General features: G+C 58.0%; 202 protein-coding genes, 8 tRNA genes, 2 pseudogenes and 1 riboswitch (2 of these 213 only partly in view). Of the genes and pseudogenes, 170 read left to right on the top strand and 42 right to left on the bottom strand.

The window, feature by feature from the left end; translation table 11 throughout:
* From IDL90_RS02580 to IDL90_RS02570, 3 genes are all read left to right on the top strand, one after another.
* A protein-coding gene (locus IDL90_RS02580) for a hypothetical protein (RefSeq protein WP_187994218.1) crosses the window boundary here: on the top strand, positions 1-713 show its 3' end. It extends 997 nt beyond the left edge of the window; only the last 713 of its 1,710 coding nucleotides appear in the window; its start codon lies off the left edge, out of view; it ends in the stop codon at positions 711-713.
* The gene (locus IDL90_RS02575) at positions 680-1,306 is read left to right on the top strand and encodes a thymidine kinase (RefSeq protein WP_182142491.1); all 627 of its coding nucleotides are present in this window, start codon (positions 680-682) and stop codon (positions 1,304-1,306) included. The genes IDL90_RS02580 and IDL90_RS02575 overlap by 34 nt, the downstream gene beginning before the upstream one ends.
* Before the next feature lie 79 nt (positions 1,307-1,385).
* Positions 1,386-4,577, top strand: a complete 3,192-nt coding sequence (locus IDL90_RS02570; RefSeq protein ID WP_187994217.1) for an error-prone DNA polymerase — start codon at positions 1,386-1,388, stop codon at positions 4,575-4,577.
* A 236-nt stretch (positions 4,578-4,813) separates the two neighbouring features.
* Here the strand turns inward: IDL90_RS02570 and IDL90_RS02565 are convergent, their stop codons facing one another.
* Positions 4,814-6,124: an AI-2E family transporter gene (locus IDL90_RS02565; RefSeq protein ID WP_187994216.1), complete on the bottom strand. Its 1,311-nt coding sequence runs from the start codon at positions 6,122-6,124 to the stop codon at positions 4,814-4,816.
* A gap of 160 nt (positions 6,125-6,284) precedes the next feature.
* Here IDL90_RS02565 and IDL90_RS02560 point away from each other — a divergent pair, with 160 nt between their 5' ends.
* On the top strand, positions 6,285-6,830 hold the full coding sequence (locus tag IDL90_RS02560; RefSeq protein ID WP_262508952.1) for a MarR family winged helix-turn-helix transcriptional regulator: 546 nt from the start codon (positions 6,285-6,287) through the stop codon (positions 6,828-6,830).
* On the opposite strand, the gene IDL90_RS02555 is transcribed toward IDL90_RS02560, so the two are convergent.
* From IDL90_RS02555 to argC, 7 genes are all read right to left on the bottom strand, one after another.
* Entirely contained in the window at positions 6,827-7,768 is a 942-nt protein-coding gene (locus tag IDL90_RS02555) for a DUF4349 domain-containing protein (protein ID WP_187994215.1), read from the bottom strand. The genes IDL90_RS02560 and IDL90_RS02555 overlap by 4 nt on opposite strands.
* A gap of 32 nt (positions 7,769-7,800) precedes the next feature.
* Complete coding sequence (locus IDL90_RS02550) at positions 7,801-9,036, bottom strand: DUF418 domain-containing protein (RefSeq protein WP_187994214.1); 1,236 nt, start codon at positions 9,034-9,036, stop codon at positions 7,801-7,803.
* Between the two features lie 97 nt (positions 9,037-9,133).
* On the bottom strand, positions 9,134-9,643 hold the full coding sequence (locus tag IDL90_RS02545) for a hypothetical protein (RefSeq protein WP_223175114.1): 510 nt from the start codon (positions 9,641-9,643) through the stop codon (positions 9,134-9,136).
* 303 nt (positions 9,644-9,946) lie between these two features.
* Positions 9,947-11,137: an acetylornithine transaminase gene (locus tag IDL90_RS02540; protein ID WP_187994213.1), complete on the bottom strand. Its 1,191-nt coding sequence runs from the start codon at positions 11,135-11,137 to the stop codon at positions 9,947-9,949.
* Positions 11,130-12,041, bottom strand: coding sequence for an acetylglutamate kinase (gene argB / locus IDL90_RS02535; RefSeq protein WP_187994212.1), 912 nt, complete (start codon positions 12,039-12,041; stop codon positions 11,130-11,132). The genes IDL90_RS02540 and argB overlap by 8 nt, the downstream gene beginning before the upstream one ends.
* Complete coding sequence (argJ, locus tag IDL90_RS02530; protein ID WP_187994211.1) at positions 12,038-13,204, bottom strand: bifunctional glutamate N-acetyltransferase/amino-acid acetyltransferase ArgJ; 1,167 nt, start codon at positions 13,202-13,204, stop codon at positions 12,038-12,040. Before argJ ends, argB begins: the two co-directional genes overlap by 4 nt.
* Complete coding sequence (argC, locus tag IDL90_RS02525; protein ID WP_187994210.1) at positions 13,201-14,259, bottom strand: N-acetyl-gamma-glutamyl-phosphate reductase; 1,059 nt, start codon at positions 14,257-14,259, stop codon at positions 13,201-13,203. Before argC ends, argJ begins: the two co-directional genes overlap by 4 nt.
* Positions 14,260-14,440: 181 nt before the next feature.
* Here argC and IDL90_RS02520 point away from each other — a divergent pair, with 181 nt between their 5' ends.
* The 6 genes from IDL90_RS02520 (at position 14,441) to IDL90_RS02495 (ending at position 20,256) form a co-directional block, all read left to right on the top strand.
* Positions 14,441-15,109: a GNAT family N-acetyltransferase gene (locus tag IDL90_RS02520; RefSeq protein WP_187994209.1), complete on the top strand. Its 669-nt coding sequence runs from the start codon at positions 14,441-14,443 to the stop codon at positions 15,107-15,109.
* Between the two features lie 105 nt (positions 15,110-15,214).
* A tRNA-Leu gene (locus IDL90_RS02515) sits at positions 15,215-15,300 on the top strand.
* Between the two features lie 351 nt (positions 15,301-15,651).
* Positions 15,652-16,716 carry a bifunctional GNAT family N-acetyltransferase/nucleoside triphosphate pyrophosphohydrolase family protein gene (locus IDL90_RS02510; RefSeq protein ID WP_187994208.1) on the top strand — a complete coding sequence of 355 codons (1,065 nt, stop codon included), beginning with the start codon at positions 15,652-15,654 and terminating at the stop codon, positions 16,714-16,716.
* Positions 16,717-16,718: 2 nt separating this feature from the next.
* Positions 16,719-18,773, top strand: a complete 2,055-nt coding sequence (locus tag IDL90_RS02505) for a M3 family metallopeptidase (RefSeq protein ID WP_187994207.1) — start codon at positions 16,719-16,721, stop codon at positions 18,771-18,773.
* Positions 18,774-18,832: 59 nt separating this feature from the next.
* Positions 18,833-19,930, top strand: coding sequence for an FAD-dependent oxidoreductase (locus IDL90_RS02500; protein ID WP_187994206.1), 1,098 nt, complete (start codon positions 18,833-18,835; stop codon positions 19,928-19,930).
* 41 nt (positions 19,931-19,971) lie between these two features.
* On the top strand, positions 19,972-20,256 hold the full coding sequence (locus IDL90_RS02495) for a DNA primase (RefSeq protein WP_182142514.1): 285 nt from the start codon (positions 19,972-19,974) through the stop codon (positions 20,254-20,256).
* A 119-nt stretch (positions 20,257-20,375) separates the two neighbouring features.
* Here IDL90_RS02495 and IDL90_RS02490 read toward each other — a convergent pair whose 3' ends face one another.
* The gene (locus tag IDL90_RS02490; RefSeq protein WP_187994205.1) at positions 20,376-21,359 is read right to left on the bottom strand and encodes an aldo/keto reductase; all 984 of its coding nucleotides are present in this window, start codon (positions 21,357-21,359) and stop codon (positions 20,376-20,378) included.
* A 60-nt stretch (positions 21,360-21,419) separates the two neighbouring features.
* Between IDL90_RS02490 and IDL90_RS02485 the strand changes: the two genes are divergently transcribed.
* Both IDL90_RS02485 and IDL90_RS02480 read left to right on the top strand, forming a co-directional pair.
* On the top strand, positions 21,420-22,274 hold the full coding sequence (locus IDL90_RS02485; RefSeq protein WP_187994204.1) for an undecaprenyl-diphosphate phosphatase: 855 nt from the start codon (positions 21,420-21,422) through the stop codon (positions 22,272-22,274).
* A gap of 8 nt (positions 22,275-22,282) precedes the next feature.
* On the top strand, positions 22,283-22,978 hold the full coding sequence (locus tag IDL90_RS02480; RefSeq protein WP_262508951.1) for an HAD family phosphatase: 696 nt from the start codon (positions 22,283-22,285) through the stop codon (positions 22,976-22,978).
* A 17-nt stretch (positions 22,979-22,995) separates the two neighbouring features.
* Here IDL90_RS02480 and IDL90_RS02475 read toward each other — a convergent pair whose 3' ends face one another.
* Entirely contained in the window at positions 22,996-23,832 is an 837-nt protein-coding gene (locus IDL90_RS02475) for a PD-(D/E)XK nuclease family protein (RefSeq protein WP_187994202.1), read from the bottom strand.
* A gap of 106 nt (positions 23,833-23,938) precedes the next feature.
* On the opposite strand from IDL90_RS02475, the gene IDL90_RS02470 reads away from it, so the two are divergent.
* The 16 genes from IDL90_RS02470 to IDL90_RS02395 all read left to right on the top strand — a co-directional run bounded on the left by IDL90_RS02470 (position 23,939) and on the right by IDL90_RS02395 (position 39,375).
* Complete coding sequence (locus IDL90_RS02470; protein WP_187994201.1) at positions 23,939-24,973, top strand: tRNA (adenine-N1)-methyltransferase; 1,035 nt, start codon at positions 23,939-23,941, stop codon at positions 24,971-24,973.
* Complete coding sequence (gene arc, locus IDL90_RS02465) at positions 24,966-26,507, top strand: proteasome ATPase (protein ID WP_262508950.1); 1,542 nt, start codon at positions 24,966-24,968, stop codon at positions 26,505-26,507. Before IDL90_RS02470 ends, arc begins: the two co-directional genes overlap by 8 nt.
* 43 nt (positions 26,508-26,550) lie before the next feature.
* Complete coding sequence (gene dop, locus IDL90_RS02460; protein WP_187994199.1) at positions 26,551-28,068, top strand: depupylase/deamidase Dop; 1,518 nt, start codon at positions 26,551-26,553, stop codon at positions 28,066-28,068.
* A gap of 44 nt (positions 28,069-28,112) precedes the next feature.
* A complete protein-coding gene (locus IDL90_RS02455; RefSeq protein WP_182142522.1) occupies positions 28,113-28,292 on the top strand; it encodes a ubiquitin-like protein Pup in 180 nt (59 codons plus the stop codon).
* Entirely contained in the window at positions 28,293-29,663 is a 1,371-nt protein-coding gene (gene pafA, locus IDL90_RS02450; RefSeq protein WP_187994198.1) for a Pup--protein ligase, read from the top strand. It abuts the gene before it with no gap.
* A gap of 9 nt (positions 29,664-29,672) precedes the next feature.
* A complete protein-coding gene (locus IDL90_RS02445; protein WP_187994197.1) occupies positions 29,673-30,761 on the top strand; it encodes an FKBP-type peptidyl-prolyl cis-trans isomerase in 1,089 nt (362 codons plus the stop codon).
* 18 nt (positions 30,762-30,779) lie between these two features.
* On the top strand, positions 30,780-31,559 hold the full coding sequence (gene hisF / locus IDL90_RS02440) for an imidazole glycerol phosphate synthase subunit HisF (RefSeq protein WP_187994196.1): 780 nt from the start codon (positions 30,780-30,782) through the stop codon (positions 31,557-31,559).
* On the top strand, positions 31,556-31,909 hold the full coding sequence (hisI, locus tag IDL90_RS02435) for a phosphoribosyl-AMP cyclohydrolase (RefSeq protein WP_187994195.1): 354 nt from the start codon (positions 31,556-31,558) through the stop codon (positions 31,907-31,909). Before hisF ends, hisI begins: the two co-directional genes overlap by 4 nt.
* A 48-nt stretch (positions 31,910-31,957) precedes the next feature.
* Positions 31,958-32,803, top strand: coding sequence for an indole-3-glycerol phosphate synthase TrpC (trpC, locus tag IDL90_RS02430; RefSeq protein WP_182142527.1), 846 nt, complete (start codon positions 31,958-31,960; stop codon positions 32,801-32,803).
* Positions 32,803-34,092 carry a tryptophan synthase subunit beta gene (gene trpB, locus IDL90_RS02425; RefSeq protein ID WP_398401336.1) on the top strand — a complete coding sequence of 430 codons (1,290 nt, stop codon included), beginning with the start codon at positions 32,803-32,805 and terminating at the stop codon, positions 34,090-34,092. The genes trpC and trpB overlap by 1 nt, the downstream gene beginning before the upstream one ends.
* Complete coding sequence (gene trpA / locus IDL90_RS02420; protein ID WP_187994194.1) at positions 34,089-34,886, top strand: tryptophan synthase subunit alpha; 798 nt, start codon at positions 34,089-34,091, stop codon at positions 34,884-34,886. Before trpB ends, trpA begins: the two co-directional genes overlap by 4 nt.
* Complete coding sequence (gene lgt / locus IDL90_RS02415; RefSeq protein WP_316930264.1) at positions 34,883-35,848, top strand: prolipoprotein diacylglyceryl transferase; 966 nt, start codon at positions 34,883-34,885, stop codon at positions 35,846-35,848. The genes trpA and lgt overlap by 4 nt, the downstream gene beginning before the upstream one ends.
* Positions 35,849-35,906: 58 nt before the next feature.
* Positions 35,907-37,370 (top strand): pyruvate kinase, encoded by a 1,464-nt coding sequence (gene pyk / locus IDL90_RS02410; RefSeq protein ID WP_187994193.1) that lies wholly within the window; start codon positions 35,907-35,909, stop codon positions 37,368-37,370.
* 114 nt (positions 37,371-37,484) lie between these two features.
* Complete coding sequence (gene ppk2, locus IDL90_RS02405; protein ID WP_182142530.1) at positions 37,485-38,318, top strand: polyphosphate kinase 2; 834 nt, start codon at positions 37,485-37,487, stop codon at positions 38,316-38,318.
* A gap of 103 nt (positions 38,319-38,421) precedes the next feature.
* Entirely contained in the window at positions 38,422-39,192 is a 771-nt protein-coding gene (locus IDL90_RS02400; RefSeq protein ID WP_187994192.1) for a G5 domain-containing protein, read from the top strand.
* Between the two features lie 109 nt (positions 39,193-39,301).
* Positions 39,302-39,375, top strand: a tRNA-Leu gene (locus tag IDL90_RS02395).
* Between the two features lie 347 nt (positions 39,376-39,722).
* Here the strand turns inward: IDL90_RS02395 and IDL90_RS02390 are convergent.
* Both IDL90_RS02390 and IDL90_RS02385 read right to left on the bottom strand, forming a co-directional pair.
* Positions 39,723-40,412 (bottom strand): response regulator transcription factor, encoded by a 690-nt coding sequence (locus IDL90_RS02390; protein WP_182142532.1) that lies wholly within the window; start codon positions 40,410-40,412, stop codon positions 39,723-39,725.
* Positions 40,409-41,551, bottom strand: a complete 1,143-nt coding sequence (locus IDL90_RS02385; protein ID WP_187994191.1) for a sensor histidine kinase — start codon at positions 41,549-41,551, stop codon at positions 40,409-40,411. The genes IDL90_RS02390 and IDL90_RS02385 overlap by 4 nt, the downstream gene beginning before the upstream one ends.
* Before the next feature lie 480 nt (positions 41,552-42,031).
* Between IDL90_RS02385 and IDL90_RS11790 the strand changes: the two genes are divergently transcribed.
* The 5 genes and pseudogenes from IDL90_RS11790 to IDL90_RS02360 all read left to right on the top strand — a co-directional run.
* A complete protein-coding gene (locus IDL90_RS11790) occupies positions 42,032-42,445 on the top strand; it encodes a peptidase inhibitor family I36 protein (RefSeq protein ID WP_398397256.1) in 414 nt (137 codons plus the stop codon).
* Between the two features lie 7 nt (positions 42,446-42,452).
* Positions 42,453-43,364, top strand: a complete 912-nt coding sequence (locus tag IDL90_RS02375) for a hypothetical protein (protein ID WP_182142535.1) — start codon at positions 42,453-42,455, stop codon at positions 43,362-43,364.
* 3 nt (positions 43,365-43,367) lie between these two features.
* The gene (locus tag IDL90_RS02370; RefSeq protein ID WP_187994190.1) at positions 43,368-44,576 is read left to right on the top strand and encodes a hypothetical protein; all 1,209 of its coding nucleotides are present in this window, start codon (positions 43,368-43,370) and stop codon (positions 44,574-44,576) included.
* Positions 44,577-44,599: 23 nt separating this feature from the next.
* Positions 44,600-46,534: an ATP-binding cassette domain-containing protein gene (locus tag IDL90_RS02365; protein WP_187994189.1), complete on the top strand. Its 1,935-nt coding sequence runs from the start codon at positions 44,600-44,602 to the stop codon at positions 46,532-46,534.
* A 370-nt stretch (positions 46,535-46,904) separates the two neighbouring features.
* A pseudogene (locus IDL90_RS02360) lies at positions 46,905-47,224 on the top strand (transposase); the annotation flags it as partial.
* Positions 47,225-47,402: 178 nt separating this feature from the next.
* On the opposite strand, the gene IDL90_RS02355 reads toward IDL90_RS02360, so the two are convergent.
* On the bottom strand, positions 47,403-47,792 hold the full coding sequence (locus tag IDL90_RS02355) for a DUF1801 domain-containing protein (protein WP_223175112.1): 390 nt from the start codon (positions 47,790-47,792) through the stop codon (positions 47,403-47,405).
* Between the two features lie 400 nt (positions 47,793-48,192).
* On the opposite strand from IDL90_RS02355, the gene IDL90_RS02350 reads away from it, so the two are divergent.
* Positions 48,193-48,786, top strand: a complete 594-nt coding sequence (locus IDL90_RS02350; protein WP_187994187.1) for an ANTAR domain-containing response regulator — start codon at positions 48,193-48,195, stop codon at positions 48,784-48,786.
* Between the two features lie 10 nt (positions 48,787-48,796).
* Here IDL90_RS02350 and IDL90_RS02345 read toward each other — a convergent pair whose 3' ends face one another.
* Positions 48,797-49,264 carry a PaaI family thioesterase gene (locus IDL90_RS02345; RefSeq protein WP_187994186.1) on the bottom strand — a complete coding sequence of 156 codons (468 nt, stop codon included), beginning with the start codon at positions 49,262-49,264 and terminating at the stop codon, positions 48,797-48,799.
* 34 nt (positions 49,265-49,298) lie between these two features.
* Here IDL90_RS02345 and polA point away from each other — a divergent pair, with 34 nt between their 5' ends.
* From polA to IDL90_RS02305, 8 genes are all read left to right on the top strand, one after another.
* Entirely contained in the window at positions 49,299-52,049 is a 2,751-nt protein-coding gene (polA, locus tag IDL90_RS02340; protein ID WP_187994185.1) for a DNA polymerase I, read from the top strand.
* Positions 52,050-52,308: 259 nt separating this feature from the next.
* Positions 52,309-53,766 carry a 30S ribosomal protein S1 gene (rpsA, locus tag IDL90_RS02335; RefSeq protein WP_187994184.1) on the top strand — a complete coding sequence of 486 codons (1,458 nt, stop codon included), beginning with the start codon at positions 52,309-52,311 and terminating at the stop codon, positions 53,764-53,766.
* A 693-nt stretch (positions 53,767-54,459) separates the two neighbouring features.
* Entirely contained in the window at positions 54,460-55,269 is an 810-nt protein-coding gene (gene coaE, locus IDL90_RS02330) for a dephospho-CoA kinase (protein ID WP_182142544.1), read from the top strand.
* Positions 55,270-55,302: 33 nt separating this feature from the next.
* Entirely contained in the window at positions 55,303-56,415 is a 1,113-nt protein-coding gene (locus IDL90_RS02325; protein ID WP_182142545.1) for a BMP family protein, read from the top strand.
* The gene (uvrB, locus tag IDL90_RS02320) at positions 56,402-58,489 is read left to right on the top strand and encodes an excinuclease ABC subunit UvrB (RefSeq protein WP_316930263.1); all 2,088 of its coding nucleotides are present in this window, start codon (positions 56,402-56,404) and stop codon (positions 58,487-58,489) included. Before IDL90_RS02325 ends, uvrB begins: the two co-directional genes overlap by 14 nt.
* Before the next feature lie 217 nt (positions 58,490-58,706).
* Positions 58,707-59,717 carry a TerC family protein gene (locus IDL90_RS02315; RefSeq protein WP_187994183.1) on the top strand — a complete coding sequence of 337 codons (1,011 nt, stop codon included), beginning with the start codon at positions 58,707-58,709 and terminating at the stop codon, positions 59,715-59,717.
* Positions 59,714-62,287 carry a cation-translocating P-type ATPase gene (locus IDL90_RS02310; protein ID WP_262508949.1) on the top strand — a complete coding sequence of 858 codons (2,574 nt, stop codon included), beginning with the start codon at positions 59,714-59,716 and terminating at the stop codon, positions 62,285-62,287. The genes IDL90_RS02315 and IDL90_RS02310 overlap by 4 nt, the downstream gene beginning before the upstream one ends.
* Complete coding sequence (locus IDL90_RS02305; protein ID WP_187994182.1) at positions 62,284-63,102, top strand: alpha/beta fold hydrolase; 819 nt, start codon at positions 62,284-62,286, stop codon at positions 63,100-63,102. The genes IDL90_RS02310 and IDL90_RS02305 overlap by 4 nt, the downstream gene beginning before the upstream one ends.
* 33 nt (positions 63,103-63,135) lie before the next feature.
* Here IDL90_RS02305 and IDL90_RS02300 read toward each other — a convergent pair whose 3' ends face one another.
* A complete protein-coding gene (locus tag IDL90_RS02300; RefSeq protein ID WP_187994181.1) occupies positions 63,136-63,453 on the bottom strand; it encodes a YciI family protein in 318 nt (105 codons plus the stop codon).
* A 125-nt stretch (positions 63,454-63,578) separates the two neighbouring features.
* Between IDL90_RS02300 and uvrA the strand changes: the two genes are divergently transcribed.
* On the top strand, positions 63,579-66,425 hold the full coding sequence (uvrA, locus tag IDL90_RS02295) for an excinuclease ABC subunit UvrA (protein WP_187994180.1): 2,847 nt from the start codon (positions 63,579-63,581) through the stop codon (positions 66,423-66,425).
* Between the two features lie 13 nt (positions 66,426-66,438).
* On the opposite strand, the gene IDL90_RS02290 is transcribed toward uvrA, so the two are convergent.
* Positions 66,439-68,382 (bottom strand): long-chain fatty acid--CoA ligase, encoded by a 1,944-nt coding sequence (locus IDL90_RS02290; RefSeq protein ID WP_223175152.1) that lies wholly within the window; start codon positions 68,380-68,382, stop codon positions 66,439-66,441.
* 197 nt (positions 68,383-68,579) lie between these two features.
* Here IDL90_RS02290 and uvrC point away from each other — a divergent pair, with 197 nt between their 5' ends.
* From uvrC to tpiA, 7 genes are all read left to right on the top strand, one after another.
* The gene (uvrC, locus tag IDL90_RS02285) at positions 68,580-70,667 is read left to right on the top strand and encodes an excinuclease ABC subunit UvrC (protein WP_187994178.1); all 2,088 of its coding nucleotides are present in this window, start codon (positions 68,580-68,582) and stop codon (positions 70,665-70,667) included.
* Positions 70,664-71,674, top strand: coding sequence for an RNase adapter RapZ (gene rapZ / locus IDL90_RS02280; protein ID WP_187994177.1), 1,011 nt, complete (start codon positions 70,664-70,666; stop codon positions 71,672-71,674). The genes uvrC and rapZ overlap by 4 nt, the downstream gene beginning before the upstream one ends.
* 51 nt (positions 71,675-71,725) lie before the next feature.
* Positions 71,726-72,718 (top strand): uridine diphosphate-N-acetylglucosamine-binding protein YvcK, encoded by a 993-nt coding sequence (yvcK, locus tag IDL90_RS02275; protein WP_187994307.1) that lies wholly within the window; start codon positions 71,726-71,728, stop codon positions 72,716-72,718.
* Between the two features lie 88 nt (positions 72,719-72,806).
* Positions 72,807-73,787, top strand: a complete 981-nt coding sequence (gene whiA, locus IDL90_RS02270) for a DNA-binding protein WhiA (protein WP_182142552.1) — start codon at positions 72,807-72,809, stop codon at positions 73,785-73,787.
* A gap of 139 nt (positions 73,788-73,926) precedes the next feature.
* Positions 73,927-74,934: a type I glyceraldehyde-3-phosphate dehydrogenase gene (gene gap / locus IDL90_RS02265; RefSeq protein WP_182142553.1), complete on the top strand. Its 1,008-nt coding sequence runs from the start codon at positions 73,927-73,929 to the stop codon at positions 74,932-74,934.
* 108 nt (positions 74,935-75,042) lie between these two features.
* Complete coding sequence (locus IDL90_RS02260; RefSeq protein ID WP_187994306.1) at positions 75,043-76,233, top strand: phosphoglycerate kinase; 1,191 nt, start codon at positions 75,043-75,045, stop codon at positions 76,231-76,233.
* A gap of 2 nt (positions 76,234-76,235) precedes the next feature.
* Positions 76,236-77,012 carry a triose-phosphate isomerase gene (gene tpiA / locus IDL90_RS02255; RefSeq protein ID WP_182142554.1) on the top strand — a complete coding sequence of 259 codons (777 nt, stop codon included), beginning with the start codon at positions 76,236-76,238 and terminating at the stop codon, positions 77,010-77,012.
* 163 nt (positions 77,013-77,175) lie between these two features.
* Here tpiA and IDL90_RS02250 read toward each other — a convergent pair whose 3' ends face one another.
* Positions 77,176-77,409: a hypothetical protein gene (locus IDL90_RS02250; RefSeq protein WP_187994176.1), complete on the bottom strand. Its 234-nt coding sequence runs from the start codon at positions 77,407-77,409 to the stop codon at positions 77,176-77,178.
* Between IDL90_RS02250 and secG the strand changes: the two genes are divergently transcribed.
* Complete coding sequence (gene secG / locus IDL90_RS02245; RefSeq protein ID WP_187994175.1) at positions 77,395-77,640, top strand: preprotein translocase subunit SecG; 246 nt, start codon at positions 77,395-77,397, stop codon at positions 77,638-77,640. The genes IDL90_RS02250 and secG overlap by 15 nt on opposite strands.
* Before the next feature lie 729 nt (positions 77,641-78,369).
* Here secG and tkt read toward each other — a convergent pair.
* A complete protein-coding gene (tkt, locus tag IDL90_RS02240; protein WP_182142556.1) occupies positions 78,370-80,451 on the bottom strand; it encodes a transketolase in 2,082 nt (693 codons plus the stop codon).
* A 108-nt stretch (positions 80,452-80,559) separates the two neighbouring features.
* Between tkt and IDL90_RS02235 the strand changes: the two genes are divergently transcribed.
* The 24 genes from IDL90_RS02235 (at position 80,560) to IDL90_RS02120 (ending at position 106,188) form a co-directional block, all read left to right on the top strand.
* Entirely contained in the window at positions 80,560-81,504 is a 945-nt protein-coding gene (locus tag IDL90_RS02235; protein WP_259349589.1) for a site-specific tyrosine recombinase XerD, read from the top strand.
* A gap of 37 nt (positions 81,505-81,541) precedes the next feature.
* Positions 81,542-82,399 (top strand): ParA family protein, encoded by an 858-nt coding sequence (locus tag IDL90_RS02230; RefSeq protein ID WP_259349590.1) that lies wholly within the window; start codon positions 81,542-81,544, stop codon positions 82,397-82,399.
* A 4-nt stretch (positions 82,400-82,403) separates the two neighbouring features.
* Entirely contained in the window at positions 82,404-83,282 is an 879-nt protein-coding gene (locus IDL90_RS02225; protein ID WP_187994174.1) for a ScpA family protein, read from the top strand.
* Positions 83,283-83,319: 37 nt separating this feature from the next.
* A complete protein-coding gene (scpB, locus tag IDL90_RS02220) occupies positions 83,320-83,922 on the top strand; it encodes an SMC-Scp complex subunit ScpB (RefSeq protein WP_398401432.1) in 603 nt (200 codons plus the stop codon).
* 43 nt (positions 83,923-83,965) lie between these two features.
* A complete protein-coding gene (locus IDL90_RS02215; RefSeq protein WP_187994173.1) occupies positions 83,966-84,715 on the top strand; it encodes a pseudouridine synthase in 750 nt (249 codons plus the stop codon).
* Positions 84,715-85,929 carry a prephenate dehydrogenase gene (locus IDL90_RS02210; RefSeq protein ID WP_187994172.1) on the top strand — a complete coding sequence of 405 codons (1,215 nt, stop codon included), beginning with the start codon at positions 84,715-84,717 and terminating at the stop codon, positions 85,927-85,929. Before IDL90_RS02215 ends, IDL90_RS02210 begins: the two co-directional genes overlap by 1 nt.
* A gap of 39 nt (positions 85,930-85,968) precedes the next feature.
* Positions 85,969-86,760, top strand: a complete 792-nt coding sequence (gene cmk / locus IDL90_RS02205; RefSeq protein ID WP_187994171.1) for a (d)CMP kinase — start codon at positions 85,969-85,971, stop codon at positions 86,758-86,760.
* Positions 86,753-88,399: a hypothetical protein gene (locus IDL90_RS02200; RefSeq protein WP_187994170.1), complete on the top strand. Its 1,647-nt coding sequence runs from the start codon at positions 86,753-86,755 to the stop codon at positions 88,397-88,399. The genes cmk and IDL90_RS02200 overlap by 8 nt, the downstream gene beginning before the upstream one ends.
* Positions 88,400-88,510: 111 nt before the next feature.
* Positions 88,511-88,587: transfer RNA gene (locus IDL90_RS02195), tRNA-Pro, on the top strand.
* 178 nt (positions 88,588-88,765) lie between these two features.
* Positions 88,766-89,020: a helix-turn-helix domain-containing protein gene (locus IDL90_RS02190; protein WP_187994169.1), complete on the top strand. Its 255-nt coding sequence runs from the start codon at positions 88,766-88,768 to the stop codon at positions 89,018-89,020.
* 4 nt (positions 89,021-89,024) lie between these two features.
* Positions 89,025-90,194 (top strand): tyrosine-type recombinase/integrase, encoded by a 1,170-nt coding sequence (locus tag IDL90_RS02185; RefSeq protein WP_187994168.1) that lies wholly within the window; start codon positions 89,025-89,027, stop codon positions 90,192-90,194.
* A gap of 89 nt (positions 90,195-90,283) precedes the next feature.
* The gene (locus tag IDL90_RS02180) at positions 90,284-90,832 is read left to right on the top strand and encodes a hypothetical protein (RefSeq protein ID WP_187994167.1); all 549 of its coding nucleotides are present in this window, start codon (positions 90,284-90,286) and stop codon (positions 90,830-90,832) included.
* A gap of 18 nt (positions 90,833-90,850) precedes the next feature.
* Positions 90,851-91,501 carry a hypothetical protein gene (locus IDL90_RS02175; RefSeq protein WP_187994166.1) on the top strand — a complete coding sequence of 217 codons (651 nt, stop codon included), beginning with the start codon at positions 90,851-90,853 and terminating at the stop codon, positions 91,499-91,501.
* A gap of 189 nt (positions 91,502-91,690) precedes the next feature.
* Complete coding sequence (locus IDL90_RS02170; RefSeq protein ID WP_223175110.1) at positions 91,691-92,776, top strand: hypothetical protein; 1,086 nt, start codon at positions 91,691-91,693, stop codon at positions 92,774-92,776.
* Positions 92,773-93,597 (top strand): GSU2403 family nucleotidyltransferase fold protein, encoded by an 825-nt coding sequence (locus IDL90_RS02165; RefSeq protein WP_187994165.1) that lies wholly within the window; start codon positions 92,773-92,775, stop codon positions 93,595-93,597. Before IDL90_RS02170 ends, IDL90_RS02165 begins: the two co-directional genes overlap by 4 nt.
* 122 nt (positions 93,598-93,719) lie before the next feature.
* Positions 93,720-94,301: a type IV toxin-antitoxin system AbiEi family antitoxin domain-containing protein gene (locus tag IDL90_RS02160; RefSeq protein ID WP_187994164.1), complete on the top strand. Its 582-nt coding sequence runs from the start codon at positions 93,720-93,722 to the stop codon at positions 94,299-94,301.
* Positions 94,302-95,306: 1,005 nt separating this feature from the next.
* On the top strand, positions 95,307-95,708 hold the full coding sequence (locus IDL90_RS02155) for an NYN domain-containing protein (RefSeq protein WP_187994163.1): 402 nt from the start codon (positions 95,307-95,309) through the stop codon (positions 95,706-95,708).
* Positions 95,705-97,666 (top strand): N-6 DNA methylase, encoded by a 1,962-nt coding sequence (locus IDL90_RS02150; protein ID WP_187994162.1) that lies wholly within the window; start codon positions 95,705-95,707, stop codon positions 97,664-97,666. The genes IDL90_RS02155 and IDL90_RS02150 overlap by 4 nt, the downstream gene beginning before the upstream one ends.
* On the top strand, positions 97,663-99,162 hold the full coding sequence (locus IDL90_RS02145) for a class I SAM-dependent DNA methyltransferase (RefSeq protein WP_187994161.1): 1,500 nt from the start codon (positions 97,663-97,665) through the stop codon (positions 99,160-99,162). Before IDL90_RS02150 ends, IDL90_RS02145 begins: the two co-directional genes overlap by 4 nt.
* A complete protein-coding gene (locus IDL90_RS02140; protein WP_187994160.1) occupies positions 99,159-100,652 on the top strand; it encodes a class I SAM-dependent DNA methyltransferase in 1,494 nt (497 codons plus the stop codon). Before IDL90_RS02145 ends, IDL90_RS02140 begins: the two co-directional genes overlap by 4 nt.
* Entirely contained in the window at positions 100,649-101,797 is a 1,149-nt protein-coding gene (locus IDL90_RS02135) for a restriction endonuclease subunit S (RefSeq protein WP_187994159.1), read from the top strand. The genes IDL90_RS02140 and IDL90_RS02135 overlap by 4 nt, the downstream gene beginning before the upstream one ends.
* Entirely contained in the window at positions 101,797-104,733 is a 2,937-nt protein-coding gene (locus IDL90_RS02130) for a type I restriction endonuclease subunit R (RefSeq protein WP_187994158.1), read from the top strand. Before IDL90_RS02135 ends, IDL90_RS02130 begins: the two co-directional genes overlap by 1 nt.
* Positions 104,720-104,899: a hypothetical protein gene (locus tag IDL90_RS02125; RefSeq protein ID WP_187994157.1), complete on the top strand. Its 180-nt coding sequence runs from the start codon at positions 104,720-104,722 to the stop codon at positions 104,897-104,899. The genes IDL90_RS02130 and IDL90_RS02125 overlap by 14 nt, the downstream gene beginning before the upstream one ends.
* Positions 104,900-104,901: 2 nt before the next feature.
* Positions 104,902-106,188 (top strand): hypothetical protein, encoded by a 1,287-nt coding sequence (locus tag IDL90_RS02120; protein ID WP_187994156.1) that lies wholly within the window; start codon positions 104,902-104,904, stop codon positions 106,186-106,188.
* A gap of 357 nt (positions 106,189-106,545) precedes the next feature.
* Here IDL90_RS02120 and IDL90_RS02115 read toward each other — a convergent pair whose 3' ends face one another.
* The 3 genes from IDL90_RS02115 to IDL90_RS02105 all read right to left on the bottom strand — a co-directional run bounded on the left by IDL90_RS02115 (position 106,546) and on the right by IDL90_RS02105 (position 107,807).
* The gene (locus tag IDL90_RS02115) at positions 106,546-106,689 is read right to left on the bottom strand and encodes a hypothetical protein (protein WP_187994155.1); all 144 of its coding nucleotides are present in this window, start codon (positions 106,687-106,689) and stop codon (positions 106,546-106,548) included.
* An 86-nt stretch (positions 106,690-106,775) separates the two neighbouring features.
* Positions 106,776-107,330 (bottom strand): hypothetical protein, encoded by a 555-nt coding sequence (locus IDL90_RS02110; RefSeq protein WP_187994154.1) that lies wholly within the window; start codon positions 107,328-107,330, stop codon positions 106,776-106,778.
* Between the two features lie 108 nt (positions 107,331-107,438).
* Positions 107,439-107,807, bottom strand: a complete 369-nt coding sequence (locus tag IDL90_RS02105) for a hypothetical protein (protein ID WP_187994153.1) — start codon at positions 107,805-107,807, stop codon at positions 107,439-107,441.
* 14 nt (positions 107,808-107,821) lie between these two features.
* Between IDL90_RS02105 and IDL90_RS02100 the strand changes: the two genes are divergently transcribed.
* The 4 genes from IDL90_RS02100 (at position 107,822) to IDL90_RS02085 (ending at position 110,861) form a co-directional block, all read left to right on the top strand.
* Entirely contained in the window at positions 107,822-108,106 is a 285-nt protein-coding gene (locus tag IDL90_RS02100) for a hypothetical protein (protein ID WP_182140709.1), read from the top strand.
* A 132-nt stretch (positions 108,107-108,238) separates the two neighbouring features.
* Positions 108,239-108,736 carry a hypothetical protein gene (locus tag IDL90_RS02095; RefSeq protein WP_182140710.1) on the top strand — a complete coding sequence of 166 codons (498 nt, stop codon included), beginning with the start codon at positions 108,239-108,241 and terminating at the stop codon, positions 108,734-108,736.
* Between the two features lie 21 nt (positions 108,737-108,757).
* The gene (locus tag IDL90_RS02090; protein WP_182140711.1) at positions 108,758-109,984 is read left to right on the top strand and encodes a glycoside hydrolase family 3 N-terminal domain-containing protein; all 1,227 of its coding nucleotides are present in this window, start codon (positions 108,758-108,760) and stop codon (positions 109,982-109,984) included.
* Between the two features lie 70 nt (positions 109,985-110,054).
* Positions 110,055-110,861, top strand: coding sequence for an HAD family hydrolase (locus IDL90_RS02085; RefSeq protein WP_182140712.1), 807 nt, complete (start codon positions 110,055-110,057; stop codon positions 110,859-110,861).
* Here IDL90_RS02085 and IDL90_RS02080 read toward each other — a convergent pair.
* From IDL90_RS02080 to IDL90_RS02065, 4 genes are all read right to left on the bottom strand, one after another.
* On the bottom strand, positions 110,858-112,174 hold the full coding sequence (locus IDL90_RS02080; RefSeq protein WP_182140713.1) for an anaerobic C4-dicarboxylate transporter: 1,317 nt from the start codon (positions 112,172-112,174) through the stop codon (positions 110,858-110,860). The two genes, IDL90_RS02085 and IDL90_RS02080, sit on opposite strands and share 4 nt — an antisense overlap.
* A 29-nt stretch (positions 112,175-112,203) precedes the next feature.
* Complete coding sequence (aspA, locus tag IDL90_RS02075) at positions 112,204-113,631, bottom strand: aspartate ammonia-lyase (RefSeq protein ID WP_187994152.1); 1,428 nt, start codon at positions 113,629-113,631, stop codon at positions 112,204-112,206.
* A gap of 80 nt (positions 113,632-113,711) precedes the next feature.
* Complete coding sequence (locus IDL90_RS02070) at positions 113,712-115,904, bottom strand: NTP transferase domain-containing protein (protein WP_187994151.1); 2,193 nt, start codon at positions 115,902-115,904, stop codon at positions 113,712-113,714.
* Positions 115,905-115,981: 77 nt separating this feature from the next.
* Complete coding sequence (locus tag IDL90_RS02065) at positions 115,982-117,334, bottom strand: UTP--glucose-1-phosphate uridylyltransferase (RefSeq protein WP_187994150.1); 1,353 nt, start codon at positions 117,332-117,334, stop codon at positions 115,982-115,984.
* Positions 117,335-117,487: 153 nt separating this feature from the next.
* Between IDL90_RS02065 and IDL90_RS02060 the strand changes: the two genes are divergently transcribed.
* The 7 genes from IDL90_RS02060 (at position 117,488) to IDL90_RS02030 (ending at position 124,718) form a co-directional block, all read left to right on the top strand.
* Entirely contained in the window at positions 117,488-118,507 is a 1,020-nt protein-coding gene (locus tag IDL90_RS02060; protein WP_223175109.1) for an ABC transporter substrate-binding protein, read from the top strand.
* Positions 118,508-118,550: 43 nt separating this feature from the next.
* Positions 118,551-119,495, top strand: coding sequence for an ABC transporter permease (locus IDL90_RS02055; protein WP_187994149.1), 945 nt, complete (start codon positions 118,551-118,553; stop codon positions 119,493-119,495).
* Between the two features lie 10 nt (positions 119,496-119,505).
* Positions 119,506-120,297, top strand: a complete 792-nt coding sequence (locus tag IDL90_RS02050; protein ID WP_187994302.1) for an ABC transporter ATP-binding protein — start codon at positions 119,506-119,508, stop codon at positions 120,295-120,297.
* A 22-nt stretch (positions 120,298-120,319) separates the two neighbouring features.
* Positions 120,320-120,736: a hypothetical protein gene (locus IDL90_RS02045; RefSeq protein ID WP_187994148.1), complete on the top strand. Its 417-nt coding sequence runs from the start codon at positions 120,320-120,322 to the stop codon at positions 120,734-120,736.
* Positions 120,708-122,351, top strand: a complete 1,644-nt coding sequence (locus IDL90_RS02040; RefSeq protein ID WP_187994147.1) for a CHAD domain-containing protein — start codon at positions 120,708-120,710, stop codon at positions 122,349-122,351. Before IDL90_RS02045 ends, IDL90_RS02040 begins: the two co-directional genes overlap by 29 nt.
* Positions 122,352-122,383: 32 nt before the next feature.
* The gene (locus IDL90_RS02035) at positions 122,384-123,409 is read left to right on the top strand and encodes a serine hydrolase (RefSeq protein WP_187994146.1); all 1,026 of its coding nucleotides are present in this window, start codon (positions 122,384-122,386) and stop codon (positions 123,407-123,409) included.
* A gap of 70 nt (positions 123,410-123,479) precedes the next feature.
* A complete protein-coding gene (locus IDL90_RS02030; protein WP_187994145.1) occupies positions 123,480-124,718 on the top strand; it encodes a multidrug effflux MFS transporter in 1,239 nt (412 codons plus the stop codon).
* Positions 124,719-124,739: 21 nt separating this feature from the next.
* On the opposite strand, the gene IDL90_RS02025 is transcribed toward IDL90_RS02030, so the two are convergent.
* Both IDL90_RS02025 and dapA read right to left on the bottom strand, forming a co-directional pair.
* Positions 124,740-126,107, bottom strand: coding sequence for a DUF2252 domain-containing protein (locus IDL90_RS02025; RefSeq protein WP_182140721.1), 1,368 nt, complete (start codon positions 126,105-126,107; stop codon positions 124,740-124,742).
* 77 nt (positions 126,108-126,184) lie between these two features.
* Complete coding sequence (gene dapA, locus IDL90_RS02020; RefSeq protein WP_182140722.1) at positions 126,185-127,054, bottom strand: 4-hydroxy-tetrahydrodipicolinate synthase; 870 nt, start codon at positions 127,052-127,054, stop codon at positions 126,185-126,187.
* Positions 127,055-127,267: 213 nt separating this feature from the next.
* On the opposite strand from dapA, the gene IDL90_RS02015 reads away from it, so the two are divergent.
* The 4 genes from IDL90_RS02015 (at position 127,268) to IDL90_RS02000 (ending at position 129,406) form a co-directional block, all read left to right on the top strand.
* The gene (locus tag IDL90_RS02015) at positions 127,268-127,807 is read left to right on the top strand and encodes an NADPH-dependent FMN reductase (RefSeq protein ID WP_187994144.1); all 540 of its coding nucleotides are present in this window, start codon (positions 127,268-127,270) and stop codon (positions 127,805-127,807) included.
* A gap of 103 nt (positions 127,808-127,910) precedes the next feature.
* Entirely contained in the window at positions 127,911-128,360 is a 450-nt protein-coding gene (locus tag IDL90_RS02010; protein WP_182140724.1) for a MarR family winged helix-turn-helix transcriptional regulator, read from the top strand.
* A gap of 54 nt (positions 128,361-128,414) precedes the next feature.
* Positions 128,415-128,618, top strand: coding sequence for a hypothetical protein (locus IDL90_RS02005; protein WP_182140725.1), 204 nt, complete (start codon positions 128,415-128,417; stop codon positions 128,616-128,618).
* Positions 128,619-128,665: 47 nt separating this feature from the next.
* Positions 128,666-129,406 carry a tyrosine-protein phosphatase gene (locus tag IDL90_RS02000; protein WP_187994143.1) on the top strand — a complete coding sequence of 247 codons (741 nt, stop codon included), beginning with the start codon at positions 128,666-128,668 and terminating at the stop codon, positions 129,404-129,406.
* Between the two features lie 51 nt (positions 129,407-129,457).
* Here the strand turns inward: IDL90_RS02000 and deoD are convergent, their stop codons facing one another.
* Positions 129,458-130,165 (bottom strand): purine-nucleoside phosphorylase, encoded by a 708-nt coding sequence (gene deoD, locus IDL90_RS01995; protein ID WP_187994142.1) that lies wholly within the window; start codon positions 130,163-130,165, stop codon positions 129,458-129,460.
* A gap of 121 nt (positions 130,166-130,286) precedes the next feature.
* Between deoD and IDL90_RS01990 the strand changes: the two genes are divergently transcribed.
* Positions 130,287-131,150, top strand: coding sequence for an HAD-IIB family hydrolase (locus IDL90_RS01990; RefSeq protein ID WP_187994141.1), 864 nt, complete (start codon positions 130,287-130,289; stop codon positions 131,148-131,150).
* On the opposite strand, the gene IDL90_RS01985 is transcribed toward IDL90_RS01990, so the two are convergent.
* Positions 131,089-131,670, bottom strand: a complete 582-nt coding sequence (locus IDL90_RS01985) for a DUF3043 domain-containing protein (protein ID WP_187994140.1) — start codon at positions 131,668-131,670, stop codon at positions 131,089-131,091. The genes IDL90_RS01990 and IDL90_RS01985 overlap by 62 nt on opposite strands.
* Positions 131,671-131,732: 62 nt before the next feature.
* On the opposite strand from IDL90_RS01985, the gene IDL90_RS01980 reads away from it, so the two are divergent.
* From IDL90_RS01980 to trpD, 5 genes are all read left to right on the top strand, one after another.
* Positions 131,733-133,094 (top strand): M20/M25/M40 family metallo-hydrolase, encoded by a 1,362-nt coding sequence (locus IDL90_RS01980; protein WP_187994139.1) that lies wholly within the window; start codon positions 131,733-131,735, stop codon positions 133,092-133,094.
* A gap of 113 nt (positions 133,095-133,207) precedes the next feature.
* Positions 133,208-133,561, top strand: a complete 354-nt coding sequence (gene erpA, locus IDL90_RS01975; protein ID WP_182140731.1) for an iron-sulfur cluster insertion protein ErpA — start codon at positions 133,208-133,210, stop codon at positions 133,559-133,561.
* A 75-nt stretch (positions 133,562-133,636) separates the two neighbouring features.
* On the top strand, positions 133,637-134,584 hold the full coding sequence (locus IDL90_RS01970; protein ID WP_187994138.1) for an FKBP-type peptidyl-prolyl cis-trans isomerase: 948 nt from the start codon (positions 133,637-133,639) through the stop codon (positions 134,582-134,584).
* Positions 134,585-134,703: 119 nt separating this feature from the next.
* The gene (locus IDL90_RS01965) at positions 134,704-135,102 is read left to right on the top strand and encodes a hypothetical protein (protein WP_182140733.1); all 399 of its coding nucleotides are present in this window, start codon (positions 134,704-134,706) and stop codon (positions 135,100-135,102) included.
* Positions 135,103-135,108: 6 nt separating this feature from the next.
* Positions 135,109-136,191 carry an anthranilate phosphoribosyltransferase gene (gene trpD, locus IDL90_RS01960; protein ID WP_316930261.1) on the top strand — a complete coding sequence of 361 codons (1,083 nt, stop codon included), beginning with the start codon at positions 135,109-135,111 and terminating at the stop codon, positions 136,189-136,191.
* A gap of 16 nt (positions 136,192-136,207) precedes the next feature.
* On the opposite strand, the gene IDL90_RS01955 is transcribed toward trpD, so the two are convergent.
* Positions 136,208-136,486 carry an Lrp/AsnC family transcriptional regulator gene (locus tag IDL90_RS01955; protein WP_182140734.1) on the bottom strand — a complete coding sequence of 93 codons (279 nt, stop codon included), beginning with the start codon at positions 136,484-136,486 and terminating at the stop codon, positions 136,208-136,210.
* A 122-nt stretch (positions 136,487-136,608) separates the two neighbouring features.
* Here IDL90_RS01955 and IDL90_RS01950 point away from each other — a divergent pair.
* From IDL90_RS01950 to IDL90_RS01940, 3 genes and pseudogenes are all read left to right on the top strand, one after another.
* Positions 136,609-137,352 (top strand): annotated as a pseudogene (locus tag IDL90_RS01950) (lysophospholipid acyltransferase family protein); the annotation flags it as partial.
* 71 nt (positions 137,353-137,423) lie between these two features.
* Positions 137,424-138,647, top strand: coding sequence for a pyrophosphate--fructose-6-phosphate 1-phosphotransferase (locus tag IDL90_RS01945; protein WP_182140736.1), 1,224 nt, complete (start codon positions 137,424-137,426; stop codon positions 138,645-138,647).
* A gap of 5 nt (positions 138,648-138,652) precedes the next feature.
* Positions 138,653-140,059 (top strand): class II 3-deoxy-7-phosphoheptulonate synthase, encoded by a 1,407-nt coding sequence (locus IDL90_RS01940; RefSeq protein ID WP_223175106.1) that lies wholly within the window; start codon positions 138,653-138,655, stop codon positions 140,057-140,059.
* Between the two features lie 58 nt (positions 140,060-140,117).
* On the opposite strand, the gene pknB is transcribed toward IDL90_RS01940, so the two are convergent.
* On the bottom strand, positions 140,118-142,055 hold the full coding sequence (gene pknB / locus IDL90_RS01935) for a Stk1 family PASTA domain-containing Ser/Thr kinase (protein WP_187994136.1): 1,938 nt from the start codon (positions 142,053-142,055) through the stop codon (positions 140,118-140,120).
* Between the two features lie 79 nt (positions 142,056-142,134).
* Here pknB and IDL90_RS01930 point away from each other — a divergent pair, with 79 nt between their 5' ends.
* Positions 142,135-142,566: an Rv2175c family DNA-binding protein gene (locus tag IDL90_RS01930; RefSeq protein WP_182140739.1), complete on the top strand. Its 432-nt coding sequence runs from the start codon at positions 142,135-142,137 to the stop codon at positions 142,564-142,566.
* Between the two features lie 17 nt (positions 142,567-142,583).
* On the opposite strand, the gene IDL90_RS01925 is transcribed toward IDL90_RS01930, so the two are convergent.
* Positions 142,584-143,738 (bottom strand): polyprenyl synthetase family protein, encoded by a 1,155-nt coding sequence (locus tag IDL90_RS01925; protein ID WP_187994135.1) that lies wholly within the window; start codon positions 143,736-143,738, stop codon positions 142,584-142,586.
* 152 nt (positions 143,739-143,890) lie between these two features.
* On the opposite strand from IDL90_RS01925, the gene IDL90_RS01920 reads away from it, so the two are divergent.
* Positions 143,891-145,261: an RNA polymerase sigma factor gene (locus IDL90_RS01920; protein WP_187994300.1), complete on the top strand. Its 1,371-nt coding sequence runs from the start codon at positions 143,891-143,893 to the stop codon at positions 145,259-145,261.
* Positions 145,262-145,352: 91 nt separating this feature from the next.
* On the opposite strand, the gene IDL90_RS01915 is transcribed toward IDL90_RS01920, so the two are convergent.
* Complete coding sequence (locus tag IDL90_RS01915; protein WP_187994134.1) at positions 145,353-145,568, bottom strand: hypothetical protein; 216 nt, start codon at positions 145,566-145,568, stop codon at positions 145,353-145,355.
* A gap of 143 nt (positions 145,569-145,711) precedes the next feature.
* On the opposite strand from IDL90_RS01915, the gene IDL90_RS01910 reads away from it, so the two are divergent.
* Positions 145,712-147,829 (top strand): type IIA DNA topoisomerase subunit B, encoded by a 2,118-nt coding sequence (locus IDL90_RS01910; RefSeq protein WP_187994133.1) that lies wholly within the window; start codon positions 145,712-145,714, stop codon positions 147,827-147,829.
* Positions 147,830-147,932: 103 nt separating this feature from the next.
* A complete protein-coding gene (locus IDL90_RS01905) occupies positions 147,933-148,946 on the top strand; it encodes a hypothetical protein (protein ID WP_187994132.1) in 1,014 nt (337 codons plus the stop codon).
* Positions 148,947-148,960: 14 nt separating this feature from the next.
* On the opposite strand, the gene IDL90_RS01900 is transcribed toward IDL90_RS01905, so the two are convergent.
* The gene (locus IDL90_RS01900) at positions 148,961-151,390 is read right to left on the bottom strand and encodes a DNA topoisomerase IV subunit A (protein ID WP_316930260.1); all 2,430 of its coding nucleotides are present in this window, start codon (positions 151,388-151,390) and stop codon (positions 148,961-148,963) included.
* Between the two features lie 66 nt (positions 151,391-151,456).
* Here IDL90_RS01900 and IDL90_RS01895 point away from each other — a divergent pair, with 66 nt between their 5' ends.
* Positions 151,457-152,023: a DUF5998 family protein gene (locus IDL90_RS01895; RefSeq protein ID WP_187994130.1), complete on the top strand. Its 567-nt coding sequence runs from the start codon at positions 151,457-151,459 to the stop codon at positions 152,021-152,023.
* Between the two features lie 101 nt (positions 152,024-152,124).
* Positions 152,125-153,195, top strand: a complete 1,071-nt coding sequence (locus tag IDL90_RS01890) for an alkaline phosphatase family protein (RefSeq protein ID WP_187994129.1) — start codon at positions 152,125-152,127, stop codon at positions 153,193-153,195.
* A 6-nt stretch (positions 153,196-153,201) separates the two neighbouring features.
* Here IDL90_RS01890 and sepH read toward each other — a convergent pair whose 3' ends face one another.
* Positions 153,202-154,224, bottom strand: coding sequence for a septation protein SepH (gene sepH, locus IDL90_RS01885; protein ID WP_187994128.1), 1,023 nt, complete (start codon positions 154,222-154,224; stop codon positions 153,202-153,204).
* Positions 154,225-154,389: 165 nt separating this feature from the next.
* Between sepH and IDL90_RS01880 the strand changes: the two genes are divergently transcribed.
* The 4 genes from IDL90_RS01880 (at position 154,390) to IDL90_RS01865 (ending at position 156,516) form a co-directional block, all read left to right on the top strand.
* Entirely contained in the window at positions 154,390-154,692 is a 303-nt protein-coding gene (locus tag IDL90_RS01880) for a DUF4193 domain-containing protein (protein WP_182140748.1), read from the top strand.
* An 11-nt stretch (positions 154,693-154,703) separates the two neighbouring features.
* Positions 154,704-155,357 (top strand): DUF3710 domain-containing protein, encoded by a 654-nt coding sequence (locus IDL90_RS01875; protein WP_187994127.1) that lies wholly within the window; start codon positions 154,704-154,706, stop codon positions 155,355-155,357.
* A 145-nt stretch (positions 155,358-155,502) separates the two neighbouring features.
* Positions 155,503-155,730 carry a hypothetical protein gene (locus IDL90_RS01870; protein ID WP_187994126.1) on the top strand — a complete coding sequence of 76 codons (228 nt, stop codon included), beginning with the start codon at positions 155,503-155,505 and terminating at the stop codon, positions 155,728-155,730.
* Positions 155,731-155,760: 30 nt separating this feature from the next.
* Positions 155,761-156,516, top strand: a complete 756-nt coding sequence (locus IDL90_RS01865) for a DUF3159 domain-containing protein (protein WP_187994125.1) — start codon at positions 155,761-155,763, stop codon at positions 156,514-156,516.
* Here IDL90_RS01865 and IDL90_RS01860 read toward each other — a convergent pair.
* Both IDL90_RS01860 and IDL90_RS11400 read right to left on the bottom strand, forming a co-directional pair.
* A complete protein-coding gene (locus tag IDL90_RS01860) occupies positions 156,513-157,175 on the bottom strand; it encodes a TrkA family potassium uptake protein (protein ID WP_187994124.1) in 663 nt (220 codons plus the stop codon). The genes IDL90_RS01865 and IDL90_RS01860 overlap by 4 nt on opposite strands.
* Complete coding sequence (locus tag IDL90_RS11400; protein ID WP_316930259.1) at positions 157,172-157,858, bottom strand: TrkA family potassium uptake protein; 687 nt, start codon at positions 157,856-157,858, stop codon at positions 157,172-157,174. The genes IDL90_RS01860 and IDL90_RS11400 overlap by 4 nt, the downstream gene beginning before the upstream one ends.
* Before the next feature lie 104 nt (positions 157,859-157,962).
* Between IDL90_RS11400 and IDL90_RS01850 the strand changes: the two genes are divergently transcribed.
* Together IDL90_RS01850 and IDL90_RS01845 are read left to right on the top strand one after the other, a co-directional pair.
* Entirely contained in the window at positions 157,963-159,282 is a 1,320-nt protein-coding gene (locus IDL90_RS01850) for a class I SAM-dependent RNA methyltransferase (RefSeq protein WP_187994123.1), read from the top strand.
* 51 nt (positions 159,283-159,333) lie between these two features.
* The gene (locus IDL90_RS01845) at positions 159,334-162,162 is read left to right on the top strand and encodes an aconitate hydratase (RefSeq protein ID WP_187994122.1); all 2,829 of its coding nucleotides are present in this window, start codon (positions 159,334-159,336) and stop codon (positions 162,160-162,162) included.
* 95 nt (positions 162,163-162,257) lie between these two features.
* Here IDL90_RS01845 and IDL90_RS01840 read toward each other — a convergent pair whose 3' ends face one another.
* Positions 162,258-164,264, bottom strand: coding sequence for a S9 family peptidase (locus IDL90_RS01840; RefSeq protein WP_182140755.1), 2,007 nt, complete (start codon positions 164,262-164,264; stop codon positions 162,258-162,260).
* Between the two features lie 106 nt (positions 164,265-164,370).
* Between IDL90_RS01840 and dxs the strand changes: the two genes are divergently transcribed.
* The 3 genes from dxs (at position 164,371) to pflA (ending at position 169,696) form a co-directional block, all read left to right on the top strand.
* Positions 164,371-166,356: a 1-deoxy-D-xylulose-5-phosphate synthase gene (gene dxs / locus IDL90_RS01835; RefSeq protein WP_187994299.1), complete on the top strand. Its 1,986-nt coding sequence runs from the start codon at positions 164,371-164,373 to the stop codon at positions 166,354-166,356.
* A gap of 125 nt (positions 166,357-166,481) precedes the next feature.
* Positions 166,482-168,743, top strand: a complete 2,262-nt coding sequence (gene pflB / locus IDL90_RS01830) for a formate C-acetyltransferase (RefSeq protein ID WP_187994121.1) — start codon at positions 166,482-166,484, stop codon at positions 168,741-168,743.
* Between the two features lie 68 nt (positions 168,744-168,811).
* Positions 168,812-169,696, top strand: coding sequence for a pyruvate formate-lyase-activating protein (pflA, locus tag IDL90_RS01825; RefSeq protein ID WP_187994120.1), 885 nt, complete (start codon positions 168,812-168,814; stop codon positions 169,694-169,696).
* A 9-nt stretch (positions 169,697-169,705) separates the two neighbouring features.
* Here the strand turns inward: pflA and IDL90_RS01820 are convergent, their stop codons facing one another.
* Together IDL90_RS01820 and IDL90_RS01815 are read right to left on the bottom strand one after the other, a co-directional pair.
* A complete protein-coding gene (locus tag IDL90_RS01820; RefSeq protein ID WP_262508946.1) occupies positions 169,706-171,019 on the bottom strand; it encodes an HRDC domain-containing protein in 1,314 nt (437 codons plus the stop codon).
* A complete protein-coding gene (locus IDL90_RS01815) occupies positions 171,012-171,575 on the bottom strand; it encodes a DUF3000 family protein (RefSeq protein ID WP_187994119.1) in 564 nt (187 codons plus the stop codon). Before IDL90_RS01815 ends, IDL90_RS01820 begins: the two co-directional genes overlap by 8 nt.
* A gap of 93 nt (positions 171,576-171,668) precedes the next feature.
* Between IDL90_RS01815 and IDL90_RS01810 the strand changes: the two genes are divergently transcribed.
* The 5 genes from IDL90_RS01810 to IDL90_RS01790 all read left to right on the top strand — a co-directional run bounded on the left by IDL90_RS01810 (position 171,669) and on the right by IDL90_RS01790 (position 176,256).
* Complete coding sequence (locus IDL90_RS01810; RefSeq protein ID WP_187994118.1) at positions 171,669-172,718, top strand: GNAT family N-acetyltransferase; 1,050 nt, start codon at positions 171,669-171,671, stop codon at positions 172,716-172,718.
* A gap of 74 nt (positions 172,719-172,792) precedes the next feature.
* Positions 172,793-172,865 (top strand) — tRNA-Gly (locus IDL90_RS01805).
* 1 nt (position 172,866) lies between these two features.
* Positions 172,867-172,938 (top strand) — tRNA-Val (locus tag IDL90_RS01800).
* A gap of 299 nt (positions 172,939-173,237) precedes the next feature.
* Positions 173,238-174,911, top strand: coding sequence for a cell wall-binding repeat-containing protein (locus IDL90_RS01795; RefSeq protein ID WP_187994117.1), 1,674 nt, complete (start codon positions 173,238-173,240; stop codon positions 174,909-174,911).
* Positions 174,895-176,256, top strand: coding sequence for a hypothetical protein (locus tag IDL90_RS01790; RefSeq protein ID WP_187994116.1), 1,362 nt, complete (start codon positions 174,895-174,897; stop codon positions 176,254-176,256). The genes IDL90_RS01795 and IDL90_RS01790 overlap by 17 nt, the downstream gene beginning before the upstream one ends.
* A 25-nt stretch (positions 176,257-176,281) precedes the next feature.
* Here the strand turns inward: IDL90_RS01790 and IDL90_RS01785 are convergent, their stop codons facing one another.
* A complete protein-coding gene (locus tag IDL90_RS01785) occupies positions 176,282-177,529 on the bottom strand; it encodes a carboxylate--amine ligase (RefSeq protein ID WP_187994115.1) in 1,248 nt (415 codons plus the stop codon).
* A 193-nt stretch (positions 177,530-177,722) separates the two neighbouring features.
* Here IDL90_RS01785 and IDL90_RS01780 point away from each other — a divergent pair.
* The 26 genes from IDL90_RS01780 (at position 177,723) to hisS (ending at position 202,368) form a co-directional block, all read left to right on the top strand.
* Positions 177,723-177,795: transfer RNA gene (locus IDL90_RS01780), tRNA-Gly, on the top strand.
* A 52-nt stretch (positions 177,796-177,847) separates the two neighbouring features.
* A tRNA-Cys gene (locus IDL90_RS01775) sits at positions 177,848-177,918 on the top strand.
* A gap of 1 nt (position 177,919) precedes the next feature.
* Positions 177,920-177,991 (top strand) — tRNA-Val (locus IDL90_RS01770).
* 125 nt (positions 177,992-178,116) lie between these two features.
* Positions 178,117-178,569, top strand: a complete 453-nt coding sequence (locus IDL90_RS01765; protein ID WP_187994114.1) for an AraC family transcriptional regulator — start codon at positions 178,117-178,119, stop codon at positions 178,567-178,569.
* Positions 178,570-178,761: 192 nt separating this feature from the next.
* Positions 178,762-180,231 carry an amidase gene (locus IDL90_RS01760; protein WP_187994113.1) on the top strand — a complete coding sequence of 490 codons (1,470 nt, stop codon included), beginning with the start codon at positions 178,762-178,764 and terminating at the stop codon, positions 180,229-180,231.
* Between the two features lie 79 nt (positions 180,232-180,310).
* The gene (locus tag IDL90_RS11655) at positions 180,311-181,399 is read left to right on the top strand and encodes a lipid II:glycine glycyltransferase FemX (RefSeq protein WP_182140765.1); all 1,089 of its coding nucleotides are present in this window, start codon (positions 180,311-180,313) and stop codon (positions 181,397-181,399) included.
* A complete protein-coding gene (thrS, locus tag IDL90_RS01750) occupies positions 181,396-183,420 on the top strand; it encodes a threonine--tRNA ligase (protein ID WP_182140766.1) in 2,025 nt (674 codons plus the stop codon). The genes IDL90_RS11655 and thrS overlap by 4 nt, the downstream gene beginning before the upstream one ends.
* Positions 183,421-183,999 carry an HIT domain-containing protein gene (locus IDL90_RS01745; RefSeq protein ID WP_182140767.1) on the top strand — a complete coding sequence of 193 codons (579 nt, stop codon included), beginning with the start codon at positions 183,421-183,423 and terminating at the stop codon, positions 183,997-183,999. It abuts the gene before it with no gap.
* Positions 183,999-184,634, top strand: coding sequence for a phosphatidylinositol phosphate synthase (gene pgsA, locus IDL90_RS01740; protein ID WP_182140768.1), 636 nt, complete (start codon positions 183,999-184,001; stop codon positions 184,632-184,634). The genes IDL90_RS01745 and pgsA overlap by 1 nt, the downstream gene beginning before the upstream one ends.
* Positions 184,631-185,578, top strand: coding sequence for a phosphatidylinositol mannoside acyltransferase (locus IDL90_RS01735; protein WP_182140769.1), 948 nt, complete (start codon positions 184,631-184,633; stop codon positions 185,576-185,578). Before pgsA ends, IDL90_RS01735 begins: the two co-directional genes overlap by 4 nt.
* Positions 185,575-186,747, top strand: coding sequence for a glycosyltransferase family 4 protein (locus IDL90_RS01730; protein WP_182140770.1), 1,173 nt, complete (start codon positions 185,575-185,577; stop codon positions 186,745-186,747). Before IDL90_RS01735 ends, IDL90_RS01730 begins: the two co-directional genes overlap by 4 nt.
* Positions 186,748-186,884: 137 nt before the next feature.
* The gene (locus IDL90_RS01725) at positions 186,885-187,328 is read left to right on the top strand and encodes a hypothetical protein (RefSeq protein WP_187994112.1); all 444 of its coding nucleotides are present in this window, start codon (positions 186,885-186,887) and stop codon (positions 187,326-187,328) included.
* Entirely contained in the window at positions 187,318-188,604 is a 1,287-nt protein-coding gene (locus IDL90_RS01720) for a PrsW family intramembrane metalloprotease (RefSeq protein ID WP_182140772.1), read from the top strand. The genes IDL90_RS01725 and IDL90_RS01720 overlap by 11 nt, the downstream gene beginning before the upstream one ends.
* Positions 188,597-189,172, top strand: coding sequence for an NUDIX hydrolase (locus tag IDL90_RS01715; protein ID WP_182140773.1), 576 nt, complete (start codon positions 188,597-188,599; stop codon positions 189,170-189,172). Before IDL90_RS01720 ends, IDL90_RS01715 begins: the two co-directional genes overlap by 8 nt.
* 83 nt (positions 189,173-189,255) lie before the next feature.
* The gene (locus IDL90_RS01710; protein ID WP_187994111.1) at positions 189,256-190,014 is read left to right on the top strand and encodes a YebC/PmpR family DNA-binding transcriptional regulator; all 759 of its coding nucleotides are present in this window, start codon (positions 189,256-189,258) and stop codon (positions 190,012-190,014) included.
* Positions 190,015-190,022: 8 nt separating this feature from the next.
* The gene (gene ruvC / locus IDL90_RS01705; RefSeq protein ID WP_187994110.1) at positions 190,023-190,667 is read left to right on the top strand and encodes a crossover junction endodeoxyribonuclease RuvC; all 645 of its coding nucleotides are present in this window, start codon (positions 190,023-190,025) and stop codon (positions 190,665-190,667) included.
* A 63-nt stretch (positions 190,668-190,730) separates the two neighbouring features.
* Entirely contained in the window at positions 190,731-191,324 is a 594-nt protein-coding gene (ruvA, locus tag IDL90_RS01700) for a Holliday junction branch migration protein RuvA (RefSeq protein WP_187994109.1), read from the top strand.
* A 19-nt stretch (positions 191,325-191,343) separates the two neighbouring features.
* Positions 191,344-192,387 carry a Holliday junction branch migration DNA helicase RuvB gene (gene ruvB, locus IDL90_RS01695; RefSeq protein ID WP_187994297.1) on the top strand — a complete coding sequence of 348 codons (1,044 nt, stop codon included), beginning with the start codon at positions 191,344-191,346 and terminating at the stop codon, positions 192,385-192,387.
* 118 nt (positions 192,388-192,505) lie between these two features.
* A complete protein-coding gene (gene yajC, locus IDL90_RS01690; RefSeq protein WP_187994108.1) occupies positions 192,506-192,925 on the top strand; it encodes a preprotein translocase subunit YajC in 420 nt (139 codons plus the stop codon).
* 38 nt (positions 192,926-192,963) lie between these two features.
* Positions 192,964-194,877: a protein translocase subunit SecD gene (gene secD / locus IDL90_RS01685; protein WP_182140778.1), complete on the top strand. Its 1,914-nt coding sequence runs from the start codon at positions 192,964-192,966 to the stop codon at positions 194,875-194,877.
* Positions 194,870-195,961 (top strand): protein translocase subunit SecF, encoded by a 1,092-nt coding sequence (gene secF / locus IDL90_RS01680; RefSeq protein WP_182140779.1) that lies wholly within the window; start codon positions 194,870-194,872, stop codon positions 195,959-195,961. The genes secD and secF overlap by 8 nt, the downstream gene beginning before the upstream one ends.
* Positions 195,958-196,521: an adenine phosphoribosyltransferase gene (locus IDL90_RS01675; RefSeq protein WP_182140780.1), complete on the top strand. Its 564-nt coding sequence runs from the start codon at positions 195,958-195,960 to the stop codon at positions 196,519-196,521. Before secF ends, IDL90_RS01675 begins: the two co-directional genes overlap by 4 nt.
* Before the next feature lie 15 nt (positions 196,522-196,536).
* Entirely contained in the window at positions 196,537-198,858 is a 2,322-nt protein-coding gene (locus IDL90_RS01670) for a bifunctional (p)ppGpp synthetase/guanosine-3',5'-bis(diphosphate) 3'-pyrophosphohydrolase (protein ID WP_182140781.1), read from the top strand.
* 188 nt (positions 198,859-199,046) lie between these two features.
* Positions 199,047-200,354: a DUF349 domain-containing protein gene (locus tag IDL90_RS01665; RefSeq protein ID WP_259349462.1), complete on the top strand. Its 1,308-nt coding sequence runs from the start codon at positions 199,047-199,049 to the stop codon at positions 200,352-200,354.
* A 16-nt stretch (positions 200,355-200,370) separates the two neighbouring features.
* On the top strand, positions 200,371-201,036 hold the full coding sequence (locus tag IDL90_RS01660) for an MBL fold metallo-hydrolase (protein ID WP_182140783.1): 666 nt from the start codon (positions 200,371-200,373) through the stop codon (positions 201,034-201,036).
* Positions 201,037-201,057: 21 nt separating this feature from the next.
* Positions 201,058-202,368, top strand: a complete 1,311-nt coding sequence (gene hisS, locus IDL90_RS01655; protein WP_182140784.1) for a histidine--tRNA ligase — start codon at positions 201,058-201,060, stop codon at positions 202,366-202,368.
* 59 nt (positions 202,369-202,427) lie between these two features.
* On the opposite strand, the gene IDL90_RS01650 is transcribed toward hisS, so the two are convergent.
* On the bottom strand, positions 202,428-204,212 hold the full coding sequence (locus IDL90_RS01650; RefSeq protein ID WP_182140785.1) for a DEAD/DEAH box helicase: 1,785 nt from the start codon (positions 204,210-204,212) through the stop codon (positions 202,428-202,430).
* Positions 204,213-204,448: 236 nt separating this feature from the next.
* Here IDL90_RS01650 and aspS point away from each other — a divergent pair, with 236 nt between their 5' ends.
* The 25 genes from aspS to IDL90_RS01525 form a co-directional block, all read left to right on the top strand.
* Positions 204,449-206,251: an aspartate--tRNA ligase gene (gene aspS, locus IDL90_RS01645; RefSeq protein ID WP_182140786.1), complete on the top strand. Its 1,803-nt coding sequence runs from the start codon at positions 204,449-204,451 to the stop codon at positions 206,249-206,251.
* 86 nt (positions 206,252-206,337) lie between these two features.
* On the top strand, positions 206,338-206,955 hold the full coding sequence (locus tag IDL90_RS01640) for an L-threonylcarbamoyladenylate synthase (protein ID WP_182140787.1): 618 nt from the start codon (positions 206,338-206,340) through the stop codon (positions 206,953-206,955).
* A 71-nt stretch (positions 206,956-207,026) separates the two neighbouring features.
* Positions 207,027-208,394 carry a replication-associated recombination protein A gene (locus IDL90_RS01635; protein ID WP_182140788.1) on the top strand — a complete coding sequence of 456 codons (1,368 nt, stop codon included), beginning with the start codon at positions 207,027-207,029 and terminating at the stop codon, positions 208,392-208,394.
* Between the two features lie 152 nt (positions 208,395-208,546).
* Complete coding sequence (rpsD, locus tag IDL90_RS01630) at positions 208,547-209,170, top strand: 30S ribosomal protein S4 (protein WP_182140789.1); 624 nt, start codon at positions 208,547-208,549, stop codon at positions 209,168-209,170.
* 142 nt (positions 209,171-209,312) lie between these two features.
* Positions 209,313-212,006: an alanine--tRNA ligase gene (gene alaS, locus IDL90_RS01625; RefSeq protein ID WP_182140790.1), complete on the top strand. Its 2,694-nt coding sequence runs from the start codon at positions 209,313-209,315 to the stop codon at positions 212,004-212,006.
* Entirely contained in the window at positions 211,964-212,497 is a 534-nt protein-coding gene (gene ruvX / locus IDL90_RS01620) for a Holliday junction resolvase RuvX (RefSeq protein WP_182142682.1), read from the top strand. The genes alaS and ruvX overlap by 43 nt, the downstream gene beginning before the upstream one ends.
* Positions 212,484-214,016 carry an endolytic transglycosylase MltG gene (mltG, locus tag IDL90_RS01615; protein ID WP_182140791.1) on the top strand — a complete coding sequence of 511 codons (1,533 nt, stop codon included), beginning with the start codon at positions 212,484-212,486 and terminating at the stop codon, positions 214,014-214,016. The genes ruvX and mltG overlap by 14 nt, the downstream gene beginning before the upstream one ends.
* Positions 214,017-214,022: 6 nt before the next feature.
* Complete coding sequence (locus IDL90_RS01610) at positions 214,023-214,907, top strand: shikimate dehydrogenase (protein ID WP_182140792.1); 885 nt, start codon at positions 214,023-214,025, stop codon at positions 214,905-214,907.
* Complete coding sequence (locus IDL90_RS01605; protein ID WP_187994107.1) at positions 214,904-215,635, top strand: prepilin peptidase; 732 nt, start codon at positions 214,904-214,906, stop codon at positions 215,633-215,635. The genes IDL90_RS01610 and IDL90_RS01605 overlap by 4 nt, the downstream gene beginning before the upstream one ends.
* Before the next feature lie 12 nt (positions 215,636-215,647).
* On the top strand, positions 215,648-216,883 hold the full coding sequence (gene aroC, locus IDL90_RS01600) for a chorismate synthase (RefSeq protein WP_187994106.1): 1,236 nt from the start codon (positions 215,648-215,650) through the stop codon (positions 216,881-216,883).
* Positions 216,880-218,484: a 3-dehydroquinate synthase gene (aroB, locus tag IDL90_RS01595; RefSeq protein WP_262508942.1), complete on the top strand. Its 1,605-nt coding sequence runs from the start codon at positions 216,880-216,882 to the stop codon at positions 218,482-218,484. The genes aroC and aroB overlap by 4 nt, the downstream gene beginning before the upstream one ends.
* Positions 218,481-219,038, top strand: a complete 558-nt coding sequence (locus IDL90_RS01590; protein WP_187994104.1) for a shikimate kinase — start codon at positions 218,481-218,483, stop codon at positions 219,036-219,038. Before aroB ends, IDL90_RS01590 begins: the two co-directional genes overlap by 4 nt.
* A gap of 16 nt (positions 219,039-219,054) precedes the next feature.
* The gene (efp, locus tag IDL90_RS01585; RefSeq protein ID WP_182140798.1) at positions 219,055-219,618 is read left to right on the top strand and encodes an elongation factor P; all 564 of its coding nucleotides are present in this window, start codon (positions 219,055-219,057) and stop codon (positions 219,616-219,618) included.
* A 16-nt stretch (positions 219,619-219,634) separates the two neighbouring features.
* Positions 219,635-220,186 carry a transcription antitermination factor NusB gene (gene nusB, locus IDL90_RS01580; protein ID WP_182140800.1) on the top strand — a complete coding sequence of 184 codons (552 nt, stop codon included), beginning with the start codon at positions 219,635-219,637 and terminating at the stop codon, positions 220,184-220,186.
* A 101-nt stretch (positions 220,187-220,287) separates the two neighbouring features.
* A complete protein-coding gene (mihF, locus tag IDL90_RS01575; RefSeq protein WP_182140802.1) occupies positions 220,288-220,602 on the top strand; it encodes an integration host factor, actinobacterial type in 315 nt (104 codons plus the stop codon).
* 85 nt (positions 220,603-220,687) lie between these two features.
* On the top strand, positions 220,688-221,245 hold the full coding sequence (gmk, locus tag IDL90_RS01570; protein ID WP_182140803.1) for a guanylate kinase: 558 nt from the start codon (positions 220,688-220,690) through the stop codon (positions 221,243-221,245).
* Between the two features lie 69 nt (positions 221,246-221,314).
* Positions 221,315-221,581, top strand: coding sequence for a DNA-directed RNA polymerase subunit omega (rpoZ, locus tag IDL90_RS01565; RefSeq protein WP_182140804.1), 267 nt, complete (start codon positions 221,315-221,317; stop codon positions 221,579-221,581).
* On the top strand, positions 221,559-222,827 hold the full coding sequence (gene coaBC, locus IDL90_RS01560) for a bifunctional phosphopantothenoylcysteine decarboxylase/phosphopantothenate--cysteine ligase CoaBC (protein WP_220458709.1): 1,269 nt from the start codon (positions 221,559-221,561) through the stop codon (positions 222,825-222,827). Before rpoZ ends, coaBC begins: the two co-directional genes overlap by 23 nt.
* Positions 222,828-222,835: 8 nt before the next feature.
* Entirely contained in the window at positions 222,836-224,044 is a 1,209-nt protein-coding gene (gene metK / locus IDL90_RS01555) for a methionine adenosyltransferase (protein ID WP_187994296.1), read from the top strand.
* Between the two features lie 26 nt (positions 224,045-224,070).
* Positions 224,071-225,933 carry a hypothetical protein gene (locus tag IDL90_RS01550; protein WP_187994103.1) on the top strand — a complete coding sequence of 621 codons (1,863 nt, stop codon included), beginning with the start codon at positions 224,071-224,073 and terminating at the stop codon, positions 225,931-225,933.
* 31 nt (positions 225,934-225,964) lie between these two features.
* Positions 225,965-226,957 carry a methionyl-tRNA formyltransferase gene (gene fmt / locus IDL90_RS01545; RefSeq protein ID WP_182140808.1) on the top strand — a complete coding sequence of 331 codons (993 nt, stop codon included), beginning with the start codon at positions 225,965-225,967 and terminating at the stop codon, positions 226,955-226,957.
* Positions 226,958-228,379, top strand: a complete 1,422-nt coding sequence (locus IDL90_RS01540; protein ID WP_182140809.1) for an RsmB/NOP family class I SAM-dependent RNA methyltransferase — start codon at positions 226,958-226,960, stop codon at positions 228,377-228,379. It begins immediately after the preceding gene.
* An 18-nt stretch (positions 228,380-228,397) separates the two neighbouring features.
* Positions 228,398-229,081, top strand: a complete 684-nt coding sequence (gene rpe / locus IDL90_RS01535) for a ribulose-phosphate 3-epimerase (RefSeq protein WP_182140811.1) — start codon at positions 228,398-228,400, stop codon at positions 229,079-229,081.
* A gap of 71 nt (positions 229,082-229,152) precedes the next feature.
* A riboswitch (FMN riboswitch) is annotated at positions 229,153-229,273 on the top strand.
* An 87-nt stretch (positions 229,274-229,360) separates the two neighbouring features.
* The gene (locus tag IDL90_RS01530; protein ID WP_182142685.1) at positions 229,361-230,137 is read left to right on the top strand and encodes an ABC transporter permease; all 777 of its coding nucleotides are present in this window, start codon (positions 229,361-229,363) and stop codon (positions 230,135-230,137) included.
* A protein-coding gene (locus IDL90_RS01525) for an ABC transporter substrate-binding protein (protein ID WP_182140812.1) crosses the window boundary here: on the top strand, positions 230,134-230,686 show its 5' portion. Its footprint extends 551 nt past the window's final position; 553 of the gene's 1,104 nt are visible here — the first part of the coding sequence; it begins with the start codon at positions 230,134-230,136; the stop codon falls past the right edge of the window. The genes IDL90_RS01530 and IDL90_RS01525 overlap by 4 nt, the downstream gene beginning before the upstream one ends.

Here is a 230,686-nt window from a genome sequence, read left to right as displayed (position 1 = left end):
CCTCCCCCGATAGTGGGGAAGAACAGGCAGTTCAGTGGATCCGGGTCGCTGCGCTCCACCCCGTCTCGGTTCCAGAATCAGACCCGCTGTGGGGTGGGGGGCAAACCCGTCGTAAAGCAACACGGGCCGTGGAAGAGGTGCAATCACTTCTGGGGGAAGACGCTGCGGTGACACCAACCATTCAGGGTGGTTTTGACCCTCGCTCCAGAACCTTCTTCACTTCTTGGGGTAGTGAGCAGAGTTCCGGTGATGACAATAAGGGGGTAGTGACTTCGCGAAAAGGTGATTGGGATGGGGCGGTTAGCGCGCTTCCAATCGTCTTGTTTGTAAAGCCACCCACGGCATTACTCATGGGGCAAAGAAGTGATGGCACGCTTGGACGAATCTGGGTTAATCGTCGGGGACTGCTAAATGGGAACCCCACAACTCTGATTGTTAGTTGTGACCATCCTGAACTTGAGGCAGGGGACTACCCTGTGAGCGCCGTGCGGGGATTGTGGATGGTGAGGGGAAGATGGTGGAAGCCGGAAAGTGAAGAACACTCACCTCGATGTTACCTGCGTGTTTCCCGTCGGGAGTGTCCAGATCTTCTATTAGTCCAAAGAGGTTCACAGTGGTGGGTAGAAGGTATTTACCCAATGAATGAGATTGCGCAGCTAAACTCGCCTACGGAGGAAAAATGGCAAAACTGTATTTTCGCTACGGGGCAATGAACTCGGGCAAATCCACAGCACTACTGCAGGTGGCGTACAACTATGAAGAACGGGGACAACGTGTTCTTCTGGCGAAGCCTGCCGTAGACACCAAGGGGGATTCCCAAGTCGTTTCCCGTCTTGGTGTAACCAGGGAGGTGGATTTCCTCATAACTCCCCGTGACAACGTGCGGGATCTGTTTGCAAGGCATGCGCGCGGTGAAGATCCAGATGCTCTAGTCTCAGTGCTCCCAGAGATCGCCCCGGTCGCGGCGCTGCTCGTAGATGAAGCCCAGTTCCTCACGGGGGACCAAGTTGAAGATCTTCTGCGGATAGCCACTATTGATGGCGTGCCAGTTCTGACTTATGGACTGCGGACAGACTTTCAAACGCAGATCTTCCCAGGTTCACAAAGGTTGTTGGCCATTGCGAACACTCTAGAAGAGCTGAAAACTATCTGCCGCTGTGGGAAGAAGGCCATTCTTAACGGACGTCAAGTGGGCGGCAAATTCATCTTCGATGGGGATCAGGTGTCCATCGATGGGGATGGCGTCACCTACGAATCACTCTGTGCCGGGTGCTACCTCGAAGAATCCGGTGGCGCCCTCGGCTGATTGGTCTTCGGGGTTCGCGGTGGCGCCCTCGGCCCGGGCCACACTTTAGGATCGAACACATGTTCGATAAGATGGGAGGATGCAAACTCCGGAGTACGCGGAACTCCACGCTCACAGCGCAAACACGTTCCTAGAAGGGACCGATACCCCCGCTGCGCTAGTGACCCAAGCCCAAAAATTGGGCCTGTCGGGACTCGCGGTCCTTGACGTGGATGGAATGTACTCCGCCGTACAAACAGCCCGCGCCGGAGAACAGGCAGGGCTCCCAATCATTTACGGCACAGAACTAACGTTGAACCATCGTGTGCTGTCTACAGATCAGCCTAAGCGGACTGTCGCGGACCGCAACGACCCCGGCGTGCGTCTTCCCGTTCTTGCGTCCTCGCAAACGGGCTACCACAACCTCTGCCAGATGCTTAGTACCCACTTCCTTGCTGAAGAAGGAAGACGTGAAGCCACGCTCACACTTGAGGAGATCCATACTTTCAATGACGATATCTTCATCTTGACGGGAACCGCTCATGGACCGCTACGACGCACACTAACAGCCGGTGGCATGTCAGCCGCAGCCAGGGTGCTAGACCAGCTAATTGACACGGTTGGCTCAGAACACATTGGGGTGGAGGCCAGCCTCCAACCCCACAATCCACCTTCACTAGCGGACGCATTGGCGACGCTTGCGGACTCACGTAACTTACCGCTAGTAGCGACGGGGGCAGTGCGATGTGCAACCCCAGAGCAGCAAAAGCTGGCGGATGTCTTCAGTGCGACACGCCTAAATCTGTCGTTGGATCAAGCAGAACCGTACCTTCCTGCTTGGCGGACTTTCCTACGTTCAAATGAGGAAATGCTCTACCTGCATCGGCGCCACCCCGAGGCGGTAAGAAATGCAGCGGAACTGGGGCGGCAGTTTACTTTTGACTTCCGCATCCTGGAACCCGGCCTGCCGCATTATCCCGTCCCCAATGGGCAGACAGAGGAAACCTGGCTACGTCATCTCACGTATCAGGGCGCAAGCGAGCGCTACGGGTCCAGAACTGAATTCCCCCGAGCTTGGGAGCAGATTGACCATGAACTGGAGATTATTGAGCAGTTAGAGTTTCCCGGCTACTTTCTGATTGTCAAAGACATTGTCGACTTTTGCTCCCGCAGTGGGATTCTTTGCCAGGGACGTGGTTCGGCGGCTAACTCTGCGGTTTGCTATGCGCTGTCGATTACCGCGGTTGATGCCGTAAAGCACCGGATGCTCTTCGAGAGATTTTTGTCCCCGCAACGCACGGGAGCCCCCGACATTGACTTAGATATTGAAGCGCGAGAGCGGGAGAGGGTAATCCAGCATGTCTATGAGCGGTACGGGCGTCACAATGCCGCGATGGTTGCCAACGTCATCACCTACCGCCCCAAATCGGCAATTCGAGATGCTGCGCGAGCTTTCGGATTTCCGGAAGGGCAGGTGAAGCTGTGGTCCAAGAGGGCTGGTAGTTCTGCACCTGATTCTGTTCTAGAGGTGGCGCAGACACTTCAGAAGATGCCGCGTCACATGGGGATTCATCCGGGCGGCATGGTCTTGACTCGCACACCCGTGTCACAGGTGTGTCCGGTGAGGTGGGGGGCAATGGAAGGACGCACCGTCCTGCAGTGGGATAAGGAAGACTGTGCGGACGCGGGGCTAGTCAAGTTTGATTTGCTAGGGCTGGGAATGTTGACAGCTTTGCGTCGATCGTTTGACTGGCTCAATACCTCGGGTGTGGAACATAACGGGCGCCCGCTGGACCTCTACAATCTTCCCGAGGACGATCCACGAGTCTATGACCTGCTGTGCAACGCGGACACTGTTGGAGTGTTCCAAGTGGAATCCCGAGCTCAGATGAACACGTTGCCGCGACTGAAGCCTCGCGAGTTTTACGACATAGTCATCGAGGTTGCTCTTATTCGCCCAGGTCCCATTCAAGGTAAGGCCGTAAATCCTTACTTGAACCGGAAGAACGGCAAAGAGAAGGTGACCTACCTGCATCCACTCATGGAGGATGCCCTCAAGAAGACCCTGGGAGTTCCACTCTTCCAAGAACAGTTGATGCAGATAGCTGTGGATGTGGCTGGTTTTACTCCGGGTCAGGCAGACGAGTTGAGGCGCGCCATTGGCGCTAAACGAAGTGCTGAACGAATGGCTGCGTTGAAACCAGCACTGTTTGAGGGAATGAGTGCCCGTGGCGTGTCACTTGAGGTGCAAGAACAGGTTTTTACCCAACTGCAAGGGTTTGCGGAGTTTGGCTTCCCCGAGTCGCACGCCTTTTCTTTTGCCTACCTTGTTTACGCTTCTGCCTGGTTGAAGGTTCATTATCCTGAGCACTTCTATGCGTCAATCTTGGCAAGCCAACCCATGGGTTTTTATTCTCCGTCTTCATTGGTCGAGGACGCTCGAAGGCACGGGGTTACGGTTACACCCCCTAGTGTGACCCACTCGAAGGTTGAAACTGCTCCGATGCCAAGTACGAAGGTTGAAACTGCTCCGATGCCAAGTACAAGAATGTCGAAGCAGAGCACAACACTGGTTGACCCCCACCCCGACCTGGAAGTTCGCTTGGGACTAGAGACAGTGAAGGGCCTTGGAAGTGGGGCTAAGCAGATTGTCGAGGCTAGAGAAAGCGGACCGTTTGCCAGCATCGCTGAGTTAGCCGCTCGTGCGAATCTCACGCGATCTCAAGTTGAGAAGCTCGCAAGTGCAGGGGCGCTGGCGGACCTTGGAATCAGTCGACGTGAGGGTTTGTGGGCTGCAGGTGCTGTAGTTGCAGATGACTGGCACCAACCATTCCTGCCTGGAACCGAGTTGGGGATGAAGGCCCCAAACCTCCCCGTGATGACTGCTCAAGAGGAGTTGGTTGCGGATTATGACGGTATGGGATTGTCGCCAGACCTGCACCCCATGAACTTTGCTCGCCAGTACTTGAATGAACGTGGGGTCATTCCGTTGGGAGCCCTGCCAGATGCCCCTTGTGATAGGCGTATCTCCGTGGCGGGTTTGATAACACATAGACAACGTCCGGGAACAGCTCGGGGGACAACTTTCTTGTCGTTGGAGGACGAAACAGGGTTGGGTAACGTTGTCTGTTCGCCAGGGCTGTGGCGGCGCTACCGTTCGGTTGCTCTTGAGGCAAACGCCATGGTGATCAGCGGACGTGTCGAGAAAGGTGATGGGGCGGTGGCGCTAGTTGCCGACCGTCTAGAGATGCTAGACGTTCCCCTCAGGACGAGGTCGAGGGACTTCCGGTAGAGCTCGCGGCGACGAATGGCCTGCTTCAGACCGGGCCTCACTCTGATAGAAACGGACGTGGGCAGTTGGCGCCGCCGATGCCCGTGAAATGTATACGTCGGGACGAAATATGCGTCCGGGGTGCGCACCCCAGACGGGCATTCCACCCCCACGTATACATTTCGCGTAACGGCCGGTGGAATGGGGGCAGGGGCACGGTTCGGCCGGAGGCAGGCCGGCCGGGGCGGGGGCCTGTTCTAACTTGCTTTAGCCCCGGCCTCATCTTCCTTGCCTGCACCGCCAATACTCAGCTTGTCGGTAAGGATCTTCTTAATGGCAGGCACGCCATCCTCATCCTCAGAGTCATGCGCGTGGGCGTCAGTCCCATTCCGGTTGGGTAAATCGGGAAGGGGCCCTTCTATCGGAGGGTCTCGGTGGTAGAGAGAGGAGAACACGGCCCAAATCACTGCGATGATCGGGATCGCGATGATGGCACCGAGAAGGCCGGCGACCAGTGTGCCCGCCATGACACCAATACCAACAACGACCGGACTGAGCGCCACCTGCTTACCCATGATGAACGGTTGCAGTATGTGGCCCTCGAACTGTCCGATCAAAGCAATACCAACACCGACGAGGACGGTCTTCATGACACCCTCTGTTGCTAGGGCCACGATCATGGCCACAACCATGGCCGCCGGGGCACCAACCATAGGGATCAACGCACCGATCATGACCAGCACAGCCAGGGCAGGCGCAAGGGGAATCCCCAGGATTTCCAGATAAATCCACGCAAGGATCCCATCAATAAAGGCAATGATGATCGTTCCGCGGCCGTATCCGGCGAAGGTGCGCCACCCTGCTTGAGCCCCATGATTCCATTTGGCCCGGGCATCTGTAGGAAGAAGATTGAGGAACCAGCGCCACATTTGTGCGCCGGAAAGAAGGAAGAAGACCGTCACAAAAATCGCCAGAGCAACCGATGTGATAGCGAGCGTTACAGCGCCAACATTGGACAGTGCCGTGGTGGCAATGTTCTGCCAGTTATCAAGCAGGTACTTTTCGCCGCGGTCAAACATGGTGCTCACCCAGGAATAGGCCTGGTCGCTGGTTAGGGACACGCCGAAGGGAGAGTTGTCGATGAAATCTACGATCATGTCGACGCCATGTGACAGCTGTTCAACCAGCTTCTGCCACTGTCCGGTTACAGATGTGACAACGAAGGTGAGCATGCCGCCAAAGATAAGGAACGTGCCCAGGAGGGCGATTGCCACGGCAAGTCCCCGAGGCATGTGTTTACTAAGGCGGTTCACCAACGGGTTGAGCAGACCGGTGAGGACCAATGCAACGAACACCGCGATGAACACGGCTGAGATTTTGGCAGTCATGAAGACGACACCGGCCACAACCAGCGTGATGCCGATTATCGCCCAGGATCCGACCCCTGCATTGCGGAGCCATGTGGGGATCTGTTTTCCAGCCGGTACCACCTGCACTGCGTCAGGTTCGGGACGTGTTCGCTTCGGGGAGTGATACACGGCCTTCCTCGGCTTCATGTTGTACCCCATGGGCCCCTCCATCACTGCTGACGTTGTGACCGCTGATCGATCACCTTCTACATTCTAGGTCCACCCCCCGACATCTGGCGGTGTGGAACTGCTTCGTCTTGGAACGTAGTGGCTACCACAGGGCCACGGCCTTGCCAGCGCGTAGAATGGCACCTAGTTCATGCCGTGGAAGCACGATGTGGTAGGGAAGATGAGAGGCCTTTTCGAAGCAGTGGCCATAGAACCGACTAACGGTATTGAGGATCGCGACAACAAGCGCTCCTTAGCTTGGCGTGTCTTTTTTGAGGCCAGCACTCGTCTGCAAGGACTTCTTGAGACCCAGTTGAAGGCTGGCGCAAACCTATCTCTGTCCGATTACAACATCCTCCTCATGCTCTACGAATCTCCCGAGCAGAAGATGCGGATGGGGGAGTTAGCGGAACGTCTTGGTTTCATCCCATCACGCCTGACATACCTTGTAAGCGGGCTGATCAAAGAGGGTTGGGTGGACAAGCGACCCAGTGGGACTGATCGCCGTGGGTACGAGGCCGTTCTCACACCTTCGGGAATTGAAGCCACAGAGTTGGCATCGCGAATCCACCAGGCCACCGTTCGAGAGCTGCTGCTCGACGAACTAACCGATGCCCACATCGACCAGATCGTGGAGGCTTTTGAGCACCTTGATCTGCGTACTCGCGACATCCAGGGCGGGACCTCCGGAGCCTAAGACGCGTCGTCGGCTTCCACAACTTCCACGTCGAGCGTCTCCGGATCATGATTGGAAGCATCGACCTCGTCCGAATTGGGAGTGCCCGCCGAGAGTCTTGCACGCCGTTTTGCGAGGCCCCAGCGCACCAATAGGAAGATGATCGCCGCGACCACCAGCCAGGGTAGTGCCACCAGGAGACCGTAGCCCACGACTTCGAGCGACTTCAGGAAGATCTGCCACGCCTTCCCAAGCGAGAATCCCGTTGAATCAACATCGGTGGAGAACGAAACGTTAAGGGTGGACATGGAAACTTGACTGTCGAGCCACTCAAGTTGTGCGGTGAGTGAGTCCAACTCCGCTTGGCGCTGCGTTAAACCATTCTCGGCTGCGATGAGCTCATCGACAGAAGTTGCCTGATCCATGAGGTTTTGAAGCCGGGTGATTGAGTCTTCAAGTACCTTGATTCTTGCGTCCAAGTCGGTCACCTGCTGGGTGACGTCCTCGTTGAAAGTAGTGCTGTTCTGCACGCTGCCGTACTGGTCCAAACCCGCCAAAACCTCATCAAACTTGTCGGCGGGGATACGCGCGGTGACCGAAGCATAGGGTTGCGAGTCGTATTCCGAGGTCGAGCTCCAGTCAATGCGCCCCCCGACCTCGAGAATCTGTTCCGTGAACTTCGCTGCCGCATCCCGAGGGTTGCCAGTGATGACGGTAGCGTCCCCACTGACGATGATTGAAGCGTTAACCGCTGGGGATCCGGCCTCCGCACTTAGTGCCTGTTCGGTTACGGCACCCATATCGGCCGCGGCCTGTTCCGATGGCATGGCAGCACCCATGTCAACGTTCCCATAACTTGCGGCGCCGTCTCCACCCGAGGACGACCCGCACCCGGCAAGGACCAGCGTGAGCGCTGCAATTACTGGCAGGGATACAGCCCGAAGAGATGTGCTTTTCATGGCCCTACATTAGGGCAATGACAGGCCAAAACCTATGTGTTACCACCGTTGGAATCGAACTGTAATGAATCGGTCCCGCCCGCGACTTGGGTTGCTTGCGCGGTCTTGGCGGGCACCATGGCGGCGATGCTCTTGGACGTCCATGACACCAGTGTTTCCAGGGGTCCGCGCCTATTGATGACCGTCAAAATGATGCCGAGGGCGAGGATCACCGCCAGTTGCCACCAGAACGCGATGCTAAGCATGCTGTAAATCCTCCCGTAGTCGCCACCGTACATCGGCTCGCCTAGAGCAGCGAGGGCGTACGCAGTCATGACGATGTGCAGGACATACGAGGTCAGGGGTGTCGCTCCAACCTTCGCGACGGGCTTGAGAAGTCCGGGAGTGTTGGTCATTCTCGAGCATGCAAGTATGAGGATGCAGATGACGACGATCGACGCTCCGCCTGTCCGCATGATGTCAGTTGTAGATCCTGAATGGGGGCTTGCGATCAGCAGGGCGTCCCAGCCCCCAAAATAGGGGGTTCCAAAGGAGCTCCCCTGCAGTGACTCAGTGATTTCCTCAATCCCGCCGTAACCCTGCGTAGCGAGGTCTTCGGCAACACGACTGATCTGCATCCGACTGACGACCTCGGCGACCACCCAAACACCAGCCGCTGCGCCGCCCCAGGTGAGCGCAGTCCGAGGGCGGTTGTCTGAGTTCAGGATGGCGCGTGCGAGGACGATCCCGAAGCCGAGGTAGATGCTCCATGTCAGAGCCGGATAGGTCCCGGTAAATAGCGTGGTGACAAGGAACTGTCCGGGCCCTGAATAGTCGAGCGTGCCCGCTGATGCAAACTCCTCTGTGGCCCCGGCGACCCAGAAGTTAAGCAGGGGGCTGATGACAGAAGCCACAATTAGCAGGGCAAAGAGTGGCAGCTGCGGTATGAGGACCAGGAATGACGCCACCATGATCGCTATCCCGTAGTACACCAGGATGACCGCGATGGGGTGCTCCGGAAGGAACTCCATTAATAGGCCGATGATAGCCACTATCGCACCGCGAGTTAGACCGCCGACAATGGCTCTCCCTATCAGCCCGTGTGAGAGGTAGCGGCGTGTCGAAAACACCACCCCAAACCCTCCGAGAACGGCAAAGAGCGTTGAGGGAAAACCTGCTGTTGCCAGTTCGAGCCAACCTCCCTCATTGAACCCAACAAGAAGGTGCGCTGCCATCATGCCAATGAGGGCAAGGAAACGGGCGAGGTCAATCGCGACAAGACGTGGCATGAGATTTTCTTTCTACAGCGAGCAGAAACCCGGCCGATAAAGATCGACCGGGCAAATGCTAACCCTTCAAACAGGGTTGGGGGTAACTGGCCAGAAACTAGGCCTCGAGGGCCTTGGCCTCATCCTCCTTGCGAGGAAGTAGCGCAGCGCCACCCAAGACGCCAATGACGCCTGTGCCAGCGGCCAGAGCAGAAACACCGAAGGCAAGGATTGAAGTGAAGAGTGAACCGCGCAGGAATGAAGCGTTCATTGCGGTGTTGCGAAGGCCCTGTGCTGCTGCGGCCTCGGGTGAATCATCACCGAACTCTTCCTTGGCAGCATTCACTGATTCACCAAGCTCCGCATAAGTCAGGCCATCGGTCGCGGCAAGGGCGTGCTTGTGGATGGTTGTCTGCATGGACCAGGCAGTCATCGGTCCCGCAACGGACTTGCCGGCGTTCGATGATGCGTCGCCGGGAACCGTCATGTTCTCAACGCGCAGGTTGGCGGAGACGGCGAACCATGCAACGACGCCACCGATAAGCATGAGGGCGCCAATGACGATCATGATCCAGGCTGAGATAGTGCGGTAAAGTCCGGGCTTCGTGGTGGTTGTCTGTTGCGACATGTGTGCATTCCTTTTGGCGTTGGGTTTTTCTCGAGTCCGCGGGGTCACGGAACAACGAGTTACGTTGCGTCCAACAAGGATAGAGAAAGAAACGCGCACGTAAGGGCCCTTTCGGGGGCGAAAGTCCCAACTGTCGCCGAGTTGCAATGCGCAGAAGGTGGTCGACGCGCGATTGAACGGCGTAATATCGCTAAACGAGTACCGGTAGGGGTATCTGTAACTCCGTTCCCAAAATTGCAGTCGTGTGACGAAAGTCCTCAATCTGGGGGCCTTAGTCCCGTGTGTTGCGGTGGTGAGAATCGCTCAGAGTATGTCCTTGGCACTCTTGTCTGTTGCAGCAAAGAAGAGTGCCAGGAACTCCTCGATCTCTTCGTCGCCGATGATCAGGGGAGGAGCGATGCGGACAACATCGGGTGCGGGACTGTTGACGATCAAGCCCAGCTCTCGAGCCGCAGCGACGAGTGCGGGCGCCACATCTTCAGTTAGTAGAACGCCAAGCAGTAGTCCCTTGCCCCGAACCCCTCGAATGAGCGGGTGGCTGCGCTCCAGGATGGCAGCCGTTAGTTGCTCTCCGCGCACCCGCGCATTCTCAACCAGGTCGCCTGAAGTAATGACGTCGAGGACGGTTTGCGCAACATGACAGGACAGGGGATTCCCTCCGAAGGTGGTCCCGTGTGACCCCGGGTAGAAAAGACTTGCTGCGGGCTCGTAGGCAATGCATGCACCAATCGGAATGCCGCCCCCGAGGCCCTTTGCCAGGGTGACAATATCTGGCATGATCCCGGCCGCCTGGAAACCAAACCATCCGCCCGTGCGCCCAATACCTGTCTGCACTTCATCAATCACTAGAAGCGCGCCCCGCTCCGCGGTGAGTTCGCGCGCTCGAACCAAAAAGTTCTCCGACAGTGGCTTCACACCGACCTCACCCTGAATCGGTTCGACAAAGAGCGCAGCAACGGTGTCGTCGAGGGCGGATTCCAAGGCTTCCACTGTCGGGTCAATATGCTCGATCCCGCCGGGCAGTGGCTCGAACGGCTCCCGGTACTTGGGGTTTGATGTCAGCGCCAATGCGCCCATTGTGCGCCCGTGGAAACCTCCGCCCAGCGCCAGGATGGTTGATTTGCCGTGGGCCTGCCCGTGCAAACGGGCCAGCTTGAGGGCGGCCTCATTCGCTTCAGCGCCCGAGTTTGCAAAGAAGACCCGTCCGTCCTCGCCCGCTCCTGACAGTCGCAGCAAGGTACTGGCTAGTTTGAGTTGCGGGGGAGTCACGAAGAAGTTTGAGACGTGGGCCAGGGTCGCAGCCTGCTCGCAGACGGCAGCGACGAATGCCGGGTGAGCGTGCCCCAGGGCATTGACGGCTATGCCAGAAAGGAAGTCCAGGTAGCGCTTCCCGTCGACGTCCCACACGTGGCAACCCTCGCCGCGCACCAACTGCGCAAATGACTCGCCGTAACTGTTCGTCAGTAGGTCCGCGCCAGCCAGAACATCACTCATCATCCGTCCTCACTTCCGTTCCGATACCCCGATCCGTGAAGAGTTCGACGAGGACGGAATGGGCGACGCGCCCATCGATCACCGTGGCGGTGGGGACCCCTCCGCGGACTGCTTCCAGACATGCCTGCATCTTGGGGATCATCCCCGACTCGAGCGACGCCAACATGGCGGACAGCTCGGAAGCCTGGATCGACGCAACTAATGAATCGCGATTTGGCCAGTCTGCGTACAGGCCCGCGACGTCGGTGAGAAGAACCAGCTTCTCTGCTCCCAGACCCACCGCGAGGGCAGCCGCCGCCAAGTCAGCGTTGACGTTAAGGGCACTGCCCGGTTGATCCTGGTCGGGAGCAATCGAAGAGATGACAGGAACACGCCCCGCCCGCAACTGGTCGAGGACGGGACCGGGGTCAACAGCGACAACCTCGCCAACCTGACCTAGGTCGACAACCTCGCCGTCAACTTGGGCAAACATCTTCTGAGCTGTGAAAATAGCTGCGTCTTCGCCGCTGAAACCCATAGCCATGGGGCCGTGGCTGTTTATCAGGGAAACCAACTCCGGATTGACCTGGCCCTGCAGAACCATCCGTACGACATTCATCGCTTCGAGACTGGTGACACGGTAGCCAGCGCGGAACTCAGACTCAATGCCCAAGCGATCCAGCATCTGCGAGATCTGCGGACCCCCACCATGCACCACGACGGGCTTGACCCCCACGTAACGCAAGAAGGCGATGTCTTCCGCGAACGCCTTCTGCAACTCCTCGCTGATCATCGCGTTGCCACCGAACTTGATGACAACAATCTTCCCGCTGTGCTCCTTCATCCACGGCAGAGCCTGCACCAGGGTGTTGGCGAACCTGCGGGCCTCCTCAGGCGCCTGAAAATGGTAGGTAACTGAGTTCATGAGGAGTACGCGCTGTTCTCGTGGACGTAGTCGTGGGTGAGGTCATTAGTCCAGATCGTCGCGGACTCCCCACCGGCGAACAGGTCGATATCGAGGCTCACTTCCCGTGGTGTCAGATCGACGAGGTCGCGCGGCCGGTCCGGTCCCCCCTTCGAGCACACCCGCACCCCATTGATGGTGACATCAATGTTGTCGGGGTCGAACGCTGCCCTGGTGGTGCCAATTGCGGCCAAGACGCGCCCCCAGTTGGGATCATTACCAAAGATGGCAGTCTTAAAGAGGTTGTTGCGAGCGATGCTGCGGCCGACCTCGACCGCATCCGCAACGCTGGCCGCCCCACTCACGGTGATGGCGATGTTGTGGGAGGCGCCCTCGGCATCCCCAAGCAGTTGAAGTGCGAGCTCGGAGCAGACGTCCGCAAGCGCGGCCTCGAAGTCGCCCTCTTTCGGTGTCACTCCGGAAGCCCCCGAGGCGAGCAGGGTGACCTGATCATTGGTGGACATCGCGCCGTCGGAGTCAAGGCGATCAAAGGTGACTGCCGTGGCGGCCCGCAGAGCGTGATCACATTCGCCAGCGGTGAGAACGGCGTCGGTGGTGAGGACAACCAGCATTGTGGCCAAACCCGGCGCAAGCATTCCAGCACCCTTAGCCATCCCTCCGATTGACCACCCCTGGGGGCTTGTGTACGAGGTCGTCTTGGCGTGCGTATCAGTCGTGAGGATTGCGTTCGCGGCAGCCAACCCGCCCTCTGGAGAAGCGGCCTCAACCAAGAGGGGGAGTGCCGTCAAGATAGCGGTGCGGAAAGCCTCCCCGCCCTCTCCGATCAAACCCGTGGAGCAAACTTGAATGGCCGCGGTTTCGGTTCCCAGCAACACTGCGGTTTCGCTTGCGGTCAGTGCCGATGTTTCGTATCCAAACTGACCCGTGAAGCAGTTGGCGCCACCGGAGTTCAGAACAATTGCCCTGACCTCTCCATCAGAGTCAGTCAGGGCCTTACGGGACCAGCGGATCGGGTTGGCCTGCGCCCGGTTTGAAGTGAACACGGCGGCGCCAGTTCGAGTGGGGCCGTCATTGATGACGATCGCCAGGTCGGGACCTCCCGAAGCCTTCAAGCCGGCGGCCATGCCTGCGGCGCGGAAACCGGCGGGTGTTGTTACACTCACGGCGCTACTCCATTCGTTGTGAGACCGGCGCCCTCGGGCAGGCCCAGGGCGATGTTTGTGGATTGGATCGCTGCGCCCGCAGTGCCCTTTGCCAGGTTGTCCAGCGCCGCAACGACGACTACGCGTCCCGCTCGTTTGTCGAGCGTCACGCTAAGCAACAGGGTGTTGGCGCCCACTGTGGAGCCGGTGGCTGGGAACTGTCCGGGCGGCAGGACTTGGACAAAATCCTCTTCTCCATAGGCCAGGTCCCAGGCTGCTCGCAGGTCGTCCTCGGACACTCCCTCGCGGACTGGCGCCGTGCAGGTTGCAAGGATGCCGCGGGACATGGGGACGAGGACGGGCGTGAACGACAGTCGAACACGGGGTGCGTGCTCGCTTGTCTCACTGAGTGCCTGCTCGATTTCGGGGATGTGGCGGTGGGTCCCGCCCACGGCGTAGGGACTGGCGGAGCCAAGGATCTCGGCAGCCAAGAGGTTGGTGCGCAGTGCCTTCCCCGCACCAGAGGGGCCGACGGCAAGCGTCGCCACAATGTCGCCGGGGTCGATGAGCCCGCTGGCAACTCCGGGGGCCAGTGCCAGGGACACGGTGGACGCATTGCAGCCGGGAGCCGCAATCCGCTTCGTGGAACGCAGGGCTTCCCTCTGCTTGGCGCCCCCCACAAGCAGTTCTGGGACCCCGTAGGTCCAGGGCTTGTTGAAGGGGCCGCCGTAGAAGTCCGCCCAGGCGTCCTCGGAATGCAGCCTGTGGTCGGCTCCGCAATCAACCAGGAGGGTGTTGGGGGAGAGAGCGGCGATTTCGTCAGCCAGTTCCCCCGATTTACCGTGGGGCAGGGCGAGGAAGACAACGTCGTGCCCGGCCAGGTTCTCTGCGGTGGTATCGACAAAGGTCTCGCCCGCGTATGACCTCAGGTGGGGTTGGATCGCGCCGACATTCTCACCGGCGTTGGAATGCGCGCTCAGGGTGGTGGCGTGGAGACCTGGATGGCCCGCGAGCAGGCGTAACACTTCACCCCCGGCGTATCCTGAAGCGCCGGCGACGGCTGCAGTGAGTTTCAAAGCGGCCCCTATCTTGATTGGCTGACTTTCCCGATCTTGGTGGCGAACTGAGTACAGAGGGCTCGACCGCTCCCAAGACCAAATGAATATTATGCGGCGCAGTGGATAGTCTTTCAATGCCGACCACCTGGTGATACGAGCCGGTGAGATGAGTCCACGATTGCCGCAGCAACTTGAGAAAATGTCTGCGATGAAACCTGAGAGTGAGCTGCGTGGAGAAGGTCTGCTCCTTCGCCCCCTGGGCGCCAAAGATCTGCCCCGCATTGTTGAGGCGTGTTCAGACCCACTGTTCGCACGGTGGTTGCCCTGGTTGCGTGGCGGATACACGCTTGAGCGTGCGGAAGAGTTCGTCACCGACTTTGCAAGCAGCAACTGGGAGTCCGGGCAGCCAATCTGGGCGCTCTGCTTTGAAGAGGACCCCGACTCTCTGATCGGTGTCTTGGACCTGCGTGACCGCGGCCAGGGCGAATGGGAGATCGGATACTGGATGAGGCCGGAGGTGCGCGGTCGCGGCCTGATGATCACCGCCAACCACCTAGCGCTAAATCATGTCTTTTCATCTCTTGGAGCTTTGCGTGTCATGCACTACGCCCGCGTTGGGAACACCCCGTCACGTAGCGTCGCGAGGCGTCTGGGGTTTGTTCCCGAGGGCGTCCGCCGCAAACCGGTGGTTAGGTCGGGGGAGGGTGCTACGGCCCCGTCGGGAAACGCATCGGCCCCGTCGGGAAACGCATCGGCCCAGTCGGGAAATCCATCGGCAACAGTGGGCGGAGCCAGCGCCGGGGTGGAGATCCAGTGGCAGCACTCCCTGCTGAAATCCGAGTGGTTGCGCCAATCTTGGGCGCGGTGATTCATACCACCTCCGAAATGGGGGGCTTTGGTTCGTCAATCGGGCTGGCGACGTGCTAGCTTAGAGGCGCTCCAAAAGAGCAAAGGTTGCTTCGGTAACCACACCGCGCGGGTGGCGGAATAGGTAGACGCGCTAGCTTGAGGTGCTAGTCCTCGTATTAGAGGGTGGGGGTTCAAGTCCCCCTCCGCGCACGGTGTGAAGTCCCGGGTCATCGTTTCGACGATGGCCTGGGATTTCTTGTTGTGTGGGGTCCTTCCGGCTCAAGGTCGCTGATGTCAGCGTAGGTCGCTGTTGTTTGGGAGAATTATCGGCGACCTTTGTCGACAATGGCGACATGTTCCGGGACATTGGCAACCTTGGGTGGGGTGGCCCGTGCGGGACGCCGCTCACCGCCCGGCAGGTCGGCGAGGTGGGAGATAGGGGCCGCATGGCTCAGATTTCGACCACAACAACTCAGTCAGCGGTGCGACCAAGGATCGGTACCCTATTAGACTCGGCCGGTAGAGACCCAGAGACGGCACACCGAAAGTAGTGGAATCTGAATGACCGAGAATCTTGCGGACGTCACGCAACTACGTTCCCAGCGGCTCATATTGGAACCTGTCCAGCCAGAAGACACAGAGCGTGTCTACGACGCGGCACAAGACAGCGAGTTCGCCAGGTGGCTCCCCTGGGCAGTCGGTGAGTACACGTGGGACAAAGCGGAAGACTTCACCGCCAACTTCGCTGCAAACTCCTGGGAGAGTGGACAACCCCTCTGGGGTATCTACCCGCTGGTGGCTGGCGGCGCCAAAGGTGCGCTTGCGGGTGTCATTGACCTGCGGATATCAGGGGAGGCGCGTGAGATCGGATTCTGGATGCACCGTGACTCCCAGGGCCGCGGATACACCACTGAAGCATGTCGCCTAGTTGTTCGTGCCGCGTTTGAGAACCTCGACGCGCAACGAATCATCCACCGCTGCGGCGTGGGTAACGATGCTTCGCGGAGAATTGCCCGCAATCTTGGCTTCGTTCCTGAAGGAACCCGGCGGGTTGAGCACGCAGATGGCACAATCGAACGGCAGTGGCAGTCCGCGCTGATCAAGGCTGATTGGAACCGACTAGTTGGAGATATTGACATGGCAAAGTTCCACCCGGTTCCCCCCGCCGAAGTACTTCCGGGAGACCGCCCTTCCGACCTCGTCTCTGAGTTCCACGCGGTCTACGGCATGCCGAATGTGGTGGCCGAGGGCGGAGCGCCCTCGCTCGACTTTGACCGACTGGGAATGCGCATGGCGTTGATCCAGGAAGAGGTGACCGAGTTGATCGAAGCCGTTTACGGCCCCCTTGCTGCCAGCCGCGTTGAGGAAGTGTTCGGTGATCTTCCTGACGAGGGCGTTCGGGACGTAGTGGGCGCAGCCGATGCGCTGGCGGACCTGACCTACGTCGTCTACGGCATGGCGCTCGAGGCCGGGATCGACCTCGATAATGTGCTTGCTGAAGTGCATTCATCCAATCTTTCCAAGCTGATGCCGGACGGGTCCGTGAAGCGCCGTGACGACGGCAAAATCCTCAAGGGGCCAAACTTCCGGGAACCCCAGATCGCCCAAATCCTCGGTAAGGAGTAGCCGTGACCAACCCCCTGTTCCACCCATCTGAACTGCCCTTTGGCGTCCCCGATTTTGCTGCGATAACGGTTGCCGACATTGCGGAAGCCCTGACTGAAGGAATGAGGCAGGAAAGCCAACAGTGGGAGACGATCGCCGCAGATCCTCAGGCTCCAAGTGTGATTAACACCGTCGTAGCGGTGGATGCGTCCGGCGCTGTGCTGGGGCGGGCAGAGTCGGTCTTTTACACGCTGCTCTCGTCCCTGGGTGGCACTGAGCTGAACGAACTCTATGAGCAACTCGCACCCAAGTTCTCTGCGCACAGCGACCAGTTCTGGATGAATCAGGCACTCTACCAGCGCTTCGCAGCGGTCGCGAAGCTGGAAGACCTTGACCCTGAAACCGCCTGGCATGTGGCCGGGATGGTTGCGGACTTTGAACGCAGTGGTGTCTCATTGGACGAAGGCGACAAAGAGACTCTCCGCGCCCTCAACGCCAAGATTGCCTCCCTGCAGGCGCAGATCGACACACGCATAACGAAGCAGCTTGACCAGACTTTCACGACCGGGACGGCCGTAGAGGAACTCGCCGGTCTTCCTGCCGAACGAGTGCAGGCTGCTGCCCTGGCAGCCGAAGGTTCTGAAGTGGCATGGAAGCTGCCGGTCATGAACTTCTCCCAGCCCCCTCTGATTGCAAGCCTCGCTGACCACGAAACCAGGGGAAGAGCCCTGGCGGACTCAATGCGGCGTGGCTTCGGTGGCGATCCTGACCTCGACACGCGCTCACTGATCGTGGAACTTGCTGCTGTACGGGCCCAAAGGGCGCAGCTTCTGGGTTTCCCAGACCATGCCGCGTTGGCCATGGATGACCAAACTGTTCCGGGTCCGAAGGAAGCCCTCAACCTCTTGGCCAGTGTGGGGCGATCCGCTGTTGCGCGAATGGATGAGGAAAAGGGGGAGTACGAAGCCCTAGCCCAAGAGTCCGGTTTCGACCTCGGCCCCGAGGACTGGCTCTACTTTGAGGACAAGAAGCGTGCGGGCGTCCTCGGTATCGATTCGGACGAGTTGTCCAAGTACTTCGTACTGGATTCTGTTGTCAATGACGGGCTGTTCTTTGCCGCCAACAGGCTCTATGGCCTGACCTTCCGACCTCGTGCGGATATTCACGGATGGTGTGAGGACGTCCGCACCTGGGAAGTTTTTGACGAGGACGAGCGCCCGCTGGGACTGTTCATGGCGGACTTCTACACGCGGCCTGGCAAGAATGGTGGCGCGTGGATGAGTGAGTTGCAGGCGGGTTCGGCGCGCACCGGTCTGCTGCCAATTGTCACCAATGACGCGAACTTTGATAAGCCTGAAGATGGCGGCCCAACGTTGCTGACCTGGGATGGGGTCGAAACCTGCTTCCACGAGTTCGGACACGCCCTACACGGGTTGCTCTCCAATACCTACTACGAAGCCACGGCCGGAACGGAGGTGCCGTCGGACTTCGTTGAACTACCCAGCCAGCTGAACGAAATGTGGGCCTACAATCCTGTGGTTCTGGGCAACTTTGCGAAGCACTACGAGACGGGGGAGTCGCTGCCTGCGGACATCGTTTCGAAGCTCAGCGCCTCCAAACACTTCGGGCAGGCTCACGCCACCGCAGAGTACGTGCAAGCAGCTTTGATCGACCAGTACTGGCACAGGTCGCCGGAACTGCTGCCGACCGACCCCGAAGCAGTCGAGGCATTCGAATCCGCATCTCTTGGGGATGCCGGTGTGAGCCACGACCTCGTCGTTCCCCGGTACAGGACCCCGTACTTTGCGCACACTTTCGCGGGTGGCTATGACGGTGCCTACTACTCGTATATGTGGGCAGAGGCGATGGTTGGCGAACTTGAAGAGTGGTTTGCTGAGCAGTCTCAGGTCGACGAGGACGGAAACCCTGACGGCGGACTCAATCGGCGTGCAGGGAAGAAGTTGCGCACGGAGCTACTGAGTCGCGGTGACTCCAGGGACCCACTGGAATCATTCGTGGCGGTCAGAGGCCACGTGCCTGACGGGGCGGCCGTGACACGTCGGCGCGGACTGGTGTGACCACGTAAGCTGGTGTGCAGAAAAGCTACCTAACTAGAGAACCTGCAGGGAGGGCCGACATGGCTCGTGTAATCGTGATTGGCGGCGGATACGGCGGTATCACCGTTGCCAAGGGCTTGGATCCCGTCGCGGATGTCATTCTTGTCGAACGCAATGATCGATTTGTCCACCATGCCGCAGCGTTGCGGGCCACAGTAGACGATGTGTGGGAGCAGGCGATCTTCATGCCTTACTCATACCTTCTTAACCGCGGCACCGTCGTGCAGGGCAACGTTTCGCGGGTTGATGGCAACACCGTTCACATTTATGGGCAGGAGCCGCTCACCGCGGACTATGTCGTTTTGGCTACGGGGTCAACATATCCTTTCCCCGCTAAGCACATCACTGCGCAGAGCGCCATTGCCAAGCACCGCCTGCGGGAACTGCGTGCGGGCTTGGGCAGTGCTGAGAAGGCAGTGCTGGTGGGCGGCGGAACCGTGGGTTTGGAGTTGGCGGGGGAGCTGCGTGAAGCCTTCCCGGACATGCAGATAGAGATCATTGAGGCCGCAGACGACATTCTCGCGTCCCCGGGTTACACGCCCGAGTTCCGCAAGACGATCAAAGACCAGGTTGAGCAGCTGGGGGTCAAGGTGACCACGGGTGCGAAGCTGGCCTTCCTACCTCCGACCCCTGCGGGGACTCTAGGCCGATTCGAGGTCGAAACCACTGGCGGCGAAGCCGTGACGGGCGACGTATGGTTCCAGTGCTATGGGGCCACCCCGGTCACGGGCTATCTGCGCGGCACAGATTATGAGGACGCACTGACTGAGGTTGGCACCGTGCGTGTCCTTCCTACCCTTCAGGTTGCGGGCCATGACCACACTTACGCGCTTGGCGACATCACGGACATTCTTGAATCAAAACGGGCCGATGCTGCACGTAGCCAGGCTCGCGTCGTGATCGCGAACATTGCCTCACAGATCGAGGGCGGAGATCCGGAGGCGACGTACCAGCCGAAACGCGACTGGGTGGTTCTTCCACTGGGTCCAACCCACGGTGCCTCTCAGCTTTTTGATGGCGAGGGCGCAACACGCATTGTTGGTGCCGAAGAGACCGCAGAGATCAAGGGTACTGACCTAATGATCTCTGTCATTCGCTCCCAGCTGGGACTTCCGTAAGGGGTGTTTACCCTGCCGGGATCTCGGCTAGGGTAAAGCGTATGGCTAATGAAGCAGGAACAGCACTCAGTCGTTTGGTAGCTGCGCTGGAACATCACTTTGAAATGGCGCGTAATGCCGACGTGGTTGCACCTGCGATCCTGGAGGATGCTGAGTTGCGTCTGCAGGATGCACTGTTTACCTATGATGACGCACTCTTCACTAGTTACGGCGTCGAACTACCAATTGAGCTGCTTGACGACCTTGACGATGGTGACGATGACGATGAGGAAGACGCCCTCGACGACCAGGAGGATTCTGTGGCAGACCTCTTGGACGAAGACTAACGACGACGTCCTCGACTTTGAGGTTAGGGACGTCCTCGACTCTGAAGATGATGCCCGAAAAGTCTTTCAGGTGCGCCAAGTCTGGTCGGTTGGGCCGGCGGTTCCTGAGTCCGGCCCTTCTACGCGATCGCCACTTCTGTGAGGACGTCGCGCAGCTCGCGTTGCAGCGTTAGAACAGGCTCATCCAAGATGGCATCGAGTTGTCTGGTGTTGCGGGGTCCGACAATTGCGGTGGAGACCTGGGGTTGAGCCAGAATCCATGCCAACGAAATCTGGGCGGGGGTTGTGTCAAGGCCACCTGCTGCGCGGGCGACCGCCTCCACGACGCGGGCATGACGCTGGGTAAGGTACGGCTCGACAAGTGAAGCAAGGTGGCTTGTGGCCGCCCTCGAGTCCGGTGGTGTGGAGTGTCGATACTTCCCGGTAAGAACGCCTTGGGCCAGGGGGTTGAGCGCAATGAACCCCAGACCGCTTTCACTGCCGCGGTGCATAGTTGTGGTCCGCGGTGACGAGTCCAACAGGGAGAATGGGGCCGCGAGGGCGGAGAAGGGTTCCTGCCCGGGGGCAACCGTTGTTAGTGCACCCAAATCCCATTGACCAAGGTCTGCTGCCCCAACGTAGAGAGCGCGTCCTGTGGCGAGGGCAAACTGGGCGGCCTCACGCATCTCATCGATCGGGATGCCCTGGCGTGGTCCGTGGAGGATCCAGAGATCAACATGATCGGTGCCGAGGTCGGTGAGTGCGGCGTCTAGTGAGGCTAGGAGATTCCGCTTGGATGCCTTGGGTCCGAGGCGACCGATGGATTGGCGTGGAGTTACGTTGAGGGAACCTCCGGTCGGTTCCGCGAGGTTGCCGGAGTGAAGGATCATGACAAGCTGATCGCGCAGGCCACCAGAGATTGCGGCACCCACTGCCCTTACCCGACCTTCGAAGGTGGGGCTGGCCCAGTCGGAAGGAACATCGAGTGTGGTGCCTCCCGATTCCAGATAAGAGGTGAGCATTCCAGCTGCTTCAAAATCATCGGTATCGCGACCCCAGGTGAGGGTCCCCAATCCCAGTGCGGACACGGCCAGTCCACGCTGGCCAAGACGACGGATTTCCATGTGCTCCATAGTACGTTGTGAGGGCGTAAAGGCAGTGCGGGTCCGGGATAGGCTGAGGCAATGGATTGGCTAGAAGCGCTCATAATGGGCCTGGTTCAGGGTCTGACGGAATTCCTTCCGATTTCATCTTCTGCGCACCTGCGGGTTGTCGGCGAGTTGATTGGTGCAGGTGACCCGGGTGCCGGATTCACTGCGATCACCCAGATTGGTACTGAGACTGCAGTATTGATCTACTTTTGGAAGGACATTGTCCGCATTATTTCTCGATGGTGGATGTCGTTGCCTTTCATCAGTAGAGAGAGTCGCGTCAAGTCCTCTGATCCGGATGTGCGGATGGGGTGGATGATCATCGTTGGGTCGCTGCCTATCGCCATCCTTGGCCTCCTTCTGGAGAGTTGGATTGACACCACTTTCCGTAACCTGTGGATCACCGTGTTCATGCTTGCCGCATTTGGCTTGCTCTTGGGGTGGGCTGACCGTGTGGGACGACGAGTCAACACTCTGGACAAGATGACGTGGGGTCAGGCAGTTGCCTTCGGTTTTGCTCAGGCATTAGCACTGATCCCGGGTGTCTCGCGTTCGGGCGGGACAATAACCGCGGGACGCCTCATGGGTTTCACACGTGAAGCGGCGGCCCGCTACTCGTTCCTCCTCGCATTGCCGGCGGTCTTCGCCTCCGGCTTCTACAAGGCATTCAAAGCCTTTGGTGATGAACAGGCCGTTGGCTGGGGCCCCACGATCCTCGCTACACTGGTCGCTTTTGTCGTTGGTTACTTGGTGATCGTCTGGTTCCTGAAGCTTGTGACCACCAAGTCGTTCCAACCATTCGTGATTTACCGCCTCTGCTTCGCCGCACTTGTTGCGATCCTGCTGATTGTTGGCGTCCTCCAGCCGTTGGCCGGGCTAGTCTCTTAGGTTTCCTCTTGCGCAAAGAACACACCTCGCCCCTTCAAGCCGTACTCTTCGACATGGACGGCACTGTAGCCGATACTGAACCACTATGGTTCGAGGCCGAGAGATCTTACGTGAGTCAGTTCAACAAGAGCTGGGTTGCAGAGGATTCCATGGACCTGGTGGGTGGTTCAGCTAAAACCACCACGTTGAAGCTATCCAAAGTGACAGGATCTGGAGAGTCCCATGATGAGATCTTCGGGTACCTAGTGCGGTACATGATCAACGCAATAGCCTCTGGGCAGGCCGAACTGCGGCCAGGTGTTTCTGAGCTATTTGCGGACTTGAAGGCCATGGGAGTTCCGGTGGCTTTGGTGACATCTTCGGTCCGACCAATGGTGGAAGCTTTCCTGAGCCGTCTCCCAGAGGGAACGTTCGACGCGGTGGTCACTGCCAATGACGTGGAGAATCACAAGCCAGATCCGGAGCCCTACTTGCGCGCGGCACAGCTGTTAGGCGTTGACCCCGCCGGGTGCGTGGTTCTGGAGGATTCGCCGTCGGGTATTGGATCTGGGCTCGCTGCAGGAGCGCGCGTCGTTGCGATACCCTGCATTGTTCCGCTACCCGCACAGGATGGTCTTTCAAGGATAGGTTCGGCAGCAGATCTGAACATTCCGCTCCTGGAAGAGATCGCTGCTGGAAGCGTTGTTGACTGGTTGGACGACTGAGGGACGGGTCCCTAAGGTTACCGTTGTGCCGGGTCAACCACCCGTACCGCAAGGAGGCGCTCGAGGCCGTCTGCGGGTGGCGGCGCAAGCACACCGCCGAACGCTGGGCACTGCTTCTGGAACGCGCACCAACCACACAGCTTCGAGGTGCGCGGTGCAAACTGTTCCCTGCGGGCATCGCCCTCGATGCGGTCCCAAAGCTGGTTCACGGACCCCTCAAACTCGTCGATGCTCCGAGGGTCCGGATCCAGAGTGAGAACATCCTCGCCGCGCAGGTACAGCAACTGGGTCCGTCGGGGAATTCGCCACGCCTGGCGCAGAAGCAGCGCATAGAAACGCATTTGGAAGAGGGCATCTTCCATGAACCTGGGGGATGGAGTGCGGCCAGTCTTGTAATCCACCACCCGCAGCGCACCATCGGGGGCCTCATCGATGCGGTCAATAATCCCTCTCAGAAGAACGCCGGATGACAGCCGTGCGTCCACGAACTGCTCGCGACCTTTGGGGGCGAGGTTCTCGGGGCGCTCCATCCGGAAGTAGTTGCCAAGAAGTGTTGCGGTGTCGTCCTGTCCCTGTGCCGCGGCCCGCGGGTCTTCAAACAGATCCCGGGCGGCCTCGTCCCTGTCCAGTACGTACTCCCATGTTGTGGGAAGCATCTCTTGAGCAGCGGCCGGGGTGCGCTCTGCGGCTGGCAAAGTGAAAAGGTCCTCCAAGACCTTGTGAACCACCGTGCCCTTGACCGTTGCTTCAGTCGGCGGCTGGCGCAGGCCGTCCACCACGGAGTAACGGAACTTTAGGGGGCACTGCTGGTATTCCTTGGCGCGCGACGCCGAGAGGGCGGGTGGACGTGACATATCGCAACTCTAACGCCTCGGGGCTACACCGTGAGCGGACGCATCTGGCCAACACAGATCCCCTGGGTAGAGTTGGTAACGAATACTAGTACTTGAATGGACGAAAATGACCACAGGCAGCAACCATCCGGACTCTTTAGGCCCAGCCCGGCGTCGCGGGCCACTGCGTCCCGGTGACAAGGTGCAGGTGACAGACCCCAAGGGTCGGTTGCACACCATTACCCTGGTGCCGGGCGGAAGATTCCAGACCAACCGTGGCACACTCGACCACGACCTGGTTTTGGGTAAGCCTGACGGTCAGGTTGTTGAGGTCGAGGACGGGAGAACATTCCAAGTCCTACGTCCTCTTCTCTCGGACTACACACTCTCCATGCCTCGGGGCGCAGCGATCATCTACCCCAAAGACGCTGCCCAAATAGTTGCGATGGCAGACATTTTTCCCGGAGCCAGAGTGCTGGAGTCAGGTGTCGGATCAGGGGCTCTCTCAGCATCCCTGTTGAGCGCTATCGGCCCCACTGGATACCTACACTCGGTTGAGGTACGTGAGGAGTTCGCGGCTATCGCAGCAGCCAACGTTGACCTTTGGTTCGGGGGTAGGCACCCCGCGTGGGAGATCGAAGTGGCCGACGTCGGAGACGCCCTCGGAGAAGCTGAGCCACACTTCTACGACCGTGTCCTCCTGGACCTGCTCAATCCATGGGATTTCGTCGATGGGGCAGCGCGCGTATTGGAACCCGGAGGAGTGTTCCTGTCCTATGTTGCCACCGTGCCGCAAATGTCGCGGGTTGTTGAAGCATTGCGTAAGAGCGGGGAATTTTCTGAGCCCCATTCCTGGGAGTCAATGGTGCGGTCGTGGCATGTCGAAGGGCTCTCTGTTCGCCCTGATCACAGGATGATTGGACACACCGGTTTCCTGGTTGTTGCCCGCCGCCTTGCACCTGCTGCGACCTCACATGTGCTCTCCTCGAGGCCGGCACCCGCAGCCGAGGGTAAGGGCGGGGAATGGGACGAAGTCACCCGGTGGGACGATGAGTCATTGGGACTGCGCACTCCCAACGCCAAGAAGCTGCGAAGACTCCGCCGTGACGTAGAGGCACGCGCGAACGTTTGGCTTGAAAATGAGGAGGCGGATAATGGCTGACCCAACCATTCCGGGCCTGAGGCTGCAGGTTGCGGGACTGGAAGAGAAGAATGCAAACCTCACCGACGCCCTCCTGCGGGCCCGCAAGCAGATCACAGACCTGCAGGGCCAGGTTGACCTGCTGAACCGTCCGCCCTCGACCATCGGCATCCTTGTGTCGACCCACCCCCTCACCCTTGAGGTTGAGGCGCTGATCGGGACCCGGCGTATGCGGCTTGCAACCGCGCCGGACATGGACTTCTCCACACTGAGTCCCGGCGTTATGCTGCGAATCGATGAGCGTATGACCGTGGCTGAGCCGCTTGGATTCCCCCGCGATGGCACACTCACGTCGGTCTTGGAGATCATCGGCACCGACCGCGCCCTCGTCACGTCAAATAACGGTGGTGACCACGTCGTTTACCTTGCGGGGCCACTTCGCCACGGTGCACTGAAAACCGGCGACAACGTCATGTGTGATCTGCGTTCCGGTTTCGCTTTTGAACGCGTGGTGCGCACGGACGTAGAAGATCTCCTGACCCCGGAGGTTCCGGACGTTTCTTACTCGGATATCGGGGGTCTTGACGAGCAGATCGCCCAGGTCCGTGACGCGATCGAACTGCCTTTCACCCATCCGGAACTGTATCGCCGCTACGATTTGCGACCTCCGCGGGGCATCCTGCTGTACGGCCCTCCCGGATCTGGCAAGACCCTCATCGCCAAGGCGGTGGCCACCTCACTGTCCGCCGAACATGAGCAAAAGACATACTTCATATCCATTAAGGGCCCAGAGCTGCTCAACAAGTTTGTTGGTGAGACAGAGAGGCACATTCGGGCAATTTTCACGAGGGCGCGTGCTCTGGCTTCCACAGATGTTCCCGTGGTGGTCTTCTTCGATGAGATGGAGGCGCTGTTCCGTACCCGTGGCAGTGGTATCTCCTCAGACGTGGAAACCATGATCGTTCCCCAGCTCCTAGCCGAAATGGATGGCCTTGAGGCAATGGAGAACGTGGTGGTGATCGGGGCGTCGAACCGGCCAGACATGATTGATCCAGCTGTTCTGCGACCCGGCAGGCTTGATGTTCGCATCCGCATTGACAGGCCCAACCGCCGTCAAGCACACGACATCTTCACCAAGTACCTCACGCCGTATCTCCCCATAGCGGGTGAAATGATCGCAAAGGAGGGTTCGGCGCAGGCCGCTGTCACAACCATGATCGAACGCGCCCTCGACCGGCTCTACTCCAAAGATCCGGCCGAAGCCCTCTTCGAAATCCGTCTAGCCGACGGCAAGACGGAGATCCTCTACCCCTGTGACCTCATCTCGGGAGCGATGATTGCAGGCACCGTGGAGAGAGCCAAGAAGATGGCGATCAAAGAGTCGCTTGAGAATGGTGAGGGAGGACTGTCTACCGCCCTCGTCCTCAAAGGCGTTGAAGAAGAGATGCGAGAATCGCTGGAACTGGCGTCAACTACCAGTCCGGATGAGTGGGCGCGTACCGTTGGACTTCGTGGTGGGGAAGTCTCCGCTGTTGTCCCGCTGGGCAACCACTAGGAACCCGCAGGTTGACTTTCCACCCCGGAGGTTTGGAGGACGAATGAGCAAGAGCAGCGCGCAGCCGCGCGTCATCGGTACGGAGACTGAGTACGGGGTGTACGAACCCGGTAATCCCCACGCGAACCCCATTGTCATGTCAACGGAGGCCGTAACAACTTACGCCAAGGCCTATCGCGCCCCCCTTCCCGCAGTTGGTTGGGATTATCGCGGCGAGGATCCCCTCAACGACATACGCGGAATGAGGTTGGACCGGGCAAATGCGGATCCTTCTCTTCTGACGGATGACCCCTACCATTTGGCTCCCTCGGGCGGGTCGGAAAGCCTGCCGATGCCAACCGAAGCGCAGCGGCGCCTGCTGGCTCCTTCCGCCATAGTCCTTCCTAACGGCGCGCGCTTCTACGTTGACCACGCACACCCCGAGTACTCATCACCGGAGACGCTGACGGCACTGGACGCCGTCCTCTGGGACAAGGCGGGGGATGAGATTGCCCGCCGCGTCATGCGCCTTAGGGACGAGGCCGGAGAGTCACCGCTGGTCTTCGTAAAGAACAACGTTGACGGCAAGGGAGCAACCTACGGGGCGCATGAGAACTACCAGGTTGAACGCGCAGCCGACCTAGACGACTTAATCCGCTTCTCAATCCCTTTCCTAGCCACCCGGCAAATCTTCTGCGGGAGCGGACGTGTGGGGATCGGCCAGCATTCTGAGCGTGCGGGATTCCAGATTTCCCAGCGTGCCGACTACGTCGAGAATGACATCGGGTTGGAAACCACCTTCAACCGTCCCATCTTTAACACTCGCGATGAACCCCACGCCAACCACCACTACTGGCGGCGAATCCACGTCATTGGGGGAGATGCGAACCTGTTTGATGTTTCCGCCCTCCTGCGGTTTGGAAGCACTTCGCTGGTTTTGCGAGCCATCGAGGTCGGCACGACCATGGAATGGGAGAACCTGGACCTAGATAATCCTGTGGAGGCGGTCCACGAGGTTTCCCAAGACCTAACTCTGCGCCGCCCCCTCAACCTGCGTTCAGGTGAGTCCATGACTGCGCTACAGGTGCAGCGACGCTACCTCGCCCTCGTGCAGACTGGGTTGGAGGGCAGACTGAGCGCGGTGGATCAACTGGTGATTGAGCGGTGGGGGAGGACGCTCGATACCTTGGAGCATGACTTCCTTGCGGCCGCCGCCGAGGTGGAGTGGGTTGGTAAGTACGCTCTGCTTGAGCGGCAGCGGAAGCGCCTTGGTGCGCAGTGGGATGATGCTCGCATTATCGCAATGGACCTGCAGTGGTCTGATCTACGTCCCCACAAGTCCCTAGTTGGCGCACTGCAGCGGGCCGGAATGGTGGAGAGCCTCTTCACTCAAGACCAGGTCGAGTGGGCTGCGGACAACCCTCCGTCTGGGACGAGGGCGGCCGCGCGCGGCGCTGCAGTCAGGGATGATGAGCGCCTGGTCCAAGCTTCTTGGACGTCGCTAGTTACCGAGGACGAGGACGGCGCGCGCTTAATCCGAACACCGCTGGTCGAACCGGTTGCCGACTCCCCGGTTGACTAGTTAAAACACAGCAAACGTAAGCTTGAGGGCGGAAGGGAACGAAGATGGCACAAACTAACGTGTATGGCGGTAGCGGCGATGATTTCGAAGATGACGAGGACGGGGGCCTCGGGGGCCAAGTCCAGGTCAACCCACTCGATTCCATCCTTGATGAGATTGATGTGGTCCTTGAGCAAAATGCCGAGTCATTCGTTCAAGGGTTTGTTCAAAAGGGTGGCCAGTAGGTGCAACGACGTATCTTCGGTATCGAGACCGAATATGGGCTGAACTGTGCTTCCACGGTCGGTGGGACACCTCCCCTGGGTCCCGAAGAGACGGCGCGCGTCCTTTTTGAGCCCCTCGTCAAAGCGGGACGATCAACCAATGTTTTCCTCACCAACGGGGGGCGTCTCTACCTAGATGTGGGCGCCCACCCCGAGTATGCGACAGCGGAATGCTCCGCCCTGTGGGATCTCTTGGCGCAGGTGCGCGCAGGTTCTACAATCCTTGCCGACATGGCAACACAAGCCAACAGCCAGTTGGCTGCGGGCGGTGTGGCGGGTGAAGTTCACCTTTTTGCAAACAACTTGGACTCGGCCGGAAACTCCTTCGGGTGCCACGAGAACTACCTCTTGCGACGAAGCCGGGACTTCCGTGAGATGGCCGACGCCCTCATCGCGTTCTTTGTCACACGACAGATAATTGCGGGGAGCGGCGCACTGGTCCACGACGAAGACGGCACAGTCCGCTACTCCCTGTCTGCACGCGCAGCGCAGATGCACGACGCACTTTCTGGGGCAACAACGAGGTCGCGGCCAATTATCAACACCCGCGACGAACCCCTGTCAGACTCGACCTCGTACCGGCGCCTCCACGTCATAGTCGGCGACACCAATATCGCTGAGCCCACCACTGCTCTCAAAGTTGCCAGCACGGACGTGGTGTTGCATGCGATGGAGATGGGAACAGACTTCTCTGACCTCGCACTTGCAGACCCAATGGAGGCGATTCGCCGAATCAGTCTTGATTTGGATGGGCGCCAGACCATTGAGCTCAGCGACGGCAGACGATTGTCAGCCGCGCAGATCCAGAGGGAGATCAGGCGGCGCGCGCTCAAGGCCCTGGAAAATGAGGAAGTGTCAGAGCTGTACTCGTACCTTCTCGACCTCTGGGAGCGGGCCCTGAATGCGATTGACTCGCGTGACTGGAGTGGCATTGACACGGAGATTGACTACGCAATCAAGAGGCGCCTGATCGATGCGTATATTGCGCGAACAGGCGCCGAGCTAGGCGATGCACGCATCGCAAGGCTGATGCTTGCATACCATGACATAACCGGTGGCGGTCTGGCTCCCAGACTAGAGGCAAGCGGCGCGATGGTGCGGTTGACGAGCAAGGAGCAGGTCAGCACAGCCGTTGATTCCCCGCCAGCCACGACCCGTGCAGTCTTACGAGCAGCTGCGATAGCCGCAGCTCAAGCCTCCAGGCGGGACCTGGGTGTGGACTGGGTGAATCTCCGCCTTGAAGGCACCGGCACGCTGGTAGCCTTACAGGATCCATTTGCCACGCAGGATGAAAGAGTTGATGAGCTTGTCGCAAGGATGAGCCGGGACTAAAACAGAGCTATGTCGAATCCATATCCTTCCCGCAGAGCCGTGCATCACGGCGGCGCGCTCGAATCTGCAAATGGGCGCGTTCCTGAAGAGGTGCCGAAGGTTGTGGACAAGCCCGAAGTGAAGAGTGCACCGATTCCTCAACGCCCCACACGGGCCAGCCGGCAGCGTCGTGGTCGCAGATCACGCTCATGGTGGGGGATCGGCATAGCAGTTGTCAGCGTAGTTGTGGCTGTTGCGTTGGTATCAGGCGGCCTCGTTCTATCGCGGCTGGCTCAGCCTGCGGTTCTCACAGTTGAGGGACCTTTGGACGCCATTGCTGTCTCTGGACGGCAAGGCTCGACCCCCGTTGTTACCACCTCGGGACCCGTGGATGTGGCGTCGGCAAAACTACGAGTAGAGTTCCGCGGCGCAGGTCGAGAGATCACAGAGGACAGTCCTGTCTTGGTTTCAGTTACTGCCTACGACGGTAAGACCGGAGAGAACATTAACCCTGGGGGCGCCCCCAACCTGATCCTGAGCGCCGCGAACGAGGACGACCTTGGTGCCCTGTTGAGTCGCGTGCTGATCGGGTCGACCGAAGGGTCTCGACTACTTCTTGCACGCCCGCTGGAGGGTGGGGACACGGAGATCGACGTTGTCGATGTCCTCTACACGATTGCCAGCGGACCTCAGGGCGCAGATGCGTCCGGTCCACTGTCAGTGAGTTTCACGGACATGGGACCCGTGGTTTCGCACGCTCCCGGCGACCCCCCGGATGGCCTGGTCGTTCAGGTTCTCAATGAAGGAACGGGCCCACAGGTGGAGAGCGGCGATGTTGTCGTGGCCCAATACCTTGCTGGGAACTGGAATGACGGCCAAACTGTTGCTTCCACGTGGGCGGCCGGTTCGCCCTCCATGGTTTCCCTCGAGGACGCCATGCCAGGAATCCGCGATGCGCTTGTAGACCAACGGGTGGGTAGCAGGCTTGCCGTGACCATTCCAGCCGAGATGGCAACAGGTGCGGATACGCTTTTCGTTGTTATCGATATCCTCGGTGCCATGCCGGCATCAGGAACCGAAGCTACCACTGACGACCTCGCTGGAAACGCGGGGCAATAGACCCCAAGGGGGACAACCATGGCCAAGAAGATTGAAGTAATTCCCTGCCTCGACATGTCTGAAGGACGCGTCGTCAAGGGCGTCAAGTTTGAGGAACTCCGGGATGCCGGGGACGCCGTGCATCTAGCGAAGGAATACTACCGCAGCGGAGCCGACGAGGTCGTCTTCTTGGACGTCTCCGCCTCTACGGTTGGCAAACGCACAATGGATCAAATTGTCTCCGAGGCTGCCGAGGGAGTGGGTGTTCCTATCGTGGTTGGTGGAGGTATTTCCTCAGTTGAGGACGCCAAGCGCGTCCTTGACCTGGGTGCGAGCCGAATCTCTGTGAACACCTCCGCCCTCGCCCGACCAGACCTGGTGAATGAACTGGTTGAAGAATTCGGATCAGAAGCCGTCGTCGTCTCCCTTGACGTGAAGACGAATGACGAGGGCGCTCAGGCCCCCCGATTTGAGGTGACAACCCACGGCGGTAAGCGTGGGACAGGGATTGATGCCGTCGACTGGGCGCGGAATGTTGAAGCACGCGGCGCCGGGATGATCATGCTCAACTCCATTGCCGAAGACGGGGTACAAAGCGGTTACGACCTGGATCTACTCCGAACGGTTCGAGCCGCAGTTGACAACGGGATCATCGCTTCTGGGGGGGCTGGGAAGATCGCCGACTTCGTGGCAGCAGCACAGGTCGGAGCAGACGCTGTACTCGCGGCCTCCGTCTTCCACTTCGGATCGGTGACCGTGAAGGAAGTTAAGACAGCTCTAGCCGAAGCCGGCTTCGACGTTTCCGGTGGTACCCGTTGAGCCTTGAACCTGCGCTTGGAGCGCGGCTGAAACGCGACTCTGACGGGCTGATTTGTGCGGTGATTCAAGACTCTTCGTCGGGGCGCGTGCTCATGGTTGGCTATATGGACGATGAGGCACTGTCGAGTACACTGGACAGCAAAGCGGTGACATTCTGGTCAAGATCACGGCGGGAATACTGGAAGAAGGGGGAAACCTCCGGCAACTTCCTACACCTCGTCAGCGCTGAAATCGACTGCGACGGCGACGCACTCCTGCTCCAGGTTCTACCCGATGGGCCAACATGCCATACCGGTACCACCTCATGTTTCGATGCGGGTGGAACGATTTCGGTGCCCGGACGAAAATAGGTAACATCCGAAGTTGCGCCTACCATCGAACAAAGAAGGAGGGCTGACATGACAATCCTTGAAGACATCATTGCCGGCGTTGTTTCGAAGGCGTCGGAAAGAGAGGCCAAGACGCCACTCGAAGAGATCAAACAGAAGGCAGCGTCAGCGCCCCAGGCGAAGGACGTTGTTTCTGCACTTCGGGACGGCCCGGGAGCAGTATCCATAATCGCTGAGATAAAGCGACGCTCACCGTCAAAGGGCGCGCTCGCAGACATTCCCGATCCCGCCGCCCTCGCACAGATCTACGAGGCCGGCGGAGCGTCCATGGTGTCGGTGCTGACTGAAGAGTTGCGTTTTGGCGGCTCGCTTGCGGACCTCGCGGCAGTGCGTCGCGCGGTGGATATCCCGGTGCTGCGCAAGGACTTCATTGTCACGCCCTACCAGGTGCATGAAGCACGTGCCTACGGAGCCGACGCGGTGCTCCTGATTGTTGCGGCACTCGAAATGCCTGCCCTGGTGTCACTGATAGAACGCACCAAGTCACTGGGGATGACGCCGCTGGTTGAGACTCACTCGCGACTGGAGGTGTTCCAAGCACTTGACGCGGGGGCTGAAGTGATTGGGGTGAATGCCCGCAACCTCAAGGATCTCAGCGTTGACCCTCGCACGGTCGAAGAGGTCATTGACGTGATTCCCGCCAGCGTGGTGGCGGTTGCCGAATCCGGGGTACGTTCCAGCAGAGACGTCCTCGACTACGCCCTCGCTGGCGCCGACTCTGTGCTGGTCGGAGAAGCCCTGGTGACCAGCCGCTCCCCATTGGAGCAGATCTCAGACATGGTCAGCGCGGGTTCGCATCCAGCCCTGCTGACAGATCGTAAGAAGCGGGTTTTAGGGGCAAGGGAAGAGGCATAGTGAGTTCTGACGACGAACGCTACTTTGGTGAGTTTGGTGGCCGATTTGTGGCAGAGCCTCTGCAAGGGGCTGTGGATGAGGTCGCGAAGGCTTGGCACTCGGCATGGAACGATCCCCAATTTCGAGGTGACTTCGAGAAACTTCTCAACGAGTACGCCAACCGGCCTTCCCTGCTGACGGAGGTCCCGTCGTTTGCCGAGGGAACCGGGGCGCGAATCTTCCTGAAGCGTGAAGATCTGAATCACACCGGATCACACAAGATCAACAACGTCCTCGGACAGGCACTCCTCACGAAGAGGCTCGGCAAGACGCGTGTCATTGCTGAGACGGGTGCGGGCCAGCACGGCGTTGCAACTGCCACCGCGGCAGCACTACTTGGTCTAGATTGCACCGTCTACATGGGGTACGAAGACACGAAACGCCAGGCACTCAACGTCGCCCGCATGCAGGTGCTGGGAGCGGAAGTTATTGCCGTAACGCAGGGGAGTCAGACCCTGAAGGATGCGGTCAATGAGGCGTTCCGCGACTGGGTCACCAATGTTGCAAACACCAACTACATCTTCGGCACGGCTTCCGGACCGGATCCATTCCCCAGGATGGTTCGCGACCTGCAGCGGGTTATCGGTGATGAGGCGCGCGGGCAGATACTTGAAGCAACGGGACACCTGCCGGACGCAGTGTTCGCTTGCGTGGGTGGCGGATCCAACGCCATCGGGATCTTCACCCCGTTTGTGGAGGACGAGGACGTAGTGCTGGTTGGGTGTGAGGCCGGGGGAGACGGCTTCGAAACAGGACGTCACGCCTCTTCGATAGCCGAGGGCGAAATTGGTATCCTTCACGGTGCCAGGACCTACGTGTTGCAAGAACGTGATGGGCAGACTAAGCCGTCACACTCGATCTCAGCCGGCTTGGATTATCCCGGAGTCGGTCCGGAACACGCGTTTCTGGCCCTCGATGGCAGGGCCGTGTACGTGCCAATCTCGGACGAAGAGGCGATGGCGGCGTTCCTTCGTCTGTCGCGAACCGAAGGGATCATTCCTGCCATTGAGTCGGCACACGCCCTCGCCGGAGCCCTGCAGTGGGCGGAAGAGAGCAAGCGGGTCGGTCGGGGACTCGACGAGGAAAGAATCATCCTGGTGAACCTGTCGGGTCGTGGCGACAAAGACATGGAGACGGCGGCGCAGTGGTTTGGTTTCGGTGAGCCGTCATTTGATAGGGTCGACCCTTCGGCCGAGGGCGGACGTTCGGTGGATCGTGGCGATGCCCCGGAACTGGGGGATGACAAGTGAAGCACAGTGCAGAGGCGATTCGCCGGGAACTGGATAATGGCAACGCGGCACTGATCGCGTATCTACCCCTGGGTTATCCCACCGTGGACAAGTCGATTGAGGCTGCCAAGGTACTGGTGGAAAATGGTGTCGATATTTTCGAGTTGGGTTTTCCTTACTCCGATCCGGGAATGGATGGTCCAGTCATTGAGCGGGCAGTGGTGCGCGCGCTGGAAAACGGCACGCACCTAGAGGACCTTTTCAGGGCGGTTGGGGAGATATATGGTGCCGGCGCCCCCGCATTGTCGATGACGTACTGGAACCCGGTGCACTGGTACGGTGTTGAGCGGTTCGCACAGGAGTTCTCTGCGTCAGGGGGCGCCGGGCTGATCACGCCTGACCTTCCCCCGGAAGAGGCGGGACCGTGGATGGCAGCTTCGGATGAGAATGATCTGGAGAGGGTCTTTCTTGCCGCTCCGTCCTCGTCGGATGAACGTTTGGCACTGATAAGCCAGGCAACAAACTCCTGGGTTTACGCAGCATCAACAATGGGCGTGACGGGGCAGCGTTCTGTAGTCGATTCCGCTGCACGCGACCTCGTAAGGCGTTGTCGGGAAGCCGGGGCGCCACTGGTTTGTGTCGGTCTCGGCGTCTCCACGGGCGAACAGGCTCGAGAAATCGCGGAGTATGCCGACGGGGTTATCGTCGGCTCCGCGTTCGTGAAACTACTTGGAAATGAAGACTGGGACAGGGCCCTCGCAGACGCGGGCGCCCTGGCACGTGAGTTAAAAGAGGGGACCCGGAACACTAAGTGATTGCATCAGCGCTGCACCAAGCAGCTGCCATACTGCCAACATCAATACCTTCACCTTCTGTGGGGGTGATCTGGCTTGGGCCCATCCCGCTGCGGGCGTACGGCATCTTCATGGTGTTAGCCATGATTCTTGCTACGTGGATCACGTGGAGTCGCTACCGTGCTAAGGGTGGCGAGGGCGAGGTCGTACTCGACACGGTCATGTGGGCGATTCCGTTCGGGATTGTCGGTGCCCGGCTGTACCACGTGGTGACAACTCCCACCGGGTTCTTTGGGCCTGGCGCCGACCCGTGGGCCATCCTGCGGATCTGGGAGGGTGGCCTGGCCATCTTTGGTGCCATTGGTTTCGGCACGATTGGCGCCATCATTGGGTTGCGCAGAGCAGGGCAGAGGATTGGCCCATTTGCTGACGCGGTAGCTCCGGCACTATTGGTGGCGCAGGCGTTGGGACGCCTTGGTAACTACTTCAACCAGGAGTTATTCGGTTCCCCAACCACACTCCCTTGGGGCCTGGAGATCGACGTCAATCACCTTCCCCCAGGTTATGCAGAGGGAACCCTTTTCCATCCCACGTTCCTCTACGAGGCATTGTGGAATCTTTCTATGGCCGCCCTCATCGTTTTTATCGGGCGTAAGTTTGCGCTCAAATCTGGGCAGGCAATGGCGATGTACCTGATTGCTTACCCTATCGGGCGAATCATTATGGAGACGATGCGGCTGGATGCAGCGCGAGAGATCCTCGGCCTCAGATTGAATACATGGACTTCAATCTTTGTCCTGATTGGGGGAATCGCCCTGTTCTTTATTGCAGCGAAGGTGGGCGCGCCCTCGGAAGTCTCGGCAGCGGAGCGAGAGGTCTACATTGAGAAGGTTGCGAAACGCAACCCCAAGCGAGCAGTGGAGCTGCAAGAGGCCAGCGATGTTACGACCGTGGAGGAAGACCTCGACACCGAAGCGGGGTAAGCTTTGCTTGAGAATAGGTTTTGATAGGTACATGAGTCCTAGAGGATGAGAATAATAGATGCGTAGAGCAAAGATCGTCTGCACCCTTGGCCCTGCAACAGAGTCGTCGTCGCAGATTCAAGCTCTGATTGATGCGGGCATGGATGTGGCGCGAATCAACCGCAGCCATGGAACCTCCGAAGAGCACGCGAAGGTGATCCGGCGGGTTCGTCGGGCCGCCGATAACTCGGGACGTGCCGTTGCAGTCCTGGTTGACCTACAGGGACCGAAAATTCGCCTAGAGACCTTTGCTGAAGGGCCGCAGATGCTCAGCGAGGGCGATACTTTCACGATCACGACCAGGGATGTTCCCGGCGATAAAGAGCTGGTAGGGACCACTTTCAAGGAGCTGCCAGGTGACTGTAGTCCCGGTGATCGTCTTTTGATCGACGACGGTAATGTCGGTCTGCGCGTGCTTGAAGTTACCGAAACCGACGTCGTGACGCGGGTTGAAGTCCCCGGAATGGTTTCTGACCACAAAGGACTGAACCTCCCCGGTGTGGCAGTCTCGGTGCCAGCTCTGTCGGAGAAGGACCGTGAGGATCTGCGTTGGGGCCTTCAGCAGGGGGCTGACTTCATTGCACTCTCATTCGTGCGGGATGCGTCAGATGCCAATGACGTCCGCGCGATTATGATCGAAGAGGGCGTGATCATCCCGGTTATCGCGAAGATTGAGAAGCCCCAGGCAGTTGAGAATCTGGAGCAGATTGTCGACGCTTTTGATGGAATCATGGTTGCCCGCGGTGACCTCGGCGTTGAAATGCCGCTTGAAGAGGTTCCGCTGGTCCAGAAGGAAGCGATTGAACTGGCGCGGCGCGCAGCCAAGCCGGTCATCGTGGCCACGCAGGTGATGGATTCTATGATCAAGAATCCTCGCCCCACCCGCGCTGAGGCCTCGGACTGTGCGAATGCCATTCTTGACGGTGCTGATGCGGTCATGCTGTCCGGAGAGACGTCTATTGGTGCCTTCCCGATTCAGGCAGTGCGCACAATGGCGCGGATTATTGAGAACACGGAAGAGAATGGCGGGGAGCGCATTGCGGCTCTCGGCGCATTCCATGCTGACCAGTCGGGTGTGATTTGCCAGGGTGCAGCAGCTTTGGCTGCCACCCTTCACGCACGCTACTTGGTGACGTTCACGACCTCGGGTCACACTGCGCGTCAGATGTCGCGCATGCGTAGCCCTATTCCCCAGCTGGCGTTCACCCCGCTGGAATCCACCCGCAGGCAACTGGCGCTCTCCTGGGGCGTGCAGACCTACAAGATGCCCACCGTTTATCACACGGACGAAATGGTCGACAAGGTCAGCCAGGTGGCTCGTGCAGCCAGGATTGTTGAGGGCGGGGAGAAGCTGGTGATCGTCGCTGGTATGCCGCCAGGTATTGAGAAGACCACCAACTCGATTCGTGTACACACGATCCCGGGGGACCGGTCAGAAATGATCTCTGCCTACAGTTCAAGTTCGGCAAGTTTGCCGTCCTAGACCGACAGATTGAGGCGATGCTCAGAGATGGGCATCGCCTTTTTTGTGCGTTGTCTGGGATCCGGGTGGTCGGATTCCTCACGCGTTGAGCCGAGGACGTGTAACCTACGTCTCATGGCAAAGAAGAAGAAGTCCGGCAAGCTGCCCAACGACGTGTATGAAGCGGAGCTTTTCAGCCTCCAGTCCGATCTTGTCAAGATGCAAGAGTGGGTGAAAGAGACTGGGCAGCGAGTAGTTGTAATCTTTGAGGGGCGTGATGCCGCAGGCAAGGGTGGCGCGATCAAGCGGATCACCGAGTATCTGTCTCCACGCATCGTCCGCGTCGCTGCACTCCCTGCTCCCAGCGATAGGGAGGCCACCGAATGGTACTTCCAGCGCTATGTCGCTCATCTCCCAGCTGCGGGTGAAGTCGTACTCTTCGACAGATCTTGGTACAACCGTGCCGGTGTTGAAAGGGTGATGGGATTCTGCACGCCAGCTCAGTACAACCTCTTTATGCGTCAGGTGCCAATTTTCGAAGACATGCTCATCAACGATGGGATCATGTTGCGCAAGTACTGGTTCTCAGTTTCTGAGAAGGAGCAGTTGAAGAGGTTCAAATCCCGTCTTCACGATCCTGTGCGCCGTTGGAAGCTGTCACCAATGGATCTGGAGTCAGTGAATCGCTGGGAGGACTACTCGCGTGCCAAGGACGACATGCTGATCCATACGGATACCTCAACCTCCCCCTGGTACATAGTTGAGTCGGACATCAAGAAGAACGCGCGAATCAACATGATTCACCACCTTCTCTCAACGATTCCCTATGAGGAAGTGCCACACGAAAAGGTCATTTTGCCGGAGGAACCGGGCAACTCGGATAACTACCGCCGCATCCCCAAGTCCTTGGAACACGAGGTGCCGAACTTCGCTGCAACGCTACTCGGTGACCCGGAGAGGGACCTATAGCGCAGTCCTGCTCATTAGTGAGGTTCGTGACCAATTCGTTACAAAGAGATGATGTGGCGAGCCCTTTTGCGTTAGTGTGCTACAGAACCGTTGAAAGGGTTGTATGTCTAGCAAATCCACGCATGCCGTGAAACGTCGCATGACCGCAGGTGCAGTCGCACTGTCGTTACTCGCAACGCCCTCGTTGGCACTGGTTGCAAACGCAGCAACGATCACCGATCAGGATCGTAGTCAGTCTTCGTCGTCGTACCCGAAACTTTCTCTAATCACGTCGGTCCCGTTCTCCACCGTGGTGGTAGATGATCCCGAACTTCCACTTGATGTCGAGGTCGTGACTGAAGAAGGAACGCTGGGCGTCAAACATGTTTACACCACCCCCGGATACTCGGAGACAGAGGTTGCGGTGCACCGCAGCATCGTCGTGCAGCAGCCCGTGGACCGGGTCATTCACCGCGGGACAGCGATTGAAGTTCCTGTAGCCACGGAGCCAGCGCCTGAGCCTGAACCCGAGCCCGTAGCAGAGACGGCGGATCGCTCGTCTGATCGGAGCAGCGACAGCAGCGGAGCCGCGGAAGTTGCGACGACACTATCAACTTCTGGCCAATACTCCTTGAGTGACCTCATGTTCCAAGGCGTTATCAACTGGGGCGGTTATAAGTTCACCTACTACAGCCAGAGCGTACTGCCTGGTGGTGGACTCAGCATTCCGGGTCGCCACGTCAACGCGGGCGGTTTTGTCTCCGATGGTGACGGCTACATCGTCCTCGCCGGTTCCGCTCCAATGGGTACGGTCTACTCCACCCCGTTCGGTTGGCCTGGCAAGATCTACGACCGCGGGACCGTGGGCAACCACCTGGACGTTTACACCCAGTAGTAGCAACTGCAGTAAATCTGCTGAGCGTTAGAAGCGAGTTATGCATCACGGCCTTTGGGTCGTGATGGTCCTCAGGGATGCGCTATCCTTGTAGTCGCGCTAACGCAACGCCCCGATAGCCCAACTGGCAGAGGCGGTCGGCTCAAACCCGGCTTGTTGTGGGTTCGAATCCCACTCGGGGTACTCCAAACACCCCCTGACCTGCGTATACAGGTCAGGGGGTTTCGCGCCTTTGGCACAGAGAGTCCAAGGAGGGTCTAAGGTGTGTTCTAAGGTTGAAGCCCCAATTCACGAAGGTGTGAAGGTTTGGCTGCTTGTTCCACAAGTAGAGCCTTGAGAAACACGCCCTGCGAAGCGGCCTCCCTTTGGTTCTACCAGGACGTGGTTCAGGTTTGGGCCCGGTGGGTTGGTTGATTTCCTAGGGCGCGATTTTGAGTGGTTGGTGGTGAGTATTTGAGATGTTTCGTGCTTGCCGAAGGGGAATCTGGTTAGAGCCAGGGCTCTTCTGTGGCGTTGACGCCGGTTAGGGGCTAGCGTCTGTACACCGCACGCGCAGCGCGGGAGGCCAGTTCCGCTCGGTTTTTGCATCCAGTGCGGCTCAAGAGATTGGAAACATAGCCTCTTACTGTGATGTCAGCAAGTCCAAGTCTGTCTGCGATGACCTTGTTGGGATGCCCCTTAATTAGCTCGTCGAGGACGTTCATCAGATGTTCTGGGAGTTGGTCAAGTCCTTGCCTGAAATCCAGCTCGGCTTTGCCTGGGTGATTACTGAAGAAGTCAACCAGGATCTCCATCGGGCGAGTGCCCATGACAAAGGTGCCTGCATGAATTTGCTTCAGACCATATGTCAAGGCGTCGAAAGGCATGTCTTTGGTGAGAAAACCTCTGGCACCAACAGATATTGCTCTATCGAGCGATCCTTCATGTTCGAAGTTCGTGTAAATAACGACTGTCACTTCTGGGAGGAGCTTCCTGATTCGCCTGGTTGTTTCGATGCCATCGAGCCCCGGCATGTCCACGTCTATTAGCGCCATGTCGACTTGTACGTCAGTGAGTGCCTGCAACGCACCGACTCCTGAGTCAACTGCTTTCACTAGAGAGAAATCAGGATGTCCCTCGAACAGTTCTGCAAGGGCTTCTAGTACGACCTCGTCATCATCGACCAGAATCAGCCGCAAACGCTCGGGAGCTGGCTTGGGTCCCTCGTTGGACGTGGTCATAAGATGTCCGCTCCGTCCGCAGCCAACGGAAGATAGAGTGTGAGAACCCAACGCTTTCCAGCAACCCAGTAGTACAGATCGCCACCCAATCTTGACAGTTCAGCAGAGAGGCTCGTCAAACCTAGACCTCCCGAAAGCGGGCCGGGGTTAACTGTGGAATCACCCAGGTCATTTGAGATGACAACTGATACCAAGCCGTCCTCCATACTCGACAAAATAGTTGCTGTAGTTCCTTGGGGAGCGAACTTGAGGATGTTCGTGGTTGCTTCTAGTAGTGCCACGTTTAGAGTTGACTGGGCGGCGTTGCTGAGTTTTGCACGCTTGAGAGCAGCTATGTCGACATGCAGCCTGATTCGTCTCGACGCGAGAAGTGCTTGGCACTCTTCAAGTACATGAGTGAGTGTCTTGCCATCACCAACTCTGCTAGTGGGGAATGAGTCACCAAGCTCACGAACCTTACTCATGGCGTCTAAGGAGAGATCCTGGATTCGCGAAAATCTCGGGTACTCATCGGAGCCTTCATTTGCCGCGCGGCTGAGAAGCGCAATTCCCACCAAGTCTCTCATCACGGAGTTGTGAAGGTAGACCGCAAGTTCCTTGGAAACGGTCTCGAGAGTAACTTCTGCTTGCGCACGATATCGTTCAGAACGCTGACGTTCGCGCATTATTCGTGTAGCTGAGTGCCGCAGTAAGAAACCCACCGGCACGGCGAATGCAGTACCCGTGGCGACGGCTACCGCTGATGCTGCTGGGGTGCCCGAAAAGATGATTTCGGTCGCGCCCGTTAGCACTAAGGCGACCACACTGGCCGCCAGCCAACCTTTGGATATCCAGAGTGCTACCACCGCATATAACCCAAGTGTTGGAAAGGCTACAGGAACCCCAACTAGATAAATGGCGGTGCTGATAGTGACAAAGAAAAGCCCCCCCGAAAAGGGGAACCAACCAGTTAATAACACGGCAGCACACATTGCAGCAGAGCATGCGAGAGTTGTTATAGAAGCACGCTCACCGGTTGCATTGCTCCAGGATGAGAACTCGCCTGCGAAGAGAACTAAGCCGATTGAAGCGTAAATGGCCGCTTGGGCAAGAGAGGTCCTGGGGCGTTGTGGTTCAACGGAACCAGCTGGATTTGCCATTGCAGGCGCCTTTCGGTGGTCTTCGTGCCTCAGATCCCGATCTCACAGTTGCCTCTACCTCTTGCACTCGCCCAAGTTGGGGAAGAGAACGCAGTGCCAAGGCCATGCAAGTGGCGCCATTGATTCAGATATGAGCGAATGGTTGGGTTGTGGGTCTGCTGGCTCAAAACTACTCTGGTTTGCCATCAGGAAGAGAGCTAATGCAACAAGACCCCTAATACTCTTGTTCACGATTCTCTTTGCTCCCTCACGGAGTATCCAACGCACACGCCTAAGTTGATCCCTCGGTCAAGCATAACATCGGCGATCAATATTACTCTATATTTCACGGCATGCGAATTTCCTGCAAATAGAGCGTCGGATACCAACAAATGTAGGTACACAAGACACTGGATACCGATATCCTCGAACCGATCGATGACTGTCATAACGTGATCACAAAGAATATGAAGGAGACTCAGCGTGAGAAAAAATAACAGGATGCTCGGAGTGTTGGCTACAGGTTTCCTACTGGCAGGGCTTGGATCGGTGACACAGGCCCCCGAGAGCCATGCAGCCTCCAGCCACTGCCCAACTGCTTATGCGTGCATTTGGAAAGACAAGGACTACTCTACTTCTGGTAGCGGAAACGGATGGGTTGCGTTTCAGTACAGCATCGTCAACTACAGCGGCTGGTACTACAATGGGTTCGCTCACACGGGCTCGTACTCAGCTGATAACTCGGCAACCTCTATTTTTAATCAAGGTGTTACAAGCACCGCGTGCTGGTACAAGCTAGCAAACTACAGTGGTTCGCAGACGTGCATGACCCGAGGCTCTGGTAGGAACAATCTCGCAACCTCTGTGAGCCCCATCGGGTTCAACGATGTTATTTCATCAGGACGATTTGTTTAGGAATACTGTGAACTTTTCCAAGTCTCGTGGCGGTCGTCGCTCGGTAGCGATTGTTATTTGCTTGGCGGCGGCCGCCGTAGCGGGCTGTTCCAATGGCGCTGCTGCGCCCGGTCAGGTCGATGTTTTGGTTGAGCAGGACATAGCGTCGTGGGCGTTGCCTTCTGATGCTTACGCGCCGCCGAATGTTCGCCTGGAATCGTATGCGGTTGATTTGAAAGCACGAGATTGTGTGGAGGAACTCGGTGTCACATACCGGGTTCCCCGGTTTGATCCAGCTGGCCCGCTTCCCGCAACTTCGAATGGTGCCTCGAGGAGGTTGTTCAACGAAGATATAGCGTCGAAGTTTGGCTATCGAGAGGACTTGGATCCCCGCGTGGATTGGGAGGGACGCAGGCTTGCTGATGAAGACCAGTCTCTGCTTGGAGACCACGCCGTGTATGAGCAGTGGATTGGCTGTCAAGATACGGCAATCACTGAGTTGGGTGGAGACCCTAAGTCGACACTAAGGCAGTACGGGTTTCCTGTGGATGCTGCTGATAGTGACCCTGCTGTAGTTGAGGCCGCTGGGCTGTGGCGCGAGTGCATGGCACCCCTGGGTATTGTGGATCTGCCTCCAGACGCGACACCTGAGATGGGTGTCGCGGTGACTCACCTGTTTGCAGACTGGGGGTTGAACGCGGACGTTCCGCCCTGGGAAATAGGGGACCCAAGCGCCGCTGAGATAGCGGTTGCGACCCACGACGCGCAGTGCCGCACGTCTTCGGGCTGGACCGAGGCGCGGTACCAGGCAGAATGGAATGCAGAGCTGGACTACCTGACCAAGAACTACCGGGACCTGGAGGCACAACGAACGCACAATCAGGCGCAGCAGGAGGTATTCTTGGCAACAATCCGCGGCGTTGCAAACGGGGAAGGTTAGTCTTTGACCAACATGACTGCTAAGTCGCAAAGTACGTCCCGAATCGTTATCGGACTGATCTGCGCTGTAGCTGCGATCGCCCTAGTCGCCGGCACTTGGTTTGTGGCGCAGTACTTCCAGTCACCCGCCCAGCGGGAGGCCTCTGCGGAACCGCCACCGCCGGGGCCAGTGGTGGTTGCTGTCAAACGTGGGGATTTGCTAGAGAACACAACGACAATGGCGCGGGCCGTGAAGGAAGAGGCCGCAGCTATCGCCATCCCCTTGGGGGCGGAAACGGAGATTGTGACCGGCCTAGGCACTAGGATTGGTGACTCTTTGGCCCCTGGGGCAGTGGTGACATGGGTCAACGGTAGGCCTATTTTCGCGATTGTTGGCGCTTTTCCTCTGTACCGCAACCTGGTGCTTGGGGACTCGGGCCCTGATATGGAGATGTTGCAGGAGGCGCTTAACGGGCTTGGGTGCGACATTGCAGTGGATGGCTCATTTGGTGGTGCAACGGCTGCGTGTGTGACCAGCCTCTATCGAAACGTTGCTTCCGAACCGTCGATGAGGACGGTGGAGACGGCCCCGGAGGCTTCGGCTAGCGTCGCGGGTGCTGCTGATCTGGTGCAGCCTATCCCGCCAAAGCAAGAGATTCAAATCCGAAGTGCGGACTTCCTGGTTTTTCCTTCTCTCCCGAAGCAGGTCGTTTCGGTGCCTCCGATTGGCACTAAGTTGTCACCTGAGAACGCGAAGGTTGATGTGGCCGGGTTAGGGATTTCCTTGGAGGCTGAGGTTCCCGGATCAGTCGCATCTGGTTTGTCCGTCGGAATGACGGCGGAGGCGACCGGTGAGGGCGAAGTCTTTCCCGTGAGAATCTTGGCGATCAACCCTGTAACTGGTGAGGATTCCTTAGACGCGGACTCGACCCAGGCAAGCCAAGCGCCAAGCGTTGTCGTTGTGTTTGAGCCGGTGGGTGGACAGCTGCCTGAAGCGTGGGCGGGGCAACAAGTTTTGGTGACACTCAACTTATCTGAGCCAATTACAGATACCTTGTTGGTTCCTCAACGAGCAGTCGCGGCTGGCTCTGATGGACGTACCTCTGTCTTGGTTCAAACAAGTGGTGGAGGGTTCGAGCAGGTTGCTGTTGAGGAACTGGGTTGCACTCAGGGAATGTGCGCGATTGAAGGGGCAGGATTGGAAGAGGGCTCTTTAGTCCGGGTTGATCGCTAATGGTTGCCTTGTCACTTCGGGGCGTGTCCAAATCCTATCCCGGAGACGTTCCTGTGCATGCCTTAAGGTCCGTTGACCTTGACATTAAGCAAGGTGACTACATTGCGATTGAAGGTCCGTCTGGGTCCGGTAAGTCAACTCTCTTAAATCAAATCACATTGCTTGATATTCCAACAACGGGTAGTTACCAGATTCGTGGGACTGACATGGCTGGCAGGAGTGATAACTTCCGGGCAGAAGTACGTTCGGCGCAGTTTGCCTTTATCTTCCAGTCATTCCACCTCCTAGCAGGCAGGACCGTTTTAGAAAACGTTGCGTTGGGAAGCCTCTATCGGGGCCTGCGGATGTCCCAGCGTGAAGATGCTGCGGTCGAGGCACTCCAGTTCGTGGGACTTGGTGAGAAGTTGGACAAGCGCACCGAAAATCTGTCGGGTGGGGAGCGGCAGAGGGTCGCAATTGCGAGGGCGATTGCCTCGGGGACCCCGGTGATAGTGGCCGATGAACCCACCGGGAACCTGGATACGGTCAGCGGTCGGCAGGTCATGGAAACCTTAGAGCGTCTCAACGAGGGCGGATCCACCCTGGTCGTCGTTACCCACGATAAGGAGGTTGCCGCCCGGGCCAAGCGGCGTTTGTGGGTTCAAGATGGCAAAGTAACCGAAGTCGACGTGGGTTCTGCGGCATCTCAGCTGCCACCGCAAAAGTTGCAAACATCCCCGATGACACGAGGGCGTGATTCGCGGATTCGCTTCATCGACGCGATCTTGGACGCCTGGAGAGGGATGTGGGCATTCCCGAGAAAGACCGTGGCACTAATCATGGCCGTCGCATTGGGTGTGGGATTAGGACTGACTACCCTGGGACTCTCACAAACAGCGCGTTTTCAAGTATCAGACCTTTTCGACGCACAACGGAACCAACGCGTGGCACTATCTTCCCCAGAACTAGAGCCAGGGACGTTTGTTGATGCGGAAGCCACGGCAGAGGTGTCCTTACAACGTCTGAGAGACCTGCGCGGAGTTGAATCCGCGCAGGTGTACGTCATGCACGATGAGAAGCCCGTGACGTCACGGCCAGGGGTATCTCTGGAGCTAGTGCGCGGCTCGCCCATAGTTGGTGTTGTCGGCGGTGAGCTCTTCGCCGCGGGAGTCGACACGGGATCCGGTGACGGGCAGAGTGAAGCCCAATCCACACAGATGGACTCAGAATTGTCTAGACTAGTTGCCGTAGGTTCGGGTGATGTCGTCCTCGGATCACAACTTGCATCTTCCTTGGAAATCGGCCCCCTGCTGGCGTCACCCACCGTTTGGGTCGACGGACACCCACGACGAGTGGTTGGCATTCTCACTGACTCTGGATTGCAGGTGGGTCTACTGGAAGCCTTAATCACAAGTGAAGAGGACGCCGCCCAAATCTCTCGTCCCAGCTACGCCAACGCAGAAGTGCGGGTTCTGCCAGGGGCAGCGAAGCAAGTCGCAGAACAAGGTCCGTTGGCATGGATACCATCTGCCCCAGAGTTGGTTACTGTTGATGCGCCGCCAGACCCAAGCACCATGCGTGAAGTAATCGAGACCAACATGGGGACCATGCTCGCCGTTCTCACCGGGGTGGCGCTTCTAGCCGCAGTTCTATCACTGACGAACGCGATGACGACTGCAGTGCTCCAGAGAACAGGTGAGTTCGGACTTCGTCGAGCCATTGGTGCCCGCCGCATACATATACGCAGCCTTGTTCTAACAGAAGCCTTGTTCATCGGGGCAGCAGGCGGGCTACTGGGTGCTTATCTCAGCCTTCTGGTGATACTGGCGGTGACGATTGTGCAGTCGTGGCAACCTGTAATCAGTCCGCTTGCAATCCCGACAGGGGTACTCGGCGGTATTTTGGTTGGACTATTGGGCGGGCTCATAGCCACTGGTCGTGCCGCCCGAATAGAACCACACGACGCACTTCGCGTCTAGCCACGACTCGGTTCAGGTTTGGGCCCGGTGGGCTGGAGGATCGACTCGGCCTGGGTGTTGTTCTGCTTGTTATGCGTGGGCTAATGCCCAGGCGGGACGGGCGTGGATTAGCCGAGCCTTGTAAAGGGGCTCTTCGCAATAGGGGCTCTAGATGGTGGTGACCCTCTGGCTGGCAGAATGTAGGTGTTCAAAATCTGCATCTGCTGCCCGGAGGGTCTGTGTATCAGTTTAGTGTGCCGTGTCTAGAGTCTGCATTCCGCCTTGATATTGACCAGGTAGTGATCACTGGTCAAGCAACGGTTGGGTCTGCTGCACGTTTGGGTGACATCTGATCTGGCTAGTTTCACTACTGGCCTGGAAGGATGTTGTTATGCCTACTGCGTATCCAAAAGAATTCCGTGATGATGTGCTGCGAGTGGTTGCGGCCCGAGAGCCCGGAGTGACGATCAAGATGATCGCGAAGGATTTCGGGATCCATGTGGGGACACTGGATAAGTGGTTGCGTGAGGAGAGAGTGGAGTCTGGGGAAAAACCGGGGGCTACTAAAGCCGAGGTAGCGGAGCTTCGGGAGCTTCGTAAGCGTAATCGCTTACTTGAGCAAGAAAATGAGGTCCTGCGCCGAGCAGCGGCCTATTTGTCCCAGGCGAATCTCCCGGGAAAAGGCTATACCCGCTAGTGAGGGAGGTCGCCGAAGTCAACGTGGGTCGCTGTTGTTGGGGCGGATTATCGGCGACCCATGCAGACAACGGCGACCTTGCGACTGGCGTGTTCTGTCAAGTTTTAGTCGGTCTTGTTGCAGACGTGAGACAACCAGCTACAACCCCTCTTGCGAAGAGCCGCCAAAGCCGTAGCGAGCTCTACAGACCGCCTACTGAGGGGCGGGATCCGAGAGCACGATCAGTTGCCTTAGTGCATCCATGTCAGTAGACGACAACCGGGTCAGATACAGGCAAACCTTGCTGGACCGGTGTTTGCCAAGCCTCATAGCTAGATCAGGCCATCGTGTCTCGAAGTCCTGCGCCAAGTACACGGTGTGGTTAGACGGTCCCGGAGCAAAGGCAAATCGGGGTGCAACTCCCGAGTGACCAGTGGGGTAGGTGTACGGGTACTCGCCAAAACCGATGATTCGGCCCGCCCAAACCACAGGTTCCTCACCGCTCACCTCGCGGAACAGATCAAGCAGATCCTGGACCTCGGCGCGTCGTGGACCGGTGGAGCGGTTGAGCACATCCTCAAGGGGAGTGTCTGTGGGTCGCATTGCTGGTTCTTTACCCATATTGTCCCGATCAATTGGAGGCGTGCATGCACGCTCATGGTACTTCAGTGTGTCCGAGTGACTTGAATTCATAGTGGAGATGCGTGCTGAGGCCAAGCGCTGGCACCTCGAAACAGGCGGACACTTGGCCAGCAACCGTGTCCGCATCGGTCACCGTGTAGGGAAGTTCCGTGAGCACCACGCGACCGCTAGGTCAAATGTCGAGCCGGGAGTCATGCCTCCCGAGTTCCGACAAATACACGGCCTGTCGCGCCGAACCGAGCGGGGATACGGTCGCATGGGTAACCGGCTCTCCCATTTAGCACTGTGACTTGCTGGTTATGGCCAACCCCGGCGTCGCGGACTGTAGGATTAGGCCAAACGAACTAGAGGGAAGACATCCATGAGCAAAACTGAGTCCGCTGCAAAGCGCGTTCTTGTCGCAGAAGATGAGACGCTGATTCGCCTTGACATTGTTGAGACGCTGACAGCAGCAGGGTATGACGTCGTCGGTGAGGCGGCTGATGGCCAAGAGGCGATCGACCTCGCTGTGGAGCTGGAGCCTGACGTCTGCGTCCTCGACGTGAAGATGCCTAAGGTAGAGGGCATTACGGCTGCCGAGGAGATCCTCAAGGAGATTCCCACCGCCATTGTCATGCTGACTGCTTTCTCGCAGAAGGAACTGGTGCAACGCGCGGCCGAGGTCGGTGCGATGGCCTATGTTACGAAGCCTTTCGGCCCCTCCGACTTGATTCCTGCCGTGGAGATCGCGCTGTCCCGCAAGGCGCAGATCGATGCACTCGAAGCCGATGTCGCTGACCTAACCGAACGGTTTGAGACCCGCAAGCGCGTTGACCGTGCGAAGGGTCTGCTGATTGACCGGATGGATATGACGGAGCCAGAGGCTTTCCGCTGGATTCAGAAGACTTCAATGGATCGTCGCCTGTCGATGCGTGAGGTTGCGGACGCGGTCATAGACCAGGTGGCTGGCGACTAGTTACGACTAGCTAATAGGTAGCTTCAACAATCATGTTGGAAACGAGGGCGGTTGCGATCAACCGTCCTCGTTCATCATGAACGGCCACTTTGTGAACTGTGCGGCGACGACCCAGCAGGCTGGCTTCCGCGGTGGCGGTGACGCTACCTTTGGAGGTCGGCCGGAGGTGGCTTACAGAGATGTCGGTTCCGACCGCAACTTTGCCCTGCTTCCACGCGTGGGCGTTAGCGGCTGCTGAGGCCGCATTTTCACAGAGCGCTGCTGTCGCGCCACCGTGGAGGAAGCCGACAACTTGGGTGTTGCCGCGAACCGGCATGGTGAAAACCGCCTTCTCAGGAGACACCCACACCGCGGCAATCCCCAGCTTCTGCGCGAGGGCGTTAGCCACCGAGCGCGGTTCCTCTTCGGGCGGCAACGCGGACGTCTGCATTGCTTCGGCGTGTTCGGCTCTATCGGGCCCATTGTCTTCTTCAGCCATGGAACTTACTCTAGTGCGGCCTTAGGCTGGGGGAGTGAGCGAAAAACTTCTTGTCATCGACGGCCACTCAATGGCGTTCCGCGCCTTCTTCGCCCTACCCGCGGAGTCCTTTACCGCGGCTGGCGGGCAGCACACCAACGCGGTGTACGGCTTCTTATCCATGCTGGTGAAGCTCCTCGACACGGAGAAACCAGACCGGATAGCCGTTGCATTTGACGCGTCTAGGGAGTCCTTCCGCACGGAGATTTACCCGGAATACAAGGGAACCCGAGACAGCTCGCCACCCGAGTTTGAGGGGCAGGTGCAGCTAATCGAGGCCGTCCTCGACAAGATGGGCGTCAAGACGATCACCGTCCCCGACTTCGAGGCGGATGACGTGCTCGCTACCTTGGCGACAGCGGGCAAGGCACGCGGGATGGACGTCCTTATCGCCTCGGGGGACCGCGATACGTTCCAGCTGGTCAACGATAAGGTTACGGTTCTCTATCCGGGGCGGTCGACTTCGGATCTGAACTACATGACACCCCAGGCTGTTGAAACCAAGTATGCGGTCACCCCGGAGCGTTACCCGGAACTGGCCGCGCTGGTGGGGGAGACCTCGGATAACCTGCCGGGCATCCCCGGTGTCGGGCCAAAGACTGCAGCGCAGTGGCTCAACAAGTTCGACGGTTTGGATTCTCTCCTGTCGAGGGCGGATGAGGTCGGCGGAAAGAGGGGTGAGGCGCTCCGTGAGCACGTCGAGGACGTGCGGCGTAACCGTCGGCTCAACGCACTCGTTACTGACATGTCGCTAGATTTGACTCCCGAACAATGCAACGTTGATGAACCCGACCTCGGCGGTCTCGGGGCACTGTTTGACACTCTCGAGTTCGGGCAGCTTCGAGGACGAATTCTCAAGGCAATGGCGCCCCTCTGGGGTGGGGCCGAGGGCGACCTCGGCACGGCTACGGGTCCTGACGGAGAGACTGCCCTGGAAGAGGAGGGTGTCGGGGCTCTATTGCTTCCCGATGAGGTTGTGGTGATCTCTTCGGAGTCTGATTTGGAGGACGTGCTCGGAGAGTTGGCGGAGCGGGACGTGGCGCTGTGGGGGACGGGGCGGCTTGCTCCGACCGATGCACGATTGGACCTCTTGGCCCTCGCCACTGCTGACACGGTGATTGTTGTGGACTCGGCGGACCTTTCGCCCTCGTCTGACCTGGCGATTGCAGAGTTTCTACGCACGCACACGAGCCTCATTGTCCATGGCGGCAAAGCCTTGGCACACGGATTGGCGGCGCAGGGGTGGGAACTTTCCCAGCCCAGTTTTGATACCGAACTTGCCGCCTACCTCTGCAACCCCAACCAGCGCGATTACGGTCTGCCGCAGACTTCGCAGATCTATTTGGGTGCGGCTGAAGTCACCGAGGACGACGGCGCAATGTTCAGCGTTGATGAAGCTCGCGGGGGTGCGGAGATTGATTCCGAGGGCGCAACCCCCAGCCAGAACGCAGCCGCACTCAATGCGGTGACAGTCTTGGCGTTGCACCGTCCCCTGGAGAAGTTGCTGGACGAACGCGAGGCACTCCGCCTGCTCGTCGACATTGAGATTCCCACCTCAATGATCCTTTTCGACATGGAGTTCTCCGGGGTCGCCGTTGATTCCTCTGTCCTCGAGGTCCTGCGCAAGGAGTACTTCGAGCAGGCTGAGCGTGCTACAGCCGACGCGTATGAAGCCATCGGGCACGAGGTGAATTTGGGAAGCCCCAAGCAACTGCAGGTCGTGTTGTTTGATGAGCTCGGAATGCCCAAGACCCGCAAGACTCGCACGGGCTACACAACAGATGCCGGCGCCCTGCAGGATCTCTTTGTGAAGACGGGTCATCCATTCCTAGAGGCACTGCTTCGTCACCGCGACCGTATCAAACTGGTGCAGACCATTGACGGCCTCCTTTCTGAGATCCAGCCCGATGGGCGGATTCACTCGACCTTCAGCCAGGTGGCGTCCGCAACCGGGCGTTTGGCGTCCTCGGACCCGAATCTGCAGAACATCCCGGCCAGAACTGAGTCTGGTCTGCGGATCCGTGAAGCATTTGTTGCGGGGGCGCAGTTCGAAGAACTTATGAGCGTGGACTACTCACAGATTGAAATGCGCATTATGGCCCACCTTTCCGGGGACCAGGATCTAATAGCGGCGTTCAACTCCGGGGAAGATCTTCACAAGACCATGGCGTCGCTCGTGTTCGGGGTTCCGCTCGAGGACGTAGACACAGAATTGCGCAACCGCATCAAGGCGACCTCGTACGGGTTGGCTTACGGTTTGTCGCCGTTTGGTCTCTCGAAGCAACTTGGCGTTTCTGTTGGCGAAGCTAAAGACCTGCATCGAGACTATTTCGTGAGGTTCGCACGCATCGGCCAGTATTTGCGTGAGGTAGTTGAGCAGGCACGCATCGACGGATATACCCAAACGATGTTCGGGAGGCGTCGCTACTTCCCGGAGCTGGAATCTGAGGTGCGGCAGGTCCGCGACATGGCAGAGAGGGCCGCGTTGAATGCGCCGATTCAGGGGAGCGCAGCGGACATCTTTAAGATTGCGATGATTGCGGTTCAGGCCGCGCTGCTGGAGGGTGATTTTGCGTCACGAATGGTGCTGCAGGTTCACGATGAGTTGCTGTTGGAGATTGCGCCCGGGGAAGCCGGGAAGATCCGGGACCTCGTTACTAACGCAATGGGGCGAGCCGTCGCAATGTCGGTTCCCCTGGACGTGGCAGTGGGAGAGGGCAAGTCATGGAGGGCTGCGGCTCACTAGTGCTCGGAAGTGTGGCCAAAGCATTCGGTGGTGTGGCGAACCTTGCGAAGGCGTGGCTCACGTCACCAACGCTGGGAATTCGGGTGATTTTGTGAGCGAACCGTTACCACGCGGGCTTTAGCGAGGGCAAGCGCGGCTGATAAACTTACCGAGTGCCATGTGCGACGCAGCATTGTGGGGACATGTTCCCTGGCGAAGTACATGGCAGTGTTCTGTCCGCATTTCAATTGAAAACGTCCGTTTCGGAGTAAACAACTACATGACCAATCCTTCCACCCCAGCCGCCGCAGGCACCCCCATCGTCGCCATCAATGACATTGGGACTGAAGAAGAACTTCTCGCCGCGATTGACGCGACGATCAAAAACTTTGACGATGGCGACATCGTTGAAGGCACCGTGGTCAAGGTCGATCGGGACGAAGTCCTACTCGACATTGGCTATAAGACCGAAGGTGTCATCCTGGCTCGGGAACTCTCGATCAAGCACGACATTGACCCTGATGAGGTCGTGTCGGTAGGCGATCAGATTGAGGCTCTTGTTCTTCAGAAGGAAGACAAAGAAGGACGCCTGCTCCTCTCCAAGAAGCGCGCACAGTACGAACGTGCGTGGGGCGAAATTGAGAAGGTCAAGGAAGATGACGGCGTCGTCTCCGGAACCGTTATTGAGGTCGTCAAGGGCGGTCTTATTCTCGATATCGGTCTGCGTGGCTTCCTCCCAGCATCGCTGGTTGAGATGCGTCGCGTCCGCGAGCTCGGCCCGTACATCGGTCGTCAGCTCGACGCCAAGATCATCGAACTTGATAAGAACCGCAACAACGTGGTTCTCTCCCGTCGTGCGTGGCTGGAGCAGAGCCAGTCTGAGGTTCGCTCCAACTTCCTCAACACCCTCCAAAAGGGTCAGGTGCGCCGCGGCGTCATCTCTTCGATCGTCAACTTTGGTGCGTTCGTGGACCTTGGTGGCGTAGACGGCCTCGTCCACGTTTCCGAACTCTCCTGGAAGCACATTGATCACCCAGCTGAGGTTGTCGAGGTCGGGCAGCCAGTTGAGGTTGAGGTTCTTGAGGTCGACATGGATCGCGAGCGCGTTTCCCTGTCGCTGAAGGCAACGCAGGAAGATCCGTGGCAGGCATTTGCCCGTCAGCACGCGATCGGCCAGGTTGTTCCCGGTCAGGTCACCAAGCTGGTTCCGTTCGGCGCATTCGTTCGTGTCGAGGACGGTATCGAAGGTCTGGTCCACATCTCAGAGCTGGCGCAGCGTCACGTTGAGGTCCCGGATCAGGTGGTCAAGGTTGGCTCCGATGTCTTCGTCAAGGTTATTGACATTGACCTCGAGCGTCGCCGCATCTCCCTGTCGCTGAAGCAGGCTAACGAGGGTATGGATCCCGAATCTGAAGAGTTCGATCCTTCGCTCTACGGCATGGCCGCGGAATACGATGAGAATGGCAACTACAAGTACCCAGAGGGCTTCGATCCTGAGACACAGGAATGGATGGAAGGCTTCGAGGCACAGCGTGAGGCTTGGGAAGCTCAGTACGCAGAGGCACAGGCACGTTGGGAAGCACACCGTGCACAGGTAGCTGCCTCCGCAGTTGAGGATGCTGCTGAAGAAGATGCAGAGGTCGCGGTTTCCGTGGCAGCACCTGAGGATTTGGGTGGCACTCTCGCTTCTGATGAGGCACTTGCTGCGTTGCGCGACAAGCTAACAAGCACAAACTAGGTTTTGGGGAGGCCTGGGCGGCAGTTCAGAAACTGACGGTTTCGAACTGACGGCCCAAGGCTGCCGCAGACTTTCTGTAGGGGCGTCACCATTGCGTGGCGCCCCTACTGCTTGTTAAGGAGACGAGGGGTGCGCCACGTTCTGGCTGGCAGCCCCCAACGTTCCGGCCGGTGGCCCCCGATAGTCCTCATGTCCTGGCCGGTAGCCCCCACGTTTTGGCCAGTAGCCCCCACGTTTTGGCCAGTAGCCCCCACATTATGGCCAGAAATGCCCACGTTCAGGCCGATTGCCTCGAAATGTATACGTAGGGGCGAAATGTTTGCATGGGGTACGTACCCCAGAGTCAGATCGGTTCCCCACGTATACATTTCAGGTAAGGAGAGGGCTGGAGTGTTTGTGGGTGGTGTCTGGAGCGTCTGCGACGGCTGGTGACCGTCGTTTTGTGGCAGCTGAGGTGATGGTGCTGGCGGCGTGTCCGGTCTGCGACGGTCAGTGGCACGTTACGGAGCCGGATACGACATGCCGAGCCAGCAGGGCTCGAGCCAGTGAGACATCACGCTGTTATAGAAGCCAGGCTGGCTCGCTGTGGCTGGGCTGGCTCGCTACGGCCATCCGAGAAGGGTGAAGTTTATGCCTCGCAAGACGACTAAAGTGGCGCAAGTCAAGATGCGCTTGGTGCTCTAGAATCACACCATGCTTGATGACACCCCGGTTCAGCCAGATGGATCAGTCGTGGTTGAGCCAGATGGATCAGCCGTGGTTGAGCAAGAGGGACTAGGTGTGGTTCAGTCCGTTGGTTCAGGTGTGGTTCAATCGGAAGAATCAATCGACACGCTCCAAGTGGGAGGCGCAAATGCGCGCCTTCTTCGAGCTTGGAGCCGACCGACTGGGAGGGCATTGTATGTTGGTCTTTCCGGCGGCATTGGCTCGGGAAAGTCGACAGTGGCGACCGTTTGGGAGTCCCTGGGAGCGGTGGTCTTCTCCGCTGATGAGATTGCACGCGAGGTTGTTGAGCCCGGTACCTTCGGGCTTGCGGAGATAGTTGAACGGTTCGGTACAGGGGTCCTCAATGTCGATGGGAGTTTGGACCGAGCTGCCCTCGGCGCCGTCGTGTTCTCTTCGCGTGAGGCCCGAGAGGACCTTGAGCGCATTACGCACCCGCGGATCGCGCAGCGCGTGCATGAGCGCAGGAGCCAGGTGAGTCCGAGTTCCATCGTGGTCTACGACGTACCGTTGCTTGTCGAAAGCAACATGGTCGACGAGTTTGACTGTGTCGTAATGGTTCATGCTCGCCTAGCTGAGAGGATCTCTCGTCTAGAGCAGCGGGGTCTTGACCGGACGGGCGCCGTGAGTCGCATAGACGCACAGGTGGGCGATGAAGAGCGTCTCGAAGTGGCTAACATTTCGATTGCGAACCACGGGAGCCATTCGGAGATGTCGGAGCTAGCGTCTAGAGTGTTTGACACATGGTTGGCAGGACACAACCTCAGCAGTTACCCATAAACCTTGCTACATTCCGCCGAAAGGTAGACGAAGATGAGAACTCCCCGTTTAGCAGCAGCCCTTTCTGGCCTTGCTGCAGTAGCCCTTGCGGCAACAGCCTGCGGCAGTGCTCCCGAATCTGGGACGGAAAGTGGTGCTGAGGGTGGCACCCAATCCGAGGGCGCGACCCCCAGTGGAGATGCCAGTGATTTTAAGGCCTGCATGGTTGCCGCCGTGGGCGGACTTGATGACAAGTCTTTCAATCAGTCCGGCTATGAAGGTCTGAAGCGGGCTGAAAAGGAGCTCGGGGTGCAGATTGCCGTATCGGAGACCTTCTCAGACGCTGACTATGTCCCCCAGATTGGCAACATGGTATCCGAAGGATGCGACCTCGTTTTCGGCGTCTCTTGGGAGGCAAGTGAGGCTGTTCACACAGCAGCTGCTTCGCACCCGGACGTACATTTCGCACTCGTCGATGATGTTGCTGACGCTGAAGTAGAGAATGTGAAGGGACTTGTTTTCAACACCGCTGAAGCAACCTACTTGGCGGGATACGCGGCGGCAGCAATGACTACCTCCGGAAAGGTAGGAACCTTCTTGGGTGGGAAGATGCCGCCGACTATGCTCTTTGCTGATGGGTTTGCGGACGGTGTGGACAAGTACAACGAAGTAAACGGCGCAGACGTCGAGCTTCTTGGCTGGAACAAGTCCGAACAGGATGGAATGGCGACCGGCGATTTTGAAGATATTTCGCGCGGTAAGCAGTTTGCAGCCCAACTCATCGAGCAGGGTGCCGACATCGTGATGCCGGTTGCAGGTGTCGTCTCAACAGGAGCTTTGGCAGCTGCAAGTGAGGTTCCGGGCACCTCCATTATTTGGGTCGATGTTGACGGCTACTACTCGGAGCCCGACTATGCGTCACTCATGTTGACTTCAGTGCTGAAAGAGGTCGGCAACGCAGTTTACGACACTGTTGCAGAGGCCGTGAGCGGCCAGTGGACCGGCCAGGATTACATCGGTACTCTCGCTAACGATGGTGTCGGCTTGGCCCCTTGGCACGATTTTGAGGACAGAGTCCCTGAGGAACTGAACAACGCACTGGGTGCGCTCCGGGAGCAAATCATCAGCGGAGAAATTGTGGTGGAGTCGCCTAGTGCCCCCCACTAGCAAGCTGATCCTGCCCCAGCAGGCGCCGTTTGAAGTTATCTCGGAGTACTCGCCGTCTGGCGACCAGCCTCAAGCTATCCGAGAGATGGTCAAACGGATCAATGATGGTGAGCAGGACATCGTCCTGCTGGGGGCAACCGGAACAGGCAAATCAGCCACAACTGCGTGGCTGATTGAGCAGATTCAGCGTCCCGCATTGGTGATGGCACCTAACAAGACGCTTGCAGCTCAGCTGGCGTCAGAGTTCCGCTCGCTAATGCCCAACAATGCGATTGAGTACTTCGTTTCCTACTACGACTATTACCAGCCTGAAGCATACGTGCCGCAGACTGACACCTTCATTGAAAAGGACTCTTCAATAAATGAGGAGGTGGAAAGGCTGCGCCACTCTGCGACAAATTCGCTTCTGACCCGCCGCGATACCGTGGTGGTTTCTTCTGTGTCCTGCATCTATGGGCTGGGAACGCCAGAAGAGTATGTCAAGAGAATGATTCGCCTGGATGTTGGTGACACGATCTCTCGTGATGATCTGTTGCGCTCATTTGTGGCAATGCAGTACACGCGCAACGACATGGCTTTCACGCGGGGAACATTCCGGGTTCGCGGGGACACGATCGAGATCATTCCTGTGTATGAAGAGCTTGCGATCCGTATCGAGCTGTTCGGGGATGAAGTTGACAACCTTGCCGTTCTGCACCCGCTCACGGGTGACGTGATCCGGGAGACAGACACCATCCATGTGTTCCCTGCTAGTCACTATGTTGCTAGCGATGAGCGGATGGCGCGCGCTATTACAACCATTGAAGAGGAAATGGAAGAGCGTGTCGCATGGTTTGAGAAACGCGGCAAGCTACTCGAAGCGCAACGCCTGCGGATGCGAACAACCTATGACCTGGAAATGATGCGGGAAATCGGGTCGTGTGCGGGTATTGAGAACTATTCCCGACATATCGACGGGCGGCCAGAAGGCTCGGCCCCCCACACGCTGTTGGACTTTTTCCCCGAGGATTTCGTCCTCATCATTGATGAGTCCCACGTGACAGTCCCACAGATCGGCGCCATGTACGAGGGCGACGTGGCACGTAAACGAACCCTGGTGGAACATGGGTTTAGACTTCCTTCAGCCATCGATAACCGCCCCCTTAAGTGGGATGAGTTTGTTGAGCGGATCGGCCAGACGGTGTACCTTTCTGCGACACCAGGACCGTACGAGTCAGCAAAGGATCCTGACCCGGTAGAGCAGATCATCAGGCCAACCGGCCTCGTCGACCCGAAGGTTGTTGTCAAACCGACGGAAGGGCAGATTGATGACCTTCTTGAAGAGATTCGCGTGCGAGTTGAGAAAAACGAACGCGTTCTTGTCACTACGCTCACCAAGAAGATGGCAGAAGATCTGACAGTCTACTTTGCCGAGCGGGGGGTCCGGGTGGAATACCTTCACTCAGACGTTGACACACTCCGCAGGGTTGAGCTGCTCAGGGAGCTGCGCCAGGGTAAGTTTGACGTTCTGGTGGGCATCAACCTGCTCCGTGAGGGCCTGGACCTGCCTGAAGTGTCTCTAGTGGCGATCCTCGATGCTGATAAAGAGGGCTTCCTGCGGTCGACGCGCTCCCTAATCCAGACAATCGGGCGTGCTGCGCGAAATGTCTCCGGTGAAGTTCACATGTATGCGGATCGCATTACCGATTCAATGCGCGCAGCTCTGGACGAAACAGAGAGGCGCCGAAACAAGCAGATTGCTTACAACGAAGAGCATGGGATTGACCCCCAGCCGATCCGTAAGAAAATCGCTGATGTTACCGACATGCTGGCGCGTGAAGAAATCGATACGGAAGAGCTTCTTGCTGGTGGCTACAGAAAGACTCCCCAAGGATCGGGACCGTCTAGATCCGCAGGCGGGGACCTGAAGAGTTCTTATCCTCGGGCTGAAACTGACCTTGTGGACCTCATCGAAGACCTCACAAAGCAAATGAAGGGTGCAGCTGCTGAGTTGAACTTTGAGGTTGCTGCCCGGCTCCGTGATGAGATCTCGGATTTGCGACAGGAGCTGCGGGGAATGCGTGCGGCAGGCTAGAAGAGGTGCGGGACATGTCTCGTTTTGCTTCCACGGCTCACAAACGAGGTGGAGTCTTCGTTAGCATTGCCAGTTGAGGGGAGTAATCCACCAAGTCACCGTCGTCATCACGGCCCGGAGCTGAAGGACTTCAGCACGGCCCGGCGTTGACACCTCTGGCAACAACCAGAGGTGGGTAAGACCTCAGTGTTCTGACGCTGCAACCCTCGGAGGAAAATTGGAAGTCCACCTTCTATCCTGGATCGTTCTCGCTGCCATCATCATTGTGCTCATCACGGTGGATATTGTTGGCCACGTGCGCACCCCCCACGCCCCGACCATCAAAGAAAGCGCATGGTGGTCCGTAGCGTATATCGGCCTTGCATTAGTCTTTGGTGTGTTCGTTTGGTTGGTGTACGGGCCCACTTTCGCCGGTCAGTACATCGCGGGTTGGGCAACAGAAAAGGCCTTGTCAATCGACAACCTCTTCGTGTTTGTCATCATCATGTCCAGTTTCCGTGTACCACGGCAGTTCCAACAAAAGGCCCTGCTTTCAGGCATCATCATTGCCCTGGTTCTCCGGCTGGTGTTTATCCTCATTGGTGCAGCGATCATCGAACGCTTCTCATGGGTTTTCTACCTCTTTGGTGTTTGGCTTCTCTACACTGCGTACACCCAGATCAAAGCCGGTACTGAGACCATAGGTGGTGAAGAAGAAGACGAGGAATACCACGAAACGCGACTGACCCGTCTTGTTCGCAAGTTCGTTCCTGTAACGGATGGCTTCCGTGGCCAGCGGTTCCTGTATCGCCATGGAGGCAAGACCTTTATTACGCCGCTTCTTCTGGTTGTGGTGGCTCTTGGTTCGGCCGACATCATGTTCGCACTCGACTCCATTCCAGCCATTTTCGGGCTGACTTCCGAACCCTACCTCGTGTTCGCTGCCAACGCGTTTGCGCTGCTTGGGCTGCGACAGCTGTACTTCCTGATCGATGGCCTACTGCGACGCCTCGTCTATCTACACTGGGGCCTCGCCATCATCCTTGGGTTTATCGGCGTCAAACTGATTCTTCACGCTATGCATGAGAACACTCTGTCCTTCATAAATGGGGGAGAGCCCTTCAATGTTCCTGACATTGGCATTGCAGTGTCGCTTAGCGTGATCGTCGGGACAATCACCATCACCGTCATCGCTTCGTTGATCGCGAGCCGACACCTGGCCAAGGGTAGTCCGGAAGGCCAGCGTTGAGTACAGGGCAGCCGGCTCGATCATCGACGCCGACGATCGACCAGACTGTGGATGCCCGCCAAGGTAGGAGTGCCGGGAATGGTTCTAGCACGCTCGGAATGCTTTCCGAGGACGAGCTGGCCCAGTTTCAAGACGGCCTAACCCAGGAAGAAGTTGACCGGCGCCGTGCCCACGGCGAGTCAAACGAAGTCGATGATTCGACCTCCCGTCCCGTCAGCGCAATTCTGCGTTCTAACCTCTTCACCATTTTCAACGGAATACTGTTCGTCTGCGTCGCCGCGGTGTTGGCGCTGGGGGACTGGCGCGATGCAGTCTTTGGTTTCGTCCTCGTCTTCAACCTTGGTATCGGCATTCTTTCCGAACTGCGCTCCAAGAAAGCACTGGACTCGCTCGCCGTCCTACAAGCTCCAACCTCCGAGGCTCTGCGCGACGGAACATGGGTGGAGGTTGACAACGCGCAGCTGGTGACCCACGACGTCATCCGTGTGAAGTTGGGTGACCAGATTCCTGCCGATGGTCAGGCGCTCGAGGTCAAGGGCCTAGAGATCGACGAATCTGCCCTGACAGGTGAATCGCGTTCGGTGCGTAAGAGCCGCGGGGATGCAATGATGTCCGGCACCGCAGTTGTTGCGGGTACTGGCAAGATGCTCGTCGAGGTAATCGGCGCAGATGCATGGGCGCAAAAGATCACGGCAGAAGCCCGGAAGTTCTCTAAGGTCCATTCAGAGATTCAAGACTCGATCAACAGGATTCTCAAGTGGATCACGATCGTTCTACCGTGGATTATTGCCCTGCTTCTCTGGTCCCAAATGCGCGCCGGGGACAACTCATGGCGCACCGCAATAATCTTTACCGTTGCGGGCGTCGTGGGAATGATTCCCCAGGGACTGGTCCTACTCACTTCGATGAACTTCGGACTGGCGGCAGCCATCCTGGCCAGAAGGGGAGTTCTGATCCAAGAGTTGCCGGCCGTGGAGGTGCTGGCTCGAGTTGACGTTCTCTGTTTGGATAAGACTGGCACGTTAACTACCGGTGACATACGAGGTCGAGAGGTCATCCCGAACCCAGGGAGATCCGTACAAACACTGGCATTTCCCAAGGGAAGCTCCTCTTTCGATGCTGCCTCACGCGCGATTCTTGCAGCCATGGTCGCAGACGAAGCGAATGCGACGGCGGTAGCGGTAGCGCAGCTGGTTCCTGACGGAGCCCTGCCTTTCACAGACTCGGCTCACTTGACACCATTTAGTTCCGTTCGCAAATGGTCCGCCCTCGAGTTCACTGACGGTGCGAAAGCCGAGGAAGGAACAGACCCCGGGGGGACGGGCGCCACTAGTTCGCAGCCTCTGCCACAAACATGGGTGATGGGCGCACCTGAAATTCTGCTCGCAAACGCCGCGGGGGACACTGCCTGGGCGAAGGATGCAGTCGCCCAAGCCGGTGACGCAGGGCGTCGGTCAGTGTGCCTGTCTTTCTCGATGGAAGCACTGGTCGAGGACGTCCTCCCGCAGGACCTCACGCCCGCCCTCGTCGCCATCCTCGAGGAGGACGTGCGTCCTGACGCCAAGGAGACTCTGGACTACTTCAGGCAGCAGGGAGTGACCATCAAGGTGATCTCAGGCGATGCCCCGAAGACCGTCACCTCGATAGCCTCCGACTTGGGTTTGGAACACGAGGGCGGCTCAGATCTGGTCGCACTTGATGCACGAACCCTTTCCGAGGTCGGGACACCCGAGTTTGAGGCAGCAGCACTTGAAACGGACGTCTTTGGGCGCGTCACGCCGGAACAGAAGCGCGGCCTCGTCCACGCCCTCCAACATGCCGGCCATACGGTTGCGATGACGGGTGACGGGGTCAATGACGCCCTCGCACTCAAGGACGCTGACCTTGGAATTGCCATGGGGAACGCGGCACCGGCCACAAAAGCGGTCTCGCGACTGGTTCTGGTCAACGGTAAGTTCAGCGATCTGCCAGGGGTGGTAGCTGAGGGGCGCAGAATTATCGCCAACATGGAGAGGGTCTCGGCGCTGTTCCTTTCCAAGACCACGTATGCCATGCTCCTAGCTGTTGTGGTTGCGATCTTTGGATGGTCATACCCGTTCCTGCCGCGCCAACTCACCTACATCAGTGCTTTCACCATTGGGACCCCCGCTTTCTTCTTGGCATTAGGGCCCAACGGGCGACGCTACCGGCCCGGGTTCTTGAAGCGCACCCTGCTGGTTGCGGTCCCCACCGGCGTGATTCTTGCCGCTGCGACGCTGACGTCTTACTTAACGCTTGGACAGGGCACCGAGCTGGGGCAGACCGCCGCAACCATCTCGTTGATGATTGGCGCAATGGCCCTGCTGATCATTCTGGCAAGGCCGTGGAACTGGCTCAGGATCACCCTGGTGGTCCTCATGATTTCGGGCGCTATTGTAGGGATGCTGGTCCCAGTGGTCCGGGACTTCTTTGCTTTGACGCCGCCGACTGGACATGGCTGGCGGACAATCTTGCTTGCAGGTGGTGTGGCGGCAATACTGATTGTCAGTAGTTACCTGATCACGTCCAGGTGGAGGGATACAGAGAAGTGAAACGACTTGTTACCCCATCTTCTCCCTTGGCGCTTTACGCCGCGAACCGTGCAGCTGAGCATCTGACCTTCGGGGAGGGAGAGGCCCCACTCGTCCTCGGGCACGCTCTGGGTTCCAGCCGGGAAATGTGGGATGAAGTCCTGCCACTCCTGCCTGAAGAGCTGCCAGTTATCCTCTGGGAGCAGCCGGGCCATGGTGAGTCGGGTCTGCTGACCGTCGATGATCCCAGCGCGCAAGACATCGCGGCCGCTCTCAACAGTGCACTGGTCGACCTGGGAATCACGGAAGCACATATTGCCGGTCTCTCCCTTGGGGGCATGGTGTCTCTGGCTTATGCGGAGGAGTTCCCGGAGGATACTTTGAGCCTGGGGATTCTTGGCTCTGGTCCCGCGCTTCCACCCGCCCAGAACTGGTTCGACCGAGCACATCTTGTTGAGCAAGACGGCCTCTCGGGATTGGTCGACGGGACGATGGAGCGCTGGTTTACCCCCGGCTTTGGTGAGGGTAGTGGCCGGACACGTGTGGCGAAGATCCGCGGTATTTTCTTAGAGACAGACCCCGCCGGTTATGCGCAGTGCTGCAGGGTTCTAGCCAACACGGATCTCTCCGGTGGCATGGACTTGGTGTCCGCGCCCGCCCTCGTGCTAACTGGTGAGGACGATCAGGGGACACCTCCGTCGGCGGCAGTCCAACTGGCCGCAGATCTTGCGTCGCCGCTGCCAGTGGTGATCGTGGAGGACGCGAGGCACCTCACCGCCGTCGAACAACCAGGGTCGGTCGCAAGCGCGCTTGAAAGTATGGTTGCGGCCGTCTAGGACTTTGGCGACAAACCGCGTGACCTGCTCAGACTAGGAAATTGGGAACGAGGTCGAAAACCCGGGAGCGTCCGGACCGAGTGTCGGCACCCACGCACGAATAGTGAGCTCATCCATCAGGCCCTGCTGCTGGAACGGATCATCTTCAAGGTAGCTCAGTGCTTCCTGGGCAGATTCGGCCCGCACCATCAGCATCCCTCCATCAAACGTGGCGTCCTGCAGGAAGCCTGCGGAGACCAGCTTGCCTTCACTTTCCAGCCGACGCATGTGGGTGCGGTGGCTGGGGCGGTAAGCCTCTACAAGAAACTTGAGGTCGGTCGGGTAGCGGTACTGGATCACGTATAAGCCCATGGGCTCATTATCGCCCACTTGGACACACACGCAATGCAGTGGTTGCCCCGCGTTTCTCCGAGGGGGCCTTCGCTGTGATCGAACACCTGTACTAAAAGGGGTTGCATACAGCTAGGATCTGTGGAGTGAGTGAAGAACTGGTTGTTCGCGGAGCAAGGCAACATAACCTGAAAAATGTTGACCTTGAACTTCCACGCGACAAGATGATTGTGTTCACGGGGCTTTCCGGTTCGGGGAAGTCCTCTTTGGCGTTCGACACGATCTTTGCCGAAGGGCAGCGCAGGTATGTGGAGTCGCTGTCGTCCTACGCGCGGCAGTTCTTGGGGCAGATGGATAAGCCTGACGTCGACTTCATTGAGGGGCTTTCTCCTGCCGTTTCTATCGACCAAAAGTCAACTTCCAAGAATCCTCGTTCAACGGTTGGGACCATCACTGAAGTGCACGACTATCTGCGGCTCCTCTACGCCCGTGCGGGTACCGCGTACTGCCCGGTTTGTGATGAGGAGATCCAGGCTCAGTCTGCAGAACAGATCGTCGATAGAGTCCTAGAGAACGAGGACGGAACCCGTTTCCAGATCCTCGCGCCAGTCGTGCGAGGGCGTAAGGGTGAGTACAGCGAACTGTTTGCGGAGCTGCAGGCCAAGGGGTTTGTCCGCGCTATCGTCGATGGCGAGCAGGTTCGCCTCGAGAACCCTCCTCGACTAGAGAAGAAACTCAAGCACGACATCGACATTGTCATCGATAGGCTGGTTGTTAAGGAAGGGATGCGGCGGCGCCTCACGGACTCGGTTGAGAGTGCGTTGGAGCTTGCTGATGGACTGGCAACCATCGACTTCGTCGATGTTGAAGACGGCTCTCCGGCGCGCCAAAGGCGCTACTCAGAGAAGCGCGCCTGCCCCAATGATCACCCGCTGGCACTCGAAGAAATCGAGCCGCGGACATTTTCTTTCAATGCCCCCTACGGTTCCTGTCCCGAGTGCTCCGGCCTGGGTGCTAAGCAAGAAGTTGATCCGGATCTAATCGTTCCGGATGAGGAGCTGTCTTTGGCTGAGGGCGCAGTCGTGGTGTGGCGCAGTAGCGCCAAGTACTACCAGCGCCTACTCGAAGGACTCGCTCGTCAGATGGACTTCGACATTAACACCCCGTGGAAGGACCTGTCTGAGGAGGTTCGCCACGCCATCCTCTTCGGCCTCGACTACCAGGTGCACGTTAAATATCGCAACCGCTGGGGCAGGGAACGCGCCTACTCAACGGGGTTTGAGGGGGCGCTGCGGTTTATTGAACGGCGCATGGATGAGTCTGACTCGAACTACGTCAAAGACAAGATGTCAGGGTACTTGCGCGAAGTCCCTTGCCCAGCATGTAAGGGTGCCAGACTGCGCCCGGAGGTGTTGGCTGTCCGCGTGGGTGGTAAGAACATTGCGGAACTGTCGGCTGCTTCAATCCAAGAGGCCCAGGAATTCCTGGCAGCACTGCAACTTGATGGCCGCGCCCAGCAAATCTCCAAGCCGATCTTGCAGGAGATCAATGCGAGGCTGAAGTTTCTTGTGGATGTAGGCCTTGACTACCTGACGTTGGCCCGTCCAGCAGGAACACTTTCAGGTGGTGAAGCCCAGAGAATCCGCTTGGCAACACAGATTGGTTCCGGCCTGGTTGGCGTGCTCTACGTCCTCGACGAACCCTCGATTGGGCTACACCAGCGCGATAACAGACGCCTTATTGGCACACTCCAGCACCTTCGCGACCTCGGCAACACTCTGATTGTTGTCGAGCATGACGAAGAGACAATGGATGCGGCCGACTGGGTGGTTGATATTGGGCCGAGGGCGGGTGAAGCCGGCGGGGAGATCGTCTATTCCGGCCCGGTGCCCGGTCTTCTTGAGGAACCTAGATCCTTGACGGGACAGTACTTGTCGGGAAAGCGCGAAATTGAGGTTCCTCAGCAGCGGCGCACCTTGGACAAAGAGCGGGTGCTGACCGTTCGCGGGGCCAAGGAAAACAACCTTGACAACGTCACGGTGTCATTCCCCCTGGGGACGCTCACCGCGGTTACGGGGGTGTCAGGCTCCGGCAAGTCGACTCTGGTGAACCAGATCCTCTACCGGACGCTTGCGAACCGTTTGAATCGCGCGCGTCTTGTTCCGGGTCGGCACTCATCCGTCAAGGGTGTTGAACAACTCGACAAGGTGGTTCACGTGGACCAGTCGCCAATTGGTCGCACCCCGCGCTCCAACCCGGCGACGTACACGGGAGTGTGGGACCACGTTCGGAAGCTGTTCGCGGATACGCAGGAGGCAAAGATCCGCGGTTACGGTCCCGGGCGTTTCTCCTTCAACGTCAAGGGTGGACGCTGTGAGGCATGCAAGGGGGACGGGACCATCCGCATCGAAATGAACTTCCTCCCCGACGTTTACGTTCCTTGCGAAGTGTGTGCCGGGAAGCGCTACAACCGGGAGACCCTAGAGGTCACGTATCGCGGTAAGACGGTTGCCGACCTGCTGGAAATGCCCATCTCGGAGGCCGCTGAGTTTTTCGCCGCAATCCCGCGCATTGCCCGCCACTTGAACACGCTAGTCGAGGTCGGATTGGGTTACGTCCGGCTCGGGCAGTCGGCCACTACCCTGTCCGGTGGTGAAGCGCAGCGTGTCAAACTGGCCTCAGAGCTGCATAAACGCTCCAACGGGCGCAGCATCTACGTCCTTGACGAACCGACAACGGGCTTGCATTTTGAAGATATCCGTAAGTTACTTCTCGTGCTTCAAGGCCTTGTCGACAAGGGCAATACCGTGGTTGTCATCGAACACAATCTGGACGTGATCAAGAGCGCCGACTGGGTGATCGACATGGGTCCCGGCGGTGGCAAGTTTGGTGGGCGAGTGATTGCGCAGGGCAGCCCTGAAGAAGTTGCCCAAGTCGAAGGGAGTTTCACCGGTGAATACTTGGCTCACGCCCTCGCCTCCGCGGGGAAGTGAGCCAAGCCTGACGCTAGTGAGACCTGTCTGAAAGCGAACCTCCGGTTGGAGTCAACTCACTTTCTGAGAGGTCATAGATCCCCGAGATGAACGCTTCGTAGTCCCGAAGTACGCGGCTACGCTTGAGCTTTTGCGAGGGGGTCAGATAGCCATTCTCGATGGAGAACTCGGTATCAAGGATCCGGTAGCGCCGGATTGATTCAGCGCGAGAAACACCGTGGTTGGCCTTCTTGAGTGCACGTTCCAGTGACTCGCGGACTTCTGGAAGCAGAGCGGCCTCTGCTGGCTGCACGACTTTCAAACCCTTGTTGCGTAGCCAAATGGGGAGCATCTCGGTGTCTAGGGTGAGTACCGCACCAATGTAGGGACGCCCATCTCCGACGATGACGCACTGGCTAATCAGCGGGTGAGTGCTGAGCGACTGTTGCAGCACATCGGGAGAGACATTCTTGCCTCCGGCGGTAACAATCAGTTCTTTCTTCCGCCCGGTAATCCGCAGTCTTCCGTTCTCATCGACTTCTCCCAGATCGCCGGAGTGGAACCATCCGTCAGTGAATGCCTCGGCGGTCTCTTCTGGAAGGTTGTGGTAGCCGCGCGTGACTGATACCCCTGAGAGAAGCAGTTCTCCGTCGTCCGCAATCTTCAAGAAGTTGCCGGGCCACAAGTAGCCGACAGAGTCCGGAGGGAAGTCCGTGGGCAGCTGCACGGTGACGGGTCCCGTTGTTTCCGTCAGGCCATAACCCTGCAGGAGGGTAATGCCAATACCTCGGTAGAAGTCAGCAAGCTCAGGGGATAGTGGGGCGCCGCCGCAGATAATTGTCGTCAGATTTGGTCCCAAAATGGCGCGGATCTTGCGGAGGACGAGGGCGTCGGCAACCTTGTGCGTCACCTTGAGTGGCAGGCCGGGACCCTCCGAAAAGTACGTTGCCGCGCTGAGGTTCTCTTGGTCGGGGACGACCTCGTCCCCATCCTTCTTGGGGTGCTTTTTGGGGGCTTTGTGGATTGGAAATGCCGTTGCTTGCGACATTTTGCGGGACTGTTTGGCGGACCAGCCAAATAGTGTCTTCTTGATACCTTTGCCAGCGGTTTGCGAGGCGGTGCCGTAGACCTTCTCAAGGACGCGCGGTACTGCCAGCAAGAAGGTCGGTTTGAAGGTCTGGATGTCGTGGACGAGGTGACGAATGTCCGGACTCATACCCAACCGGCCCTCACCGACCAGGATTGCCACCATGACAAAGCGCGCAAGTACGTGCGCGACCGGAAGGAACAGTAGCGTGCGGTTCTTGGGATTAGAAATCAGATCGGGCAGAATGTCGTAGGCCTGCATCAGACCGCGTACGAAGTTACCGTGTGTGAGCACGACACCCTTGGGCAATCCGGTTGTGCCAGAGGTGTAGACGATGGTTGCCACTGTCTCCAGGTTCAGCGCGGATGCGATGTCACGCACCACTTGTTCTGGGACATCTTGCCCTGCCTGAATGATCTTGCGTTCATCACCGCGTTCGAGGGCAAAGATCTTTTTGACCTGTGCATCTGCGACCGACTCGACCAGCTCAGCCTGCTGAACCGAGTAGGTGACCACCAGGGAGACTTCCGCGTCCTGAAGGATGTGGGAGATCTGGGCTGCCGAGTCAGATTCGTAGATGGGAATTGTTATGGCACCAAGGGAGAGGATTGCCATGTCGAATGCTGCCCACTCGTAAGAGGTGGCAGCAAGGATTGCGACACGATCCCCGGGGCGGATCCCCAAACCATAGAGACCCCGAGCAAGCTTGAGGATGTGATTCATGAACTCTTCTGCCGTGACCTCATACCATTCACCGCGGATTAGCCGTTCCACCATCACCTGGTGTGGTCCGCGAGCTTCGCGGTCGAAGAGCAGTTGAGGAATGGACAGGTCTGGGCTCACGGGAATTTCTGCCGGATTTGTCCATGTGCCGTCGTCGAGTTGGTACATCATGAAAGGTATCCTCCGGTCTGTTTCGCGTGAGTTCAGCGCTGTCTGCGCACTGCTACGCTGCGGTCTCCGCGATCGCATTTTGGCAAGACTGAACCTGTATTCTACAAACTTTGAAGTTTGCTTGGGGCTTTGGCGTCAGGGTTGGAACAGTTTCACATTTGCGCAGAACGCGTGGGGAGTGCAATATCGAAGAGATGACAGGACTTGAGGACCCAGGTGCGCCCTCGGACGGCGGTCGTAAGCGCTATCCGGGCCCCTATTGGCGGCCAAAAACCTCCGAGATCCCCAGGTCACCCGGCGTCTACAGGTTCAGGGACGACGAGGGCAGAGTCATTTACGTTGGAAAGGCGAAGAACCTTCGGGCCCGCCTCACCAACTATTTCCAGGATCCGCTAGTTCTACACCCGCGCACAGCACGGATGGTTCAGGACGCATCCTCTGTGCAGTGGACTGTTGTGGATACCGAGGCTGCTGCGCTCACCCTTGAGTACCAGTGGATAAAGCAGTTCGATCCACGCTACAACGTCATGTATAAGGACGATAAGTCCTACCCCTATCTGTCGGTGTCGATGGGGGAGGAGTTCCCCCGGGTTGCGATCTCTCGGGACGCGCATCGGGCCGGATCCCGGTACTTTGGCCCCTACACGAAGGTGTGGGCGATTCGGGAGACCATTGATCTTCTTCTCCCCACCTTTCCTGTTCGTTCGTGTACCCCGGGTGTATTCCGTCGGGCACAAGCGCAGGATCGGCCCTGCTTGCTGGGATACATAGGGCGCTGCTCAGCCCCATGCGTGGGGAGGATATCGCCGGAGGACCATAGGCTTCTGGCAGAGGAGCTTTGCGTGTTCATGGACGGTGAGACCGCGCAGTTCATGGCGCGACTTCGAGCTGAAATGGCGCAGGCGGCAGACGCCCTCGACTTCGAGAAGGCAGCACGGAAGCGCGACGAACTTGAAGCACTTGTGAAGGTCCAAGAGAAGAACACACTGGCGTTGCCCTCCGATGTCGATGCCGACATGTACTCCCTTGTCGTTGATGACCTTGATGCTTCCGTCCAGGCGTTCTTTGTACGCGGAGGGAGGATCCGCGGGACGCGCGGTTGGGTTCTGGAACGTGGTGATGACAGGGATGAGGCCGCACTGATGCAGGACCTGCTCGAGCAGGTCTATGCCCCCAAAGTTGCCGAGGCGCAGAGGGATGCCGGGGGCACCACCCCGATCGGAGGTACGCGCAACGCACGCCGAGGGCGGACCGCTCCCGTGTCGATAGACGATGTTGCCCACACCCCGGTGGACGCAATTCCGCCCCAGATTCTGGTCTCCGTCGCGCCCTCGGACCGGGTCAGTATCGAGGAAGTACTGCGCGGCGCGCGGGGCGCGAAAGTGACTATCAAAGTTCCTCAGCGTGGACGTAAGCGGGAACTGATGGAAACTGTGACGCGCAATGCCAGTGAGGGACTCAAACTGCATAAGACACGCCGAACAGGTGACCTGACGCAGCGCGCGATCGCCCTCGAGCAACTTAGGGACGCCCTCGACTTGGAGCGCGCTCCATTGCGTATCGAGTGTTTCGACATTTCCCACACCGGCGGCACCAACAGGGTGGCGTCAATGGTGGTGTTCGAGGACGGGATCCCGCGCAAGGGCGCATACCGGACGTTCAACATCCGCGGCGATGAGGCACAGACCCAAGACGACACTGCCGCAATGTCTGAGGTGTTGCAGCGACGTTTTGCTCGGGTCAGCACTGCTGGTGCCACGGAAGAGGTTGAGGAAAGCGCGATGGTGTCCGGGGCGATCGATCCGGACACGGGCAAACCCCGCAGATTCGCCTACAAGCCAGACCTGCTTGTTGTCGACGGCGGGTTGCCCCAGGTCAACGCGGCACGGAACGCTCTCGCAGATGCGGGTGTTTCACTTCCTGTGATCGGGCTGGCTAAGCGTCTCGAGGAAGTCTGGCTTCCCAATCAGCCCTACCCGGTGATTTTGCCGAGGTCGTCCCCGGCGCTCTATTTGTTGCAACACCTACGTGATGAGTCGCACCGCTTCGCCATTAGGGGCCATCGTAAGAAGCGCGGTAAAGCGGCGACTGTCTCGATTCTGGACGCAATTCCCGGGCTTGGGCCCGCCAGGCAGAAGGTACTGCTGAAGACATTCGGATCGGTGAAGAAGCTTCGGGGCGCCACCATTGAGGAGATCTCAGCAGTTGATGGCTTTGGGCCATCACTTGCCCAAGCAGTCCACTCTCACTTGGCGCAGGAAAGTGGCACACTGGGACAATGACATCCCAACAAAGACCCGCGACGGGTAGCCAGTTCTCCGTTCCCGCGCACGTGCGGCCGGAGGCCAGGGATCCGAAGAATCCTCTCACCGCGCCCGGTGGAATCCCGTCTTTGGAGAGAAAAGCAGAAGCGATCCCGCCACTCCAGCGTGGCAGCGAAGTGCTGATTGTGACAGGGCGGTCCGGTGCGGGAAGGTCGAGGGCGGCAAACGCCCTCGAAGATCTTGATTGGTATGTCATCGATAACCTTCCTCCGACTTTGCTGCTCCCAATGGTTGGAATGCTCACTCCGGATGGAGGTGGCGTCCACAGGTTGGCGGCGGTGGTGGACGTGCGTTCCCGGGAGTTCTTCACTTCGCTTGAGGACGTCCTCGACGAACTGCGCCACCACGGCATTGCCTACCGGACTATTTACATGGATGCCACAGACCAGGTGCTGATTCGGCGCTATGAGTCCAACCGTCGCCCTCATCCTCTCCAGGGAGATGGAACGCTACTTGACGGGTTGAAAGCGGAATCCGAGCTTCTCGCTCCGCTTCGGGAACGCGCGGATGAAATAATCGACACGTCCGACCTCTCTGTTCACGACTTGGCGCGCTACATGCGCAATGTTGTGGCAGATGAGGGCGATCAGGACACGCGGGTTTCCTTGATGTCGTTTGGCTTCAAGAATGGTCTGCCTCTCGATGCCGACCAGGTGTTGGATGTGCGCTTCCTACAAAACCCCTACTGGGTTGACGAACTGAGGTCGCTAACCGGGCGGGACCAGCCGGTATCCGACTACGTACTAGACCAGCCTGGGGTCCGCCACCTCGCCGACACCTACGCGGAGTTGATTGCATCTACTCTGGAAGGCTACAAGCGCGAACTCAAGCCATTCGTGACGGTCGCAATCGGTTGCACAGGCGGTCGTCACCGCTCGGTGGCAATTAGTGAATACATTGCAGAAAACCTGCGTGAACGGGGTGTTCCAACCCAGATCATGCACCGTGACATGGGGAGAAAGTGAATGCAGGGTCCCAAGGCGTTCTTGCCCGATGATGTGTGGGGGTCCCCGAACATGGAGGCGGCCAAGCTTCTCAACGTAGAAATGGGTCCGAAGGTTGTTGCATTCGGTGGAGGACACGGCCTGTCCGTGACCCTGCGGGCACTGCGCCACATTACCCACCAGATTTCGGCGGTTGTCACGGTTGCTGATGACGGGGGGTCTTCGGGGCGTATCCGCCAGGAAACCCCGGTGTTGCCGCCCGGTGATCTGCGAATGGCGCTGGTGAGTCTGTGCGACAACTCTGAGTGGTCGCTTACATGGCGCGACCTCATGCAACTCCGTTTGGATACGGACGGTCCACTTGACGACCACGCCCTCGGCAACCTTCTAATCGTCGGACTGTGGCAAATGTTCGAGGATCCTGTTGTCGGGTTGGACTGGATGGGGCGACTTCTTGACTCGCACGGTCGTGTCCTGCCGATGAGTTCCGTCCCATTGCGGATTGAAGCAACCGTTCGCGAGGGCGATCACACAAAGAGGATCTCCGGGCAGACGACCGTGGCAGTCGCGGGCGCTGACCTGGTGGACCTGACTGTTGAACCAGCAGATGCGCAGGTACCTCCCCAAACTCTCGAAGCCGTTGCGGATGCGGAATGGGTGATTCTAGGGCCGGGCTCATGGTTTACCTCTGTGATTCCGCATCTACTACTGGATCGTCTTCATCAAGCAATTGTCATGACTCCAGCGCATCGGGCTCTCATTTTGAATCTGACACCCCAGTCGGGGGAGACCGCACATCTGTCGTCGGCCGACCTGGTACGGGAGATCAGTAAGGTTTCACCGGACTTGAAGATCGACGTTGTGATCGCTGATCCAACAACGGTTGAAGATATCGACGACCTGATGGAAGCAAGTGCATCTCTGGGGGCACGCGTCCTCCTCCGTCAGGTGAGGTCCGGCACTGACGGGGCCGTACATGACCCGCTACGCCTAGCATCCGCGCTACGTGATGCATTCGACGGGTTCCTGGGGGAAGTCGGAACTACCGAAGCCTGGCTAGACTAGGCGAGCCAGCCAGCCACTCAGCAGCTCAGAAGGGCCGGTTCAGCACAAGCAAGAACTCATCTGACTTTGGTGAAATAAGGAGGACGGATTGTCCCTGACGTCTGAGCTCAAGACGGAGTTGGCGCGGCACAAACCAGCCTCGGTTTCCGCAGCGCGTGCGGAATGTGCCGTACTTCTACGTTTTGCCGGCGGGCTGCACGTTGTCGGAGGACGCGTACTCATCGAGGCGGAGGTCGACTCAGAGCAGGTGGCAGCCAGATTACGGGCATTCTTGCAGAGCCTGTATAGGGCTGAATCGCAAGTCATCATGGTTACGGGTGGCGCACTTCGAAAAGGCAACCGCTACGTGATCCGCGTTGTGAAGGATGCCGATGAGTTGGCGCGAGTGACGGGGCTGATTGATCGAGCAGGGCGTCCCGTCCGCGGGCTTCCAACAGACATTGTCGGCGCAGGCCCCCAAGAGGCGGCAGCAGCATGGCGTGGGGCCATAATGGCTCGGGGCTCGCTGGTGGAGCCGGGCCGCTCCGGGGCGTTAGAAGTGACGTGTCCCGGACCTGAGTCGGCCCTCGCCCTCGCCGGATGTGCCAGACGTCTTGGTTCCGCAGCGCGAACTCGTCAGGTGCGCGGCGCAGATCGGGTGACAATTCGTGACTCCGAAGCCGTTGCCGCTCTGTTGGAGGTTCTTGACGTCCCAGAGACGTTTGCACTTTGGCAGGAGCAACGCGAGAAGCGTGAAGCTCGGGGAAGTGCCAACCGGCTCGCCAACTTCGATGACGCAAACCTGCGTAGGTCTGCACGAGCTGCAGTCGCTGCGAGCATGCGCGTGCAGCGGGCCTTCGATATTCTTGGGGACGAAGTCCCAGAACACCTCCGGGAAGCGGGGGAATTGCGCGTAGCGAACAAGCAGGCTTCGTTGGAAGAGCTAGGGCAGCACGCGGAACCACCACTGACCAAAGACGCAGTTGCGGGGCGTATTAGGCGCCTCCTCGCCCTTGCTGACAAGGTTGCAGAGGAACGTGGCATCCCAACCACCGAGGCAGTCATTACCCCGGAAATGCTTGACGAGTAAATGTCCGAGAGTGTGTGCGCTTCGCCGTGGGGAATAGTAAGCTGAGAGGTGCTTGACCACTGCTGAATGTGGTCCCATACGTTAGGCGTGTGGGCAGAAGGTATAACCGAGGTGTCTTCGGGCACATCAGGAGGACATAGTGACCATTCGCGTTGGCATTAACGGCTTTGGCCGTATTGGACGCAACTTCTACCGCGCAATCAAGGTTCAGGGTGCGGACATCGAGGTCGTAGCGGTAAACGACCTTACTGACCCCAAGACTTTGGCACACTTGCTCAAGCACGACTCCGTGCTGGGCAACTTTGATGCAGCCGTCTCACACACCGATGATTCGATCGTTGTTGATGACCACGCAATCAAGGTTTACGCAGAGCGTGATCCTAAGAACATCCCGTGGGGCGATAACGATGTTGACATCGTCATCGAGTCCACCGGCTTCTTCACCGATGCAGAGAAGGCCAAGGCACACATTGAAGGTGGCGCCAAGAAGGTCATCATCTCCGCACCTGGTAAGAATGTTGACGGCACGTTCGTCATGGGTGTGAATGAGAAGGATTACAACCCGGAGACCGACAACATCATCTCCAACGCGTCCTGCACCACTAACTGCCTGGCTCCGTTGGCCAAGGTACTCAACGATGCCTTCGGCATCGAGCGGGGCCTCATGACCACGATCCACGCTTACACGGGCGACCAGCGCCTGCTTGACGCTCCCCACTCGGACCTGCGTCGTGCACGTGCAGCTGCGCTGAACATCGTTCCCACCTCAACCGGTGCTGCCAAGGCTGTCGCCCTGGTTCTGCCGGAACTGGCGGGCAAGATGGATGGTTACGCCCTGCGCGTTCCAGTGCCCACAGGCTCCGTTACCGACCTGTCCTTCGTTTCTGCCAAGCCTGTAACCGTTGATGAAGTCAACGCAGCAGTCAAGGCAGCTTCAGAGACCGATGAGCTCAAGGGCATCTTGGTTTACTCCGAAGAGCCACTGGTTTCCAAGGACATCGAAGGCGATCCTGCCTCCTCGATCTTCGACTCGGGCCTGACCAAGGTCATCGACAACGAAGTCAAGGTTGTTTCCTGGTACGACAATGAGTGGGGCTACTCGAACCGCCTCGTCGACCTCACCGCTTACGTGGGCGACCGCCTCTAAGCAACGGGTTCATTCATGGAGTGCCCGCGCATGCGCTAGGCATGCGCGGGCACTTCGTGTTCGGCTCTAGAAAACCAAAATAAGACTTTCAATAGGAGGCACTCAGTGCTGAGGACCATTGATTCCCTGGGGGACTTGAGCGGCAAGACCGTCCTCGTCCGTTCCGACTTCAACGTTCCGCTCAAGGACGGCGTAATCACCGATGACGGTCGAATCCGCGCCGCACTTCCAACAATCAAACGTCTACTTGACGCTGGTGCGGCAGTCATCGTCGCCGCTCACCTGGGACGACCCGGCGGCAAGGTAAACCCCGACTACTCGCTGGCGCCTGTGGCGACCCGACTCTCGGAACTATTGGATCAGCCGGTCATTCTCGCGGAGGACGTAACTGGAGACTCAGCCAAAGCTGTTGCCGCAGCTCTTGAGCCAGGCCAGGTAGCGCTGCTTGAGAACGTTCGTTTTGACGCACGTGAGACCTCAAAGGTTGATGCGGAACGCCAGGAGCTAGCTGCGGAATATGCAGCATTGGCTGACGCATTTGTGTCGGACGGTTTTGGCGTTGTTCACCGCAAGCAGGCGTCGGTCTACGATATCGCCGAACTGCTGCCCTCGGCAGCCGGTGAGCTGGTATTCAAAGAGATTGACTCTCTCTCGAAAGCAACAGACAATCCTGCTCGTCCGTACGTTGTGATCCTTGGTGGGTCGAAGGTCTCTGACAAGCTCGGTGTCATCGCCAACCTCCTCACGAAGGCTGATGCTCTCCTGATTGGCGGGGGGATGGCATTTACGTTCCTCAAGGCCGAAGGCTATGAGGTGGGCAAGTCCCTGCTTGAAGCCGATCAGATTGACACGGTGAAGGGCTACCTGGCTACGGCAAAAGAGAACGGCGTTGACATCGTTCTACCCGTAGATGTTGTCGTTGCGCCGGAGTTTGCTGCAGACGCGCCGGCGACAGTGGTTCCTGTTTCTGCGATCCCCGCAGACCAAATGGGCTTGGACATTGGTCCGGAATCAGCGGCATTATTTGCCGACCACATCCTCAAGGCTAAGACGGTGGCATGGAACGGACCCATGGGAGTCTTTGAATTTGAGGCGTTTGCCGGTGGCACAAAGGGTGTTGCGGGCGCGCTTGAGGAAACGGATGCGTTCACGGTTGTTGGTGGTGGCGACTCCGCTGCTGCGGTTCGTATCCTTGGTTTCGATGAAAACAAGTTCTCGCATATCTCCACCGGTGGTGGCGCTTCGCTTGAACTCCTAGAGGGGAAAACGCTCCCCGGTATCGCAGTTCTGGAGGACTGAAAATGGCACGTATTCCCCTAATCGCGGGCAACTGGAAGATGAACATGGATCATGTTCAGGCAGTCGCCCTCGTCGAAAAGTTGGCTACCGAACTTGATGATCGTCGTTTCGATTACGCACAGACCGACGTCGTCGTTATTCCGCCTTACACGGATCTGCGTTCAGTTCAGACCGTGATTGATGCGGATAATCTGGAAATCAAGCTGGGCGCCCAGGATGTTGCAGTCTATGAGAGCGGCGCTTACACGGGTGAGATTTCGGCGACCATGCTGCAGAAGCTGGGTGTTTCGTACGTGGTTGTTGGCCACTCGGAACGTCGCGAGTACCACCAGGAGACAGATGATCTGGTGGGGCAGAAGAGCAAGGCTGTTCTAGCCCACGACATGATTCCGATCATCTGCTGCGGTGAGGTGCTTGAAGTTCGCAAGTCCGGCCAGCATGTTGACCATGTTGTCAGCCAGATTGAAGGTGCCCTCGCAGGCTACACGGCTGACGATGCTGCCAAGATTGTCATCGCCTACGAACCAGTGTGGGCAATTGGGACGGGTGAGGTCGCGACTCCGGCAGACGCCGAAGAAGTTTGCAAGGCGATCCGTGATCTGCTCAAGGCCATGTACAACGAAGAGACCGCGGATGCGATCCGCATTCTCTACGGTGGTTCCGTAAAGTCATCCTCGATCAAGGAACTGATGTCACAGCCAAACGTTGATGGCGCCCTTGTTGGTGGCGCTTCGTTGGATGCGGATGAGTTCGCGAAGATTGCTGACTTCCTCAACTAGGACGCAGTTCTAGACCACGACAAGGGTGGCGGTACGGCTCTCGTAAGGGGGGTTGGCCGCCACCCTTGTTTTTTGTGGCAAGACGCTACCTGTGTTCTCGACGGTTCGGCGCAGTTCCGGCGGTGGGTTGCTGTGGTGCTATTCCAGCCGTGGGTCGCCGAAGTCAGCATAGGTCGCCGATAATTCGCAGAAACGACGGCGACCTATGCTGACTTCGGCGACGTTGGCTTGGGTTGGTGTTGACTTTGGCGACCGTGTCGATGTCCACGACCACGGTGTTCATATGACGGCGGATTTCCCGGTAGAGTGGGTCGGTAGTTGTCTCGGCGCCTGCAAGGCGTGCCGAGCTGAGAACTTCTTCTAACTCCGATGGGTGGGGATCGTGCAGGTAGTCCATATCACCATGGTTGTCCTAATCGTCATTTCGAGCTTGTTGCTCATTCTGACGGTACTTATGCATAAGGGGCGCGGGGGTGGGCTTTCCGACATGTTCGGGGGTGGCATTTCTTCGACTGCTGGCTCATCTGGCGTCGCTGAAAAGAACCTCAACCGGATCACGGTAGCTGTTCTGTGTGTTTGGGTCGTTGCGATCATCGCCTACGGCCTGTTGGTCCGCTTCTACGCCTGAGGTTCGGTGCGGCTTTACTTCTAACGTTCGATGAAGCATTGCTTCACCGCTCGAGGGGGCTACTCGGATCAGACCGTTCCAAGCAAGACTTTGGCGGCACGGCATCGCTAGCAAACAACTGGAGGCGGGGGGCACCCGGAGCAAGGTATGTTGCTGCGTGGTAGCCCATTAGAGCGCCAGGTAGACGATTGCCCAGCCCGGTAGCTGAACACGATCGTTCGAGCCTAGGCCTCACCAGCGGATGTCCTAAGGTTGCCGGTATCACCGAAGGTTGCTGGTTTCTGCGCGAAACGGAGGCTACCTTACGTGTCTCCGGCAACCTTCGGTGATACCGGCAACCTTAGCGACGCGTCCCCCAAATGTATATGTGGGGGGCTAATGTGCGTCTGGGGTACATACCCCAGACGCATTTTTCGTCCCAACGTATACATTTCACGAGAGCGGGCTTGGAAGGGGTCGCGATCTCAGATGTGCCGGAAGGTGCGCTGGACAAGGCGCGCTGCCGGAAATGCTTGGGGCGGTGTGTGGCCGGGGGTGCCCAGCGGTGGGCGGGATGGGCTGCAGGAGGTGCGGTGGGGAAGGTGGGCTGCCGGAAATGCTTGGGAGATGGGCGCCCGGCGGTGCGCCGGGGAAGGTTCGCTGGGGAAGTGCTTGAGATGGTGCGCATTCGGTGGCTGCCCCTGAGGGAAGAGCCGACAGCCCCTCGAAGGAACAGCCACCAAATTGCGCCTACTTGACGGCTGCGACCGACTCCTTCGCAGCCGCAACCACTGCCGCGGGCGTTAGGCCAAAGTGCTCAAACAAGGTGTCTCCCGCGCCCGGAGCGCCAAACGACTCGATTGAAACGCTACGGCCATTCGGGCCAACCAGCTTCGCCCACGGCATCGCGATCCCTGCCTCCACAGAAACCCTCGCTGCAACATCTGAGGGGAAGACCGACTCCCTGTAGTCCTCATCCTGGTCCGCAAACCACTCCATGCACGGCACTGAAACCACGCGGGCGCCAATGCCTTCGCTACCAAGAATCTCGCTGGCTTCAAGGGCAATCGACACTTCAGATCCGGATGCCATGAGGATGACATCCGGTCGACTTTCTGTATCAACCAGAGTGTATGCACCTCGAAGAACCCCCGAGGCTTCAGCCACTCCGTTGTCTCCACCACGGGGAACGACGGGTAGGTTCTGGCGGGAAAGTATAAGGGCGGCGGGGGAGCGACGCTCTAGGACTCCCTTCCAAGCCTGCGCGGTCTCATTCGCATCTGCTGGGCGCACAATTGCCAGGTTCGGAATTGCGCGGTATGCGGCAAGGTGCTCAACCGGCTGATGTGTCGGTCCGTCCTCACCAACACCGATGGAGTCATGTGTCCACACGTATGTAACGGGCAGGTTCATGAGCGCGGCTAGCCGCACCGCACCGCGCATGTAGTCTGCAAAGACGAAGAAGGTTCCGCCATAGACGCGGGTGAGTCCATCCGCTGCGATTCCGTTCATGACCCCGCCCATGGCGTGCTCCCGAACGCCGAAGTGCAGGTTCCGTCCGAACACGTTGCCGGTGAATGCCTTTGAGGAGCGACGCTCTGGAATGAAGGAAGGTTCGCCCGCAATCAAAGTGTTGTTCGATCCTGCCAGGTCTGCTGATCCACCCCAGAGTTCAGGCATGATCTTCGCAATGGCATTGATCGTCGTGCCGGATGCCGCACGCGTAGCTACTTCCGTCCCGGCCTCAAATTCTGGGAAGGCCTCATCAAAGCCAGCCGGTAGTTCACCGGAGCGGATCCGATTGAACAGTTCAACCTTGTCGTGGTTACCTTCAGCCCACACGCGGAATGCCTCATCCCATTCCCGCATCGCTGCATCCGCGCGGGAGAGCGCATTCTCTCGGGTGTAGGCAATGATGTCTTCGTCCATCTGGAACATCTCGCTTGGGTCCAGCCCCAGCGCCTCCTTGAGACCTGTGAGAGCTTCGCCGCCCAACTTGGAGCCGTGGATTCCCCCGGTGTCCTGCTTGCCAGGGGTCGGCCACCCAATGATTGTCGACAAGGCGATTAGGGATGGCTTCGCGTCTTCGGCAAGAGCATTGTTGATAGCCTCATCCAGGCCATGGACGTCCTCGACATACTCCGCCCCGTCCCGACGCCAAGCCACTTTCTGCGTGTGCCATCCGTAGGCCTCAAAACGCCCCAAGACATCCTCATTAAAGGAAATTGACGTGTCGTCTTCGATGCTGATTCGGTTATCGTCATAGATCACCACGAGGTTGCCAAGCTCCTGGGTTCCCGCAAGCGATGCGGCCTCGGACGCGATTCCCTCTTGGAGGCACCCGTCACCAACGATGACGTATACGTTGTGATCGAACGGTGACTTACCGAGTTCGGTGTTGGGATCGAACATTCCGTGTTCGCGGCGGGCGGCCATCGCCATACCCACAGCGGCAGCAAAACCTGACCCCAGCGGGCCCGTTGTGACCTCGATGCCTTCTGTGTGCCCCAGTTCCGGGTGACCGGGGGTCTTGGAACCGAAGTGGCGGAAGCCCTGCAGATCTTCCATTTCGAGGCCGACTCCCGCATAGTACAGCTGGATGTACTGCAGGAGAGAGGCGTGGCCCGCGGAAAGAACGAACCTGTCGCGGCCAACCCACTGGGCATCACGGGGATCAAACCGAAGGTGACGCTGATAGATCAGGTAAGCGGCTGCCGCGAGGGAGATTGGGGTACCCGGGTGTCCGGAACCCGCATTCTCTACGGCATCTCCAGCCAGTGCTTTGGCCAGCTTCACAGCCCTATCATCACGTTCGTCCCAGTTCAGCGTCACAGTGACACCACCTTCTTCGAGTAGTTGAATACATCTTTGATTCAGTCATCAAACACAACCCAGCTTAGCTTGGTGTGTCAGACTGTATGGGCATGACAGAATCAAGCTGTGAGTCCACAGGTAGCAAATCCCAGCCATGATGAGCTGCAGTGGTTTCTTGATGACATGACTGTTGTGAAGGGGGCATCGCCCCACACGGTCAGTAACTATCGTCGTGACCTCAAGCGATTTATTGAGGTGATCGCTCCGGTGAAGGTACTTGATGCATCCCGCGAGAATGTTGAAGCCTTTGCCAAGGCACTCGCGGAAGGTGAGGACGGAGGTTCGGGCCTAGCTCCCTCATCGATTGCCCGGGCTCTTTCAGCGGTTCGATCTTTCTACAAGTGGGCTATCAAAGAGCAGCTCATCGCCGCAAACCCCGCTGCTGACGTGCAGGCACCCCACGGACCGGACTCGCTTCCAAAGGCACTCACCGTGCACCAGGTAACAGCGCTGTTGGATGCGGCTGGAAAAGGGGATGGGCCGCGCGCTCTGCGAGACCGAGCGCTCTTAGAACTCTTGTATGGCACTGGCGCCCGAGTGTCAGAAGCAATCTCGCTGGCCGTGGACGACCTCGACCTCGACAAAGGGGACGATGCAGACGCGGTTTCAGTCGTGAGACTGTGGGGCAAGGGAAGGAAGGAACGCCTCGTGCCTCTGGGTGGGTACGCGGTATCGGCCGTGGAAGCATATCTTGTTCGAGGCCGTCCCGCATTGGCACAGAAAGGACCGGGGACGTCGGCGCTCTTTCTGAATTTGCGAGGGCGGGCGCTATCCCGGCAGTCTGCGTGGGAGATTATCCAGAATGCCGCGGTGGCGGCCGGCATTACCCAGGATATTTCGCCCCACACTTTGCGCCACTCGTTCGCAACCCACCTGCTGGAGGGCGGTGCTTCGGTGCGTGAGGTGCAGGAACTTCTGGGTCATGCCAGTGTTTCAACGACGCAGATCTACACGAAGATGTCGCCGACCTTGCTTACGGAAGTTTTCCGTTCGACCCATCCGCGCGCGTAGGACCCAGAAGTTGCTTGGAGGCGCTAAAGTTGGGCTTGTGAGCGAGGATTTCCAGTTGGCCCTAGTGGGCGTCGAAGAAGAAGACGATTTTCCGACGCCAGAACCGCTGTTTGAGCATGGCCCAGCACGGATCATCGCAATGTGCAACCAAAAGGGCGGGGTCGGAAAGACGACCACCAGCATCAATCTGGCCGCGGCTTTGGGAGAGTACGGACGTAAGGTGCTCCTGGTTGATTTCGATCCACAGGGTGCAGCAACGGTGGGCATGGGGATTAACGCCCTGGACATGGATGTCACCATCTACAACCTCATTTTGAACCCGCGCCTGTCAACGCGTGATGCGATCTGCAAGACTTCCGTCCCGAACGTTGATGTTCTCCCAGCCAACATTGACCTGTCAGCAGCCGAACTCCAGTTGGTGAACGAGGTCGCTCGGGAGTCTGCTCTGACCCGTGTGCTCCGCAGTGTCGAGGACGAGTACGACGTAATCATCGTTGACTGCCAGCCTTCTTTGGGTTTGCTGGCAGTGAATGCACTGACCGCTGCGCACGGCGTGATGATCCCAGTGGCGACCGAGTTCTTTGCCCTTCGTGGGGTAGCGCTGCTAGTTGAAACCATTGAGACGGTTCGTGACCGCATCAATCCACGCCTGAAGATTGATGGCATTCTTCCAACCATGGTAGATCCGCGCACGCTCCACTCCCGTGAGGTCCTAGAACGTTTGAACGAGGCGTTTGGCGACCTGGTGTTTGAGACGGAGATTCGCCGGACAGTAAAGTTCCCCGATGCCTCGGTTGCTACCGAACCAATCCTGTCATTTGCGCCCTCTCACCCCGGTTCGAAGGCGTATCGTCGTCTTGCTCGGGAAGTAATTGCCCGCGGCGACGCACCATAGAGTCGTGGCACAGAAGCTTTGGGGTGACGACAACGGGGATTCCGAGCCGCTCGAAACAGAATCGACGTATGGTCCACCGTCGTTGCGAGAGTTTGATGTTTCGTTAGAGAATTTCACGGGCCCGTTCGATCTGCTGTTGCGCCTGATTGCCCGCAGACAAATGGATCTGACGCAGATTGCGTTGGCAGCGGTTACAGACGAGTTCTTGGCCTACATTCGTAAGCAGCCCGACCTCTCTTCTGCAACGGATTTTCTGGTGGTAGCAGCGACACTGCTCCATATGAAGGCCGCGGCGTTGCTTCCTAAGAACGCGGTCGAGGACGACATTCTTGACGAGGACTTGGAGGCGCGAGATCTTCTTTTTGCCCGCCTCCTGCAGTACCGCGCCCTCCAGCAAGCAGCGGAGGTCTTGGTGAAACAGTGGGACAAGCATGCGGGCACGGTGGCTCGTTCAGTGCCACTTCAAGAACCGTACGCGTCACTTTTGCCGGAGCTGCGGTGGACGGCATCACCAGAGTTCTTTGCGTCTTTGGCAGCAAATGCACTTGCTGAGAAGCCACGTCCGGATGAAGCTCAGCATGTGGGTCGACCTGCGGCCTCGTTCGATGAGCAACTTGAAATCGTAAGAGCAAGACTTGAAGAAGGCTCTGTCGCGAGTTTTGCGGACTTAGTTCAAGACGCTTCCAACTCGGCAGTGGTGGTGACCAGGTTCCTCGCTCTGTTGCAGTTGTACCGCCAGGGCAACTTGGCCTTTCACCAAGATGATCCCATGGCCACCTTACGGATTGAGTGGGTTCCGCCAACCCCGGGCGCTGCGTTGGCAGCGTCCCTGCAGGATGGCGAAGTTGAGATAGCGAGGGGGTCCCACAGTGAGCGGCGATGAGGAAGATGCTGTGAGCATTGACAGGGAAGATGTCGCGGTGGCCGGCACAGCGGGAAGAGGTGGGGACGCTCTCTCCCTCGAAGGCGTCGATCTGAGGGGGGCGCTCGAAGCTATCCTCATGGTTGCTCTGGTGCCGGTTTCGCCTATGGAACTTGCAGCCGCCACCCAGATGCCTGTGGAGCAGGTTGAGGAGGCTCTACGAGGGCTCGCCGCCGACTACGACGGAAAAGATGGAAGTCGTGAGCGCGGCTTTGAGCTAAGGGAAGTCCAGGGGGAGTGGCGGCTCTATTCGCGTTCTAAGTGGGCGTCTTGGGTCGGCCAGTTTGTCGCGGGAGCAGAGTCCACCAGTCTGACGCGGGCAGCAATGGAAACACTGGCCATCATTGCCTATCGGCAGCCGGTGACCCGCGGTCAAATCGCGCGTATCCGTGGGGTTAATGTCGATAGCGTGCTACGAACTCTTGCTGCTCGCGACCTGATCGCCGAGGACGGTACCAGCCCAAGCGGGGCTCATCTGTTCCGCACCACGTCAAGCTTCCTGGAGTACATGGGAATGTCGTCTCTGGACGACCTCGTCCCACTCGGACCCTTCATGCCTGGACCAGAGAATATCGATTACCTGCTTGCCGAACTACCATAGAGATAACGACAAGCGACGGGAGTCGCGGAACGGGGCACTAATCATGGCGAATGACCCTCACAAAGAGGATGGCATCCGACTTCAAAAGATCATCTCTCAAGCCGGTCTAGCTTCACGTAGGGCTGCAGAAGACATGATTCTGCAGGGCAGAGTCAGTGTCGACGGAAAGGTTGTCCGCAAGCTCGGTACCCGCGTAGACCCCGCAAAGCAGGTTGTGCGGGTGGACGGGAAGCGGGTTGAGATTGATGAGAAGGCCCACATTGTTTTGGCCCTCAACAAGCCGGTCGGCATGGTTTCCACTATGGATGATCCGGATGGGCGTCCTTGCCTATCGGACCTGCTGGCCGACTATCCAGAAAGGCTTTACCACGTTGGGCGTCTGGATGTGGACACATCGGGCCTCCTCCTGCTAACCAATGATGGGGAGCTTGCCAACCGCCTGACGCACCCTTCCTATGGAATCGAGAAGACGTATGTGGCTCGAGTCCACGGGGAGGTCAAGCCGTTTGTGAGGCGGACACTTCTTCGGGGTGTGGAGCTCGAGGACGGTCCGGTCAAGGCTGACAAGTTCCGTGTTCGCGACGTCCTCGGCGACATTTCAGCCGTGGAAATCACCCTCCATGAAGGTCGCAACCGCGTTGTACGCCGCATGATGGATGCTGTTGGGTTCCCCGTGCGGGAACTGCTGCGTATCGGTTTTGGGCCGATTCATTTGGACCGACTTCAGCCCCGCGGAATGCGCCGTATCAAGGGTGATGAGCTGCGCCGCCTGTACGATTCCGTTCAGCTGTAATGGCACTCATCCAGAGGGCGGAGGTCGTAACCACCGGACCTGTGCTGATCATTGGAACAGGGTTGATTGGGACTTCAATTGCCTTGGCTCTACGTGGAAGTGGTGTGGCCGTTTACCTCTGGGACGCGTCACCCACCTCTCTTGCTCTTGCTGGTGATATGGGAGCTGGCACTCCGCTCAGCAAAGGATTTCAGTCGTTTGTAGACGTGTCTCACGGATCGGGTCTGGTGGTTGTCGCATCTCCTCCGGACGTCTCGGGAGGGATCGTCGCGACCTGCCTCAAGGCATTCCCGCGGGCAGTTGTTACGGACGTTGCCTCCGTAAAGGAGGCGGTCGTTGGGGACGTGTTTGCGTCCTCGACCGATCTTGCGGACGAGGGCGAAGCAGCTGCCACAGAGTACCCGGGGCTCACCGGGTCGGACCTGGCGCGCTACGTCGGTTCGCATCCGATGGCAGGACGTGCTCGTTCAGGTGCCAGCCATGCGGACGGCGATCTGTTCATCGGCCGACCCTGGGTCATCGTTCCTACTGAGCACTCCTGCCCAGCTGCGGTCACCACGGTTCGTAACCTAGCCGTGGATGTGGGAGCTGTTCCCATGGAACTTGGTCCGGTGGAGCACGACGAGGCCGTAGCACTCGTGTCCCACGTGCCCCAGCTGGTGTCTAGCCTTTTGGCCGCCCGCCTTGCAACCGCGTCTTCGGACGCCCTCGGACTGGCGGGTCAGGGGTTGCGAGACACGACGCGCATCGCTGCTTCCGACCCGGGTCTGTGGACGGCGATCATCGCGGGAAATGCCGACAAGGTGGCGGGTATCCTCGTTGACCTCCGTGACGACCTCGTGGGACTGATCTCCGGGTTGCAGGCTGGGGGAGTCCAGGCTGACGGAGCTATCGCCCCGGGCGTCGCGGGGGCAATAGCGAAGGTCATGACCTCGGGCAATCAAGGCGTTGAACGTATTCCTGGTAAACACGGTGACTCTTCGAGGCGGTGGGGTTACGTTGAGGTCTTAGTTCCGGATGAGCCAGGGGAGTTGGGGCGATTGTTCTCGGAACTGGGTTCGATAGGTGTGAACATAGAGGACTTGGTCTTGGAACACTCCGCGGGACAGCCAGTCGGTCTGGCCCGACTGATGATTGAACCGGGTGTTGTTGAAGAGACACAGGTGGAGTTGGAAGCTCGGGGTTGGCGCATTGCAAGTAAGAGCTTGCGCTAGTTCTTGATGGTGTTGGCAACGGGCAGAAAGAGGGCGGGGATGTCTAGTCAGGGGAGTCGCAGCACTGAGGATTCTTTGGGGCCAACCAGAACCGAAGAGACATTTCAGTTGCGCAATGCTGTTGCAGGACAGGGTCTCCTGATAGGGATCGATGGGCCGTCTGGGTCAGGAAAATCCACCGTTTCCAAACGTATCGCCGCCGAGCTCGGCCTCGCGTTCTTGGAAACGGGGGCCATGTACAGGGCTTTGACCTGGAAGTGCATGGCTGCGGGCGTGGATTTGGACAACCCTTCTGCCGTGCTGCGTGAAGCGGACCATTTGGACTTTGAATCGGTCGGTACAGTGGCGCACCCAAAGTTCCTTGTTGGTGGGCGGGACGTTACGGATGCTTTGCGTTCTGTGGAAGTTGCAGCAAAAGTCTCGGTGGTTGCCGGCTATATTCCGGTGCGGCAGTGGATGGCTATCGCGCAGCGGGAAGAGATGTATAAGGCTCGCGCAGACGGGCGAGGAATGGTTGCTGAAGGTCGGGATGTCACTACGGTTGTCTGCCCGGATGCTGATGTGAGGATACTCCTCCTCGCAGACCCGGAGGCGCGGCTGCGCAGGCGCGTCCTCGAAACCTACGGGCACGTAACCGACGACCTACTTGAGAAGACACGTGAACTGGTGAGTGGGCGCGACAAGACTGACTCCAAAGTGTCTTCGTTCCTAGAGGCTGCGCCGGGGGTCATCACCATTGACTCGTCGAGCAAGTCCGTTGACGAGGTCGTCGAGGACGTACTGTTGCAAGTGAGCGTTTGGATACAAGACCGGGTGCACGGCCGTGCCTAAGCCGGGACGCACCTTCCTTGCCATGGTGTGCGTGAGCACTCTGTGTTTGGGAGGGTGCGCGGTTTCACCCTCAACAGGTAACGCCACGTTGCATGGCGACGACAATGGCGTTCAGGACGCGCAATCACAGCAGTCTGATCGGGACGACTACGACGACACGCGCGCCGCGGAACTGCCCCTTGCCCCCAAGACGATTGCTGGTGTGCCATTTGACGTCTGGGTCTCCGAAGGGAGCATTCCAGACGACCTTGTCATCGGTGGTGCAGATCGCCCGACGAGGGCGAAAGAGGGCCAGCAGTTCTACCTCTTGGGCTCCACCCGTGGGAAGACGGACGCCCAGGTGTTGACACTGATTGACGGGGGAGTCGCATTCGGCACTGGCACTTCCCCGCAGGTTTCCCGCGAAACCGTTGGCTTGATCGGGACAGAGGGCAAGTTCACTGCGCTGCAGGAGGTTCCCAATGTGGGCGACGGATCTACCCTGTCTGGCGACGCTCCATTTCAATCACTGAATGCAACAGGTGCGTCATCTTGGGGACAGGTTGTGGTTTGGGTTGCCGTGGGTACAGGTGGGAAGCAATGGGCTCTGGTCGGGTGGAACGTTGAGACAGGGCAGGTTTCTGAGTTGGCAACAGCGGAGTCTATGACACTTGGCTTCACTGGAATCTCAGCGCGCATGGTACCCGGATTGGAACCTCCCAAGGTCAATGGTGGCTACGCATACTTTGAGGTCGCCATTCCACAGAATGTTTATGATGCCGCCACGCCCGGAGTGCGGTTTCATGAGATCCAAGTGAGCGGCGAATCGAGTCCAGACTACGGGGTGGCAGTGTTTCGAGTCCCGTTGGATTCGCCCGGCGACGTCGTGTTCGTCGGGCCATCTGCGCAGGTGATAGCCGACCCTGTAATCGATCGGGGCATGTTTTGGGCTGCGGCCCCCAGCAGTGACATCGACCCGCTTCACGACGGAACACTCAGCGGTGACCTCGAACAGAACCAAAGTGGCTCTGGGCTCGGCACCGACAACGCTGCTCAATCTGGCCAGTGGGACCCGCTTGCCGGCCTGGAATCATTTAACTATTCGAACCTGTTAGAAGTTGCCGCAGGCAAGCAGGTGCACGAATCTAAAGCTCCGGATTTGGTCGTGTGGCGCGATGCCTCTGTGATCTCACCTCTATTGGGGTTTGGACCAGCAAACAATTGGGTAATCAGTGACCTTGAGGCTTCGCAACGGTATCTAGTTGTTGCACTCACAAAGATGTCCGTGGTGCGCGGAGAGGGGCAGTCTTCTTCCGATGGGCCACCTGCTTGGCTGGTTGCTTGGGACATGGAGACCGGGCGGGTGGCTGGGCTCGCGAAGTCGGAAGTTGCGGTTCCTAACCTGTCTGTTTCCGGCGACATGGTGGCGTGGGGTGCAGGCGCCGACTTATCGCAGGCGACCTCGGATGCCATTGGGAACGTCAGTGTCGAGGGCGCTAGTGACGGATTCGTATGGCAGATTGGCAGCGATGTCGTGTTCCAATTGCCCAGTGAGGACGTGGTTGTCCCGCCACAGATCTCGGGGCACACGATTGCGGTGCGCCAGGTGGATTCCGAGGGCGTCAGTGGGTGGACTTTCCTGCGATGGATCACCGACTAGGCCCGTGATCCATCACGGGGACGCCCTCTATGACCTATCGCTCCTTCGCAACTGCGCGTGCGATTTGTGGCAGCCGGTAGCCCTGCCGTAAGATCGGGTGGTTGAAAGAAACGGGCTGTGGCGCAGCTTGGTAGCGCACTTGACTGGGGGTCAAGGGGTCGCAGGTTCAAATCCTGTCAGCCCGACCAAAAAATCGCGGAAACTCAAGGGTTTCCGCGATTTTTCGTTGGTGAGATTTGATCCGGCCATCTAATACCCATCTAAAACCCCTACTGAAACACCTTCTGACCAGTGCTTTGCTCGGTTCGCAAAGGTCGCTTGCGGGTGGTTTCGGTTGCTTCGGGGGGTGTGGCGCACCTGGTCTGCATGACCAGCTCAACTTCGCTTCCGCTACCTCTGCCCGACTTGCCGCCGTTGCTCGATATCCGCGAGCTGTCTTCATACTTGAGCGTGCCCGTCTCGACGATTTACGACTGGCGCTCGCGCGGCGTCGGCCCGCGTGCGTACCGCTTCGGCAAACACCTCAAGTTCGCTGTCACGGACGTGACCGAGTGGATCGAAGCGCAGCGCGACCCCGCGCCGTCTCCAGGGTCTGTGCCGCCTCAACTGCCTCGACGGTGACGCTGTGAGCCGCCCGCGCCTGACGATTGGTACCTACGGCGAAATCACGACCCGTCATCGACCCAGCGGCCGCATCGAAGCTCGTGCACGCTATCGCGATTGGGACGGTGCCACCCGGCTGGTGCAGGCAAGCGGCGACAGCCCGGCCGCTGCAACCCACGCGCTCAAAGCGAAATGTGTCGACCGGAACCTGATTGCACCGAGTACGGGATCGCTCACCGCTGACAGTCCATTCCCTGATCTGGTCGTGTACTGGCTCGAAGACATAGAGCTTGAGGATCGGCTCGCGACCGTCACCCGACAACTGTATGAGCGAGACATGCACACCCTTGTGCTGCCTGCGTTCAAGGATCTGACGCTGCGCGAGATCGGGGTGGCCCGCTGCGACCAGTTCCTGAAGCGGCTGGCGAAGGATTCGTACTCGAAGGCGAAGCATGCTCGTGTCGTGCTGCGACTTGCGCTCGCGTTGGCGGTGCGACACGAGGTGCTGCTGCGCAACCCCGTCGATCATGTTGCGCGGTTGCATCGGGACGCGCGGGTGCCGGACGCGTTCACCCCCGAAGAGATCACTGCAATCCGTGCGGCGATCGCATATTGGGAAGCGGGGCGTGACGTTTCGGGGCCGAAGCCCGATGGACAACTCGGTGCAATCATCGAGGTCATGCTGGGTACGTCGGCGCGCATCGGTGAGGTGCTCGCAATCCGCCGACGGGATATTGATCTGAGCGTGCCGTCCGTACGAATCACTGGAACGATCATCAGCCCGAAAGGCGAACCGACGACGCGACAGGATCACCCGAAGACCGCGCGATCGCGACGCACGATTCAACTTCCTGGGTTTGCCGCGACGGCCGTGCAGTTTCGATTGAAGCAACTCGACACGATCGACCCCGACGCACTGCTATTCTGCTCGCGCGGAGGCACTCCGCTGACGACGAACAATGTGCGCCGCCAACTCCGCCATGTCATGAACCTGGCAGAGATTGAGGGCGTGACTCCGCACAAGTTCCGCCGCACTGTCGCGACCACGATCAACGAAAGCGCGGGTGTCGAATTGGCATCTCAGCTGCTTGGGCATACCGACCCGGCAATCACGATCAAGCACTACATCCGCCGCAACGAGACCGTCGACCCCACGACTGCGGGCCTGCTGGAAAAGGCGTTCGGATCATGATCAGTATTTTGGGTGGAAGATTTACCTCGCGAAACGAAACGTACTCAGATAACATTAGCTGTGTACGAAACGTATCAGGAGGTGATTACGTGAAAGCTCTAAGGCCAAAGGCTGCCGCCGAGAAGCGAAGTGCCTTGTACCGGGGGCATGCTGAGGGGCGGTGGGACCGCATCGGCCGAGGCATCTACTTGCCCGCAGACGCACCCGCGATCGATTGGGATCAGCTTGAAGCCGCAACCCGACGACCGGAAGCGACAATTTGTCTACTTTCTGCTCTCGCTCGCTACGACCTCACCGATGCGATTCCAGACGCCCTGGACGTCGCAATGCCACGCGGAATGCGTACACCAATGACCGAGAGTGCAATTCGCTGGCATCGCTTCGATGCGGCGACGTTCAAGCTTGGGCGAGACGAGATCTTGATTCCGGGCAGCTCGCAGCACATCGGTTTGTACAGTGCAGAGCGCACGATTGTCGACTGCTTCCGCCTTCGATCGACTGTCGGGTACGAAGTAGTTCGCGACGCAACCAAAGAATGGCTCCGCCGCGGCGGCAAGCCCGCCGAGCTGATGGCATTCGCCACACAACTCCCTCGAGCTAAAGCCCCGCTCCTGCAAACCTTGGAGGTAATCACGTGACCGGCGGGGGGTAACGCTGTGGTGGGCTTCGGCGCACTGATCCGCACCGCGCTGGCGGAGCTGGTTGCACGGAGGCAGGTGTTCCACTCAGAAGCTGACTTCCAGCATGAGCTCGCAGTGCAGATCGCGCGGCTTGACCGGGGCGTGGAACTGCGGTTAGAGCGGCCGGTGCGGGTGCCTGGAGCGCGACCGATCAACCTCGACATCCTTCTACGCCGCGGCGGTGTGCAGTACGCGCTCGAACTCAAATACATCACCGCAAGGCTTGAAGTGAGCGTCGTTGACGAAGAGTTCATGCTGAGGTCGCAGTCTGCCCAGGATCTGCGTCGCTATGACATCCTCAAGGATGTCATACGAGTCGAAACGCTCATCGAAGCTGGTGTCGTCGCAGGTGGTATGTCCGTCACTATCACCAACGACCGTGGGATGTGGAGCGAGACCAGGAAGATCGGCCCCATCGACGAAGCCTTCCGGCTGCATCACGGCCGTACCGTCACCGGGAACCTTGCATGGGGTGCGCACGCCGCGGCTGGTACTGTTCGCGGTCGAGAATCGGCACTCGTGTTAGGCGGCAGCTACACGCTCGAGTGGGCGGCGTACTCGCGGGTCGATGCGCAGCGAAACGGGGAGTTTCGCATGCTCATCGCGGAGGTCGGGGCGGGGCGATAGGGCATCATGTCAGCACTCGGCCGCAGTCCGGGTCGGCTGAGTGCTGTGCAGCATTCTTGCGTTCGTGAAACCCCTCGTCTCCGCAAGCAGCGGAATCTATTAGTTTTCAGAACGCTATGATACGATGTTCTGAAAATGGCGTAATTCCGCTGACGTTGGAACGTCATAGTTATCAGAACGAGGTGAAGTATGAACCGTGACGAGCCGAAATCAGAGCGCGAAATCCTACGACGCGCCATCGAAGCTATCTCCAAGCGCTTGCCCACCGGGTGGTTACTTGAGGAACAGTATGACGTGGTCGGCGCGAACGATCTTCGAGCCGATGCAGCGCTTGCAATCGTCGCGCCTGACGGTGCGAACACGCGACTGGTTCTAGAAGCAAAGCGAATGGTCGAACGCCGAGATGTCGGCGTTATTGCCGACAGGCTAGAAAGCTTGGCGGGCATCGACGGCAGGCCCGTCTTGGTCGCAAAGTACCTCACAACGCAAGTGCGCGCCGACCTGACCGAAAAGGGCATTGGGTATGTCGATGCGACTGGGAATCTACTCATAACTGCCGGGCAACCGGCGATCTTCCTTGCTGATCGTGGCGAGGATCGCGACCCATGGCGGGGCACGGGTCGCCCACGGGGCACGTTGCGTGGTGACCCCGCTGCGCGGGTTGCGCGCGCTCTCCTGGACTTCGATCGCAAGTGGCGCATACGCGACCTTATCGACACCTCAAGCGCGTCGACCGGCGCTACTTACCGGGTGCTCGAATACTTGCAGCAAGAGGGACTTGCGGAGCGCGACGACGACGGCACAGTGCGAGTGCCTGACTGGCGACGCTTGCTCGAAGCCTGGGCAGAAGATGCCGCATTCTTGTCCACGAACCGTACTGTTAAGTGCATTGAACCGCGAGGAACCGAAGCGTTCCTGGGGAAGCTGCGCGAAACAAAGAGCATGCGCTATGCCGTAACAAGTTCTGCTGCCGCCGCCGAATGGGCTCCTTACGCACCAGCTCGCGTCATCTACGTGTACGTCGACTCTGTCGAGGAGGCCTCCAAAGAATGGAACCTTCGCTCGAGCGAGTCGTCTCCGAACGTCATTCTGGTGGAGCCGCGTAAGCCCAATGATGTCGCGTTCGACCGGTTAGCCGAGTCCCAGCGAGGATTCGCCATCGCGGCCCCGGCACAGGTTGCGGTCGATCTGTGGAACGGGCCGGGCCGTAACCCTTCAGAAGCGCAGGAACTGCTTGCGTGGATGTCGGCGAACGAGAGCGAGTGGCGCAAATGACCGACCCAGAGGTCGTAAAGGCGCGGCACGCCTTGCTAGATGCATTAGACGCGCTCGGCTCACATAAAGAGGCTGTCATCCTTGTTGGCGCACAGGCGATCTACCTGCACACCGGAAGCGCCGAAGTCGCACTTGCCGAGTTCACGACCGACGCCGACCTCGCTATCGATCCCGAACTTCTCACTGATCACCCGCTGATCGAGGCAGCGATGACCACGGCAGGATTCAGCCCCGATCCTGATCCATCAGCACTTGGAACCTGGCGGTCGCGCGACGGCGTACCAGTAGATCTGCTCGTTCCCGACGCCGTTGGAGGCGCAGGTCGACGATCAGCCGAACTGCCACCCCATGGAAAGCAGGCCATGCGTCGAGCAGTGGGCCTTGAAGCCGTGCTCAAAGACAATGCACCGATGCTGATCTCAGCACTCGATCCGGCTGATGCGCGATCGTTCACGATCAGAGTTGCCGGTCCAGCCGCGTTGCTAGTCGCAAAGACGCACAAGGTAGCTGAGCGCATCAACAGCCCAAAGCGATGGGACGCAAAGGACGCGCACGACATCTATCGACTCCTCCGAGCCATCGACACACACGTGCTGGTCGCCTCGCTAAAGGTGCTTGCCAGCGACCCGATCGCGGCGTCCGTCACGAAAGCTGCTATCGATTCGCTTCGCGATCTCTTCGCTGCAGGTGACGACGCGCCGGGGTCACGGTTCGCGGGGCAAGCCGAAGAGTTCATCGGAGACCCAGCCCAAGTCGCACTCGCGGTAAGCATTCTCGCCCAAGACCTGATAACCAGTCTCGATGCAGGAAGTGCCGAATAGGATCCATCCCATGCATCGTCATATGCCCGCTTCATATTCGGCTTAGTCAGCTCTGATCGATGATCAAAAACAGTAACAGATAGGGTAGATGTGTAACGATATCTGTCAATCGGGAGGGTGTCATGGATGCTGCGTCACTTCGCGACCTCGTGGGGTATCAGGATCTCGCCAGCGCGGGGCTGACGCGCAGACAGTTCGAGCGTCTCGTCGAGGCTGAAGAATATGAACGGATCGCACCCGGCCAGTTTGTGCGCTCCGGTGCAACGGATGACACTACGGCTGCGTGGATGGCGATCGCAACGAAGCGGCCGCAAGCGACGCTCTGCCTGCTGACAGCACTATCGATTCACGACCTCACGGACGAGATCCCAGCGCGGAGCAACATCGCTATTCCGCGTGGCGCGAAGCCGCTGACAGCTTGGACCGCGCCAATCGCGTGGCACCACTTCGATGCCGCGACTTTCGACATCGGTCGGGCTGAGCATGCCCTACCTGATGGGCGAGCGATTGGAATCTATGACCCAGAACGCACGATCATCGACCTGTTTCGGCTCAGGCACGAGTGGGGTAGTGACATCGCAATCGATTCACCCAAACGCTGGCTCTGCGTGCGGAAGAGCAGCTCATCCCAGCTCTTGGTTATGGCCGATAACTTCCCGAAGGCGAAGCCTGCCTTGCAGAACGCTCTGGAGATCCTGCTGTGACACATCACGAGGAGACCATTGGTTCTCACGAAGAACGGGTCGACGAAATGGGAGAGTGCGAGTACCTTGTAGGTAAGGGATCGACTGCTGTCGCGGGCGTGATGCCCTGGACATGCGGTAATCGCGTTGAAGATGACGGTCCTGCAAATTTTGCGGCACCGTAACATCGACCGCAAAATCGGCGGAATCAACGGTCATGCCGAATTGGCGGGACCGTTGGCCGTAGGAAAATCTTGTAGATCTCGCATTACCTACTACCGCGCAGATCGCTTCCTTGCACGCGCGAAAGTTCAGAGTCTCCATGACCGACGCCTTCCCAAATCGAACGACTCTTCTGATGAAGAGGTACGCACAGTCACCTAGAGTTGCCAAGCCTCTGGCTGATTGAAGTTCGCCGTACCGAAACCGAGCTCTCCGACGTCTCAAGGGCCACTGATTCAGACACCGGACTCACGATCTGCCAGACGGGTGGCACTGTGAACTGACCGCGTCTGCGATTTCAACGACCGCCTCGTCAGGGCACGTGACCGCGACTTGCAAGAGGCGTGGTGACTCAGGTAGTTACAGCCGTCAGAGAAATCATGGTTTTGTTGAACCATCTACCGGGAACTCGTTGTCGGTGCCCTACTCGGGTTCACTCTGTTCGCACCGAAGTTAACCGCAGTTCAGGCCCAGGCGGCTCGCTGCCCGTGCCCGTGCCCGCATAGAGCGGACTGATGCCACGCGTCTTGCAGATCACGGATCAAGCGCCTGGTAGCACGATTTGCCAGAAGCGTGGCAACTTCGCGTGACCGCATTGTGGAGGTCAGATTCACACCGCAAGCATCTGTGAATCAAATACACGCTTGCGTTTTGAGAAGTGCTATGTCATTCTTGAGTCACTCCAAAAATCTGGGGATCCGATTCACAACAAGAATAGGTGCTAGAATGTTTACATCCACTGTGGGGCTTCGGCGCCGCATTGTCCTGATTGATATCGAAAACATTGCGAGAGGCTAGATCAGGATGGCTCAGCAAGTGCGCGACGCCCAACACGTACTCACCGAAGTCGCGGCTCTCGATTTCGATGTCGACCACATCGTTGTGGCAAGCGGTCGCGCAAGCGCTGAAATTGCTGGTTTCGAGTGGAGTGGTCAACGTCGTTTCGTATTCCGGCCTGGGATCGACGGCGCTGATCTCGAGCTGCTTGCGATACTCGAGACAGAACGCATCGCTGATCGCTTCACTGATGTTCTCCTCGTGTCGGGGGACGCGATTTTCACCGACGCCGTGGCTGCACTTGGCGCTCAGGGCGTCACCGTAACGGTGGCGTCCCGCCCCGAATCGTTGTCTCACCGACTTCGGATGGCCGCATCGCACACCATCGAGCTCAACTACGAATCCGACTCAGTTCTAGAGGCAGCATGACCACCCCGTTAAGCGAGGGCCTACTTGCGCCTAGCGACATCGCCGAACTTGCTGGTGTTTCTCGCGCCGCCGTCAGTAATTGGCGTAAGCGCATGAGCGACTTCCCCGACCCTGTGGGTGGGAGCGCAAGCAGGCCGCTATTTGCGGCACCCGACGTCGCAGCGTGGCTCGCGGCGCACCCAGAGAAGCAGAAGAGCGCAGTAACCGCTGGACACGACACCAAGACATGGGAGGCGCGCCTATGGGGTGCGGCTAACCTCTTCCGCGGGCGCGTTGCTGTCCATGAGTTTGGTGTGCTTCTCCTGCAAACGGCACTAGAAGTCACCGAAGGAAAATCTTCTTACCCACCTCATCACGGCGATCAGCGTTCGGTTGACGAGCTACGACTCGCCCTCGAGAGCGTGCCTCCTGAGGAACTCCCCGGCGCGATTGATGGAATCCTTGAACGCACGTCTCGATCACTCGGTAAGGCTGCTGGCGAGAATGGATTCGTCGGGTCCCGAACCAGCACGCTGCTGGCCTCGCTGGTCTCCGACACTAAAGGTGGGACACTGTACGATCCCGCCTGCGGGATCGGTGTGGCCCTTCTCGAAGCTCTCGATATGGGCTCACACCCAGCCCGCGTGGTCGGAAATGACATCAACTCGGCAGCAGTGGAAATCGCCCGTGGCCGTGCAACCCTGCGTGGCGTCGACCTAGAACTCAGCGTTGCCGATGTGCTCAAGGCTGACCCCGATCCTGACCTGCGTGCGGACGTTATTATCGCGGAGCCTCCGTTTGGGTTGCGAGTCGACCGCGAGACCACCATGGTCGACCCGCGTCTCCGCTTTGGGATTCCACCGCGCTCCAGCGGTGACTCCTTCTGGCTCCAGCACGTGGCAGCGCACCTGGCGCCAGGCGGCATCGGTTACGTCCTCACCTCGCCCGGTGTGCTCTTTCGCGGCGGCGCAGAAGCCGTGATTCGCAGGAACCTCCTGCTTGGCGGTTGGGTGCGAGCAGTCGTGGCGCTGCCCGAAAAAATGTTGCCACAGACATCTATCGCGCCGGTGCTGTGGGTTATCGGTGATCCGGAGACGTCTTCTCGCAGCGAGGTGCTCCTCATCGACGCGTCCAAGGTGGAAGCACCTGAGAACGATGTCGTCAAATGGCTGACTGACGAAGCGTCGCTCGTTGACGTCCCCCACGCACTCGTATCGATCGATGAGCTGGCGTCCGACAATTCCGACCTCACCCCTGCCCGATGGGTGCTGCCCGAAGACGTCGACAGTGCCCGGTTGGTCACCGACTTTGATCTAGCTAGAACCCAGTTACTGCAGGTCTCCACTGACCTTCCTTCCACGGTGCAGCAAATGGAACCACCGCTAATCGTTGGTGAGTCACAGGTGCTGACTGTCGCTGAGCTTATTGAGGCGAGGGCGATCGAGGTCGCCGCTGCGCGCCCGTCGCGGCAAGGTGAGCCCGATTTTGACGACCGGCGTGTTGACGCCAGTGCGGTTCGGACCCAGAACCTTGTGCCTGTCGCGGGTCTGCAGACAGCCGACGGACGGGACGTACTCACACAGCCCGGCGATGTGCTGCTGACCACGGTGGACAGAGTTCGGGCAGTTGTCGATCACGAAGGTGGACACTTCCCTGTGGGAAGTGTCTCCCGCATCCGGGTCCTCGACCAAACAAAACTGGACCCTTACTACCTGGCAGACGTGCTCACGGGCGAGTGGAACCTCAGGTTTGCCGCCGGAACCACCATCCAGCGCGTTCCGATAAGGGAGATCGAGATCCCTGTTCCTCCGCTCGAGGGGCAGCGCGCCATTCACAACTCCATCAGCAAAGCACGCGAAGCGAGGCAACTCGCGGAGCTAGCATCTGAAGCCGCCGGTAGCCTGACAGCTGTGATTCTCAACGCCGTTCGCCATGGCGTGTCCTTGACCAGCACGACCCCCGAAAGGCGCACACGATGAACGCAAGCCTCACCCTTTCTGAGCTTGAGTCATACCTCGCCGGCGCTGCCGACTTGTTACGCGGGAGCATCGACCAGGCCGACTTTAAGGCCTACATTTTTCCACTGATGTTCTTCAAGCGGATCAGCGACGTCTACCTCGAAGAGCTCGCGAAGGCTCTTGAAGAATCCGACGGCGACCACGAGTACGCGTCGTTCGAAGAGAACCACCGGTTTGCGATCCCAGATGGCAGTCTGTGGGATGACGTTCGCGCACGCACCGAGAATATCGGCACGGCGCTGCAGACGGCGCTCCGTGAGATAGAGAAGGCGAACCCCGAGACGCTGTACGGCATCTTCGGCAACGCGAACTGGACAAACAAAGACAAGCTGCCCGACCGCAAGCTCGCTGCCCTGCTCGAACACTTCTCAACGAAGACGTTGAGCAACGCGAACGTCGCCCCTGATGTGTTCGGCAACGCGTATGAGTACCTGATCAAGCGCTTCGCCGACCAGTCCAACAAGAAGGCAGGCGAGTACTACACGCCCCGCTCAGTCGTCGGCTTGCTGGTCAACATTCTCGACCCGCAGGAGGGCGAGAGCGTCTATGACCCCGCGTGCGGTACCGGCGGCATGTTGATCGAAGTCATTGAGCATGTGAAGGAATCGGGCGGTAGTCCCAAGACACTCTGGGGCAAGCTCTACGGCCAAGAGAAGGTACTAGCGACCTCTGCCATCGCGCGCATGAACCTGCTGCTGCACGGTGTCGAAGACTTCAAGATTGTCCGCGAAGACACTCTCCGCAACCCTGCGTTCTACACAGGCAATAGCCTCGCACAGTTCGACTGCGTCGTCGCGAACCCGCCCTTCTCGCTTAAGAACTGGGGTGATGTTGAATGGGCAAGCGACAAGTGGGGCCGCAACGCACTTGGTGGTGTGCCGCCGAAGGGATACGCCGACTGGGCGTGGGTGCAGCACATGCTTACCTCAACAAACCCCAGAACCGGCCGCGTCGCGGTTATACTGCCGCAGGGCGCTCTGTTCCGCCAAGGTGCCGAAGCGCGCATCCGCACCCACATCCTCAAGGCTAAAAAAATCGAAGCTGTCATCGGACTTGCGCCGAACCTCTTCTATGGCACGGGCCTCGCCGCCTGTGTGCTCATCCTGCGGCAGCAACGTCCGGCCGAGCAGCAAGACAAGGTGCTCTTCATCAATGGCGAAGACCTGATGAAGAAGGTCCGCAGTCAAAACATCCTCGAGCCCAAGCACGCCCAAGAGCTGTTCGACACCTACCGCGGTTTCACCGACCTCGAAGATCGTTCCCGCGTCGTCGACCTTGCCGAGATTGAGGCCAACGACTTCAACCTCAACATTCCGCTTTACGTGGCCCCCGCCGACTCCGGCGAGAAGATCACCCTCGCCGATGCCCTCGCCAACCTCGAGGCAGCCCACGCACAGGCCGCGGAGACCCGTAAAGCGCTTGAAGCTGAGCTGGCGAAGTGGGGGTTGAGCGCATGAGCGGCAGGATCACCCAGCGCGAGCTCGAGAGCTATCTTTGGGGCGCTGCCGTCGTGCTGCGGGGCCTCATCGACGCCGGCGATTACAAGCAGTACATTTTTCCGCTGGTCTTCCTCAAGCGCATTTCCGATGTGTACGACGAGGAGCATGCTGCGGCGCTCGAAACCTATGGTGATGAGGAGTTCGCAGACCTTCCCGAGAACCACCGGTTCGCGATTCCTGATGGATGCCACTGGAACGACGTGCGCGAAGTCACCGAGCAGATCGGCACCACCGTGTTGCGGGCCATGCGTGCAATCGAGTCAGCCAACCCAGACACCCTGCATGGGGTGTTCGGTGACGGCGACTGGGGCAACAAGAACCTCTTGCCCGACGCCACGCTCGCCGAGCTGATCGAGCACTTCTCGACCCAGACACTGTCGATTGCGAATCTGCCCGAAGACGAACTCGGCAACGGGTATGAGTTCCTCATCAAGAAATTCGCCGACGACTCCGGCCATACCGCGCAGGAGTTCTATACGAACCGCACCCTCGTGCACCTGATGACGCTCATGCTCGAACCGCAGCCCGGCGAGTCGGTCTACGATCCCACTTGCGGCACTGGAGGCATGCTCATCTCTACCGCTGCCGAGGTGAAGCGTCAGGGCAAGGAGTGGCGCAATCTCAAGCTCTACGGGCAGGAGCTCAACTACGGAACATCCGCCATCGCCCGCATGAACCTGTTCTTGCATGGCATCACCGACGGACAGATTGCCCATGGCGACACGCTCACTCGCCCCGGCTTCCTCAACAGCAAGGGCGGGTTGCAGACCTTCGACGTCGTGCTCGCGAACCCGCCGTACTCGATCAAGGCATGGGATCGGGATGCCTTCGCAAGTGACCCCTATGGACGCAACATGTGGGGCGTGCCCCCACAGGGCCGCGCCGACTACGCCTTCTTTCAACACATCGCCAAGAGCCTCGACCCGAAGACTGGGCGTGCCGCGATCCTGTTTCCGCACGGAGTGCTTTTCCGAAAGGATGAGGCAAAATTACGGGAAGCTCTTGTGGAAGCGGACCTTGTCGAGTGCGTGATTGGTATGGGAGAGGGGCTTTTCTATAACTCCCCGATGCCTGCCACGGTCGTGATCCTTCGGACCCGCAAGCCAGCGGACCGCAACGGCAAGGTGCTGTTCATCAACGCGGTCCACGACGTCGCGCGCGAACAGGCACAGTCGTTCCTGTACGAATCGCACCAGTCCAAGATCCTGAACGCGTATCGGAGCTTCGCAGACGTGGATCACTTCGCCGCCGTTGCAACCCTCGACCAGATTGCCGACAAACGGCATAGCCTCGCCATCCCGCTGTACGTGGCGGGGGCGACGGCTGCGGATACTGAAGAGCATGTCGACATGGTAGATGCGCTCGCGTCATGGCGAGAGGCGGCGGATGTCTCTAATCGCGCTGTCGTCGACGTGCTTGCTCTGCTCCGAACTGAGGTGAGGGTATGAGCCTGAATCTCGATACCACTGCTTGGGAACGACGTTCGCTAGGCGACATTGCGCGAGCATCCAAAGAAAAGATCGACCCGACGGATGGAAGCGTCGACCGATTCGTTGCCGGAGAGCACATGGGCACTGACGACCTCAAGATTCATCGGTGGGGCAACGTCGCCGAGGTCGACCTCGGCCCCGCCTTCCATCGCCGGTTCCACCCGGGCCAGGTTCTTTATGGGTCGCGCAGGACCTACCTTCGGAAGGTCGCGGTCGCAGATTTCGACGGCGTGTGCGCCAATACGACCTTCGTCGTGGAGACGAAAGATAAGAATGTACTCCTGCCGGAGTTTCTCCCGTTCATAATGATCTCGGAGCCATTCCACGCCTTCGCAATCGCTGAGTCAAAGGGATCAGTCAACCCGTATGTGAACTGGTCAGATATTGAGCGGTTCGAGTTCGACCTCCCACCTCTCGACGAGCAGAAGCGCATCGCCGACCTCCTCTGGGCCATTGAGCGCCATCGACTGGAGATTGCTGGTGTTGCTGATTCCCTTTCCAAGGCGTCTGAGACGCGACTCGCGGAGCTCTGGAAGGCCCAAACCGGCAAGGCAGCGATCAGCGACATCGCGGACTGCGTTACGGGATCAACTCCACCGAAGGCTAATGCTGTCTACTGGACCAGCAGTGACGTTCCGTTCTACACGCCATCGGAGATCCAAAGCGACACAATGGCGGTAGCGCGTCAAGGCGTGAGCGTTGAGGGTGCCACGACCGGGAGGTGGCTCCCGCAGTTTTCTGTTGCTGTGGCGTGTATCGGTGGGGACATGGGGAAGTCTGCGGTGATTCAGGAACCTGGAATCTCCAACCAACAGATCACATCTGTAGTCGGGCTTTCAGAGGCGGACGCCTACCTGCTGCAGTCGCTCCTCGCTCATCCGCTTGGCAGACGTGCCATGGAAGCACGGGAGACAACCACCATCGTTAGGAAGCTGAATAAGAGTGACCTCATGAAGGTCGAGGTTCCCTGGCCAGTGAATCGCTCCGACGCGCAACAACTCGTCGAGCGCAAGCGTGCTGCACTTGCACAAACTACAACTGAGCGCGAATCCTTGCGGCAAGCTTCGAATGCAATCCTTGCCGAAATTTTCGGAGGTAACTGATGGCACAGTTTAATGAAGCGAACTCGGTCCGCGACTTCGTCCGCGATCTCGTGAGATCACTAGATGTCCAGTTCGTACCAGGTGCGGAACTTCCACGTCGCCCCGACGAGGTCCTGCTGGAGGGTGCGGTCACGGCCGCACTGATGCGGTTGAACCCAGAGATTGAGGCTGATCCGCGCAAGGCTGATGAGGTTATCCATGTGCTTCGCGCGATTCTGATCTCCGCACGCAGTACTCCGCATCCGGTCGTCGCAAACGAAGAGTTTATGGCGTGGCTGACAGGCCAGAAGTCGATGCCGTTCGGCCCGAACGGTGAGCACACGACGGTGCGCCTGATCGATTTCGACCATCCTGAAGAAGACTCCTCGAATCAGTGGATGATCTCGACCGAGGTCACGTTCCAGATTGGGCGACTCGGCAAACGGTTTGATCTGGTTCTGTGGTGCAACGGCTTCCCCCTCGTGGTTGGGGAGGCGAAGACGCCCATCCGGGCAGCGTATTCGTGGATCGACGGTGCCGCACAGGTGCACGACGATTACGAGGCGAGCGTGCCCCAGTTCTTTGTGCCGAACGTGTTCTCGTTCGCGACCGAGGGCAAGGACTTCCGGTACGGTACGGTCGGCATGCCTGTCGAGCTATGGGGCCCTTGGCGTGAGGAAGTGTCCGACCTCGATGCACCGGCAAAGGTCGGGCTCGAGGTCGTCAAAGACGCGGTAGCGGGTGTGCTGAAACCAGCATCCGTTCTGGACTTCCTGCGGTTCTTCACGGTCTACGCGACCGATTCGAAGCACCGCAAGATCAAGGTGATCGCTCGATTCCAGCAGTTTCAGGCGACGAACCTCATCGTCGAACGCGTGCTGCACGGCAGGGTCAAGCAGGGTCTGATCTGGCATTTCCAAGGTTCGGGTAAGTCGCTGCTGATGGTGTTCACCGCGCTGAAACTGCGCGCGATGGCCGAGCTGACGAATCCGACAATCTTGATCGTTGTTGACCGCATCGATCTCGATACGCAGATCTCTGGCACCTTCAACGCATCCGATGTTCCCGGGTTGGTGTCGGCGGATTCTCGTCACGAATTGCAGACGATGCTGAGTCAGGGCGCGCGCAAGATCATCATCACGACGATCCACAAGTTCGGCGAGGTCGACGGCGTCCTCGATGCTCGGCAGAACGTCATTGCGATGGTCGACGAAGCGCATCGTTCGCAAGAGGGCGACTATGGGCAGAAGATGCGTGAGGCGCTGCCGAATGCGTTCCTGTTCGGTCTGACCGGCACGCCGATCAACAAGCGTGACCGCAACACGTTCATGTGGTTCGGGTCACCCGAAGACGAGGGCGGCTATCTGTCGCGGTACACCTTCCAAGACTCAATCCGTGATGGTGCGACACTGCCGCTGCACTTCGAGCCGCGCCTGTCAGAAATCCACCTCGATCAAGAGAAGATCGATGCTGCGTTCGAAGAACTTGCCGCCGACCGCAACTTGTCCGAGGGCGAGAAGATCACGCTGTCGAAGAAGGCTGCGTCGATCGAGGTGCTTATAAAGGCACCCGAGCGCATCCGTCAGATCGCGAGCGATGTGGTCGAGCACTTCACTACCAAGGTCGAGCCCGAGGGATTCAAGGCGCAGCTCGTCGCCTACGACAAGTCATCCTGCGTGGCGTATAAAGAAGCGCTCGACACGATGCTCCCGGCCGAGGCATCCACCATCGTCATGTCGAAGTCGCGCACCGACCCCGCCTCGTGGGCGGCCTGGACTCCCGCATCCGAGGAACTGGAACGAGTCGTCGCCCGCTTCAACGACCCCGCAGACCCGCTGAAGATCATCATCGTCACCGCAAAACTGCTCACCGGGTTCGATGCGCCGATTCTGCAGACGCAGTACCTCGACAAGCCACTCAAAGAACACACGCTGCTGCAAGCCATCACCCGTACCAACCGGGTGTATCCGCCGCATAAGTCGCACGGTCTGATCGTCGATTACCTGGGCATCTTCGACGATGTCGCGAAGTCGCTCGCATTCGACGATGCCGCGGTGCAGCAGGTGATCTCGAACATCGAAGAGTTGAAGCAGAAGATGGGTCCAGCTATTGCTGCGACGCTGTCGTTTTTCCCGGGTGTGGATCGGACTATCGGCGGGTATGAAGGGCTGATTCAGGCGCAGGCGTCGATCGCTGATGATGGTGTCAAGGATGCGTTCGGGCTTGCATACAGTGTGGTGTCGCAGTTGTGGGAGACGCTTAGCCCAGACCCGATGCTCCGGGTTTTCCGCGACGACTACAAGTGGCTCACCGATGTGTATGAGTCGGTGCGACCTGCAGACATCACCGGGCGACTCGTGTGGCACGCTCTCGGCGCCAAGACGATCGAGCTGATCAACGAGAGCATCCACGTTGAAATTCCGCAGGGTGCTGAGACCATCGTGCTCGACGCGCAAACGATCGAAGACCTCATGACCGGACGGCGCACGGATGTGTCGACCGAGGAGATCGAGAAGCAGATCACCGCACGCATCGCCCGCCACCTCAACAACCCTGTGTTCATCGAACTCGGGCAGCGCCTTAATGTGTTGCGCGAGAGGTACGCCGACATCCAGCAGTCGAGCCTTGAGTTTCTCCGGGACCTGCTCGATCTCGCTAGGGACACTGTCGCCGCGGAGAAGGCCGAGAGCGAGATTCCGCGTGAGGAAAAGGGCAAGGCCGCGTTGACCGAGCTGTTCGAGGCGCTCAAGGGTGACGAGACGCCGATCATCGTCGCAAACGTCGTCGACCGTATCGATGAGGTTGTGAAGGCTGTACGATTCGACGGCTGGCAGTCGACGATCGCGGGCGATCAAGAAGTACGCAAAGCGCTGCGACAGACGCTGTACGTGCAGTTCAAGATCCGCGATAACGATGTGTTCGAGAAGGCCCTTGGATACGTTCGTGAATACTACTGAGCTGCGCTCGTCAGGACAGCCAGAGGCAGTCATGACCGCGATTGTCCAGGTACTCGACGGTTTCGGTACCCTGCACGCCGAGAATGTCGAACGGCTCCCTCCCGTTGCGAAGGACGGTATGTGCCTCCTCACCTGGATGGCAGCCGACGGAACGAAGGCGGGGTAGCGGTGTCATTATTCGCGGGTGGTATCAATTGGCCAGAGGAACTACAGCTTGTCTTCGTCGGCAAGGACGGGGGAGTTCGCAACAGCAAGATCCACGAGGTTCAGGGCAAGTACGTAGCTGACGTCGAGCTTGGTCTCTCCTTCCAGCAAGGCTCGCGTGGAATCGACAATTCAAGAGTCGCCACGACGATTATCGACGGAGAACCGGCGATCGTGCGCGGGCACTCAGGCGGAGGTATGCTCCACCTTTCAGAGGTTAGGGCCGGTTCGGACGCTCTGACCCAGGACTACGCGGCGATCCGTGCCAAGTTCGAACTGCTGGACTCGCTGTCAACAGTCCGCCATGAGGACGGCGTGGCACGAAGCGCGGACGCTGCGATCGTATTGCCGTCGCTTTCATCCGCGCGGTCGATGTCACTTCTGCTCGGCACTGGAGGCGTCGCCGAGATCAGATCGCCAGAGCCTGCACCGATGGAGGAGTACGCCTCCCACCTCGCGGCACTCCAAGACCTGATCGTGTTCGCTACGGATCGGCCTGCGGAGCGTGTCTCTCTCATCGGGGTTCTCGCCGATGGAACTGAGGTCGCAATTCATGGCTGGACTCGATATCCGCCGTTCGGGAGTCGGGGCCGACCGTCAGTCGAGTACCTGCTCAGGTTCGGTGCTGCGTACTTCTCTAGCGTGGTTGAGGGGTGGTGGAGGATGCGGGTCGACATCCGCCCGGTCCCGCAGATTCTTGTGAGTATGATTTACGAGCCGTGGTTCGTCGAGAGCAGTGTCGGTGCGATTGCATCTGCATTGGAGCGCTTCACAAAGCTGAAGTTCCCGCCTCCGATGCCTCCACCCCGTCTCACACCGCAGGATTTTGAGGAGATCGAAGCGCCGCTTTTGGCGTTGCTCCCGACTCTGAATGGGGCGCAGCGCGCGTTCGTCAATGACATTCGAAACGACGCTCGTCGCACTCGATTCGAGGAGTACGTCGACGCGCTCATTGACTCTCTGCAGCCAGCGCACATCACGCAAACGAGGATCAACCTGGCGAACTGGAAGTTGGCGCTCCACGCTGCACGGAACGATATCGCGCACGAAGGAGCGCCAAACCCGGCCAATCCAGTCCTATTCGTAGACGAACAAGAGTCGCGCGCACTCCGCGATGCGACCAGGGTGATTCTGAGCCTCGCAACCCTTGCTCACCTCGATGTACCTGAATCAGTTCTGAATCGAGCTGCCGAGCGTCTGGGCGTGCGATACGGCGTCCGTCATGTCGAATCCGCGATCTACTCGCCTTAACGGGCAGATAATTCTTCGCGATTCAGATCCATATCTGTAGATCCCGGGTGGGCCGTACTCCTTGCCCATCAAGTACCCATCTCAAACACCCGTGACGGACCGCAAGTGACCGGGTAGACTAGCCCAAGGAGAGTCACAAGATTCCCCGTATGACCAGGGAAAACTAGAGATTTTCGCAAGCTTTCGGTGAGGTTAAAAAGCCTCCAAGGGGTCGCAGGTTCAAATCCTGTCAGCCCGACCAGAAACACCCCTCTAACCTGTGAACGCACTGGTTAGAGGGGTTCCTCACCCGCCTCAAACCGCGAGATCGAATAGTATCGACACATAACGCTGTTATTGGTCCCGAAACTGCCGATACTATTCGATCTCGCGGTATGGCCTAACCGGCTCGCTAAGCCCAACCGACTCCTCGACCACCTCCGCGACATCGCCCTCGGATTTCGCAACCTCCAAACCTACATCCACCGCAGCCTCCGCCATACCGGAGGACTCAAACACCACCTACAGCCGCTTTCATGACTCTTCTATTGTGTGCCAAGCGGGAATCTTGTGGGTTTCACTTTTGGCTGTGAGAAGAGCCGGGTAACCTAGTCGAGCATGTTGCGGAGGCGTTCCGCGTGGTTGCGTACATCGACGGCCCAATCTGCATAGGGCTCCTCAGAGAAGGCTGGGCCGCCGTAGAGCTTCTTCGCTGCCTCTCTGCTCGCTTCATCCCGATGCTGAGCCAATGATAGGAAACGTTCCAAGTCAACATCGAGATTACTGACTTCAAGGCGAACAGAGTTGCCTTCGGTGACAACGTAGTGCTGGGTGGGGAACAGGCGGTCAACGTCGAGCGAGCGGCGGACCGCGTTCACCGCCACGGAGAAACGGTTACTGAGAACCGCAGGTGGTTCCCCGGGCCACAGCACTTCCATGAAGACTTCTCGCGAGGTTGCGACACCTTGCATTGCAACCATCATCTTCAATAGCTTCCTCGCCTTGCGTGATGTCCACACCGCAGGGGTGCCGCAGAGGGAGAATACTTCAAAGCCACCAAGCACACGGATGCGCGGACGGTGTTTGGCGCGTTCAGCAGGCAGAAAGTTTCTGAGATTCTCAGCATTTCGGCGCGATCCAGTAAAACGTGCAATCTCTGCCAAGACGGTGATAGTCGATAGCCAGTACCTGTCGCGGACGATCTGATCAATGGGTGGCGGGGTCCTCAGGAGTGTTTCGGCTGATGCCCGGCGCCCTTGCAGCAGCCAGAGCTACGCGAGGGAGGCTGACCAAAGGGGCTGGTCGGGGTAGTTGCGTCGTGAGGCTAAGAAGCCTTCCTCAAGTTCATCTACGCGACCCTGCATCCATCGAATGAGCCCCAACTGACTTGTGTACAGCGCCTGAGCGACCGTACCCTCCTGGGGAGACTGCTCGTACATTGCCTGCGCGTGTTGTTCTGCAAGCGTCACATCTCCGTCAAGAATCAGTCGCAGACAACGGAACCAGAGTGCGGGGTTCGTATAGGGGACGCCGTGCAGGCCCGCAGCATCCACGCGATCCTCAAGAAGCTCAATATCAAGGGAACGAATCTCTCCCAGCTCAAGAAGAGCACCTATGCGGTTCCTCCGAAGACGCCTCACAGGAGACACTGGACGTGCTCAACGATGCTCTTGCAGGTCCAGAAGGTAAGGATGAAAGAGTGTTCGGGACCTCGGATGATGTGGTCCTGCAGGTCATCGAAAGCACATTCTCCAAAGCCAACGCAAAAGCGGAGTGGTCGGGGGAGACCCTCCGCGTCCGCATGGATGGGTCTGTGGAAGATCCCACCAGTCAAACTCCATGTTTAGCCTTGGAAGCACTACTTGTCGACGGTGAGGCGGTCGTTATCGACTACGACGACGGGGAGTTGATTTGTGCAGATCGGTATGACTTCGACTGAAACAGAGGAGATAGGACAATGAGAAAGACCGCAACTTGCTACTTGGCGTTTGCCAGCACTTTGATGCTTGGCATCACCCTGTCTGGGTGTTCCGCAACACCCTAAGGCTAGCAGTCGGATGCGGCCTCGAGCGTGCCGCGTGCAGAACAGGCGACGGAGATTGTTGAAGAGAGCGACGAGGGCGAGGAAGTCGTGGTCGCTGAACCGACAGATCCCCGTGCTTGTTTGAATGGGACTTGGCTTGCTGACAACGAGTTCTTCCTGGCGAGTTTTCGGGAGTTTGGTGATGAGCCGACCTCGGTTACCGGGGAGGTGCACCTTACTTTTGCGGCGGACGGCTCAGTGACGACCGAGTACAGCGGCTGGAGGATAACCATGGTGGTCGAGGGCGGAGAGTCGGTGATTACCCGCAATGGAGTCGATGAGGGCACTTTCACGGTTAACGACGATCGGGTGACGATTCATGAGCACAACATGGGTTCAGTTATGGCGTTGAGTGCAGCGGGTATGGAAATGGTCATTCCCCCCGAACCAGTTGACTACTCCGAAGCGCGCTACATGTGTTCTGCTTCAGAGGCCTCGATCAGTACTCCGGACGGAACAGTGCTCCTTTCGCGTGTGAGCGACTGACTTCGGTGCATACTTGGAACCGTGAACACACGCCTATCTTTGACACTTCCTTTTGCCGTTGCACTGCTACTGACCGCGTGCACGTCGCCAGATGCCGCGCCCGACGCCGGTGGAGCGGGGGACACCGCAAACGTGGCACAGTCGGCCCACGAGCAAGAAGAGATGGATGAGCCACCGACGCCGCAACAGTTGGCCGCAGCAGAAGCAGAAGAGCTGTGGCAGTCATGGGATACGCGCGCTCAAGCTGCATCGTTGCTTGTTCTTCACTATCCGGGATCCGATGCTCAGGCGACGCAGAGCTTCATCGAAACAGTTGCTCCTGCAGGGTTGATCTTGATGGGTGACAACGTTCCTGATCCCGAGGACGCCCTTGTAGAGCAGACAATGCAATGGCAGGCGGCGGCAGAATCCGCAGGGCTACCGCCGCTGGTGATTTCGATCGACCAGGAAGGCGGCCTTGTCAAACGCCTCGCGGGGGACGCGAGTGTGGGGGCCGGGGACCTGCGTGACGGCGATCCGGCTGCGGTTGAGGAGGCCTTCCGAGAGCGCGGTCAATATCTGTCGCAGCTGGGAGTGAATGTGAACTTCGGGATCGTCGCCGACTACACGGATGATTCAGCATCTTTCATTTATGACCGGGTGCTGGGTACTACTCCGTCCTCGGCAGCGGCAGCCGTGCAAGCGGCCGTGGAGGGGGAGAGAGAAGGGGGAGGGGGAACGGTTCACTCAACGATCAAGCATTTTCCGGGACATGGCCTCACCCCAGGTGATTCTCACCAAATCATTCCCGACTGCGGGCAGATAACTCAGGAAGAGTGGGCTGAGACGGCAGCCGTTACCTTTGAGGCAGGGATCAATTCTGGCACTTCGCTGGTGATGATGAGCCACATTTCCTGCCCTTGGATTGCGCAAGGCCCGACCAGCCTGCAGGCAAAATGGTATGAAATCTTGCGTGACGACCTCGGATTTGACGGGGTCATCATCACGGATGACATGTCGATGCTCACCAACTCCGGGGAAGAGACATTCGCTGATCCCGGTGCCAACGCAGTCGGTGCTATCAAGGCAGGGGCTACTTTGGTTTTATCGATTGGGGGCGAGGACGGCCCGACCGCCACTACCTACGCGCAGAGTCTCATAGATGCAATCGTCTCCGCGGTGGAGTCCGGTGAGATTCCTACTGAAGTCTTCCGCGACGCGGGGATCCGGGCGTTGTCCTTCCGCCTAGGTTTGAGCCCACAATTCTGAGTGCTACATTACCGCCCGGTACTCCAAGATGATCGGGCCCAAGAGCCATTGCGACCTGTAGAGTCGTGGCATGGATGACATTTTGCTGGTTGCCTCCGACCTCGATCGCACCCTTTTGTTGGAGGGCGGGAAGATGCCGCCGGACCTTCGAGATTACGTTCAACGGTTGAATGGACAGGGGATTGTCTTCGTTCCTGCAAGCGGACGCCCACTTGCAACTCTGAAAGAGATGTTCGACTGGCCCGACATGGACTTGGCATTCATTAGTGACAACGGTGCGGTTGTGGAATCGGGAGGAAAGATCCTGCACCAGAGCGTGATTTCTCCCGAGCAGTACTTGTCAATGGTTGAGGGCACTCTTACTTCGACAGACGGGTACCCAACACTCTGTGGAATGAATGCCGCATACCTACCCGTAGCTGCCCGTCCTCTGGCTGATCAGTTTCGCGTCTATTACAAGAATCTTGTCTTCGTGACGGACTTCGGTGGTATCGAAGAGGAGATCGTCAAATACTCGGCATACTTTCCGCACGAGGACGCGCGAGGTGCGCTTGACACCTACTTCCAGCCAACGTTCGGAGATAGTTTCACGGTGACGCTGGGAGGACCTCCGTGGGTGGACATCATGAACACCGGGGTGTCGAAGGGCAGCGCCATCGGGGTACTTTCAGAGCATCTCGGCCTTGGTCGCCACCACCTTATGGCTTTCGGTGACACCCTCAACGACTTAGAAATGCTAGCTGCCGTCGAGCACAGTTACGCCGTGGCCAATGCGGACCAAGAGATTAAGGACCAAGCCCAGTTCCTCACCGCGTCGAATGAGGAACTGGGCGTGTATCAGGTACTAGATCGCCTCTTGGATAGCCGCCGGGACTAGAAACCTCCCGTCACGAGCGGTGCTAAGCCGAAACCGAGCACAACTGCAACAGCGACTGTGACCACACCCGGGATGAAGAAGGGGTGGTTGAACACGAACTTGCCAATCCTGGTTGAGCCAGTGTCGTCCATTTCCACCGCGGCAACCACAGTCGGGTAGGTGGGAAGAACGAACAGGCCCGTAACTGCCGGGAACGATGCCACCATTACAGCGGGCGCAACGCCGATGGCTGATGCGACAGGCATCATGGCCGCGGTCGTCGCACCCTGTGAGTACAGCAGCGCTGACGCGAAGAAGAGAACCACTGCCAACAGCCATGGCGCCGACTCGATGACGCTGCCACCGACAGATGCGATCTCTTCCAAGTGACCGTTGACGAAGGTGTTCCCGAGCCAAGCGACACCAAGAACACAAATGGCGGCGCTCATGCCGCCCTTGAATGTGGACTGGGATGACACTTCATCAACGCTGATCTTGCAGGTGAGGCCGATAAGCATTGCCACCGCAAGCATGATGATCATGATTGCCGCGTTGCGAGGAACCGTTGGGTTCTCAATCAGAGCAATGGAGTCAGAAACTGCCATGGCGTAAGCCATAACCACCAGTACCCCAATGCCAAAGATCCACAGGGCGCGGGTGGCGTGAGGCTTGATCTCAATCTCTTTGAGGTCGCGTCGTTGAATCAGCCCCTGAGCCAAACGCTCCTGGTAGACCGGATCGTCGACAAGGTCTTTGCCCATCTTTGAGGCCACAAACGCCCCGACCAGCACCCCGACAAACGTAACGGGGATCATGATCGCGAGAATCTGCATGTACTCGACACCGAACTGTTCCATCTCAGTTGCCATCAACACCACTGCTGCTGAGATTGGGGAAGCCACGATGGCCACCTGTGAGGCCACAACTGCAATCGACAAGGGGCGGGACGGCCTCGTGTTCGATTCTTTTGCGACCTCGACAATAACAGGGATAGCCGAATATGTGACGTGACCGGTTCCCGTAAACACCGTCATGAAGAAGGTGACGATTGGTGCGTAGTAGGTGATGCGCTTCGGATTACTGCGCAGAACCTTCTCTGTGACCTTGACCAGATAGTCCAGCCCACCTGCAACCTGCATTGCGGCGATGGCTGAGATAACGGACATGATGATACCGATGACATCCCAGGGGATCCCCGTCATCGGATCGACTTCCAAACCGAGCAGGCCGAGGACGATTACGCCCGCGCCACCCGCGAAACCAATCCCAATGCTTCCCATCCTGGCACCCAGGAAGATGAAGATTAGAACTACTGCAAACTGTACCCAGATCATCGTTGATCCTTTCGAGTCTCGTTATGGCGTTAGTCGTCGCCGGGGAAGTATTCGCCGAAGTACTGCGGCTTCAAGAGGTTGTCGACAGACAGCACTTCGTCGAGCTCCTCAGGAGTCATGAGTCCGCGTTCAAGGACAACCTCGCGTACTGTCTTCCCAGTGCGGGCGCATTCTCTACCGATCTCATCGCCATTGTGGTGGCCGATGATGTCGTTGAGGTAGGTAACAATGCCGATTGAATTGTCTACGTAACTCTTGCAAACCTCTTCGTTGGCAGTTATCCCATCGATGCACTTCGTACGAAGTACGGCGGATCCTGTCTGTAGCAACTCAGTGGACTCAAAGAGACACTGAGCAATGACCGGTTCCATCACGTTCAGCTCCAACTGTCCGGCCTCGGATGCGAAGGTCACTGCAACATCATTTCCGAAAACCTTGAAGCAGATCTGGTTCATGACCTCAGGGATGACGGGATTTACCTTTGCAGGCATGATCGACGACCCTGCCTGCATCTCAGGAAGGTTGATCTCATTGAGACCAGCCCGGGGACCCGAAGAAAGAAGGCGCAGGTCATTGCAGAGCATGGAGATCTTGCTTGCGGTCCTCTTCAATGCGGAGTGAACTGAAACGTAGTCACCGGTATCTGATGTCGCCGCGATCAAGTTGGTCGAACCTTTGATCGGTAGTCCAGTCACTTCCGCAAGTTTGTCGACCACGATGCTCTGGAACTCTGGCGGCGTGTTGACACCGGTTCCAATGGCGGTCGCCCCAAGATTCACCGTCAGCATTAGTTCAGCCTGGCTGGTCAAGTAGTCAGTCTCAGCTCGAATGGTGGCAGCGAAACCATGGAACTCCTGGCCAAGAGACATTGGCACAGCATCTTGAAGCTGCGTTCGTCCCATTTTGATGACCCGAGCAAACTCATCACCCTTGCGGTCCAGAGCGTCAGATAGCTTCCCCAACTCAATACTTAGGTCGTGAACCATGTGGTAAATGGCGAGTCGCAGCCCGGTTGGATACGCATCATTCGTCGACTGGGACTTGTTGACGTGGTCATTCGGATTGATAACGTCGTAGCTGCCTTTCGGTAGCCCCAAGGTCTCTAGTGCCAGGTTGGCTATCACCTCATTTGCATTCATGTTGACAGAGGTTCCGGCGCCACCTTGGAACAGGTCAACTGGGAACTGATCCCTAGCGACCTGCTCATACATGATCATGTCGCAGGCCGCGGTGATTGCTTTAGCAACCTTCTTGGGGATGACACGAGCCTCCCTGTTGGCCAGAGCTTCAGCCTTCTTGACTTCGGCCATGCCCTTCATGAAACCCGGATAGTTGCCCACCACGCGACCACTAATAGGGAAGTTCTCCACGGCACGCTGCGTGTGAACACCCCAATAGGCGTCCTCGGGTACTTCTTTTGGACCTAGGAGGTCCACTTCGGTACGGGTGTTCGTCATTGAACCCATCTCCCTTAATTGTTTATTGCGGAATCATTCTCACTTCTTATTAACCAACATTTCACAAACCACACCCGTGGCTACGCGGTGACAAAACCCCGTAGCCAACTCAGCAGCTCCTCGGCTTTGTCCGGGGTATCTGCTTCCACAAACAGGCGCAACACCGGTTCTGTACCGGAGAACCGGAGTAGCGCCCAGTTGTCGTTCTCCAAAAGAATCTTCGTTCCATCGGTGTGGACGATATCCACAATCTTGTACTCGCCGATGTGGGTCAGCGGTTCGGACTCAAGTCGGCGAGGAACTTCGAGCCGCATCTCAGGTGTCGCTGGGATGCTCTCTTCCATCGAGTACAGACGTCCCGTTATTTCGTAGATCATCTCCAGTAACTCAGACATGCTCTTACCGGTGCGCGCCAGAATCTCAGCGACCAAAGCACATGCGAAGATACCGTCTTTTCCAAGGATCCAGCCGCGCACGGTGAGGCCGCCTGAGGACTCACCGCCCAAAACAGCGTCGATTTCTTGCATACCAGCAGTGACGTGCTTGAACCCGACCTTGCATTCCCGGTGTTCTTCTCCGAAGTGGTCGGCTAGGCGGTCCAGTAGGTGCGTGGTTGCTACGTTGCGGACAACCCCGCCTTTCTCACCCTTGTACTCGTGCAGGTACCAGTAGATCAGAAGCAACAGCTCATTTGAGGTGACGTACTCGCCATTCTCATCAACGATGCCAATCCTGTCGGAGTCCCCATCGGTAGCCATACCGAGGTCGTACTTTCCACCCCCGGACCTGATCATCTTCTTCAGGGTATCGAGACGTTCGGAATCAGGGGCCGGTGCTATACCGCCGAAGAGAGGGTTGTGGGCCGCGTGAATGAACTCTGCCTGGACGCGCATATCGGAAAGAATGGTCCCCAGAGTCAATTGGCTGGTGCCGTACATCGGATCAACTGCAACACGAAGGTCTGATCCACGCACCAACTCCCAGTCAATGATCTGCTCGATTGCGTCAATGTAGGGGTCGGTCAGCGGAGTCTCATCGATAACTCCCGCCGCTCTTGCAAGGTCGAGGTCCAGAGTGACAACATCCTCGACACGCAGTGAGTTCGCCTCATCCTGGTAGCGGTCGGTCTCAGCATCCAATGGAAGCGAACCATCAGCGCGGAAAACTTTCACTCCGTTCCAGTTCGGCGGGTTGTGCGAGGACGTGATGATCACGCCGTAAGCGGACTCAGTGTATGGCGCTGCGAAGGTTACCAGCGGGGTTGGTACGTCGTCTGGCAGCAGTCGAACCGGGATATTGTTGCCGGCGAAAACCTCTGCCGCGGCTTCGGCTGACTCCCGAGAGAGGAACCTGCGGTCCCCACCGATAACAACACCCATATGGTCGACACCCTGGCGCGTGGCCTCATTCGCAATGGCCTGACACAATCTGCGCAGGTTGCCAAGCGTGTATCCCTCACCAATGATGGCTCGCCATCCACCGGTGCCAAACTTGATGGTGGTGTCCGCGTCCTTCTTGGGCACAAAAAGACGTTTGAGGACAATGTCGGCGGCCTGCGCCACACCTTCCTCGGTGTTGATGCCCTGCACTTCGTCGGTGTCATAGATACGGTACGAAACAACCCCGTGGTCTGAACCGAGGAAGCTCCGCGCAACTTCGGTGAGGCGATGCTCCCCGCGGCTGGCAAGGTCGTCAATTTTCTCAAGGAGTAGATCCGGCGCTGCTACGTACGACCCAACATTGACCTCCGTAATTCCCGCATCTTTTGACGTCAAGTCTTCTGGTTCAACAATGGCAGTGATTTTGCCGTCGGGGTCACGCTCAATGCGGCCGTAGGGGAGAGGCTGATCCATGCGTGCTGTGAGTAATGAGAAACCGGCTTTCTTTAAGTTGTGCCGGTTGAGAAGCCCCCGCAGGGATGCGGGCCGAAGAAGTGGAGTGTCCGCGTAGGTGACTAGGAGCTGCTCGGTGTCATCAGGAATCACGCCCCGCGCGGCTGCGACTGCGTTGCCTGTTCCCAAAGGTTCTTCCTGGACCACATAGGTTAGGTCTTCTCCAAGGGTCTCGCGAATCCTCTGATCTTCGGGAGCGACGACAACAATGATTCTCTCAGCGGGGAGAACTTGGCGAAGATTCTGCACCGCCAGAGCGGCCACCGTCGAGTCGGAGAGCTCCGCGTGGAGCAACTCCCGTGATTCGTCGTCACCCCCGGCTGCAAGAATGATTGCGGTTGTTACAGGGCGATCTGAACCGGTTTTCGAAGCCGTGGCCATCAAGTTCCTTCTTCTTCCACTTCGTGTTTACGCGGTCTGCAGTCAATCCTAATGACCAAACCTAGAGCCGGCTGAGACTATTGATAGATGCCGCCCTCTTTGCCGAGCAGAACATCACCTTCAACCGTGGACCCGGGCACAAAGTACCAGTCGCCCTCGACCCTCAAAGACTTTGCGCTGCGCATTGACGGAGATTCCGGAATGCGACTCTCGCACTGGTCGAGGTGTGCGTAGTAGGTGGCTTCCAAGTCGACTCGTGGCGTAGTTTGTGTAGTCAGCCCAAGAGCGCAGTCGTCCCCCATGGTGTAGAGGTCCGAGCGGAGTAGAAGGAGCTCATTGGTTGTCTTGACTGGGAGGAAGCGGCTACGGGGAACCAAAATTGCCTGCGCGTCCTGAAACACTTCGATTGCGGAGCCCATCGCTGTTTCAAGCTGTACCACCATCTGCGTTTCATCCTCGCCCCGGCCAACACTCTTGATGTTTCTGATTAGCGGAAGACCCAGGATTGAATCGCGACGGGTAAGGGCATCCCGTAGTCGGGGCAGATTGAGCCACAGGGTGTTCGTGTTGAAATATGGGTGCTGATCGATATCTTCGAACGCTGCCCGATCTCCGTCGGGGGTCTGGGCCGACTCGCGGAGTATAAGCGCAGCGTCTTCCCGCCGCCGCGCTAGATGCCCGCCCTTGCGATCATTGGACGTCCTCGTGCACACCTCCATTGCGAATGTTGCTGCAGAGGATGCGAACCACGCCGCAATGTTGCCATCGGGGGTGGCACCAAGGTTGTCGCCGTTTGAGACCTGTGCGAACTGGAACCCCTGGTTGATTAGGAGGTCGAGGATGCCGGAGGATTCCAGCGAGACGTAGAGATCACCGTGGCCCGGAGGACACCACTCGTCATCCGGACTCTCCGGCACGCTGATGGGTTGCAAACTCTCGGCATCGAGGCGGGGTTCTTTGCTCTGGAGAAAACTCAGTGGCAGACCTTCCACCTGGAGATCTGTGAACTGGGACAGGCATTCCAAGGTGTCCGTATTCGTTCTGTAGGAGTTCATGAAGATAAGCGGTAGCGTCGCCGAGTACCTGCGTCTTGCGTGCCGGGTCTGGCAGGCAATGATTTCCAGGAAGTTCTTCCCATCACGGACCGGGATCAGCGTCTTGGCTCGCTCTAACCCCATTGAGGTTCCCAGGCCCCCATTGAGACGTAGCAACGCGGTCTTACGCATGGCATCACGTTGCGCGTCCGCCGTGAAGTCGAGAGTGTTTGCCACAACTGGGTCTAGAAACGGCTCAATCTCCTCTTCGCTGATCAATCCCAGATCGCCGGATTGCAGCTGCTGGAAGTAGTGGGAAAATACTCTGATTGCGCCCGGCGCAATGCCCGCCGCAGCCATCTTGTCCTGGGCGCGTGTTAGTGCAAGGTCGGTCATGTCGGCTCCCTTCGTAAGCTCCAGGGTAGTTCACTCACTGGACGGTTCCGAGGGCGTCGGCGATGGGACCCTTATGATCGCTAAGTTGTTCCGCGTCGTTGTAGCCGCTAGGGCCGCAGCCAAGTTCGATTCAGGTGACCTGGAGGTAGGATTTTGAAAAAGCTTTCTTCGCTGGCGGTCTTAGGTATCGCAGGCATGCTTGCACTGGGTGCGTGTAGCACCAACTCTGCCGCGCCCGAATCCGGTGAATCTGGCGGTGAGGCAAGCAACGAAGCCGCAGATGACACGACGTACGTCATTGGCATCAGTCAGCTAATGGAGCACCCTTCACTCACAGCGGCAGCGGACGGATTCAAGGCGGCACTCGAGGAGTCGGGGCTCAACGTGAAGTTCGACGAGCAGAATGCGAACGGTGACCAATCCACTGCGGCCTCGATTGCAGGCTCATTCAAGTCATCAAATGTCGACCTCGTCCTCGCAATTGCGACACCCACGGCCCAGGCAGCGGCGCAAGCGATCACGGACACACCGGTCCTGTTCACCGCAGTGACGGATCCTGTCGACGCAGGTCTGGTAGAGAGTTGGGAAGCCCCGGGAGGCAACGTCACTGGGACCTCTGACGCGAACCCCGTGAAGGAGCAGCTGGAACTCATTGAAGAGATCGTTCCGGGAGTAAAGACGGTCGGAGTTGTCTACTCTCCGGGAGAAGCGAACTCGCTGGTGCAGGTTGACTGGGCGAAGGAAGCGGCCGGTGAACTGGGACTGGAGATTGTCGAGGCGCCAGCCATGAGTTCCCAGGATGTGCTGCAGGCTACCGAATCTCTTGGCGATGTTGACGCGATCTATGTGCCCACTGACAACGTAGTTGTGACGTCTTTTGAAACCGTGTTGCAGGTTGGCGAAGCCAAGAAGATCCCCGTCTTTGGCGCCGAGGGCGACACTGTCGCGCGTGGTGCGATCGCAACATACGGCCTCGACTACTACCAGCTGGGCTACCAGACAGGTGAGATGGCTGTGCAGATCCTCAAGGAGGGGAAGAGCCCTGAAGAGATTGCGGTCGCGACCTCGACCGAGCCGGCTCTATACCTCAACCTGGGGGCGGCACAGCGTATGGGTGTGGAGATTCCGGTGAACATTGTCGAAGAAGCAGATCCCGCGAACATAACCGAGTAGGCGCCAGCATACCGGGCGTCAATTTGAGAGGTGGCTGAAGCCAGTGATAACCGCTGTTGAGTTGGGCCTGATATATGCCATTATGGCTCTCGGTGTCTACCTCACCTTCCGAGTACTTGAGTTTCCAGACCTGACGGTCGACGGCAGCTTCGCAACGGGGGCCGCGGTATCGGCGACCCTAATCCTCAATGGGACGAACCCGGTTCTGGCGATTGCTTCGTCGTTTGTTGCCGGGCTGGCTGCCGGGCTTGTCACGGGCCTTCTCAACACGAAGGGCAACATTGACGGACTCCTGGCTGGCATTCTCACCCAGATCGCCCTCTACTCGATCAACCTGCGGATCATGGGGACTTCGAACCTGGGCCTTCTTCGGGCAACCACAATATTCACACCTCTGCGCGATGGTGGGTTGCTGGGAACGTGGTACGGACCGCTGGTAATGACCCCATTTGTTCTGATCGTTTTGGCGGGGCTGATTTGGTTCCTTCACACCAATGTGGGACTTGGGTTGCGCGCATCTGGAGATTCGCCAGAAATGGTGCGTTCGTTCGGGGTCTCTACGGACGCTCAAAAGATCCTGGGCTTGTCTCTATCTAATGGCCTGGTTGCAATCTCCGGGTCTCTGGTCGCGCAATACCAGGGTTTCGCGGATGTTGGAATGGGAATCGGCATCATTGTTGCCGGGTTGGCGTCAGTAATCATCGGCCAAGCCATCTTGGGCCGCACAACGATCTGGCGTGCAGCCACAGCCGTGGTTGTGGGTGCCGTCATCTACCGCGTGGTAATCCAGCTTGCCCTGATCCTTGGCTTCAACCCCAACGATATGAAGCTGATCTCTGCGGTGATTGTTGTGTTCGCACTACTGGTTCCGCAGTGGAAGATCCCGGCTCGCCTGCACCGCCTGTTTGGCTTAGGGCGGCGTAGCCCCGACGACAGGATGACAGATCGTTTAGTTCGTGAGAACGCGGCTCTGAAGGAGGACAACTGAAATGGCGACCATGCTGGAACTAGAAGCCGTCTCAAAGACATTCCTTCCCGGAACGGTCAACGAACGGCGTGCCCTCTCAAACATCAACCTCAGCCTCGAGGACGGCGAGTTCGTCACGGTGATTGGTTCCAACGGCGCGGGGAAGTCCACGCTGCTCAATGTCATCGCGGGGTCTATCAGGCCAGACGTCGGAAGGGTGACGATCGACGGAACTGATGTCTCTAGGCTCAAGGACTTCCAACGCGCCAAGTACATGGGCAGAGTGTTCCAGAATCCGTCCCTTGGAACCGCGCCCCACATGAGCATTGAAGAGAACCTTTCGATTGCCGCCAACCGTGGTAAGCGCCGTACATTGGGCCTTGGTATCACCAAGAATAAGAAGGCTGAGTACGCCCGACAACTTCAGACCCTGGATCAGGGGTTGGAGACGCGCCTCAGGGACTGGGTGGGTTTGCTCTCGGGAGGACAGCGGCAATCTCTGTCCCTGCTCATGGCTACCTTCACCAGCCCGAAGATTCTGCTTCTTGACGAGCATACGGCCGCACTGGACCCCCAAAGGGCCGAAATTGTCACGGAACTGACAGGACGTCTCGTTGCCGAGCATAGGCTGACAACATTGATGGTGACACACAACATGGAGCAGGCTCTGCGTCTGGGTAACAGGCTGATCATGATGCACCAGGGAGAGATAATCTTCGATGTTGAAGGGGACGTCAAGCGTGAAATGACCGTCCTTGATCTGCTTGACCAATTTGAGAAGATCAAGGGTGCGCAGCTCTCGGATCGTTCGCTGTTGCAGTGATACTCTCGTCTACACCCGTGAGTTGAAGTTTAGCTCGGCCCCGTACGAAAGCCCGCAGATGAATCACAAGCTGTCCGCGTTAGCAGTCGCTTTGCCCCTCTTGGTTGGAGCTGGACTTACTGCCTGTGGGTCGCCCTCCACCGAAGCAGCGTGTGAGGGGGAGTGGGGCCTGGAGCAGATGTCCATGAACGGTGACATCGTCGGTGAAGAGGAGATGGCTCAGTTGGAGTCTCTCGGCCTGACAATCGAACTGACGATGGACGCCGACGGAGCAGCGGAACTTCTCTTCCTCGGGGAGGCAGAAACCGGAACTTGGCGCGCAACGTCTTCGGGTTGCGTTCTGGAGTTTGCGGGGGAGGAGATTCCTGTGGGAGTGAGCGGTGATGCTCTCACCATGGAAGACAGTGGGAGTGTGGTCACTTTTGCCCGAACTCAGTAGCGGGTCACAGGGGCTACTGCCGCTTTTTGAGGCCGACGCCGACGTTGAGGTGAAAACGCCCGGGAAAAGCTCTGCAATGTCAGCCGACGTCTCTGAAGAGATTGAGGTTGAGGCAAAGTTTATCTTCGGCCGTGACAGTGCACTGCCGGATCTCTCTCAAGTTGCCCCACTTGGGCCAATAGCGGTGAGTAACCTCAACGCCCTCTACTTTGACACACCGGAACTGCAACTGCTGACTCTCGGTGTGGCGCTTCGACGTCGCTCCGGTGGCACAGATGCGGGTTGGCACCTCAAAATGAAGAGCGAGGCCGACGGGGAGAAGATCGAGGTTCACGCACCGATCGCAGGGGCACGACCGCCAATGTCGCTTCGTAATGCTCTTCCAGAATCTGTCCGCATGAGCCCCCTCTTGCCTGTTGCACGCCTAGAGACGCGCAGAGTTGAAACGCCTCTCCTTTCACCACGAGGAGCAGTTCTTGCAACGCTGTGTGATGATGAGGTCCGCGCAGACACTTCGCTCGAGGCAGCAAGTGGAGAGAGCGAGCGGCCGTTTGCGACGTGGCATGAGGTTGAGGTGGAACTTGGCATGGGTGACCGGCGAGTTTTGACTCACCTGTCGAGAGTGCTGCTCGGCTCCGGTTTGCTTGCCGCCCCTTACGGTTCAAAGATTTCACGGGCGTTGGAGAAGTGGCCGCGGTCCGTTTGGAACGAGCAGAAAACCCCCACAAGCACCCTCGCGGTTCAGGGCTATGTGTGTCGTCAAGTTGGGGTTCTCCAAGCGCTTGAAGACGGGGTTCGCTCTGGCGAAGAAGATGCCGTCCACAGGTCCAGGGTTGCAGCTCGCAGGCTTCGCAGCACCCTCGGGACGTTCCCCGCACTATTTCCTGAGTCCCTTCGGTCCCACCTCACTTCGGAGCTCAGATGGTACGGGGAAGTGTTGTCAGAGCTGCGGGATACACAGGTTCTGCAAGAGAAGCTTTCCCTTGAGTCCGAGGGGGGCATCGCAGGTCAAGGAGTCGACGTCGTCTTCAACTGGCTGGACGAGGACGAGGCCGTTTCTGTGGAAGTCGCCAAGGAGGAGCTAGCAAGTCCACGATTCGAACTGCTGCACGACCTCTTTGTTCTGCTGGTAGATCCACGTCGGCGGAAGGCCGGCCCAGCTATGCCTGGTGACCTGGTGGAGGCACTGCTCGGAACAGGTTGGGCACGGCCGGTTGGACGTACATGCTCAAGGATGTTGCGCGCATTAGAGGAAGGGGACAACCCTGACCTTCTCGCTCAGGGCATGCAATGGCACATGGTTCGCAAAGCTGCAAAGTCCGTGCGTTATGCATATGAGGCGCTTCTCGGTGAGGATGCGCAACTTACTTCTGCGTGGCGGCACGTGACGTCAACTCTGGGAGACCTCCAGGATTCGGTATTTACCATCAACACTCTGGAGAGTCTCAGAGAGCAGGTACCATCGCGTGTCACGGACGGGGATGATTCGAGCGTCAGCAACGCCATCGCAGGGCTCATGGAGGTTCAGTACGGAAGGCTCTCAACCCAAATCGCAAGTTCCGAACTTGCACTGCAGCAAGCACTTTCCCAGTCGGTGGGCACTTCGTGCCCGTAGGGAGGGGCCGAACTAGGTGGCGATCGTTTGTCGTGGCGACGCTGCTTTTCGGCATCTACACATCGCTCATCATGACCCTGACACCGCCGACTCCGGATGCTAGTGGACAAGACGGGGATCTGCTCGGCACCGCTGTCGCTGAAGAGCGGGCGGTGCAGATGCCGCCTTCAGTACAGGATTTTCAGGACCTCCAAGAGCTCACAGCGGAGGCGGAGATGCTGGTGGAGAGCGCGGAAGCCAATAGGTTCCCCAGTGCTGTGTCCAGAGACCTTGAAGCAGCACTGATATCGGCTCGAGAGCTACAGATGGCTCCGTTCCCCAAGCGAGGCGAAGTCTTGGCTACCGCCCGTGATCTAGCCGCCATCATCAAGCAGGAACATGACAACGAGTTCCGCCGTCGGGAGTTGGGGGAGAAGATCGAAAAACTCGCGGAACCCGCCTCCATTGCAGTAGTTGCGTTCGATGTGACGGGCGAAAAGGTGCTTGTGGAGCTTAATGAAGACCAGCAGTTCGCCTCGGCAAGTACCTACAAACTCTTTGTTGCATACTCAATGTTTGAAGCGGTGAACGGAGGGGGATGGGACTGGGAGGACAGACTCTTAGGATCCCGCACCCTTGGCCAGTGCTTTGACGACATGATCATCGAGTCAGACAATGAGTGTTCTGAGCGGTGGCTGGAACTCGTTGGACCCGCGACAGTGCAGAAGCAGATGACGCAGCTTGGCCTCACTGACACAAATGTCGAGTGGTCCGCCATGCGGACAACTGCTAGCGATCTGGCTCACTTCCTTAGTGAGGTTGTCGTCGGCGATGCTCTGAATGGAAACGACCTCGCCCGCCTTGGGGACGCGATGGAGCAGCAGGAATTCCGCGACGGAATCCCGGCGGGAGTTGGTTCCGCTGTTGTCTGGGACAAGGTTGGCTTCCTTGACCAGTACCTGCACGACGCCGCCGTTGTGAAGTCCGACAAAGGCGAGATGATCCTGGTGATTTTGACCGCAGGAGGTTCTTGGGAGACGATAGCGGAGGCTGCCTACGCCGTTTACGACTCCTACTAGGAGCGGGGCCCTCATCGGCGCCCTCAAACCGGTTTTTGGGCGATACTACTACGCCTGAAAGGCTAACAAAATGTCAGGGCCTAATGTCCCTAACCTCGGTGATTCGCTTTCTTCACGCAGAAGACTGGCCTACATCCTTGTCCTAGGTGCCTTGACGGCATTGGGCCCGTTTACCGTGGATATGTATCTTCCAGCATTCCCGGTGTTAGAAGCTGACTTTGCAGTGGACGCTACCGTCGTTCAGCTAACGCTCACCGGCACAATGGTTGGGTTTGCGGTTGGTCAATTGTTCGTCGGACCGCTGTCGGACAGAGTGGGACGTCGGTATCCCTTGGTGTTGGGTACATGCATACACGTACTGGCATCCATTGGTATTGCGCTTGCGCCATCGATCGCCATTGTTGGAATCCTCCGTGTACTTCAGGGTTTCGGTGCGGCTGCTGGTGGTGTCGTCGCGATGGCTACCGTCAGGGACCTCTTCGCGGGTCGCGCTTTGGTTCGCATGCTCAGCCGAATGGCGCTAGTCAATGGGCTCGCTCCGGTTATTGCACCGATTCTGGGGTCCTGGCTACTCACCGTGACCTCCTGGAGGGGAATCTTCTGGGTGCTGGCTTCCTACGGCGTCCTCGTAGTGATCGCCGTGGCTTTCTTTGTGGTTGAAACCCTTCCAAAAGAGCGACGCTCCCGTAACCAGAGGACCCTGCGTCAGCGTTATGCGATCCTGTTCCGTGATCGCGTCTATGTTGGTGCGGTGCTGATCGCTGCAATGACGTTCACTGGACTATTTGCATATCTGTCGACTGCCCCGTTCCTGTTCCAGCAGGTCTATGGCTTCGATGCACGTCAGTTTGGAATGCTCTTCGCGATTAACTCGGTTGCAGTGATCATCGGGGTGCAGACCAGTTCGCGGCTCATGGACCGTTTTGGGGTCGGCCCGCAGTGGATTCTTGTTGGGACGACATCGACACAAATGGTCCTTGCCGTGATCATCATCCTTGATGGCCTTGCCGGGTTCGGAATGTGGGGGACTGCGATCCCGCTGTGGTTCTTCGTTCTGTGCTGCGGTTTTGCGTTCCCAACCCAGCAGGTTCTTGCCCTGTCGCGTCATGGTGATCAGGCTGGTACTGCGGCCTCAATCCTGGGTGCGATGAACTTCGGAACCGCTGGGATTCTCTCTCCAATAATCGGCTTGCTCGGTGTGGGGAGCCCGATTCCGATGGGTGGAGTCATGGGGATCTCAGCACTGCTCGGAGCCATCTTCCTCTGGACGCTGGTGCGCCCTCGGTCGGTTCCCGGTCTCCTGGACTGAAGCGCGGTTTCTAGATCGAGGTTACGTGGCGGGCTCTTCCATAGCCACGGAAACTCTTCCGTCCTCGATCGCCTCCAGATAGCGTCTGTAGTCACGGGAGACCTGCTCAGAGTACTTGGTGCACCACGACAGTATTGCGACATCGAAGGCATCTGTGTCACCTATGTAGCCCCCAACCCAGTGTGCGTAGGGGCTTTGTGAATGAGCCCGCGCGAGCAAGGTTGTGCACAGGCGCACGTAGTTCTTGAGGGTTTCGACGTCCATGGTCGTCGTGTCGAAACTGCCTTTCGCATCGCGGTACTGGCGTACGTAATAGCTCCGCCCGCCCTGGGTGATATGGCCTAAGAACGGGTCGGAAACAGCTTGAAGAATCCGCTGGTGGGTGACTACTCGGTCGCCCCCCGACATGTCTTTGGTGAGTGTTTGCGGCGTCGTCATGTTCGGTTCGGAAAAGTGTGTCACGACGGACTCGCCCGCTTCTTTGATCTGAAGGACCATTCCGTTGCCCTCGGGGCCAGTGAGTGCCACCAGGTAGCAGCGAGTCCCGACCGAGCCCACGCCGACAACCCGCATCGCTACGTCCGTGATCTCGTAGCGCGAAAGCAGGAAGCCAATCTCCGAGAGGGCCGAGTCGCGGTACTGGAGGAACAGCTCTTCAAAGTCCCGCTGCGACATTTCACCAGTGTGAGTGAGGATGGGAGGATCATCTTTGAAACGGAGGAACCCCATTCGGTCGGGTGTCATGAGGTGCGCGATTGTGCGATCCGCGTCGCGTTTGCGTGCTTTCTGTGTCGTCTTGGTGAAGCCGCGGAGGCCTCCCTCACGAACGCTCGCAGCGATAGTGGTTGAATCCACCGAAACATAGTGGCGTTCGAGGGCGGGCTTTGCAAGCATTTCTTGCATCGCGGTGCGGTACGTCTTGGCGCCGTTCTGCGCGATATCGGAGACCTCGTCAGGGGACGCGCCTATCTCTTTGGCCGTAAGGATCGCGGAGGTGAGAAGCCTCTTGACGTCCCACTCCCATGGCCCAGGTGCCGCCTCATCGAAATCATTGAGGTCAAACATGAGTCGGCGTTCAGGTGAGGCATAGAGTCCGAAGTTGTTGATATGGGCATCACCGCAGATCACCAGCTGGGTATCCGTCTGCGCCTGCAACGCGAGGTCGTGGGCCATTAGACCAGCAGATCCGCGGAAGAAGGCGAACTCGCTGGCAGACATTCGTTGGTGGCGAAGCGGAACCAGGCGTGCCAGACGTCCTTCATCGCGCCTCTGAATCATTGCGGCAGGATCTCGATCGAGGGCGGTAAACTCGCCCAGAGCCTTACGGGGGATAGCTTTACGTGCCAGACGCCCTCGAATTCGCTGCGCCTGCGCTGATTCAGTTGTCATAGCCGTGCGAACCTTGCCTGTTGTGTGAAAAATACCTGTGCTGAGGTGATTATAGGTGCTGGCAGGCTCGCAGTGACCTACTCGATACCGAGTCCTTGCAGCTCTGCAAACAGGGGTTGAGCCTCTTCATCGGTCAGAGGAACCAGCGGGAGTCGCAACTCATTCTTCATCAACCCTATGTGGGCCAGGGCTGCCTTGACGGGGAGGGGGCTGACCTGAGCAAAGAGGAGGTCGATAAGCGGAGCATACTGCTGAGCGAGGGCAAGACTTGAAAGCCAATCGCCCTCGTCAAAAAGACGGATGATGTCATGCATTGGTCGAGGTATAAGGTTTGAGGCGACTGAAATCACGCCTGCCCCGCCGAGGGTCAAGAATGGGTACGTGAGGTCATCGTTACCCGAGTAGATCGCCAGCGAATCGGAGCAAAGGCGAAAATCCTCCAGAATCTGACTCATCGAAGGATTCGCCTCTTTAAGGGCGACGATGCGCTCGTGAGAAGCAAGTCGAGCGGTGGTGGTGGGAGCTATGTTCAGTCCGGTTCTGGAAGGGACGTTATAGATGATCAGGGGAAGGTCCACTGCGTCGGCAATCGCGCTGTAGTGCGCGACCAGCCCATCTTGCGTGGTCTTGTTGTAGTACGGGGTGACACCTAGGAGTCCATCCGCACCCAGATCAGCCATTGCTCGGCCGCAGTCGATGACGTGAGCGGTATTGTTTCCGCCTATACCCGCGTAGACGGGAAGGCCACCTGAGTGTTGGACGACGAACGAGACAACGTCGCACTGTTCCTCAAAGGTGAGCGTCGAGGGTTCACCCGTGGTGCCACACGCAATGAGAGCAGCTGTTCCGCCCTCGACTTGGGCGTTGAGAAGAGCTTCGAGGGAAGCCCAGTCGACTGAACCCTCATGAAATGGGGTAACAAGCGCGGTCCCTGATCCACGAAACATCACGGCAGCTCCTTTCGGCGATAGGCTGCGACAACCACTCTAACAACCACCTTGTTGTGGAGAGGGTGGCCGACAGAACCTGAGAAAAAGTGACGGACAGCTCTGGCGTAAAACTATATGCAGATGCATAATAGTTGCTTAGGAGCGGGACTGAAGTCCTGGAGCAGATGCCTCCATTGCTCTGACAATTTTTCACGAGAAGGAAGTCCTGAAATGACCAAGATCGCTGTGCTCGTTGGCTCGCTCAGTAAGAACTCTATCAACAAGAAGCTGGCTAATGCTCTGGAATCTGTTGCGCCCGAGGGCGTAGAATTCACAACTGTCGACGTGGATCTGCCCCTCTACAATTACGATTTTGATGGCGCCTACCCAGAGGGCCCAGCCCTGTTGAAGCAGCAGATCGACGAGGCCGATGGGGTGCTGTTCGTGACCCCTGAGTACAACCGCTCCTTCTCCGGTGTCATGAAGAATGCCATCGACTGGGGTTCACGTCCCTGGGGAAAGAGCTCATTCAACGGCAAGCCCGCGGCAATCGCTGGTGCTTCCATCGGGGATCTCGGTACAAGTCAAGCTCAACAGGCTTTGCGCAACGTCCTGTTATTCCTCAACATGCAGGTGATGGGTCAGCCGGAAGCGTACCTGAACATCAACAAGGTTCTGAACGAGGACGGGACGATCGCTCAGGGATCCGTTGATTTCCTTACCGAATACATCGCAGCAGTTGCTGCTCACGTAGAGAAGAACAAGGCCTAATCTAGGTATCAAATGTGAAGTGCAGGTGCGGGCCTGAGAATGTTCGACACCTGCACTTCGGTTTATCTGCTGACGGGTCTTTGGGTTAGAAGGTGAGGCAATCATGGAGAAACTCTCGCGCAACCAGTTGGGAGCCGCTTCAAACACGTGGGAATCGTTCTTACGGGTCTACAGTCGACTAAACCGCGAGTTCATTGCGGATGGTAGCTTTGGTGACTTGCCGATGCGGGAGTATGACATCCTCTACGCGCTGTCTAGAGCAGCAGATTCACTTACCCAGTCCGAGCTCCTTGACAAGGTAGTTCTGAGCCAGCCTGCTCTATCCCGCATGCTGAAGCGCATGGAAGAGCAGGGCCTGATTGCACGATGTCGACATGGAGTTGACGGACGAGCTTCCCTTTTCTCTCTGACACAAGCGGGCAGGGAGATCCAGCGCGTAGTCGGTCGAGCGCACGGAGTAGCGGTCGCCGAAAGGCTTCATTCAAGGCTTAGCGATGAGGAGGTAGATCAGCTGGGGACGCTGTGTCGCAAGCTGTTGACGTCAGGGGACTAGCGTCGCTCCAGAGTATGCTGGGAGCAGTATCTGTGCGGAAGTGGAGGGCTGCCGGTGGACCCAGCAATTAGACAGGCTATTACGTGGGCTGTGCTGTGTGTATCCGTTGTGATGGGCGTCTTCACCTGGGTTGATATCGCGGAGGGCACCACAAGCACTGCGATGTGGCTCAACGGGGTAGCCTGGCCGGTGGTGGCGCTACTGAGCGGGTGGGTTCTGCGAAAGAACCCCTACAACTCACCAGATCGCGAAGACTAGCGCCAACTCGTGGTGAGGCGAAGAGACTCGAGGGAGAGGCTTGACCGATGACCATCATCAAATATGACTTGAGCGGTTTCTACAATCTCCGCGATGGGGGCGGCCTCAATGCCTCTGATGGGCGTCTGCGCACCCTGCGTCTGCTTCGCTCAGACCAACCTGCTGCTCTTGACAGTCAGGATGCGGACTTCCTAAGGGATCTGCCCGTGAGGAGTATCATCGATCTTCGCACCGAGGTTGAAGTCATGATGGAGCCATCCTTGTTTAAAATGGGTGGGTTCGCCGTCGAGAAGCACTCGATCATGGCGGGCTCCCCAGCCTCGATGATTGAGGGAGACATGACGGTCTCGAAGATGTACCAGGAGATGCTCAAGGAGGGCGGGAGAGCTTTTGCAAAGGCTGTTACGGCCGCTGCGAAAGGACTTGGTCAGGGAAGCGTCATCATTCATTGCACCGCTGGTAAAGACCGCACGGGCATCACAGTCGCCCTCATCCAAGAGCTCCTAGGGGTTTCCCGCGATGACATTGTTTCTTCATATGCACTGACGCAGGACAACCTTGAGGGCCCCTGGCTTGAGCAGAAGATCAAGCTCGTCAGCGAGATTGTCGGCAAGAAAGAGGCGGATAAGTTGGCGCCTCTCATGTCCCAGTCGCCACCACAAGCTATGGTCGACGCGCTGACGTATATGGATGAGCACTTTGGGAGTCCCCACAACTACCTGCTCAAACACGACATGGATGCGGGGGTTGTTGACCAGTTACGTGGTTCCCTAGTCGACTCTGAGTAGTTTTCCGGGCCCAGCTCACCGTCTGGGTAGGCGGGAGCGGGGCCCAGTTACCTAGGAATGCGCTGCTGCAACTGCAACGGCAAGGGCGGTCTGGAACTTCGACTCTCGATCTTCTGCTGACATGTCCCCGCTGGGATCAAGAAGGTGGTCCGACACGGTAAGCACAGTCAGGGCCTCTTTGCCGTACTCAGCGGCGGTTCCATACATGGCTGCTGCTTCCATCTCAACCCCGAGCACGCCGTATTTTGCGAGGCCTTCAACCTGTCCCGGTACGACACGATAGAAGTGGTCTCGCGAGACAATCGGTCCTACGTGCACGCGTTGGCCCTCAGGTACCGCCTCAAACGCAGCGCGCGCTAGGTTGAAGGACGCCATTGCCGCAAAATAGATCTCCGGAATTCTTGACTGGTTGAAGTTCGAGTCCGTGTGGGCTCCGATCGCAATGACGGTGTCGCCAACTTTGACGTGTGGTGCAATCCCGCCGCACGTTCCGACGCGGATGATTCTCTCAACGCCGTAGAACTTGAACAATTCGCTAGCGTAGAGTGCCGCAGAAGGTTGTCCCATACCCGAACCCATCACAGAGAGCGGCTTTCCGTCCACCTCTCCTGTGTATCCGAGCATGCCCCTGACATCATTGATCAGGCGAGGCTCGTCAAAGAGCAGTTCAGCGATACGCTTCGCACGCAAAGGGTCGCCTGGCATGAGAACTGCGGGTGCGATGTCGCCTTTTTCAGCGCGAATGTGGGGAGTTGCCATTGTGTCCTCCGTGACAGTCGTGGGTTACAAGATAACGGGCCGAAAAGGCACGTTCCGACATTGTAGTGACCTTCCAGCCCAGTTTGGGAACCAGGTTGGTCGCGAAGGTAAAATGCGCATCATGACAAGTACCCCTTCTTTAGACTTGCTTGGCCCTGCGTGGAAGCTGGTTGCCTTCGATCTAGATGACACATTGGCCCCCTCAAAGTCGCCACTTCCAGACCAAATGGCGCGCGCATTGCGCGACCTTTTGGATGTGTGTGAAGTCGCGGTCATCTCCGGTGGAGCGTTTCCCCAGTTTGACCTGCAATTACTTGGGAATCTGCATGCAAGCCCAACGCAGTTGGCGAACCTCCATCTGCTGCCTACCTGTGGAACTCGCTATGCAAATTTCCACGAGGGCGCCCTCGTCGATGTCTATGACCACCAACTCACTGAAGACGAGGCGCAGAACGCCATGTCAGCACTGGAGACGACCGCACGAAAGCTCGGGTTGTGGTGCGAAGATCCGTGGGGGGAGATCATCGAAAACCGCAACTCCCAGATTACGTTCTCAGCCCTGGGGCAGAATGCACCTCTTGATGCGAAGCGAGCCTGGGATCCGACCGGTCAAAAGAGGGCGTCACTGGCGAAGGAAGTGGGGGCACTGCTACCAACACTTGAGGTGCGGTCAGGTGGGTCAACCTCCGTAGACATTACTGCTCGGGGCATCGACAAGGCCTACGGCATGCGCGCCCTCGTCGAGCAAACTGGGATCGCCAAAGAGGACATGCTCTTCATCGGAGACCGGTTGGACGAGGGTGGAAACGACTACCCCGTCAAAGCGGCAGGATGGGCGACCCTGGCTGTGGAGGGCTGGGAAGAGACCGCCGAAGTCGTAGAGGAGCTTGCCGCGAGCCTAGCGAACAGGAAGGCGGAGCAGTCTACTTCGGGTACTCCCCACGCTGCACCATTGGGCGTGGGGAGCGCCACCGTCGTGCCATGAGCATTCGAGAGAATAGATAGAACCAGGTACCCCTGGGGATCTCATCGCCCGGATACCTCGCCGCGAGGAGCTTCTTGAGCTTGCGCCAAACGAAAATCGATTCGATTAGCGCAGCAATCAGCATCCCGTAGAACAGAACCGTGAGCCCAACAATGGTGTACTCGCTAATCCCGCCAGGCAGCGGAATGAACGAAAAGAGCAGCATTCCGCCGAGGAACACCAGCATGGCGGGGAGCAAGAACTCCGCCACAGACCAGCGAGCATCAACGTAGTTACGGATGTACCTGCGGATGCGACCCTTGTCACGAATGGGAAGATACCGTTCGTCACCGGTCTCCAGTGCAACACGTTCCCGCTCATATGCTTCGGCACGCTTCTGCTTCGCCTGCTGCTTCGCAAGCTTGCGGTCTGTCGGGACCAGTGGTTTGCGGCGCGCGGCCTCGGACTCTTTGCGTGTTGGCGTCGGGCGCCCCTTCTTCGTCGAATCAGGGCTCACCGATGCGTTCTCTTCGTTGCTCACGACCCAAGGGTAGCGGAATCGAGCTTTTATTCCTAAGCCGCCCCGCAGAGTAGATTGGGTGCATGAACACAGTAGAAGAACTCAAGCAAAACGTTGATGCGGGAACGTCCGAGCAGATCGATTTGCTCTCAAGGATTGTCGCAATTCCATCCGTTGGTTCCGACCCTGCGCATGCTGGTGACCTTGAACGCAGTGCGGAGTTTGTTTGTGAACAGTTTGGGGAGCTTGGCTTTGACGCGCGTGTTGAGCGTGGGGAGATCTCCCCGGGTGTGCTTGGAGCCCCGGCAGTGATAGCAACGTCGGAGACAATCCCAGGCCGCCCCACTGTCCTTCTCTACGCGCACCACGACGTGCAACCCGTTGATGCCAGCCGATGGGATTCCGATCCTTTCACCGCAGAGGTTCGCGGTGACAGACTCTACGGACGTGGTGCCTCGGATGATGGTGCGGGCATCGTCGTTCACATTGGAGCATTGCGTGCACTCCAACAGCTCTCTGCAGAGCTACCAGTCAACGTGGTTGTTTTCATTGAGGGAGAAGAAGAGGTCGGTTCGCCCTCGTTCCAAAATTTCCTGCAGCAGAATCGTGACGTTCTTAGAGCCGATGTGATAGTGGTTGCGGATTCCAACAACTGGACGGTGGATGTGCCCGCGGTCACAGCATCATTGCGGGGTGTGGTGACACTGGATGTCGAAGTGCAGGTGCTTGGCCACGCAGTGCACTCAGGGATGTTTGGGGGACCGATCCTGGATGCGGTGACACTATCTTCACGTTTGATTTCCACGCTTCATGATGAAGACGGAAACGTCGCGGTAGAAGGTCTAGGAGGCAATCCTCGGGCCGAGGTGGACTGGGACGAGGGCGATTTCCGCAGGGACTCTTCCGTTATCGACGGCTACTCGCTGGCTGGAACGGCAGACCTTGCTGCCCGAGTGTGGACCATGCCAGCTATCGCAGTTATCGGTATTGATGCAACCTCGGTGGCCGACTCGGCCAACGCAATCATCCCCAGGTGCAGGTTCCGCCTCAGTGTCCGTACGGTTCCGGGAACGGATTCTGCCGAGGTCGCCCAGGCTGTGGAGCAACACCTGGTAAGTCATGCGCCGTTCGGCTGCCGGGTGACAACCAGCATTGAAGAAACAGGACCGTCATATCTTGCGGATTTGGAGTCGCAAGGAGTTTCCGACTTGCGATGGGCTCTCACCACTGCGTGGGACGAGGACGCTGTGGCCATCGGTGTAGGTGGATCCATCCCGTTCATTGCCCAGTTCGAAGAGGCTTTCCCCAACGCAGAGGTTTTGGTCACAGGTGTAGAGGACCCAGCCACAAATGCCCACTCGGAGAATGAATCGCAGTCGCTCAAGACACTGAAGAATGCGACGCTTGCTGAAGCGCTACTCTTGGAGCGACTGGGTAGCAGGTGAGTTTGCTCTGAGAGCGAACCCACCTGTCTGTGAGGCGCCCCCACCGTGACACATGAAATGGTGCCGCGTAAGGTTGCTGTGGAGGGTACGCCCGAATTACAACGGAGGTAGAGATGTCTGAATTACTAACCGATCTTCCCACGCATGAAGTCCTACTGTCGGCAAAGGCCGCTGACAAGGTACGGAGCCTACTCGAACAGGAAGGCCGGGATGACCTTAGGCTTAGGATCGCGGTTCAACCAGGTGGCTGCTCAGGTCTTATCTACCAGCTGTACTTTGATGAGCGTCTGCTCGATGGGGACGCAGTTGTGGACTTTGACGGCGTCGAGGTTGTCGTAGACCGGATGAGTACCCCGTACCTGTCCGGAGCAACTATCGACTTTTCCGACACCATTGAACGAATGGGCTTCACCATCGACAATCCGAACGCAGGCAGCACCTGCGCGTGCGGCGAGTCCTTTCACTAGACCAGGACCAGGTAGTTCAAGACCTTCTTAGTCACGCTAAGAAGGAAGCATCAGAGAATAAAGGATCTAGCAAGCATGCGAACGTCACGATCGACTGTGGTAGCAACGGCTCTTTTCTTGGCGGCAGCGCTGGGGCTTGGAGCGTGCACATCCGCCGACACTCCCAGTTCTAGCGGACAGTCGGAACAGGCTTCACAGAGCCAGGATGCCTCCGCGCCCGTTGTAGATCGGAATCCGACCGGGGACCTCCCGACGGTCAAGGGTGCGTTCGGTGAGATCCCAGAGATCACAACCGTTGATGCTGAGCCACCCACCGTCATAACTGCGCAGACCCTTGAGAAGGGCGATGGTGCCGAGGTCGGTGTCAACGATGTGGTCACCGTGAACTATGCGGGGTTCCTTTGGGACGGCGCTCCCTTCGACTCTTCGTTTGGTCGCGGGACGCCCTCAACCTTCTCTCTCAATGCGGTGATCCAAGGGTGGAAGTACGGCTTGGCGGGCACTCATATTGGTGATCGTGTTCTCCTGGTGGTTCCTGCCGAATTCGGTTACGGCGATGTTGATCAGGGTGACATTCCCGCCGGGTCTACGCTCATCTTTGTCGTTGACATTATTGACGCATTCGGCTCTGACACTGCAGCCCTCAAAGAAGCGACTCTCACTGACGCTGAGTTGCCCGATGGGCTAGTGCTTGAAGGCGACCTGGGTGAGCCACCTCTCGTGTCTTTTGAGGAAGGTTCAACGCCCCCGACAGCTGAGGAATCAGTCGTAGTTGCCGAAGGTGCTGGTCCGGTCGTTACTGCTGAGGACACCGTCATCTATCAATACGTTGGCACATACTGGGGCACGACGGAAGAGGCAGTTTCCACTTGGGATACGGGCGCGCAGGCCATAGAGGCGCAGTCGTCGCTCTTTCTTGGTGAGCGCGTTGGGTCTCGTGTGGCAATGGTGTTTCCCGCCGGCGAGGGCGAGCAGCCAGCGATGGTTATGATCGTCGACATTCTTGCTGCCTACACTCCGTGAGCAACCGATTAGGACTGGCGCGCCACTCATGACACCGTGATGCGCCATGGACGATACACTTAGAAGCGTTTGAATCCGTACTCGGCGCAGGTGCTGGGTAGGACGTTGAGGAGATACCTTTGAGCGAGCAGGTCGTTGACGTACTTATATACTCCGCAGATTCGGCTAAACGCCAAGCGGTAATCGAGGGGACAGGTGTACGTCCGGGTAGAGATTCTGCACGTTTGAACTGGATTGAGACAGCCACAGCTGCAGGCGCAATCGCCGGAGTGATTAAGCATGAGCCCCCGATCGTGGTCCTTGACGCTGAAACTCCAAAGGTCGGTGGCATGGCCGTGGCGCAGGATATCCAGAATGAGTTGGACCTTGATGTTGAGCCGATCCTGGTGCTTCTTACGGCACGACCACAGGATGATTGGCTGGCCACCTGGTCGGGAGCCGAGTTCACTGTCCATGCGCCATACGACCCCCTGACTCTGCAGACGACAATGGTTGAGGTCCTCAAGGCCGTTAGGTAGATTGCGGTGTCACTATGGGCTGACTTTGCGCCTCTCCTTGCAAAAGGGGAGAGCCTTACATATGACCAGAGTCGTGAAATGATGGCGCTGATCATGGCCGGGGAGCTGGACGAAGTCAAGCTATCTTCCTACCTGTCGATCATGGCTGTGCGTGGGATTAATGTTCGCGAACTCCGTGGCCTCGCCGACCAGATGCAGGCATCCGCGAAGCCCATCGACCTTCCAGGGCAGGTCGTGGACATCGTCGGCACGGGTGGCGATAAGGCGAACACCGTCAACATCTCCACTATGGCAGCGCTTGTCATCGCCGCTACTGGTCTTCCGGTCGTCAAGCATGGCAACAGGGCATCGACGTCCGCATGCGGGTCCGCGGATCTGCTTGAGGCGCTCGGAGTTGACCTCAATCTGCCAAGCTCGCAGATAATTGCGTCGTTTGATGTTGCTGGGATCGCATTCTTGTTTGCGAACAAATTCCACCCGAGTATGCGCCACGCAGCCCGGGTACGTCGCGACCTTGGGTTTCCGACGGCATTCAATGTACTCGGTCCATTGACTAACCCCGTGCAGCCGGTTGCATCTGTCGTGGGGGTTGCACGAGAGGATGCAGCTCCGCTGGTTGCTGGTGTGTTTGCAGAGCGCGGCACAAGTGCTTTTGTCTTCAGAGGCGCCAAGTATGGCCTTGACGAACTGACCGCGGCAGAACCGTCCCTACTCTGGGCAATCCATGGTGGGCGGATGGTCCACATGGAGATCGACCCAGCTGGAATACTTGGGCTCGACGCTTGTACCGTAGAGGATCTGCGCGGAAGCACGGCGGACGTAAACTCCCGGGTGGCTCGTCAGGTTTTCGAGGGCGCGGACGGGCCTGTGGCAGATGCTGTGGCTATGAATGCGGCGCTTGGGATCATGGCGGGACAGGCAGCCGACCTTGCATCTTCGTCACCCTTGACATCTCAAACGAACTGGCTTGAGAATGCAGTCTTCGAGGATGGGTTCAGGGAAGCGTTTAAACTTGCAAAGCAAGCCCTCAGCAGCGGGGCTACGCAAGCCAAGCTGGAGAGTTGGGTACGGGCGACTCAGGAGCAGTAGTCCGCGCCACGGTGGGCTAGTCCAACCCCAAATGGAAGGCCTCTTCGAGGTCAGAACTTGAATAGGCCCTGAAGGCCAGGTGAGTGGAGATGGTTTCCACGCCGGGAACTTTCGCAATGCCGTCCGTCACCACGCCCTCAACGTCCTCGTACTGCGAGACCTTCACCCTAGCGATTAGGTCAATATCTCCGGTAACGGAGTGAACCTCCACCACACCCGGGATATCCGCGATTGCCTGTGCTACCTCTGGGATGGACTCAACCGCACAGTTGATCATTACGATGGCCGTAATCATTGCGATCCTCTCCTTGCCTGTACTCTCGTGGCAAGCCTAATCTGGTTTTGCGGGCAACATGACGTAACGTAGGGAAGTATAGTTATTCGTTGCCACGAACCCGATCTACTTCAGGAGCGCACGTGGGTTTCTATTCTGTCTTGAAGGGTGCCGGCGCACCTGTTTTGCGGGGGGTATATCATCCGTGGATCGAGGGTGCAGAGAATATTCCCAAGGAGGGTCCCGCGATACTTGCTTCCAATCACAATGCTGTGTGGGACTCTATCTTTCTTCCCATGATGATCGAGCGGGAAGTCGTTTTCATGGGGAAGGCAGATTACTTCTCCGGCACCGGTGTTAAGGGCTGGGCGACCAAGAACTTCATGAAGGCTGTTGGAACAATCCCTGTTGACCGCAGCGGTGGCAAAGCAGCTCAGGCGGCCATGCAGGCGGGACTGGATCGTTTGGGTTCGGGGCAGCTGTTTGGGATCTATCCCGAGGGTACGCGTAGCCCGGACGGCAGGCTCTATCGAGGGAAGACGGGTGTTGCACGCCTTGCACTTGAGTCGGGTGCTCCGGTGCTTCCGGTGGCGATGATTGGCACTCATGCGGCTCAACCCATTGGCCAGAAGGTTCCTAGCAGAACGAACATCGGTGTTGTTGTCGGCGAGCCGTTGGACTTCTCCAGATACCGTGGTCTTTCAAAGGACCGCTACATTCTCCGCGCGATTACAGATGAAATTATGTACAACCTGATGTTGCTGTCAGGTCAGGAGTACGTTGACAAGTATGCCGCCGATGTTAAGGCCGAACTAGCAGCAAGTGGCGAGTTTGATGGGCCTGTACCAAACTCGGCGAAGATTGATCGTGACGCAGAGGACGGCCGGGCGTAAGAAACTCGGACAGTATAAAATGGCGTTGGCTCGGCTGCAAAGTTCTTGATGAAAGAGGTAATGAAGTGAGTGTAAAGCGTGTTGCGATCCTGACAGCTGGAGGTTTTGCCCCCTGTTTGTCCACTGCTGTTGGTGACTTGATTGAGCGTTACACGAAGGTTGACCCGAGTATTGAACTGATTGCGTACCAGCATGGCTACCACGGTTTGCTCACTGGAAACTACGTGGTTGTTGACGATGAGGCACGCGCAAACGCCAATGTGCTCAAGAGGTTCGGTGGATCTCCGATTGGTAACTCCCGCGTCAAGCTAACGAATGCGAAGGACTTAGTCAAGCGTGGCCTCGTCAATGAGGGAGATGATCCGCTAGCAGTCGCGGCGAACCAGCTGAAGGCTGACAATGTTGACGTGTTGCACACAATCGGTGGTGACGACACGAACACTACGGCGGCTGATCTTGCTGCATTCCTCCATGACAACGACTATGACCTCACTGTTGTGGGACTTCCTAAAACCATCGACAATGACGTCGTCCCGATTCGGCAGTCATTGGGCGCAGACACTGCAGCGGAAGAAACCTCGAAGTTCGCTCAGAACATTATTGGTGAGAACCGCGTTGGACCCCGCACGCTGATTATTCACGAGATTATGGGACGAAACTGCGGTTGGTTGGCGGCTGCTGGGACTCAGAAGTACCGTGCTTGGCTGGACCAGCAAGAATGGGTTCCTTCAATCGGTCTTTCTCGCGAGCGTTGGGACGTGGATGCACTGTACCTGCCTGAGATGCACCTTGACATTGTTGCGGAAGCGGACCGCCTCAAGAAGGTAATGGATGAGCGTGGTAACGTCAATATCTTCATTTCTGAGGGCGCGGGTGTTCCTGAGATCATTGAGGAGATGGAAGCGCGCGGTGAAGAGGTACGCCGGGATGCATTCGGGCACGTACGTCTGGATGAAATCAACCCTGGACAATGGTTCAGCAAGCAGTTCGCGCAGAGGCTTGAAGCCGAGAAGGTGATGGTTCAGAAATCAGGTTACTTCTCTCGTTCGGCGCGTTCCAATGCTTACGACCTCGAGCTAATCGGCCAAATGGCTGACTTGGCAGTTGAATCGGCTCTCGCTGGTGTCTCCGGCGTTATTGGTCACGATGAGGAAGATGGAGACAAGCTGAAGGCTATCGAGTTCTCCCGCATTGCTGGTCACAAAGCATTTGACATCGAACAGCCGTGGTTTGTGGAGATGATGGCGAGTATTGGCCAACCTCTAGAGCCGGCAACAGCGGAACAGTAGGAGTTTTGACCAGGCCATGGGATACGTGGCGCGCCAAGGAGGCGCGCCACCAGCCTGACTACCAGGATCGCGAAGTCCTCAGCGAAGTTGTTGGAAATCTGCGGCAGAAGCCACCGTTAGTTTTCGCTGGGGAGGTCGATGACTTGCGCTCAGAGCTGGGCGCTGCCGGACGCCATGAGTCATTTGTGCTCATCGGTGGCGATTGCGCAGAAACTTTTGCGGAATCAACTGCGAATCAGTTGCGGCTAAAGATTCAGACGCTGCTACAGATGGCTGTCGTACTCACCTACGGTAGTTCCATGCCGGTGGTAAAGATTGGCAGAATCGCGGGGCAGTATGCCAAGCCGCGTTCGTCACCCGTTGAGACTAGGGGGACAGCGACGCTCCCGTCGTACCTGGGGGATGCGGTTAACTCCTTTGAGTTCACGCCTGAGGCCCGTTTCCATGACCCGCGCCGGCTGCTGGATACCTACCACGCGTCAGCCGCGTCCCTGAACCTGATTCGCGCATTCGCCAAGGGTGGATACGCGGACCTGAGGAGGGTCCACGAATGGAACCGAGGCTTCGCCGCAAACCCGGTATTTGCTAGGTACGAGCATTTGGCGACCGAGATCAACCGTGCTGTACGGTTCATGGAGGCAGCAGGAGCCGACTTTGACACATTGCGTCAGGTGGACTTCTACTCCTCTCATGAGGCGCTGCTCCTCGAATATGAGTCTGCCCTGACGCGGATTGACTCACGCACAGGGCTTCCTTACGACACTTCCGGCCACTTCTTATGGATAGGTGAACGAACACGTGGCCTGAATGAGGCCCATGTGGAGCTGCTCAGCAGAGTTCGCAACCCAATAGGTGTAAAGCTGGGACCGACCACCACACCGGACGAGGTTTTCGGTCTCATTGAGCGACTCAATCCCGACGGGGAAGAAGGTCGCCTAACCTTCATTTCACGCATGGGTGCGGATAGTATCGAGACCAGCCTCCCGCCACTTTTGGAGGCGGCAAAGACGGACGGACGTCCAGTTACTTGGATAACGGACCCAATGCATGGGAACACCATCTCGACATCGAATGGCTTTAAGACCCGGGATTTTGAAACGATTATGCGTGAGGTGCGGTCATTCTTCGACGTCCACTCCTCTGTGGGCACGGTTCCCGCTGGCATTCATGTGGAGCTAACTGGTGCGGATGTAACGGAAGTGATTGGCGGGGCCGAAGGCCTGGACGATCTTTCGCTCGAGCAGCGTTACGAATCGCTCGTCGACCCTCGGCTGAACCATCAGCAGTCTCTTGAGATTGCATTTCAGGTTGCTGGTCTTGCTGCTGAGGCAAACGACAGTGAGCCGTATGCACCCGCGGATGCGAGCGGATTCGACGAGGACGAGTGGCAGCTGTTTGACGCTGCCCGCTAGGGCAACTGTACGTCGAGTCGGCCTGTCGGTTGCTTGGCAGGCTCTTTCGAGAACGTATTTACACGACGGTGATGGTTACTGTCGTCCCCCGGCGTGCCTGTTCTCCAGCGGCAGGGCTCTGGGATCCGACAATACTGAAGAACCCGGCAATCCTGTTGACTTCAACCACGAAGCCAGCCTGTTCAAGTAGGGCAGTGGCCTCATCTGCGCGCTTGCCATAGACATCCGGCACACTGACGAACTCAGGACCTTTTGAAACGACGATAGCGATCGCGTCCCCCCTGTGTAGGGTCTGGCCGGATACCGGTGTTTGGCTGACGACGTTGCCCTCGGCAATATCGTTGTTGTATTCTTCCGAGACTTCTGCGACAAAGCCCGCATCAGCCAGGGTTGCTTCGGCCTCAGCTCTCGGTACATTGACAATGTCCGGGACAGGGAGCGGCTCGCGCCCTTTAGACACAATCAGTGTCACGTCCTCGTCATGGCGGATGCTAGTGGTGGCCGTAGGATCACTGCGGATAACAGTGCCCGCGGCGACGTCCTCAGACCACTCCTCAGCGGTTGAGCCAAGGGAGATTCCTTCCTCTGCGAACAGGCTCTCAGCCTGTTCGGGAGTCAGGCCAGAAACCTCAGGAACGGTGAGCATCAGTACGCCTTTGGAGACGATGATCTGCACTTCAGCGGTCTTGTGAATGGGTTGGCCTGCCTCTGGGCTCGTTCTTATGACGAGGTCGGCTGGAATATCATCGGAGTTCTCGTAAGAAACGTGAGAAGCAAGGTTGAGGTCAGCCAAGCTTGCTTCGGCCTGTGCTACTGTCATCGTCGCCACGTCCGGCACCTCCAAGTAGGACCCGGGACCGTACTGCTGCCACCACCACCACACACCCAGAGCGATTGCTGCAGTAAGCAGCAAAATGGTGGTGATGATCAACCAAGTTCGAGATTTCGCTGTTAGTTGGCGGGAGTTTGGAGCGGAGACGGAACCTGATGTCTGGACCACCAGTTCTTGGACTGGCAGAACTGAAGTTCGTCCGGCTTTACCCACGGGAATCGTCATGTCATGGGGGGCATCATCCGGGGCGGTCTGCGCAACAACTGGCAAATCCCTATCCAAGATCTCTGCCGGGATCGACTCCTTCGTGTGGCGAAGAAGAGCCAGGGCATCAATGGCGCTGGCTGGGCGTTCAGCAGCTGAACGTGCGCAGAACGATGACACCAGCTCGTCGATCTCAATAGGAAGCCACTCAGTCTGCTCAGAAGGGGCAGGAATATCTTCATTAACTCTCGACAAGGCGACCTTAACGGGGTTCTCATTGCCGCCGGGTAGTCTTCCTGTGAGCATCTCGGAAAGAATGATGCCGAGGGCGAAAATGTCGGTCCTAGCATCTGACACGCCGTTGAGGGCGACCTCAGGCGCGAGATATGCGACTGTTCCCATAATCGATCCAGTAGTCGAGACACTGACTTCTGAGGCAGCACGAGCAAGACCAAAATCAACTATTCGCAGGCTCTCGTTGCTATCGACAAGGATGTTTTCGGGTTTCAGGTCCCTGTGGACGACTCCGGCGCGGTGCGCAGCAGCCAGTCCGTCGAGGATTTGTGCTGTGAAGTCAAGAGCCTTGCCAAGGGTGAGAGGACCTTCTGAAGCGAGAAATGAGCGCAGATCTGGGCCATCAACCAGTTCCATCACCAAATAGCCTTGGCCCTGCACAACTCCCTGGTCGTAGATCGGAACGATTCTGGGGTGAGACACTTTGGCCGCAGAACGCGCTTCTCTGCGGAAGCGCGCGGTGAACTGTTCTGACTCAGCAAGGTGGGGGTGCATGACTTTTAGAGCAACCAGGCGGTCGAGACGCTCGTCGCGTGCAACGTATACCGTTGCCATCCCACCGCGAGCCATTCGCGAGATCACCCGATACCGCTCGTCAATCATCATGTTAATCAACGGGTCAGCAATCTGGGTTCCTCGCTCTTCCGAGGGAAGTGTCTCAGTCATTCCGGGTCCTTATCACGCCTCGGATTCTACTTCAGGGCTGGGTGTGACCGTACCCGGCGCGCTGGACTACGCTGTTCACATGGCAACTTCCGCATCAGAATTACTAGAACGCATCCCCCATATTCCAGCCAAGGAGGCTGCTGACCGCCTTGGAGTCGAGCCAAGCCGAGTCAAGCAGCTGATCCGCGAACGCCAGATTCTTGGGTTGCGGGTGAACGGGCAGAGCTACGTCCTCGATGAAACCCTGGTGGAGCTGCCACCCGAGCGCCAACATGTGGCTGAGCTTCAACGCCCCGGCATGAAAGATCCGCGCATAATCAGAGTCACTGATGAACCCTTGCCTGCACTGCGGGGAACAGCGCTGCTGCTTGAGGACGGCGGATACTCCTACGAGGAACTTGTCGACTGGATCTGGAGGGACAACCCGTGGTTGCAAGGCCGTCCCATCGACCTGCTGAGAAGCGGCGCACACAAACAGGTTAACAAGGTGGCGGCAACGGAAGCGTGGTGACCCCGGGGGTCCTGGGCCTATTTGGAGCGGCTCGTCACCATATCCACGAGGTAGGTGAGCAGCATCTTGGCGGGTGCGGGAAGAGGCGCCGCAGCAAGGACGTCTAGCGCTTCTTGCACATAGTCTGCGATCAGGTCTTCGTGAGGGTCATTGCCGTGCTCACGCAAGATGGCGTGGACCTCATTGATCTCATCAGAGTTCAGGGTGCCCCTGTGATACAAAGCGTTGATTCGTTCTCTGTCTTCGTGTGGTGCCAAACCGAGTGTTAGAGCCAAGAGGACAGTCCGTTTCCCCTCGGCGATGTCACCGCCCGTTGGCTTGCCTGTCTCATCAGGTTCCCCGAACGCACCAAGAGCATCATCGCGAAGTTGGAAGGCAATGCCCGCAGGTTCCAGGACGCCTTCAAGGACGTCCATCAGAGCCGGTGAGCCGTTGGCAGCAGTGGCGCCAAGAACTGCTGGATACATCACTGAGTAGCGAGCAGATTTGCGACGAACAATATCAAGTGCATGGCTAACCGAAGAGATGGTCTCTCTTGCTTCTGTGTGTTCGAGGGGACGGTAGGACACGCTGGTGTCAGCCCACTGGCCCATGGCGACCTCGCCAGTCATGAGGGTGAATCGCCGCAGAAGTTGAGGTGCGGTGGAAGATGTGCAGTATGTGAGGGCGTCGGACAGCGCATAGTGGGCTGCAGACATGAGGAAGTCGCCAGCCAGCACCGCACCGTCCCTGCCAAAGTCTCGAGCGCTACCCCAAAGTCCTTCCGTCGCGTGGAGCGTTGCAAATTGGATGTGAGGGGAGGGGTTTCCACGCCGGGTGTCAGCGTCATCAAGGAGGTCGTCATGGACGAGAGCGGATGCTTGGTAGAGCTCAAGGGCGGTCATTAGCGGCACGATCCGCGGGTCGCCTGCCGCCTCGGTGATGAGTGCTGCAGGGTCACTATCTCTCTCGGCTTGCATCGACATTGCGCATGCAGCCCCAATCGCTCCGCAGAGCGCACGGAAGTGCTTTCCCCCACGCACAGACTGGAGTATGGGAGCCCAAGCACTGGCTGCGGGAGGAAGGGAAACCTGCTGGTAGAAGGCTTCTGCACTGGTGACGACGGCATCCTCGATACCCGCGTGCAGACCTTCGAGGGCAGTGTAGATCTCAGGTGAGCCTGGAGAAGTCATGTATTTCCGCTCTAGCTAACGCATCTCTACTACGCTATGCGCATAGTTTGTCGAGGCTGTTATAGGTTGTGTGATTATAATTGTACGAGTCTTCTGCCTCCCGGGGAGGCGCATACTTCCAAGAATTCCTTCAGAAAGGCTCCTGCGTGTCTATGGCTCCGGATGCTCAATCTAAAACACCTGTAAAGACTACTCGAAAGTCGACGACGTCTGCCAGCAAGGCTAAGAAGCCGGCCGCAGCCGTGGCTGAGAAGGCAGCCCCCGTCAAGAAGGCTGCACCCGCTAAGAAGGCAGCCCCCGTCAAGAAGGCTGCACCCGCTAAGAAGGCAGCCCCGGCTAAGAAGGCAGCTCCGGCAAAGAAGGCTGAAAAGATCCCAGCTGACGTAGAGGAGCTAGATGAGGATCTGGTCCTTGATGAAGACGAAGCCGTCGAAGTCGAAGTAGAGGATGAGTCTGACGAGGTCGAGAAGACGGGTACAGATGACGAGGGCGAAGATGACAGTGACGATGACGAAGGGAAGCCGAAGGCTCCAGCAGCGCCGATCAGAGGGTTCCTAGTTTCAGACTCTGATGAAGCCGATGAGCCTGTACAGCAGGTAACTGTCGCCGGTGCGACTGCGGATCCTGTCAAGGACTACCTGAAGCAGATCGGTAAGGTTTCGCTCTTGAATGCTGAGCAGGAAGTGGACTTGGCTCGGCGCATCGAGGCGGGTCTTTATGCGGACTTCAAGCTTAAGGAAGACGGCGAACTCATGAGTTCGCGTGAGCGGCGGGAGTTGACGCAGCTTTCTGCCGACGGCCAGAACGCTAAGAACCACCTTCTTGAGGCAAACCTGCGACTGGTGGTATCGCTGGCAAAGCGTTACACAGGCAGGGGAATGCAGTTCCTTGATCTGATCCAAGAGGGCAACCTTGGCTTGATTCGTGCAGTTGAGAAGTTTGACTACATGAAGGGATACAAGTTCTCCACATATGCCACCTGGTGGATTCGTCAGGCGATTACGCGGGCCATGGCTGATCAGGCAAGAACAATCCGTATCCCGGTTCATATGGTCGAAGTGATCAACAAGTTGGCTCGGGTCCAGCGTCAGATGATGCAGGATCTAGGTCGCGAACCCACACCCGAAGAACTTGCTTTGGAGTTGGACATGACTCCGGAGAAGGTCGTAGAGGTGCAGAAGTATGGTCGTGAACCAATTTCGCTTCATACTCCGCTGGGCGAGGACGGGGATTCGGAGTTCGGTGACCTGATCGAAGACTCCGAGGCGGTAATTCCGGCCGATGCGGTCTCATTTACTCTTCTCCAAGAACAGCTTCATCAGGTGCTTGACACGCTCTCAGAGCGTGAGGCCGGAGTTGTTTCCATGCGATTTGGACTTGGAGATGGTCAGCCGAAGACACTGGATGAAATCGGCAAGGTCTACGGGGTAACGCGGGAGCGGATTAGACAGATCGAGTCTAAGACAATGAGCAAGTTGCGTCATCCTTCACGTTCACAGGTGCTGCGGGACTACTTGGATTAGGACTAGAGAGAACAAAGGTGGGGCCTGTTCGAAATGCTCGAACAGGCCCCACCTTTGTTATCGACTTATTCAAGCCGCTCGCACTGAGCCCCTAAGAGTCCATGATTTCACGGTCATCTTGAACAAACAGCGCGACTGAAGAGAGTGTCTCAATGTGGCGGCTTGCGTGGTGAGCGCAGAAAAGGAGTTCCGATGCAGGAAGGACCGCCCGGACCCATGCGCGAGCTCCGCAGGAGTCACAGCGATCAAGTGCGGTGAGATCCCTACGTTCAGCCGAGGGGAACACCTCGGGGAGTGATGGAGTCATAGTTGAAACTGTCATAGCTACATAAAAGCACGACCAGCCGAAAAAACGCAGTGCTGTTCCACTTCTTTCGCCGATGGCACAAGGCATTGGGTTCGACGGCGGGGGAGTCGAGAGCAACGCTCGATTGCTTCTATGATCTTCAAGTGAGTTCGAAACAGACAAAGGCACAAGCGAATGAGTACTCTGCACGGCATCTGTCCGTACTAGAGGGACTCGAAGCCGTGCGTAAGCGCCCCGGTATGTACATCGGATCAACCGATGAGCGCGGGCTGATGCATTGTGTTTGGGAGATCGTTGACAACTCGGTGGATGAAGCACTGCAGGGGGAGTGCAGCCGGATCGAAGTTATACTGCACGCTGACCGCTCTGTATCTGTCATGGACGACGGGCGTGGGATCCCAGTGGACACGGTCCCGGGAGTGGGCCTGTCTGGAGTGGAAGTTGTCTTCACCAAGCTGCACGCGGGCGGCAAATTTGGGGGATCTTCGTACACATCGTCCGGAGGTCTGCACGGAGTAGGCGCCTCAGTGGTTAACGCACTGTCGGCCCGCCTTGACGTCGAAGTTGATCGTGGGGGGAAGACCCACAAGATGAGTTTCCAAAGGGGCGAACCCGGAAAGTTTTCCGATGGGCCACACCCTCACCCAAACTCTCCATTCACACCGTTCCAGGACGCACAAACCATCGAGGTCGTAGGTAAGGTTCGCAGAGGAGCCACCGGTACCAGGGTGCGCTTCTGGCACGACTTCCAGATCTTTCCAGAGTCCGAAGCATTCTCTTGGGATGCGCTGGTTTCAAGAGGGCGCCAAACGGCGTTCTTGGTTCCCGGGTTATCCATTGTCTTACGCGACGAACGCGATCCCGAGTACCTCCAAGAGGAATTCTGCTACGAAGGTGGCATCTCTGATTACGTAGAGTTCCTGGCAGTCGATCGTCCCGTCACGGATATTTGGCGAATTACTGACTCTGGTACGTACGAAGAGACTGTCCAGCAGCTGGGCGACGACGGGCACCTTCGCCCAGCAACAGTACAGCGCACCTGTGAGGTCGACGTCGCGCTGAGGTGGGGGGTTGGGTACGAAACGTCCTTGAAGTCTTTCGTTAACATCATTTCCACACCCAAAGGTGGAACACATGTTCAAGGTTTTGAGCAGGCTCTACTCAAGGTATTCCGCAGTCAGATCGATAAGCAGTCACGCCGCCTCAAGTTAACGGCCAAAGATGGTCGTCTCGAAAAGGACGATGTGATGGCGGGTCTGACTGCAGTAGTCACAGTTCGTCTGCCTGAGCCACAGTTTGAGGGACAGACCAAAGAGACTCTGGGGACACCGCAGGTTCGCCTAGTCGTGTCACGCGTAATCTCGAAGTGGCTTGAGGACAAACTTGCGAAGTCTGGACGTGCCGACAAACAGGAGAACCAGGCACTAGTTGAGAAGCTGGCCGGTGAGATGAAGGCGCGCACCTCAGCGCGGCTTCACAAGGAAATCTCCAGACGCAAGAATGCGCTAGAGACTTCTTCACTACCGGCCAAGCTGGCAGACTGCCGCACGACTGACGTTGCGCGTAGCGAACTGTTTATCGTTGAAGGTAACTCCGCACTGGGGACAGCCAAAGCTGCACGCTCATCAGAGTTTCAGGCACTGTTCCCAATACGTGGCAAGATCCTCAATGTCCAGAAGGCATCCACATCCGACATGTTGGCCAACGTGGAGTGCTCAAGCTTGATCCAAGTGATCGGTGCTGGCTCAGGTCGAACATTCGACATTGATGCTGCGCGCTACGGGAAGATCATTCTCATGACGGATGCCGATGTTGACGGAGCACACATTCGCACATTGCTCCTTACCCTGTTCTTCCGTTATATGCGACCACTTGTTGAGGCCGGGCGTGTGTTCGCGGCCGTTCCGCCTCTCCACCGGATCGATGTTCCGGGCCGCGGCAGAGCGAAGCCGGAGATTATCTACACCTATTCTGAGGCGGGCCTGCACGAGGAGCTGCGGAAGCTGTCGCAGCAGCGTAGAAAGTACAAGGAACCAATTCAGCGTTACAAGGGGCTCGGAGAGATGGATGCCGACCAACTCGCTGAGACAACCATGGATCCAGGCTCGCGACGTCTGCGCCGGGTGACCCTTGGAGACGAAGAAGCTCTGCGCGAAGCGGAGAGCGTATTTGAACTTCTCATGGGATCAGTTGTAGCACCGCGAAAGCAGTTCATTGTAGACGGTGCACGCTCGGTTGTTCGTGATCGAATAGACGCTTGAGAGTCCCTGACTCGACGTCGTTTCTTCACCGCGCCTCACGCTACTTCAGCTTTCCAAGTTGCCATCCTGCTGCATATGGCCGTCAATGCGATATTGTGTGTCGGTGACCGTTGACCGCATGAAACTACCCCTGCAGCACGTAGGGGTCGTCTGGGAACACCTGAAGCCCACCCATGCAGACCAGTTGGTAGAACTTTTGGCTCTCGTCGAGGAGTCTGAGGGAGTGCCCTACAGGACCTCCCGTGCGGAAATTGAGGATATGTTCTCCAGATCCGAAGACAACTGGTCGGGGGTTGCTGGTTTCGACCGAAACGGGAGCGGAAAAATGCTCGCCTTCGGATATGTGGGAGTTAGCAGAGATGGGTTAGAGCAGGCAGTTTGCCAAGGTGGAGTTGATCCTTCCAGCCGCGGTATAGGGATCGGTTCGTCGCTGTTGGAGTGGCAGACGAAGGCAGGAGCCGAACTCGTGCAATCCCACTTTGGCGGGGGACGAGGACGTCTTACCCACACGATTCACGAGCGTAACTCCGAGTTCCTCGCGGTGCTTGAGTCTTTGGGCTACGTGTGGGAGGGCAGCGCCACTGAGCTCCGTATCCCACTTCAACGTTGGTGCAGCCCGAAGGCACTACCAGCACTTCTTGACATAGTCCCATGGACGCCTGAGATGGATGATGGGACGCGGCGGGCATTCAACCTTGTTAATGGGGAGATCTCCCAGCAGTCGCTTCGCGCATCAAAGTCCGACTGGGCAGAGATCAATGCTGGGATTCGCAGAGACTGGTCGTTCGTTGCCCTCAACAAAGAGGGCGACAGGCCCAGGGTGAGTGGATTTATTTCAGTTGGTGGGTATGAGCAGGACTGGGAGGCGCTGGGCTGGCGTGAGGGAGTTCTGCAGATTGTTGCGGCTCTTGACACCAACACTCGCGCCAACGTTCTTGAGGCACTCATCGATGCGAGCGTGAGAGCACTGCTTGAGGCGGATGTCGACAAGATGAGCGTGACGTTGGATCCGACGCAGGATGAAGCGACGATGAAGTTCTACAGGGACAGAGGCTTCGAAGTCTCTGCGTGGTTCCACACATACTCGAAGCCTCTGGATTCTGGAGCAGAGAACTAACCCCAAGTCGCTAGTTAGCCAAGGGCCTCAATCACTGAAGCAACTGCCACGCCGGAGGCATCACGTTTTCCAAACTCGGAGGGGAGCGCCACCGGTGTCCCTGCTGCACTTGTCGCCACCGGGCGGAACGCACCGGCCCATGCCATCCTGAGGTGGCCCTCATCCTTGAGGAATCGGTGGCAGCGCACGCCCATGGTTGCCCGACCTTTTGCGGGGTACTCTGCAAGTGGAGTCAGCTTTGCGGTCCCTGGAACCGTTCCGGGCAGGCCATCTTTCGGCTCGGTGACCGTGGCAACAACTGCGGTGGGTGTTTCTTCAACTGCCGCAAAGAAGATTGCTTCGTCATTGCTAGCGAGTTTGATCCCGGCCATTCCCGCAGCCGGAGATCCCTGGGGGCGTACCGTGTCGATGGGGAACTTAAGTAGTTGTGCTGACCGGGTCAAGAAAACTCCAAAATCAGTTGCCTGACTGTTTGAAGCGCCCACCACCCGATCGTCCTCGTCCAGTTTTACTACCGGCCAAATATCTCTATTGGTCGGCCAGTCGGGCTTCACCCTCTTAACGATTCCCTTGCGCGTCCCCAAGGTAAGCACCTTCGAAGCGTCATCGGAAACGACAGCTATCGCCTCAACGTCGCGACCCAGTGAACCGCTGACGATATCCGCCAGGGCAACGGTTCCCGCAAGTGACTGGCCGAGGTCGGAGCGGACAAGGGCGGGCAGAACCTCGACTGGTATTCGGTGTGCATTCCCATCCGAAGTTAGGACAAGGACTTGTCCGCGGGTTGTCGTGGTACCCCATGACCGCCACGAATCGCTTGCGTCGCCCTCGGGGTTCGCGGGTGGTTGCGCGCCAGGGATCCTTGCGATTCCCCCCGAGGGCGTGAGCACGACAATGCAGGGTTCATCTGCGATCTCGAGGTCGCCTCCACTACTAGAAGCGCCAACGGGGACCGCGTCATCGGAGAGGAGAACGGTACGCCGCGGTGATGTAACAGCCGCCGCAGTCTCCTGAAGGTCATCCGCGACCTTCTGCTCTAGGAGCGCTCGCGAGGATGCGATTGCGCGAAGCTTGTCCAAGTCAGACTCAAGTTCGTCCCGTTCATTCTCCAGTTCGATGCGGGAAAACTTTGTGAGCCTTCGTAAACGTAGCTCAAGTATGTAGCGTGCCTGCACTTCGGAGAGATCAAAGGCGAGTTGCAGGCGTTCACGAGCCTCTTCGGCGTCCCCGGATGAACGAATGATGGCGATAACGTCATCGATGTCCAGAATCGCTCGCAGAAGGCCTTGGACTAGGTGAAGTCGCTCTTCCTTGCGTGAGATCAGAAAATGAGTGCGTCGAAGGGTGACATCAATTCGATGAGCGATGAACACTTGCAGCATGTCAGCAAGTGTCATTGTCTTGGGTTGGCCATCGACAAGTGCAACCGCGTTGGTTGCGAATGATTCTTCAAGTGGCGTGTACTTATACAGCAGCGCCAAGACAGATTCGGGGTTAAAACCGTTCTTAACATTGATGACTAAGCGCAGTCCGTGCTCGCGATCAGTGAGGTTGGTAACTGCCGAGATGCCTTTGATTTTGCCGGAGTTAACGCTGTCTTTGATGCGCTCGATGACTCGCTCGGGGCCGACCATGTACGGCAGCTCGGTGACAACAATGCCCATTTTTCGCGCGGAAACACGCTCCATAGTTGCCTTTGCGCGTACTTTGAAAATCCCGCGCCCAGTCTCGTATGACTCTTTTACGGCTGCAAGGCCAGGAATGATGCCGCCACCGGGGAAGTCAGGCCCGGGAACGAAGCGCATCAGATCTTCTGTCGTGGCCCGGGGGTTCTTGAGCAGGTAGAGGGCAGCGCGCAGCGTCTCAGCCGGGTTGTGTGGTGGGATTGAGGTCGCCATGCCCACGGCGATACCAGATGCCCCATTCACCAGAAGTGATGGGAAGTCAGCGGGCAACACCTCGGGTTGCTGGAATTGGTTGTCGTAGTTGGGAACAAAATCGACGGCGTCCTCGTCCAAACCGCTGGTGAGAAGTGCTGCCGAGGGCGCCAGACGCGCCTCGGTGTAACGAGCGGCAGCGGGACCGTCATCGAGCGAACCGAAATTGCCGTGACCATCGACCAGTGGGAGGCGAAGGTTGAAGTCCTGCGCAAGCCTGACCAATGCATCATAAATCGGTGCGTCTCCGTGGGGGTGCAGCTTACCCATCACCTCGCCGACGACCCTCTGCGACTTCACGTGGCCGTGACTGGGCGACAACCCCATCTGCTGCATCTGGTAGATGATGCGCCGCTGAACTGGCTTCAGGCCATCTCTTGCATCCGGTAGGGCCCTTGCGTAGATGACCGAGTAGGCATATTCCAAGAAAGAGTCACGCATCTCTACAGAGACGTCTACCTCATCGATTGAATGCTCTTCATTCTTGCCGACCACGTTAATTGCCATGGGGGACATTATTGTGGACTTTGGAGGTTCTACCGACCACCCACGCTAACGGAGGGCAAAACAGCAATGATTGGATTCGACAAGGTCCGCCAATCTGGGTTCCATGCGGACTTGATTGAGAGACTCGTCAAACAGGTGAATGGGGGACAGATACCTTCCCACAACCTGTTTCTGCTTGAAACGACCTTCGATGATGACTCCGTCTTCCGGCATTTTGACTACCTGGGGTTGTCCGGTGCGCTACTGACTTCAATCCATATTGACGAGCTGGCGGCCGGAGCCCGCTGGTACATGAACTTGCTCCCGGTTCGTCACGTCACAGGTCTTGAGGTGGCACAGGTTGCGCTTCCCCTGCAGCCCGCCGAGAAGGATGTACCAGCTGCCACACATGGTGACGCCGGTGACGACAATCACGAAGTGGGGTTGACCGTCGTAGTGTCGTTCTCCAGCCAACACTCCTTGGAGCTGGAGCCGTTGCGCTGTGATGACCCGGCGTGTACCGCCGATCACGGGTACGTCGGAGGAGGGAAAGATGAGGGCCTGGTGATGACTTTCGGGGCGCAGTCTGCCAGTTCCAACGAGGACGATGCGATGGAGTTTGTTGCCGCACTATCCACCGCCATGACGCTATGACCGGCCAGTACATTCCGAGTCAAGTTGAGGGTGGCAGAGAAGGGCTTCCTCCCGGGGTGCAGGCCCCTGTTCCACCGCCGCCACTGTGGATCGGAAGCATCATGAGCGCTGCGGCCCATGCTGGCACCGGGGGTGCCTTCGCTGGCGCTGGGGGTGCTTCCAGTGCTGCTGAGTCTTTTGGATTAACCACCGGAGAGCCGGTGATCGTCGTGCTTGTGGATGGTTTGGGGTACAACCAACTTCTGGGACACCTGGGCCACGCTCCAACGTTACGCGGGCTCACAAACCGCCCCGTCGCAGCTCAGACATGTGCGCCCTCGACAACGGCGGCTGCCCTAACTTCCCTGGCTACCGGAAAACTACCCGGGGAAACCCGGATGGTCGGATACTCCGTCAGACATGGATCAGGAGTGATGAACCTGCTCCAGTTTACCGAGGGCGTTGACGGGGCGACTTGGCAGCCTGAAGAGACAGTTTTTGAAGCAATGGCAAGCCAGGGGTTTGAAAGCGTAGTCGTTACGGACCAGAGGTTCATCGGAACGGGACTCACGCATGCTGCCATGCGAGGTGCTAGGTTCGTTGGAGCGAAGGAGCTCGGTAGCAGATTCCGCTGCGCTGGCGCGGAGGTTCGCAAACAAGTTCCCCTCACGTACGTGTACTGGTCAGAGATTGATAAGGTCGGGCACAAGTACGGACCGAACTCTCGAGAGTGGGCTGAAGCTCTTGAAGACTTCGACGCCGAGCTTGGAGCATTCCTTTGTGCAGTGGACGGCGCAGCACAGGTTATCTTGACGGCAGACCACGGCATGGTTGAAGTTGGTCAGCGCGTAGACATTGCGCGCATCGGGAATCTGTCGCGAGGTGTCGAGGTTCTTGCGGGGGAGGGGCGAGCAGCTCACGTTCACGCGGCGCCCGGTGAGGAGCAAGCCGTCGAAGAGCGCTGGTGCAACTTCTGGGAGGACAGGGCATGGATCTTCAACCGAGAAGAAATCCCCGGCATTGTAGGATCTGGGCCCGGATGTGACCTCATTGGGGATCTACTGGTTATGCCGAAGGGAAACGCGGTCGTTGTAGACTCCCGGTCTCAGACGCCCTCGTCAATAGCGATGCCCGGAGTGCACGGTTCCCTAACGAAAGTTGAGATGGAAATTCCGGTGTGGCGACTGGTTTAGGCTGCCCTATTCTCCACGTGAGCCGAAGACAATCTCATCCCATGAAGGCATGGGGGTCCGGCCGCGCTTCTTGGAGGGTTCCGCACTCTTTGCTGGTGGAAGATGTAGGTCAGCGATGGGCTCTGGAGTGAGTCCAACTTGCTCCTGAACTTCAGAGGGCTCAGACGGCTCAGAGCCATCCTGGCTGGGTCCTGGACTGGGCGCACCGGCAGTAGTCCCTTCAGCGTGGTGCTCGGCGGGGAGCGAAGCAGAATTATCTGGTCTTGGAGCAGGCACTAGAGGAACTGTGTCCAGGAGTGCTTCATCGTTCTCAAAGCCCATCATCACCGGTTGCCGTCGGCCCCGTGCCGCACTCAGGCGTTTCAAGAGCTGTTCCTGGCGGTCAAGAAGAAAGTCCCCAGGATCACCTACAGGCTCGATTGTCGCAGAGGTAACCGGCGCAAAGAGCGCGCGAACGGGCTCAGGTTTACGCGCGGACTCAGTCAGGCCGCGCGCCGCATCATCGGCTGCTGCGGCGGTGTTGGTGAGGTCGGACAGGCTCCAAGTAGCAGATTTTTCTACTTCATCCTCAACGAAGACAACTGAGACTTCCCACGCAGAAGTGCCGCGTCTTGCGGCCTGCCATGAGAGCTGGTCCGTGTCGACACCGCGTTCTGCCAGGCGATCAACAACGAGTTCGCCAAGGCTTGGTCCGTCCGTATCAGAGCCAACAGGAGACGACAACGCTAGGTCGATCGCGCGGAGGATTTCAGCTCGCACCGGACCCTCAAACCTCCTAACGCGTTCAACATCTGTGTTGGTCTGTGCGGCGATTTGTGCGGGTGAGACACCCTCTCTAAGAAGGGCTTGAATCTCCCGGGGAGTAATGCGGCGAACTGGTTCGTCCTCAACTGTCTCGAGAGTTACGCCCCGAATCACGGCGGCGGTGAGGTTCTCTGTCAGCGCAGCCGCGTACTCGCGTCCGTCCTCATCCACAAAAAGAAGCGCGTCGCTTTCAGCATCGCGTCCCACGAACTCAAGAACAATCATCTGGGCCACCTTTCCAACCCAATGGTGCCAAACTAACCGAGAAGATTGCGGATGTTAAGGGGCGTGTTCGGATAGCAGATGGAAACATGGCCCCAGAGGTGTTAGTATCCCCGCGGTTGCCCCTATAGGTTTACCAAGACACGACAGGGTCGCGAAAGGACACTAATGGCCACTGACTACGATGCTCCTCGCAAGTCTGAAGAGGATCTTTCAGAGGACTCAATTGAAGAACTCAAGTCCCGTCGTTCCGATATCGGTTCGAATGATGTGGACGAAGACGAGAATGAGGCGGCAGAAAGCTTTGAGCTCCCTGGTGCTGACCTCTCCAAAGAGGAGCTCACCGTGCTGGTCGTACCCGCACAGGAAGATGAGTTCACCTGCGTTTCTTGCTTCTTGGTTAAGCATATTTCGCAGCTCTCGCCAGAAAGCGATCCAGGTGCTCCCATGTGCCTGGATTGCGTTGCGTAAGAGGGCGCCGAATGGCATTTTTTCGCCGCAAGGCAAAACAACCCGCGGGGCTCGACGGGGCGAACACCGATGACTCGTATAGCGAGTTGGAAGTAGACACGGAAGTTACGCCACGGGGACCTAGAGACTCTGGTGGCTCCACTGTTCCGTCCGGGTATGTCGACCTCGGGGCGCTTTATGTTCCGAGGCTTCCTGGCCTTCAGTTGCGCGGAAAATTCGAAGCAGACAAAACCACTCTCTTTCGAATGCTGCTTGTACTTGGGACGTCGGGAGTCACCGTCAGCGTTGCTGCCGCACCAAAGTCTGGTGGCGCCTGGAGCGAACTCTCAGACCAGATCGAGACTTCGATTGTGTCCGCGGGTGGAGTAGTGAAGCGGCAAGTTGGTCCCTACGGCACGGAGCTTCACGCTAAGGTTGCGGCAGTCCTTCCGGACGGTACACGCGGGTTCTCGCCCTTGAGGATCATCGGTGTAGAAGGTCCTCGGTGGGTGGCTCGGCTCGACGTAGCTGGGGCTGCGGCCGGAGGAGATGAGGCGCAGATGGCTGCATGTGAGCAGCTAATCGACCAACTGATCGTCCACCGCGGCGATTCTCCAAGAATCCGTTTTGAGGTCCTGCCGCTCACGTTGCCTAAGGATACGGCTGCGGTCGATGGACCTCGGTAGTCTTGCGCGAAGGCTCTTCCCAACGGGGAGCACCGCGAGCGTGCAGACTGCGCAAGGAGATCCTCTTGCCGCGTGCACACTGGTCCCGGATAGACAGCCAATTTCCTCCTGTGTTCCTCGCCGAAGGTCCACCGTTGCAGGACTGGTGAGAGAAGTCCGTTCGGTTGAGGTCGATGGTTCGACCTCGGTAGTAGTAGTCATCGAAGATGAACAAGGCGATAGTCTGACTGCTGTGTGGCACGGCCGGAGAGAGCTTCCAGGTATTGGTGCTGAGTCAACTCTTGCGCTTACGGGAACCGTCACGGAAGTGAAGGGGGCCAAGAAGATGCTCGATCCTTCGTACACGATCATTAGCCCCAACTTGGAACTGTAGTTTTTCAAGCACTAGAGAGAAGGTGGAGTTGTGGCAATTGAGGAGCCGACCGGCCCCCGAGAAAGTATCCTGCACGATAGCTCCCAAGCGACTGGTAAAGGCTGGGCAGCACAGCTCGATAACCAGGAGTTCTCCATCGCAGAGTCAATAGGCGGATGGCGCGGAGCTGTTGAGTCGCTGCTTCCCGGACTAGTTTTTGTGGTGGCCTATGTGGTCACGCATAGTCTGGTTTGGCCACTTGGTCTTTCAGGCGGGATCGCAGCTATTTTCATCGTTGTACGCCTAGTCCAGCGAACCTCCATTACCCAGGCATTCACTGGGATGTTCGGAGTAATCATTGGTGTTGTTTGGGCTGCTCTTTCAGGTCGTGCAGAGAACTACTTTGCCTGGGGCCTGATCACCAATGCCGCCTTCTTGATGGCGATGGCGATCTCTCTCATTGTGCGCAGGCCGGCCCTGACATTGCTTATGCAGCTGCTTGTCGGACTGCCGGGAGATTGGAAGTCAGCATCTTGGGCGCCTCTGCTCCGCAAGCGGGGTGCTTACGCGACTTGGGTGTGGGTTGCAGTCTTTGGTCTGCGACTTGCTCTCCAAGCACCCCTCTACTTTGGCGGCAACGTCGTCGGCCTCGGGGTGCTTAAGCTGGTCATGGGCCTGCCACTTTTTGCTGTTGCTGGTTGGGTCACATGGATCCTTCTGCGTGGGATCGTGCCTAAGTCTGCACAGGGAGAATCCGACCAGAGTGGACGAGGTGCGGGCAGCGTAACAGCAGAAAGCTCGAGCTAGGAAATCATTGCCTCAAGTGCGGCGAGCGTCTTGTCAGAGTTGCGTCCACAAATAATGATTAGCTCATCACCGGCTGCAATTTCTTGCACTCGGGCAGGTGAAATTGGCTGGCCGTTGCTGACAATGGCAGCAAGAATTAGTCCGTCAGGCATGGTAATCGCCGATGGGTCAGCGCCAACGATGACAGATCCGCGAGGTACTTCGATCTGATAGACCGAGGTCGAACTGCTCCCAATTGCTAAGAGCTCGACCATCTCGCCCACGGACACTGCTTCCTCTACGAGTGTTGTGAGCATCCGTGGCGTCGAGGCCAGAACATCGACACCCCAGCTTTCGTCGTACATCCATTCGTTGGCTGTGTGATTAGCGCGGGCAATAACCTGCGGAACCCCAAACTCTGTTTTTGCGAGGAGGGACACCACTAGGTTGACCTTGTCGTCACCGGTTACGGCTGCGATCGCGTCAGCGTCGCGAGCTCCCGCTTCTTCCAACTGGGTTGGGGAGCAGGCGTCTGCGAGTATCCAGTCTGCATCGGGAACCAATGAGACCTTGATTGAGTCGGGATCATGGTCAACGATGACAACATCGTGGCCGTGTGTGATTAGCTGCGTCGCAATCGAACGGCCGACGGCACCGGCTCCTACGACAAGAATTCTCACTTTTGAGCACTCCCTTTCAGAGCAGCTGTGGGCGGGGGTGAAGTGAGAGTGTCGCGGACCTCCGCCGCCTTCGTGCCGTTGACCCCAATGAACAACTGGTCGTTCTCTTGCACCACCATGTGTGATTGCGCAACGAGGACCTTCGAGAGCCTCGAGACGAAGACCACCCTGCCGCCTGTCGCTGCCTCGACCGTCTGCAGAGGTACTCCATACCAGGCCTGAGTCGGTCGAGCAGCAATGAGCGCAACAGCCCCCGTCGGTCCTGTCCAAACGATTTCAGCATTTGGCGGAACCATGCGTTGGAGCACAGCCATTGCAGTTCTGCGGGTCGAGGCTACCGTCGGAATCCCCAAACGCTCATACAGCTCTGCGCGCTCAGGATCGGCAATTCGTGCCACGACTCTTTGGATTCCAAATGCTTCACTGACGGTACGAGTTGCGATGATGTTTGAGTTGTCACCATTGGATACCGCTGCGAATGCGTAGGCCTCTTGAATGTGAGCCTTCTTAAGTGTTGCGCGGTCAAAACCGTTGCCGTGGACGCGCTGCCCGGAGAAGTCTGGACCCAGACGCTGAAAAGCGCTGGACTGGAGGTCGATGATGGCAACTGAATGCCCCTGAGCGTCTAGTTCGTCCGCCAACATGGCACCAACTCGGCCGCAACCCATGATCACGAAATGCACGGTACCAAAGTACCATCGTGGAGCCCACTAGAACTACGAACTGTACGCTTGGGTTCGCAAGGTAACGTTCACGATCGCAACACCTACAGACAAAGGATGAGGACATGGCTTCTGCCAGAACAGCGTACGAGCAGGTCACACTGGGGAAACCTGTCCACGGAGGAGCGTGTCTGTCGCACGCGGCCGATGGAAGGACGCTTTTTGTGCGGGGTGGGTTGCCAGGCGAGGTGGTGAAGGTCCGCTTGTCATCAGAACATAAGAGATTTGCCTGGGCAGATGTTGTGGAGGTGATTGAACCGTCGCGTCACCGGGTCCCTCACATCTGGCCCGAGGCCGCTGGTGGTGGTGTCGGCGGTGTTGAACTTGGACACGTGGAGCCCTCCTACCAGCGGGACTGGAAGGGCCAGGTTCTGACTGAGCAGCTACAACGTATCGGAGGTGAGAAGGTCGTAGAGCAGGTGCTTGATGTAACCGGAGCGCAAGAGGGTGAGGTCCTAGTTCCTGTTCGCCCAACGCCGGGTGATTCTACCGATGAGATGCTCCTTGGACGTCGCACGCGTCTACAGCTTGTCGTCAACGCGCAGGGTAAGCCGGGGATGCGCAAGTACCGTTCTCATTCCGTGGTTCCATTGAGGTCCCTACCGATCGCCTCTGAAGAGATTGCAAGCCTGAATGTCTTGACCGACCCCGCGTGGAAGAAGCGTTGGGTGCCGGGAGAGCGAATTGCGGTAGAGGCTCCCAACGGTTCCCTCCCCGTAGTGGTGACTTCTGCCGGTACGTTCTCTGACCCTCAGACGCCCGGACCTGAGGTATCACAGTGGGAAGTCGACACCCGCTACGGGACACACGTGTTCCCAGTTCGTCCCGGCGCGTTCTGGCAGACCCACCGCGAGGCACCCAGCGTGCTTGTTGAAGCGGTTATTGAGGCGATGGATATTGTGCCAAACGACGTTGTGGTGGAGCTCTACGCGGGGTCAGGACTGTTTTCCCGTTTCATCGCTGACAGATTGACAGACGGAGAGCTGCTGACGCTGGAAGGTAACTCCGATGCTGTGGACAGTGCCGGCTCAACCCTAGGCGACGCGGTTGAGGCTGGGCGAGCACAGGTATTTCAGGGCACCGTAGATCGTAAGGGTGTGGAGGAACTGATTGCAGAGGCGCGCGGGGCGGTAACTACGGTTCTGGCCGACCCTCCCCGCACGGGGGCTGAGAAGGCGGTTGTCAAAGCCATCTGCGCATCTCCAGCTAAGCGTGTCGTCCTCGTCTCGTGTGACCCGGCCTCGGGAGCGAGGGACCTAGCCGACTTCGTCGAGGGCGGATTCGTTATAGAGTCAATAAGTGCTTGGGATCTATTCCCGCACACGCATCATTTTGAGATGGTCACCGCCCTCGTACGTCCCGGATCCCGCCCCCGGAGGTCGTAGGCGCGAGGTGTGCGATATGTTGGAACATAACCACTACCAAAGGAGGTCCCAGTGGCAGGTTTGGACTCGTTCAATGCAAGTGCAACATTGACCGTAGATGGTAAGGAATACCGCTACTTTCGTCTTGACTCGGTTCCGGGTGTGGAACGTCTTCCATACTCCCTGAAAGTACTGGCGGAAAACCTATTACGCAACGAAGACGGTGAGAATATAACGGCCGAACACGTGCGCTCAATTGCCGCGTGGGTTCCACAGGCGCAGCCGGAGAATGAGATTCAGTTCACGCCTGCGCGAGTCGTTCTTCAGGACTTCACCGGAGTTCCGTGTGTGGTGGACCTTGCGGTCATGCGTGAGGCTTACAAGACGATGGGTGGGAACCCTGAGAAGATTAACCCGCAGGTGCCCGCCGAACTGGTTATTGACCACTCTGTTCAGATTGATGTCTTCGGATCCTCGATGGCATTGCAGCGCAACGTTGAAAGAGAGTACGAGCGCAATGGTGAGCGCTACCAGTTCCTCAAATGGGGACAGCAAGCGTTCTCTGACTTCAAAGTCGTTCCGCCGGGCACCGGCATTGTGCACCAGGTTAACCTCGAGTACTTGTCGCGGGGAATCTTCACTCGAGATGAAGATGGCGTAACTGTTGCATACCCGGATACCTGTGTTGGCACTGACTCTCACACAACGATGGTGAACGGGATGGGCGTCCTCGGATGGGGTGTTGGTGGCATTGAAGCCGAGGCTGCAATGCTTGGTCAGCCTATATCGATGCTTATCCCGCGCGTTGTCGGCTTCAAACTGACCGGTGCGATTCCGGCTGGGGCAACTGCCACAGACGTGGTTCTGACAATCACCGAAATGCTGCGCCGTCATGGTGTGGTAGGTAAGTTTGTGGAGTTCTACGGCGAGGGCGTCGGGGAAGTACCGCTGGCGAACCGCGCAACTATCGGAAACATGTCTCCCGAGTTTGGGTCGACTGCGGCAATGTTCCCGATCGACCAGGTCACCCTCGACTACCTCTACCTAACGGGGCGCTCAGAGGACCAGGTTGCGCTCGTTGAGGCCTATGCTAAAGCCCAGGGGCTGTGGCATAACCCAGAGGATGAGGTCGAGTACTCAGAATACTTGGAGCTGGATCTGTCGACTGTTGTTCCGTCGATTGCTGGCCCCAAGCGGCCCCAGGACCGGATTCCCCTTGATGAGGCCAAGGAGGCCTTCCGGGGAGTTCTGCCTTCGTATGTCTCCGCTTCTCCGCAGGTAAAGGAAAGCCAGCTGGACAGGGCACTTGAGGGAACATTCCCCGCTTCAGATCCCATCGAGTTCGACGACAGCAGCGACAAAAATGGGACGAAGCCAGCGGAAGTCGAAGAGGCCGACATCCGCCCGCATCGGCGTGTTGATGTGACCCTTGAGAACGGGACCACAGTTGAGCTCGATCACGGAAAAGTCGTGATTGCTTCGATCACCTCCTGTACGAACACCTCTAACCCCTCGGTCATGCTCGCGGCCGGCCTCTTGGCGCGCAACGCAAACAAGTTGGGGCTTCGGGTCAAGCCGTGGGTGAAGACATCGCTTGCCCCAGGCTCACAGGTTGTTACGAACTACTTTGAGCGGGCCGGGCTGTGGCCGGACTTGGAAGCCTTGGAGTTCTACCTGGTTGGGTATGGTTGCACAACGTGTATTGGGAACTCGGGGCCACTGCCTGAAGAGGTATCGGTCGCCGTCAACCAACATGACCTCTCGGTCGCATCTGTGCTATCTGGGAACCGCAACTTTGAAGGGCGCATTAACCCGGACGTCAAGATGAACTACCTGGCATCCCCGCCTCTTGTCATTGCGTACGCGTTGGCTGGGACAGTTGACTTCGATTTCGAGGACGATCCACTTGGGCAGGATCCCGACGGAAATGACGTCTACCTGCGCGATATTTGGCCTTCACCTGAGGAGGTGCAGGCAACGATTGATTCGAGTATTGACCGGGAGATGTTCCTGGAGGATTACGCGGATGTTTTCGCGGGTGATGAGCACTGGCGTTCACTTGATGCTCCTGATGGTGCAACGTTCAAATGGGAAGATGACTCGACCTATGTGAGGCGTGCTCCATTCTTTGAGGACATGCCAACAGTGCCGCAGCCGCTCCACGATATCGTTGGCGCCCGGGTTCTCTTGGAACTTGGGGATTCAGTCACCACCGACCACATTTCTCCGGCTGGTTCCTTCAAGGCTGATTCTCCCGCGGGGCGTTACCTGCTGGACCATGGTGTTGCCGTCCGCGACTTCAACTCCTATGGTTCCCGCCGTGGTAACCACGAAGTGATGATGCGGGGAACATTCGCAAATATTCGTATTCGCAACGAGATGATTCCCGGGGTTGAGGGTGGATTCACCAAGGACTTCACCAAGCCGGATCAGCCAGTCACCGCTGTCTACGATGCGGCACAGAGCTACATCGCCGAGGGGATTCCCCTAGTCGTTCTCGCGGGGAAAGAGTATGGCTCCGGGTCCTCCCGAGACTGGGCGGCCAAGGGAGTCGCGCTACTTGGAGTGAAGGCAGTTATCACCGAGTCGTTCGAACGTATTCACCGTTCCAACCTGATCGGCATGGGTGTGCTTCCGCTCGAGTTCCCAGAGGGTGAAGACCGCAATACGTTGGGGTTGAACGGTTCTGAGGTCTTTGACATCGTCGGCTTGGAAGAGTTCAACCAGGGAAGGACGCCCAAGACTGTCCGGGTGACGGCCATACGCGAGGACGGTGAGCGCATTGAGTTTGATGCACGCGTCAGGGTTGATACCCCAGCCGAACGTGACTACCTGCGTAATGGCGGAATCTTGCAGTATGTCCTGCGTGGTTTGAAGGCAAAGGAAGACGCAACCATCTAGCATCTAGGGTCTGCATGCTCAAGGAGCGGGCGGGGGTCGAACTTCAAAGGTTCGACCCCCACTTGTTGGGTTCTAGCCCTGCTCCGTAGCGGATACTAGTCTGAAATCGGGACCTCGACCTCGGATGTTGTCCCGAAGCCCCATACTTCGCCGTAGAAGGCAAGCTCTGTGTCCCAGGCCAGTTTTATCGAACGGTCGTGCAGAATCCTGTGTCCCTCTTCTGGGAACACCTCCAAAGCAACGGGCTTGCCCATGGAGCGAAGTTCTTCCGCGGCCTTGCGGACAGTCCCGACGGGAGTAAGAGGGTCCTTGCCACCGTGCATGAACAGCACCGGAGCAGAGATCTCCTCAAGGTGTTCCAACGGGTTAACACGGGACCAGGCCGGATCGTCAAGTTCGTACGAACCCACCAGTCGACCCGGGTAGTTCCTTTCAAACTTGTGCGCATTACGCGCAAGATCGCGAAGGTCACCCGCACCCGCGAAGACAACGCCTGCGGAGAACAGATCCGACTTCTCCAGGGCACTGAGGACAGTGACGGACCCAAATGACTCCCCGCGGATTCCCACCCGCTGAGGGTCCACAAGGCCCTCATTGATGAGATGACGGACCCCATCAAGGCAGTCAGTCACGTCCACTTCGCCCCAGTGACCGGAGAGAGCTTGGCGATAGTCACGCCCAAAACCTGTTGCACCGCGTGGGTTTGGCTTCAGCACCGCGAAGCCGCGGCTGGTCCAGAACTGCGCTGAAAAGTCCATTCCCGGATGTGCTGCCATCGTCGGCATTGGGTTAACCGAGACGAGCAGTGGGGGACGCTCCCCATCTGGAGCCTCAAAGTCCTCACTACGTGGGAGGTAGAGAAGGCCATGCCCGGCGGTGCCGTCCTGATTCTTCCAAATGATATTTGCGGCTTGAGAAATGTAGCCGGGTGCAACCTCCATCTCCGAGGAGGGTCTGACTAAGACGGGCTCACGATCGCGGACCTCAACGATTGAATCTGGCTCAATCGCAGAATCGCCCAGGAAGACAACACGGCCAGCATCTGCAGCAACATTGCCGACGGGCCACCATCCTAAAGGCCATTCTTCAAGCAATCCGTTATCAAGCTGGATCGTCCCCAGGTGTTTTTCCCCGTCCTTGGACCACGTGCAAACCAGGTGGTTGTGATCAAGGTTGTCGTAGGTGTGAGAACCAAGTTGCCAGTGAGGCTGCGAGAATGCCTGGTCAGAGGGGTGGAGGGCGCGCGTCCTCAAACGGGTCTCCCACGCATCCGTTGGTTCACCAACTCGGCTCTCAAAACCTTCGGTGCGGTAAAAGTTCGCCCACCCCGTAGAGTCGTCTGCGTGGATGAGGTCTCCATCCAAGGTCCAACGCGGCTCATAGACACAGACATCCTTATGATCGACGAGAACGACATCGGAAAGATAGTCACCAGTCGGGCTCAGTGCACCCACATGAAGCTGTGATTGGGTCCACGGCATTTCCGGGTGGTTCCAAGTGATCCACACGAGCTTTTCACCATCATGGGAAAGTCCGGGAGCCGCGACAAAATCTGTTCCACTGAAGATGGTGCGAATCAGTTCGGGTTGTCGAGCTGCCGAGCCATCGAGCGGGATGGAAACAAGGGAGAGTTCAGGCTCCTGCCCCTGCTCCAAACCTCGCCGGTCTTCCCTAACCGCATAAACCAGTCCCCGTGCGAGGTCGATCTCAAAATCGCCGTAGGCGCACTTGGAAAGTGGCGTCAGGGGCACAAGCGCACGTTTGCGATCGCTGACTCGGAACGCATAGACACGATTATCATTGCCATCCGAAATAACCAGCTCGCCGTCACGTACCGCATACCCACGGCCTCCGCGTCCATTCACTGACGTGGCCACCGTGACAAGGCGTGCTCCTTCCAGCAGCGGAAGCACTTCCATTGTTTGTCCGAGGGCGTCCCGGCGCAACAGTACGGATCTACCCTCCCGTTGTGGGTTGTCCTCAACCCAATAGATGTCCGGACCGTCCACCCTTAGCTGGGTGATGTTCACGGTTCGTTCAGTGAAGGACTCCGGTGTAATCGGGGAATCCCATGTTCCGTAGCCGGCGGTTTCCTTAGACATGCGTCCTCGTCTTCATGATCGGCGTCGATAGGTTGCCCAGATGTACTGGACCTTGTGTTGCATTCTACTCGTGACTCCGCTTCGGTAGACTGCGTGAATGATCCAGATGACTCCGAATGGTGACCGCGACGAGTTACGGCGGTACCCGCTGCTGTCGCGCATTAGCTCTCCCGGTGATCTTTCCACGCTCACTTCAGCCGAGTTGGTTGGACTTGCACAGGAAATCCGTGCCTATCTGATTGCCTCTGTGGCCAAAACCGGAGGACATCTGGGACCAAACTTAGGAATCGTAGAGGTCGCGCTAGCTGTTCACCGCATCTTCGAATCCCCTCGGGACACAATCATCTGGGACACCGGCCATCAGGCTTACGTGCACAAGATGCTGACTGGGCGTAAGGACTTTTCAAACTTGCGGCGCGAAGGAGGTCTGTCAGGCTATCCGAGCCGGGCGGAATCCGTGCATGATGTCGTTGAAAACTCCCATGCCACGACAGCCCTGTCGTGGGCCAACGGGGTCGCCCTTGAGAAGAAACGTATGCACATACCCGGTGCGACGGTTGCCGTCATCGGTGACGGTGCTCTGACCGGTGGGATGGCATGGGAGGCCGTCAATAACATCGCCCAGGGCCCCAAGTGTCCCATCGTGATCGTCATCAACGACAATGGGCGTTCCTACGCGCCGACAGTGGGTGGCTTGGCGCAGATCCTCGATGCTCTGCGCACGTCGGAGGGATACGAGGAGACACTAAAGCGTGGCAAATCAACCCTCCTCGGACTCGGCAGGGTGGGGCACCACGCGTATGACGCCCTCCACGGACTCAAAGCGGGACTGAAGGATATACTTGCACCCCAAAGTGTCTTCCAGGACTCGGGTATCAAGTACATCGGACCGGTTGATGGCCACGACGAGGTCGCTATGGAGTTGGCCCTGGAACGAGCAAAGTCTTTCGGTGAACCTGTCATCGTTCATGCGATCACAGAGAAGGGGCGTGGCTATACCCCTGCGGAAGAGGACATCGCTGACCGTTTTCACGCGGTCGGTGAGATTCACCCGGAGACAGGATTACCTGTTGCCCCAGCCCGGTTTGGCTGGACCAAAGTCTTTGCTGAGCACCTGCTAAGCCTTGCGGAAAGGGACCCGAAGATCGTGGGAGTGACCGCCGCGATGATGGCGCCAGTGGGTTTGCAGCCACTGGCCACCAGGTTCCCCAACAGAGTCATTGACGTTGGAATCGCGGAGCAGCACGGTTTCACCGCGGCAGCCGGCATGGCATTTAAGGGCGCCCACCCGGTGGTTTGTGTTTACGCCACATTCATGAACAGAGCTTTTGACCAGCTGCTCATGGACGTGTCGCTCCACAGCGAGCCTGTCACGATTGTCTTGGACCGGGCTGGAGTCACCGGAGATGATGGGGCATCGCACAACGGCATGTGGGACCTCTCCCTCGCGGCAATGGTGCCTAACCTCAAGGTCGCTGCACCCCGGGATGCCAGCACCCTTCGCGAAGAACTTTCGGAGGCCGTTCAAACGCAGTCCGGGCCAACTCTAGTGAGATTCCCCAAAGGCGAGCCGCCCGGGGATATCACCGCGTTGAGGAGTTTCGATGGGAGTGATGTCGTCTTTGAGCGCTCCGCCCTCGACATCCCGGAGTCGCAGACTGAGCCGTCCGTCCTGATCATTTCGGTCGGTTCCATGGTCCCCACAGCAATCGCAGCTGCAAAACGACTCGTCCAGCAGGGACACCCCGTAACTGTTGTTGATCCACGCTGGGTCCTACCCGTGCGTGCAAGCCTGGTCGAGGCCGCCAAGCAGTTCGACGTTGTGGTTTCGGTTGAGGACGGGCTCGAGGTCGGGGGAGTCGGAAGTGAGCTGGGTCGGCTCTGTGCCACATCCGGAGCACCCCCTGTGCAGATTCTGGGGATCCCAAGAGCGTTCCTCGAGCACAAAACGCGAGCTGCCATCATGAAAGAAGTCGGCCTGGATGAGGCCGGAATCGTTCGCGCGGCAAAGCGGGGTGCGCAGCGCGTCACAGTGACCAAGAACTCCGAGCAGAAACTGGGTGTCAGAGCCGACAGTTCCCGCGGAATATAGCGTAATTCTCCACCTCTGTGATGCTTTGCATGGGGGGCTTCAAGGACTTTCGAGGCAGACCGACCTAAGCTTGGGGTCATGGCGGGAGACCCTCGCCGAGTGTCAAAATCCAGGAGCAAAGCAGCATGGTAACGACCATCGAATCCACCTCAACCGCTACCCAGGAAGCCTGGCGGGGGTTCACGCCGGGTTTGTGGCAGGACTTTATCGACGTGCGCGGCTTCGTCCAGCTTAACTACACGCCGTTTGAAGGGGATGCTTCGTTCCTTGCCGGACCGACACAGCGTACCGAACGTGTGTGGGAGACGCTGTCGGGCATGTTCCCTGAGGAGCGTGAAAAGGGCGTCTACGATATCGACACGAAGACTCCCGGTCGTATTGACGGACATGCCGCGGGATACATCAGCGATGATGACAACGTGGTCGTCGGCCTGCAGACTGACGCCCCCCTCAAGCGCGCAATGATCCCCAATGGCGGCTGGCGCATGGTTGAGAAGTCGCTGCAAACGTACGGCTACGAAGTTGACCCATTCGTGAAGGAAATCTTCACCCACTACCGCAAGACTCACAATGCGGGTGTCTTTGATGTTTACCCTGACTCGGTGCGTAAGGCACGCTCATCGCACATCGTCACGGGTCTGCCTGACGCTTACGGCCGAGGCCGGATCATAGGTGATTACCGCCGCGTCGCACTCTACGGTGTTGACCGTCTGATCCAGGGCAAGAAGGTTGACAAGGCTGACCTGAATGCACGCTTCTCAGAAGAGGGCATCATTCAGCAACGTGAAGAGATTGCGGAGCAGATTCGCGCCCTTGAAGAGCTCAAGCGAATGGCTCAGTCCTACGGTTTTGACATCTCCGGTCCTGCGAAGAACGCCAAAGAAGCAGTGCAGTGGCTCTACTTCGCCTACCTGGGTGCAGTCAAAGAGCAGAATGGTGCGGCAATGTCGCTGGGCCGCACCTCTACTTTCCTGGACGCCTACTTTGAGCGTGACCTCGCTGAGGGCACGTTGACTGAAACCGAGGCGCAAGAAATCATTGACGACTTCGTCATCAAGCTGCGCATCGTGCGTTTCCTCCGTACCCCCGAGTACGACGCTCTCTTCTCCGGAGACCCCACTTGGGTCACAGAGACGATCGGTGGCACCGGCGACGACGGACGCACACTGGTCACCAAGAACTCGTTCCGCATGCTGCAGACCCTCAACAACTTGGGTCCGGCACCGGAGCCAAACCTCACGGTTCTCTGGTCAGAGAAGCTCCCCGAAGGCTTCAAAGAGTTCTGCGCGAAGACCTCAATCGAGACTTCCGCAATCCAATACGAATCGGACGCTCTGGTGCGTGAGTCGTGGGGCGATGACGCCGGGATTGCCTGCTGTGTTTCTGCCATGGAGATCGGCAAGCAGATGCAGTTCTTTGGCGCGCGCGTCAACTTGGCGAAGGCCCTCCTCTACGCCATCAACGGTGGCAAGGATGAGATCACGGGTATGCAGGTCGCGCCGCCCTCGGACGCTGTTTCCGGGGACGTGCTGGTGTACGAGGACGTCCTGGAGAAGTTTGACGGACTCATGAACTGGCTTGCCCGCACCTACGTGGACGCCCTCAACTGCATCCACTACATGCATGACAAGTACGCTTACGAGCGTATCGAGATGGCGCTGCACGACACGGAGATCCTTCGCACCATGGCATGCGGCATCGCCGGCCTCTCTGTGGCTGCCGACTCACTGTCCGCCATCAAGTACGCCAAGGTTTCACCGGTACGCGATGACAACGGCATCGTTGTTGACTACGTTATTGAGGGTGACTACCCCCATTTCGGCAACGATGATGACCGGGTCGATGAGATTGCCGTTCACCTGGTTGAGTCGTTCATGAACAAGATTCGTCAGTTCCCAACCTACCGGGGAGCAACACACACCCAGTCGGTCCTGACCATTACGTCGAATGTTGTTTACGGCAAGAACACGGGCAACACTCCTGATGGCCGCCGCGCTGGCGAACCGTTTGCTCCAGGTGCAAACCCAATGAATGGCCGTGATACCCACGGCATGTTGGCTTCAGCGCTTTCCGTCGCAAAACTTCCCTACGATGCGTCCCAGGATGGCATTTCGCTTACCAACACGGTCGTTCCAGCAGGATTGGGCCGCACTGAGGGCGAACAGGTGCAAAACCTGGTGGGTCTGCTGGACTCCTACATGGGCGAGGGCGGCTACCACATGAATGTCAACGTGCTCAACCGTGACACTTTGGAAGATGCCACGGAACACCCGGAGAACTACCCGCAGCTAACCGTGCGTGTCTCGGGCTATGCGGTCAACTTTGTTCGCCTCACACGTGAACAACAGCTGGACATCATCAGTCGAACATTCCACGATCACATGTGATGTGACTTCTTGGGCCCGGCATGACCTGTCGGGCCCAAGCTTTCTCCACTTTCCGAAAGGCTTGAGAAATGTCTGCCGTGCAGCGTCCGTCTGATGGTGTGTCTGGAGAGTACGCACCCGCGCCCGCTGACCACCCGTTCTTACGCCGCTCCGGGGGTGGGCTGGACGGCCTCGACCCACTAGGTGATGTGGAACGCCGTGAGCAAGCGGCGATGATCCATGCCGGTCAACTGCTGTCTGTTCACTCCTGGGAGTTGGTTACCGCGGTAGATGGTCCGGGAACAAGGATGACTACGTTCCTGTCAGGTTGTCCGCTTTCATGCCTGTACTGCCACAATCCGGACACTATGGACATGCGCCGGGGGACACTGGTTCCAACTGACGAGTTGTGCCAGCGTATCTACAGGTATCGGCGGATATTTGCCCGCACAGGAGGCGGCATCACGATCTCTGGTGGGGAACCTCTTATGCAACCTCGCGGGGTCTCTGAGATCCTCCAGTTTGCCCGCGACAACGACATCCATACAGCCATCGACACTTCGGGTTTCCTTGGAGTGCGTTGCAGCGATGCGATGATGCGAAACCTCAACCTGGTCTTACTCGATATCAAGTCGGGTGTCCCTGAGGTCTACAAGAGGACAACGAATCAGGAACTTGGGCCAACCCTGGAGTTTGCACAGCGCCTCGGTGTTGCACAGGTGCCGGTGTGGGTGCGGTTCGTCCTCGTTCCCGGACTTACCGATGACCGTGACAACATCGAGAGAGTCGCGGAAATCGCGTCATCGATTCCCTCACTTGAGCGCGTTGAGGTACTCCCGTTCCACCAGATGGGGCGCGACAAGTGGGAGGCTCTGGGGTTTGACTACAAGCTGGAAGAGACAAAACCTCCCACGGCTGAGGCGACCGAGCAGGCTCGGGATATTTTCAGGCGACGAGGGATAGCCACATACTGACACGTGCTGCTAACGCAGGGACGCGATAGTGTCTGCGGTAATTGCTCGGGAAAGATTATCTATCTGCCACGCGCGTGCGCCTGCACTCTGAAGTGCCACATCCAAATCACCGGAAAGCGGTCTCCATGCCACCTCTCTTTGGACGCGTGGTTCGAGGACGACTTCCGGCTGGATTCCCAGTGGAGCAGCCGCACGACTAGCAAGTGCACGCATGGTCTGCAGTCTTTCCCACGCAACAGGATCCAGTCTCTTCCACATGGACGCTGCAGGTACATGTTTCGGGTCATGGGGTGTCTTCGCATCGGGTAGCGCGCCCTCAGGAAGTGCGTGGGCCCGTGCCACGGCGCTCCACCATGTATCGGTGTGCTTGCGCGCCCTCGTCCGGCGGAATTCTGGGATTGATGTCAGCGCGCCTTTGGAACGTGGATCAGCGAGCGCTGCTGCAACAATCCCGTTGGTTGCCAGAAGGCGACCGGGCGCGACATCGAGCTCCCGCCCAAGCTCTTCGCGCACGGTCCACAGTTCGCGCGCGACAGCCAAGCCAAGTGGTGTGCGGACTTTCCCAAGTCCCCTCAGGTCTCGCCACGATGGATCCCGCGGTATCAGCGGATGGGTCAACTCGTGGACAAATTCCTGCTCGGCCCACTCCATCCGGCCCGCGTCATCGAGTCGCAAGGTCATTTGTGAGCGAAGTTCAGGTAACAGTTCCACATCGAGAGCCGCATAGCGTAGCCAATCTATGGGAAGAGGGCGAAGCGACCAGTCTTCATTCTGGTGACTCTTCTCCAAGGTGATACCGAGGACGTGCTCGGTCACCGAACCTAAGGAGAAACGTTCGAAACCGAGCAGGCGTGCTGCGATCTCCGTGTCGAAGATAGACGTTGGAACAAGACCCAGCATCTGCATGCACGCCAGGTCTTGATCTGCCGCGTGGAGAATCCATGGGCCGGTCATCGTTGGCGCCAACGAGGAGAGATCAGGCAACGCGCGAGAATCAATCAGGAAAGATCCGACCTCGTCTTTACGCACCTGGACCAGGTATGCCCCACCTCCGTAGCGGTAGCCCTGTGCACGTTCTGTGTCGACGGCAACCGGCTGATTGTCTCTGCCAAGGCGATGCGCAGCATTTTCAAGAGCCGCGGCTGAGTCAATCAGGTCAGGAATGCCTTCGACCGGCGAGCGAAGAAGTCGAAGCTCAGGGTCAGCAGCTGTGGAAGGAGTATTTTCCTTAGACTCGACTGTGAGAGGTACCCCCTGCAGTCGTGGCCCCCTCACGGGTGACGTTGGGTTGATGGGTTCGCGAAAGAGTGGTGCTTCAGCCAATGCGGTGTCCTAAGCGGGTAACTCCGTGTGGGAGCACCCCTGAGTTTGAGCGCAGTGCTTCAGCCCAACCGGACAGGTCTGCGCTTAGGTCATTTGATGTCGGTGTCCATGAGCAGCGCAGGTCTGCATTCAAGGTTGAGCCTTGAAGCTCAAGGCCGCCAAAGGTTTGAGAGATTTCTCTTGTGACTGTTCCTACGCAAGCAAGAGGCGTGGAGCCAGCATCAGCTAGGGATTGAAGCAGCGTCGCCCAGATTACTTCGCCAAGGAGCGGGTCTGTACTCTGATCGTCATCAACACTCATCCTTGCCTGCCCTACAAGGCGGATCGGTCCGCCCCAAATCTCCTCTTGTTGAGGATCACAAAGGATGACAAGGGTTGCCTTCGCAACTGGCTGCTCGCCATTTCTCTCTTGCGTCTCAATCTCAACTGCAGCAGACCATGTTGCGAGCCTCGTGGGGGCTGGAACTTCATGAACAATCAGACTCGGGTCAATCCAGGCATCACGTAGGCTGCCAAGTGCAGAAATGAAGTCCTGCGGGGGAGCAGATCGAGTCACGAGGATAACTCTACGTAGCGTGGTCGAAAATGTACGGAACCACGCCGTATTGAGTATGGTCAACTGCGGTAGCGTTGTAGTAGAGGAGGACAAATGACATTTTCACAGGTTGCTATCAGTCCAATTGCGGCCCAAGAAATGAGGACGCGCGCAGTCGATGCGGGTGTCAACGTACCAATCGAACAGACTTGGGTGTGGGCAGAATTCGAAGAGACATTTCCTGATCGGCACCTGGTTGGCTTCTTTTCAGTCGAGGTTGATGGGACTCCTGCTGCAATCTTCAGTTTGACCCGATACCGCTACCACGGCTTTGACTTCCTCTGGTGCAAGCACGGTCCCGTCTGGTTGGTAGAGCAGTCGGAAGAGCTTGAGAACGCGACTGTAAAGGCGATGGTCAAGTGGATCAAGAAGTCAGCGCGAGGAACCGCCTTCTTGAGACTTCACCTCCGTTTTCCGGGTCCTGATGCACATGGCCCGATGCAGATAACCACTTATGATCGCACCGTCTTTGTGGACTTGAAGGACAATGCAGATGATTTGATGTTGGGCTTCAAGAAGCGAGCCAGGACAAAGGTTCGCGGCGCAATAAAGAAGACTCCTGTCGACTGCGCTGATGAGACGGAGCTGGCGCTCGAAGACTTTACGGAGTACTACGAGATTATGGCGGAGACTGCGGCGAGGCAGGGATTCACGCCTTGGTCCAAGTCCGTCTACCAGAACATGCTGCGCACGCTCAAGCGCGACCATGGGCGGCTGTACGCGGGTCGCGTGGACGGGAGGGTCGTGGGGTTCGCAATCTTCACCCTGTCGGGCACCGAGGCCGTCTACTACTATGCCGCCGCCAACGCTGAGGGTCGCGAACACGAGGCTTCCATCCAGGTGCTCTATGCGGCACTCGTCGATCTCGGGGCGGAAGGTTACAAGACAATGGACCTGATGGGCGTGGGTTCCGACCTCGCCCCCTCACTGAATGCTCTGACCGCATTCAAATCCGGCTTCGCACAGGAAATCAGCGAAGTAGCTCCGGCCTATGACATCCCAGTGAACCGAACCGCCTACCGGACGCTTGAAGTATTGAAAGATGGAAAGACCAAGCTCAACACGCTGAAAAGTAGGATTTCCCAACGTGAAAAAGCTGACTAAGTGCCAGTTTGGATGGCGCGTCCAGCGCTGATAGAGTTACATCTGCTCCTACGGCATAACGTCGGAAAAGCATTGCGGACATAGCTCAGCTGGTAGAGCATCACCTTGCCAAGGTGAGGGTCGCGGGTTCGAATCCCGTTGTCCGCTCGGGCCGTTGGCGCAGCGGTAGCGCGCTTCCCTGACACGGAAGAGGTCACTGGTTCGATCCCAGTACGGCCCACTCAGAAATGGTGGTACACGCAAGCGGGGAGTCATAGCGACTCCCCGTATTTGTTTTGCAATGCCATACGCGGCGGCATCGAGCTTTCACCTATGTCAGTAACCTCGCCACATTGTAGGCTGTGGTGGTATTGAACACAGTTGCATAGGATGGTGATCTACGTGCGAAGCGGCCACTTCTTGCTCGCCTGCATCTTGACTGTCGCTCTTTCTTCCGGCATGTCCCCCGTACCGAGTCCTGTGGAATTGCAGCCAGAAGGGGAAACTCCTACGAGTGGCTCCGGAACGGGGGAGTTACCCGTGGTAGGCCCCGACGATAACCCATTAGAGAGCAGGGAAGAAGCAGAGACTCTAACGGATCCTGATGCCACCATGGTTGACACCGACCAAAGCATGTCCGGAGACTTGGAGCACCTAAGTTACGGTCCAGAAGAAGGTGTTCAACCTACCGAAGCCGAAGATGCTATGACCGCACAGGTCCTTCCTCAGGGCTCATTTGCAGATGCCACGCCGCTGATTCGCGGGACACAGAGGGCGTCCGGAGGCGACAGGTATGCAACCGCAGTGGCGATCTCTAAGCGACTCTTTCCGAACGGAAAAGCTGACTCGGTATTCATTGCTTCTGGAACGTCGTACTCAGACGGATTGGCCCTGGGCGCACTTGCTGCCTACGCCGGGGGACCGCTGTTGCTCACATCGGCCCAGTCACTACCAACAGTCGTTCACGATGAAATACAGCGGCTCACCCCAAAGACCATCTATATCGGCGGAGGAACGGGTGCAGTAAGCGCCAGTGTTGAGCGGCAGCTCTCGCTTCTTTCCACCGAGATTGTCAGGCTTGCTGGGACGGACAGATATGGCACCGCACGCGCAATCGCAGGGGAGTTCCCAGCCGGATCACCGGTTGCGATATCTACGGGTACAGATTTCCCGGATGCGCTCGTCGCCGCAAGCGCAACCCCAAAGCTGGGGGGTGGCCCAGTTCTTCTGACTCGTGGATTCAAGTACAGCCCTGACCTAGGTGATGCCTTGGCCGAATCATTGCCGACTTCCGTCCTCATCGTAGGGGGAACCTGGTCTAAGTCGGATCTGAGCTCTATAACCCAAAAAAGTGGTGTAACTCCTACTTTGGTATCTGGAAAGGACCGCTACGCGACCTCGGCTGCGGTAGCCAAGCAGATTTGGGGCGGCCCTACCCCAACAGTCATCTACGCGACAGGAGCGACGTACGCGGATGCCATGGCGGGGGTACCTGCTTCTACTGCGTACTCTGCTCCGATACTGCTGAGCAAGCAGGATTGTCGCACGAAGGAGGTTGCCGAAATGGGGGCTGTGCAATCCAGAGTGCTGAATCTTGGAGGTACCGCCGTCCTTACCGCCAACGCATACAGTCTCACCTGCCCGGTACTTCCGAGTGTTGTTTCTCAATCTGGTGGATTTTACCGATTTAACATGACACATCAGGCCCAGCAAAATGGCTACTACTGTGGACCCGCTACCGCCCAGATGATCCTGTCTCGTCTGGGCTACACTACGAGCCGCACAGGTCTTGCCCTCTCACAGAAGAATCTCGCCAGGGATGAGTTTCTCCGCACTGACTACAATCGGCGCACGCTCTATGCAGACGCTCAAATGTCCGTGGGGATCAATGCCTGGACAGGCAGTAGTCATTATGGTCGTCAGCCGACGCCAACTACAGCGCAGTTCCGCAATGCGGTGTCCAGCAGCTTCACTTCCACTGGTCGCCCCGTGATCGTAGATACGCAAGAATACTCGGGTGGCGCCCACTACAATGGCCACCCTGCCTACTCCACTTTCAGTCACCTGATGCCAGTGGAGGGCTATAACGCTAGTGCCGGAACGATAATCATGCTCGACTCGGCCTCTCACTTCTACGGCCCGTCGCAGGCTTCATTCGTGCATGATCTCGCGGGATTTACCAAGTACCTTCAGCGCTATGGCATCTACTACTAGACACTCGGCGTCGTGCGGCCTAGCTATTGTCCTCGTTGGTGCGGCAACAGCTCTTTCCGGCTGTACATCCTCCTATACTCGACCCGAGGCTCCGTTGACAGCCAGCATTGAGTCCCAAGTCCAATCCAGCGCAGAGAGCGCCGGGCCGGAATGGGCGGTGGTTCAGCTTGGCGGACTTCCCTTCGAGCTAGGCGCACGTGTTGGTGCATTTGATGGCGCACAGGTTGTGGAGCCGACCTCGATCGAAATCGGAGCCGTTGAGCTGGATGTCATCGGTAGAACCCAAGCTCCCAGTTCTGGGATGCCAGGGCCGTCTGTGCGGACGCTCCTGAGCGATGGGACAGCATTTGGCGCGCAGCTGCAACCACCTGAACTGGACACTGTTGAGGAACTGAGTGATATTCCTTCCGTCCTGGGCATTATCAATGGCGAGGGCGTCTTCGAAGAGGACCCAACCCTTACTGAGGACATGGCAGAGCTGGCGGGTTCAAATGAGGATGGGTTGTACTTCGAGCCACAGGATGCATCATCCAATGGCACTTGGGTGGTCTGGAGGGAGGGTTCGGCCGGGATGGCCGATGCTCTTCCGACCCTCAATACTGATGATTGGAGAGTGGTCGGCTGGGATAGGGAGACAGGAAGAACCACCGAACTAGCATCTGGTTTCCTGCTTCACGGAGATCGTTTTGCGCCACGGGGAAGCTGGTCGATTGCTCCGTCCACGGACGGTAGTACCACCTACTTCGAGGCGGTAGTTCCGAGCAGTATGGCGGATAGCCTACCTGGCACGCCTGCTCCCATTACCAGCGACGGCGGTAACGTGTGGACTCAGGTGATTGCGAGGGTCGCGAATACCAACCCCGGCGAAGTCACTTTGGTGGCTAACGGCACGAGTCCTGTTGTTACCGGGACTGGACCACTGTGGATCGACAATCAAAGGACACTCGTTGGTGAGGCCGCGCCGGTTCTCGAAGTCTCAACACCAGGGTGGGGGATTGGCGCAATCTCGACCGATGGAGATCAAGTTGCTGTCACGGCAACAAATGAGAACGGGGAGGGCGCTTGGATTCTAGTCTGGAGCATGCGTGAACAGCGTCTAGTAGCCGCAGTTAATGCCCTTTCAGCCTGGGCGCAGACATCGATAAGTGGCGACGTCCTCGTGTGGGGTAACGGGACTTACGGTGGTGACGGTTCCATGTTCATGTGGGACGCCGAAGGGCTCGGTATCAGCAACATTGGAGACGCCCCAGGAATATCAATTCCGTATGTCAACGGGAGGATTCTGGCAATCCCGTCCCTGGATGACTCAGGTGCAGTGATCTGGTCCTTTGCCAAAGTGCCCTAAGTTCGGAGCGCGCAAATCCCCGCTCCTAGACACCTGTCTCGAAATAGCGGTGGAACTTTTGGAAATAGTTGTAGGTCTGCCCCAGTGCGATTGCCTTCCTCTTCAGGTTCTTCTCAACCGGGCGGCGCAACGGGTTGACGACTCGGTGCTCCCGCACCAGGAAACGCACCTTCTGGAGCAGGATGGGATCGGTGGTGTACTTCTTGATAAGGGAGACCGGAACCAGAGTGTAAAGGGCCGGACTAACGGCATCTACACGAGGTTGGGCGCGCTTGTCGATGAGGTCGTTTGCCATGATTTCCATTGGGTTCGCTCCCGCGGCCACGACGTAGTAGGAGTTGCGTCCAATGCGGGGGTTGACCTCTAGGAAGTACGGCTTGTCATCTCGCGGGTCGACTTTGATATCAAAGTTGGCGAAGCCCGTGTACTGGCCAGCTTTCAGAATCCTCTCGGCAGACTCCCAAAGCTCAGGAAGAGCCTCCGTAATCATTGCCACGGGGTTCCCAATCATGGTTGGAGACGGATCCTGCAATAATACCTGGGCTGAGCTACGCAGCTTCACTTCGCCGGACGAGTCCACGTAGAACGTCAGTGAGCGCATCTGATCATCGCCACCTGGGATGAGCTGCTGGACCAGGAACTTGTCACGAAAACCCGCTTCGCGCAGGCGACTCCACAGCTCGTTGAGCTCGGTGGCAGTCGATATGAACCAGATCTTCCTTTTTCCTGGAAAGGAGACCTTCTCATAAGCGCTGCCTGAAGACGCTTTGGCGACCACTGGGAACGGGATGTCGATGAGAGGTGCTTCCCAATCATCGTCCGCGCCGGCGCAGTTCACGACGATGGTTTGGGGTGTGGCAACCCCAAGGTCTGTGCATACTTCGGCGAAGGAATCCTTGTCACAGAGCTTGGCAATTGTAGCGTCCGTTGGTGACGGTATCAGGTAGTGCTCTTCAAGTACATGACGATGGCGTGCGAAAAATCCGATAGCTCCGTCAGAGTTTGCCAGCAAAATCAGGTGTTTGTCCCCGTTTGCTTCAGCCACCTCAGTGAGGGATGCGAGCCTCTGCTCATCGCTTGCACCCGGTTCAATGTGCTGAATGTCAAAGAACACCGACTCTTTAATAAGTGCGACAGGCTCGTTGGCAACGCACAGGCACCTGACGCCAAAGGCTTCATAGCACTCAAGCCCAAGGGCGTAGGCTCCTGCATCTCCACCAAACACAACAGGGAGAATGGGTTTGGTAGGAGTCGAGTGCCAGTTGCTTACCATTTTCAGCCTGCCTAATCTTCGCGTGCATGCAGCGACAAGCAGAAGTCCCATTTGCCGCCAGCCCTAGGATAGCTTTCAATTCTAGCTGCGCAGCCTCCTTCACCAATGTCGTCTACCTCCCTCGACTTGCTAGAGTGTCAAAGCCGCGGGTAGAGTTTTGCCTCGTGATTGGCGCCCGCCTCGGGTGCCAAACGCGGATGTAGCTCAGTTGGTAGAGCATCACCTTGCCAAGGTGAGGGTCGCGGGTCCGAATCCCGTCATCCGCTCTCTCACGGTTTCTCCGTATGGTGGTATGTCGGGTAAATTGATGAGTGTTATGGTGGGTTGACCGAGAGGATAGGTAGCGGCCTGCAAAGCCGTCAACACGGGTTCGAATCCCGTACCCACCTCGGGCCATTGGCGCAGGGGTAGCGCGCTTCCTTCACACGGAAGAGGTCACTGGTTCGATCCCAGTATGGCCCACACAGCAGGATCGGCATGATACCAACGAAAAGTCCTTACACACAGACGTGAAAATGGCGCCAATGGGGATGTTTTGGGGATATCATTTTTCAGCCTCCAACTTCCAGCCCGTTATCCTTGAGTCTATGAGCAACTACTCTGTGAATCACTCGCTCGGCCGGATCGACGTCATCGAACTTGACGATACCCCTGCCCTGAGTCGCGACGTTGGCCTTGACATCTCGGCGATTCAAGCTGCCTGGCCCGGTTTTGAGAACTCATTCGACTCGCTGCAGGGTCGCAAGATGATGGGACTCTTCTACGGTGAGCATGGCGTCTATCGGTTGTCGTCTGTGCGGCTCGATCGAGATTTCGATAACCCCCTTGGTCTGGACGAAACCGTCATTCCTGGCGGGAGCTACCTCCGGCTGCGTTTGCGCGGGTCTGCCCCGTCCATATACGACGATATCGCCCCAGCATTCGACGTGCTCTTCGATCGCGCAGACCACGACCCGAAGAGGCCGCACATCGAGTACTACCGCCGTGAGGGCGAGGTCGACTGCCTGGTACCGATTAGTAGAACGAGCCAAAGCGAATAGTAGGTCCCTTAAGACTTGTGGTGATGGACCCCCCGCCAGACTCACGGTGACGGCGCTAGCCCTCCAAGTTCGCGAAATGTATACGTTGGGGTGAAATGTGCTTCTGGGGTGTGTACCCGGTGTGCACATCGGTTCCCAACGCAATCACTTCGCTGAGCATCGGGGGGAGGGTGCGCGTGGGAGTATTGACACATGGTTGAACTGCATGAACTCCCGGCCCTCACCCAACGCGAACTCCTCACTCAAGGCACCATCTCTCCCGTCGAACTAACCGAGCACTACTTGGAGCGGATCGACCTACTGAACCCGAGTGTTCACGCACTTACGACAGTTACGCCTGAGCGTGCACTGGATAGGGCCCGTCAACTCGAGGACGACAGTCGTGATAGAGGTCGGCCTATCCGTCACGATTCTCCGCTGTGGGGCATGCCCTTCGCTGACAAGGACTTGAACGATAGGGGTGGGGTTACCTCTACCTATGGTTCGAGACTCACGGCCGACTATATGGCTGGGGAATCTTCACCAATCGTTGTTGATATGGATGAGGCCGGAGGGGTCTCACTGGGAAAGACCAACGTTCCTGAGTTCGGCTTCCCGGCATACGGGGAGAATCTCTTGCCCCAAGGATCGGCCCGCAACCCATGGGATCTGACGCGCGATCCCGGGGGTAGCTCCTCTGGGGCGGCGGCTGCCGTTGCGGCGCGAATGCTACCTTTTGCCCCTGGCAACGACGCCGGGGGCTCCATTCGCATTCCCGCGGCCGCATGTGGACTGGTTGGGCTCAAGCCGACCCGGGGTCGCGTGCCAGGGGAGTCTGGTATTGCCTCCCTCGCGGGGCTTGCGGTAGGGGGACCTCTTGGACGCAGCGTTGGTGATGTTGCCTTGCTGCTGGACGGGATGGTCACCGGACCAAATAGGTACGCACTGCGTGCCCCCGACGACCTCGGACTTCCGGCCTCGGGCTCTTACGTGGATAGTCTTGAAGCCCCTCTCCGCCCACTGCGAATTGGGTGGAATGTGTGGTCGCCTTGGTCGACGAACTATGAGATTGAGGTCGACTACCAAGTGAACCGGGTGTTCGAGGAAGCCCTGTTAGCGGCAGTGGAGATGGGACACACTGTCGAATACGTCGAGCCGAGTCCAGCCCCGGACTACTTCGCGAGTTTCCGTGCCGTGTGGATGGCCAGCGCTGCATCACTCCCTGTTCCAGATGAGGCGCTCGACGCGCTCGAACCCCTCACCGCATGGCTTGTCCGCACGGGAAGAACACGTCCCGCTGCCGACCTTCCCAAGGCGCTGGCAGCACTGAAACAGTTCGAATTACAGATCATTGCTGACTACCAGCCCTACGACCTGATCCTTACTCCACTACTCGCCATGACACCGCGACCAACCGGGTGGTTTGATGACTCCGATGGGGAACGTAACTTTATGCAGCAGTGCCAGTTCACCCCTTTCACCAGCTATGTGAACGTTGCCGGCCTTCCAGCCCTCTCCATGCCTGTCGGCACGGGGCAGCCAGACGGTGCTCCGGGCGGGATCACACTACCGGTGGGCGTGCAGGCGATAGGCAGGCCGGGGGATGAGTCGACGCTTCTGAAACTCGCCTTGCAACTCGAGGAGGTTGCCGACTGGTCGTCGCGTGTGCCACTTCCAATCTGAACTTAGAGGACAACCTTGCTTGGTATTCTCAGCTTGTGCTAGGCGCGACAACGCGCAATTGCCAGATGTAGGAGGAGCAGTGCTCGAAGTCCATTCCGTAAGTGCAGAGGACCTACGTCAAGTCCAGAGTGGTCTTGTCGGTCGCACACCTCTCGAGCAGGCGGAACCGTGGGAGGGTTTCGCTGCTGTGATGGGTAGTCCTCTTCGCTTTCGACTCCTAATTAGCGAGGACGGAAAACCCCTTGCATTCGTATCGCTGTACAGCCATGAACTTCGCGGCGCAAAGTTCCTCTGGGCTCGTCGTGGCCCAGTCTGGTTGAAGCAGCCGCCACCGGAACGTGAAGAATCGGCCCTCTTAGCGATCAAACGATATGTAACAGCGGAAGACCCGGAGATCGTCTTCATCCGCCTTCACTCATGGTATGTCCACCCCTTCTTGCGAACCCCGATTCGCGTCCTCGGATATGATCGAACAGCCTTGATCAATGGAGCACGAGGCAACCGTCAGGCAGCTTTGGATGCCATGCCGTCAGCGGGACGCAAACTCGTACGACGATCCCAGACGCTGTTTGGTGAAGCGGGCGGAGTGATTGCGGAGGAGACGGGGCTTACTCAAGAAGAGTTTCACGAGTACTACAAACTCTTGGAAGAGACTGCCCTGAGGGACTGCTTCACGCCTCATGAAGAGAACTACTATTGGCAGCTCCTAGTTCAGTTGGGTCCAGAGCACGCGCGGCTATTTGGTGCCCGCATCGACGGTGACCTGGTGTGCTGGGATTTGGTAATCGCCTACCGCAAGAATGTTGGGGCGTTCTTCGGGGCTTCCTCCGACAGTTCGCGGCAGACCAAGGCGACGGTGCTCTTGGACTTCGAGGTGGCGTGCATGCTGGCCGAAGAAGGCATGTGCGACCTCGATTTGATGGGTGTGCACTCACCGATGGTCCCAAGCCTCTACAGCGTGGGCCGGTACAAGCTGCAGTTTGTGCAGAACTACACGAACGTACCGGGGCTATGGGAGTTCCCACTCCGTCCCAACATTTACGGAACTCTATGTGGCGCACTCAAGGTTAGGGCCACATGGCGGTCGGTGTCTTCAAGGCTGCGGCTATTATTGGACAGGCAAGGCGGGCCCACCGCACCTGAAAGTCTGACGCTGGGGGAAAAGTGACATCATTCGTGGTGAATGTTGATGGAGAAGACCAGGAAGTTGAACCTGGGACCACAGGTCTGGACCTCTTTGGGAAACGACGTGACATCGTCGCAATGACTCTCAATGGCAAGGAGGTTGATCTCGCAGCAGAGCTGCCGAACGGGGGCGTAGTCTCCGCGATCACCATTGGCTCACCTGAAGGGCTTGCGATTCTCCGCCACAGCAGCGCCCACGTGCTTGCGCAGGCTGTCCAGGACGTCAACCCCCACGCTGACCTTGGTATTGGCCCGCCAATCACCGATGGCTTCTACTACGACTTCGGTGTTGACGAGCCTTTTACTCCAGAGGACTTGCGTGCTTTGGAAAAGTCCATGGCGCGGATCGTCAAAGAGAACCAGACCTTCCGCAGAAGGGTAGTTTCCGAGGACGAAGCGCGCGAAGAGTTAGCCGATGAGCCCTACAAGATCGAACTGATCGCCGACAAGTCGTCGGCTACTTCCGAGGACGGATCATCCGTAGAAGTGGGCGGCGACGAGCTCACCATCTATGACAACGTACGCCGCAATGGCGATGTGGCATGGAAGGACCTGTGCCGCGGCCCTCACGTGCCGTCAACGAAGTACCTGGGGAACGGCTTCGCATTGACGCGGTCGTCCGCAGCCTACTGGCGTGGAAGTGAGAAGAACGCTCAACTGCAGCGTATCTACGGCACGGCCTGGCCCACCAAGGATGAACTGAGGGCTTATCAGGAACGCATCGCAGAGGCTGAGCGACGCGATCACCGCAGACTGGGCAGCGAACTGGACCTGTTCTCCTTCCCAGATGAAATCGGGTCGGGACTACCTATCTTCCACACCAAAGGTGCAGCCGTGCGCATGGAGATGGAAGAGCACTCACGTCGCCAGCACCTAGCCGGCGGATACGACTTCGTTTCAACCCCCCACATCACAAAAGGCGAATTGTTTGAGCGTTCGGGACACCTCGCTTGGTACAAGGACGGAATGTTCCCACCCCTCCATGTCGATGAGGTCGTCGATGAGGAAACGGGGGAGGTTACCAAACCTGGTCAGGACTACTACCTGAAGCCCATGAACTGCCCCATGCACTCACTGGTTTTTGGTTCACGAGGGCGCTCATACCGCGACCTCCCTATGAGGTTGTTCGAGTTCGGTACCGTGTACCGATACGAGAAGTCCGGTGTGGTTCATGGCCTGACGCGCGCCCGCGGTTTCACGCAAGATGACGCGCACATCTACACCACTAGATCGCAGATGAAGGATGAAATCCGCGAAGTCTTAGAGTTCATCTTGCAGTTGCTGCGTGACTACGGACTGGAGGATTTCTACCTGGAGGTCTCCACCAAGGATCCCGAAAAGTACGTTGGCACTGATGAGATTTGGGATGAGGCAACGGCAACACTTCGCGAGGTTGCTGAGGAATCAGGCCTAGAACTGGTCGAAGACCCCGGCGGCGCAGCGTTCTATGGCCCGAAGATCTCAGTGCAAGCCCGCGACGCCCTCGGCCGCACCTGGCAGATGTCCACGATCCAGTTGGACTTCAACACGCCTGAGCGCCTCGACCTGGAATACACGGAGTCGGACGGATCACGGCAGAGACCCGTGATGATTCACAGGGCTCTCTTCGGCTCGATTGAGCGCTTCTTCGCGATTCTTCTTGAACACTACGCTGGCGCATTCCCACTGTGGTTGGCACCTGTTCAAGTTCGACTCATTCCCGTTGCCGACGCTTTCAATGACTACATGGATGACATTGCCAAGAAACTGCGGAAAGAGGGCGTCCGTGTGGAGGTCGATACTTCTTCCGACAGGTTTGGTAAGAAGATCCGCAACGCTTCCAAAGAGAAAATTCCAGTGGTCCTGATTGCCGGGGGCGAGGACGAAGCCGCAGATGCAGTCTCTTTCCGCCTTCGCGGCGGCGAACAGATCAACGGTGTTCCCGTTGATGACGCCGTGGCGAGGATTGTGGATCACATTCGGACGCGGCGCAACGACGACGACATTTGGCCAGTGGCACAGTAGATGTCTCAGCAGAACGGTGTTGATTCCGGAGATGGCCACGAGTTGGCGGGTGCCCCAGACGGCTTCGAACGTCTGTGGACCCCATACCGCATGGCCTACATCGAATCCGGTGACACGAGGGCGGCCTCGGCATGCCCGTTCTGTGTCGCACCATCACTAAACGATGAGGACGCACTGATTGTCCACAGGGGGCGCAACGCGTTCGTTATTCTCAATCTCTACCCCTACAACTCTGGCCACATGCTTGTTTGTCCCTACCGGCATGTAGCTGACTACACCGACCTGACGACCGATGAACGGATCGAGGTCGGTGAACTCACCGCCGAGGCAATGCGGGTGGAACGGCTTGTTGCAGCCCCCCACGGGTTCAACCTGGGGATGAACCAGGGTGCAATTGCGGGAGCAGGCATTGCCGGTCACCTGCACCAACATGTCGTGCCAAGGTGGGGTGGGGACGCCAACTTCTTCCCGATCATTGCCCAAACCAAAGCGATTCCAGAGCTACTTGGGGATGCCCGCGCCAAGCTCGCGGCAGCCTGGCCTGTAGAACGTCCGTCGAATGATGAGGAGATCGTGTAGTGCTTGGAAACCATGGCCGGTCGGTTGCGACCGTAGTCTTCACTCCGTTTGCAAAGCTGCTGGCCCGCATCGGTATCACACCGAACATGGTGACGTACGGATCCGCTGTCATCGTTGCCGGGCTTTCTTTCGGCCTTCTGGCTCGGGGCTACCTGGGATTAGGGGGGATTCTGCTGGGAGTCGTCCTGTTCGCGGATTCGGTCGACGGCGTGCTCTCCCGCCTGACTGGCACGTCCTCGAAGTACGGTGCCTTCCTTGACTCCACCATGGACAGAATCACCGATGGAATGGTTTTTGGCTCACTGCTGTGGTGGGCGATTGTGGGACTGCCAGACGGCGCCATCCGGACAACAACGATTGTCGCCGGAATCGTTTCAATGGTTGCCATTGGCGTGGTGCCTTACACGCGTGCGAGGGCGGAAAACTTCGGCGTCGTTGCCAAGGTCGGAATTGCGGAACGTACCGATCGGCTCATCATCGTCCTCGTCGGTGCGGGTTTCACAGACTTCGGGCTTCCCGAGGTTCTCTTCCCAATCGGAATGGTCTGGGTGGCGTTTGCTTCGTGTGTGACAGTCATCCAGCGGATGGTGGTCGCCCACCGCGCCCTGGCAGGCGAGGGGCTAGAACAGTCATGAACTTGGGTCGCATCTATCGTTTTGCTTGGCGCATTCTTCCACACTTACCGCGCACACTGGTTTATGGCGGGGCGGACATTGCGGCCCGAGTGGTCGCACGAGGCAATGGCGGTTCCGTACGTCAACTTCGAAGCAACTATGCTGCACTACTGGGCCAGGATGCTTCGCAGACCATGGTTCGACAAGGCGTGCAATCGTACTTCCGGAGTTTTGCTGAGCAGTTCACGCTTCCGGGATTCTCCACAGCAGAGATCAGGCAAGCATGTGTTTACCCCGGGGTTGAGACAGTTCATGACCTGATGAAGGACGGCCCCGTAGTCCTAGCCCTGACACATTCCGGCAACTGGGACATGGCGGGCGCTTGGTTCTCCCAAGGCTACGGCACGGTTCTCACGGTTGCTGAGAAGCTGGAACCACCAGAACTGTTTGATGAGTTCGTCAAGTTCCGTAACTCTCTTGGTCTCGAGATTATCGGGGTGGGTCCCGGTGAGCACGTGTTTGAGCAACTGAAGGACCAGGCGCGAGGACGTTCTGTGTTGGTGCCACTCCTTGCTGACCGGGATATCTCTGGAAGCGGAGTTGAAGTCATGCTCGGCTCTCAGGCTGCTCTCGTTGCTGCTGGACCTGCTGCGCTTGCAGAGGCCCTTGACAGGCCTTTGATCGCCGGTCATATTTCATATCGACGGTTCAAAGGCAAATGGCAGCTCTACTTCCATTTCACGGACCCCATACCTCGTCCGACTCCTGGAGCGGGACAGTCTTTAGTAGAGGCATGGACCAAGGCATGGGTAGAGGCCATTGCTCCTATCATGCAAGAACATGTTGTCGACTGGCACATGATGCAAAAGCTCTATGTCAAGGACCTGGACCCTGCCAGGCTAGAGCGAGCTAGGAAGCGTGCACTGGAGAATAGGGCTGAAGGCAACGAAAGGGAGATGCAGTGAGGATCGGTATTGTCAGTCCATACTCATTTGATGTTCCAGGTGGCGTGCAGATCCACATCCAAGACCTGGCAACGGAACTGGTGCGTCGCGGACATTTTGTGTCAGTTCTTGCTCCTTCCGAGAGCGATGACCACCCCGACTGGTTTGTGCCTGCAGGGCCTGCTGTCGCCATCAGGTTCAACGGTTCTGTTGCCCGGCTGTCATACGGTCCGCGCGCAGCAGGGAAGACCAAGAAGTGGCTGGAAGACGGCAATTTTGATGTTGTCCATATTCATGAACCGGGCACCCCATCACTTGGAATGCATGCACTAAAAAATGCCGATGTGCCCGTCGTGGCTACGTTTCACTCCGCTATGGAGCGCTCCACAATCCGCACTCTAACCGCCCCGCTTGTTCGCCCTCTGCTGGAGAAAATATCGGCCCGCATTGCTGTGTCGAATGAGGCGCGGCGAACACTTGTCGAACATCACGGTGGTGATGCGATCATCATTCCCAATGGAGTTGAGACGAGTTTGTTCAAGGAGGCGGCTCCCACTCCCGAATGGGAAGGATCCGTCGACGTGCCCGTCATTGTTTTCCTCGGGCGTCTTGACGAGTCGAGAAAGGGTCTTCCAGTCTTCGAAGGCGCAATTGAGCCAGTTCTCGCAGAGTTTCCACACGCCAGGTTCCTTGTTGCGGGCCGCGGGGATGCCAAGGTCTTGGACTCCGTCCTCAAACGCCACCCAGACAACGTCACACTCCTTGGGGAGATCAGTGATGAAGAGAAGGCTTCCCTCCTGAGCGGGGCGACCCTTTACATCGCACCGCAAACGGGTGGCGAGTCATTCGGTATTGTTCTGGTCGAGGCGATGGCCGCAGGTACCGCTGTTGTCGCATCGGATATCGCCGCATTTTCGGCGGTCCTTGACAATGGAAATGCCGGAGAGCTTTTCTCCAATAGAGACTCCAAGTCCCTTGCAGAAAAGACGAGGGCGCTTCTGCGCGATCCCGAACGCGTCGAGGCCCTCGCTGCAGCCGGTCTTGCGCGTTCAGCGATGTATGACTGGGGAACTGTGACCGACCAGATCATGGCCGTCTATGAGGAAGTAGTCGACTGGGGTGCCCCGCCCGTGACGGGCACTGCGTACGAAACCGTTCGATCGAAGATGGGCAAGGCAGATCCTCAGTGACATCCTGGATGTGGTGGGTCAGTGGAGGGGTGATTCTCATCGTGACGGTTGCGACCTTAGCTTGGACCTATGGTGCAAGGATTGACCGACTGCACCGGAGAATCGCGTCCGCGCGGCTCCGCTTGGATCGACACCTAGTGAAACGCTCTGCAGAGGCTGTGAGGCTTGCCGATTCGGGAGCACTCACAAAGGAAGATTCGAACGCTCTTCGGGAAGTGGCTACCGCGGCCCTGAGCGCCGCTGAGTTTCCATTGGCTGAAGATTCTCTGGGAGGGTTTGCACGACAGGGTCGAGGCAGCGCAGAGGATTCGGCACTGCGACGCCACGCTGAATCTTCTTTATCGCAAGTACTTCGCTCGACGTTGACTCCCGAGCTGCGCGGGGAGCTGGAACAGTCCGTCCTGACTCACACACAGTTGGACGTGCTCGCTTCTGCGACCTACAGGGCGCGAGTGGCTCGCAACTTGCACAACCAGGATGTCTCCAATGTACGCAGGCTCCGTGCCAAGCCGATTGCACGCGTGTTTCACCTCAGTGGTAGAGCACCGTTGCCACAGTATGTGGATATAGATGACCAGTAGCGAGCCTAATCCCTGGGAGCGGTACCGGCTCTCAGCCCAGAGATCTGAGCGGCAAGACGAGGGGCATCACCTCGATTCACCCTCGCCATACTCCCAAGCCCAGCCCTCTTCAGATGCAAAAGTTGGGCGGTTCCGGACGTGGTGGGTTGCAAGAGGGCTGTCGACCTCGGACACGGTAATCGTCATTGCCGCAGTAGTGGGTTTGATCGCGACCAGTCTTGTCTTGTTTCAAAGTACCGGGTTCGTCTCTACCGGTGCGTTCGGCCTAATTGCGTTACTCCCATTGGGGATCGTGGCATGGGTTCTCTCCCGCTCGGACGCATTGGCACCAATGCCGCTCAGATACCTTCTCTTCTCAGCTGCATGGGGCGCCGGTGTCGCAACCGCAATTGCGGCGGCTATCAACACAGCCCTTTTTGAAGATCTCATCCACTATTTAGGCGACGTAGCATCTGCGGAAGTCCGCGCTGCGGTCCTGGTGGCGCCGTTCTCAGAAGAAGTCCTCAAGGGTCTTGGGGTTGTGGTCATTCTTGTCGTGGGTCGCCCGTACGTGGTCTCACTCAGCAATGGTGTGGCAGTCGGGGGTTTGGCTGGTGCGGGATTCGCATTCACTGAGAACATCCTCTACTTTGCTCAGGCCCACGCTGAAGGTACTTCATCCTTGGGCGTGACCATCTTTGCCCGCGCAGTTATGAGTCCATTCGTCCATCCCCTCGCAACATCCCTAATCGGGATCGGCGTTGCCGCGGCTCTTCTAGGTCCCAAGGGGATCTGGAGTCGTTGCTGGCGAGGTGGCGTGGGGTGGATTGCAGCCATTTTCGTTCATGCTGCTTGGAATGGCTTAGCCAGCAGGGGGATCGAGTGGCTTGTCTGGTACATCCTGCTTGAGGTTCCACTCTTTATTGTCTGGCTGATCTGGATACTGCGGCGGCCGAAAAAAGAACTTCCGCGTATTGGACAAGGCTTGGACCCCTATGTGGCAACAGGTTGGTTGTCCACCCAAGAGCTCCATATGGTTTGCGATGCCGGGGGGAGGAAGTATGCGAGGCAGTGGGCCCGGAAAGTCGGCAAGCCAGCCCCGAAAGCGCTGCGGGGTTACATGAAGAACGCGGGACGGCTGGGACTAGAGCAACGCCAGATTGAGAACAGCGGACCGTCACGCCCTCGTACCCTGGTTGCACAGAAGGCACTAGCTGAGATGATCATTCATCGGGAAGCGTACTTGGAAGCCGGTCAGTTGGCCGTTGAAGAGGGAAGAATCGCCGGAGATGACTGATCTGGGTCCCGACTGGGTTCCCGACGACGAGGGCGTACCCAGCCGAAAGGGCGCGAGGCTACTCATTTTTGATCGTGAAGGAAACATTCTCCTGATCAGGGGCCACGATACGCACGACCTCAAACACCGCTGGTGGTTTACGGTCGGCGGAGGGTTGGAGCAGGACGAGGATCCGCGTGCGGGGGCACTTCGTGAGGCGATTGAGGAGACCGGATTCTGTTTCGATGCACGTTTCGTGGAAGGTCCGGTCATGCATCGAAAGGCGGAGTTTCGTTTCCGTAATGTCATGGCACGTCAAGAGGAGCTTTTCTTCATCGCGCGTGTTGACGGAGTGAGACCACAGGTCGAGTCTCAGAACCTAACTGCGCTGGAGAACGAGACGCTCGACGAGTTTGCCTGGTTTTCTCCGGAGGAACTAGTAGCTCTTGCAGGGCGTGAGACGGTGTATCCGCTGTCACTACCGGAACATGTGCTTGCGTGGCACAAAGAATGGGATGGCGTTTACGTAGAGTTGGCGGCCGAGGGCGGCGCCACGCAAGGGTGGGTAAGGGACCCCGATCCGCGTTGATGTGAATGCAAGGCCGTTTGCCGGTACTGGAAGCCGGTCTACACAAGGTAGAATCACCAGCGAATCTGCAACAGGGAGGCATCATGTCCGGTCACTCTAAGTGGGCGACAACAAAGCACAAGAAAGCCGCCATCGACGCGAAGCGTGGAAAGCTCTTCGCACGACTGGTGAAGAACATTGAAGTGTCCGCACGTAACGGTGGGGGTGACCCCGCTGCGAACCCGACGCTCTATGACGCCATCCAGAAAGCCAAGAAGAATTCGGTTCCGGCAGACAACATTGACCGTGCTCTCAAGCGTGGGTCCGGCGCTGAATCCGGAGGCGCTGACTGGCAGAGCATCATGTACGAAGGCTACGGACCCGGTGGTGTCGCGCTGCTGATCGAGTGCCTGACGGATAACCGCAACCGTGCAGCGTCTGAAGTTCGAGTCGCGCTGAGCAGGAACGGTGGCTCGCTTGCCGAGCCTGGCTCCGTGTCATATCTCTTCAGCAGGAGGGGCATGATCGAGGTACCCACTGAAGGCGTCGACGAAGACAATCTGTTTGAGGTGGCGGTGGAGTCGGGTGCTGACGACGTCGTTCGCTATGGCGATGTATTCAGAATCACCTCGGATCCATCGGACATGGTCGCCGTCCGCACCGCACTGCAAAGCGCGGGCATTGACTACAACTCAGCTGAAGCAGAATTTGAAGCGTCAGTTGAAGTTCCAGTGGATCTCGAGGGCGCAAAGAAGGTGATGCGTCTGATCGATGCGCTGGATGACTCCGACGACGTACAGAACGTATTCTCAAATGTCGATATCTCAGAAGAGGTAGCAGCGGCCCTTGAGGAAGAAGACTAGACCGGGCAGTGAGAGTACTGGGAATCGATCCCGGCCTCACGCGCTGTGGTTTGGGAGCCGTTGAAGTCGATGATTCACGGAGGGCCACGCTGGTTGGAGTCGAAGTTGCTCGAACCAGCCCTTCCCTGGCCACCCACTTCCGCCTCAGGGATATCGCAGATGCAATCGCAGCGGCAATTGGCAGGTACCAACCTGAGGTAGTTGCAATCGAACGTGTATTTACCCAGGACAATCTTCAGTCAGTGACGCCAACTACCCAGGTCATGGGTGCAGCAATGGTGGAAGTGGGACGCGCGGGACTTGCCATGGCTGTGTATACGCCCTCTGAGGTGAAAGCGGCAGTCACAGGGTCGGGCCGAGCGGGGAAGGCTCAGGTCCAACACATGGTTGCACGCATTCTGTCTCTGTCCGCGCCCCCACAGCCCGCCGATGCAGCGGATGCTCTCGCTATTGCCATCTGTCACGCATGGCGGGGGACAGGCCTCTTGGGTAGCGGATCTGATAGCGCGGTAGAGGTGTCACTGTCTGGGAAAGTTTCTTCCAAGGCTCCACTTACTCCAGCCCAGCAGGCTTGGGCGCAAGCCCAAGCCATGCAAAAACGGCGAGGTGCGGTTGATCCAAGGCGCAACACGCAGAGGAAGAACACCCCGTAGCGGGAGGCATTTCCCATTTTGTCGGTGCGCACTGGTATCGTACAACTGTTCGAAGGGAGAGCTGTGATCTCATCACTTACAGGCACTGTCGGTATCCGCAGTGCCGACTGGGTGCAGATTGTCGTGTCAGGAGTCGGTTTTCGGGTAGAGATCCCAAAGTCTTTGCAGATTGCCTCTGAGGAAGTCACGCTGCAGACAAGCCTCATCGTCCGGGAAGACTCTCTGACCCTCTTTGGGTTCAACACCACGGAAGAACGTGATGGCTTTGAAGTCCTCATGTCTGTTTCGGGGATTGGACCAAGACTCGCCCTCGCAGCTATTGACACCGTTGGGCTGGATGATTTGCGCAGAGGCGTAGCATCAGGCGACTTGACCCTGCTTGCACGGATACCGGGCGTGGGAAAAAAGACAGCGCAGCGTATGGTTCTGGAGATTGGCGACAAGTTGGGGTTGCCAGCAGATAGTGCGTTAGGGAATTCTTGTGCTTCAACGACGACTACCGCATTGCGGGAACCTGTCGCAGCGGCCCTTGAGCAGTTGGGGTGGCCGCGTGCCGTCGCAGAACGCACGCTGAATGAACTCTCCGGTGAGTTCACGAGTGTTGAAGAGATGCTGCGTGGTGCTCTAGGTGTCTTGGGGGCCCAGCGTGGCTTCTAATATCGATGACTTCGACTACTTGAACACCCCGGCTGAGGAACCTGAAGTAAGCCGGATCATCGCTCCAGACAGTGATGAGATAGAAAGGGCAGCAGAAGCCGCGCTACGCCCTCGTTCCCTGAATGAGTTCATTGGTCAACCGGCTGTTCGCCGCCAATTGAGTGTTGTGCTCGATGCGGCGCGCGGGCGTGGAGAGCCAGCGGATCACGTTCTACTGGTGGGTCCACCTGGACTGGGAAAGACCACACTCGCGATGATCATTGCCTCCGAAATGGGGGCGTCACTGCGTCTCACTTCAGGTCCCGCTATTCAGCACGCCGGCGACCTCGCGTCGATTCTGTCGGCGCTTCAGCCCGGGGACCTGCTCTTTATTGATGAGATCCACCGTTTGGCGCGGACTGCCCAGGAAATGCTCTACATGGCGATGGAAGATTTCAGGGTTGACATCATTGTTGGCAAGGGGCCCGGTGCCACTTCCATTCCGCTCACCCTGCCGAGGTTTACGGTCGTTGGTGCGACAACAAGATCCGGCATGCTCCCGGCACCACTTCGCGATCGATTTGGGTACACCGCCCACCTTGAGTTCTACTCGGTAGCCGATCTGCAGGCGGTAGTTGGCCGCAGTGCTTCCCTTTTGGGTGCAAAGCTGGAGTCGGGGGCAGGAAATGAGATTGCTCGTCGTTCGCGGGGGACACCACGTATTGCGAACCGCTTGCTACGCCGCGTTACAGACTATGCACAGGTAGCAGGCGAGCTGACCGTCTCTCAAAAGAGTGCGTCCAATGCGCTTGAACTCTTCGAAGTGGATGCGCTTGGCCTTGACCGTTTGGATCGTGCGGTACTAGAAGCCATGTGCCGCTTGTATGGCGGCGGACCTGTGGGCCTGTCAACGTTGGCGCACACTGTCGGGGAAGAGGCTGAGACGCTTGAGACAGTGGCAGAGCCCTATCTGGTGCGGCACGGCTTTATCGTTCGCACTTCACGGGGCAGGGTTGCGACCCAGAAGACTTGGGCTCACCTCAGCCTAGTCCCACCCGAACCAGACGCCCTTTTCGGCGCATAGCTGATTTTTGTGAGGTTTACGAGTTAGTTGCGGCATAGCGGGGGCGCCCAGGTTACTTAAACCACAATCTGTCCCCTAGACTTTGTGAGCATTGCAATCGATTGAAAGAAGGTCCCCCGTGGAGATCCTGTTGTTCATGGCAGTACTTGTTGGCGGCATGTTCGTAATGAACTCCTTTGCCAAGAAGTCGCAGAAGAAGCGCCAGGATGAAGCAGCGAAGACCATGGCCGAACTGATGGTCCCGGGGGCCTGGGTACAGACGTACTCCGGCTTTTTTGGACGTTTTGTCGATACTGATGGCGACGTCATCATCCTCGAGACTCCCAGTGGGGAAGAAACCTACTGGTTGCGTGCTGCTATCCGTGCAGTAACCGACCCCCCTTTCGAGACCTTGGGTGAGTCAGAAGACGATATTGAGGTAGATGTACTGCAGATCGAGTCCGACGTTGATGGCACGGACGAATCAGAGCAGCTTGACGGTGTCGTCGATTTGGATGGTGAGGTCGCAACCGAGCCAACTGAAGAGTCAAACAAGTAAGAATTTAGTTAAACCGCGCAGATAAAGGTTCCACTACCTTGGCAACAAAAAAGAATCGGCCGGGCAGAACCCTGCTCTCCATGCTTATCGTTACAGCGATCGCAGTGGGAGCACTGGTTATTGGCCATTTCACGCAGGGGGCCGGCTTTACCCCGAAACTCGCCCTCGACCTTGAGGGCGGGACGCAGATCATTCTGACTCCCAAGCTTGAAGAAGGCGCCGATGCACGTTCTGTGACAGCAGATGACATGAATGAAGCAATCGCAATCATTCGTCAACGAGTCGATGCGTCTGGAGTAGCAGAAGCGGAAATCTCGACACTGGGCTCGAACAACATCGTTGTTGCGATTCCCGGGGACACTGACGAGTCGATTCTGAATCTAGTTCGCACCTCAGCAACCATGCGTTTCCGTCCGGTTCTGACCACAGGTAGCCCCCTTCCCCTCGATTTGTCGCAAGTTCCCCAGAGTGAAACGGAACTGGCCGCGATGTCTTTGGAGGAGCTCGCGAACAGCCTGGCCGACACCAACGGTGATGGCGTTATCTCGGAAGAACCCGTTGCGACACCAGAGAACAACTCGGACACGGCATGGATCACAGAGGCGAACTACCGTGACTTCCTGTTGCTTGACTGTACGGATGCCGCGAACCGCACAGGTGGTATCGCGGATGATCCAGCCGCGTCCATGGTTACGTGTGGCGTTGACGGAGATGCCAAGTACATTTTGGGGCCAGTTGATATCGAAGGTACCCACCTGAAGAATGCTTCAGCCGGAATGGACACTACTGCCACTGGCCAGCCCACCGGACAGTATGCCGTGTCCCTTGAGCTCGATTCGGCGGGGACTAAGCAGTTCGCGGAGGCGTCGCAGCGTCTGTATGAGTTTGCTGACACCGACGCAACGCGCAACCGGTTCGCGGTCGTCCTCGACGGTACCGTTATCGTCGCACCTTCAATGAATGTGCCCATCAGCGACGGTCGCGCAAGCATTACAGGCAACTTCACAGCCTCGGAGGCTCAAGAGCTGGCGAACCAACTCCAGTTCGGTTCACTTCCGCTCAACTTCGAAGTCCAATCTGAACAGCAGATTTCAGCAACCCTTGGTGTTGATCACCTTCAGAAGGGTATCTGGGCAGGTCTGGTCGGACTTCTCCTGGTTGTGGGCTACATGGCATGGCAGTACCGTGGTCTGGCGCTGCTTTCTGCTGGGTCACTCGTCGTTGCAGGCGGCCTCACTTATCTAATCATCACGATATTGTCGTGGACCATGGGCTATCGCCTCTCACTTCCCGGTGTTGCGGGCTTGATTATTGCAGTCGGCATCACTGCTGACTCCTTCATTGTCTACTTCGAACGCATTAGAGATGAAGTTCGAGATGGAAGACCGCTCTCAGTTGCCGTTGAAGAAGGTTGGCAGCGCGCCAAGCGAACGCTAGTTATTTCTGACGCTGTCAACCTAGTCGCCGCTGTTGTGCTCTACGTGCTCGCTGTGGGCGGTGTGCAAGGCTTCGCCTTCACACTGGGCGTCACGACGGTCGTCGACCTAATAGTCGTCTTCTTCTTCACGCACCCGATGATGTCGCTGATGGTGCGAACCAAGTTCTGGGGCCAGGGACACAAGCTCTCGGGGCTTGATCCCGCCCACCTTGGTGCTTCAAACAGCTCGATCTACAGGGGCCGCTTGAACGCGGAACCCATTCGCAAATCCAAGGTACAGGTACCAGTTCCTGTGGGTGCGGGTGCGGCCTCGGCAGTTGAACCCACAGTGATCACGGATACTACCCTTGAGTCCAGTGCTGACGAAGTGGATGCGTCTGTAGACGTACCACCAGTCGTCCGGCAAGCACCAGGTGAGCCGCGACTATCGCTGGCAGAACGACGGCGCCTCTCTCCGAGCACCGGGGACTCTAGCGGGGAAGAATCAGATGTTAAGGAGGAAAGCCGTGGTTAGTTTTTCCCAGTGGGGTAATGAGCTTTACTCTGGCAAGAGGTCCTACAACATTGTCGGTCGAGCCAAGACATTCCTGACCGTCGGTATTACGTTGATGATCGTATCGCTTCTCCTTGTTGGCTTCAGGGGTCTCAACCCTTCGATTGAGTTCTCCGGAGGAACACAGTTCATCATCTCGGGTGCGCCAGGTGCTAGCCAACAGGTTGCCTATGACACCCTTGCTGCTGATGGGATTACCGAGAACGTTCGCGTCTCAGCATTGGGGACGGACTCCATCCGTATCCAAGCCCAAAGTCTCGATACTGCGCAGACAACGGAACTTCGCAACGACTTGGCTGCGGCTTACGACGTGCCACCGGAGGATGTACAGACAAACTCGGTGGGTGCAACGTGGTCCCAAGACGTCACCCAAAAGGCCCTTCAGTCAATCTTGATCTTCGTTCTGATCGTGGCAGTGGTGATGACGGTGTACTTCCGTTCTTGGACGATGTCACTGGCCGCAATGGTGGCGCTCGCACACGACCTCGTCATCACGGTTGGCTTCTTCGCCCTCACCCAAGTCGAAGTGTCGCCCGCAACTGTCATCGGATTCCTCACGATCCTCGGTTACTCCCTATACGACACCGTGGTTGTTTTTGATAAAATCCGTGAACTGACTGCGAATCACATTGACCAGAGGAAATACACCTACGGTCAACTCGTTAACCTCGGTGTGAATCAAACTCTCGTGCGCTCCATCAACACGTCTGTGGTCGCACTACTACCTGTCGGTTCAATCCTCTTCATTGGATCTCTACTTCTCGGTGCAGGCACACTCACAGACATTTCTCTTGCACTATTCGTCGGAATCATTGTTGGGACGTTCTCATCCATCTTCATCGCCGCTCCCACTTTGGCTCTCATGCAGAGCCGCCGAGTGAAGACAAAGAAGGTGGATGACACAATCCTCGAAGTTCGAGAGAAGACACATGTCGAGGGTGAAAAGCACCAAGATGAGGTGCTCGTTGCCCGATCCAACACCAAACCGGGTCACCACCTCGGTCAGAGTGCGCAACCGAAGCGCAAGCGCAGGGGGAAGAAGTGAGTTCCAAGAGTGAAGTAGCAAAGACGGTTGAATCAGCGATTGGTCTGATCCCCGACTTCCCCGAAGAGGGCGTCCTCTTCCGAGATATCACCCCTCTGATTGCCAATGGGCCTATTTTTGCAGAGCTCACTGAGTACCTCGCGCAGAAGTACGCAGGGCACATTGACTATGTGGCCGGCCTGGAGTCACGGGGCTTTATTTTGGCCGCCCCACTGGCCGCAGAGCTTGGAATCGGGATGCTCACTTTGCGCAAGGCAGGCAAGCTTCCGCCCCCTGTGGTTGGGGTTGACTATGCACTAGAGTACGGCACAGCACGTTTGGAGGTACGGCCTGATACTGTTCCTCAAGGTGCACGTGTCCTCATCGTCGACGATGTGCTCGCAACCGGCGGCACCGCGGCGGCTGCAGTATCACTCCTAGAGCACTCGGGCGCACACGTCGTTGGCATGTTCTTCTTGCTCGAACTTGTTGACCTAGGTGGACTTGCGAAGATCGAACGGGAAAACGTTGAAGTCTTGATAAAGGTTCATGAAGACGGCGAGGTAGATCCTCAAGAGTAGGACTATCATTGCCGAATGGAGGAGATCGAGGTAGTCGAGGGGCCTAAGACGCCCCCATCGGGCTCGCTAGTCCGCTCGGGACTAGCGTGGTTCTCCTCGCGCGGTCGATCCAGTATTCCTGAGATCGAACCATTGATTCGGGCCGTGAAGGCGCACCACCCTCGTGCTAATACGGCAGAGATCGAGCGCGCTTACCGCACTGCTGCAAAGTGGCATGAAGGGCAAAAGCGTAAGTCGGGTGAGTCGTATGTGACACACCCGGTGGCTGTAGCGACAATTCTTGCTGAGATCGGTATGACCCCTCCAACACTGGTGGCTGCGCTGCTGCACGATACCGTTGAGGATACCGGCTATACATTAGAGGCACTCTCGGAGGAGTTTGGGCCTGAGATTGCAGCGATGGTGGACGGCGTGACCAAACTCGATCGCATTCGCTACGGTGCGTCTGCGCAATCGGAGACACTTCGGAAGATGATTGTCGCGATGAGTCGCGACATTCGAGTCCTTCTGATCAAACTTGGCGACAGGTTGCACAACGCGCGCACCTGGAAGTATGTTGCGTCTGAGTCAGCAAAGGGTAAAGCACGCGAAACACTAGAGATCTATGCGCCACTTGCGCACCGACTCGGTATGAACACCATCAAGTGGGAACTTGAGGAGCTTTCTTTCCAGACGCTCTACCCGGACATCTACGAAGAGATCGATCGCTTGGTGGGGGAGAGAGCACCTGAGAGAGAGGTATACCTCAGTGATGTTATCGGCCAGCTCGAGGAAGATTTGCGCCACGCTCGGATCAAGGGGACGGTGAGCGGTCGGCCTAAACATCACTACTCGATCTATCAAAAGATGATTGTCCGCGGCAAACAGTTTGACGAGATCTATGACCTGGTTGCCGTTCGTGTCCTTGTCGACTCGGTAAAGGACTGCTACGCAGTCCTTGGTGCTGCCCATGCACGCTGGAACCCCATTCCGGGCCGCTTCAAGGACTACATTGCGATGCCGAAGTTCAACTTGTACCAGTCGCTGCACACGACTGTCGTTGGGCCCGGGGGCCGACCCGTCGAGCTGCAGATCCGCACTCGTGAAATGCATGAGCGAGCCGAGTTTGGGGTTGCAGCTCACTGGCGTTACAAGCAGTCTGCCGCGACCTCGCAGGCTGAACCTGACCGGATGTCGCCCAAAGAGCAGATGGATTGGGTTCGCCTCCTTGTGGAAATGGAGAAGGAGACAGGCGATCCCGAGGAGTTCCTGGACTCTCTAAGGTATGAGATCGCCGGCGACGAAGTCTATGTGTTTACGCCCAGGGGCCAGGTGATTGTGCTCCCCCCTGGTTCAACACCTGTGGATTTTGCGTACGCTGTCCACACGGAGGTAGGGCACGGCACAGTGGGTGCAAGAGTTAACGGACGTCTTGTCGCCCTTGATACCAAACTAGAGTCCGGAGACTCGGTAGAGGTGATAACTGCTCAACAGGGCAAGGGTGCGCCGTCTCAAGACTGGCTGAAGTTCGTGGCTTCATCCAGAGCAAAGTCGAAAATCAAGTCATGGTTCCAGCGTGAGCGCCGCGAAGAAATGATCGACTTGGGCAGGGACCACATTGCTAAGGCAATGAAGAAGCAGAATCTGCCTCTCCAGCGCCTGATGACTCACAGTGCGGTTCTGTCAATTGCGACCAACATGGGTTTGAAGGATATTTCTGCCCTCTATGCGGCAGTTGGGGAGAACCATGTCTCGGCCCAGCATGTCGTGAATCAGTTGGTGGAGGTCCTGGGGGGCGATGCAGGAACTGAGGAGACGCTTTCCGAAGCGGTTACCCCTGGCCTAACACCTGCTTCTTCGCACGCCTCCTCGCAAGATGCTGCTGTGATCGTCTCGGGTCTTAGCTCCAATGAGGTTTGGGTTAAGCTGGCGCGTTGCTGCAAACCCGTGCCTGGCGACTCTATTGTTGGCTTCGTGACGCGGGGGGAGGGTGTGTCGATCCACCAGGAGAGCTGCGTCAATGCGCAGCATCTCATTGAAACGAGCCCCGAGCGGATGATCGAGGTTCAGTGGGATGCGAACCAAACAGGCAGCCAATATCTGGTTGAGGTTGAGACTAAAGCACTCAACAGGCCTGGCCTTCTGAACGAGTTGTCCAGAGTATTCTCTGACCACCGCGTGGATATTGTTTCAGGTTCAATGGCCTCATCAAGTGATCAGATTGCCACCGCTCGGTTCACCTTTGGACTTCCCGGGGTGGGCTATCTGGACCAGGTGCTCTCAGCCTTGCGCAGGGTTGACGGCGTCTTCGAGGCATCAAGGGTCTTAGGGACAGCACAAAGGAAGAAAGAAAAGTAGGGGTTAGAGACTTGCCCGGTGGCAGGTGTAAGCCGCGCCCCCAAAAAAATGGAGGTTGCCACCCACTTGCTCCCCCTGCTTTCCGCGTTTGTGCGTTGGCGGGTAGTATGTTTGCTGTGTGCATATCAGTGGTGCACACGACGCGCAATCGTACGCCAATAGCATTGGCCTAACTCTTGAGGATTACTTTGACTGAGCAAGCAAAGCCCCAGGTTCCCGCAGAAGACCAATCTCCGGTCTCTGAGAAGAAGCCCCAGGAAGTGAAAACCCTTGAGTTCGGCTATACGGATGCCGATGGGAACATCTGGGCTAAGGATGGAGATGATGCGCGAATCGTGGGGGCATATCCCGATGGCCTGCCTGAGGAGCCATTCGCGCTCTACACCCGGCGCTATGAGGACCTCGTTGCCACGGTGAACCTTTTTGAGGCAAGGATGCCGCAGCTTTCCGCACGGGACCTTGACTCCACTCTGAAGTCTCTTGAGGACCAGGTGAAAGAGCCAGCCGCAATTGGTGACCTCCCCGGGCTCCGTAAGCGAGTAGCGGGCCTGGCCAGCGAGGTCACTGCTAGGAAGGAAGCTCTGCGAGTTGAACGTGCAGCAGCCAAGGTCGCCGCATTGGAACAGCGAACTGCCATCGTCGTGGAGGCCGAAGAGATTGCAGCTCAGCCATCGGAGAGAACTCAGTGGAAGAACTCCGGAGCCCGCCTGCGCGAACTCCTGGACCAGTGGAAGCTCTACCAGCAGCAAGGACCCCGTCTTGATAAGGGGGACGAGGACGCCCTCTGGAAGCGCTTCTCGCTGGCGCGCACAACATTCGACCGCGGCCGCAGGCAGTATTTCTCAGCCTTGGATGCTCGACAGGCAACCACAAAGACAACCAAAGAACGCCTTATCAAGGAGGCCGAAGAGCTGCAGGACTCCACCGACTGGCGTGACACCGCCTTCAAGTACCGTGGCCTTATGGATCAGTGGAAGCAGGCTGGTCGCGCCTCTCGCAAGGAAGACGATGCCCTATGGGCTCGCTTCCGTGCTGCTCAGCAGGTGTTCTTCGACAAGAGGCGCAACCACGAAGCAGCGGTTGACGTTGAGTTCGGAGCAAACCTCGCCCTCAAGGAAGCACTCGCATCCGAGGCCGAGGCCCTGCTGCCCATAACCGACATTGAGGCAACCAAGAAGGCACTACGTGACATCCAAGACAAGTGGGAAGACGTGGGCCAGGTCCCGTCTCGGGATGTCTCCCGTATCGAGGGTCGGCTCCGTGCTGTAGAGCGCGAGCTCCGCGAGGCAGAGAACAAGGAGTGGCAGCGGTCCGATCCTGAGACACGAGCCCGAGCACAGGGAATGCTGGCCCAGCTTCAAGACTCAATCGCAGACCTAACAGCAGCTAAGGAAGCCGCTGAGAAGGCGGGGAACGAGAAGCTGGCTGAAGAAACTGATGCTGCCCTCAAAGTGAAGGTTCTTTGGTTGGAACAGATTCAGTCATCGATTGACTAGAATCCCGGGGTTACTGGTGAAAATCGAAGTCGTAGGTGCTTCACTCTTTGATGCAAACTGTTATGTGATGTGGCTTGAGGGCTCCAAGGAAGCACTGGTCGTCGATCCGGGCCCAGGCACAGCAGAAGGTGTCAGCGAGGTACTGGAAAGCCATGATCTTGCTGTGGGCGCTGTGCTATTGACCCATGGGCATATTGATCATGTCTGGCAGTGCGCTACGGTCTCCGCTGGCAGGCCCGTCTATATTCCTGAGCCTGACTTAGCACTGATAGAAAACCCCATGGGAGCCCTTGGCATGCGCGCATCTGCGCTAGGGATAGGGGAGTGGCAGTATCCGGAGGTGGTTGTTCCGCTAGGGAGCGAGCAGTTTAATCCGGTAGAGGGCATCACAGTTCGTGTCATTCCTGCCCCGGGACACTCACCGGGCTCATCGGTATTTCTCTTCGCCCCAACCCCGACAGACGCTCCAATGGCACTGTCCGGTGACGTTATTTTCGCGGGCTCAGTCGGCCGCACTGATCTTCCCGGAGGGGACGAGTACGTGATGCGTGAGAGCCTCCGTACACTTGCAGACGTCCTCGATCCGGCGACGGTGCTTCTGCCGGGACACGGTCCCCAGACACGCTGGGGCACTGAGCTGCAAACCAATCCATTTGTTCTACGTGCCCAGCGACGTAGATAGCCGACCCCGTAAAGAGGCAACGTGAGCAAGAAGTCCATCTCTGGGTTTCCTGAACTACTTCCAGCAGGACGTGCAGTTGAATCCATGGTTGAGGACCGCCTACGGAACACTTTTGAGTTACACGGGTTCGCAGGAATACAGACACGGTCAGTCGAGCCACTTACTGCCCTCGAGGCGAAGGGTGAGACGTCCAAGGAAGTGTACGTGCTACAGAGACTTCAATCTGCACGTTCTGGAGGGCCTATTCCTCTCCGATCTGACACTCTGGGACTGCATTTTGATCTCACCGTGCCGCTAGCCCGCTACGTTCTGGCAAACTCGAATGACCTTACCTTCCCTTTCAAGCGCTACCAGATACAGAAAGTCTGGCGTGGCGAGCGTCCTCAAGAGGGGCGATTCCGCGAGTTCACACAAGCCGATATTGACATCGTGGGGTCTGGAAACCTTGGTCTGCATCACGAGGTCGAGGCCGGGGAGGTCATGCTTGATGCATTCGCAGGGCTCGATATCGGCCCGGTGTTGATGGAGATCAACAACCGTAAGCTCCTTCAAGGCATCGCAACAAGTGCGGGTATTGAAGACTTTGAGGGAACTCTGCGCGGTCTCGACAAGTACGACAAGATCGGACCGCGGGGCGTATCTGAGGAACTGCGGGCCCTCGGTCTGTCGGATTCTCAGATTGACGTAGCTCTAAACGCCGCAGCTATTTCAGTCGAAACCGGCAGGCAACTGCGTGAGGCAGTCGGCGCCCTCGGCCTCGATCCAACTCCACTTGCAGAAGGACTCGATGAGTTGGCGACCGTTCTGGATGCCCTCCAGGAGTACGCACCCGGACAGGTCCGTGCCTCACTGCGAATCGCACGAGGATTGGATTACTACACGGGCACCGTCTACGAGACAGTGATCCCCGGACATGAGAGCTTCGGTTCGGTTTGTTCTGGTGGTCGCTACGACGCCCTCGTTTCTGATGGACGCAGAACGTTCCCGGGAGTCGGACTCTCCATCGGGGTATCTCGACTTGTCGCACTTCTTCTCACAACTGGCATCCTGGAACCGGGGGCACCGAGTCCCGCACGAGTCTTGGTGGCAGTCACCAATGAGGAGACAAGGGGTGAATCCGTCGCCGTCGCACGCGCTTTGCGGCAGCGGAACATCGCAACCGAAGTCTCACCGAGTGCTCGGAAATTTGGCCAGCAGATACGTTTTGCGGAGCGCCGCGGCATCAGCTACGTCTGGTTTGTAGACGAGGACGGGGCCCATTCGGTGAAGAACATCGTCACTGGCGATCAAGAGCCGGCTGACCCTGCACAATGGCTGCCTGCTGACGTTTAGGTTGTTGAGTAGTCCCCCTGTTTGAACGTCCCCGCGGCGTTCACCTCGGGGACGTCCTTCTAGCGACGCGGCTTTCCGTACTTCTTGCCACCCTTGCGGTCGAACTGGCGCCCTGCGCGTCCGCCCTCGTACGTGCGTTCTGAGCGCGGCCCATCACCGTGGCTGCCCCCGCGCGGGCCCTCGTCTACCGAAATACGGAGCCGTCGGCCGGATACCTGGGCTTTGTTGAGCTTTGCCATCTGGCGTTCCGAGAGTTCATCCGTGACCTCAACAACCGAGAACGACGGGTAGATGTTGATCTTGCCAAGGTCCGCCCCGCGCAATCCGGCCTCGCCGGTCATCGCGCCGACAATCGCCTTAGGGGAGACGCCGTCCCGCTTACCAACTTCAAGGCGGTAACGGTTGCTTCGCCGATCCCCGCGTGTCTTCCGAGCGCGAGGGGCATCAGTCGCGTCAATCTTGTTGAAGTTTGCATCCATGCGTTCACGCGCACTGTCGGAGACATTCTGCATCGTTGGAGGAACAGCCGCACTATAGAGCAGTTGCGCCGCGATATCCCGGTAGCGTAGGCCGCTCGCGTGTGCTGCCGCGAGGGCTCCTTCGATTGCGGAAGTATCCTGTGCCGCCCCACCCGAATCAGCGTTGATCAGCCCTTCGAGGACGCGGCGGGCGCGCGCATCGATGATCTCTTGGCTGGTTGGAATCGGAACCTGCTGCAGCTTCGCGCCAGTGACACGCTCAATCTGGTGGAGGCGTCGCCTATCCCTTGGCGAGAAGAAGGTCAGGGACCGTCCCGCGCGCCCCGCACGACCGGTGCGACCGATCCTGTGAACGTAAATCTCAGGTTCGATCGGGGCCTCATAGTTGACCACCAAACCGATGCGCTCCACGTCCAGCCCGCGAGCCGCCACGTCGGTTGCTACGAGCACGTCGAGGTCTCCGTTGCGCAGACCCTGGACCATGCGTTCACGCTCACGTTGTGCAATGTCTCCTGAAATACCAGACGCGCGGATCCCACGGCTCAAGAGGGCCACAGGGATTTCTTCAGCATCCCGCCTTGTCCGAACGAAGACAATAGCTGCGCCGCCCTCGCGCCCCTCATAGTTGCCGCGCATTTCGAGGACGCGAGCCAGGGCTTCGGTGCGTAGATTCGCAGGGACCAATGAGTAGGTCTGGTGAATGGTCTTCACTGTCGAGGCAGCCGAGGTGACTTCGATACGTTCCGGATCGCGCAGGTGCTTACCAGCAACCTTGGTAATGCCGCGGGGCATCGTGGCGGAGAAGAGCGCAGTGAGACGCTCATTCGGGACGGTTGACAGAATAGTCTCAACGTCCTCGGCAAAGCCCATGCGAAGCATTTCATCAGCCTCGTCAAGTACCACGGTGTTGACGGAGGTCAGATCCAACGCACCCTTTTCGATCAGGTCCATAATGCGCCCCGGCGTCCCCACGACGACCTGTGCGCCCTCACGCAACGCGCGCAGCTGGGGACCGTAGGATGACCCGCCGTAGACAGTGACCATATGGACCTTTGACTTAGGTCCTGCAAGCGTCTCTAAGGCTTCTGTGGTTTGAAGCGCAAGTTCGCGTGTTGGGGCGAGGACGAGGGCGGCAACACCTTTGACATTGCCGTTGACCCGACCGAGGAGCGGAAGCCCAAAGGCCGCAGTCTTGCCCGTACCGGTTTGCGCTATGCCGACGACGTCGCGGCCTGCGAGCAGTGGAGGGATAGCAGACACCTGGATAGGCGTGGGGATATTGAATCCAAGGTCCTCGAGAACTATTAGCTGATAGCCCGGCAGTCCCAGGTCCGCGAAGGTCGTGGGGGTGGTTTCTTCAGTCATTTCTTCCTTTTGTGGAGTCACCGCCGGGGCCGTGTTCCCTCTAGTTGCGCCAAGTTACGCCGGGTTCACTTTACGCGGGAAGAGGCGCTCCGGCGCGCGCTGTGACTACCTCCACGCTCCGTATGTCTTTGCCGAAGGACTCTACGTCAGGGACGACGCGCCGAACGCGTACAATCGGAGCAGTTGAATGGAGCAGGTTGATTCGCGCTTGACGCGAGCTGTGGGAAAGGAACTTCGTGCTACGCACTCACACGATGAACGAGCTTGGCCTTGATCTAGAAGGCGAGACAGTCACGTTAGCCGGATGGGTTGACCGTCGCCGTGATCACGGTGGCGTTATCTTTATTGACCTTCGGGACGCTTCTGGTATTGCTCAGGTAGTGGTCCGTGATGAAGAAATCGGTCACCAACTGCGCCCAGAGTATGTTCTGAAGGTCACTGGCAAAGTCTCTGCGCGGCCCGTTGGTAATGAGAACCCAAATCTTGCTTCAGGGCAGATTGAGGTGCTGACTGATGAAGTAGAGATACTTAACACTGCGGCTCCTCTACCTTTCCAGGTTTCCACCCACGCGGATGGCGCAGTGGCTGGTGAGGAGGTACGACTCAAGTATCGTTATCTCGACTTGAGGCGGCCAGCGGCCCAGCATGCCCTCCGGTTGCGGTCGGCAATGTCTCGCGTAACGCGTGAGACGCTGCTAGATGATGGCTTTGTTGAGATTGAGACGCCGACGCTGACTAGGTCCACTCCCGAAGGGGCAAGGGACTTCTTGGTTCCTGCTCGTCTTGCGCCCGGCTCCTGGTATGCCCTTCCCCAGTCGCCGCAGCTTTTCAAACAGCTGCTCATGGTGGGAGGAATGGAAAAGTACTTCCAGATTGCGCGCTGCTACCGCGATGAGGACTTCCGTGCCGACAGGCAACCAGAGTTTACGCAGCTTGACGTTGAGATGAGCTTCGTTGACCAGGACGATGTCCTGGAGGAAACGGAAAAGGTACTCCGTAACATTTGGGCACTAATTGGCTATGACATTCCGACGCCCATCCGGCGGATGCCGTTCCTTGAAGCGATGGAACGTTACGGTACTGACAAGCCTGATCTGCGTTTTGATCTTGAGCTTGTTAATTTGACGGATTTCTTTGCAGGGAGCCCGTTCCGATTGTTCCAGGCCCCATATGTTGGCGCCGTTGTGATGCCCGGTGGTGGCTCTCAACCGAGGCGAGCCTTCGACAAATGGCAGGAATGGGCGAAGTCCCGTGGCGGTAAGGGTCTCGCATATGTGACCATCGCCGATGACGGAACGCTCGGCGGGCCGGTTGCAAAGAATATCTCTGAGGAAGAACGTGCAGGACTCGCTGAGGCAGTCGGCGCGAACCCGGGAGACTGCGTGTTTTTTGCCGCAGGCGTCGCGGACTCAGCAAGGTCCCTCTTGGGTGCAGCCCGCTTAGAGATAGGTTCGCGACTGGGACTGATGGACCCGAATGAATGGTCGTTCCTCTGGGTTGTCGATGCTCCTATGTTCAAGCCATCAGCAGCCGCAAAGGCCGAGGGCGATGTTGCGTTGGGTGCCAGCGCTTGGACTGCGGTCCACCATGCCTTCACGGGCCCGAAGCCGGAGTATCTGGACACGTTTGACTCTGATCCCGGCTCCGCCTTGGCAAACGCCTACGACATTGTCTGCAACGGTAATGAGATTGGCGGAGGGTCGATCCGTATTCACCGCAGAGATATTCAGGAGCGGGTTTTTGAGGTGATGGGAATCGGTCAGGAAGAAGCACAGCAGAAATTTGGCTTCCTTCTTGATGCCTTCCAGTTCGGCGCGCCTCCTCACGGGGGAATCGCGCTCGGTTGGGATCGGATTGCTGCCCTTCTGTCCGGTGCCGACTCGATTCGTGATGTCATTGCGTTCCCGAAGTCGGGTGGGGGATACGACCCACTGACGGAGGCACCCGGGCCAATCGACGCAGCTCAGCGCGCAGAGACCGGGGTTGATTTTGTTCCTGAGGAAGAAGAGCAAGCCGACGACGCGGGTACAGACGCCTAGTTCGACAACTGGGGAGTGGGCAGCACTTTCTATCAAGTTCTCACAGACACTCCCCAGATGTCGGAGGTCACAGTTAAGCTGTGACCATGAAGATCGTTGAACTACACCCAGATAACCCTCAACCACGACTCGTTCGCCAGATCGTTGCTGTTCTGAATGACGGTGGCACAATAGCGCTCCCTACTGATTCCGGTTATGCCGTTGCCTGCATGCTTGGCAACAAGGATGGTATGGATGTGATCCGCCGCATCCGCAACCTCGATGACAAGCACAATTTTTCCCTGCTGTGCCAGTCGTTCGGACAGTTGGGCGAACTGGTAATAGTGGATAACAAGGCCTACCGCACAATCAAAGCGCTGACGCCGGGGGCGTACACCTTCATACTTCCTGCCACGAAGGAAGTCCCGCGAATGACCCTGAACAAGAAGAAGAAGACGGTGGGTGTCCGTCTACCAGACCACAAGGTCACCCAGGCTATCGTCGAAGAGCTGGGGGCGCCGTTGCTTTGCTCCACCCTGATCATGCCCGGAGAGGATGAGCCGTTGACCGATGCTGAAGATGTGGCGGCAAGGATCGGGAACGAAGTTGACCTCGTTGTTGATGCTCCGGTTGGGCTTGCGGGTGCGACCACGGTTATTGACTTCATTCCCGGCTACCCGGAAGTCGTGCGTGAGGGTGCTGGCGACACATCCTTGTTTGCCTAACGTCCTCGACGAAGCGGTGGGTGGTCCACCGCCGTACAAGCACGCACCGCTTTTTAAAGGACCTCTTTCTAATGGATCTATTTGATGCTCAAGGCATCGACAGTCATGGGCTGCCGCGGCCGTCGGCCTCGGGGCCCCTGGCTGTTCGGATGCGACCCACGACAGTGGAAGAACTTCTGGGCCAGTCGCATTTGCTGACTCCCGGCTCACCACTGGCTCGGCTCTTGGATTCTCAGTCAACTTCTGTACCGTCAGTCATCCTGTGGGGACCCCCGGGAACGGGAAAGACGACGTTGGCCTACCTGATTGCCCGCCAGTCTGGAAGACGGTTTGCTGAGGTTTCGGCTGTGAACGCTGGCGTCAAAGAGGTACGTGAGGTGATTGCGTCCGCAAAACATGCACTAATGGCCAGTGGTGAAGAAACGGTTCTGTTTATCGATGAGGTACACCGCTTCTCAAAATCACAACAGGATGCCCTTCTGCCTGCCGTAGAGAACCAGTGGATCACACTTGTTGCGGCGACAACCGAGAATCCCAGTTTTTCAGTAATTTCACCTTTGTTATCCAGGTCTCTACTCCTTGTACTTCACCCGCTGGATGACGAGGCGATAGGGGAGACCCTGCAACGCGCTCTAAAGAGCGCGTCCGGGTTGAACGCAGCCGTAGAACTTGGAGAGGGTTCACTGGGGGTTCTGACTCGCATTGCTGGTGGTGATGCCCGCAAAGCTTTGACACTCTTAGAAGCAGCGGCAGCAGCCACCCTCGACCGGGGTGACAGGTTAATCACGGTTGAGGATGTATCGACTGCTGCAGCGAGCGCACTGGTTCGCTGGGATGAGGACCAGCATTACGACGTAGCCAGCGCTTTCATTAAGTCGATGCGAGGTTCAGACCCCAATGCAGCTGTCCACTATCTGGCCCGAATGCTGGAAGCAGGTGAGGATCCGCGCTTCGTTGCCAGGAGAATCATGATTAGCGCCGCTGAGGATGTTGGCTTGGCCGATCCGAGTGTTCTCCAAACAGCAGTTGCCGCAGCTCAGGCCGTTGCGATGGTGGGAATGCCCGAAGCACAGATAATTCTTGCGGAGGCGGTTCTAGCGGTCGCAACTGCCCCGAAGTCCAACACGGCAGTGGTCGCAATCAGCAAGGCCACAGAGGACGTGAGGTCCGGTAAGGCAGGTCCCGTTCCATTGCATTTGCGTGATGGCCATAGTTCCGGATCTCGCAAGCTAGGTCATGGGCTCGACTACGTCTACTCCCACGACCAACCTCACGCAATCGCGGCTGGGCAGACCTATCTCCCTGATGCGCTCCGTGACGCCAACTACTATGTGCCGACCGGCAGGGGTGAAGAAGCCAGAATTGCGGCAAGCATGGAGGCGATCGCAAGACTTCACAAGAAGGCCACAAATCAACAAGGTGACCAACCGCTCATCTAAATGTCATGGCTGTCGATCGAAGCTGACCTCGGCATCAAGTAGCATTGCATCTGGTCATTTTTGATCGAACCTGGGGTCTTAGCCAAATGAGTGTTGACCCCATGGCCTCGCAGCCAGCGGGACCATGACAAACTGAAACAGGAGAAATAGGCATGGCAGATAATCGTGCACGCAAGCAGGTGCGCCAATCACGCGCCCTCGGTATCCCGCTGACCCCGAAGGCAGTGCGCTACTTTGAGAAGCGCCCTTACGGACCCGGAGAGCATGGCCGCACACGCCGCCGTCAAGAGTCCGATTACGCGGTTCGACTCAAGGAAAAGCAGCGTCTTCGCGCCCAGTACGGTATCCGTGAAGCACAGATGGCGAACACGTTCCAAGAGGCTCGTCGCATGCAGGGCATGGCTGGTGAGAACCTCGTGTCATTGCTAGAGACCCGACTGGACGCCCTTGTCTTGCGCTCAGGGTTTGCACGCACCACCGCTCAGGCACGCCAGGCGGTTGTCCACCGCCACATCCTGGTGGATGGCAAGATCGTTGATCGCCCTTCGTTCCGAGTCAAGCCGGGCCAGGTCATTCAGGTGAAGCCGAAGTCCCAGACCACTGTACCGTTCGAGGTCGCAGCCGCTGGCGCTCACCAGGAGGTCCTGCCCAAGGTCCCCGGTTACCTTGACGTAGATATCGCAAATCTCAAGGCAACGCTGACGGAGATCCCGAAGCGCAGCGACGTCCCTGTTGAGTGCGACGTCCAGATGGTTGTTGAGTACTACTCGCGCTAAACCAGATACTTGTGCCTCGGTGGACTTCTTCCGGGAGAGCACATGCAGCAAATGCGATGAGGACGGGAGCTGTTGGCACCCGTCCTCTTTGCTATTCTCAATCCGCAGCCAGGATTGGGACCACTGAAGCTAAGAGAGAGAAATGCGCACACACGAGATTCGCGAGCGATGGATCAACTATTTCGCTGCCAATCAGCATGAGATTCGTCCTTCGGTACCACTGTTGTCGCCCGAGCCGTCCATTCTCTTCACCATTGCCGGAATGGTTCCTTTTATCCCTTACATAACAGGGGAGGAAGAACCACCGTGGCCACGTGTTGCGTCAGTGCAAAAGTGCATTCGTACAAACGATATTGACAATGTCGGACATACCTCGCGCCATGGCACTTTTTTCCAGATGAACGGCAACTTCTCTTTTGGGGACTACTTCAAAGAAGGCGCGATTCACTACGCTCACGATCTCCTTACAGGAGCTGTCGAGGACGGCAAATATGGCCTCGACGCCGACCGCCTTTGGGTGACTATCTGGGACGGCGATCAGGAAAGCTTGGACGTGCTCACCAAGCAGATCGGCATGGACTCCAAACACATTGTCCGCCTTCCCCGCGTTGAGAACTTCTGGTCCACCGGCCAGCCCGGCCCTGCTGGACCCTGCTGCGAATGGCATTATGACCGTGGTCCCGCATACGGCCCAGAAGCGGTTGACACTACGACCGATCCGGGTGGAGATCGTTATCTAGAGCTGTGGAACCTCGTTTTCGATCAGTACATGCGCGGTGAAGGCGAAGGCCAGAACTACGAACTACTGCACGAGCTGGATCGCAAGTGCATCGATACAGGTGCGGGTCTCGAGCGGCTGGCGTTCGTGTTGCAAGGCAAAGCAAACATGTTCGAGATCGATGAGGTCCGACCAGTCATCACCAAAGTGGAAGAAATCTCCGGTAGGCGTTACGGTTCCGGTGGTGAAGATGACGTCCGCATGCGAGTCATTGCTGACCATATCCGCTCTTCCATGATGTTGATCAATGATGGCGTCCGCCCAGGTAATGACGGTGCTGGTTACGTTCTCCGCCGCCTAATGCGGCGCGCAGTCCGCTCGGTGCGTTTGCTGGGTGTTGACGAAGTGACGCTCCCGGAGCTTTTCCCTGTTTCACGAGATGCCATGTCTCCCTCGTACCCCGACCTACTGACCAACTGGGACACGATCGCCGACGTCGCGTATGGTGAAGAGGTTTCCTTCCGACGCACGTTGGATGCAGGAACCACAATCTTTGACGTGGCAAGTCGCAAGGCTGAGGAGGAGTCTACGAGCGGTGTTGCAACCCTGTCGGGCGAGGCCGCTTTCGCGCTTCACGACACCTACGGATTCCCGATCGACCTCACCCTCGAAATGGCGCGTGAGAAGGGACTTGCGGTTAACGAGGCACAGTTCCGCAAGCTCATGAGTGAGCAGAAGGAACGTGCCCGCGCGGATGCTCGCGCAAAGAAGGCCGGTCACGTTGACGTCAAGGTGTTCCACGAGATCGCGGATAGCATTGGCGGAGGCAGCGAATTTGTTGGTTACACCAGTGCCACCGGGGAGTCCCAGATTGCGGGCCTCCTTGTCGACGGAATTCCAGTGCCGTTCGTGGAAGGACCCGCCCAAGTGGATGTGGTCCTCACCCGCACACCGTTCTTTGCTGAGGCCGGTGGACAGAAGGCCGATCAGGGTGTCATTCGGGTTGAGAATGGCGTTGAACTGGAAGTCTTTGATGTCCAGTCACCTCTCAAAGGTCTATCTGTTCACCGCACCACGCTGCCAGCTGGCACCGTGGCAGTCGGGGATAGGGCCTACGCCGAAATTGATCGTGAACGCAGGCTCGCCATCGCGCGTGCTCACACGTCGACCCATATGATCCATAAAGCACTCCACGAGGTCGTGTCCGAGCGGGCAACACAGGCAGGATCCGAGAACTCGCCGTCACGAATGCGCCTTGACTTCCGCCACGGCAAGGCACTGACGAACACTCAGCTGTCCGATATCGAGGCAATGGTCAATGCCAAGATGATGGATGACTTGGAGATTACGGAGACCGTCCTCCCAGTCGAAGAGGCGAAGGCGCGCGGCGCCATGGCCCTCTTTGGGGAGAAGTACGGCAAAGACGTCAGAGTGGTCACCATCGGTGACGATTGGTCAATGGAGATTTGTCTGGGGACACACGTGTCGGCAACCGGGCAGATTGGCCGCCTCAACATCCTTTCAGAGTCTTCTATTGGCTCTGGGGTCCGCCGTGTCGACGCACTTGTCGCGGATTCCTCGTACGAGTTCCAATCGGCGGAGCATCTTCTGGTTTCACAATTGACGAATCTGCTGCGCGGCAAGCCAGAAGAGCTCCCTGAGAAGATCTCTACCCTTCTTGACAGGGTGAAGTCCACTGAGCGTGATCTTGCTGCACTGCAAAGCCAACTCTTGCGCTCCAAGGCTGCGGATATCGCCGAGGGCGCGACCCGTGTCGGGGTGGTTCGGATGGCAAAAGCCGACCTCGGAACAGTGTCTAGTGCCGATGCGGTTCGGGACGTGGTTCTAGACGTGCGCAACCGACTTGGTGCTAGTGAACCCGTGGTTGTTGCCTTGGGGGCTGTCATGAATGACAGACCTATCCTGGTGGTGGCTACCAATCAGAGCGCCAGGGATGGCGGTATCCGAGCTGGGGACCTTGTCAGGACTGGAGCAAAAGTCCTTGGTGGGGGTGGCGGTGGCAAAGCCGATGTTGCTCAGGGTGGCGGAACTGATCCCAATGCACTTCAAGATGCATTGCAAGCTGTCGCTGCTCAAGTGAGCGGAGTGGCGTCCTGAGGCCCGGCGCGCGAATCGGCCTCGATATCGGAAGCGCTCGTATCGGTGTCGCATTTGCCCCTGGGGATGCCGCTGTCGCGATTCCTTTGGAGTATGTCCCAGCGAAGCCCCGGAAGCGTGCCCTTAGACTCATAACAAAGCAGGTTCGCGAGCGCGGTGCAATTGAAGTTGTTGTTGGGTTGCCCAAGCATCTGAACGGAACCGAAGGAGAATCCGCACATCTCGTTCGTGAGTTTTCGGCCGCGCTTGCTACTATGCTGCCTGACGTGAGACTTTGCCTGGTGGATGAGCGACGCTCGACTATCGCCGCAAAGGAACTACTGCATGAACGTGGGATCCAAGAGAAGGAGCAACGTCTTTTGATTGATTCCGTCGCGGCACAAGTCATCCTTGAACACGCACTGGAAGTAGAGCGGGTAAGCGCTAAGCCTCCCGGTGAGGAGATTCGGGTGATGAACTTAGACGAGAGGGGTGACGATGAGCAACAGTAGCTCTGAGGACGCTTCGGGCAGTCCCTTTCCATCACGGCGCGATCTGCATGCTTCGCGGATACCTAGCAGGGGAGCCGCGAGTTCAAGCGATGCGAGCGCTGATTACAGCGCCGCAGGCGTGGCTGAAACTGAGGTCGTTGGACAAGCCTTGCCGACACCCGCTGTGTCTCACACGTCCGAGGGGTCATTCCCGACGCGTCGAGAGCACCTCATCGAGACCGGCGCACTTCCTCAAGTCAAACAACGCTCGCCAAAGAAGTCCGAGCGACTCGCAAAGAAGGCAGAAGATAGCGCGATGAAGGTAGAGGTGACTTCCGGTCGTGAACCTTCGCCTCAGCCAAGCCTCGGCACTCGCCCTCTAGCACCCGGTAATGGTGTTCCGCCCACTCGACTAAACTCCGGAGCAGTTTCCCCGCTGAATGGTCGGGCAAGTACCCCTTCAAAAATGAAGGCCAAGAAGGCCCCTAAGTGGCGCGTCGCACTGATCCTGATCCTGCTACTTGCCCTGGTGGGTGGAGCTGTCTACTGGGCGTGGATGGGTCTGAGTGGCGACTCTGCGACCTCGCAAGAAGAGCTTGATTTCCCGGGTCCGGGCGAAGGTAGCGTTGAAGTCACAATCACAACAGGAGAGCTTGGCTCTGAGATCGGTCAGTCGCTGGTCGACGCCGGCGTTGTGAAGACGGTCCGTGGTTTCACACTAGCATTTGAAGGAAACTCTGCCTCGGCAACCATCAAGCCTGGAACCTACACCCTCAAGCTAGGTATGAGGTCCGCAGATGCTCTTGCTGCACTCCTTGACGAGGCCAACCGAAGCGACAACGCGATTACAGTGAATGCCGGTCAGACGGCCGCTCAGGTCTACGAGCGCATGATCTCGGTTGGCGGCTTCACCCAGGATGAAATCGACCAGGCCCTTGCAGATCCTGCAGTGCTTGGACTGCCGGAGGCTGCAGACGGCAACGTTGAGGGTTGGCTCGCTGCCGGGTCCTACGAGGTGGCCATCGGGGAGAGTGCAACGGACGTCCTGATGACGATGGTGGGCCGTACAACCGCGTTGCTGACTGACTTGGGAATTGCTGAAGCCGACTGGCAAGAAACCCTCATTAAGGCATCAATTCTTGAGCGTGAAGCAGGCGTCCCTGACGATTTGCCCAAGGTGGCACGTGTAATCCTCAATCGCCTTGAGTTGCCGGAAGCTGAGACGCGGGGGCTCCTTCAGATGGACTCAACTGTGCTTTATGGAGTTGGTAAATCGGGTGGACTACCCACGGCGGAGGACTTGGGTTCGGACAGTCCCTACAACACCTACCGAGTTCAAGGTCTTCCCCCGACACCTATTGCAACACCTTCCCAGGCTGCCATTGAAGCGACGATCAATCCCGCAGATGGCGATTGGCTCTACTTTGTCACGGTAAACCTGGATACGGGAGAGACACTGTTCAGCTCAACACTTGCAGAGCAAACAAGCAACATCGAGTTGCTTACCCAGTGGTGTGAGCAAAATGAAGGCAGGTGCTGAGACACGATGAAGCGGTGGGCTGGCGTCATTGGGTCACCGATCGAGCACTCATTGTCACCGATCCTGCACGATACTGCATTCGGGCTGCTCGGTCTTGATTGGGAGTATCGCAAGTACAGGGTTGAGACAGACGAGTTAGCCACCTTCATTGCAGGTGTTGGAGCGGACTGTGTGGGACTCAGCGTCACATCGCCCCTGAAGCGCGCAGTACTACCTCTGGTGGATGCGACAGACGGACTCGCGAACCTGGTAGAGGCGGCCAACACCGTTGCTTTCTCCTCATCCATGAGCGCGGCGTTTAACACTGACGTCCAAGCAATAGTTGACACAGTTCGCCCCCACTTGGTCGCACCTAGTGTCACAGGTAGCTCCGGGCTGGGCCTCTTGGTTCCAGAAAATGCAGGGCCCCTCACCTCACTTCCTCCCGCAGTGGTCGTCGGTACAGGCGCTACCGCGTGTTCCGCTCTAGCTGCACTCAAATCTCTGGGCGCCACAAAGGTCTACCTGGTAGGAAGATCCTTCGCGGGCCCTCAGAATGCATACGTAATCGGAATGGCTCTTGGCCTCGAAGTGCACAGTGTGCTTCTCAGAGTTGTCGACCGGTACCTCCCCGCACTCAACGCCACCCCCGTACTGATCTCTACCGTGCCGCCCGCTGCCACAGTTGACCTCGCATCGAAGCTGACGCCACTTCGTGACGGGGTCTTGCTCGACGTCACATACTCATCGGGGCAGACCCCCCTTGAGAACAGGTTCGTGCGCGCGGGAGCGCATGTGACTTCTCCGTTGACCATGCTTACTCTGCAGGGGATTGCCCAGGTGAAGATTTGGACGTCCGAGGACGTTCCTTTTGATCCGGTACACAAAGCGGTCACAGCTGCGCGGCAATGATTGGGAACGAGGCTCAGTGGGTCCTAGCCTCTATTGTGTTTGCTGCCAATCTGCTCTGGGTCGGGCTGCGTGGACGTTCGCTACTAGATCACTACCTTCCAGACTCTCCGCTATCTCACTTGAGCTTGATGTGGGGCACGACCGTGAGCGGAGCTGCGGCCCTATACGTCGGTTCTTGGGGTGCTGACATACCGGTCGGGGGTTGGGGCTTCGCCGCAATTGGAACAGGAGCTAGCCTTGAGGGTGGAACTGTCACTGCGCTTGGAGTCTCACTCGCATCACTCGGTTGGATGAGCATACTGATTGATTCCAGAGTTCGGAAGTTACCCGACCAACTCACTGGGCTCCTGGCGGTCGAGGTCGCAGTGCTCGTCCTCGTCTCTCCCTGGACAATTGGTGTTGCGTCGCAGTGGTTCCTGCCGATAGTTGCAGGGGCCGTCGTTTGGACTCTGCCCTTAGCAGTCGGTCACAGACTTGGACAAGTGGGGCTGGGAGATGTCAAGTTAGCACCGGTACTGGGAGCGGCCCTAGCAACATGCTCCTTCCGCGTGGCCCTTCTTGGACTAGCCGCCGCGTTTGTGGCGGCATTTATCCGCGCACTGTTTCTAACAGTACGAGGGGCACTCTCTGAGAGGTTCTCCTTTGGCCCCTACCTGATGGGAAGTGCGCTGGGGTGCTGGGTGCTTGCGACTCTTGGACCCCTGTCACCCGGCTCAAGCGGATTGTGAAAAGCTGGGTCCATGCTGAAATGGACAACTGCTGGAGAATCACACGGTCCCGCTTTGGTCGCTTCTCTGGAGGGCGCACCTGCAGGGATACTTGTAAGTACCGCTTTGATTGCGGAGGCGCTCGCTGAACGCCGGCTAGGTTATGGTCGTGGGCCGAGGCAACAGTTTGAGAAGGACCGGGTCGAAATCCTCACTGGTGTTCGCCATGGCCGTACAACCGGAGCACCAATCACCATCGTCATTCACAATTCCGAGTGGCCAAAGTGGGAAGCCGTGATGAGCGCTGATCCGGTACCACAAGAAGCTCTTCTTGTAGATGCTGGACGTGGTGATGTTCGGGAGATGGCGCGGAACAAACCGCTGACACGCCCTCGTCCCGGGCACGCCGACCTAGCAGGTGTTCTTTCTTACCGGCAGGAGGACGCAAGGAACATCCTGGAACGCGCATCCGCGCGAGAGACGGCTGCTCGCGTCGCTCTTGGCGCAGTAGCAAAACAGCTTCTTCATCAAGTCTGCGGTACCGAGATCGTCTCCCACGTCGTGAGCGTTGGGCAAGCAAGCGTGCGAGCAGTCCTGCTTCCCACCCCCGCAGACTACGACCAGTTGCGCGCTTCTCCAGTCCGCACCCTAGGGGCGAGGGCGGAAGAGGCCTTCATCAAAGCTATCGATGAGGCGGAAGAGAACCAGGAAACCATTGGCGGAGTTGCCGAAGTAATCGCGTACAACGTCCCCGTGGGACTCGGTTCTCACGTGTCATCAGACAGGAAGCTGGACGCGGCGATCGCGTGGGCCCTGATGAGCATCCAGTCTGCGAAAGCCGTGGAAATTGGTGATGGATTCGAGACTGTTGCTAGGCCCGGTTCGGCTGCTCATGACGAGATAGTGCGCCAAGATGGCGCCATCACCCGTTCCTCGAATAGGGCCGGGGGAATCGAGGGGGGAACCTCAAACGGTCAGCCTATCGTTGCAAGGGTTGGCTTCAAACCAATCTCCACTGTGCCCAGGGCTCTTCCTTCAGTTGATCTTGCAACCGGTGAGGCGAGCTCCGCTTTCCACCAGCGATCGGACACTTGCCAGGTAGTTCCGGGCGCTGTCATTGCCGAAGCAATGGTTGCCCTCGTCCTCGCACAGGCACTCACTGACCGTTTTGGCGGGGCGTCCGTCGAAGAGGTACGCGCCCAGTTCGACCTCCAGGAGGCATACGTCAGTAGCAGACTTCGCATCAAGCAGGAGGGTGAAAGCAGTTGATAGCACAGCTCCCCACAAGTCAACCCTGGTATCTGATTGGTCTCCCCGGGAGTGGGAAGTCAAAAGTGGGCCGCATTCTTGGCGCAACGTTGCGCGTGCCGCATATCGACATTGACGCGGAGATAGAGCGTACCTCCGGGAAGAGCATCAGCGAGATCTTCTCGGGGGAGGGCGAAGCAGCGTTTCGGCAGCAGGAAGCCAAAGCGATCCTCGCAACCGCTGGTCAACCCGGCGTGTTCTCGCTTGGCGGAGGATGCGTTGAGACCCCGGAAGTCCGTGATTTTCTTCGCGACCAGACGGTGATTTGGATTGAAGCACACCAGCGCGAGTTACTGGCAAGGGTTTCACGCAACACGCGACGTCCACTGCTGGTGGACAACCCCGAGCAGAGGCTTCTGGACCTGACTGAGCGCCGAAGCCCCCTCTACCGCGAAGTTGCCACGTGCACGGCCCAGTCAACTTCAGGCCCCCCCGATGAGGTTGTGCGTCAGATTCTGCGTCAACTTCTTGAGTGGGACTTCGTTTCGGTGAAAGGCAGCCACAGATATAACGTCATAGCCGGTAGTGGCGTATCGGAGCTTCTGGCCGGGTACGTCCCAGCAGATGCGACGAAGGTGCTGCTCGTTGTCCCGGACGCCCTCGCCGATCCTGCATCCCGCATTGAGAGCATTCTGCGTGCGACAGGCCTTGAAGTCCACGTCTTCATGCACAGAGACGGAGAGACCGCCAAGGATCTTGAGACGCTTTCCCATGCTTGGGACATGCTCGGGAGAGCAAGAATCGGAAGAAGAGACCTAGTCGTCACATTTGGTGGCGGAGTGAGCACTGACCTGGGCGGATTCGTGGCTGCCACATGGTTGCGTGGGGTTCCAGTCATCCATCTTCCCACCACGTTGCTCGCAATGGTCGACGCCTCAATCGGCGGCAAAACGGGCATAGATACACCTGCCGGAAAGAACCTTGTCGGAGCCTTCTACGATCCGCTAGCGGTGCTTGTCGATTTGGACAGCCTCGTCACGCTGCCACAGAGTGAGTACACCGCGGGCCTCGCAGAGGTAATAAAAACCGGCTTGATCGAGGACCCAGAAATCCTCCGGATAATAGAAGAGAATCCGCGTATTGGAGACGTCGCATGGGCAGCCGGTGAAGGTAGGGATACTGTCGCGGAGATCATCCAGCGCTCCATCGCGGTGAAGGCACGGATTGTTAGCGCCGACCGCCTCGAAGGCGGACTACGCGAGACACTCAACTACGGGCACACCATGGGGCACGCTATTGAACGCGCAGAAAACTACGCCATGCGCCACGGTGAAGCGGTGGCAATCGGATGCGTCTTCGCTGCGCACCTCGGCGTGGAACTTGGCCTGATAGACGCTGTGACGGCGCGCAAACATGAGCTGCTCTTTGAATCGGTAGGGTTACCGACTCGATATCGCGGTAACCTCTCGGTTCTGATGGAAGGTTTGGCTACGGATAAGAAGGCGCGGCAGGGTAAACTGCGTTTCGTCTTGCTCAGTGTCGGCACCCATCCTTCGGTCCAAGAGGTCGACAATGATGTCGTGCACCGCGTGGCGACACTCCTAGAAATGGAGGAACGATGAGTCGTTTCCCCGTTCTCGTGATACTCGGGGCATCCGGATCAGGTAGGTCCGCAGTGGCTGATGCACTTGGACGAAGGCTTGATCTGCGAGTCGTTGAGGTAGAAGCAATGGTGGGGGAACGGGCAGGAGTTCCGTTGGGAGAGATGATGACGGACTCTCCCGAGGATGCCCTTGAAGCCTTGGCCGTGGCATCCCAGGACGTGCTCGCCGAGGGCGGTCCCGGGGCGGGGGCCATTGTCGTACTCAGTCCTTCCGCAGTTCTGAACCCGGTGGTATTGGGGTCTTTAGAAACCGCCAAAGGTGGGGGAGCAAAAGTGATTGCTCTACGCGCATCACTGTCCTCACTGGTTCGCAGAAACGGTCTAGATGCTATTCGGCCAACCAACCTAGGGACTCCACGAGCGTGGTTTAGGACGCAGTTAGCCACTCTAGAGGAGGCGTACTCGAAAGTGGCAGACGTTTGGTGCGATACTGATACCTGCGATAGCGCCATGGCCGCGCGGTTAATCGCAGCAGACCTCGGGTTTTCCTTCCCTGCAAGGATGCCTGACTAACCAGAAAGTAGTACCCGTGGCAACAACGAACGACCTCAAGAACGGCATGATCCTCGTCATTGACGGAAACCTCTGGCAAGTGGTCGAATTCCAACACGTCAAGCCAGGTAAGGGCCCTGCTTTCGTTCGCACCAAGATCCGCAATGTGCTCTCGGGCAAGACCGTCGATAAGACGTTCAACGCTGGACTGAAAGTTGAGACGGCGACGGTCGATCGCCGTGACATGACGTACCTGTACCACGACGGTGAAGACTTCGTCTTCATGGATGATTCCACGTATGAGCAGATACCACTGTCAGCAGCGATCGTTGGGGATGCCGCAAACTACTTGACTGACAACCAGAGGGCGGTTGTTGCGTTCCATGGTGACCAGGTGCTTTCCGTCGAACTACCCGCAACTGTGACCCTGCGCATCACGCACACCGAGCCAGGTCTCCAGGGAGACCGCTCGTCTGCAGGCACCAAGCCCGCAACGATTGAAACGGGATTTGAGATTCAGGTTCCGCTCTACATGGATGAAGACACTCTGATCAAAGTTGATACACGGACGGGCGCATTTGCCGGTCGTGTAAACGAGTAGCAGGACGGGCAGCGCCGTGGCACATGACAGAGGGCGGTTCACTTCGCGCACCAAGGCACGAAAGAGGGCTGCCGAGGTTCTCTATGAAGCCGACCAGAAGAGGGTCGTTGCTTCTCCAAGTGATCTTCTGAGTCTTCTTGAGGAGCGGAAGGAGTTCACGTCCGCCCCCTCGCCGCTGCCCGCATACTCGGTTGAGATTATTGAGGGTGTCGCGTCGGCTCTTCCGCAAGTCGATGACCTTCTTAATCAACATGCCAAGGGAGCGGGGATTGACCGGTTACCCGCCGTAGATCTTGCAGTCTTGCGGGTGGCCGTCTGGGAGATGCTTCACAACTCAGAGGAAGTCCCACGGATCACAGCCATTGACGAGGCCGTTTCCGTTGTCAAGCAGATCTCTACCGACGCTTCCCCCGCCTATGTGAATGCCGTCCTTGATGCGGTGCGCTTGCATCTCGATAGGGACGAGGTCGCCACAGCTTCGCCAGCTACTTCTGATTTTGAAGAAAAGACCCCGAAACAGGAAGTGGAGACGGAGTTCGACCTCGATGAGCTGCTCGACGAGTACTAGTTCTTATCCCACCTGTGGGTTTACGCTCTGATTCCACACGCGAAGGCGGACTCTGCCCTAGAGTAAATGCAGTTATGAAACATTCTTTGGGGAGATAGATTATGCCGCTTCCAGAACTTACGGCCCAGCAGCGTGAAGACGCACTAGAGAAGGCTACGGCGGCAAGACGCCGTCGAGCTGAAGTTAAGGTGGGCCTGAAGAGTCGGAACATTTCCTTGGGACAGTTCTTTGAACTGGCAGACGAGGATGAGGCGCTTGCGAAGATGCGCGCGAAGTCTCTCCTTGAGTCCCTACCTCGCGTCGGTGTGCACAGGTCCGCCCTGATAATGGATGAGATCGGGATTTCTAAGACTCGACGTGTGCGCGGGTTAGGAAGAGTGCAACGCGAGGCTCTTCTCGACATGTTCGGGAACTAGCCCGCACGAACTGCTTCGCGAATCCAGAAAGTGACGAGGACCGCAACGGTTTTTCACCTGAGAACTTTTGTGCAATCGTTGGGATATGAAACCCGCTCCACTCTTTGTTGTCGCTGGCCCTACCGCAGTTGGCAAAGGCACAGTTGTGGCCGCATTGAGAAGTAGACACCCCGATCTGCCACTGTCAGTTTCAGCGACGACTCGTGATCCGAGGCCGGGGGAAGTAAGCGGAGTCGACTACTTCTTTGTGTCTGATGGTGAGTTCGACAGGATGGTAGACAGGGGCGAGTTCTTAGAGTGGGCGGTAGTGCACAGTATTCATCGCTACGGGACACCCGCCGCATGGGTTGAAGAACAACGAAGCGCTGGCAGACCAGTTCTGCTGGAGTTGGACCTTGCTGGCGCACGCCAAGTCAAACGAAAAATCCCCGATGCCGTCTTGATCTTCATCGCTCCTCCTGCTTGGGAAGATCTGCAAAGACGTCTTGTCTCTCGAGGAACAGAAACCCTAGAGGAACAGTCTCGACGCCTTCGCACAGCGCGCGATGAGATGGCTGCCTCGGGGGAGTTCAATGTGGTTTTGGTAAACCATGACGTCGATCGCACAGCTGCGGAACTGGCCCAGGTCATGGGGCTGAACTAGAATAGTGCGGGTATGTGGGCGAACGCCCTAGTGACAAACCTGCTCCGTAGCGGGCAAGAGGAGAAATACATGTCGGGAATTGTGGCCCAGCCAGAAGGTATCACCTACCCGCCGATCGACGAGCTGCTCGAACGTGCTGACTCAAAGTACGCCCTCGTCATTCTTGCGGCCAAGCGCGCCCGTCAGATCAACTCTTACCGGATGCAGCTGGACTCTAACATGATTCAGTCTGTTGGCCCAGTTGTCCCCTTTGAAGCCGACGATAAGGCTCTAGCAATCTCCCTACGCGAAATCGTGGAAGACAAGTTGGAACTTGGACGCAACGAAGAAGCGTAGTACAGCGCCTGTCGCGATTGTCGGCGTCGGCGGTGGGATAGCCGCCTATAAGGTCGGCTATCTTGTGCGCTTCTTGCGCAAAGAGGGGTGGGAAGTGCACGTTCTTCCCACCCGGTCAGCTTTGCGGTTTGTCGGTGAGCCAACCTGGCGTGAGCTTTCTGAAAACCCGGTGACAACCGACGTGTTTTCGCCAGAGGGTCCCGGACATATTCACCTTGCAAATCGGGCTGATCTGATCGTTGTCGCGCCAGCCACAGCCAACATTATTGCCAAGATCCGTGTCGGCATCGCCGATGACATGCTGACAACCACCATTGCTGCAAGTGCGGCCCCTCTGGTCCTAGCCCCTGCTATGCACACACAAATGTGGGAGAGTGCAGCCACGCAAGAGAACATAGCTGTGCTGCAGGCGCGGGGCGTTCACGTCATCAAACCTGAGTCTGGGTCCCTATCCTCAGGGGACGAGGGGCTTGGCAGACTACCTGACCCCGAAGCCATCGGTGCCGATGCATTGCGTATCTGGGAACAGACCCAATCTGGGTCGCACGCGAGCCAATCTGAGAGAGAGCTTGCGCTCTCTGGCCGCAGGGTAGTCATTACGGCTGGAGGCACGCAGGAACCCATTGACCCAGTTAGGTACGTGGGAAACAGATCGTCGGGAACGCAGGGGATTTCCCTTGTCAATGCTGCACTCGACCAGGGTGCCGAAGTGACTCTGATCGCCGCGGCTATGAGTGCAGCCATTCCCATCCACCCAAGTCTCACCGTGGTTCACGCGGCCACGGCAAGCGATTTGGCAACAAGTGTGCGCTCGGAGGTCGGTCACTCCGATGCCCTGATCATGGCTGCGGCAGTCGCCGATTTTACGCCGATCAGTGTCTCTGATGAGAAGATCAAGAAGACTGCAACCACTGAAGAACTTGTGTTAACCCTGCACCGTACAGAGGACATACTCGCTTCAGTAGCCAAGTCACCACAGAGGCCGTCCGCCCTCATCGGTTTTGGCGCGGAAACCGGCAGCCGCGCCCAGGTTGAGCACCTTGGATCCCGCAAAGCCCGGGCAAAGGGGTGCGACCTATTGGCGGTAAACCAGGTCGGTAACGGAATCGGATTCGGCGACGTACCCAACACCCTGGTGTATTTTGATGCTGCCGGTGAGATAGTCGGTGAAACCAGCGGGTCAAAAGACCAGGTTGCCGCAGATTTGATCTCTCGTGTGGCAGAGCTCTTGCGAAAGAAGGACTAATTGTGTCAATAGGGGAACTTCGCCCGTTCACTTCCGAGTCTGTAACGGAAGGGCACCCAGACAAGCTTTGTGATCGAGTCTCCGACGCGATTCTTGATGAGATTCTTGACCAGGACAGAGCTGCTCGCGTTGCTGTTGAGGTGGTGGCAACAAAGGGTCTCGTGCACGTGGTCGGTGAAATAAACACGAACGCTTACGTTGAGATTCCCAATGTTGTCCGCGAAGAGATCGTCCGCATCGGCTATGACAGCCAGCAGGCAGGTTTCGACGGTAACTCCTGTGGTGTCTCTGTTGCTATCGGGCAGCAGAGCCCCGATATTTCCGGCGGTGTTAACGAGTCGTTAGAGGTTCGCGATCACCTGGCTGACGGCAGCGATCCGCGCGATGTGCAGGGTGCTGGCGACCAGGGAATCATGTTCGGATTCGCATCTGACGAGACCCCGGATCTGATGCCGGCCCCGATTTGGCTGGCGCAAAAGCTGGCCATGCGCTTGGCTGAAGTTCGCAAGTTGGGAATCGTCGATGGCCTGCTCCCGGATGGAAAGACCCAGGTTACGCTTCTGTACGAGGGCGACCGCCCGGTAGCTGTCGACAATGTTGTTGTCTCAAGTCAACACGTTGAGAGTCTGGCGGAAGTTGACTTGCGCGACGCCATCAACTCAGAAGTCATCGACCCCGTTTTTGCGAACTGCGGTATTGCGCTTGACTTTGCGACAGCGCGCAGGATGGTCAACCCTTCCGGAAGGTTTGTGCTTGGCGGTCCGGCAGCCGACGCGGGGCTCACCGGTCGAAAGATCATCGTGGACACCTACGGTGGTAGCGCGTCGCACGGCGGCGGTGCATTCTCCGGTAAAGACCCGTCCAAGGTGGATCGTTCGGCCTCGTACGCCGCTCGGTGGATAGCTAAGAATGTTGTTGCTGCGGGACTCGCGAAGAAGTGCAAAATCCAGTTGGCATACGCGATCGGTTCCTCCCGCCCAGTCTCGATCACGATTGATACCTACGGTACCGGCATCATTCCGGAGGTAGTGTTGGCGGCTGTCATCGAAGATGTGTTTGATCTGCGCCCCTTGGGTATCATTGAAGATCTTCGCCTACTCGATACCTCCTTGGTTCACTACCGGGACACGGCTGCTTACGGACACTTTGGTCGTCCTGGCTTCAGTTGGGAAGAAATTGACCGTACCGAGGATCTGCTGACAGCGGCAAAGGTGTAGCAACATGGGGATAGGGAGGTGGACGCATGTCTGACCAAACTATCGCTAGTGCACCAACCACAACTGACGCCGACTCCGTGGAGTTTCCTGGCCGCGGCGTGGCCCAGGTCATCGTCGACATCGATGCTCCCCACCTGGATGAGCCGTACGATTATGCCGTACCCGTAGAGTTTCGCGACACGGTACGCGTAGGTTCACAGGTTCAGGTCCGTTTTGGACGACGTAGGGTGAGCGGTTATGTCGTTGGTTTGTCCGCGAGTTCCTCATTCTCTGGAAAACTGGCCCCCCTCTTGCGGGTTGTCACACCGCTTCCCGTTTTGTCCAAGCCTCTCCTTGAGACGATTAACTACCTGAGCCTTCGCTACTGCGCGACAAGGAGTCAGCTTCTCTCATTCGTTGTGCCCGCCCGGCGGGCCCGCGTCGAAAAAGGCTTCGAGGATGCGATTGAGACTGCACGCAGCGCGGGAGAGGGTATCTTCCAGGAGCCTGCCACCGCTTTGCTACCGCCCTCGCAGGTCGAGAGGAAGGTGATTACTGCGCTTCCGGGAGGTCGCGAAGCAATTCTGACAAACCTGGTTGCGAGAATTGCGGCGTTAAAGCAAGCCGCCCTCGTTCTAGCGCCAACTGCCGCATGCAGCCAAGAGATTTGCGCGGAACTAGAGCAGATCCCTGGGCTGCGTGTTGGACATATTGACGCGGAGCAGAGCGCTGATCGTCGCTACCGAATTTATCTTCAGGCGCTTCTGGGCAGGCTTGACGTTCTGGTTGGTTCCAGATCGGCGGTGTGGACGCCGCTGCCGAACCTCCACACAATTGTTGTTTGGGACGACGGAGACAACCGCTACAGGGAACAGAGGGCTCCGCGGCTGGACGCGCTTGATGTGGCGGTCGCACGAAGTCATGTCGAACACGTGGCACTAGTGTGTTTGTCGTACGCCCGCTCTATCAAGGCCCAGGCGCTGGTGGAGACAGGATGGGCCTCCGAGGTCGTTCCTTCCGGGGACTTAGTTCGCTCCATAGTCCCGCGAGTCGCGATGTTTGATGGCTTTTCTGCGGAGCGTGAGGGAGCAACTGGGTTCGCGCGACTACCCGACGCCGCATACCGAATGATACGGAGGGGATTGACGGAAGGTCCTGTCCTTGTGTCAGTTCCTGCAGCGGGTTCGGTGACAGAAACTGAGTCAGGTTTTCTGCGAATTGGGTCGGATCGGGTCCGCGATGAACTTGAGAAGGCGTTTCCCGGGGTAGAAGTGGTGGTTTCTTCGTCTACTGGGGGAGTAGTACGATCCCTGGAAGACGCCCGGGGCATCGTCGTCTCGACGCCCGGCGTCACACCGCGGACTTCGGAAGGCTACTCATCAATCGTGATTACGGGAGCAAGTGGCGTGGCGTACCGCGATAGCCTGGATGGGAGCCTCGAGGCCCTCCGCAGGTGGATGGAAGTGGCGGCTCTCGCGGCGCCGAAGGCCCCACTCCTGCTGGTCGGTGAAGTCCCCATGCCTCTTCTGGATTCACTCGTGTACTGGCGCCCTCAAATTCTGGCTCACGATGAATGGATGAGGCGGCAAGAGTTGGGGTTTCCGCCCGCACGATGGACGGTTGCCATAGAGGGCAACACCTTCGCTGTTGAGGCAGAGTTGGCGGCCGCAGAGCAGTCAATGGGGGTGGCACAGGCTCGATTCCCCGGCGAAGAATGGGCCCCTCTCACGCTGGTGAGTCACGAAACCCGGGTTGGAGACGATGGGCACGTAAGAGAGCGTGTAGTTTTGTCGGTGGCTCCTCGTAACATTCGAAGACTAATGGTGGCGTTGGGGGAAGCGCGACGGGAGCTCAGTCGTAATGGCCGGGAGCTACCAGGCTTTGACATCAACCCCAGTTCACTGGTTTAACAACGTCAGGTAAGGAAAGGGGCGCAGAATCTTGGCGCTACGCATTATTTTTGGCGGTACCCCGAGTGTCGCACTCCCGACTCTTGCCGCCCTCGTCGAATCAGAGCACAGCGTGGTTGGGGTGGTGACACGGCCCCCAAGACGGCGGGGACGCTCAAAAGCACTGGTTCCCAGTGAGGTGGCGGCCTTCGCACAAGAGCATGGAATTCCGCTTCTTGAGACAGAACGTCCCAGGGATGATGAGTCATTGGCGTGGATAAAATCCGCCCGCGCCGATCTGGGGGTGGTCGTCGCCTTTGGCGCACTCCTCACACAGCCTGTTCTCGATGCGCTTCCGCTGGGGTGGATCAATCTTCATTTTTCATCGTTGCCAGATCTGCGCGGTGCTGCGCCGGTGCAAAGGGCACTTCTTCGCGGGGACACGGAACTAGGTAGCAGCGTGTTCCAACTCGAACGGGGAATGGATACGGGCCCGGTGTTCTCATCCGTGCGGCACTCGATTGATCCTCATGCGACGTCCGGGGAAGCACTTGAACACCTTGGTAGCGTTGGGGCCGCTCAGGTTGTTGCTGTCGTGGACGCCCTGAGTGAGGGGACCGCTGTCGCGGTGCCTCAGGATACGGGCGTGTATGGAGAGAACATTTCACAGGCACCCAAGCTGGCTCGAGCCGATGGCTTTATCGACTTCAAGGAGGCGGCTGGCGAGGTGGTAGACCGCGTGCGCGGGGTAACGCCAGATCCGGGAGCGTGGACCACCCTTCCTGACAGATCAGTCATGAAACTGGGTCCGCTCCACCGGATTTCGCCACAGGGCGGTGAGCTCCCAACAGAAAAAGACAGGGCTCTACCGGGCTCAATGACACTTGAAAAGGGCGGTCTACAAGTCGCCTGCGCGGACGGCGCAGTCCAACTCGGTGAGGTTGGTCCGGCAGGAAAGAAGTGGATGGCCGCCAGCGATTGGTTTCGCGGTGCTCGACTGCCAGAAGGCGCACGTTTAGGCGGGGCAATGGATGGGGGCAAGTAGATGAGTGTCAAGGGTGGTAAAACGGATCCAGCCAGGATGGTGGCGGCCGAAGTCCTCATTGAAGTTGAAGAGGGGGGCAGATTCGCCAACTTAGTCCTTCCCAAGGCGCTAAGGACTGAGCAAACCAGAAACAGGCGCTTTGACTTCAGGGATAGCGCGTTCACCTCAGAGCTGGTCTATGGCACTCTGCGGCGTCAAGGACTGCTTGACTTCGCATTGGCTAAGCACTGCTCGAAGCCGCTCCTCAGCTTGGATATCCCTGTCCTGGTCAGCCTCCGCATGGGGGCCTACCAGCTTCTATATATGAGGGTCGCGGACCATGCAGCGGTGTCAGAAACCGTTGAGGTGGCACGCAGTCTGGCAGGCGAAGGAGCATCTAAGTTTGTCAATGCTGTTCTGCGCTCCCTGCAACGTGAAGGGAGCGAGGCCGTGTTCGCACGGGTTGCCGCGATTGGTGATGAGCAGACCCGCTTGGCCACGAAACACTCCCATCCCGGATGGATTGTTTCTGACATCCGCGAAGCCTTACGTGCAAGGGGCATTGACCCCAACGAGCTCGGTGATGCACTTGAGGCTAACAACGCTGCACCACGCGTCACACTTGTTGCCAGACCCGGATTAATTACCGCCGCCGAACTCGCCCAGGAGGCCGAGGATGTCTTGGGTGTAACAACGCGGCAGGGCAGCATTAGCGAGTATGCGGTGGTACTCGACGAGGGCGGTGACCCCGGGGCGCTCCCATCCGTGAGAAGCGGTCGCGCCGCAGTTCAAGACGAAGGCTCTCAGCTGGCTGCGATCCTTCTTGCTCAGGCACCAGTGCAAGGAAGCGACACCCGTTGGCTCGACATGTGTGCTGGGCCAGGCGGCAAGTCCGCGCTCCTCGCCGCGCTCGGGTCAGATCGGGGCGTGGAGCTCATTGCGAATGAGGTAAACCCCCGCAGGGCTCGCCTAGTCGAGCGATCGGTGCAGGCAGTCAGCAACGTTACTGTAACGACTTCTGATGGAAGAGATATCAAGACGGACCAACTCTTTGACCGGGTGCTGGTTGATGCTCCCTGCCTGGGCTTGGGTTCACTACGGCGCCGGCCCGAATCAAGGTGGCGTCACTCCCGAAGCGACCTCGACGAACTGATCCCCTTACAAGAGGAGCTCCTGGCTTCAGGAATGCGCTTGACCAGGCCCGGGGGAGTGATCGCCTGGGTGACCTGCTCACCTCACACCGCGGAAACTCTCGGACAGGTTCAAAAGGTTCTTGACGGAGGGTTAGTGGAGCTGGTTGACGCTGCAGCGCTGGCACAGGCGGGCTCTCCCGACGATCTGGATCTGCAAACCGGAGACGACATCGCCGCGCAGACTGTTCAACTGTGGCCCCACCGCCACGGGACCGACGCCATGTTCGTAGCATTACTGAGACGCATGTAGGACAGATAGGGTAGAGGAATGGATGTAAAGATAGCCCCGTCAATTCTCTCCTGCGACATCGGCCGCCTTGCCCAAGAGCTTGACCGTATTTCAAACGCGGACCTGGTGCACGTAGATGTTATGGATGGCCACTTTGTACCGAACCTGACGTGGGGTCTTCCCGTTGTGGAGGCCGCGGTTCGACACGGGGGACTTCCTGTTGACACGCACCTCATGATCGAAGATCCTGACCGCTGGGCCGTACAGTACGCGCAAGCGGGCGCGGCCTCGGTCACCTTCCATGCCGAAGCGGCAACGGCACCAATCACGCTTGCGCGGAGCATTCGCAAGGCAGGGGCACGTGCAGCAGTGGCCTTCCGACCCTCGACTCAAATCGGCGCCTACCTGGACTTCATAGACGAATTCGACATGATTTTGGTGATGACCGTTGAGCCAGGCTTCGGAGGACAACGGTTCCTAGATTCGACATTGCCGAAGATTCGCCAAGTTCGCAAAGCCATTACTGATTGCGGTGCGGCAATACAGCTTCAGGTCGATGGGGGAATCGATAAGCAGACTATTCTCGGTGCAGCCGAGGCCGGAGCCGATGTTTTCGTGGCAGGCTCAGCAGTGTTCGACAGCGACGATCCGGCCGCACAGATAGAGGCCCTGCGTAGAGAGGCTAATGCAATCCTCAACGGCCCCAAGGCATTCTTGGCCTAGTATTGCCGTTCGTGACAAACCATGCACCAGGCTCCGCTACCGCCGATGCTGAACACCATGGCATAATCGAAGCATAGCTCCGGGGTCGGTGAAAGTCCGAGCCGGCGGTGAAAGCCCGCGACCCGCCATCAGGCGGTTGAATCGGTGAAATTCCGATGCCGACGGTTAAAGTCCGGATGGGAGGAGCGGGCCGTCAGTGCTACCTGGCGCGCCCTACCCCGTGGCGGAAAGGCTACGGTGGCCAGACGCACAAACCAATCCTCGCCATTCCTTGCCTGGATGGCGCCCCTAAGCATCGCCGTAATCGTGCTGGGGCTGTGGTGGATGCTCACAACTCTGCGACCGGTTGAAGCCTGGGTATTTCCTACCCCCAACGCCTTTTTCGAAAGGCTCGTGACCCTGCTGAGTCAGTCGTGGATGTGGCAAAGGATTGCGGTTACATCAGGCGAAGCTGTCATTGGGGCGGTATTTGGCACAGTCGTTGCTCTTCCCCTAGCCTGGGGGATCTTCAACAACGAGTTTGTCCGCGCTGGAGTTGAGCCATTTCTGGGAGCAACCCAGGCGATCCCGGCCATTGCCATCGCACCCCTTTTGGTCCTGTGGATGGGAAACGGGTTCACGCCGATTATCGTCCTTTGTGCACTGATCACGTTCTTTCCCGTCCTCGTCTCCACAACTGTCGGCTTGCGCCAGATGGATACCGACGTCCTCGATGCAGCGGCTCTCGATGGGGCATCGGGATGGGCCATGATCCACTCGATCGAGGCACCGTTGGCCGCCCCGGCAATACTGGCCGGTATTCGCAATGGATTCGCACTATCCGTCACCGGCGCGATTGTCGGTGAGATGGTGATGGGCGGGGCGGGACTCGGTCAGGTGCTAACGCAGCAGCGGCACAACCTCGACACCGCAGGAATGTTCGTCACTGTTTTCATCCTCGCCACTATGGCCATGATCCTTTACGGCCTCATCTACAGCGCGGAGCGTCGCGCACGCCGCGACGTTTCACCTTCACGACACGATCGCCCTCGACCAGAAAGCAGGACATCAGCATGACCGCTACTGCAACCAAGAGAACGTCACGAAGCGCACGTCTGCTGACGGCTGCCAGCATCCTCCTTGTCTCGACAATGGGACTGGCAGGGTGTGCGGGCTCGTCGACACCCCAAAGCGGAGGTACGACCGCAGGCGAAATCCCGCAATCCGGCCTGGCGGGGGAGACCGTAGATCTGGGTGTCGGAGGAGAAGGAGTCACCATTGGGCTTACCTACGTTCCCAGTGTTCAGTTTGCGCCCGTTTACGTAGCGGGTACGGATGAGATCTTTCGCGCGGCTGGCATCGGGGCCTCCATTCGGCACCACGGAGGTGATGAGGGGCTCTTCACCGCTTTGATGTCGGGAGACGAGGACGTCACTGTTGCTAGTGGCGATGAGGTCCTCCAGGCCCGCACTATGGGGATGGATCTGGTTTCGATCGGTGCTTACTACCACGAGTACCCGGTTGTTGTCGTGGCTAAGGAAGACAGCGGAATTTCGACAATCGCTGACTTACGCGGCAAAAAAGTGGGATTGCCAGGTGAATTTGGCTCCAACTGGTTTGGACTCC

This window comes from Schaalia sp. JY-X159 (assembly GCF_014525425.1).
Taxonomy (GTDB): domain Bacteria; phylum Actinomycetota; class Actinomycetes; order Actinomycetales; family Actinomycetaceae; genus Scrofimicrobium.
This window is presented reverse-complemented; position numbering and strand designations above follow the sequence as displayed.

What these genes read in the sequence shown, in the direction of transcription:
- IDL90_RS02575 (WP_182142491.1), top strand. Translation starts at nt 680, where the DNA reads ATGGCAAAACTGTATTTTCGCTACGGGGCAATGAACTCGGGCAAATCC.
- IDL90_RS02570 (WP_187994217.1), top strand. Translation starts at nt 1,386, where the DNA reads ATGCAAACTCCGGAGTACGCGGAACTCCACGCTCACAGCGCAAACACG.
- IDL90_RS02565 (WP_187994216.1), bottom strand. Translation starts at nt 6,124, where the DNA reads ATGGGGTACAACATGAAGCCGAGGAAGGCCGTGTATCACTCCCCGAAG.
- IDL90_RS02560 (WP_262508952.1), top strand. Translation starts at nt 6,285, where the DNA reads ATGCCGTGGAAGCACGATGTGGTAGGGAAGATGAGAGGCCTTTTCGAA.
- IDL90_RS02555 (WP_187994215.1), bottom strand. Translation starts at nt 7,768, where the DNA reads ATGAAAAGCACATCTCTTCGGGCTGTATCCCTGCCAGTAATTGCAGCG.
- IDL90_RS02550 (WP_187994214.1), bottom strand. Translation starts at nt 9,036, where the DNA reads ATGCCACGTCTTGTCGCGATTGACCTCGCCCGTTTCCTTGCCCTCATT.
- IDL90_RS02545 (WP_223175114.1), bottom strand. Translation starts at nt 9,643, where the DNA reads ATGTCGCAACAGACAACCACCACGAAGCCCGGACTTTACCGCACTATC.
- IDL90_RS02540 (WP_187994213.1), bottom strand. Translation starts at nt 11,137, where the DNA reads ATGAGTGATGTTCTGGCTGGCGCGGACCTACTGACGAACAGTTACGGC.
- argB (WP_187994212.1), bottom strand. Translation starts at nt 12,041, where the DNA reads ATGAACTCAGTTACCTACCATTTTCAGGCGCCTGAGGAGGCCCGCAGG.
- IDL90_RS02520 (WP_187994209.1), top strand. Translation starts at nt 14,441, where the DNA reads ATGTCTGCGATGAAACCTGAGAGTGAGCTGCGTGGAGAAGGTCTGCTC.
- IDL90_RS02510 (WP_187994208.1), top strand. Translation starts at nt 15,652, where the DNA reads ATGACCGAGAATCTTGCGGACGTCACGCAACTACGTTCCCAGCGGCTC.
- IDL90_RS02500 (WP_187994206.1), top strand. Translation starts at nt 18,833, where the DNA reads ATGGCTCGTGTAATCGTGATTGGCGGCGGATACGGCGGTATCACCGTT.
- IDL90_RS02495 (WP_182142514.1), top strand. Translation starts at nt 19,972, where the DNA reads ATGGCTAATGAAGCAGGAACAGCACTCAGTCGTTTGGTAGCTGCGCTG.
- IDL90_RS02490 (WP_187994205.1), bottom strand. Translation starts at nt 21,359, where the DNA reads ATGGAAATCCGTCGTCTTGGCCAGCGTGGACTGGCCGTGTCCGCACTG.
- IDL90_RS02485 (WP_187994204.1), top strand. Translation starts at nt 21,420, where the DNA reads ATGGATTGGCTAGAAGCGCTCATAATGGGCCTGGTTCAGGGTCTGACG.
- IDL90_RS02475 (WP_187994202.1), bottom strand. Translation starts at nt 23,832, where the DNA reads ATGTCACGTCCACCCGCCCTCTCGGCGTCGCGCGCCAAGGAATACCAG.
- IDL90_RS02470 (WP_187994201.1), top strand. Translation starts at nt 23,939, where the DNA reads ATGACCACAGGCAGCAACCATCCGGACTCTTTAGGCCCAGCCCGGCGT.
- arc (WP_262508950.1), top strand. Translation starts at nt 24,966, where the DNA reads ATGGCTGACCCAACCATTCCGGGCCTGAGGCTGCAGGTTGCGGGACTG.
- dop (WP_187994199.1), top strand. Translation starts at nt 26,551, where the DNA reads ATGAGCAAGAGCAGCGCGCAGCCGCGCGTCATCGGTACGGAGACTGAG.
- IDL90_RS02455 (WP_182142522.1), top strand. Translation starts at nt 28,113, where the DNA reads ATGGCACAAACTAACGTGTATGGCGGTAGCGGCGATGATTTCGAAGAT.
- IDL90_RS02445 (WP_187994197.1), top strand. Translation starts at nt 29,673, where the DNA reads ATGTCGAATCCATATCCTTCCCGCAGAGCCGTGCATCACGGCGGCGCG.
- hisF (WP_187994196.1), top strand. Translation starts at nt 30,780, where the DNA reads ATGGCCAAGAAGATTGAAGTAATTCCCTGCCTCGACATGTCTGAAGGA.
- trpC (WP_182142527.1), top strand. Translation starts at nt 31,958, where the DNA reads ATGACAATCCTTGAAGACATCATTGCCGGCGTTGTTTCGAAGGCGTCG.
- pyk (WP_187994193.1), top strand. Translation starts at nt 35,907, where the DNA reads ATGCGTAGAGCAAAGATCGTCTGCACCCTTGGCCCTGCAACAGAGTCG.
- ppk2 (WP_182142530.1), top strand. Translation starts at nt 37,485, where the DNA reads ATGGCAAAGAAGAAGAAGTCCGGCAAGCTGCCCAACGACGTGTATGAA.
- IDL90_RS02400 (WP_187994192.1), top strand. Translation starts at nt 38,422, where the DNA reads ATGTCTAGCAAATCCACGCATGCCGTGAAACGTCGCATGACCGCAGGT.
- IDL90_RS02390 (WP_182142532.1), bottom strand. Translation starts at nt 40,412, where the DNA reads ATGACCACGTCCAACGAGGGACCCAAGCCAGCTCCCGAGCGTTTGCGG.
- IDL90_RS02385 (WP_187994191.1), bottom strand. Translation starts at nt 41,551, where the DNA reads ATGGCAAATCCAGCTGGTTCCGTTGAACCACAACGCCCCAGGACCTCT.
- IDL90_RS11790 (WP_398397256.1), top strand. Translation starts at nt 42,032, where the DNA reads ATGCTCGGAGTGTTGGCTACAGGTTTCCTACTGGCAGGGCTTGGATCG.
- IDL90_RS02355 (WP_223175112.1), bottom strand. Translation starts at nt 47,792, where the DNA reads ATGCGACCCACAGACACTCCCCTTGAGGATGTGCTCAACCGCTCCACC.
- IDL90_RS02350 (WP_187994187.1), top strand. Translation starts at nt 48,193, where the DNA reads ATGAGCAAAACTGAGTCCGCTGCAAAGCGCGTTCTTGTCGCAGAAGAT.
- IDL90_RS02345 (WP_187994186.1), bottom strand. Translation starts at nt 49,264, where the DNA reads ATGGCTGAAGAAGACAATGGGCCCGATAGAGCCGAACACGCCGAAGCA.
- rpsA (WP_187994184.1), top strand. Translation starts at nt 52,309, where the DNA reads ATGACCAATCCTTCCACCCCAGCCGCCGCAGGCACCCCCATCGTCGCC.
- coaE (WP_182142544.1), top strand. Translation starts at nt 54,460, where the DNA reads ATGCTTGATGACACCCCGGTTCAGCCAGATGGATCAGTCGTGGTTGAG.
- IDL90_RS02325 (WP_182142545.1), top strand. Translation starts at nt 55,303, where the DNA reads ATGAGAACTCCCCGTTTAGCAGCAGCCCTTTCTGGCCTTGCTGCAGTA.
- IDL90_RS02300 (WP_187994181.1), bottom strand. Translation starts at nt 63,453, where the DNA reads ATGGGCTTATACGTGATCCAGTACCGCTACCCGACCGACCTCAAGTTT.
- IDL90_RS02290 (WP_223175152.1), bottom strand. Translation starts at nt 68,382, where the DNA reads ATGTACCAACTCGACGACGGCACATGGACAAATCCGGCAGAAATTCCC.
- uvrC (WP_187994178.1), top strand. Translation starts at nt 68,580, where the DNA reads ATGACAGGACTTGAGGACCCAGGTGCGCCCTCGGACGGCGGTCGTAAG.
- rapZ (WP_187994177.1), top strand. Translation starts at nt 70,664, where the DNA reads ATGACATCCCAACAAAGACCCGCGACGGGTAGCCAGTTCTCCGTTCCC.
- yvcK (WP_187994307.1), top strand. Translation starts at nt 71,726, where the DNA reads ATGGAGGCGGCCAAGCTTCTCAACGTAGAAATGGGTCCGAAGGTTGTT.
- tpiA (WP_182142554.1), top strand. Translation starts at nt 76,236, where the DNA reads ATGGCACGTATTCCCCTAATCGCGGGCAACTGGAAGATGAACATGGAT.
- IDL90_RS02250 (WP_187994176.1), bottom strand. Translation starts at nt 77,409, where the DNA reads ATGGACTACCTGCACGATCCCCACCCATCGGAGTTAGAAGAAGTTCTC.
- IDL90_RS02215 (WP_187994173.1), top strand. Translation starts at nt 83,966, where the DNA reads ATGGCGAATGACCCTCACAAAGAGGATGGCATCCGACTTCAAAAGATC.
- IDL90_RS02210 (WP_187994172.1), top strand. Translation starts at nt 84,715, where the DNA reads ATGGCACTCATCCAGAGGGCGGAGGTCGTAACCACCGGACCTGTGCTG.
- cmk (WP_187994171.1), top strand. Translation starts at nt 85,969, where the DNA reads ATGTCTAGTCAGGGGAGTCGCAGCACTGAGGATTCTTTGGGGCCAACC.
- IDL90_RS02190 (WP_187994169.1), top strand. Translation starts at nt 88,766, where the DNA reads ATGACCAGCTCAACTTCGCTTCCGCTACCTCTGCCCGACTTGCCGCCG.
- IDL90_RS02170 (WP_223175110.1), top strand. Translation starts at nt 91,691, where the DNA reads ATGAACCGTGACGAGCCGAAATCAGAGCGCGAAATCCTACGACGCGCC.
- IDL90_RS02165 (WP_187994165.1), top strand. Translation starts at nt 92,773, where the DNA reads ATGACCGACCCAGAGGTCGTAAAGGCGCGGCACGCCTTGCTAGATGCA.
- IDL90_RS02160 (WP_187994164.1), top strand. Translation starts at nt 93,720, where the DNA reads ATGGATGCTGCGTCACTTCGCGACCTCGTGGGGTATCAGGATCTCGCC.
- IDL90_RS02155 (WP_187994163.1), top strand. Translation starts at nt 95,307, where the DNA reads ATGGCTCAGCAAGTGCGCGACGCCCAACACGTACTCACCGAAGTCGCG.
- IDL90_RS02150 (WP_187994162.1), top strand. Translation starts at nt 95,705, where the DNA reads ATGACCACCCCGTTAAGCGAGGGCCTACTTGCGCCTAGCGACATCGCC.
- IDL90_RS02145 (WP_187994161.1), top strand. Translation starts at nt 97,663, where the DNA reads ATGAACGCAAGCCTCACCCTTTCTGAGCTTGAGTCATACCTCGCCGGC.
- IDL90_RS02140 (WP_187994160.1), top strand. Translation starts at nt 99,159, where the DNA reads ATGAGCGGCAGGATCACCCAGCGCGAGCTCGAGAGCTATCTTTGGGGC.
- IDL90_RS02135 (WP_187994159.1), top strand. Translation starts at nt 100,649, where the DNA reads ATGAGCCTGAATCTCGATACCACTGCTTGGGAACGACGTTCGCTAGGC.
- IDL90_RS02130 (WP_187994158.1), top strand. Translation starts at nt 101,797, where the DNA reads ATGGCACAGTTTAATGAAGCGAACTCGGTCCGCGACTTCGTCCGCGAT.
- IDL90_RS02085 (WP_182140712.1), top strand. Translation starts at nt 110,055, where the DNA reads ATGGATGACATTTTGCTGGTTGCCTCCGACCTCGATCGCACCCTTTTG.
- IDL90_RS02080 (WP_182140713.1), bottom strand. Translation starts at nt 112,174, where the DNA reads ATGATCTGGGTACAGTTTGCAGTAGTTCTAATCTTCATCTTCCTGGGT.
- aspA (WP_187994152.1), bottom strand. Translation starts at nt 113,631, where the DNA reads ATGACGAACACCCGTACCGAAGTGGACCTCCTAGGTCCAAAAGAAGTA.
- IDL90_RS02070 (WP_187994151.1), bottom strand. Translation starts at nt 115,904, where the DNA reads ATGGCCACGGCTTCGAAAACCGGTTCAGATCGCCCTGTAACAACCGCA.
- IDL90_RS02065 (WP_187994150.1), bottom strand. Translation starts at nt 117,334, where the DNA reads ATGACCGACCTTGCACTAACACGCGCCCAGGACAAGATGGCTGCGGCG.
- IDL90_RS02050 (WP_187994302.1), top strand. Translation starts at nt 119,506, where the DNA reads ATGCTGGAACTAGAAGCCGTCTCAAAGACATTCCTTCCCGGAACGGTC.
- IDL90_RS02030 (WP_187994145.1), top strand. Translation starts at nt 123,480, where the DNA reads ATGTCAGGGCCTAATGTCCCTAACCTCGGTGATTCGCTTTCTTCACGC.
- IDL90_RS02025 (WP_182140721.1), bottom strand. Translation starts at nt 126,107, where the DNA reads ATGACAACTGAATCAGCGCAGGCGCAGCGAATTCGAGGGCGTCTGGCA.
- dapA (WP_182140722.1), bottom strand. Translation starts at nt 127,054, where the DNA reads ATGTTTCGTGGATCAGGGACCGCGCTTGTTACCCCATTTCATGAGGGT.
- IDL90_RS02015 (WP_187994144.1), top strand. Translation starts at nt 127,268, where the DNA reads ATGACCAAGATCGCTGTGCTCGTTGGCTCGCTCAGTAAGAACTCTATC.
- IDL90_RS02010 (WP_182140724.1), top strand. Translation starts at nt 127,911, where the DNA reads ATGGAGAAACTCTCGCGCAACCAGTTGGGAGCCGCTTCAAACACGTGG.
- IDL90_RS02000 (WP_187994143.1), top strand. Translation starts at nt 128,666, where the DNA reads ATGACCATCATCAAATATGACTTGAGCGGTTTCTACAATCTCCGCGAT.
- deoD (WP_187994142.1), bottom strand. Translation starts at nt 130,165, where the DNA reads ATGGCAACTCCCCACATTCGCGCTGAAAAAGGCGACATCGCACCCGCA.
- IDL90_RS01990 (WP_187994141.1), top strand. Translation starts at nt 130,287, where the DNA reads ATGACAAGTACCCCTTCTTTAGACTTGCTTGGCCCTGCGTGGAAGCTG.
- IDL90_RS01980 (WP_187994139.1), top strand. Translation starts at nt 131,733, where the DNA reads ATGAACACAGTAGAAGAACTCAAGCAAAACGTTGATGCGGGAACGTCC.
- erpA (WP_182140731.1), top strand. Translation starts at nt 133,208, where the DNA reads ATGTCTGAATTACTAACCGATCTTCCCACGCATGAAGTCCTACTGTCG.
- IDL90_RS01970 (WP_187994138.1), top strand. Translation starts at nt 133,637, where the DNA reads ATGCGAACGTCACGATCGACTGTGGTAGCAACGGCTCTTTTCTTGGCG.
- IDL90_RS01955 (WP_182140734.1), bottom strand. Translation starts at nt 136,486, where the DNA reads ATGATTACGGCCATCGTAATGATCAACTGTGCGGTTGAGTCCATCCCA.
- pknB (WP_187994136.1), bottom strand. Translation starts at nt 142,055, where the DNA reads ATGACTGAGACACTTCCCTCGGAAGAGCGAGGAACCCAGATTGCTGAC.
- IDL90_RS01930 (WP_182140739.1), top strand. Translation starts at nt 142,135, where the DNA reads ATGGCAACTTCCGCATCAGAATTACTAGAACGCATCCCCCATATTCCA.
- IDL90_RS01925 (WP_187994135.1), bottom strand. Translation starts at nt 143,738, where the DNA reads ATGACTTCTCCAGGCTCACCTGAGATCTACACTGCCCTCGAAGGTCTG.
- IDL90_RS01920 (WP_187994300.1), top strand. Translation starts at nt 143,891, where the DNA reads ATGGCTCCGGATGCTCAATCTAAAACACCTGTAAAGACTACTCGAAAG.
- IDL90_RS01915 (WP_187994134.1), bottom strand. Translation starts at nt 145,568, where the DNA reads ATGACTCCATCACTCCCCGAGGTGTTCCCCTCGGCTGAACGTAGGGAT.
- IDL90_RS01900 (WP_316930260.1), bottom strand. Translation starts at nt 151,390, where the DNA reads ATGGCAATTAACGTGGTCGGCAAGAATGAAGAGCATTCAATCGATGAG.
- IDL90_RS01895 (WP_187994130.1), top strand. Translation starts at nt 151,457, where the DNA reads ATGATTGGATTCGACAAGGTCCGCCAATCTGGGTTCCATGCGGACTTG.
- IDL90_RS01890 (WP_187994129.1), top strand. Translation starts at nt 152,125, where the DNA reads ATGAGCGCTGCGGCCCATGCTGGCACCGGGGGTGCCTTCGCTGGCGCT.
- sepH (WP_187994128.1), bottom strand. Translation starts at nt 154,224, where the DNA reads ATGATTGTTCTTGAGTTCGTGGGACGCGATGCTGAAAGCGACGCGCTT.
- IDL90_RS01880 (WP_182140748.1), top strand. Translation starts at nt 154,390, where the DNA reads ATGGCCACTGACTACGATGCTCCTCGCAAGTCTGAAGAGGATCTTTCA.
- IDL90_RS01875 (WP_187994127.1), top strand. Translation starts at nt 154,704, where the DNA reads ATGGCATTTTTTCGCCGCAAGGCAAAACAACCCGCGGGGCTCGACGGG.
- IDL90_RS01850 (WP_187994123.1), top strand. Translation starts at nt 157,963, where the DNA reads ATGGCTTCTGCCAGAACAGCGTACGAGCAGGTCACACTGGGGAAACCT.
- IDL90_RS01840 (WP_182140755.1), bottom strand. Translation starts at nt 164,264, where the DNA reads ATGTCTAAGGAAACCGCCGGCTACGGAACATGGGATTCCCCGATTACA.
- dxs (WP_187994299.1), top strand. Translation starts at nt 164,371, where the DNA reads ATGACTCCGAATGGTGACCGCGACGAGTTACGGCGGTACCCGCTGCTG.
- pflB (WP_187994121.1), top strand. Translation starts at nt 166,482, where the DNA reads ATGGTAACGACCATCGAATCCACCTCAACCGCTACCCAGGAAGCCTGG.
- pflA (WP_187994120.1), top strand. Translation starts at nt 168,812, where the DNA reads ATGTCTGCCGTGCAGCGTCCGTCTGATGGTGTGTCTGGAGAGTACGCA.
- IDL90_RS01810 (WP_187994118.1), top strand. Translation starts at nt 171,669, where the DNA reads ATGACATTTTCACAGGTTGCTATCAGTCCAATTGCGGCCCAAGAAATG.
- IDL90_RS01790 (WP_187994116.1), top strand. Translation starts at nt 174,895, where the DNA reads ATGGCATCTACTACTAGACACTCGGCGTCGTGCGGCCTAGCTATTGTC.
- IDL90_RS01785 (WP_187994115.1), bottom strand. Translation starts at nt 177,529, where the DNA reads ATGGTAAGCAACTGGCACTCGACTCCTACCAAACCCATTCTCCCTGTT.
- IDL90_RS01765 (WP_187994114.1), top strand. Translation starts at nt 178,117, where the DNA reads ATGAGCAACTACTCTGTGAATCACTCGCTCGGCCGGATCGACGTCATC.
- IDL90_RS01760 (WP_187994113.1), top strand. Translation starts at nt 178,762, where the DNA reads ATGGTTGAACTGCATGAACTCCCGGCCCTCACCCAACGCGAACTCCTC.
- IDL90_RS01745 (WP_182140767.1), top strand. Translation starts at nt 183,421, where the DNA reads ATGTCTCAGCAGAACGGTGTTGATTCCGGAGATGGCCACGAGTTGGCG.
- IDL90_RS01735 (WP_182140769.1), top strand. Translation starts at nt 184,631, where the DNA reads ATGAACTTGGGTCGCATCTATCGTTTTGCTTGGCGCATTCTTCCACAC.
- IDL90_RS01720 (WP_182140772.1), top strand. Translation starts at nt 187,318, where the DNA reads ATGACCAGTAGCGAGCCTAATCCCTGGGAGCGGTACCGGCTCTCAGCC.
- IDL90_RS01715 (WP_182140773.1), top strand. Translation starts at nt 188,597, where the DNA reads ATGACTGATCTGGGTCCCGACTGGGTTCCCGACGACGAGGGCGTACCC.
- IDL90_RS01710 (WP_187994111.1), top strand. Translation starts at nt 189,256, where the DNA reads ATGTCCGGTCACTCTAAGTGGGCGACAACAAAGCACAAGAAAGCCGCC.
- IDL90_RS01670 (WP_182140781.1), top strand. Translation starts at nt 196,537, where the DNA reads ATGGAGGAGATCGAGGTAGTCGAGGGGCCTAAGACGCCCCCATCGGGC.
- IDL90_RS01650 (WP_182140785.1), bottom strand. Translation starts at nt 204,212, where the DNA reads ATGACTGAAGAAACCACCCCCACGACCTTCGCGGACCTGGGACTGCCG.
- IDL90_RS01640 (WP_182140787.1), top strand. Translation starts at nt 206,338, where the DNA reads ATGAAGATCGTTGAACTACACCCAGATAACCCTCAACCACGACTCGTT.
- IDL90_RS01635 (WP_182140788.1), top strand. Translation starts at nt 207,027, where the DNA reads ATGGATCTATTTGATGCTCAAGGCATCGACAGTCATGGGCTGCCGCGG.
- rpsD (WP_182140789.1), top strand. Translation starts at nt 208,547, where the DNA reads ATGGCAGATAATCGTGCACGCAAGCAGGTGCGCCAATCACGCGCCCTC.
- alaS (WP_182140790.1), top strand. Translation starts at nt 209,313, where the DNA reads ATGCGCACACACGAGATTCGCGAGCGATGGATCAACTATTTCGCTGCC.
- mltG (WP_182140791.1), top strand. Translation starts at nt 212,484, where the DNA reads ATGAGCAACAGTAGCTCTGAGGACGCTTCGGGCAGTCCCTTTCCATCA.
- IDL90_RS01610 (WP_182140792.1), top strand. Translation starts at nt 214,023, where the DNA reads ATGAAGCGGTGGGCTGGCGTCATTGGGTCACCGATCGAGCACTCATTG.
- IDL90_RS01605 (WP_187994107.1), top strand. Translation starts at nt 214,904, where the DNA reads ATGATTGGGAACGAGGCTCAGTGGGTCCTAGCCTCTATTGTGTTTGCT.
- aroC (WP_187994106.1), top strand. Translation starts at nt 215,648, where the DNA reads ATGCTGAAATGGACAACTGCTGGAGAATCACACGGTCCCGCTTTGGTC.
- IDL90_RS01590 (WP_187994104.1), top strand. Translation starts at nt 218,481, where the DNA reads ATGAGTCGTTTCCCCGTTCTCGTGATACTCGGGGCATCCGGATCAGGT.
- mihF (WP_182140802.1), top strand. Translation starts at nt 220,288, where the DNA reads ATGCCGCTTCCAGAACTTACGGCCCAGCAGCGTGAAGACGCACTAGAG.
- gmk (WP_182140803.1), top strand. Translation starts at nt 220,688, where the DNA reads ATGAAACCCGCTCCACTCTTTGTTGTCGCTGGCCCTACCGCAGTTGGC.
- rpoZ (WP_182140804.1), top strand. Translation starts at nt 221,315, where the DNA reads ATGTCGGGAATTGTGGCCCAGCCAGAAGGTATCACCTACCCGCCGATC.
- IDL90_RS01550 (WP_187994103.1), top strand. Translation starts at nt 224,071, where the DNA reads ATGTCTGACCAAACTATCGCTAGTGCACCAACCACAACTGACGCCGAC.
- IDL90_RS01540 (WP_182140809.1), top strand. Translation starts at nt 226,958, where the DNA reads ATGAGTGTCAAGGGTGGTAAAACGGATCCAGCCAGGATGGTGGCGGCC.
- rpe (WP_182140811.1), top strand. Translation starts at nt 228,398, where the DNA reads ATGGATGTAAAGATAGCCCCGTCAATTCTCTCCTGCGACATCGGCCGC.
- IDL90_RS01530 (WP_182142685.1), top strand. Translation starts at nt 229,361, where the DNA reads ATGGCGCCCCTAAGCATCGCCGTAATCGTGCTGGGGCTGTGGTGGATG.